This window comes from Streptomyces sp. NPDC002888, from assembly GCF_042888465.1.
Classification (GTDB): domain Bacteria; phylum Actinomycetota; class Actinomycetes; order Streptomycetales; family Streptomycetaceae; genus Streptomyces.
Genome location: NZ_JBIAPU010000001.1, coordinates 397,205 through 627,890 on the forward strand (window position 1 = coordinate 397,205; position 230,686 = coordinate 627,890).

A 230,686-nucleotide genomic window follows, 5' to 3' on the forward strand; every position below is an offset into this window, starting at 1 on the left:
GCCGAGTACGCGCACTGTGCGCTCTGACTTCACTTCGCGCGCCACTTCGGCCGACTCCTTGCCGACCTTCGCGGCTTCATCAGGCTCACCGCTGAGCGCCAATGCTGCCGCCCGTCGTGCATTGAAAAAGCCCGTGTCGCGGCGGGAGAGGCTACCCGTGCTCAGTACGTCGCTGAAGAGATCGACGGCGAGACTCGGCTTACCGGCCTCGGTGTAGGTAATTGCATCGCGGAGCAGGCGCGTGTGCCCAGTGAAGTACGCCCCGAGACTGTTTAGCTCCTCCTCGGGAACGCTGGCCAAGAGGTTTTGTGCCGTGTCCAGTTTGTCGCGCACCACGTCGAGCGGGTCCCCGAGCATGGCGCGGCCTAGCGCTTCTTGCTGCGTAACTTCAGCCCGGACACGGACCGGCAGCAGCCAGCGGGCATTGCTGGCGGCTTCGGCAAGCGTCAGCATGCGCAGGGCATCACGCTCGTCGTACGCCATCTGTGACTTTTTGAGAAGCACGTAGCCCTGCATGGCTGCGTTGTCCGCTTCCTGCGCCCACTCCATTGCGCGGTCATACCAGAAAACGGCCGCCTGCGGCTGTTGAATGTCTCGGTACAGCCATCCGGTGAACTCTGCACCTTCCGCACCGACGGCGAGGAGTTCACGGCGCACACGCGGCGTCACGTCCCGAGCATGGCCCTCAATCGCACCCAATAGGCCGAGCATAACCGGCAACGTCTTCTTCGGGCCGAGCGCCCCATCGTCGCGCTTGGCTTTTTCGAGTTGGCGACGGAAGTAGCTAACGACCGGCCCGTCGAGGTAGCGGGCATCGTCCAGCGCAGCCGCAATGTGCTCTAGCTCGTCCAGCCCGAGGCCAGGCAGCACGGCAGCTGCTACGCCAGTCCTGAGCAAGTCGCGGCGGTTTATGGGGCTCATTGGGTCTCGCTTGCGTGCGTCCGTGGCGGTGCTGTCCGCCGAGTGACCAAGTAGCGTGCCCAAACCGCTCGCTGCAAGGGTCTCAGCGTTTACCGGCACCAGGACTGTCCGGCCGTGGATAACGACCGGCAGCATCACTCCGACCTGCGGAGCCTCTTCCTGAGCGGACGACGTTTCTTCGGGTGGTGGCACTGCAGGAACAGCCTCGGTAGAAACTTCCTGCATTGGCCTGGGCAACTTGAACCACAGTAGGTCTGCCGGAATCCGCAGGCTATGCGCCCACCTCATGAGTTTGCTGAGGTCTTGCGGAGGTTTGCCGCTCTCAATACGGCTTAGTTGCGCCTGATTGAGTCCGAGCCATACCGCCATGGCTTCTTGCGAGAGCACACGGCCATGCCACGGATGCGTGCGATAGGCGTAGAACACCCGGCCCATGTGCCAACCACTCAGCGCTTCACGCATGGTGGGCCGCTGCCAGAACTCCGGGGGCACAACGGGCGGGGAGGCCACAGCATGAGCCCGGTCCTTACGGAGGCAGAGGGCGCACCGGTTCGCGTAATTGTCCCGTGCCAACCGCGTGCCACAGGCGCAGTGCCGAACCTGCCCAGTTGCCATGTGCCGTACCCCGCTCGTCTGGCGCTCCGCTCTGGGAGCCCAAGCCTAGAGACGCTAGATGTCCGCTGTCCGGCGGTCCATGCGTCTCATGCATACCCGCTCATGCAACGACGCAATGACGCAAGAGGGTTCGCGGCCCTCATGCTCCTAACCGTGCTTCGCCCAGCAATCGACAGCAAGGGAGCACCACCATGGACCCGGGAACCCGTCGTCAATCGACGGGAGTTGGCCGCGCAGACCGCTGTGCACTGGATCCATGCCAAACGCACAACGTTGACGAGGCAGCGGCCATGCGTGCCCATCCCGCGCGCACCACGCCACCCGCTGCGTCGATGTCCGCAGACGATCTTTGACCACCTTGACCACCTCCGATCTCTTGACCCCATTCCAGTCACCGGGATTAGGCGGTTCGCTCTTGTAGGCCGGCTACTCGACGAGCGGGAGCACCCCCACATGAACTCCTCTACTGGCAGATCCACTGTCTCGAGCGCCGTACTACTGGGCGGCGTCGGCCCGCAGTGGCACGGTGGGACCGGCCCCCGATGAGCCCCGCCACGGCCGTCGCCATGGTCGCAGCAGAACTCGTGCACCAAACCGCCCTCGGTTTCGCGGTGGCCTTCACCCCGGACAAGGCCCGAGTCGGACGCATGCGGCGGATCACCGCCGCCCACTTGCGGCTGTGGAGAGTACCTGGGCCGACCGCGGAGAACATTGTGCTCGCCGTCTCCGAGCTTGTCGCCAATGCCATCGAACACGGCTGCGGAGACATCGAGTTGACGGTCCTCTACTCCTGCGGAGAGGTACGGGTCGAAGTCACAGACGGCAACCCGGCGCCAGCCAAGCTCACCGTTGCGGACGACGAAGATGTCTCCGGCCGCGGGCTGTTCCTCGTTGCCGTCCTCGCACAGGACTGGGGCGTCAGCGCCGACGGCAGGTCGACGTGGTGCGTCTTCGGCGTTCCTACGAGGAGGTCGTGATGATCGCAGTCACGCGAGAAGCTGCCTCAGGACTAAGCCGGCGATGCTCCACCGAAGCAGTGAGTCCACTACCTGCATCGCCGTCCCCTCCCGAGATTTCAGGGTCGTCTGGGGGGAGCGACGGAACGGCCCAGCCGCAACGACTCACCGTTGTTGGGTCGTTCGGCCCTGATGGTTGTGCAACCAGTGGGACGTCCCAGGACGTCCCGACCGGGTCCTGCGGCGCGGTACCGGTGTCTACGGGCCCCTTGGACGATGCCCATGTAGCACGCTGCGCCGTGCTTCACCCGGACGAACCGCCCTTGTCGGCGAGTGGCGGCTCGAAATGCCTCGGCGGCTCCTCCTTGAGGGCCGCCGAGGTGACACCCCGATCGCTAACTTCGTATTCGATTAGTGGAGTTGCCCTTATGCCTCGCACCACGGCCTCGGCCCACCCAGTCGGCAGTGGGCAGGTGGACGGCGTGTCCTGGCCGGAGGGCTCATTCAGGGAACTGAGCCTTGACCTGAGGACCGTTGTATCGACCCTCGCACCTGGACCATCGCCTGTCGCGGTGCAGAAGACCCTTCACCGCGAAGTGACCAGACTTATCTTCGCCGAGACTGCCTCCGTCAGCGAAGACCCGGACGAACGACACGTCCAACTGCTCCTCATGCGCGGTCACTTGATGCGACTACTCGGAGCAGTCGTTCCTGTCGATGCCAACGAGCCTCCTCTGGAAGACGCTCGACTGGTCATACGCGTGCGTGCGCTACTCGACGAAGAGATTCCCGGCGACACCGTGCGTGCGGCGTCCCTGCACCGGCGGATGTCCGAGGTCGGGCGGGAGCTGCTCGCCGTCTTTCCTGCTGTCGACGCCTCTGCCGACATGGTCGACGGCTGGGGCAGGACTGTGTGCGCCGGGTTCGATTCGACGCGTATCCGCGAAGCCATTCGTGCGGCGAAGTCCTGGGAGCACGCGGGGGTGTACCCGCATCCGCACACCCTCGCGGCGGTCACGCGAGCGCTCAGCGGCTACGTCACGACGCTCGTCCCCTACGTCTCGATCCACTTGGAATCGCTCGCCGCCGGGAGTCGCGGGTGGTCCGCATGCGGTGAGGCGATCGAACGCTCGCAGGAGGCCCGCGACGTCGCTCCGGGAGAGGGGCTCAAGGCGGCGAGGGAGCACGCATACCGTCTCGCCGTCCACACCGAGACCCTGGTGCGCTACGCCGAACAGGACTGCGAGCGGGACGGTGCATGACATGACCGGGTCCTATCGCGCGGCGCCTCCTCAGCCGATTCACCGTGCTCCGGCCGCCCCACCGAATTCGGGCTCACCCCGCAAAGACGAGCCGGCCCCAGGGCGCGTTCGACGTGGCTGGCGACAGGCTCGCGAGCACCGGGGCGCCGTCCTCCTCGCTACCGCCATCAGCCTGCCCACCGTCTACGTCCTCGCCGAACTCGCCCTGCAGCTCTACGGCGGTTCGTAGCTCACGCCCCAACCAGCCGACCAGCGAAGTGGGCCGGCCCCGATAAGACGACGACTGTGCCAGAACACCAAAGGAGTACGACCATGCCGGCCCCGGACGAGACCATCTCGCCGCCGCTCTCCCCTCAGGAGCGGGAGGCTCTGCTGGGCATCTCTCAGGGAAAGACGACCGCAGAGACGGCCTGCGACATGGGAGTGTCCGACAGCACGGTCAAGACGTACATCCTCCGGATCGGCGGAAAGCTCGGAACTTCCGAGCGGGCGAGCATGGTGGACCTCGCCTACCGTCGCGGGTACTTGGACGTCCCCGGGCCTGTGGACTACGTCGTCGAGCTGCCCAAGGAGCAGCACACCGTCCTGGCAGGGCTCGCCGGCGGAAAGACCGTCGAGGAGATCGCGGCCGGCGCGAAGCGTCCGCTGTACGACGTGCGCAAGGACGCTCGACGCCTGCTGCGGGCGCTGGGTGCTTCCTCGGCCGCGCACGCGGTCACGCGAGGATGGCAGTTGCGTCTCCTGAGCCCCGCGACCGGCCGTGACAACTCCGGAGACGTCGTCGCCATGGCAGGACAGGCATGAACGCCCGCGTCGAGGCCGGCAGCCTGCGACCGGGCAGTGGCCCCGTTCACCAGCACGCGGGGGACGTGTTCACCTGCGACCGGCGGCAGGACTTCGTGCCCCACGTGATCCGGACGCACCGAGGTGGGCGCTGGCGCAGGGTGGACCGGAGTAAGAACGCCGGTGAGTGGGCGAAGTTCGTCCATCGCTCCGAGATGCTCGTGTTCGACGTCGACGACGGTGGGGAGGGCGGCCCCGGCATCGTCACGGGAGTGATCCCGTCCAAAGAAGACGTCACGGCACGCCTGGCCGCGCTCGCTCCAGTGCCGGGGACGGCCGTGGCCGAGATCGGTACGGACTGCGGCTGGACGGCAGCCTCTCTGGAGCACCATCTCCAGGGCGGCCAGGTGGTGACGGTCGCGGACACAGAACGTCTCGCCGAGATCGCCCGGCAGCGCCTACGTCCCTACCCGCGGGTTCAGGTGGTCAGCGGGTCTCAGGCCGGGGTCTTGGGACCGGCGGGTTCGTTCCACGGGCTCATGTCCCATCGTGCGGTACGCCGTGTGCCGTGGGAGTGGGTCACCCGGGTTCGTCCGGGTGGCCGGCTGTGCTTGCCCGTCCGTACCGCTCTGGGCGGATCCAGCGCGCTGCTCGTCCTGACCGTGGCGCGGGACGGGGCGTCGGCCAGTGGCCGTTTTCACGCCGGACCGGCTCCGCAGACCGTGTGGCTGCGCGAGCACCGCCCTGGTGAGGGCAGCTCCGTCGAGTCGCAGGGCAGCCCGAGGGCGTCGGAAGCCCTGGACGCGAGCGGGGCGCACGTACGGCCGGCGGCCCGGTTGTTCGCCGGCCTGCTTCGCCCTGACCTTCGGATGCAGGTCGTGCGCGGCGTTGCGCAGCTCGAAGGCGACGTTGCCGACCGCCTGCGTATTCATGACCACCAGGCGTCTCGGGCAGTGATCTTTCTCCACTCCCCCCGCATCTACGAGTGGGGGCCGCGCGATCTCGGCTCCGATCTGTTCGACGCGCTCGGTCAGTGGCACGCGGCCGGAGAACCAGAGGTGGAGCAGCTGGGCGTGACGATCACGGAGACCGAACACACGCTGTGGCTCGGTGCACCGGACGGTCCGTCGTGGCGTCTGCCCGAACTCCACACGATCACCGGCGAGGTGGAGCGGCATGCGACCTGACCATCCGATGCTCCTGCACCCCTCCGCAGCGATCGCCGAGTTGCAGGCACGACCATCGAGCGCCCGGATGCAGAACTACCTGCTCGGCGGGCGAGACCACTACATCGTCGACCGTGACGGGGCCCGTCGGGCGGCCGACCGCATGCCGTTCCTGGAGAGCGCCGTCCGCCACGAGCGCATGTACGTGCTCCTGATGGTGCAGGCCCTGGCCATCGCGGGCATCCGGCAGCTGGTCGACTTCGGCTGCGGCCTTCCCCACGGCCCAACGCCGGTGGATGTCCTGACCCGCATTCATCCCGACGCCCGCGCCGTGTGTATCGACAATGACGTGCTGGTGCACACCCACGCCGACGCAATGATGACGGCCAAGGCGCCCGCTGTCGTCGAGAGCCTGTGCGCCGACGTACGCGACCCCGAGTCGATCCTCGCTTCCAGGGAAGTCCTGGAGACGATCAACTGGCGAGAACCGGTCATCCTTCTCCTCGGTAGCGTGCTCCACCACATCGAGGACACGGCGGCGCAGCCCCTGACCGTCCTCGTCGACCAGTACAAACATGTCGCCGCCACCGGCAGCGCTCTCGTCATCACGCACGCCACCGCCGATGTCTCGGGCAAACCCGTGCGCCGATTCGCCAAGACCATGACGGCGGCCGGCTGCCCCGTCCACCTGCGGACGAAGGAACAGATCGCCCGGCTGTTCGACGGCTGGCAACTGACCTCCCCGGGCCTGACCGCGCCACAGACACTGGCACTCGAATACCCGGTCCTGCCCCAGGCCGCGTCATACGCCGGCACGGCCCGAAAGGAGTCCGCGCATGGCCGAGCTGTGTGATCAGCAGACCGGCGGGATCAAGCCGGTGACCAGCCAACTCTCAATGGACTCCTGGATAGAATCCGTGACGTCCGGAAACGGGCACCCGGGCGTCGCGGTCACTGACGCTGGACGTCACGTCTGCACCCCGGAGATCCGCATGCCCCACACCCGCGCGTTCGCGCGCGTTCCCGTAAACCCCGTTGTGGGGCGGTTCGCCGACGCCACGCCGCAGTGCCCGGACGCGAGTCGGCGTCGGCCGCACCCTCGTCTGGCAGGCCAGCGGTGAACGGGCAGGCAGCCTCGCATCGGGGCGGGGACGACATCGTGCAGCGCCACCGGGAACCGGTCGACGTCCATCTCATCCTGCGCCGTGGCGGCGAGGTGCTGCTGAGCCGGCGCGCGGGCGACACCTACGCCTCGGGCCTGCTGCACATGCCCTCCGGGCACCTCGACGGCGACTTCGAGGACGTGGTCACCGGGCTGGTCCGGGAAGCCGAGGAGGAGCTGGGCATCATCATCCGGCCGGCCGATGTCCGCGTCGCGTTGGTGATGCAGCACCGCAGCCCCAAGGGTCACAACCGCACCGGCTGGTTCTTCGAGGTCACCCGGTGGATCGGCGTCCCGCGTATCGCCGAACCGGACCGTTGCTCACAGCTGGACTGGTTTGCCCTCCACGACCTGCCCGACGACATGGTGGCGTACTGCCGGGCCGGCCTGGAGGCGTACCGGGACGGGCACTCCTTCGCGCTGCATCTCCAGGAACCCGACGACCCGATCGTCTACGAAGCGAACGGGCCAAACCGTCTGCACCCCTTGCCCTCGCGGGCGCCGGACCCCTACGCCGTACTGGGCGAGCAACTCGGCACGTTCGCTGAACGGACCATCGGCCCGCTGAAGGAGGTCACGGACGCCTCCTGGGCGCGGGAGGCTTCCCACGTGTGGCGGCTAACCGGACGCGACAGCGGGAGCTGGTACCTGAAGGTTCACCAGGGGCCCAAGTTCCACCAGCGTGAGGTGGGCGCCCTGAGAGAGTGGGCCCCAGCCCTCGGAGCCGACCGCGCCCCGCAGCTCGTCGCCGCCGACCCCGAACAACTCGCCGTGATCGTCAGCGCGCTTCCCGGCCGCGTACTCCACGGCGCCGACCTGAGCATGGCCGCCTGGCAGTCGGTCTACCGCCAGCTCGGGCAGCTCCTGCGGGCCCTCCACCTCGGCGAGCCCCCGATGATGGCGCAGGCCCTGGGCGGGCTGGCCAAGCTGGAACGGCACCTCGCGGCAGCCGACGGGCTCCTCGAGCCCGGAGAGGAGACGCTGGTGCGGTCCCTCGCCCTGCACCTGCCCCGTGTACCGCCCGTCCCCCATGGCCGTCGCCACGGTGATGTACAGCGGCGCAACCTGCTGCTCGACGACCACGGGACCCTGGCCCTCATCGACTGGGAACGCGCGGAAATCGGGCCCCTCGTCAGCGACTTCGTACGCATCGCCGACACCTGGATTGACGCGCCCGAACTCGAAGCCGCCCTGTTCGACGGCTACGGCCGCACGCTGTCCCCGGATGAGGCCCAAGCGCTCAAGGGTCTGTCGGCCCTCGACGCGCTCAGCGGCATCCAGTACGGCGCCACCCACGGCGACCCCGAACTCGTCGAGCGCGGGCATCGCACCCTGCACCGGCTCCGGAAGGAGGCATGACGACATCCGATCCCACGGCATCGGAGCGGGTCAATGAGCATGCCTGGCGATAGTACGGGCGCAGGCAGCTCGACCGGTCCCGACCACCACACCTACACCTTCGAACGGATTCAGGAGCTGCCCTTGGGGCGCTGAGCAAACGCCGGCTTCCGCCAGCCGGCATCCATCGCCGAACCACCCTGCAGTTGGCGCCGACGCCGGAGGCGAAGGCGCACGAGGCCCCGTAAGGAACCCCTCTATGACCGATGTGACCGTGGCCCCCGACGAGGCCACCCGGCTCCGCAACAAGGTCGTCGACCAGCTCAAGGAGGACGGCACAATCGTGTCGCCTGCGGTCGAGGCCGCCATGCGCAAGGTGCCCCGGCACCTTGCCGTACCGGAGGCGTCGCTCAGCGACGCATACAGCACGTACAACGCCGTGATCACGCAGGAGGACGAGCACGGCAATCACACCAGCTCGGTGTCCGCTCCGCAGATCCAGGCGATGCAGCTGGAGCAGGCCGGCATCCGCCCGGGCGACAACGTGCTGGAGATCGGCACCAACGGGCCGAACGCCGCGTACCTCGCGGAGCTGGTCGGGCCCACCGGTCAGGTCACCACCGTCGACATCGACCCCGCGCCCGCCGACCGAGCCAAGCGGTTCCTCACCGAGACCGGCTACGCGAGCGTCATCGTCATCGTCGCCGACGCCGAGAACGGCCTTCCCGAGCACGCCCCCTACGACGCGATCGTGGTGACGGTCGGCGCCTGGGACATCCCGCCCGCCTGGATCGACCAGCTCAAGGACGATGGCCGGCTCGTCGTGCCGCTCCGCATCAACGGCCTGACCCGCACCTACGGGTTCGTCCGGCAGGCTGACCACCTCGTCGCCACCAGCGCCCACGTGTGCGGTTTCGTGGCGGCACAGGGCGCCGGCTCCCACACGCAGCAGGTCATGCAGCTGCCCGGAGAGGAGGGCGTCACGCTGCGCTTCGACGAGGGCTTGCCCGCCAACCCCTCGCTGCTGGACGGCGTCCTGAACAGCGCCCGCGCCGAGACGTGGACCGGGGTGACCGTCGCCAGCCAGGAGCCCATCGGCACCCTCCAGATGTACCTGTCCACACAAGTCCCCAAGTTCTGCTTCATGTCCACCAACCCCGAGTTGACCACCGGCAAGATCGGCCCCACGGGCAACAGCTGGTCCATGGTCGCCATCGACGGGCCGCACTTCGCCTACACCGTCGTGCGCCGCGACACCGAGAAGAAGACCGCAGAGTACGGCGTCCACGCCTTCGGGCCCGACGCGGCCGAGTTCGCTGAGCGAATCGCCGACATCCTCCGCACCTGGGGCGAAAAGGTCCGCGGCAATGACGGCCCGCGAATCGCCCTCTACCCGGCGGGCACGCCCGATGACCGGATCACCGGCGACCGGATCATCGACAAGAAGCACAGCCGGATTTCGATCTCCTGGCCGACCGTCTGAACCGCGGCGCTGGGCCAGGGAGTTCTGCACCATCCCATCGGACAAAGAGAGTGATCGCATGACCACTGCCGTACTCGACCACCCCACCGCCCCGGCCGTGCTGCCGGTCGACGGCCTCGCCGACGACGACTTCGAGCTGGACATCAAGGTCGTCATCTCCGAGAGCCCCCTCACCGTCTTCATGTGCCCCACCAGCGACGGCTGCGGCAACACCTGCGTGAACGGGGCCAGCGCCTGCCAGTCCTCCATCGAGGATGCCGCCTGACACGTGGCGTCGGCCGGGGCGACAGCCGATCATCGCTGCCGCCCCGGCACCCCCCGTCCGCGCACCCCACAACAGGAAGGGACACCGGTGGCCCACGGAGTACCCCTCACGTATCAGTGGCAGCCTGGAATGCTGCTGCGCGCCTCCACCGCTTCCCGGCCGATCCCTGTGCCGGACTTTGACCTGCACGGCGACGACGCCACGATCCGTGGTCGGCAGTGGCTGGAGGAGGTATGGCGCGCTCCAGTGCCGACCGCGCTGTCCGCAGCCAGCCCCGTCCTGTGTCAGCGCGTCGCCGAGATCCTGAACGGCACCGTCACCGACGGCCGCCGTATCAGGCGGGCCGTCCGGTCTGTCGCCGCCTACCTCCTGCGGTGGAACCACCGGCCCACCCCGTTCGGGGTATTCGCCGGCGTCGCCCCCGCTGAGTCCGCTCAAGCCGCCCACATTCTGTGGGGTGAGGGGTACCGGACTGTTCTGCGGCCTGATTCCGACTGGCTGACGGACGTCATTACCCGCCTGGAGAGCCACCCCGCTCTGCTGGCCCGGCTGACGGTCGTGGCCAACAACACCGGCCGCTCCCGCGGCAACCGGCATGTGGTGGAGGGGATGCCGACTGACGCGCACACCTCCGGTTACGCCCCCATCGAGCTGTCGGTCCGCCTGACCCGGCCAGTGGCTGCCGTGCTGGAGGCTGCCCGCACCCCGATCCCGTACGAGCTGCTCGTGCACCGTCTGTCCGGGCAGTTCCCCACCGCACGCCCCGAGCAGCTCGTCGGCCTGATTTCCGACCTATTGAGCAAGCACATCCTGATCAGCAGCCTGTGGCCCCCGATGACGTCCGTCGACACGCTCGCCCACATATGCGATGAGCTGGAGAAAGCAGACGCCACCGGCATACCCGACATCGCAGAGCTGGCCTCCCAGCTCGCTTCGATCCGGGGCGGCTTGAATCACCCGGACACCGTCGCCCCTTGGACGCTCGGAGACCCGCTGACGCAGAGCATGCAGCGCGTGAGTGCCACCGGCCGCGTCCCGCTGCTGGTCGACGCCGCACTGGACTGCACCGCCTACATCCCCGAAGCCCTCCTGGCCGAAGCCGCCGAGGCAGCCCAGGTCATGCACCAGCTGTCGCCTCATCCGTACGGGTATCCGCAATGGCGCGACTACCACCAGAGGTTCCTCGACCGGTACGGCAACGAGGCCCTCGTGCCCGTACTGGATTTGGTCGCGGACAGCGGCCTCGGCCTGCCCGCGGGCTTCCTGGGCTCCGAGCGCGCCCGCCCGCCATATGAGGTGACCGACCGGGACGAGAAGATCCTGCGCCTGCTCCAGGAGGCGATGCTCGGTGGGAGGCGTGAGCTGGTCCTCACCCGGGCGACGATTGCCGACCTGACCGCCCACCACGCCGAACCGCTGCTGCCCGTGCCCCGGGCTGAGATCGCAGTGGAGATCCACGCCCCCACTCTGGAGGCCGTGCAGGGCGGCGACTACCGGCTGCTGGTCACCGGCGCCCCCCGCCCCGGCAGCAGCATGCTCGGCCGGTTCGCGCACTTGCTCCCGCCGTCCGCTCAGAGCGCGCTCACCGACTCGTACGCGACCGCCGGCCCCGGCGCCATCGCGGCGCAGCTGTCGTTCACCCCTCGCCGGCGCCGCAACGAGAACATCGCCCGCACCGTGCAGGTCCTACCCTTCACTATCCCTCTCGGCCAGCACCACGAGTCCGGCCCCGGCGTGATCCCGCTCGACGACCTGGCGGTGACTGCGGATACCCGCCGGTTCTATCTGGTGCGCAGGTCAACGGGACAGCAGATCGAGCCTCGCGTCACCCATGCGCTGGAAGCGTCCGTCCACACACCGCCGCTCGCCAGGTTCCTGGCGGAGATCACCACCGCCCGCAATGCCGCCTACCGGGCGTTCACGTTTGGCGTCGCCGCCACCCTGCCCTACCTGCCACGCGTGCGGTACAAGCGGACGATCCTCGCGCCTGCCCGTTGGTTGCTGTCCGCCGAGGAACTGCCCGGCCGGTCCGCCCCCATGGCCGACTGGGACAAGGCACTGGCCCGATGGCGCGAACGGCTCTGCGTCCCTGACCGCCTTGCTCTGGTCGAAGACGGCCAGCAGCTGCCCCTCGACCTCGACCAGCGCATCCACCGGGCGCTGCTGCGCGCCGGCGTGGACCGCAACCGCGTTGTCGAACTGCGCGAAAGCACCACTGCGCGGGACTGGGCATGGATCGGCCGCCCCCACGAGCTCCTGATCCCTCTGGCGAACTCCACCCCCGCCGACCCGCCCCGCCTGCCGGAGGCCGCTGCCGCCGCCCCCGGGACACCCAGCCAGCCCACCGTCCTGTATGCCCGTCTCTTCGCGCACCCCCAGCGCTACAACGAGATCCTGTCCGGCCACCTGCCCACGCTGCTCGACCAGTTCACCACCATGCCGCTCTGGTGGTTCAGGCGCCATCGCGACACAACCCGCCCGGCCTCCGACCAGCATTTGGATCTGTACCTGCGCCTTCCCGATTCAGCCGCCTTCGGTCCGGCCGCCCAACTGGTCACCGGCTGGGCAGACGCCCTCAGCGGCCAACATCTGGCGGCCGGCCTGGAGTTGGCTACCTACCCGCCGCAGACCGGCCCGTACGGGCACGGCCCCGCTCTGGACGCCGCGCACCTGGTGTTCGCCGCGGACTCGGCCGCAGGCGTGGCGCAGATCCGTGCCGCTGCGGATGATGCCGCCACCGGGCAGGCCCTGACCGCTGCGAGCATGTTCGACCTGACGGTGCGGTTCACCGGCGACGCAGATCAGGCGTCAGACTGGCTGACCCGCACGCTCCCTCAAGAACGCGGCCCCATACCCCGGGATCGAATCGCCCTGGCCCAGGCTCTGGCCGATCCCGAGCACACCGCACTCCAAGCCCTGCCGGGCGGCCCCGAGGTCGCCGCCGCCTGGCGGCAGCGCGCTGCAGCCCTGACCGCCTACCGGCAGCAGCTGGCCACCGGGCACAACTCCGACAGCGTGCTGCGGTCGCTGCTCCACGAGCACTGCGTGCGGGCGCTGCCCGTCGACCCCGATCGCGAACGCGCCACCGGCCGGCTCGCCCGGGCCTGCGCCCTGCGACACCGGGAGCGGCAGCCATGACCACCGCAACCAGCCCAGCTGTGCTGGCGGACGCCTTCGCCCGCCACCTGGCCACCCCCGTCCCGCCGCCCGAAGACCAGCCCTGGGCGGCGCAGGACCTGGCCGCCGGCGCCGCGGGATCCGCGCTCCTGCACATCGAACGCGCCCGTACCGGAGACGGCACCTGGCAGCAGGCACACCCCTGGATCAAGACCGCCGTCGCCACCACGGTCAGCGCCGCCGACACCAGCGGCCTGTACCTGGGGGCGCCTGCGGCAGCGTTCATGCTCGACTGCGCCGTCACCGCCGATGCACCCAGGTATCAGGACGCGCTGGCAGCCCTGGACCACCACGTGGCTCAACTCGCCCACCGCAGATGCGACGCGGCGCGGACTCGTATGCGCCACGGGCGTCCAGCCAGCTTCCACGAGTACGACATCTTCTACGGGCTCACCGGCATCGGCGCGTACCTGCTGCGCCGGTCCCCGTCCGGCACCGCGATGGCACGCGTCCTTGCCTACCTCGTACGGCTGACCCGCCCCATCCGGCACAGTGACCAGGGGATGCTGCCCGGCTGGTGGGTCGGTCACCAGCCCGACCTCACCCCGTCCACCGTTCCCGCCGGCCACGCCAACTTCGGAGCCGCCCACGGGATTACCGGCCCGCTGCTGCTCCTTGCCCGCGCCCTGCGCCAAGGCGTGAGGGTCGACGGTCAGGAAGACGCCATCGACACCATCCTTCACTGGCTCGATACGTGGCGGCAGGACGGCCCCGCCGGATTCTGGTGGCCCGAGCACCTCCGCCTCGGTGAAGTCCACGCCGACCGTCCCGCCCAGCGCGGACCGGCACGGCCCAGCTGGTGCTACGGCACCCCCGGCATCGCCCGCGCCGGACAGCTCGCCGCCCTCGCCCGCCGCGACCCGGATCGCCAGCGCCTGTACGAGGACGCCATGGTCCGCTGCCTGACCGATCCCGGTCAGCTGTCCGAGATCACCGACGCCGGTCTGTGCCACGGCTGGGCGGGCGTCTACCAGACCGCTTTCCGCGCCGCCCACGACGCCGCCACCCCGGCCCTGCGCGCCACCCTGCCCGACCTGGCCGCTGCCCTGGCCCGGGACGCCCGTCCGGGCGGCGACCCCGGCCTCCTGCAAGGCGCCGCGGGCACCGCCCTCGCCCTGACCACCGCAGCCCACGACGCTGCGCCGACCTCGGGATGGGACGCATGCCTACTGATCGACTGAACCACCCCTCCCGCCTGGAAGCGACCCTGCACGCCGTGCTGGACGTCATGGCCGGCACCAACACGGACACCGCCGCAGCCCGCGCCGGACTCGAGCCCGCTGACCTTGACGCTGCCGTCGCCGTCTACCAGCAGGCCGGGCACCAGGCCCTCGCCCAACAGACGGGACCTCCGGCATGGCGTCAGCTGTACATCCAGTTCACCGACTGGGCCAAGGCCGAGCAGACCGCCGCCGACCACATCGTCCCCGTCCTGGACCAGGCCCAACAGGACGGTCTGCTCACCGGATGGTGGTTCATCCGTAAGCACCCGTGCTGGCGGATGCGGCTGCTCCCGGCCTTCGGGACGCAACTCCCCCCGGCACTGACCGACATGCTCGACAAACTCACGGCCGCCGGACAAGTCCACCGCTGGTGGCCCGGCATCTACGAACCCGAAACCGCAGCGTTCGGCGGCGACGCCAGCATGACCATCGCCCATACCCTGTTCCACGCCGACAGCCACGCCATCCTCACCACAGCTCATGGCGAGCTGGGCCGCCGGGAGTTGTCACTGCTGCTGTGCGCCACCCTGATGTGCGCCGCCGGACTGGAGTGGTACGAGCAAGGAGACGTCTGGCACCGCGTCACCCGGGAACGGCCCCTCCCCTCAGACGTACCGGCCACCAAAATCCACGCCATGGCCGATAGCCTCCGACAGCTGCTCATCGCCGATACCAGCCCCTCTGGTCCCATGCTCCAGTCGGACCGCACCCTCAAGCCCGCCGCCGACTGGGTGAGCGCGTTTCGGCAGGCCGGAGGAGACCTCGGCACAGCCGCCCGGGACGGAGCCCTCGACCGCGGCCTGCGCGAGGTCATCTCCTACCACGTGATCTTCCACTGGAACCGGATCGGCCTGCCCGCCCGCACCCAGAGCGTTCTCGCTCACGCGGCACATACCGCGATCCTGCATCCCGCTGACCCCACGGAAAGGCCGATGCCGTGACCGCGCCGCCACAGCACCCACAGGCAAGGCTCCGTCGGCTCTCCAGGCGGTTTCCGCTGGTCAGCCGGTCCCACCTCGTCTACCCCAGCTTCGCCGCCCGGATCGACGAAGTCCGCTCCTGCGGGGAGAAGTCGGCGCAGGACGGACCGCTCCGCGACCGGATCAACCTCGCATGCGCCACCTGGAACCTGTCCGCACTGATCGCCTCCGACAGCGGGCTGACCGACCTGGCGACAGACCTCTGCCTGCGTCAGCTCCGTCTCTTCCAAGCCGCATGGCCTGTCACCGGGGACACCGCCATCGCCAGCCTCCAGCCCATCGTCAACCTCGTACGGCTGACAGCCCGAACGGGCGACCCGCAGGCCGCCTTTCAGCAGCTCATGAGCGTGCACCGCGCCGCCCGTGACGGCGGCAGCGCGACCGTCCACGGACAGGCCATCGACCTCACGGGCTTCACCACCGACGCCGGCCTGGACCACATCCAGCCCTGGCTACACGACCTCTTGCTCGACGACGGCACCCGGCTCCTGGTCGCCGCCGGCCAATGGCATGAGGCGGCAGAACACGCGACCGCCTACGACGAGCAGCCCGAGCGGCTGTACGGCAGCAGGCAAGCACACATCGTGGCGAACCTACATACGGACGCTCTGGACACGGCCAACTCCCTGATCGACAAGGCCACAATCACGGAGCCGTGGGAGGAAGCCGTCGCGCAGGTCCTCCGCCACTACGCCGACCACCTTGCGGGCCGCGCCACAGCAAGAGGGTTCGCCGCTACGGCACTCGCCGTGCGGGATGCGCTGGAGCCGGACCCGCCACACCTTCGCATGTTCCGGGTGCGGCTGGCCCTGGCCGCGATCGACCTGGCACCGGAAGGCTGCGAAGTCCTCGCGTGCCCCCTGTACGACGCGATCGTCAGCGACACCACACGGGCACGGGACGCGTACGCAGCACGCGAAATCCTCCGCCACCCCGCTCCACCGGCTGACGAGTGGTCACGCCACGAGCTGGAGGCGATCGTCCACGACGGCGGCCTCGGCCGGGGCACCCTGCCCGAATCGGTGCTGTCCACGTTGATGCGGGCTGTCAGCACGGCTGGGGCGAGCCTCACCCAGTGCCTCTCTGAGGAGGGAGGTTTATCGCCGCATGCGAGACGGCCAGGCGTCAGCTGATGCAACGACCGCCCATGCTCTGAGGGCGTGGGACGCGTGCCACTCTCACTCGCCACGCAATCTCCGCCTTCGACCACACCTGAGTGCTTCCGACCAGCAGGAGGCTGGGGCATCGGCTGCGCCGCCAAGTCGCCTGTGTGGAGGCGCAAGCCACCGACGCGCCTCCCCGTCGTTCCACCCCGCCAGCCTCTAACCTCGCGCGAATGGAGACCACCGTGACGCCCGTCACCGATCCCGCCGTATGGCGCGACGAGCTCGTGAGCCGCCTCGTCGACAGCGGCCACCTGCGCACCCCGGAAGTCATCGCCGCGTTCCGGGGCACCGATCGCCACCGGTTCCTCCCCGGTGTCGACCTTCAGAGCGCCTGCGTCGACGACGCCGTGGCGATCAAGCACGACGCGACGGGCACGATGCTTTCCTGTATCTCCGCCCCCTCCATCGTCGCCACCCAGCTCGAACAACTGGGCGCCCAGCCCGGCCACAAGATCCTCGAAGCCGGGGCCGGCACCGGCTACAACGTCCGGCTGTTGTCAGAACTCGTAGCTCTCGAAGGCCATGTGTGGACCGTGGATGTCGACCAGGACCTCGTCGACGGCGCGCGGAAGAACCTCGCGCAGGCCGGGGCCGCAAACGTCACCGTCGCACTGGGCGACGGCGCCGCCGGTCTGCCCGAACATGCGCCCTTCGACCGCATCCAGTTCACGGTCGGCGCCGGGGACATCCCCGTGCGGATTCTCGACCAGCTCGTCCCCGGTGGACGCCTCGTCATCCCGATGCGGATTCGCGGCAGCATCTCCCGCAGCTTCGCGTTTGAACGCGACGGCCAGACCTGGAGGACGGTCTCCACCGAGATGATGACGTTCGTCCCCCTGCGCAAGGGCTTCTGCAATGACGTCCGAACCATGGTCGACATGGCAGGTGACGGCGACGTGCGCTTGGAGACCTACAGCGAGCAGAACGTCGACCGCGAGGCGATTCGCACCGTCCTGGACCAGTCCCCAGCCGAGATCTACACCAACGTGAAGTTCCGCAAGGGCGACTCCTACGAGTGGCTCTACCTGTATTTGGCATACGTGCTGCCGAACGGCCTGTCCCGGATGCCGGGGTCCCGCTCCGGCCTCATCCCGAACTTCGGCTGGGGCTCGATGACCGCACTCGACAATGACTCCTTGGCCTACCTCACGAAGCGGGAAGGCGAGGACGAGCACGGCACGTTCTGGCAGATCGGCGTCATCGGCCACGGCCCGCGCGCCTCGGAAGTAGCCGACCGGGTCGCCACCGAAATCAGCGAGTGGAACCAGAGCTGGGGCAACGGCTCACCCGAACCCAGCTTCCGCATGGCCGTTGGTGACGCCCGCAACCAACTGACAGCCTCCGAACCGCGCTTCGTCATGGACAAGCCCTGCAGCCGCCTCGTCGTCGACTGGCCCCGCAGGAGTTGAGTCGACGATGTCACCACAGCAATGGAGAGAATTCAGTCCGGTTGACCAGCATCACCGAACATGCAGCGCAGCGGTATTTCCCGTTCTGGGTGCCAACACCCTTGTGCACCATGCATTTTCACAGGCTTCTGACCTGAGAACATCGATTACTTCCCTGGTTTACCTGTAAAATCATCGAAGGCCGGAAACGGTCACCCGGGCGTCGCGGACATGACGCGAGACGACAAGTCTGCGCCCCCGGAGGACATCGTGCCTGCCCCGTTTCCCGCCTTAGCCGGTATGACGGCCCATCTCGGCCGCGCCCGGACCAATGCGGTCACCAGCTGCGCAGGTGCGCCATCCTTCAGGCGCGCCGTCGCTTCAAGTCCCGCAGCCACGCGGGTCATTGCCGCCGACCCGATTGGCAACGCGGGACCCCTCGGACACACTCGCCCAGCAGAAACGCAATTCCGTGAGCATCATTGTCTCCCTGGTTGTTGTGCTGGCCGTCATGGTGTGGTTGCTGATCCGCAAAGGCGGCCTCAAGGCAGGCCACGCAATAGCGGCCGTGCTCCTCGGCTTCTATCTCCGCGACAGCTCGCTTGCTCCGTCCATCAGCCGCGTCGTACAGAGTGCGGTCGAGACGATCAGCGGGATCCGTATATAGACCGGCCGCCGGGGCACCCCCGTGGACCCGGGCCGTACGCCGCCTCCCCCGTCGGCTGCGGTCAGGCGCGCGTGCCCCGGCGGCCACTCCCACCCAAGTCCCGGCCTGCACGCTGCGGTCCCCGCCCCCGGTGCGGGTGCGCTGCTCGCTCGTTCCCTGCCGGCTATTCCCTCCTCCCTGTCGGGACCACGTTCCGCGAGGTCACCAATGTCTGATCAGTCATGCCCGCGACCCATCGGTCACCGACGTGGCCAGCGTCGGCGTGCGCGCGGCGCCGAGCCACTACGCACCGAGAGGGGGCTGCACCTGCGGCTGCGGCTTCTGGTGCTCGTGCCCGCCCTCTTCGTCGCGGCGATCTTGTGTATGGCGGCTGCCGTCGGCGCGACGGCACGCGTCCATGTGGATGGCTGGATCATCGGGGCGGCGGCAGCAGCCGCCGGCCTGGCCGTGCTGGTCTGCGCGGACTGGATGGCAGTTCGCACGGCGGCTGAGCTGCACCGGCAGCGCAGCGAGTACAGCGATTCCGTGCATGGCTGGCTGCGGCACTTCCAAGCCGGCGTGGACGAAGGACGCAAGAGCATCAGCGATGCTCTGGAGCAGATCGACCGGGGCGAGCGGCCTTCCCCTCCTGACTTCTCCACAGCGCAGGCGAACTCCGGCGGCAACCCGTGGAATGAAACCGAGGCCGCTCTGTTCCAGTTGCACGCAGAAACGTGGCGGGCGGTGGTGAACGGGCGGCAGACGGAACTGACGCAGGCGCTTGTCTATCTAGCCGGGGGCTTGACCCTGCTGCTCGTACGTGCGCTCGGCATCGTGACGGAGCTGACGAAGCAGGTCCAGGACCCGGACGTGCTGTATCGCGTGTTCGACGTCAACAACCTGCTCAAGCGCATGCGGCGGTCGGCCGGACGGCTGGCGGTTCTGGGCGGTGTGAAGGCGCGCACGCTGAACCAACCGATCGGGCTGGTGGACCTGCTGCGCGGCGCGTCGGGGGAAATCGAGAAGTACGCCCGGGTCCGCATGCACACATCCACCCTGGATGTGCAGATACCGGGCTTCGCCGGTCCCGATCTGATCCACCTGCTGGCCGAGTTGGAGGAGAACGCCACTCTCTGCTCCCCGCCGGACAGCAAAGTCGTCGTGCGCGCGACGAGGGTCACCGCGGGTCTGGCCGTGGAGATCGAGGACCGGGGCATAGGCATGGCCCAGGGCGAACTCGATCGCTGCAACCGGATGTTGGCCGATCCCCAGGACACGGACCTGGCCGAGCAACTGGCCCAGCGCCAGACCGGCTTGCTCGTGGTGGCCAAACTCGCCCGCCGGTACGGCATCCAAGTGCGACTGCAGAAGAATCTCATGCACGGGATCACGGCGCTCGTGGTGATGCCGGACAAACTCCTGCTCTGGCAGAACGAGCCGGCGGCACCGTCACAGGCTCACGCATACGTTGCCGCCACACCGGTCCCGGCAGCGCAACTCACAAGGCACCCCGGTCCTCGGCCGTCCGGCGGTCCTCGGCCCAGTCCTCCGGCCCCAGTCCCAGCGGGGACGGCGCCACTGCCTTACCGTGACGCGCGGCCTGCCCCTGGGCGGCGCCCCGTCGCCTCGACAGCGACCACGGCAGCACCGCCGCTCGGCGCCACACCTGACACTCGCCCCCGGTTGCCGCAGCGAACACCACAGGCAACGGTCCATGAGCGCGCGGCCCCTGCCGAGCCAGAGGCCGCCCCCGTCCCGCTCGCGCCGCCGGATCCTGCCTTCGTCAGCAATTTCACCCAAGGCGTGCATCGCGCGGAACAAGCCGCGGCAGACAGCGAGACGCGACCGCCAAAGGGGAGCGCGAGCTGACCACCGCAACGCGCCCCACACATCCTTCGTGCCTCGCTTCGCGCCTGAGCACCAGTCCGTACAGCGTACGGAGATACGGAGAATTGGAATGACCACCGACTCGACGGCAGTACAGCCGGATGTGGTTGTGGACGAGCTCCTCAACGACTTGGCCCAGCTGCCCGATGTGACGGGCGTCCTGCTCGGCACGCAGGACGGTCTGCGGCTGGCTCACGCCGGACCGAGCATGGACGGCAAACTGGCGGACCGCCTGGCCGCAGTGATCAACGGCCTGTACTCGATCGCTCACGGAGTCGACGACGGCGAGGGCCGTGTCGAACAGGTCCTCATCAGGAAGAGCAGCTTCCTGCTGTTCATCATGAGTGCCGGGAGCCCCCCGTCCGTAGTGGCGCGAAATGCGGGACGCGACCCGAAAAAGGTCGAAAGCGTGCTGGGTGTGCTGACCAACACCCGCGCGGACGAGGGAGCCGTCGGTTTCGCGATGGTCGACCTGATCAAGCGGATGGGCGAGTTGCTGACCACAGAGGCACGTGTGGGCGGGGCTCCTTCCGGTGACGGCCAGTGAGATGGCGTCCGCAAGCAGCCCGGCCTGGACCGTCGAGGACACCGAGGCCCCCAGCCTCTATGTCCTGACCGGCGGCCAGACCAAGCCCACGCACGACTTGCAGATCGAGACGCTGCTGTGGGCCGAGGGAGAACCGCCTGCGGGCCAGCCGCCGGAAGTCGAACAGGCGATGGCGTTGTGCCGGGATCAGCCCCTGGCCGTCGCTGAGATCGGCGCCCTGATCGGGTTGCCCTTCCAGATCACCAGGATCCTCATGTCCCGGCTGATCGACTTCGGTGCGCTGAATGCCATGACCGCCACGCACTCTGCTGACCTTCCCGACGTTGCTCTCCTGAAGGCCCTTCGCAATGGACTCCTCAAGCTCTGACCTCGGGCTGCCGCGCCGGCTCGGCGGCGCGAGTGCCACCTCCGTCAAGATCGTTGTCGCCGGCGGGTTCGGGGTAGGCAAGACCACGTTTGTGGGCGCCGTCTCCGAGATCACTCCGCTGCGTACCGAGGCCGTGATGACGGCCGCCTCCGAGGGCGTGGACGACCTCACGCTGCTGTTCGACAAGAAGGCGACCACCGTCGGCATGGACTTCGGCCGGATCACCTTCCCGCAGCTGAACACCGTGCTGATGCTGTTCGGCACGCCTGGGCAGACCCGGTTCTGGTTCATGTGGGACGAGCTCACGCGAGGAGCCCTCGCTGCGGTTGTCCTCGTCGACACCCGCCGCCTCGACGAAAGCTTTCCCGCGGTCGACTACTTCGAGCGGCGCGGCCTGCCCATCATCGTGGCCGTGAACGAGTTCGACGACGCCTGCCGCTACGACCCCGACGAAGTCTCAGCCGCTCTCGCCCTGCCGGCCACGGTTCCGGTCGTGCTGTGCGATGCCCGCAAGAGGGCGGACGCGGCCGGCGTACTCGCCCATCTCATCGACCACGCGCTCACCCGCCCACATTCCCCTGCCACCGTCCTTCAAGGAGCACAGCTGTGAACTCCCACGCTCCGTCCGACCTCCTGTCCACCGCCGGCCACGACATCGACTGGCAGAGCCACCTGCCCGAATTCTTCGACCCCACGGCTCCGCCCGTGGGCGCGTTCGACGCCTTCGCCCAACAGGTCGCCAACGCGGCCGGCACTCCGTACGCCATGCTCAACTGGGTCGGCAGCCAGCAGTTCTTCCTCGGTCTCGCCAACCCTTCCGGAGGCGAACTGCCCGTGGTGGGCCGCACCATGCCGCTGACGCACGGCTTTTGCCCGCACGTCGTCCAGCGCCGGGGCTCGCTGGTCCTGACCGATGTCCTCGACTTCGACGAGTTCGCCGGCAACCCGGTCGTCGACGAGATCGGGGTCCGCGTGTACGGGGGCGCCCCTCTCATCGACGAGCGCACGAACCATGTCTGGGGCACAGTCTGCGTGGTCGGCACCGAGCCGCGAGACCGCTCGGAAGGTCGCCCGCTGTGGACGCTCATCGACCACTACCGCGACCTCTTCATGACCGAGTTCTACCGGCGTACCAGCTCGTAGCAGCACCCGCGCGCCCGGCCGCACCACCCGCGACCACCACCCCGAGGGGGAGACAACGATGCCCACGATGTCGTCCACGACTCCGGTCACGCCCGACTACGAAGCCCTGGTCCAGCAGTTCGACGAGTTCGCCGCTGCGGAAGTCACCCCCCGAGTCCAGCGCATGGAGTCCTCCCCTCACACCGTGGAACGCGACCTGGCGCTGCTCATGGCCGAGCAGGGATGGTTCGGCGCCACGATCCCGCGCCAGTACGGCGGTATGCATGCGGGACATCTCGCCAAGACCCTCATGATCCAGAGCGTGGCGCGGGCATCGGGCGCGGCCGGCGCCATCCTGCAGGCGAGCCAGCTGCCCGTTTCGATGATCATCCACTTCGGCAGCGACGAGCAGAAGGCCATGCTGCTGCCCCGGATCTCCTCCGGGGACACGCTGCTGTCGATCGCGGTGACCGAAGAGGAGACCGGCAGCCATGTACTCGGCATGGAGACCACCGCCCGCCGCGACGGCAGCGACTGGATCATCGACGGCAGCAAGGTCCACATCGGCAACAGCCACATCGCCCACGTCCACTGCGTCGTGGCCCGCACCGCCTCCGCTGACGCGGCAGGCTCCCGCGCCCTGACCGCCTTCCTCGTCGAACACGACCGCGACGGACTGACCGTCGAACCGCACCGGCCCGCCCTCGGCCTCCACGGCTTCAGCTTCGGCAAGCTCACCTTCGACGGCGTACGCATACCCGAGACCAACGTGATCGGCGAAGTAGGCGACGGCAAGGACATCGCCTACAGCAGCAGCATCCTCTACGGCCGGCCCAACCTCGCCGCGGTATCCCTCGGCATCCACGAAGCGATCATGGAATGCGCCGCCAGCTTCCTTGAGGGACGCCGCCGCTACAACGGCACCCTCGCAGACCTTCCCGTCCTGCGTGACCGGATCGGTGCCATGAAGTCCCGGCTGATGGCCTGCCGCGAACTCGCCCACCAGGCCGTACACATGCTCGACCACGGCCAGAGCTGCGACGGCGAACTCATCAACTCCAAGTACCTCAACCACAAATGGGCCGTCGAATCCGGCCAGGACGCCATGGAACTGCACGGAGCCCACGCCCTACGAACGGACTACCCCCTCCAGCGGCTCTGGCGGGACGTCCAGCACACCTACTCCCCCGCCGGAACCGGCGAGGTCCAGCGCCAACGTCTAGCCGAAACCGAGCTCGGCGCCCCTCCCATCCAGTGGTCCGAACGACTCGCCGCCAAAACCTCGCTCTTCCTCCCCACCAGCACAGCCGCCTAACTCCCAGGCACCCGCGCCCTCAAACACCACAACCAACTTCGGGGAACCCCGACCGCCTATCTGCCTGCCGCCTGTCCAAGCTCCACCCGTCGAGTGGAGCCTGCCGACAGCGCGGCTGACCGTGGAACAGATCACGCGCCACGACCTTCCCACCCCATCTCCCGCTCAACCGACACGGAGCACCTCCATGACCAGCACAACTCCCGCCGTACGTACGACCGACACGGACGTGTCCGCGCTGTCGGTCGAGGCGCGACGGGAGCTGGACAGCATCGCGAACCGGGGCATCGTCTCCGCCCCACGTGCCGTCGCCGACACTCTCACCACACTGAAGGAGCTCGCCCCCACCCTGATCCCGCACGCCCGCACCCTCGCCGCAGCGCTCGGCGACAGGGAACGCTCCGAACTCCACGAGCTGATTGAGCGGACCGAGGCCCGCTCCAACTCCCGGCCGCGGGCGGACCTCGCGTACGAACACCTGCTGGTGCTGGTCAGCCAGTTGCAGGAGCTGCTGCGCTGGCTGGAGCGAGCGCACGGCATCTCGTGTCGACGCACACAGGCAGCCGTCGCCAGGCGCCGCAGCAGCGAAGAATTTCATCCGAACCAACTGGGGTAACGGTCTGCACGTGGTGCCAATCGGCGCTCGTCATCGCCACCTTCGAGCTGCACGCCCGTGCAACAGATCCTCAGCACCGCCGTATAACCGGGGCCAACGGCGCGCGAAGACGCCCCTGCCGTGCCCCGAAGTCCCGGCTGGTTTGGCCCGCCTGACGCGGCGGGGCGGGGCGACACGCCCTACCCGCTGAACGAGTGCCTTCCGATCCCTCTTCGACGACATCGAGGAACCGACCGACCGTGAATCAGCTCCAGACCTCACCCCCGCTGTTCCCGCACCAGCAGGAGGCCGTGGACGTCCTGGCCAAAACCCTGATCGACTCCAGCCGGGTCACCGCAGTGATGGCATGCGGGACAGGCAAGACGCGGGTGGGCGCCGAAGTCGCGGGCCAGATCGCCGAGATCGGTTCCCGGCGCCGCCTAGTGGTCGTCCCCACCCTGGAACTAGTCCGCCAGACGATGATGGAATGGGCACACCAGCTCGGGCGGCACCGGCTGGGCCGCATCATCGCGGTCTGCTCGGACCGCGAGGTCCTCTCCGCCCACCGCACCGGACTGCAGGACGAACTCGCCAGCGCCGAGGCCCACGTCGCCAACGACGCCGCCCAGCTGGCAGCCCTCGCCAAAGACCCGGGGCCGCTCACCATCGCCTGCACCTACGCCAGCCTCCACATCCTGGCCCAGGCCCAGGCCCACCACCGCATGGCGCCTCCGGACATCGCCGTGATCGACGAGGCCCACCGCACCGCGGGTGCCGCAACCAAAGCCTGGGCGGCCATCCACTACGACGACATCATCACGGCGCGACGCCGCCTGTATCTCACCGCCACTCCCCGGATCCTCGACGACGAGGGCGAGGACGTCATCAGCATGGCGGACGAGCACCTGTACGGCCCGGTCGCCTACCGGCTGCCCTTCGCGACCGCCATCGACCTCGGCTTACTGGCCCGCTACCGCCTTGTGGTCCCCGTCGTTACCAGCAGCGAGGCCCACCAACTGCTCGGCCGGGACGACGCCTTCCTGCGCATCGGCAGGACCGCCGTGGCCGCCCCCATGCTCGCCAAGCAACTAGCCGTGCTGCGCGCCGCCCACGAGCACGGCATCCGGCGCATGATCACCTATCACGGCAGCATCGCCGAGGCGAAGTGGTTCGCCACGCTCCTGCCCCACGCCCACGCTCTCCTGCCCCCCGATCAACGCCCCACCGCCCTGGCCGCCGAGCACGTCCACGGCAACCAGACCGTCGCCCAGCGGCGCAAGGCGCTGGACAGGCTCGCCGGACAGGAAGACGGCCTGATCGTCGTCTCCAACGCACGCGTCCTGTCAGAAGGAGTCGACGTCCCTGCCGTGGACGCCGTCTGCTTCCTCAGCCCGCGCAGCACGATCGACACCATCCAGGGGACCGGCCGGGCCATGCGGCTCAGCGACCGCAGCCGACCCAAAACCGCGACCATCATGGTGCCGGTCTTCCTCCAGCAGGACCAGGATCCCGAAACCGCGCTGAGCTCCACCCCCTTCGGCCCGGTCTGGCAGACGGTGCGGGCCCTCGCTTCACACGACGAGACACTGCACCAAGAACTCGAAACCGCCCGCCGCTCCCTCGCCACCCCCACCGCTACCGGAAAGGTCCGGCTCGGCGCCGGCACCGAAGGTGAACTGCCCGACTGGCTCTCTTTCACCGGCATTCCCGTCCCTCCGGACTTCGCCGACGCCATCACCGTACGGACGGTTCGCGCAGCCACCACCGTCTGGCCCGAATACCTCCAGGCCGCCGAAACCTACCGGGCCGAGCACGGGGACCTCCGTGTCCACGAGGACTACCGCACCCCCACCGGACTGGGCCTGGGGCGCTGGATCGCATACCTGCGCAAACTCCACCGGCTGGGCAAACTCTCACCTTCCCAGATCGAAGAATGGGAAGCCCTCGGGATGACATGGTCAGTTCCCGATCAGAAACTGCAGAAACTGATCCACGAGCTAAGAGAATTCAAGAAGGAATACGGACACCTGGACGTCCCGAAGACCTACGTCGCCAAGAGCGGCGACCGCGCGTACCCGCTCGGCCAGACATATGCCAGCCTGCGTACCTCCTACAGATACGGACAGGTGCCGGATGCCAAGGTCGCGGCCCTCAACGCGGAGGGATTCATCTGGGACCGAGCCGAGTACGTCTGGAATCAATTCGTCTCAGACTGCCGCGAGTTCATGATCTGGCATGGCCACCTCGACATACCCCAGACCTACGTCCTGCGCGGTCGAAGCATCGGCCAGCAGGTTTCCGGATTCCGTACGCATCCGGACTGCCTAACTCCTGAGCAGCGCAGAACACTCGACCGCATAGGCTTCGTCTGGGACTCGCTGCAATTTCGCTGGGACCTCCATATAAAGGTAGTTACCGACTTCAAGGCCGAACACGGGCACCTGAACATCCCAGGCAGCTATGTGATCGAAAAGCCCGTCCTTCTTCGCCCGCGCAGCTGGATGAACACATGCATCCAGAAATACCGGAAAGGAAAACTCAAACCGGAGCGACATCAGCAACTCGTGGCCCTCGGAATGAAATTCCCCGACTAGCAGGAGAGGCTGTGCCCAGTGAAGATCTCCGCCGCGGGCGCGCCAATGCCTGACCGGTCAGCCCGCCATGCTGATCAAGCCGCTCCGAGCTCGATCGCGCCCCAAACATGCCGTCATCCCACCCACCTCATCGGCCTCATCCGTATCGGCCGTCGGTGTTTCGGCCACCGCCGTCATGTGGTGGACCCGCCTGAATCAACGGCCACGAGCGTGCGGACCGCGAGATTGGGCGGCTGGGGATACGACTCAAACACGTGTGTTCGAAGACGGGCGTCGCGTCGTTGTTCCGGTCATCATCAGCCATCCCCCCAAGTCGGTGCTGGAGGTTCCCAGTTGCCTGTCGTTCAGAATGCCCCGAATGAACTCCCGACGGCCGCATGGCCGTTTGCGTCTGCCTCCCGGTTTACCGACAGGGCGAGGGGAGGTGGCCGGTGAGCGCCGAGCCCGCCTCTCCGGCGCCTGATACGGCGGCGCCGCGCCGGTTGCCGCCTCCACCGCCTGCCGAGCTGCGCTACGGCGGCCGGCACGCCAAGAATCCCCTGACGGACGCATCGTTTGCGCAGATGTACCGGCGGCTTCCGTCGGTGCTGGCGCAGACCGCACGGATGGCGTGGGCGATCGACCGACGGGCTGTGCTGCTGCTGGTGGGTTGTCAGCTGGCCATCGGCATCAGTGCCGCCGTTCTGCTCACCGCCACATCCCGTGCGATGCGCTGGATCCTGGCCGACGGCGAGGTGGCCGACCGGCTCCACCAGGCGCTGCCGGCCCTGCTGATCATCGCCTGCGCGTCGGCGGTGGGGCGGGTGGCGACCGCGCTGTCCTCATACGCGGACGGCCGGATCACCCCACGGTTGACGACCGAGTCCGACTGCGCCCTGGTGGCGGCGGTGTGCCGGATGGAGGCCGCCGCGCGGGCGGAGGACGGCTGCGCGGACCGGCAGGAGGCCGCGGAGATGGGGGTGGTCCGCAGCCACGTGATGGTGCAGGACGCCACCCGCTTCACCGCTGCCATCGTGCGTATGGTCAGCGCGAGCGGGGTGCTGTCGGTGCTGCACCCGCTGTTGCTGCCGCTGTTGCTGCTCGCCGTCGTCCCCGCCGGCGTGGGCGCCGTCCTGCACGCCCGCGTCAGCTACGAGACCCACTACGCCAACGTGGGCGACCGCAATGTTCGGCAGAACCTGCGCGGCTGGGCGACCAGCGTGAAGTTCACCGACGAGATCCGCGCCAACGGCATGACCTCGTACCTGGTGTTCTGGTACCGGTCGATCTCGGAGCGGATCGACGCACGCACCCTCGCCGCGGCGCCGAAGATGTTGCGGATCGTGCTGATCAGTTCGGCAATCGGCGGCATCTTCCTCATCGCGACTTGGGCGGGTCTCGCCTGGCTGGCGGCCAGCGGACGGATCGAGCCGTCGATCGCCGCGACCGCGGTCATCGCGGTGCAGACCGCGCTCGCCGCCCTCAGTCAACTCGTCATCTACGGCGCAGCCATGTTCCACACCTCCCTCTACCTCGCGGACATGGGCGGTTTCCTCGACTACGCCGCCGAACGCGCCCCCAACCGAGGCGAGTTCACGCCGAGCCGGCCGGTGGAAGAGATCCGCCTCGACGAGGTCGCGTACCGGTATCCGGGCAAGGAGACTCCGGCCGTGGCGGGAGTTTCGCTGGCGGTCCGCAGCGGCGAAATCCTCGCCGTGGTCGGCGAGAACGGCTCCGGGAAGTCCACCCTTACCCGGCTGCTCGCCGCCATCTTCCTGGCCGACAAGGGCAGCGTCTCCTGGAACGGCCGCGACGTCGCCGACCTCGACCCCGACAGCCTGTGGGACCTGTCCGGGCTGGTGCCGCAGAACTTCGCGCAGTGGCCTCTGTCCGTCCGCGACAACGTCACCCTCGGCCAGCCCCGCGAGGCGGGCGACGACCTGGTGTGGCGGGCCCTGGAGGAGGTCGGGCTGCGGGACGCCGTCGAGGAACTCCCCGACGGCCTGGACACGCTGCTGGCCCGGGAGCTGTGGGGCGGAACGGAACTCTCCGGCGGGCAGTGGCAGCGCCTGGCATGCGCGCGGGCCCTGTATCGCAGGTCAAGCCTGCTGATCCTGGACGAGCCGACCAGCCAGATGGACGCCCGCGGCGAGCACGCCATCCTCGAAGAGATCAAGACCGTCGCGGCAGGCCGGATCACGATCGTAGTGACCCACCAGCTGGTCAACACCAAGATCGCCGACCGGATCATCGTGATGGAACACGGCCGGATCGCCGAACACGGAACATACGACGAACTCGCCCACGGAGGCGGCCTGTTCGCCGAACTTCTGGCCCTGTCCACCGACCGCTGACCCAACTACGCCGCGCTGTAGGGTCCGCGATTCGATGCGCAATGTCGGCTGAGGACGCGCACTCGATGCGCAAATCCGGGTCTGGGTGCGCAATGGATCACAGGACCTGCGGTGGTGTCGAAGCCGATCCCGCCCTGAACCACGCTGGGGCGGAAGAAGTGCGCACTTCCGGCCGTCCGGACGAGTGCGCATCGAGCTCGGATTCCGGCGTCTCCGCAGGAACCCGTGCGCACGAAGTCGCGAATCCTACACGCGCCCTGGCCCCCGGGGCGCGACGACCCCACCACTTGCCCGCCGTACCGATGGAGGATTCCGTGACCGCACCAGCCGTTACCACGACCACGGCGGCGCTGCTCGTCAGCGCGGACGGCCACTACCTGCTGCATCTGCGGGACGCCAACAAAAACATCAGCTGCGCCGGACAGTGGTCCCTGCCCGGAGGCCATCCCGAACCCGGCGAAAGCCTCGACGACACGATCGCCCGCGAACTGATGGAAGAGGCCGGCCTGCACATCCCCGACCTCGTCCCGCTCGCCGTCGTCGAGGACACCGACGCCGACGGCCGGACCACCAGCCGGGTCCAGGTGTACGCCGGGACGTGGGACGGCGACCCCGCCCTGCTGCCCCTCACCGAGGGGATCATGCTGCGCTTCACCGATGCCGAGCAGATCCCGTATCTGACCATGGACCCCGGCACCACGGCCGTCATCCGCCACCACCAGGAGGGCCCACGCCCAGACGGTGGTGCCACCGACGCGTTGCCGGTGCTGCGCCTACGCGATGCCGGCACGAAGACGGTGCCGAACGTTATCGGCGTCCATCTGTACCTGGAACGGGACGGCGAGATCCTGCTCGGGCTGCGGCATCCCGACTCCGCCTACGCGCCCCTGGAGCACCACTTCCTGGCCGGTCACTGCGAACGAGAATCCGCCATCGCCTGCCTGATCCGGGAGGCTTGCGAGGAGGCCGGGTTGGTGATCAAGGCTGAGGACGTCGAACTCGTGCACGTCGTCCACCTCGTCGACTCCCCCGGCGCACAGCCGCGCCTCCAGCTGGTCTTCCGGGCCCGAACGTGGCAGGGCGAACCCCAGGTCCTCGAGCCGGACAAGTGCGTCAGCTGGGGCTGGTGGCCCGCCGACGCTCTGCCGGAGCCGACCGTCACCTACACCCGGGCCGCCATCGACGGCATCCGGCGCGGCCGCCTCTACACCGAACTCGGCTGGACCTGACCCTTGTGCCTTTCCCCTCGCCTTCTTTAGGAGATCGCCACCATGCCCAAACCCGCCCCACCCGTTTCCCCCACCACCCCAGCCGTGGACGACGCCAACGCGGCGAGAGCCCGTGCGGCCATGGTCGCCCACCTCCACGAGGCCGGGCATCTGCCCCCGGGCCCGGTGTCCGAGGCACTTCTGGCGCTGCCCCGCCAGGTACTGATGCCGCAGGCGTACGTACGACGCAGCGCACCGGACGAGACCCCACCACGCTGGGATCTGCTGGACTGGTCGGCGCCCGCGGACCGGGACGAACTGTTGCACGTGCTCTACAGCGGGGACAGCGTCGCCATCCAGCATGACCGTGAACCGCTCCTGGGCCGGGCGCGTGGCACGCGCTCGGGCGGGGCGATGACGTCCATGTCGAGCGTGACGGGGATGACCGCCAGGCTCCTGCAGGAACTGGATCTGGAGCCTAGGCAGCAGGTGCTGGATGTCGGCACGGGCGCCGCCGTGACCGCTGCGGTGGCCTGCTTCCTCAGCGGCGACGCCGGGGTCGTCACCATCGACCGCGACGAACACGTCACCTCGGCCGCCGCCACCCACCTCGCCGACCTCGGCTACCGGCCCACCGTGGTGACGGGAGATGGCAAGGCGGGCTGGCCCGACCGGGCGCCGTATGACCGGGTGTTCGTCTCGTTCGCCGTGCCTCGTGTGCCGTCGGCGCTGGTGGAACAGCTCGCGCCGCAGGGGCTATCGCTGGCGACTGTCGGCACCAGCTCGCCGTCGTGGCCGGGATTGGCTGTGATCACGAAAACCGCTCAGGGACGCATCGAGGGAGAGCTGCGGGCGGTCGAGTTCGGGCACCGCGCCGGGTGGGGCTGGGACCGTCTCTTCCTGTCCGCCGCGTTCCGCGAGGAGATGGCCACTGCCGAAGGTGTGACCGTACGCGGGCACCGCCTGCCACCACCCCGAGAGGCGCGTGGATTCTGGCTGGCCCTCGATCACCTTCGGCCTGGACTGGTCTGCAACTTCGGCGCCGAGCACCTTCAGATCGGCGCTCCGGAGTGCGGCTCCTGGGTGCGCGTGAGCCCGGATGGTGACGGCACGTGCTCAGTCACAGAGTTCGGGCCTCGCGGCATCTGGCACGAGATCGAAGAGATCGCGGCCCAGTGGCAGGCGGCCGGCGAACCCGACGCGTACCGGATCGAGTTCTCTGCGGACGGAAAGCAGTGGGCGGTCGCCGGATCCGGCCGTAACGAGCTGTGCTGGACGCTCCGCGACGAACGCCCGGTGAAAGGGGACCCGCAGTGAACACACCCGCCGATCACCCACCCACTCCGGCTCCGGATGGCGAGGATCTGCTGTTCGGCGCGGCGGCCGACGAGTACGCCCGCTTCCGGCCGGGTGTACCCGAGCAGGTTGCGTGGCTACTGGCTGACGCCGTGAAGGGCGTACCGGACGTGACGCTGCTCGACCTCGGAGCAGGCACCGGGCAAGTTGCCGCAGCTCTCCTCCCAGCGCTTCCCTGTATTACTCACGTGGATCTGGTCGACCCCAGCCGGGCCCAACTCCGTGAAGCCGTCGTCACCCCTCCACCCTCTGTTGGGGAACCGCGCTCTGTCCTGCCACGAAGTCCCGGCCGACCAGTTCAACCCTCAACGGCCTCACTACGGGGCTGCCTTGATTACCTGCTGCCGGGCCTTCCACTGGATGAACCGCCCCGCCGTACTGGCGATGGCCACCCGGGTCGCAGCCCCGCACGCGACGCTCGCACTCATGGGTGACGGCAGCCTGTGGACCCACGAAGCCGACTGGACAGGCGCGTTGAAGGGCTTGATCCAGTCCTATCTCGGGCCTGGCCGCCGTGTCGGCAGCTGCGGTACCTACAACCAGCCAAGCCGCCGTTACGAGGACGACCTCGCCGACTCCGCCTTCAGCGACGTCAGCCAGCACCTCTTCCGCTTCCCCCGGGCCTGGACGCCGCAGCAAGTGATCGGCTATCTGCGCACCACCTCGTTCGCCCGAGCCGACCTGTTCGCCGAGCGGCACGCCGAGTTCGAAGCGGAGGCGCTGCACCTGCTCGAAGGACACGCCGATGAGAACGGACGGTTGACCGAGCAGGTCGAATTCACGGTGCTGCTGGCCCGCCGCCCGGGAGGAACCGCGTGAGCGGGCAGGCCGCCGCTGGGCGGTTCACACTTCCGGTCGACGTACACCTGATCCTGCTGCGCGACAGTCCCAAGGGCCAGCAGGTGCTGCTGACCCGGCGGGCCGGACCCGTGTATGCGGCCGGGATGTGACATCTGCCCTCTGTTCACTAGGCAAGCCACCTGTCGCGTATCAGCTTGTCGAGTTTCGCGCATGGAGCGTATCCCTCCAGGGTGGTCGAGGGCATCACCGGCACGTCGTGCTCGGTGAACGCCCGCCACAGCTGGGGACGGCGGAGCCAGCCGAGGTAGCGGGCCGGTATCCCGGCCGCTACAACAGCGGTGACAGGGCGTGGAACTGGGCTCCTGAGGGCGCGACGCTCAACTCGATACCCGGGATCGGCGCCAGGCTGGCTTCGGGAGCGACTCCTGGCTCCACCTACGGACGAGCGCCGGCCCCACCGCCGTTTCGCGGGAGGCAGTTCCAGTGAGTTCTGGCCCCACCCCCAGACCAGGCCAGCCACGTCTGGGGTGGGGCCAATGCTCATTCCCGATCAACCCCATCGGAGCCGCCAGGTGGGGCCAAAACCCGCGCGAGAGTGGGGCCAGTTCTCGTTCCTGAAGCCACGCCAGGCTCTGGACCAGGTGCTCGGTGCCCTTCTCGGCGGTCGGCCGTCCCGCCTAACAGGGGCAACTGTCCGGGTGTGGCATTTTGAGCCCTCTACACGACGTGCATGAGATCACGGACTCCTGGATGGTCCTCGTACGGTTGCAGTGCGGCGGCCACCTCTCGGAGCCTGGACAGCGCACGGGCCGATTCGACGCCATCAGTGAGGTGGGCCGCCTGCAGGGCCAGTGCGGTGCAGGCGTCGACGTCGCCCGAGACGCGATAGGTATCGGCCAGGTCAAGTGACGCGAGCATGTAGTCGCGGGGGTAGGCAGGGCCGGTCATGGCCAAGCGCTGCTTGAGGTAGGGCGTTGCGTCCTCTGGCTTGCGCGCGGCGAGCCAGGCGCGGCCGGTCGCTGCATCGAGCGCGTGTGGAGTGAGCCACTGTGACCACCAGGGCCCATCTGTGCCGGCGTCCTGGAGGAGCTCGTGGCCCCGGTCGCGTGCGCTGCTGAGCGCGTCGGTGTCGCCGCGGCGTCCTGCGGCGAAGATTTCCCGGTCGGCAATGACCGCGCGCACGCGGGGTGGGAGATCGCCGTGGGAGGCGACGTCGAGGAGTGTCTTGGCTTCCTGGTGCTGCCCGATCCAGGATGCCTGGTAGGCAGCCGAGGCCAGGAGGTTGTGTGCCGCGAAGCGGGCGGGGCCGGCCGGTCCGACCTCGCGGGCCAGGCGTAGTCCGGTCTGGTAGACGCGTTGCGCCTGCGCGTGGCGGTCCGCGTCGAACAGCATCCACCCGTACTGCTCACAGACCTCGATGAAGGCTGTGTGCAGGCGGTCGGCCTCGCCATTGCGGTAACGGGCGTTGATGACGACGCGGGCGACGCTCTGCCACAGTCCGTGCGCCCAGTCGAGATTGCTGGAGCTGCCTTCGGTGTCGTCCAGGTCGCGTAGCTCTTGGACGCCGTTTTCGATGCTGGCGACCAAGCGGAGGGAGAGGCGGTCGCCGCCTTGTGCGGCTCTCAGAACCCCGCCGGACATGAGGAGTGCCAGGCCGGGCGCTGTGACAGCGGCACCGCTGAGGAGGGTACGGCGGTCCATGGAGTTGGGGTCTCCCTTGCTGATCTCATGGAGCAGGTCGGGCAAGGCGGCGTCGCCGGGGGTGTCCAGGTATGGGCGGACAGGTTTGTGCTGGCGGCGTCGTGGCCCGTCCCAGCCCAGTTCCTGGGCTGTTACGCGGCGTCTGGCTCGGAAGCTGAGGACGGCGAGTGCGTCCGCCTGATTGGCCTTGTCGGGGCGGACTGGCACCGGCCGGATCCACGGGTATGCGCTCTTGAGGTGCAGCGGCGATAACCCGCGACGGGCACGCAGTTCGTTGATTCGCGCGGCGAGTTGTTCGGGTTTCATCCCGAGCTGCGTCAGGAGGACGGCAAGCGCTGCTGCACCTACCGGCTGTGGCTCCACCACGGCACTCCTTCCGGGCGCACAACGCGTCTGTCGACGCTAGCGCGAGGCGATCCGGAGTGGCACCTGGCGCGGGTGAAACCTGGTGTATGTACACCGAGTTGCGTGCGTACACCCCGTCCACCCCGTAAACCGCGCGGACGACTACTCCCCGGGCCCCGTTTGCGGTTCTCTGTCGTGCACCGAACGAGGAGCAAGGGGGAGAAAAGTGGATCAACCTACCGATTCTCTGCAGTGTCGCGGGCTCGACACCACGGGTACGGGCTGGACGCTCAGGGTCTGGAACGGCCGAGACCCCGCGCCATCATCGGCGAGTGGCTGATTAAGGATCGGCCGCCGACCGGGGGCTGCCCGGCTGGACTTGGCAGCCCGATCCCGTCCCTGTCCGGACGGTGGCGGATCTCCTGATCGCCCGGACCCCGATGTACCGGATCCGAGCCGGAGTCGCCACCGGCGGGTGGGTCGACCGCTTAGCGGACTGGATCCGCTGCCTGGAGCCCCATGCCATACCGGCGCCGGCGCTCACTCCATGAGCCTGCCCACGCCCCCCTTGTCCTGCACCGCCGAATAGGCCGGGTCAGCGGCATCGCTGCGCCCTGCGCTTCACACCGGGAGGAAACGAAATGACCGCCACCGACGAGGCCGTGGCCTCTTCGCACCTGGCGCAGTCCCTGGCCCCGCCGACGGGCAGTTCCCCTCCCAGCCCTGGGCGGAGGTTCACCGCCACGGGCGGGGGGATGGCGCTCGACGACCGATGGCACGCCCAGAGTGCTCGTACGGATGCGCGGGCTGCTACCAGAGGTGACGTGGTCGGACCGTGCGCGAGCGGCCAGACCCGTTACCCGCGCTACTTCAGTCGCGCTGCCGGGCCTTACCTGTGGGATCTGGACGGGAGGCGGTACGTCGACTTCACCCTCGGGTACGGGCCCGTCGTCCTCGGGCACGCCGATGAACGGGTGACCGAGGCGGTGCTCGCTGAACTGCGCAACGGCAACTGCATCGCTCCGCTGTGGAGCCGTCGCCAGAGCGAGCTCACCGACCTGCTGACCTCGGTGGTGCCCGGCGCGGAGATGGCATACCTGCTCAAGACCGGGTCCGACGCGACGAGTACGGCGGTACGGCTGTCCCGGATCTTCACCGGACGCGACAAGGTGATCCGCTGGGGCTACAACGGCTGGCACGACTGGGCGGCAGGTATTCCGGCGGGCATTTCGGAAGGGACCCGCGCCGACACGCTGCTGTTCGAGTACAGCGATCTCAGTACGCTGCGTGAGGCGTTCGCCCGTCATCCCGGGCAGGTGGCGTGCGTGCTGATGATGCCGTTCGGCGACGAGACGGCTCCCGAGGGCCACCTGCAGGAGATCCGTGACATCGCGCACGAGCACGGGGCGCTGTTCGTCCTCGACGAGATGCGTTCGGGGTTCCGGCTGGGCCTGTCCGGTGCTCAGGGACTCCTGGGCGTCCAGGCGGACGTCAGCACGTTCAGCAAGGCCATGGCGAACGGGCATCCGATCTCCGCCGTCGTCGGGCGGGCCGACGTGCTGTCGACCTTGGCCCGCACCCGGATCTCGTCGACGTTCTACGCGGACCCCGCACCGATGGCCGCGGCACTGGCCACGATCCGGATCCTGCGTGACACCGACGCGTTCGAGCGGATGTGGAAGGTCGGCTCCGCCTTCCAGGACGGCCTGTCGGCGCTCGTCGACCAGCATCGTGTGCCAGCCCGGGTGGTCGGGTACCCGCCGATGCCGTTTCTTCAGTTCACCCACGCCGATCCGGTCATGCGCGAGCGGATGAGCACGGCCTTCGCCGCCGAGGCGGCGCAGCACGGGGTTCTGCTGCATCCGAGCCACCAGTGGTTCCTGTCCGCCGCACACACCGGCGAGGACATCGAGTTCGCACTGCACGGCTGCAACCAGGCGCTGTCCGCGCTCGAACCGGTGCTCGCAACGCAAGCCGCCTGATCAACGCCGAAGCGGCTCCCTTCGTCCCGGCGCGAGCGTGCCCGTCGACGGTTGCCCGCCGACGACGGCACAGATTCCTTCGCAACTCGCCGACGAGTTCGGCCGAAACTAGAGGAGACCACGAGTGACGACAACCCGGCTGATCGCGCCCTCCGACACGGAGCAGACGACCAGAAACCGGCTCATGGGCCTGTTCGCCGAACGGCCGATCCCCGATGACGCGCTGCTCGACCACCTCGAAGTCTTCATGCGCCCGCAGCGCATCAACGAGATCCTCACTCTCGAACAGCTCTACCAGCAGATCCTCGGCGTCCACGGGATCATCGTCGAGTTCGGTGTCCGCTGGGGCCGCCACCTGTCCGTGTTCAACGCGCTGCGTGCCCGCCACGAGCCGACCAACATGTACCGGAAGATCGTCGGGTTCGACACGTTCACCGGCTTCCTCGACCCGGCCCCCCAGGACGGCGACTCCGACCGGGTCTTCGCGGGCAGCATGAGCGTCACGCCCGGCTACGAGAACTACCTGGAACAGGTCCTGCGCCTGCACGAGGCCGAAGCGCCGATGGCGCACATCCAGCGGTTCGAGCTGTGCAAGGGCGACGCTCCGGAGCAACTGGCCGCCTACCTGGAACGCAACCCACAGACGATCGTGGCGCTCGCCTACTTCGACATGGACCTGCACGATCCGACCCGCGCGTGCCTGGAGCTGCTGCGCCCGCACATGCCCGCTGGCAGTGTCCTGGCCTTCGACGAGCTGACGCACCCGGACTTCCCCGGCGAGACCATCGCGCTGAAGAACGCGATCGACCTCACCGGCCACCGCGTCCAGCGGTTTCCGCAGTCGCCGTACCCCGCGTTCGTGGTGCTGTGATGGGCGCCCTCACGCAGGTCCTGCGGTGGGCTGCCGATGCACACGACACCCCGGAGGATCAGGACTTCGACGACCGCGTGCTGCTCGATCTGATCGGGCAGCACGCGCTCAGCGGCCGTCTGGCCCGGCGCCTTCCCACCGGGCCGCAATGGCTGCGTGACCGGCTCGGTGGGCCCGTAGCGGCGATGCATGCCGACACCCTGGCGCTCGCCGAGGCACACATCCGTGCGGTCGATCGCATCGTGACAGCGCTCGGCGAGCAGCAGCCACCGCCGGTGGTGGTGAAGGGGATCGCGACCGGGCTACTCACCAGCCAGAAGCACCTGCTGCGGTGCGGGGACATCGACCTGGTCTGTGCCGACGGGGGGCCGCTGATCGAGACGTTGACCCGGCTCGGCTACGAGCGCACCCGGGCACCGTTCCTCCACGAACTCGGCGAATTCACCCGTGCGGGCGTCGAGATCGACGTGCACGCCTACCTTCCGGTACCCGGGTACGGCGCGGTACGGCACGCGGACCTCACACCCCCGGAGCGGGGGACCTGGTATCAGCCGCGCCGCGCTCCCTCGATGCACCCGATCCGGCACGGCCAGCTGGTCGACGGCGGCACCGTCACGGTGGGCCGGGTCAGTGTTCCCGACCCCTGCCTGCTGACGATCGTGCTCTGCGCCCACGCCTTCTTGAACTTCACCAACATGTGGTCGCTGTCGCATCGCGCCAAGCCGTACGTCAAGTTGGCCGAGCTGGCCGACCTGCACGCCCTGGTCCAGCACGAGGCATTCGATACGCAGAGGTTCCTCGCGTTGGTCGCGGAGCTGGACGCAGGGGACGCGGTGAGCTGGGCGGGCTGGGCCTCGACCGTGCTCCTCCGGAGGAATCCGCTACCTGTACCGGCCGGCACCGGACCGTTTCCCCGCTGCCTGTGGTGGGACTTCTGGGCGCGGCTTCCGGTCGACGAGGAGGCGCTGCTCCTACCCGACTGGTTCGACCTCGCCACCGTGAAGCCCCTGCTCGGAAGCCGGATCGAACTGGACACCGGCCGCCCGGCGCCGCCCTGGACGGTCGAGGTCCGCCGCGACGGCGACGAAGTGACGATCACGGTCGGCCTGCCGGAATCAACCGACGCGGCGACCGAACGCGGCCGGGTCGACTTCGGAGCGATCGGCACGGAGTGGGTCCTGGCCGATGGACAGCTGACCGCTGTCGGCGGCCATGACACCTGCGACCTGCTCTCGGGACGTCGCGTCCGGCTGCGCTACCGCGTCGACCGTGCGGGCGGCAAGCTGCTGGTCGGCGTGGCCGAGCAGAACGCGTCCGGAGCGCTGCTGTCGGCCGTGCTGCTTCCCGCCACCTGGCAGACGTCGGATCGGGCGGGTGTCCGGTGATCCGCGCCGCTCAACTTCCCGGATACTCCTGGGACACGACCGGGCGGGTCGAAGCCAGTATCCAGGCCCTGATCGGTGCGCGGCTGGCGGAGCTGCCGGCGCGCGCCGCCACGGTGGCAGCCCGGCTGCGTGAGGTCACCGGGGACTGCCGCCTGGTTGCGGTCTACCTGCGGCCGGACTCGCCCGACGCCGTCGTGGGGCTGTGTGAACGCCTCGCGTCCACGCAGAGCGCTCGGGAGCGCGCCCGGTTGCATCACGAGATCGGGCGGCTCCGCTTCGCCCGCCCCGGCACGGCGGAGGTGAGCCTCACGGGCGACTTGGGACAGGTGCTGACGGGGGCCGGCGACCGTACCCGGGCCTACGTACCTGATCCCGGGCATCGGGACATGATCGGTTCCCTGCTGGACGACTTCGGCACGGGTTTCTCGGACTTCGTGGAGAGCCAGCACGAGGTGCCCGGACCGAACGCGCGTCTGCGCCAGGGCCTCGTCAAGTCGTGGCGTCTGCCCGACGGCACCCGTGTGATCAGCAAACGTGCCAACCCGGCCAAACCTGGCCGGTTCGCCCAGGAACAGTTCGCCTATCGCGCCATCGCCTCCCGGCTGGCCGGCCCGGTCACCTTCGGCCGGGACAGGCGCCTTCAGCTCGCACCCCTGCTCGCGACCATCCGGGACGGCGCATCCGGGCACGTCTACGCCATCTTGCAGTGGGTTTCCGGTGAGACCGCCGAGTCGATGCTGCTGGCACCGGGCGAGCACGCGTCGCTGCTGCGCGACTACCGGGATCTGATGGACGCCCTGCTCGACCGCGGAATCCTCTGGGGCGATTTGAGCCCCCGCAACATCCTCGTGCACGGCCCCGTGCACCATCTCGTCGACTTCGAGAAGACACAGGCCCCGGGCGAAGCCCCCGTATCGCACGGGGACCGGGGCGCCTACTGCCGCGGTCAGATCGGAGTCGAGGAACTCGGGGTCCTGTGCCCCGAAGACGCGGTCCGCACATGCCTGCACGGCTACCTGGACCCCGACACCTGGGACGTCAACGCGCCGGGCCCGGTGCCGTTCCCGCCGCGCCCGGAGGTGACGGCGGTGCTCGCCGGGCGCGGCGTCACCGACCCGGACCTGGGCACCTACAACCGGACCGACCGACAGATCTGGCAGGTCCGATCACCCGACCTCGACCCCGTCACCGGGCAGCCCCGCTATCCGGGCCTGGTCAATTTCCGTGTCGAGCACTACCTGAGCTGCGCCGGTCGCACCGACGCGGACGACTACGACCGCAAGACCACCGAGATCCTGATCGCGGGCCGACGGCACGGCTGCTTCGACGACGCGCTCGGGGCCGTGGCCGACGCGGTGGACGAGGCGGAACGGCAGTTCGTCGTCGCCGAGGTCGCCGGGCTTCTCGCCGGCAACGACACCGGGCCCGTCACCGCGCCGCACGCGGCGATCCGCGCACTGGTGGACCGCATCGACGTCCTGGACACCGCCCGGCAGGATCCCGGCACCTTCCGGTCGGCCTGCACGGCCTTGGGAAAGGAAGGACGATGACGCAACCGCCCTTACTCCGGTCCGTGTCCTTACGCACGGATCAGGTCGTCCGTATCGGCCCGCTCACCCTGCGCATCGCCAGCGACCAGGCCGACTTCCCCGCGCTGCGCTACTTCAGCCGAGCCGCCCGGATGCCGGTCGCCACCGTGCCCGACGTGGAACTGTGGTGCCTGTCGGAGGCCGATCCCGGCCTGCCCGCCGACACCACGGCGCGCGCCCTCAACTTCGCCTCCGGCTACTACGTGACCGACCATTTCGGGCCCCCGGTGCGCATGTCCACCTCGGGCAACCGGATCGTGCTCGTGGGGGACCACCTGGAACGGCTGGTCTGGCCGTACATCGTGAAGTATCTGCTCCTTCGCCACACCGCCACCACGGGTGGGCTCTTCCTCAAGGCAGCCGCCCTCGCCGTCGGCGACGGGGCGACGCTGGTCGTCGGCCGCGGTGGCGCCGGCAAGTCCGTCCTGGTCACCGGGCTGTGCCGCAACGGCGCGACGTACATCACCAACTCACACGTGGTCCTCGCAGACGGGGCCGTCCAGGGAGTCGCGAGCACCATGCGGATGCGGCCCGGCCCCTGGCTGGACCAGGCGGCGACTACGGCGGCCCTCGACCCGAGCGAGCGCCTCGTCGACCCGTACGACGCGTTCCCCCACCACGCGGGCGCCGCGATGCCGCTGCGCGCCGTATGGATCGCCGACTTCCGCGCCCCCGGCGAACACGACGTGCAGCAACTGCCCCCCGACGAGGCGGCCGGCATCGTCGAGCAGTTCGCCTTCGGGCTCAACGTCTACCGGCTCGAAGAGGACCTGCTGGACCTGTACGGCGGCGACTACCGGGCCTTCTCCACCCAGTACGTACGGATGCGCGCGCAGCTGCACGCTGCCGTCAACAGTTGCCCCACCTACCGCGTGCGCTCGGACGTCCAGCTCACCGCACACCGCGACCAGCTTCTCCAACTGCTTTGTGACGGAGGTACATCATGAGGGGCGCCCTCATCGGCTATGGCACCATCGCGACCGGTCACGCCATCGGATACCGCAACACCGCGGGCATCGACGTGATCGCCGCCGTCGACCCCACCCCGGCACGCGCGGCAGCCGCCCAAAGGGCTGGGCTGCGCGCCTACGCCACCTACGAGGAGATGATCGACCGCGAGGCCCCGGACTTCGTCGACATCTGCACGCCGCCCAACAGCCATGCCGAGTACATCGAGCGCGGGCTGCGAGACGGTCTGCACGTGCTGTGCGAAAAGCCGGTGCTGATGCCGCACGAGGGCCGCTACGACCGCATGCTCGACCAGATCGCGGCCTCGGACAAGGTCTTCTACCCCTGCCACAACTACAAGTTCGCGCCCATCCTGACGGAGATGGAACGGGTCGTCCGCAGCCCCGGCTTCGGCGACGTCCTCAGTGCCCGCTTCCGCACCCTGCGCCAGGGCCACGCCGTCGGCGTCCCCGAGTGGAACCCGCACTGGCGGCGCGATCCGCTCATCGCCGGTGGCGGGATCCTCCGCGACCACGGTCCCCACAGCGTGTACCTGGCGACCCACCTGACCGGACGCACGCCGCTGGCCGTGTCCTGCCTGACCGGTTCCCTGCGCCACGACGGGCACACGGGCACGGAGGACACCGCGAAGCTGATGATCCGGTGCGACGGCGATGTCCAGATCGAACTGGATGTGACCTGGTCGGCGGGATACCGCAACAGCTACTACTCGATCATCGGCAGCGGCGGCTGGGTCACTGTGGAGAACGACGACGTCCAGTACAGCCTGAGCGGCCGGCCGCACCGTGCGGCCCTGCGGTCGAACTTCGACGACCCCAGGCACCCCGACTGGTTCGCCGCGATGTTCGCCGACTTCCTGACCAAGACACGGCACCCGGAACAGGCGGCACCGCTGCTGGCCGAGTCCTTGACGACCTCCCTGGTGATCGACGGCGCCTATGCCTCGGCCGCCGACGACGGCCGGTGGGTGGAGCTGACACCGGCGCGGGACCTGCTCATGGGCGCCGCGCGATGACGGCGCCGCGCGACGGCGGAACCGGCCCGGTGCCGCTCGACGACATCCGGGACTGGCTCAGCAGCCGGCCCGCCGCCCGGACCGTCGTGCTCGCCACCGGCTGCTTCGACCTCCTGCACGCGGGACACCTGACGTTCCTGGAGGAGGCGAGCCGGCTGGGTGACCTCCTGGTCGTCGGGGTGAACAGCGACCAGTCGGTCCGGGACCTCAAAGGCCCGAGCAGGCCCATCGTCGGCGAACGCGAACGCGCCGTCCTCGTGGGTGCTCTGCGGTGCGTCGACCGGGTGTTCCTCTACGACGAGCCCACCGCCGACCGTCAGATCCGCCTCCTGCGCCCGGATGTCTTCGCCACCGCGCGCGCCAGCATCACCGCGTACCCGAGTGAAGTGGCGTCCGCCGTCGAGGTCGCGGCACACGTACACGCGATCGACCGGATTGCGCCGTACTCCACGACCACGCTGGTCGACACCCTGCGAGCGAACCTATGACGGAGGAGGTCATCGCCACCGGCAGCGCCCCATGGATCCCGGTGCCGCATCTGATGGAGGTGGTCCCCGCAGACTTCTCCCCGCCCCAGCACCTGACCACCGCGGCCTTCGCCCTCGTATCCGAAGCTCAAGGCCGCCTGCTGCTGACGCACGTCAACCTTCCCGGCCGGGGCTGGGACGTGCCCGGCGGCCACATCGACCCGGGCGAGGACGCCCGGCGTGCGGCAGCGAGAGAAATCAGCGAAGAGACCGGGCTTCTCGTACCTTCCGAGACACTGACGCTGCTCGGATGGCAACGATTCACCTTGCACGAGAAGCCACAGGACAGTTATCCGTACCCGTTCCCAGTGTCGTACACGCTGATGTTCACCGCGCAGACCGGCCTCGCCGATCCGCCGGTGGCCCCACCCCGGGACTCGGAGTGCGGGCCTGCCGGATGGTTCACCCCTGCGCAAGTCCGGCAGCGGTGCGCGACCTGCACCTGGCTGCCGTTCCTCGCCCTGCTACGCGAGGCCCGGCACCCTGCCGACGTCTCCTCAGACTGAGAAGACTGAGCTTCCAGCGTCGGGCACGAGGAGACACCGATCGAGAAGGGTCACCTGCGTCTACGCCGGGCCGCTTGGGGAACGCTCCTCAAGCGGCTCGAAGCCCTCAGGCAGAGGGATCCCGAACCGCTGGCACAGCAAGGGCACGTCGTGGCGATCGACATCACGAGCCGGATAGCCGGTATGCCAGCGCACCGCCCACTCGGCCGACTCGCACCGCACTGCAGTTCCGGCAATCGAACCACGTCCGGCGAGGGCCTCAGCCGGAAAAGGACCGCCCTCCACCACGGATCCGTAATGCAGCGATCCGTCCGCGAGCGGCTCGTAGAGGTGCAAGTCGACCCGCAGCCGAACACCGTCGTGCAAGACGAAGTTCCACGGCCTGTCACCAGGCCACGGGAAGATCCGGTCGACACCAGCCTCAGCGAACGCGACGAACAACGACTCCAGATGGGCGGCCGGCGCCCATACGTCAAGGTCTGAATGTTCTCGCGTCTGCTCCCCGAGCAGCGCATCCACGCCCCACCCGCCGCCAACACACGCATCTACGCCGTGGGCGTCGAGCCGTTCCACAAGCGCAACTACATCCTTGGCTGACATCGAATAATGGCTCACCGCATCAGGGTAGAGGCTAGCCCGACCCCACATCTGGCGATCACTTCGGCTTCACCGGACTGGCTCCCGGGGAGAGACGCCAAGACCGCCTACGCCTCGTCGAGCCCAGCGGCGGATCTAGTGCCGCCTCAGGCAACGTTCGCCCTGTCGACGACCTTGCGTAGTCGTTCGTCGGCGGTGTGGTTGTTCCACCAGACGATGTAGCGGCGGATCATGCTGCCCTGCTGTAGACGACGGACGTCCTCGAGCATTCCGACGGACTCTGGGCGATCGTCTACGGGCCGTCCTACACACACGGCCTCCGAAGCCGCGACCGGCCCGGGTCTGTCCAGCCAACGGTGTAACTCGGGTGATGTGAGTTAGCGGCGGCCGACGGAGAGTCGGCCGTCGAAGGCGATGTCGAAAGCCTGCAGGGCGGGCTTCCAACGCATGGTCCAGCGTTTGCGTCCCTGACCGGTGGGGTCGAGGCTCATGACGGCCATGTAGACGCACTTGAGGGCTGCGGCCTCGTTCGGGAAATGCCCGCGGGCCCGGACGGCTTTCCGTATGCGAGCGTTGACCGACTCGATCGCGTTGGTGGTGCAGACGATGCGGCGTATCTCGGTGTCGAACTGGAGGAAGGGCACGAACTCAGCCCAGGCGTTCTCCCAAAGCCGCACGATCGCCGGATACTTGGCCCCCCACTCCTCCTGGAACTCCAGGAACCGGTCTTCCGCCGCGCTCGCGGTCGGAGCCGTGTAGACCGGCTTGAGCGCGCGGGAGATCTTGTCCCAGTCCTGGCGGCCCGCGTAGCGGAACGACGCCCGGATCAAGTGGACGACACACGTCTGGGTGACCGCCTGGGGCCAGACCGCCGAGATCGAGTCGGGCAGGCCCTTGAGCCCGTCGCAGACAACCATGCACACGTCCTCGACGCCACGGTTCTTGATCTCGGTCAGGACCTGGAGCCAGTACTTGGCTCCTTCGCCGCCGTCGCCGGCCCACAGGCCGAGGATGTCCCGTGTGCCGTCCACCGTGACCGCGAGTGCTACGTAGACGGGCCGGTTCGCCACCTGCCCGTCGCGCACCTTCACGTGCACACAGTCGATGAAGATCACCGGATAGACCGCATCCAGCGGCCGGTTCTGCCACTCGGCCATCCCGTCCATGACCTTGTCGGTGATGGTCGAGATAGTCTGCTTGGACACGCTCGCGCCATAGACCTCGGCCAGGTGGGCGGAGATGTCGCCGTGCGTCAGACCACGTGCGGACAGCGACAGGACCATCTCGTCGACGCCGGTCAGCCGCCTCTGCCGCTTCTTGACGATCTGCGGCTCGAAGCTGCCGTCGCGGTCACGCGGCACCGTGATCTCCACCGGGCCGACGTCGGTCAGCACGGTCTTGGACCGGGCCCCGTTGCGGCTGTTGCCGCTGCCGGCACCGGCCGGGTCGTGCTTCTCATAGCCGAGGTGATCGGTGATCTCGCCTTCGAGGGCGGACTCCAGCACGCGCTTGGTCAGCTGATGCAGCAGCCCGCCCTCGCCGGTCAGCTGCAGCCCGCTCGCGCGGGCCCGGTCGACCAGCTGCCCGATCAACTGGTCATCCAGCAGGTCCGCCGACAACTCGGCCGGCCGGACCTCTTCAACCGCCTCAGCAGAGACAGTCACGTCGCTCATCAGGTGCTACTTCCATGATCGGGAGTTACACCGAAGACCGTACAGACCCACCGGCCAGCCGGATCTGACGTGAGGCGGCCCGCACCCGTTCTGGCTGCCGGGCTGGGAGAAGTACCCCATCTTCCCTGTTGGATCGACGTGTTGAAGCGGATCGAGCAAGAGCGGATGCGTGCCAGGTCGGCGTACGTACTGAGCGCCGAAGGATCGCCGGGTGGCAGGGGATCGAGTGCCTGTTCTTCGACTTCCTGTGGCGGGAAGGCGCGGAGCTAAGCCACGGCCGACGATCTGTGGGACTTCGAGAACTGGCGGACCCAATCCCTGCGGAATCCACGTCGGGTTGGTGGGGCGCGGCGGAACCGTGGGCCGGCCGCGCTGATCCGTGAGCACGAGGGCGGCCCTCGGTAGGAACGGCGAGCGGGTCCTGATCCCGGCTGCTCGGACGAGGAACGCCCGGAGCAGCGAGGTCCGTTGAGCGATGTCCGTTGCCTGACACCGCGGGCCTTTCGCCGTTGGGCGCAGGTCGGGTTACTCGGGTACGGCGCGGACGGTGTGCTCTCACCGAGGTGTTCGCGGCGCCGGGAGCCATCTCGTGCGCCGCGAACACCTCGGATTCTGCTTCTGGGCTAGAAGGCTGCTGTCCGGTCTTCGCTGCGCGGGTCGATCACTTGGTGGCCGGTGTAGACGCCCGCGCGCGCCTCACGACGCCAGGGACGCGCGTAGGTCAGTGCCCATGTGGCGGCCTCGGCACTGTCGTCGAGGTTCACGACGGCTACCGATGGCGAGTCGTCCGCGGGGCACCGCGCAAGCCAGTCGCCGTTGGGAGCGACGATTCCGGACGGTGCGGTGGCGCTCTGCTGTGTCGGCCCTGACAGGCTGACCCAGTAGCTGTTCACCGCGGCGTGGCCTTGGGCTTGGGCGGCGGTGTTACCCGGGGTGCCGCTGGTGGAGAACAGGACGCAGTCGACATCCAGCTTCTCGTATTCTGCGAACAACTCCGGGTAGTGGATCTCCATGCCGAGCAGGCAGCCGAAGCGCACACCGTCGACCTCGAAGGTCACCGGTGAGACGCCAGGCGAGTACATGTACGAGACCTTCGTCTTCGACATCAGGCGCTCGTCATAACGCGTGACGACCTCCCCGCGATCGGAGATGACATAGAGGCTGTTGTGCGGACGGTTCGGGCCGCTCAAGCGGTGCACCGACGGGATCACCGTCCACAACCGCAACTCGCGGGCCAGCTCGGCGATTGCAGCCAACTCCGATTGGAGCACGGGCCACTGGCACCGGTCCCAGTCCGCCGGGCCGACCATGTCGGGGCCGTCGACGGACATGACAAGCTTGCTGGGAAAGCAGATCGCTCCTTCCGGAAAGTGCACGATCCTCGCTCCCTGAGCACTGGCCTCGCGCATCAGAGCACGGACCGCACGCCCACTTTCGCGCAGCGCTTCTACGTCTCGGGGGTCTTCGCGTACGGGGGTCTGCGCTACGGCGAGCCGCACGCTCTTGGGATTCCTTGCTTCCGACATGACGTCTCCTGATGGAGTCGGACGGAAGTGCCGCAGGGCGGACGTGTAGGACTCGCCGGTCTTGGCGGCGCGGGCACGCACCTGTCGTTTGAAGTTCCTACGGGCTGTCATCGCGGCCTTCCACGCCTTGAGCGACGGCTCCCCAGCAACCTCGCCCGAGGCGATCGGGCTGCAACAACGACCTGAGACGCTGGTCCCTTTGCCTCCGATGGGAGACCGCGCTGGGGACGGTCGCGGGAGGTTCGGCGTAGGCCACGCAGTCGGTCATCATGCCGTCGCTCGCGGGCTCCGTCAACATCCTTCAACACGTCCAGCGCGCCGTCGCACGGCCGGCCGCTGGAGAGGAACACCTCAGCTCAACACACTGAACTTGACAGAGAAAGCAACGTGGGGCAAAGGGCAGGGCCCCGGCGGACACAGCACCTGTACGCGCAACTGATCCCCAACCAGGGCGGGCCGGACGCCGAGCCGCGGATCTGGATCACCCCGCCCCGGCACACTGTGCAGACCGTCGATGAGCTCGCTGACGTGATCAGTGCGGCCATCGCGCCCTACGAGCCGGTCAGATGCCCGGCGTGCTGATCAAGATGTGGCTGACCCGTCCGCCCCTGTCATCTCAGTAGACCGAGTCCAGCAAGCCCCGCTCCGTTGGGTGCCGTTGAGAGGACGGCGCGATAAAGAAGGCCGCGAAGAACCCAGGCCGGGGGCGACCCCGGCGCAGAACAGCAACGAGTGCGCTCCTGCGGCATTTCGCCATTCACCATCGCGGGACCGCCGGTGGTGACCGCGGCGGTTCTTCGCAGGTGAGAGACACCCTGTCGTGAACCTCGAAGCGCTTCGGCGGGGCGGGACTTTCCTGACCGCTCAGGAGTCGGCAGGTTCATCCGCCGAGGTCAGCAGCCCAGGCTTCCATCCTGGTGGGCTGACAGCTCGGAGTGGCGCGCCTGGCTTGATGACGGCCTGCCCCGGCTCGCTCTCGTCATGATCCATCAGTTTCTGTCAGTGCCCGCTGCTACACCATTTTCGAGGGACAGGCCGCGACCGCGGCTCGCATACGGGAGGGGACACCATGTCGAAGGCGCCGAACGGCTTCCACTACGTACGCGGCCACATTCGCCGCAATCCGAAGCCGGGCAGCGGGAAGCGGATGAGCGGCTGGATGATCGCCGGCCTTGCGGCCGGCATCTGGTTATGGGGGCAGGTGTTCGGGTTCGGCGAGGCGAGTTCCACGACGCCGCCCGCTCAACCGCAGCCGGCCGTCTCCACTCCGGCCGCCCGCTGATGGGGCGAAAGCAGTTATGCATTCGCCGCCCGCGCGGCGCGCCCGAGGTCCTCTCGGCCACTGTCGTGGCACTGGCCGCCCTGGTCCTGACGTTCCAAATGGCCGCCGCGGCGGTCGGAGCGCTCAAGGACGCCTGGCCGTTCCTCTTGGCCCTGGTTCTGCTGGCGGGGGCCGTCGGGGCCTGGCGGATCGCGCGCACGGTGCACGGTAGACGGCGTGCCGCCGAGCGGCTGGCCACGCTGCGGCTCACCCTGGCCGAGTTCGACGCCATGGACGACCGGCAGTTCGAGCACGCGTTGCGGGACCTGTTGGTCCGCGACGGATGGTCGGCACGCCGCGTAGGCGGCAGCGGCGATCAGGCCGCTGACGTCATCAGTGACCACTCGCACCTTGGCCGGATCGTCGTCCAGGCCAAGCACACCCGCGTCGGCGGGAAAGTGGGGTCCTCAGTCATGTACGCGGTGAAAGGGACGGCCGGCCCGGCCCACCGCGCCGACCACGCCGTCGTCGTCACCAACGGCACCTTCACCCGAGACGCCATGGCCTGGGGCGACCGGCACAGCGTCCACTGGGTCGACCGGAACAGACTCCGGCGCTGGGCGGAGACCGGCACCGCGCTGCACGAGCTCCTCGGGCTGTCCGCACGCTCCCGCCGTGCCCGGTTCAGGCGCGCCGCCTGACACGCCCCTCATCGTCAACGTCTTGGAGGTGTTGTGTTCGATGAAGACGGGTCACTCGACCCGCTGCTGAAGTTTCTGTTGTACGCCGTCCTTGCGCTGGCCATCGGCAAGATGGTGTGGGAGTGGCTCACGGACGACGTCAGCCGGTGGATCACCGTGGACCTGTGGGGGCTGATAGCTGATCACCCCTGGTGGACCGGCTTCATCGCCGTCGGCACACTGGCCACACTCACCCTCGTTACGAGGCTGCTGTCGTTCCGGTTCGGCGCCGGCACGTACGCCTACGTCGGTGACGGCGAGGACTACGCGTCCACCGCCGCACCGGGCGAAGCCGTGGATCCGGATGTGTTGACCTTCAAGATGAAGCAACTCGCCGCGATGACCGCGACGGGCTTCGAGCAGGCGTGCGCCGATCTCCTAGCCCGTGACGGCTTCCGCAGGACACGGCGGGTGGGAGGCGCCGGAGACCTCGGCGTGGACGTCACCGCCCGCGACCACGACGATCGGCTCCTGATCTTGCAATGCAAGCAGTACCAGAACCCCGTCGGCTCGGGGCACGTGCAGAAGTTCAACGGCACGGCACGCCTCCACCACGGCGCCGATGTACCGATCATGATCGGCCTCAACGGCTTCACTCAGCCTGCGATCGACTTCGCCGCGCACCACGACCTCATCCTCATGGGCCGTCCCGAACTGAAGAAATGGGCCCACGGCCAGCACCTGTACGACGTCCTCGGTATCCCGAGCACGACGCAGTGACCCCAGCCGGGACACCTGATGCGGACATCGACTACCTCGACACCCTGAGCGCTGGCCGCGTGTGGTCCTACCGGGACGACCATCTCATCGAATGACCGTGCACGGGAGCCGGCCACGGGAGCAGAGAGAGGACCTATGACGCTCACCCGCGACCTTGACTCGACCACGGCCGCGCTCGACCCGTTTGGTGCCGACGCGGTAATGAGGGCCCTGCCCGAGGCCCAACGTCGCAGCCGACACCACCTGGCTGCGTACCCGAGCCGAGCGCCTCTCCCGGCACGCCGCCCCCGCCCGGGTGGCGCTACGGAACCTGGCATGATTACCGCTTCCCTCGCCCGCCACACCGGCACCCGGTCCCGTCGGCCGCTGTCGAAGCGGCCATGCTGCGTCTCAGCGCTACGGCCGACGAGGTGCCCCGGGGGACGGTGTACTCCTACGCCACCCGTAACCCCCGGGTCCCCGGAGGCGTTCCTTCACCGACACCACAGGCGAGCACGTATTCATCGACGAGAACACAGCTGACGCCCTCGCCGCCGCGTCCACGAGCGGCTGCGAGACTTCGCCGCTCGCTTGCTGACGGTCAAACGCACGCTGACACCGCACTACTTCACCATGGTCTCCTGCGCCCAACTTCCCGGGGGCGGTCAGTGACCGCGCATGCGTTGGTCATAGTCCGCCGCTGGTTCCAGGCCCATCGCGGCGCGGCGTTCATCGAGCCGGTCAGGGTCGGCAACGGGCTGCAAGCGCAGGTTCGAGCCGTCTGGGTCGTCGGTGTATTGCGTTCCGTACACCTGGGGTTCGCCAGCTGCGACCAGGACCCGGTCGGTGAGGTAGGCGAGCTGGCGTGGAGAGGCGTCTCCGGCCGCGACCGCAGCCTTCAGGAGTTCGAGCGCCTGGCGCTGGAAGGTGGGAGCGAGGTCGGCGTGTTGGGCAAGAAGCCACGCCTCCTCGGCTCCCTGCGCGCCCACTAACGCGACACCTGGCCAGCCGTGTTCGGCGATTACCTGCTTGAGCCAGGCGGTGTTTTCGGCGTCGATCCGGCACATCTCGCGTCCGTCACGAGTATTGGCCGCGACGCACCGTGCAGCTTGGTCTTGTTCGGCGCGGCGGTGGATCTCAGCGGCGAGGTCGTGGTTCATCGTGTACAGATTGACCTCGTTCGGGACTTTGGACAAGGCAAGGGACCCAGGCACCCTCCGCCACTGGTCGCGAGGGGCGCGCGGGCATGGTGGAAGGCGCAGGTCATGCCGGGTGTGTGGCGTCGCCGAAGACGCGCACCGCGGTGGGAGGGACCTGGGCGGCGAGGGGCTGGGCTTCCTCAGGCCGGCCGGCGGCGGTGAGGACACGGGCGAGGTCATCGGACCCGATGGCCGGACCAACAGCGAGCCAGGCCACCGTTCCTCTCAGCCCAAGAGGTCGTCTTCCCCTGACTACGGTCACGGTGCTGTCCGACCGGTCCTGGGCTCGGCAGCACGCGGTGATCGCCAAGGACGCCGTCGCGGCGGCCCACGCAGTCCAGCTTCACCCACGGCGGGGAGAGCGTCCTGATGGGCAGCGGAACAAGGCGACGCTGTTGCCGCTGAGTCGAGCACTCGCCGGGCCCGTCGCCCTCTGGGGTGTCGCCTCCCCAGGCGAGAAGATTCGCCGTACCAGATCACGGAGTCGCGACCAATACTCCAGTGGTAGATCGTGATCTTGGTGTCTGACTGCCGTCGGCATAGGGCGACTCGCCTCAGGCCATGGGGCATCGGCCCTGTCAGATGATGGCGCTGAAGTACGCAGCTGCAGCGTCGACGAAGCGGTCGTGTGCCGCCCGTGCAGCGTCCTGCGCTGCGGTGAGTTCCTCGATGCTCGTGGCGGCATCGACCATGTTGTAGGTGGCGACAACCATCGCCTGTGCGGTGGCGTGGACAGCCGGGTCGGGCACGAGGAGCCGCAGCGCAACCAGGGGGCAGGTGATGGCGGAGCGGGTGATGTGAGACCTGGCTCGTAGTTCTTCCAGCTCAACGTCACTGACGCCGCGCAGCCGAGCCTCCCCACGCATCCACAAGGCCCGTCGGTGGTCGGAGTCGGCGGAGGCGAGTGTGGTCACCGCGTCGAGCCGGTCGCGGCGCAACTGCTCAGCGGCGGCCGCGCGCTCGGCGCGGCCAGCCGCCAGGTGTTGGAACGTGCCGGTGACAATCGATCCCAGGAGCGTCCCGATGACGGCAAGGACAGTGGCGATCATGAGCTGCTTTCTTGGCCGGGCACTTGGTCCGGGACCGGTGCAGAGACGGGTGCGGCCACCGTGATCATCGTGAGTTGTGTGGACTGACGATGAGACGGTGGCCGCAGGCCACAGCATAGATCCCGCCCGATGGCGGGAGGTGTTCGAGTGGCCATGGGACGGATTGCGGGCCGGTTCCCCCGGGCCGAACCCCGCCTCCGGGCCGGGCAGATGGTGCTGGGCCTGGACCAGCGTGGAGTGGGCCGGGGAGGCCGGCCCGCATGGCATGCAGCTATCTGCTGTGCCGGGCCGTCTGGGACGCCGAACGCCGTCCGCGATGACGTGCGTGAATACGTCTCGAGCATCTCCACGACGATGCCGCGGTGCTGGTCGTGGACGAGACCGGCGACCTGAAGAAGGGCAGCCATACCGTCACCGTCCAGCGCCAGTACACCAGCAGGCCACAGTGCGGCAGGGGTCTCCGGGAAGCGGTTGCTGGGTCACAGCGCCGAGAGTAGCGGGCGCCGATCGCCCGCCGTCAGGCCGACGGCAGGCTGATCAGCGTGCCAGTTGGAACACGGCCGCGGCCACGATGGTGCCGAGGATTGTGCCGGCGATGACCTGGTTGCGTGTGTGGTCCCGCAGCTCGACCCGGGACCATCCGACGATGACGACCAGGAGGAACCCGAGGGCCATCCACGCACCGTAGGTCTGTACGAGCATCGCGCAGGCACCTGCCGAGACGGCCTGGTGCACGGAGATCTTCCAGACGAACGTGATCACGGCGAGGATCGCCAGGGTGACCAGCATCGACACGATGAGGGCGGTCATCGTCCGCGGGGCGCCTGCGGCGGCCATGAGAAGGATTCCGGTGGCCACGGAGAGCAGGATGACGGCCATGACGACCAGCCGTGCAGGCTTGGCCCCGACGTGTCGATCGCCCCAGTGGCCCTTCCGAATGCCGTACTTGATGAAGGTGATGGGAATGATGGCGGCGAAGAGTGCGCCGACCGCTCCCCAGGCGACGCCAATCCATTGCGCCGTGTGCCAGCCGATCAGGAGAGTGACGGCGATAATCCAGTTCTTCGGCTCAAGCCAGTCGGTGATGCGGCGCGCCAGTTTGGACTCCGCGGGGTGCACGTCAGTTGTCATGGGAGGAGTCCTTTTCCGGTCCGCCTGTCGGCAAGGGCGCAAGCGCGACTTCCTGGCGGGTGAATTCTGTTACGACGGGTGAAGAAACGTAGGCGCGGGATACCGCGTGGAGCCACGCGAGTTCACTCGGCCGGTCCCTTCCAGTGACACCGAGGGGCGGGTACTCAACATCTTCAAGTTGGTTTCCTGTTCGAGCGGCGCTAGCGGCCACGCGCAGCCAGGCGGCTTCTGCCACAGCATCAACTTCCTGCTCGCTTACGCCTTTTTGGAAGCCGAGGGCGCGAGCCCGCTCGCGGACATCTGCTGACACGTATTCACGTAGTGCCAGGCATGCGTCCTCGATTTCGATGACGCATCGTTCAAGTCGGAAGCCGACACGCTGCTTTGGAACCGATGTGGAGAGCACCACGTGGGGAGCGGCGTCTGTCAGGCGCTTCCACAAAGGCTGGAGCCGTCTGAGCATGATCCAGGATCTGACGTACTCCACGGCCACGGAGAGCGGTGGCAGGCAGCTGCCGAGCGCGATCGACAGAATCGCCAACTGCTTGAGTGCAGTGGAGATCTGGTACTCCAGCGTGGGATACCGGACTCCGGTGGTGAGGTCCAGCGTGACGAAGCCGACGCGCTGCAGGGCATAGAGGCTGCCGAGCAGCGTGCCGAGTCCCATGAGGCCGAGGCCGGCCCTGCCCAGGAGGGTGCGGCTGTGCCGGACGCCGCTGAGGAAAAGCCAGGTGGCGACGAACATGGCGATGCCGATGTACAGCGTGAAGACCGCCGTGTAGAGAACCGGATAGATGGCGCGCTCGCCGTCGCCGACCCGTACTGGCCCACCTGGCATCCAGTTGGCCAGCGCATAGAAGAGGACCATGAGGGGAAGCGTGGCTGCGATCGCTGCCAGCCTGGTGCGGCGGGCCAGGCCCTGCGGACGGACGACGGCGACGATGAAGTCCAGGAGGAAGGCCGCGGAGGTAACGCCGAGCAGGTGCTTCAGCAGCGGAGTAAGGCTGGTGACGCCGGCGTTGTCGCTGATGGCGGCTTTGACGGCGGGCACCTCGAAGGTCATGGCCGCGGCCAGGGCCGCGAACGTGAGCGCGAGGCTCCGCTGCTTGTGGGAGTGACGGATGGCCGGCAGACGCCACAGAGTCACGAGCCACAGGGAGCCGGCGACGAGGGTCGGGGTGTTCATGAGCGGCGGTTCCTCCGGGGATGGACGAGGGCGTCGTCAAGACGCGTCATGGCGCCTGGCCGCCCTGGTTCTCGGCCGGAGTGGGCCAGTTCCTCGAACAGCTCGCCGAGGGACGAGGCAGCCATCTCGGCGTCGTACTCGGTCTCGCTGTCGTAGCTGGTCCGTCCGAGCGCTGTGAGCACGGCCGAGGGGTCGACGCCCTGCGGCATGATCGACAGGAGCGACTCCACGACGCTCGTGTTCTCGCTCGCGTGCCCGAGGAGTAGGTGCGCCAATTCGTGGCGGACTATTTGCGCGCGGTGCCGCTCACTTGTCGCCGTCACATGAAATATGTGATCTCCGCTGTCGAATGAGATCATGAGGCCGCACGGGGCGTTGACGCCCCCCAGGTCGGGCAGTTCGTGGAGGTGCAGCGGGCGCCCACGTCTGACCGCCAGCTGGCGGCATACTTCATCCACCGCGTAGGGGTCGGATATTTCGATTCCCCGCAGTTGCTCCTCGCACCGTCGCCTCAGCTGCGCTTCTTTTCGCGCATAGCGCCGATTGAACATGAACGAGATCCTTGCTGTGATCCCCGAGCAAGCGCAGTACGCAGTTCTTACTCGACTCTTACTCACCGGCACACGAGAATTCCCCGCGGCCAAGCGGAGCTTTACACAGCCCCGCCGAGCGACCAAGAGGATCTTGAAGGCATATCCGTCAAAACGGGATAGCGGGTGAGGGAGGTCACGTTACTGAGGGATTATCAGGCTTATCAAGGCCCTCTAGTCGACGCGCCTGTTCAATTACCGTCGTGATCATTTTGAGGCTGTCGGCCGAGAGTCCATTGGCTCGCATCGCGAGCCCTCGCACCCTGCTGTCCCCCACTGCCGCGATCAGCTCCATAGAGGCCCGGATCTTCTCGGACTCCTCGGCGTCGAAGTCAGGGAAGAAGTATTGGGGCGTGACATTGAAGTGGCGCGCCAGCGCTTCGACGGTATTCACGGTCGGGTTCGGCTTGGCTCCGGAGCGTAGCTGCGAAATGGCGCTCTCCGAGACAGTGAGGCCGTCCGCCTCGCCGGCCTCGCGGATCGCGCGAGACACCTCCGCGTTGGTGTACCTCTTGCCCGTCGCCGGGTTCTTCACCGTTTCGAAGAGGTGGTTCAGCTTGTCGGCGAGGCTCAGCTGCCGACCGCCGGACGGCCCCGAGGGCACCTCCGCCGATCCGCTGGACTCGACCATCACCCGGCTCCTCCCATCTACGCCCTGAAGACCTGACGATACTCCAGTGTTGATGTGAGACCAACCCGCGAGACGGAACACTACGGTGTTGACAGGCGGGGATCACTTTGGCGTATGTTCCAGCCACGGCAACACCAAAGTGTTGCAACGTCGGAGGAGGCGGCAGAGCGCATCGCTCCCTGCGGCTCGCCATACCCCTAGGCCCGAGGACCGCTCATGAGGACCCGCCCCGCGTCGCGCTCGGCCGCGCGACTTCTACAGAGTTTAAGAACCAAGTCTGGATCTTGACGCAGGGTCGTGCGTATGTTCGTCGTCCGCCGGGCAGCCGGCCCGCACGACGAACGAGGAGAAGCGCATGCGCTCACTCCGGGCCTCGTAGGCCCGCATGACAGCGACGGCGTCCGAGAGGTGCGAACTCCCGGACGCCGAACGCTCAACGGCACAAACCGCCCCGGCAAGGGCGGAGATTGCCCACCATCACCACGCTGATCCCTTCCACGGGTCGCTTCAGCGTGGCAACACTGCAAAGGGGATTCTTGCATGCCTCCTGCCCTGCGCAAAAGGCCGAACTGCCTGGCCTGCGCGGCAGCCACCTTCGTCTCGGCGCCTTACCGCCCCGGCCCGGAGCACGCCATCACGGCCTCGGAAAGCCGCCGGTCCTGCCTCGTGAGCGGGAGCGGCCGATGAGCAGTGAAGCCCGCGAGTGGGTGTGGGAGCACAGCTCCAGCCGGGGGACCGCGCGTCTGGTCCTGCTGTCGATCGCCGACCGGGTCGCCGACGAGCAGTGCGTCTCCTGGGCCTCGCTGTCCAGCCTGGCCAAGCGCACGCGCGCTTCCGTCTCCACAGTGCGCGAGGCCATCGACCGCCTGGTCCACGCCGGTGAGCTGGAGCAGCTCGACGACTTCACCGGCCCGCAGCGCAGCACCGTCTATCGCCTCCCCCTCGCCGCCAAGGCCGTGGCAGAGACCGCGGAGGACGAGAATGCCGACCAGGCGGCCGAGGCCACGCTGACGCTCCGGATCTCGGCCCTGCGACGGTGCGGAATCCGCCCTCGTGAGGTGCCGGAATCCGCCGCGAGGGTCCGGAAACCGGCAGTACCGGAACCCGGCAGGTCCCGACGGAAACCGGCACCTCGACGTACCGGAAACCGGCACAGCGATGTACCGGAAACCGGCACACAGAACCGTAGTGAACCGGATTTGAACCGTAGGTACAGCAGTGGTGGTGCTGGCGTCATCTCGGCTGCCGAGTGGCAGGTCGACCCAGCCACCCACACCTGGACCCGCCAGCAGGGACACTTCGACCGCCTCGGCGAGCAGGGTCTGCAAGCTGCCGACGCGAAGTGGCGTGCCCACCGGGCCGCCTTCAAGCCGAGACCGGCGGATGCCTGGGCTGCCGACTGGCGCTCCTGGGTTGCCCGAGAGCACGCCCCAGGTCGCCCGAACCTCTACGCCGTGCCCGGCAAGGGCCCCGCCGTGCCGGGCGGCATGACGCGGGCCGAGGCCCACACCGCCGCCCTTCTCGCCGCCCTCGACGAGCCGACCGGAACGGAGGGCTGACCGTGGACCGCCGCGAAATCGCCGCCCTGCTGGCCTACATCGGCCGACTCGACCCCCGCACCATCCGAACCGACCAGGGCGAGGCCCGCGACCAGCTCGCCCAGTGGCACGAGCTGCTCGGAGATGTGCCGATGGCCACTCCGCACGGGTGGGACGCCTGCGTCGCCGCCCGCCAGCACATCCGCACCTCGCCGTACCAGATCCTGCCTGCGGACGTGGCCCGTCCCTGGGAGAGCTACCGGCGCGACCGCCTGGCGCGGCACTCCGATCCCACGCCGTCCGTCGACCCGGACGACCAGGCCGCCTGGACCGCCGAGCTGGTCGGCACCCGCCGCGCCGTCGCCGCCGGCACCGCGCAGCCCGCGCAGGCCCGGGCTATCACCAGCGGTCGCGGCGGGATCGACCCGAAGCTGGAGGCGCGGCTGCGGGAGATCGGCTCCTGCATACCGCCTGCGGCCCGAGCCGCCCTCGCGCCCTACCGGCCCGCCCGAGCAGCCCGCGAAATGGCCGTCGCCCTGGGGCAGCCCGACGCCCTGAGCGTCCGGTGCGAGTGGTGCCTGGCTCCGCCCGGCGAGCCGTGCCGTCGCCGCCGGATCGGCCCCGACGACGGGGTACGTACCACTGCCCCGCGCGCCACCCCACATCCCGGCCGCCTCGACCTCGCCGCCGCCCAGCAGGCCCATCAGACGGAGCAGGTCCAGCAACCCGCGATGGCCTGACCGGCGCATCCGGGGCGTGCATCCCGTCCGGTGCACCGCTGCCCAACCCCATCGTCCCGCCCCGGGTGCGGCGCACGCCCGCGCACCGCAGCCGGCACCCGACGCCGCGCCCGCCGAGCACCGCCCCGGTCGGCCGACGCGGCAGCACATCGGAGATCACCTTGCGCCACATCACCACCCACGACGCGCCGGCCACCGGCCTGCGCGGCATCGGAGACACAAGCTGGCACACCCGCGGAGCGTGCCACGGCATGGACGTCGAGGACGCCGACGCCGTCTTCTTCCCCGGGCCCCGGGACCACGAAGACATCGCCGAGGCGACGGAGCTGTGCGGCTGGTGCCCGGTACGCCGCGACTGCCTCGACTTCGCCCTGGAGAACGTCCTCAAGGAGGGCATCTGGGGCGGCCTCACCGAAGCCGAGCGGCGCCCCCTGCACGACGGACTGCACCGGCGCCTCGACTACCGGCGCGTGACGGCCTTCTTCCAGGGACGCGACGTGCACCTGACCGAGGCCGAGCGGCAGGTCGTCATCGACCACGCCTACGTACGCGGCTGGCGGCCCGACCGGCTCGCCACAGCCCTACAGATCAGCCACAAGCACGCCCGAGACCTGCTGCGGCAGGCCGCCAACAAGGTCTTCGACCGCGACCGCACCTACGGCGTGCCGCGGCCCAAGAAGAAGCGGAAGAAGACCACCCCGGCAACAGGCAGCCCCGCGCCCGCCGCACCTGGCACACAGCAGCCGGTAGCCCGCCCGGCGGCGTCGACTCCGGCGCACGCCCCTCTCGGAAAGGCCGCATGACCCACCCCGTCCTCGCCCTCAGCGCCGCTCCGGACCTTCCTCTCCTCCTCACCGTCGGTGTGCCCGCCGCCCTCGTGCTGGTGCTGGCCGCCTGGACGATCCGGCGCCGGGGTACGCGCCCGCAGAAACGTCTCGGCGGTCCGGCGGTCAAGGTCGCTGCCCTTGCTGCCCTCGGCTGCACCGCCTACAGCGCCGACACCTCGTGGCGCTTCGCCGCCGACTACCTCGACATGGCCGGAACCGCCGAGCGAGCCGGCATGTTCGCCGCGGCCGAGCTGGCGCTCTTCGCGACCGCGCTGATGGCACGCCAGAACCTGGCCACTCAGGGTGCTCCTGGTCTGCCGGGCACCCTGGTCTGGGTGATCACCGGAGTGCAGGTGATCCCCGCCTACGCCGAGAGCGGCCCCATCGGCGGCACAGTCCGGGCCTTCGTCGGGCCCGTCATGGCGGCGATGTTGTGGCACCTCGCGATGGGGATCGAGCTGCGCCTTCGCACCCCGGGCGCCGCCTCCCACGGACTGATCGCCGTCCTGGGCCGGGAGGCACGCGAGCGGCTCCTGTCCCGCCTCGGCATCGCCGCGCGAGACCGCGACGCCGCACAGATCACCCGGGACCGGGCCACCACCCGCGCGGTCGCCCTCGCCGCCCGCCTCGCCGAGCGCACACCCGAGCAGCAGCGGAGCTGGCGCGGCCGACGGCTCACGCGGCGCCTGTCGAAGGCGGTCGGCAGGGCCTCGGTCGGCACCGACCCCCTCCAGCGCGCGAACCTGCTCGACCAGCTCGCCGCCCGCCGGCACGCACTCGCGCTCGCTACGGTCCCGCTGCCCTCGCCCTGGTCCCCGGTACAGAGCACCGCAACGGCAGCCACGGTCCCCTCGCAGTCGGCCTCGAAGGCGCCGGTCCCCGTAGCCGGTCCCCACGGTCCCGACGAGTCGGACGGGGGCACGGGACCGAGCGCCCCGTGGGGACCGGTCCCCGAGCTTGCGGGCTCGAAGACGTCGGCAGGCGCGGGGACCGAAGGCGAGAACGCGGGGACCGGGGTGGGGACCGAGGCCCGAGAAGCAGGCGCGGTCCCGGGGACCGGTCCCGCCAATCCGGAAGCCTCGGAGGGGGACGCCCGAGGCGTGGGGACTGAGCGCCTGACGCGAGAAATAACTGCTCAGGGCCCTGATTCACGTCGGGGACCGACCGACACCGACACGGGGACCGAGCCCACCGGGGACCGGGGACACAACGTCCCTCTCCGGCGGAAGACGACCGCGAAGACCAGGACGAAGAACAAGGGGAAGCTCGGCCGGTCCCGCACCCCGCAGATACAGCGCCCGCCACGCGAGCTGGAGCAGTCGGTGGACCAGCTCGTCCAGCAGGTCCGCCCCCACGTCCCCGCCCTGCTCGAACGGGACGGCAACGAGTTCGTCACCCGGGTCCAGCTGCGGGAGATCCTCCGCCGCGAGGGCCTGAAGGGCGGCCGGAACGACCGGCTGAGCCTCGTCCTCCAGGAACTGCGGAGCGACGACACCACGAAGACAAGGAGCACCGCCCAATGAAGACCTGCCACCAGTTCGACACCGTCCGTGCGGAGTACGAGCGGGAGATCGGCTTCATGCTCGCCCACTCCAAGCGGCACGAGGGCAGGCCGGCGGCGAAGTCCAGCGCAAAGCAGGCTGCCTCGACGAAGCAGCGGATGGCCCGGGCGCTCAACAGCCACGTCGGGCGCTGCCCCGAGTGCGGCTGAATCGTCAAAGCCCCAGCTCAACGCCCCTACCTGCAACGGGTGGCCCGGCTCCGTGCCGGGCCACCGCCCCGCTTAAGGAGGCAAGCCGTGATTCCGCGTCCCCCTCGTCCATCCGAGCCCAACGCCGCCGAGGCCAGCGCCTGGGCGGACGTCTTGGTCCGCCGGCGACTCCTGCACGCCGCCGTCCTCGCGCCGAACGGCCAGTGGCTCGTCCAGGACCGGCCCGACGGACCCGTCCGCGTCCTCTTGGGACCGGCCGACGTCGTCGCACTGGCCGCGACCATCCAGCACCACACCCGCACCATGAGGCCCGAAACCCGATGACGAACCCCACCCAGAACGGCACCACCCCGGAACCTGATCTCGACTCCAACTCGGTCTCGGGGCGAGCAAGTTGGGGCGGAAGCGTAGCTTCCGCCAACCCCGCCCCAAAGTGGGACGGGGAGGACCTGCACCGGGGGGCGCAGGTCCAGGAGGCTTCGACCGAGGGCGGATCGAAGCCGGGACAGGAGAAGAAGCCGACCGAGCGCCGCAGCCACCGCGAGCGTGCTGTGCGCGCTCGTCAGCGTCCGCGTCAGCCTCGCGCCACGAAGCGCCTGCACCAGCCCAACACTCGTTTCAACGAGGAAGAGTTCGCGCTGATCAAGTCCGCCGCCGCCCGATGCAACCTGTCCGTCGCCGGATTCCTCGCCCGCGCCGCGCTCGCCGCAGCCCGCGACCTCGACCGAACCAGCGCCGAGATAGCCGACGAACGCGAAGTGATCACAGCCCTGTTCGACAGCCGGCGTCGGCTCGGCTGGGCCGGCAGCAACCTCAACCAGGCGGTCAAGGCACTCAACTCCGGCGCGGACGCTCCCCAGCTCGATGCGGCCGTCGCCGCCGTACAGCGGGCCGCCGACACCGCGCATGCAGCCGCCACACGCCTGATCGAACGCCACGGCGCATGATCCCCAGCGTCAACAACGCCGGATCAGAGACCTTCGGTCTCCTCAAATACCTCTACGAGACCGGCAAGTACGAGGACCACACCGACCCCCATCTCGTGGCCTCCTTCGACGGCATGGCCCCCGACCCCGGCCGTGACCCGAACGCCACCCTCAAGGACCTGCAGCAGCTCCTGGACCAGCCCGTGATGGCCCTGCCGAAGCACGCGCGTCCGGCCAAGCACGTGTGGCATACCTCCGTGCGCGCGACGGCGGACGACCGGATCCTGTCCGACGAGGAATGGGGTGAGATCGCCCGGCGGATCGTGGCCGCCACCGGCATCGACCCCGGCGACGGGCAGCCTGGCTGCCGCTGGGCAGCCGTACGACACGCCGACGACCACATCCACATCGTCGCCACCCTGGTGTGCGAGGACGGCAGCCACCCCGACGACTTCCGCTCCGGCAAACGCGCGCAGGCCGAGTGCCGCCTCATCGAGAAGGAACTCGGCCTCCACCAGGTCGCCCCCGGCGACGGCACCGCCGCCCAGCGACCCACCAGCGCCGAACGCCACAAGGCCGAACGCCAGGGTCGCGAGCGCACCGCCCGCGAGGAGCTGCGCGAGACGGTACGGCGCGCGGTATCCGGTGCGAGGAGTGACAAGGAGTTCTTCGACCGGCTCGCCGCTGCCGGCGTCCTGATCCGTAAGCGCGCCGCGCCCTCCGGAGACCTCCTCGGATACAAGGTCGCTCTGCCCGACGACCTGAACAAGGACGGCGAGCCGGTGTTCTACCCCGGCGCGCGCCTGGCCCCCGACCTGTCGCTGCCCCGCATCCGGGAGCGCTGGTCCGGCGACACCGGGACCGAGCCAACGTCATGGAAGGAGGACACGGTCCGTACGGGGCCTGGCGCCCCGGCCTCCGCCCGCCGCGGGACGGCATCGGCTGCGTGGCAGGCCGTGCTCATCGTCGAGCACGGCGACGACGCGGTCGCCGCCGCCCACATCGCCGCCGCCGGCGAGGTCCTGGACGCGCTCGCGAAGACCTCCGCCGCACACACCCGCCGCGAACTGCGAGACTCCGCAACAGCGTTCGAGCGGGCCTCCCGCTCCCACGTGCGCGCCGTACGCGGGCACGACCGCGCGCTGCGGCAGGCCGCCCGCGACCTCGTCCACGGCGGGCCCGCCCTCGGCCGCGGTGAGGACGGTGCCACCACCGCGATGGCGATCGACATGCTGTTCTTCCTCATCACCGCCGCCGCCCACTGGCACGCGAGAAAGGGCCATGCCCAGCAGGCCGAAGCCGCCGCCCAGGCGGCCGGGCACCTGCGCACCGCCTACCGGGCCGCCGCCGCTCAGCCGCTCGGCGTGCTCTACCAGCGAGGCCGACGTCTGAGCCGGCCGGTGCTCCAGCGGCAGACCGTGCTGCTGCGCGAAGCGCTGCCGGGGCTCGCCGAGCGGATCCTCGCCGAGCCCGGCTGGTACGCCCTGGCCGCGACCATCGCGGAAGCCGAAGCCGCCGGCCACGATCCGGCCGCTCTTCTGTCCGCCGCGGTCGGGCGTCGTGAACTCGACACCGCGGAGTCGGTGAGCGACGTGCTGGTGTGGCGGATGCGGCGGACGGCCGATCTGCCCGCCGACGCCTCGCCCCTGTCCGAGAGCGGCACCGCTGGGGTCCAGCCCCCAACGCACAGGACGGCACCCCAGACTTCCGCGCCAGGCCGCGGCCGCAGCGGGGAGGAGACATCGGGCAAAACCCGGTGAGCCCTGCCAGCCGGGGTGCAGCCTCAGCGCACGACCAGGAGCAGGCGCACCGCCACCTCCCCGCTCGCGTGCCACAGCATGGCCGTACGCCACAGCGGACCCCGGCGGCGTTCAGGCCCGCGTTGTGGGTCACGGGCGCTACGCACACTCAGGAGGAACGCAAGGGCGCAGGTGCGGCGACTCGAGCCAGTAGGCGACGCGAAGTTGGGCGGTCGAAGCCGACGTGACGTGTTCGGGCACGCCGAGGGGACATCACTCATCCGCTCGAGACACGCGCCGTGCCCACTCGTCATCCGCGCCCCCAGGAGGCGGAAACCGCCTGATGACCTGCCCGAAGGCGACTGTGGACTTTGTGAATTGAAACCGCCAGGGGCGTAAGGCACGATCATGAAGCGAGCAGGACGAGGCACAGGAGGACGCCAGGGTGTTTCAGCGAATACGCCGCCGGGCCAAGGAGCCCAGCGAGGAACAGCGCCGGTTCTTCGAGCTGTCGGCGCGGCTGCAGAACGAGGTCCCGCCCGGGATCGGGGTGCCGCCGGCCGAGCCGGAACACATCGAGCCGACCGCGGTGGTGGACGACTTCCTTCCGCCGGAGTTGCGGGTACCCAGCCACGACCAGGTCGGCGGCACCATGATGCCGTGGAAGCAGCCGCTCGTCCTCGACGGCGAGATGGTCGCCTGCGCCGAGTGCGGCGCGTACCGGGACTGGCTCATCCTCTCCACCCGCGACCAGATCTGGCTGCGGTGCCGGGTCGGCCACCAGGAGCAGGAAACCCGCCTCGACACCGCCTGGTTCAACCGGAACCGCGGACCGGCGGACGCGACGCATGCCACGTTCGAGGAATGCCTGCGCCACCTCGGGCACTGACCTCCACTCCTACGACCCCGCCGGGCCCGCGGGCCCGCACTGACCACCCGTCGTCCAGCACCAAGGGGTCAGTTCCGTCATGCGCGTTCGCGTCGCCACCACCGTCCTCGGCATCACCGCCGCCCTCCTCACCGTGTCCGCCTGCTCCACCGACACCACCGGCGCCAAGCACGCCACCGCCGCCACCGCTCGGACCGGGTCGCCGGCCGACACAACCCAGGCTGCTCCGCTCACGTCGGCCGCGCTGGAGACGCGCCTGCTCGACCAGAGCGACCTCGGCAGCGGCTACCTGCGCAAGCCGGAGCGCCTCACCCAGCACGACGACGTCACCGTCAACGGCTGTCCGGCCCTGAGCGAACTGGGCGGCGACGCGGCCACCGGCGCCACGCTCACCTTCCCCCGCAAAGCGAAGACGGCCTTCACCTACGGCGGCAGCTCCTCCGAGATCTCCGAGGAGTTGTACAGCGACGGCGCGAACAAGCTGTCCGACGGCATCGGCCGGATCTTCGACGCCATGACCGGATGCCATACCTACCAGGTCGTCGCGGGCGGCACCCCGATCGACATCGCCTCGCAGAAGCTGCCCGCGCCCCACGGCCTCGGTGACGAGCAGTGGAGCCAGCTCCTGACGTTCTCCGCCGGAGGACGGAGCACCGTGGTCAAGCAGACCGCGATCCGCGACGGCAGCCTGCTGCTGATCGTCTCCGGCTCCCCGGCCCTCGTCGACCGCCACCTCGACAAGGCCCTCACCAAGGCCACGGCAGCCAGCTGACCGACCTCGACACACTGCTGCCCCCGACCAGGACGGTCGGGGGCAGCAGTGCTGTGCTTGTTCCGCTTTGACGGACACCAGTGCGGTGGTCAGGCTGCGGTTCCGTACATCCACCGGCGAACCACGGTGTAACCGTCAGGAAGCTCGTTCCCCGTCAACTCCCTATACCTCGCCTTGGCCTCTTCGCTGGCGTGCTGACCGGGAGGGAGCCTTCGGAGGAAGGGGTCGCGGTCAGGGGCAGGCGAGGACTGGCGAGGCTGCTCCGTAGCTTCATCGTCGGAGGCCGGTTCGTAATCCGCGATGTCCTCGACCTCATGCCTTGTGGAGCCCTGCCTTGCGAGGTAAGCGACCACGGCCAGACTTACGCTCAGAGTCACGCCGCCCATGACGCGGATCTTCGGCTTGTGCTTCGCGTACCAGCTCTTCGACTTCTCGTCAGAGGGCGCGGGCTCGCCATCTGCGGGAGTGCGTTCACCGGGCGTGGAGTCGTCCATGTGCACACATCTATCGGACCCAGCCGCTACCTGTCAGGCAATCAACCGACATCACCCGATCCGCTTCAATACACCGAGCAGACCCCCGCTTCACCGCACTTCCCCGCCTTGGGGCCGGAGACGATCACCGGTGCCGGGCAGGCCCGACACCCTGTACTCGTCGCCCCGGTCGCCGTCCTCCGACTCGATGGCTCGCCCGAGCCCCGGAGGGAAATACCAGAAGCCCGGCCCCTGTTCGGGGACCGGGTTTCTTCCGTCTGGTTAGGTGCGCCGTCGATGGCTAGGCCGGCGCCCGCAGCAGTCGCTCCCGGGTGGCCTCGGGCAGCACCCGGCGCAGGACCGGTGCGGTCGAGCTGAGGGAAGTGGCGAAAGCTGCCACGAGGTCGTGCGGGGCGCTGGCTCCGAAGGAGGCCGCCCACAGGCAGGGGGCGCCGAGCGCGGGCTCGGCCCATGCCTGCCATCCGACTGGTCCTGGCTCGTCGGCCTCGGTCGTCAGGGCGCGCGGGTCGGCGTCCTGGATGAGGGGCGGTACCTCGCCGAGGCTGATGTGCGAGGTGAACGTCGGGTCTGTCGCTGCCGCGTCGGGCTGGTCGATGTCGCGGAGCCAGCCGTGTGCGGCTACGGCGTCGAGGACCAGTTCGGGTCCGGCGAACGGCACGGCGGGCTGGTCTCGGGCGTCGAGCGCGACGAGGAAGTCGGCCACAGCCTCGCCTGGGACGTCGGTGGTGAAGTAGCACGACCACGACGCGAGCGGGCTGCTGGTGTCCGCGCGGGCGGAGATCTGCCAGGCGATCGGCAGGTCTCCCAGGTGGAACGGCTCGTCCGCCAGGCTCCACTGCGCCCATCGGAGGGTGTCGGAGCTGATGTGCAGAACGGTGCTGCGCAGGACCTGGCGGTCCTGGGGTTCCTCGTCCGGCTCATGACGTCCGCGGACAATCGTCAGGCTCGTCCAGCCCAGACCGGAGAGCGTGTCGGCAACGCCGTCGTAGAGGCACCCGTCGTCACCGGCCAGATGCCGGGGGCCGACCCAGAACGCGGGCTGGCCGCCGGGCGGAATGGACGGGTCGGGCGGGAAGTCGGGGTACAGGGGCGCCTCCAAGGGGTCGGTGCGGGTCTAGTTGCCGCCGGCACGGCGGCGGGGGCGGCGCGGGGGTGCCTGGACGGGGCCCTGCCAGGTCAGGGCGATGGCGACCTCGGGCGGCAGATGTCCGAGCTGTGCGTCCTCGTCCCGCCCCTCGGCGAGGTAGACGACGGTCCGGCCGGTCTCATCCACGGACTGCACGACCTGCGCCAGGCGGTGCGCCATCGGAAAGAAGGGGTTCATGGCCTGTCGGACCGGAGTATCCCGGTCGCAGGCGGACAGCAGGTCGATGAGATCACCGACGGTCATCTCCGGGGTCGTCACGAACAGCCTCCTGGGGTGAGCGGAAACAGTGAGCGGTGAAAAGGGCGGGGCCCGACATCTGACCGGCCGCCCGGGCGAGAACTACTCGTGGGCGCGCTGTCGTACACGACGTGAGGTCTCCAGCACACGCGCCACGGCGGCGGCGACGATGTCGGCCGGCGTCTCGATGTCGAACGACAGGTGGTAACCACGCACCTTGGCCGTGCCGGACACAGCGATCTTCCATCCCTCACCGTCCGTACCGGGACGGCCGAGCGGGAACCAACCGAGGTAGAACCGGCCGTCCTTCGAGCTGACGTGCACGTCCGCACGGTCGTCCACAATCAGGTGGAAGTCCTCTGCGGAGAACTGGTCCATCACCAGCGTGGGCTGGCCGGGTCCGAGCTGCCACTCACGCAGCCGCAGGGCTTCAACGGTGGTAGCGAAACCGGAGCCCACGGGCGCTACGGTCACGGGCAATCACCTCTCTGACCTGGGGTTTCTTGCAAGGTCGTCTAGGTTGACATGCCCTCACGCACGTTGGCCAGTCATTCCGCGATCTTTCCTGTCTGCCCCCGGCGAACTGCTGTCCTTGGACAGTGTGTGGGATCTCAAGTTCGGCTGCACAATCTCACCGCCCGCTTCATTTCGACTGCACGCTCCGTGCTTCTCGACGAACTCGCCCACCGCGCACGGCGCATCCAACTGGTCGGCGAGGCCCACCTCAGCACCTCCCACCTTGTCTGGGGTTATTCCCTGCCTGTTTCACTCTCCGAGCACGCGGATCATGGGTGAGCTATCCTCCGCGCATGCGTGGACAGTTCACCGGCTGGCCGGAGCAGGCCATGGATGTGTTGTGGCAGCTCCAGGGTGAACCGACTCACGCGATCCGGGAGCGCCACCGCGCGGACCGCGAACGTCTGGTCCGGCAGCCGATGATCGCCTTGCTCAACGAGGTCGCGGACACCGACCCCCGGTACGAGGACTTCTCCGTCTGGCACTACCGCACCGACTCCTGGTGGTGGCAGCACCAGGGCGCGGTGATCCGACTCGGCCGCAAGATCGAGATCGGTCTCCGGTTCGCCCTGGACGGCCTGCGGATCCAGGGCGCCTGGTGGTATCCCGATCCCGGCCAGGTGGACATGTTCCGCAAAGCCGTGGCCTCCGAGGGGAGCGGCCGCGAACTGTCCGCCATCGTCGAGGACGTGCGGAATAAGGGCTACGACATCTCCGGGGACGTGATGAAACGCCCCCCGCGCGGCTATCCGACGGACCACTCCCGTATGGACCTGCTGCGCCACCGTTCGCTGATCGCCGCCCGCCCCCTCGGCTGCGAGGAGTGGCTGCACACTCCCGAGGCGGTCGAACGGGTCCTCTCGGCCGCCGCCGACCTGGACGCCCTCCTGATGTGGCTGGTCCGCCACGTGAAGCGCGCCGCCTGACATCACCTCGGCCAGGGGGGATGGCGCGGTCGAAGTCGGGCCCCGGAGAGCACATCTGACTGGAGTTTGGGAATGCCGGCGCGGACCGAGGCGATGCCCCCACGCAGCGCGATGTTGCGGTCGAGCATCCGGGCAGTTCCCCCTCCATACGGCACCCCACACAGCCGACCGCTCACGACCAACGGCCACCCAGTGGCCGATCAGCCGCAACCAGAGGCTAGTTGGTCGGACGGGCGCGGCATGGATCAGACGTCACCTTGGGAAAAGACAGTGACGGTGTCAGGGTCTGCTCCTATCTTCAGACCATGACCGTCACCGCACGGCGGGAGCTGGTGAGCCCGGCGACCCGCAACGCCTTCCGCTCTCTGGCCACGGACCTGACGGTCCGGATTGTCGCCGAACTGTGGGAGGACCACGGGTTCGCGCCCATCCCGCCAGATGAGCTGAAGTACCAGGACTCAGGCCAGCGGCGGACTGAATTCATGCTCTACGCGGAGGGCGTGGACTGGTCGGATCCGAACCAGGTTCGACGTGTACTCCTGGTCTTCGAGGACTTCATCCGCGCGTACCGGAACCCGGACGATCAGGGAACTCCTAAGTGGCTTGACGACATCAGGGTCCGCTTGGAGCGGGATGGCTTCACTCTCGATAAGGAGGGGAGGATCTCTTGGTCCAACCCGCCAGTGCTGGTCCGCGACCTCAGCACCCTGAGCGACGCCTCCGGCATCACGATCGAGTTGGAGCGCATTCGGAGGGACCTGACCACCGATCCCCATGGGGCCATCGGCGCGGCCAAGCAGCTCATCGAGGCAACGGCGAAGACCGCTCTTGGGGAGCTGAACATCGAGGTCGACCGGAACGCGGCGCTCCCAGCCCTGATCAGCACGGTCCAGAAGGCGCTGAAGCTCGACGCTGGCTCGGCTCCTGATGGGCCGGACGGCAGCAAGGCCGTGAAGAGAATCCTTTCGGGCTCGGTGAACATCGCAGTCGGCGTCGCCGAACTGCGCAACCAGGGCTTCGGCAGCGGTCACGGTCAGGCGAGCGCACCGTCTGGGCTTGGAGTGCGTCATGCCCGCCTGACGGTCAATGCTGCCGTGACCTGGTGCGAGCTGATCCTCGACACGCTCTCGGACCCCGCCGCGCCGTGGCGCAAGACCAAGGTCTGATCACTTCGCGAAGGGGGCCAGATTTCGGGGTGGAGCAGATCGCGCCACCCCGCAGGCGTGACTTCAGCCCGCCAACTTGGACCTCCCGCCCACCGGTCCCGGCGGGCCGACTACACCTTGAGGAAATGCCCCTGCCGTGAGACGGACCGGCTGAGCCATCAACTTGAGACAGCGTAAGAGCTGCTGGTCAGCAAGGACGGCCCGTACCACGAGCCGCGAGATCCTACACAGTGAATCCAGTCGTCCGCCCCGCGCTGACCTGCGGCGACTAACTTGATTGACAAGGGCGTTGGTGTGGCCGTCCACGCTCACCAACGCTATGACCTGCGACGACTACGTTGGATGGCAAGGAACTCCACGGACCTGGTTCGATGTCGGCGGACAACTGCTTCCCCTGTGGCTATGTTCACCGGTCGGCACGATCGAGGTTGAGGGGATAGCCGACCGCCGCGGGTGCCAGCGCCGACTGCGGCTGGCCCGCCCCGACGCTGGCGGGCATCCTCCATACATGTCCGCTTCACCCATGGAGCGCCCCGTCGTTTACGTCGACGAGTCCGCCAACTCGGGCCAGAACCTCCTCGACCCGCACCAACCTGTCTTCACGGTGGCCGGGATTCACCTCCCTGACTACCTCGCCGCCTCCATCGTCGACGAGGTCCGTGGGCAGCTCCCGCGCAATCTGCGCGAGCCGAAGTACACGTCGTTGGCGGGTTCCAGCGGCGGACGGAAGGCGCTGATGAACGCCTTCGCGCGCCTGCCCGAGGGGAGCGTGCGGACGTACCTGGTCCACAAGCGATTCATGGTGATGACCAAGATGGTCGACGTCATCGTGGAACCCATGGCGCACCGGGACGGCTACAACCTGTACGAGGGGAAGGAAACCCTCGCCCTGGCGAACATGCTGCACCTGGCCGGCCCGGTCATGGGGGATGCGGACGCCTACGACCGGATGCTCCAGGCGTTCGTGAACTGGGTCCGGCAGAAGGCCACCACCGACGAGCTGTACGCGGCCATAGTCGCCCTCAAGACCTCCGTGCAAAGCCAGCAGTTCGCCGAGTACGTGGAGGTCCTGGAATACGGCCGGCCCGTCGCTGACGAGACCGCAGCGGAGATCGCATCCCAGGGGCATCGGGACGAGCTGGATCCGGCTATCCCAAGCTTGTACTGCCTCGCCACCACGTTCGGTCAGACCCTGGGCAAGTTCCGCCTGGTGCACGACGCATCGAAAGTAGTCGACCGCAACACCACCCGCCTGCACACCGTGCACTTCCTCCCCGATCCCGCGCGGCCGGGCGAGTTCATGAACCCCTTCATGGGCGGCATCGAGTTCGCGGACAGCAAGGACCACCCGCAGCTCCAGGTGGCGGACTGGGCTGCGGGCGCGACGCGCCAGTGGGCGCAGTGGATGGCAGGTGGCGGCGGGGACCAGTTCTCCCGCGGCCTGGAGCCGGTTGTCCGACCCTGGCTCATCGACGGCATATGGCCGGCTCCCGCGGAGGGCTCAGAGACATGATGGCGACGAGGGGTGCCTGCAGGATCTGAACAGGCTCCCCTGAAGTCGGAGTCGCCCTTGGACCACACCACCAGGAGGAACCAGTGTCATACCCGCAACTGCTCACCCCCGAGGAGAAGCTCGCCGACGCGAAGAAGCTGTTGAGCCTCCCGCATATCGTCGTGATCTGTGGCTCCACCCGCTTCATGACCGAGATGAACGAGGTCGATCTGCGGGAGACCAAAGCCGGAAAGATTGTCGTCAAACCGGGCTTTGATATGAAGTCGCCGCACGAACTTTGGTCCGATCCTGGCGAGGCCGAGGCGCTGAAGGTTCGGCTCGACGATCTGCACCGGGCGAAGATCCGGCTCGCTGATGAGGTGCTCGTAGTCGGCGACTACATCGGAGACAGCACCCGGGCCGAAATCGCCTACGCCCGGTCGCTGGGCAAGCCCGTGCGGTTCACGCACCCCGAAGTCAACTTTGACGCCTGACCGCCCGCTGCCACCTCGACCACCAGGGCCGGCAGCCCGCCGCCTGACCGTCTCGCGGTGACTTCGGCCGCCACCCACCCCACACCCTCCGCAGGCATCCCCTGGCACTGTGGCAGCGGCGGTGGGGGCCGGACCGTCACAGGGCTCCGAAAATCAAAGTGATCACTTCCTGGTCTCCCCTACTCTGCCGGACACCGGCAGCCCCTCCTGACAAGGACGGTCCGATGACGAGCAACCCCGCCGTGCGCCCGGAGATCATCGACTTCTACAGCCGGTCCGACGAAGCCGCACGGCTGCAGACCACCGCCACAGGCACCCTGGAGTTCGCGCGCACCCGCGAGTTACTGCGCCGCCACCTCCCACCGGCACCGGCCCGCGTGCTCGATGTCGGCGGTGGTCCCGGAACGCACGCCCGATGGTTGGCCGACGACGGCTACACGGTGCACGTCGTGGACCCCGTCCCCAAGCACGTCACCCAGGCAGCCGCCATCGACGGCGTGACGGCCGAGCTGGGCGACGCCCGCTGCCTCACCGCCGCGGACAGGACGTACGACGTCGTTCTGCTTCTCGGCCCGCTCTACCACCTCCACGACAAGACCGACCGGATCTCCGCGCTGACGGAGGCGGCCCGCGTGGCCCGGCCTGGCGGGCTCATCGCCGCGGCGGCGATCTCCCGCTATTCGCCCCTCCTCGACTACATCGCGACCACCGGTATCACCGAGTCCGCGATCCAGGACGGGGTCCGTGACACCCTGGCCCGGGGCCGCTACGCCGGACAGCGCGGCTTCACCGTCGCCTACTTCCAGACCTCCACCGAGCTGCGCGCGGAGGTCACGGAGGCCGGTCTTACCGACCCCAGCCTCTACGGAATCGAAGGACCCGGCTGGGTGGCGGTCAAGGCCATCGAGAAGTACACCAGCGCCAACCTCATGGGCACGGACATGTACGAAGCGGCCCTCGCCGCGGCCCGCATCGCGGAACCGCACGCGGCCCTCACCGATGCCTCTGCCCACATTCTCGCCATCACCGGGCCCTGACCGATCTAGGGTGTCGCCTCATGACGCTGCTGATCGTAGGTGGGTCCGGGTTCCTGGGCACCGAGCTGGTCCGGCAAGCTGTATTGGCGGGGCGCCCGACAGCCGCGACCTATACGACCAGGCCCGGCAGTGCTCCGGGGATTACCTGGCGCAGTCTCGACCTGCGGGATCCAGGGAGCGTGGAAGCGGCCGTGGCCGAGGTGAACCCTCGCGTCATCGTCAATGCGTCGAGCGGCGGGGCCGACTGGGCAGTCACAGCCGAGGGACCCGTCCGCCTCGCGATCGCCGCGGCGAAGGCCGGAAGCAGAATGATCCAGGTCTCCACCGACGCCGTCTTCTCCGGCAAGAGCCACGTTCCCTACGACGAACACTGCAGGCCCGACCCCATCACCCCGTACGGAGCGGCGAAGGCCGCCGCGGAAACGGTGCTGCTGCTTCATCCGGACGCCGTCGTGGCCCGCACCTCGCTGATCATCGGCGACGGCCAGTCCGAGCAAGAACGCACCGTCCACGCACTGGCCACCGGCACCCGCGATGGCGTCCTCTTCACAGACGACTTCCGATGCCCGGTCCACGCGAGCGATCTGGCCGCAGCGCTCCTCGAACTCGCGTCGGGCCGCACGACCGGCGTCCACCACCTCGGCGGGAACCAGGCTCTCAGCCGGCACGAGCTGGGCGTGCTCATCGCCCGACGCGACGGACTCGACGCATCGCGACTGCCCACCGGCCTACGGGCCGACAGCCCCCTGCCCGGGCCCCTCGACGTCCGCCTGGACAGCCGCTCGACACAGCGCAAGTTGCGCACCACGCTGCGCGGCGCGCACCAGTTCCTCGCCCTGGGACGGCCTCACCAACACCCTTGCCAATCAAGTTAGTCGCCGCAGGTCAGCGCGCAGGGCTTCGGCGAAGTCCGCTGACGTCTGTTTCGTGATCATGTGAGCCCGGGGAGCTGAAGGGGTCGGCTCGGGTTTCGATAGTCGTGGCGGAGGCCAGCGGCGATGTTGGTGACTCCGTCCCCCTACCGCCTACGCCGAAGCCCTGGGTACATGACGGCTGCGTGCAGGGCGGCCCGACCGAGCTTGCGCTCATTCCCTACAACTGGAAGCTCTACCGCGATCACGAACGACTCTCGGCTCCTCGGTCGACGCTGGCCCTGTCGGGAGCTGCGTGGCATTCGCTGCGCAAGTCGCGGATCTGGTGTCCTGCGCCGCAAGTTCGTCGAAGAAGTCCAGCGCGGTTCGGCGGAGAAGTCCCCTGCTGAGAGATGTGTTCGCTGTGGTGCCCGCCACGGGGCGCTCCGGAGTTCTTCGCCGGATCTCTGGCGCGGCATGCTAGAAGTCGTACAGCGCGAAGTCAGTAATCGGGCGGTAGCCAATCCGCTGATAGAGGCCGTTGCTGGTGGGGTTGGCCAGGTCCGCGAACAGCAGGACCTCCGCCGCGCCTGCGGCTAGAGCGGCCCGGCTCACCTCGACTGTCGCGGCGCCGGCGTAACCGCGACCGCGCAGGTGTGCCGGGGTATAGACGGGGGCCACCCGGATCTGGCCCGCGACCATGGGGGTCCTGCCCGCCATGGAGACGGGGGTGCCGTCCGGGGTTTCCCAGAGCGTGACGCGTTCGTGGGCGATGCGCGTGTCCGCCCACGAGCTGTTGTCCGCAGAGGGGGTTCCTCCGATGTCGGTGACGAACTCGCGGTGCCAAAGCATGAGTTGCTCGCGGTCCTGCTCGCCCGCGACTCGCCCCCGGCCCTCAGGGAACGGTTCTGGTGGCGTGAGCGTGCCCAAGCGGTACAGGCGCTCCCGCTCGTGCAGCGTCGGTATCGCGCCCGTGCGCCGCTGCCAAGCCTCTGCGAAGAAGCTGGCGGTGTCGTGGTCCGCGTTGACGCCGGGGAGGGGATGGCCGAGGCCGGCTAGTTGAGCGGCGAGGCTGTCGGCCTCTTCGGGGGTGAGGGGGGTGAGGGTCAGGCGGCGGGGCGGGGTACGGAAGAAGGTCGCACGGACCTCGCCCGCCCGTTCCAGCAGGCCGAAGATGGGGGCGTCGGCGCCGTACGCGTCCGCCCCGCGCGTACGCAGTGCCTCGGTCACCGTCAGCGGGACGGTGTGCAGGGCGGGACGCGACTGCAGGAAGTCTCCGGCGCGAGCGAGAAAGTCGTCGAGGTCTTCGGTGAGGTGCCAGTCATCCGGACTCATGTCTCATGATCCCGCGTGCCGTCGGCGTGCGCCCGTGGTTTTCCGCTGGGAGGGGCGCGAACACGTCCGCCGTCGAGGGGGCTTCGGCGCCGACACCTCGCTGGACTTCTTCAACGCACTCGTGGGGCGGGACATTAGCTTGATCTTTGATCACGGGCATCGGACCAGGACGAGGGAAGGCTTCGGCCATGCCTGGCCACGTCGTCCAGCGCGTTCCTCGCCGTGCCGAGGAACGCGTTGCGCACCGCTATGAATTCCATACCGGCCTCGTGCACGGTGTCACCCCCGTCGGCAGGGCCTGGTAACTCGCGTGCAAGTGTCCAGAGGTTTCGCTTCAAGGCGTCCGCCCCCTCAATCTCCCCTTCGAGACATCACTGCACGTCAGCGGGTGCTTTAGTGGACGGATACAAGCGGATTCCTCAGTCCCTTTCACCCAAGACACCACGCACCGCGCGGAGTTCCTCGCCACTCGCTTTGCGAGAGAGGCCCCTCGACCCCCGTGCCGCTGGCGCCCGCTGGTGCTCCTCAGTCATGCTGCGGGAGCTGAGCCCCATGATCGGACGGAGTCACGCGTGATCGTCTTTGAAGTCTTCTCCGGTGAGCTAGTCGACGGGTTGAGCCGCCAGGCCGCCGAGGCCGACATCACCGATGCGGCGATCGTCTCTTTGATCGGGGCCGCCAACTCCTTCACCGTCTCGACCATGCCCGAAGGCGACGCCCTCAAGGACAACATCACGAAGTACGACCTGCCCGGCGAGATGACCGGCACCGGCGAGATCCGCAACGGCTTTGTCCACCTCCACGTCGTCATGGGCGTCGAAGGCGACCGCGCCATCGCCGGACACCTCCACGAAGCCGTCGTCGGCACCCACTTCGCCCGCGCCTACGCCATCCCTATCGCCTAATGCCTGTACCGCCCACCAGCGGCCGTCTGCAATGGATTGACGTCCCCCCGCCGCTGCGCGCTCGCCTCGAAACCGCCCTCGGCGCACCCGTCACCGACGCGGTCACCCCGGGCGGCGGCTTCGGCCACCAGCTCGCCGCCACCCTCCGCCTGGACAGCGGCCGACGGGTCTTCGTCAAGGCCGCCCCCGACGACGACCCGCTCACTGCCGCCAACCTCCACGAGGCGGCCGTCCTCGACACTCTGCCGCGTGGCGCTCCGGCCCCGGACCTGCTGGGCATCCACCGCGCCGCCGACTGGACCGCCGTCGTCATCGCCCACCTCGACGGACCCCACCCGGACCTCTCTGCGGCCTCCGGCGACGCCGAACAGACTTGGGACCTGCTGGCCAAGCTCACCTCCAGCCCCGCCCCCGCGCCGTACACCGCGGCGGTGAGCGCCGTGCCCTCCACGGCGGCGGCCTTGCACGGCTGGGACGAGCTTGCCGCCGATCCGCCGGACGACCTCGCCCCCGCCGCCCGCATCCACCTGCCGCAGCTGGCCGAACTGGAAGCGACCTGGCCCGCCCTGGCCTGCGGCACCCGCATCGTCCACGGCGACCTGCGGGCCGACAACATGGTCCGCGACCACGACCAGGGTGTGACCTTCGTGGACTGGGCGCACGCCACCACCGGCCCGGCCTGCGTCGACGCCGCCTCCCTCGCGCCGCAGCTCGTCCTCGCCGGACACGCGCCCGCAGACATCGCCCGTCTACTCCGTGACCACCCCGCCACCGCCAGCAGTCCCGACACCACCACGGCGTTCCTCGCTGCGCTCACCGGCCACTGGCACCGCAACGCCCGCAGGCCCGCGCCCCCCGGCGCCCCCGGACTGCGCGCCTACCAACGCCGCGCGGCAGCCGCCGGCCTCGCCCTCCTCGGCTACCGCCTGCGTTGACACCTCACTCGTCACCGAGTTGCCCCCGTTGGACCTAATGGGGCTGACCGGTCGTGACGTGCGATGGCGCTCACCCCTCCTGCTTTGAGTGAGCGCCGTTCTCTAGTCCCTTTCACCCGAGTCACCAGTGCGCGTCGGCCGCCTCAATCGCAGAGCCGCGACAAGTGGTTCCCAGAGACCGTGGACCAGATGGGGAACAACGCGGTGTGTCCGTTCCTGGCGCGGGTCAAGACGACGTACAGCAGCTCGGAGCCAGTCGGGTACGGCTCCCCTTCGGAGCCCTGGAACTCGTTGCTTCCGAGGAACAAGATCGTGGTGTCGGCTTCCCGGCCCTTGGTCTGATGGAGGTTCATGACCTGGATCCGGGCCTGCCAGGCTGTCCCTGCCCCGACCAGCGCTTCGTCGCGTGCGCGGAGAAGCTCCTGCCCGGCCGCAGCAGCGTCGACGCTGCTGCGGCCGCTGGAGTGACGGAGGGCGACGCGCGTGCGGCGGGCCCACTGAATCCAGGTCTCCTGGCCGCGGGGCGGCCCCGACCGCGTTTTGGGCGTTTGACCGCCTCCGCGAGCCTCGCGACGTCGGGCCGGACCTGCGGCCTGTCTACTCCAGCAACTCTGATTGGATCCGGTCCCAGCTCGGCCGCGGGCTGTCGACCGGATGCACGATGGTGAGGAGGCGGCCTTCGAGGAACGCGTCGAGCCGGTCAGCCGTTGGAGAGTCCAGCCGGCGGCGCTGGGCCCTGTGGTCCAGGGGCAGGCGCTCTCCCAGGACGCCGAGCAGCACCTCTTGGCGTGCCGGGCCGACAGCATCGCCGCGGATCCACCGGCCGCGGACCTCAACGCCGGAGAACGTGCCGAGTGTGTCCTCACGGCCGAAGGACCGGTTCATGGCTGCTTCGACCAGCGGTTCGGCCCGCCTGATCGCCGCCTCAGGGTAGGCCCCGGCTCCATCGGCCGGACCCTCACCGCTGGACTCGGGTATGTCATCAGGCCAGTTCAGGAGGGGTTCCTCCGGTTCCAAGTTCGGGCGTCGGCGGGGATCGGGCCGGGGAACACGGAATCGCCAGGGAGTTGCGCCGCCCGGGGTGTCGATCCACCCAGTGCTGAGCCCGGCCGTGGCCGGGGAGTCGTCGGGGAGGAAGATGTCGACGTAGACGCCGCCCGTGCCGAGCCAGACCCAGCTCATGAAGTAGGCGTGATCGTCGTGGTCGACGGACCACTGCGCGAGCTTCTCCAAGCGGGTCTTCTGCGGCTGGGTGCCTTTGCCGGCAGGGAACATCTGTTGGTGGTCGCGGCGGCGGCCCCGCGCCTCTCCGGCGAGCGGACCGGCGGCAAGGTCGTACAGCAGGTCCGGCCGCACACCCTTCTTCGCGTAGGTGCCGACTAGTTTCCCGGGCAGGACGTCGAAGCTGCTGAGCCCGTTGGCCCCTGGCTCCCAGTCGAAAAGGGCCTCGCTGACAGCGGTCATCACCCCAAGGCCGGTGCACTCGCTGACGAAGCGCCGGATGTGGAGGGAGCTGGAGTCGAGGGCAAGGCAGTCGACCCCGAGCGGGCCAGTACCCGGGCTGCCGGCGATATAGCTGAGCAGGAGGCTGATCTCGTGGTCGCGCACACGCTGATCGACCGTCTTGCGCAGGTCGCAGGCAAGGGCGTTGATGTTGACCACAGCAGCCAACGACACCGGCAGAGAGCCCTGCCCGATCTCGACGGCCTGGACAGCGTCAGCGCCAGCCATGCCCTTCTCAACCGTGAAACGCCACACCCGGGCACGCACCGTACTCATGGGGGAAGCCTATGGCCGCCATCCGCCGGTGCGGACCTCTGGCTCCGTAGGACCCCGCAACGCGCTGGTCTACGCGGCATCCCCGATCGACACCGGGTGCCGGACAGCCTTCTTCACGTCCATCTCGACCGAGACCCGGTCCTTGCCCTCCGCCTTTGCGTACGCCGTCACCTTCATCTGGAACTCCGCGGAGGCGTCGAACCAGGGCTTCCACGACTCCGCGCTGTAGGGCAGGTCCTTGACCGCGTCGTTCGCCTCGACGGCAGCGCGCTCCAGGTCGATCAGGTCATCGAACGAAATAGCGGTCACGTCGAAGGATCCTACGTCCGGCCACGGCAAGGCCGGTCCCTCCCGTCCGTGGTCGGCGAGCCGAACCAATCGGGTTGCGCGGTCCCCTTTCCCTGCCCGATCCTTCTAGGTTCGCCACATTCACATCTGAAGGGCCGCACCGGTGACCTCGACGACCAACGACCCCCTCGCCGCGCTCCAGGCCGTGGACCCGCGCGTCCTGCATTTCACGCCGTTCGGCCTCGGCGGACCCATGCGGCCCCAGGACGCCGCGGACTATCAGCAGCGCCTGATCAGCAACCTGGTCCTCGCCGACGACGTGGCACAGACGACCCGCCAGAAGTTCGAGCAGCTGTGCGCCGGCTACGCCCACGGCCTGTTGTGCTACGACCTGTTCACGCTGGTCTCGGACGCCGCCAAACTTACGCTGGAGCAGGCGCTGCGGGACCGGTTCGCCGCCCACCACAACGGCACCATCACCGCCCGGAACCAGGCAGGCAGCGAGCGCCAGATCGCCTACACCAGCTATGCAGACTTCCACGATCAGTACAAGAGGCTCCGCAAGCCCGAGATGCGGATGGGCAGTTCGAACACCTGGACCCCGTTCAACGGAATGCTCGACGGACTGCTGAAGTGGGCGCGGCGAGAGGGCCTGCTGCGTGGCCAGCGAAACCGCGGGATCGAGAGGGCGAAGAAGAACCTGCGGAACGTCACCGCCCACGGCATGTTCCACCTCATCACTCCCGTCGACGTATACAGGGATCTGTCCGACCTCGCGGAGATCATCAACCATTTGTGGGGCCACGCGACACCGGGAGGCCGGCTCTACCCGGCACCGATCCCGCGCGACGTGGTCGCCATCCGGTGGAACACCACCACCGGCTCCGTGAGGGCCGGGCACGCAGCCCAGCTCGCCGACCAGCAGGAGCAAGAGGAGGAGGACGGATTCACCTTCGTACTCGTGCGCGCGGTCTTCTGGCCCGGGGAGCGAGAGGATCCCAATTTGATGGAGTACGACGCCCGGAACGCCACCACGCACTTTCCGGCGGAGTACCTGTGGGGCCCCGGCAGCCGCACGCAGGCCATCGCCTGGCTTGAGCAGGAAGCGCCCGAGCCGGACAGCTGCGACAGCCTGGACCAGGTCTTCGTGATCCGCGTCCACGACGACCGCATCCACCTTCCGATGTACCCAGGCGTCGCCGCGGCGCTCCTGCCCGCGGAGCAGCAGGGATCCTGGTACGCGGTCCGCGCCGACGGCCCGGCCGAGGTGTTCGCACACGCGCGCGCCGCGTCGACTGCCGCAAACGGGCATGACCGGACCGGAGAGTGCGAGCGGTGCCCTGTGGAAACCATCGCCAGCGGAGACCTCGTCACGGTCCTCCGAGCCGCGCGGGACGCCGGCGCCGACATCAGTCCGCTGACGACGCCCGACGTGCGCACCCCGTTCGCCGACCTGATGGCTCCCCGGTCGGTCGCCGCCTCGCCCTGACGTGAGAAGTCCCGCCCGGGTCTATCGCCGTCGGGGACGGGGGCGGGATGCCGTCGCTACCGCCATGGCCTCGGCCTGGTGGACGATGACGTTGACCGCGCCGTACGACCGCTCCACGTGCCCGTCCAGGAGGACGACGGAGGCTTCCAGCAGGATGCGGCGGAAGCGTTCCCGCACCGGTGGGGGAGAAGACGAGGCTAACCATGCCGCTCGCGTCCTCCAGTGCGCCGAAGGCGACACTGTTCGCGGTGGGCGGGCGCTGGAGGTATTTGGCAAATCCGCCGAGTTTGCCTCACAGCCGAATACGGCCGCCAGGCCGTGCCCACGCCATGGTGGATCCAAGGTCACCCGGTCCACGACGAGCAGCCCGGAGCCGACGTACTCAAGCAGCTCGCTGACTTCGCTGGTGACGGAGCCCGTCTCGGGATCGAGGAGGACCTGGGCGGTCTAATACAGCTCCTCCGACTCTTGCTCCATAGACCGGAACGCATTCCGGCCGCGGTCGAGGTGGACCCGGTAGAACGTCATCGACCCCACGGTGGCGTCCTCGACCGTGCACGCGGGGCACTCTACGGTGACGCAGTTGCCCGTGGCCGCCGGCCCCTGGCCTCCGTCGTGCGCACGCCGACGATGGAGGACGGACACACTCCACCGCTCCAGCGTGTCGGCCTGCGGGGTGTCCCAGAGCTCGTCGTCGTAGGAGATGCGCAGGTACAGGTCGGAGGGATCCCCTGGAAGCTGAGGCCGCTTACTCACCCGGCAAGGTCCTGCACGATGGCTTCAAGGACAGCACCCGAACCCTCGATGGGCGTGGGCATCACGACACCGATCACCGTTCTGTGCACGGCACCGCCCGACAGCAGCGACGGCTCGGGGTTCTTGGTCACGATCCGCAGGAGCCCGTGTCCGGGAGCCCCCTCGATCCGGTAGCCGGGTTGGAGGCGAGAGAGCCATCCGTGGTCCACTGCCACCGCGGCGCCGCGCAGCGCGCCGATACGCAGGCCGCGGGTCACCCAGGCCGACCAGGCGACCTCGCTCCAGTCCGCGCCGTCGGCCTGGTCAGGAATGACGTCTGAGAGGTCGGGGTGCTGCTCAGCCACCCAGCGCGAGGGCTGCGCTTTGCGGAGGACCCACTGCCCGTCCCTGCCGACCTCGGCAGGGTCGAGCCCTGGGGTGAGGCGCATGTCGAGAGCGACGTGGCCGTCGGCGATCCGGTCGCCGTGCACCCAGACCTTGTCCTTATTGACGACCCAGTCGCAGAGTCGCTCCATTGACGCTGTCACTCGTTGTGCTCCCAGGAGAGATCGTTGCCCTTCCACAGTAGGGCGGGGAGCACGGAAAGCCTCTCTCAGACGACCTTTCCGCCTGCGGCCGACGCGAAAGCCACGCTCCAGGCGAACAGCCCCGCGTGACCATCGCACGCGTAGAAGCGGCGGCCGTCATCGGAACCGGCGCAGGGCTCGAACCACAACACGGCGGTATGCCTTCATGAGTGGTGGTCACAGTCGTGGGGGTCGGTTATCAGATCCGCCAATCCCATGAGCGCGTGAGTCAAGCGTGGAGGCTAGCCGCCGACCGTACGTGCTGCGTTGCGGGTCGGGCGCGAGTGTGATGGTCATCCAGGGCGCCGCCGCCTCGCGGTAGCTGTGTCCGACCGGGACCAGTTCGGCGCTGCGGGTGAGGCTGAAGATCGTCACCATGATCATGTCCGAGCCGTCCGCGACAGAGGTGAGCTGGGTGCGGCAGCGCTGGCAGGATCCTCGGTGGAGAGTCGGCCAAGTGGAGAAGTAGGCCGGCTCTCCTGCCGGGCCCGTCCACTTCAGGGCGTCCCTGTGGAAACCGACCCAGGCCATCGCGGGAGAACCGGACAGGCGCGTGCAGTGCTCGCACGAGCACAAGTGGGGGTCGTCCGGAATACCGGACGCCTCGTACGCGTGATCGCCACACTGGCAACGCCCAGTCCACAGGTCTGGGACGACGATTCGTTCGGCCACAGGGACGGCTCCTTTGGTCCGGGAAAGCTGATACCGGCGGCAGTGTGCCGCACCCAGGCGACATCGCGCTGGCGTTCGACACCGGCCGACCCCCACGGGGTGGCGAGTCCACTCTTGAAGGCGAATATCCGTACGGGCCTTCACGGTTCGGCGTCCCTCTACGCAAGGGTCACGCGTGTGCGGCGGGTGGCGCCCCGCCTCCGTTCGCATCGGACACGCGCCCATGACAAAGCCCCCGGAATCAGTGGGTGAATTCCAGGGGCTTTGCGGAGGGCCGTGGGTGGGTCAGCTCGCGGAGGAGCCGTCGTCGGTGGAGTCGTCCGTGCGTCGGCGACGGGCCGCGAAGAGAGCGCCTCCGCCAGCGACGATCAGGACTCCGGCGCCGCCGATCAGCCACGGGGTGGCGTCGGCGCCGGTGTGCGCGAGCGAGCCGGAAGGGGCCGGCGACGCGGACTCGTTGGAGGTCGGAGTACCCGAGGCAGACGGCGCCGGGGTGTCCTCATCCCTGCCGGGCTTGTCCGGGGAGGGCTTGTCGCTTGGCTTCTCGGTGGGCTTGTCTGTCGGCTTCTCCGAGGGCGGCGGGGTGGTGGCGGTCTTGGCGTTGGTGACGGTCACGGTCACGGGATCGCCCGGCTTGGCCTTGAACGCCTTCGAGGGCTTGTAGATGTTGTAGCCGGCAGGTGCCTTGACCTGCTTGACCCAGAAGTCCGTGCCGGTACGGGAGTTGATGGGCAGCTTGCCGCTGGCCGTTCCGTCGGCGCCGGTGGTCAGCGTCAGTATGGTTTTGTCGCCGCTGCCGATGTTGACCGTGGATCCGGGCAGCAGCTTGCCGGTCTTGTCGTCCTTGCCCTTCACCAGGACCGAGGCGGCCTTGAACGGGTCGACGACCGTGAGCCGGGTGGCGTTGCCCGGGGTGACGATGACGTCCTGGTCATCGGCGGTGTCGTGAAGGCTGCTGCCGCTGGAGATTTCTTTGAGGCGGTAGACGCCCGGCGCGAGGTCGGAGAAGGTCAGTTTCCCCTGTGCGTCGGTCTTGCCCCGTCCAGCTTCTTGGCCGGCGGAGTCGAGCAGGAGGAACGCGGCGCCGAGGAGCGCGTCCCCGGCCGGGTCCTTGGTGATGATCTCGACGCTGCCCGCGTCCGGGGCCGGTGTCTCGGCGGAGGCCGAGGGGGTCGGTTCGGAGGGCTGGGCGCTCGCGGCCGGCGCCCAGGTGAGGGTGCCGGTCACCGCGACGGCGACGGCGGCGGATCGAACGAAGAGAGCGTGCACGAGGAGGAGGACTCCTTGGATCAGAGGGTGGGGAAGGTCATCGGGTTCGGCTGGCAACCGGGGCGGGAGGTGGCGGGGCGACAGGTGTGCTGCCGTGAGGCTGCTTGGGTGTCGTGGTGGCGATGTAGAGGGCGCTGCGGGTGTGGACGGGGACGTCCTGGACGGTGCGGTGCAGTGGCTCGGTGGAGATCAGCGAGGCGGTGAAGGCTGCGACGAGCGTGGTGGGCGTGCCGAACGAGAAGCGTGCCGTCCAGTGCGGCTCGCTGGGGTGTCCGCCCCAGGCCCGCCAGGCCGGCCCGCTGGAGCCGCTGATGGCGTAGCGGTGGCGTAGGCCGCCGAGTCCTTCCGGGGTGAGGAACGTTTGTGTGCCGTCGGTCTTGACGTCGTGGCTCCACCCGCGGGTGAGCAGCGGCACGTACGCCTCGTGCGGTGCCGTCTCGTCCCGGAACAGCCGGTCGTGGTCGCTGTGCCGGTCTTCGAGGTAGAGGTCGAGCAGTTCGGTGTGGACGTCGTGCAGCAGCTCGACGGGGGTGGCGGCGTCGAAGGTGATCCGCCAGGCCGGTGGGGTGAACGGGGCCCGGTGCGCGCTGACGGTCCACGTGCCCTGGCCGCGCTGGTCGGGCTGGGGGTCGTAGGTGGTCTGCAGTCGCAGGCACGGGCTGAACGCCGCGGCCGTGCCGTCGTCGGTTTGGGCGAACGGCCAGCCCTCGTCGTAGGGGAAGGCCCATGCGGTACGCGGGTCGACGGCGCCGGGCCCGGCGAGGTGGCGGGGAAGGACCTGCACGGTTTGGGCGGGGTCGAGGTTTTCAAAGGGGTGGCTCATCACGGGCAGGGCTCCTGCTGGAAGGGTGCGGAACGCGGGGCCTGGCCGTGGGGCGCGGCTCAGCGGGCGCGGGTGCCGCTGCGGGTGACCGGCGCGACGGGCGCGGTCTGCGCGGTCCGGCCTGCGGCGCGGCTCGGCGCGGACGCGGTCCAGGCGCCCGGGAACCAGACGGCGGTGTACTGCTCGATGGCGTCGCGCAGCCCGGTGGTGACGGCTCCCTCCCACGGGGGCCGGCCGGGGCGGTGGTACTTGTCGAAGGTGCCGTGCTGCTTGGTGTTCGGCCGGGTGTTGGTCGCTTCGTCGCGGCGGTGGAACGTGCCGTGGTCGAGGAAGCTGAGGGCGACGGCGTCGATCTCGCCGCGGGCCGGGTGGACGACCGCCAGGCGTAGGCCGCCGTAGGTGTCCGCGTGGATGGTGCCGGTGAAGTCGATCCGCAGCCGCAGCGGTGTGCCGGGGACGGGGGCGGCGAAGTACGTGTTGCCCACGACCGTGCTGTTGTGGAACGGGAGGCACAGCTCGGCGAAGAACTCGGGGGCCTGCAGGGACAAGAGGGGTCTCCGATGGGGGTCGGGCTGGTCCTATCGGCGTGGACGGGGCAGGGCCGGTCGGCTGGTGGTGCTCCAGCGCGGGACGCTGGCCGCGGGGAGCGCGGCCGGGCGGCGGGATGCGGCGGCCCTCCGCACGTCGAGCGGGGTCGGGGCCGGCGGTCCGGGCGGAAGGATCGGGGTGAGCTGGGCCATGCCCTTGATGTAGCTGAAGGTCTCCTCGCGCCACCGGGGCAGGGGAGCCGGATCGGCGACGCACTCGGTGATGGCGGTGAGCAGGGCGACGGGAGTGTCGGTGCTGGCCGTGGCGTACCAGACGGGCCGGTCGATGGACTTGCCCGCCCACATCTGCCACCGGGCGTCGCGTGTGGTCAGCTCGGTTTCCGGATCGAGGTCGCCGGTGGTGAACTCCAGGCCGGCGAACCCGTCGGGGGACTGGACCGCGAAGACGCCCCAGCGCGGGCGGTCGATCTCCCAGCCCTGTTTCAGCACGGGCACGACAGCCAGAAAGGGATCGTGCTCGTCGACCCCGGCGGCCGGCCTGGCGAGGTAGGCGTCCGGGCCACGCTCGTACGCCTCGGCGAGTGCGGTGGTGAAGGCGCGGACGAACTCGGTGGGGACGCGGTCGTTGAAGCAGACGCCCCACTCCGGCGGGCCGAACGAGTCCTTGTAGGCGTTGATGCGCCACAGCCCGTCGTCGTCTCCCTCGGGCAGATAGCCGAGTCGGACGCGGTGATCGGGCGCGGTGACATACACGTTGCCGAGGTCGTCGTGACGCAGGTCGAAGCCGAGCGCGAGCAGCGGTTCCAGAGCCGGGTCTCCGGTGTAAGTGCTGGCGGCGAGGTAGCGGGGGGAGACGTAGACGTCGCCGTCGATCTCTTCGGTGTCGGGCACGAAAGTCCTGAGGGTTGGGGCCGAGGGGTGAGCGGCGCGGTGCGCAGTCAGGAACCGGTGCTGGCCGCGAGGGCAGGCAGCAACTGCCGTTCCAGGGAGGCGGATTGGCCGGTGTAGTGGAGGGTGCGCAGGTCCAGCTGGGCGGCGGCCCGGCAGTTGTCCTCGCGGTCGTCGACGAACAGCACGCGTGCTGGCTCGGCGACGCCGGTGGCGGCCAGGGCGTGTTCGTACGCGGCCGGGTCGGGCTTGCACAGGCCCAGGCGGGCGGAGTACAAGGCGTCGTCCATCAGCTCGCGCCGCCAGACGGTGGCGTCCAGGACGTCGCTGAGGTGGGCCGGGGCGTTGGAGAGCAGCACCATCGGCAGCTCCGCGGCCCGGGCGCGGTACAGGACATCGAGGACGCACGGATCGGTGCGGGTCCACATGGCGGTGTCGGCGGCCCGCAGGGTGCGCAGCCACCGTGGGCCGGGGTGGTGTCCGAGGACCTTGGCCCAGTAGGCGAGATCGCTCAGTTCCCCTGCGTCGTATGCGTTGCGGGGAGCCCAGAAGGCGTCCTGGAACGAGGGGAGATGCCGGTCGGGCCACTCGGCGAGGTCGGCGAGACGGGTCCACATGGCGGTGCTGGGCTGGAGACCGAGGACTCCGTTGTTAGGCAGAGCTCGCTGTCTCAACGCGGCAGGTATCGCAGGAGACACATCACCCGTACGTGTGTGCCTGTCCCCGGCTCATTCACGCCGCAGCGTGGCCCGGCCGCCTTCATGGGGTTCGAACGCGTACTGCAGTGTCCCGTCGGCCGACGGCGTGAGGGTGACGGTCACATCGGCGCAGTTGGTCTTTCCCTCAGTGATCTGCTCCTTCACCGTAATCCCTTGGCCGGTATGCGAAGTGAGCACCCAGTTGCCGCTGCACTTCAGCGTTGGATACTCGACCGTGGCCACGGTTTCCCCGATTGCGCCGCCTTTGTAGTTGACCTTGACGGGATAAGTCTTGCTCTCGCCTTGCTTGACTGTGCCCCGCCAGGTGCCCTCGTAGCGGAATGCGGGCTCCGCCTTGGTTATGTCTACAAGAAAATCAGCGGCACGCTTGGTTCCGCCTGTCTCCTTATATCGGAAGTGCGGGCACCACTCTCTAGGCTTTTTTCCATCGTTAGCCTTTAGGCAGGCATCGATATCTCGCAAGTCTCGAAGTTGACAGACCGGGTCAGCTACAGCACGCCCTGCAGGTGGAAAGTCGTAGGAAACGCACCAACTGTTAGCTATTTCCTTGATGGAAGGGGGAAGATATGGGCTGATTGCATAACCCGGTGCCAACTTTCGAACGATTCCGGTCTTTGGGTATTGGGGATCACCAAGCAAAGCCACGCCTGCGATCCATTCCAGGACCGTGGGGCCAGCCAGTGCGAGGAATTTGTGAATAACCCAAGCGCCTTGCGAGTATCCGACTAGAACGTACCGTTCGTTTCCACATTCGGCACGCCGTTTACTGAGCTGGGCACTCAAGGTTATGGCCCCGTTAGTCACCGCTTCCAGATTGCTGATAGTTCGCGGCTTCAAGAACTGCGGGAGAGTCTGCTTAGGATAGTCGATCGGTGCGGCATCTAGCGTCAAGACCGAGCTTGACATACCTTGCTTGTATTTGGCCCATACGTCTTTTACTTCAGGACCGTACCCTTCTTCTCCTACGCCGTGCGCACCGAAGAAGAATATATCCTTGCATTCTATGGCTTGGGATGGCGATCCGGTATGCGCATCGGAGGTGGGTGGCTGGAGAATCGTCGGCCCAAAGAAGAGCGAGACCGCCACGAGGTAAGTGGTCAACTTTCCAAATGCCATGAACCCTCCTGGGGCGGGACCTGGCAACCATCTATCCGGCCACCACAACAGAGGTGCAGTTTTCGCTAGTCGGCGAAACTTCTATTCGGGAACTCCACAGGAGGGGGCGAATACAGCCCAATCATGTTCTCCGGCGATGAATGTTTCTACTGCACCGTCGCTGATCCCAAACCTGATCACTCTTCCGGCGAACTCTGGCGCGGATGGCGCGAAGACCAGCTCTTCACCACCGTAGTCGGGCGTGGTGGCTGTGATCTCGTCGGCGTACGTATTCAATACATTGTCTCGAGTGCTGCCGATATGGATGCCAGAGCGCGTCGCGATTGTCGTCGCCGGCCGTGTGACATAGATTGCAACGAGGCGGTCCGATGTGAAGCGTAGGAGAAGCCCCTCTGGCCCTCCTTCCACGGTGAAGTCTGTACAGACTCTTCTGCCTTCCTCCCCCGGGATCGGCATGGCGATTGCTTTCGACGCTTCGTTCCGGCTCATGCCCATCTTTAGAGGACCCATCCCATTGACGGTGATGGGTTGACGGCTCAGGTCAGACCGGCCCTGGGCCTCCGACTTCGTACCCGACCCGTGTGTGACGAAGCGGTCGTTTTCCCATGTCCAGGTGACGTGGCGAAGTATTGAGGGTCCATCCGCGTGACTGTCGTCAGGTCCGTAGAACTTGACGTCAGCGGCAAGACGACTGTTTTTTATCACTAGCGACTTCGGTTGGTATTGCGGCGGCAACTCGGGGACATCGAAGGTGGGCGTGCGACCTATCTCGCTGCCATCATCGGTGCGGTAGACGCGCAGTTCCTGCATGAAGAAGTTACTCGGTTGAGGGGAGCAATAAAACAGCACGGCAGTCACATCGCCAAGGCGTGGCAATCTGCCTCGGGCGGCCCGCTGAACCTCAACTTCCCAGTGATCATACCCGCCAATGTCCCCATTTTTCACGATGCCCTTAGCGTTACGGATGACCGCTTGGACCGGTTTGTCAACAATGTCATCGCATGTGAGACGGTAATCACGATTCTCCCAGTCAACCGCTTTAGACGCCGGCGGATTGCGATACGCATTTTCCGCTTCTGGGAAGTCTCCGCTGCGCCGGGCTTGGTGTGTTGCCTGCGTAGTCGAACCCGTGGCCAGGGTCGATCCACTTATCAAAGCAAAGACTGCACCCAAAACTATATAGGCGAACCGCCATGAGCTTCCCCACATCGGTCTTTCCCTCCGGAAAAGATGGCGGAACTGCCTCGGGCCTGTCAACAGAAGGGAGCGCCTGGCGCGTTGGCCCAGAAGGAAAGGAACGACCAAGTCTGGGCTCCGATTCGCCCGTCGACGACGATGTCGGCACATCGCTGGAAGTCTCTTGTTGCGGATTGTGTGACCCGGCCAAAGTCTCCGTCCTCGTCCAGGTCGGCACCTATGGCCTGATTCAGGTAGCACTGGGCTTGTTGGACTGCAGGCCCGGATGACCCCAGGTGAAGACTCGGCCGGCTACTGGTGTAGTTGCATACGTCGTCCGGTCCCTGGGTCACGAAGCTTGTTGGAAGCATCAACTTGTGTGCGGCATTGGCTCTGGTCACCGAGACGGTCGCAGGAATGCCGTGCGACGCCGCTACAGCAGGTGCTCCTGCAAGGGAAATTGGAAGAGCTAGGGCCGCTACGGCGGTGAGAAAACGTCGCATCCGGATTACCTCCAGAGTTCGTGCTCCACAGAGTCCGCATAAGCACAACCGCCACGCCGCGCTGCACGCACTCGTCGTTATCCACCACTTGCTTCAGGTGGGCGACCTCGGTGTGACCACGCATCGCTCCCCACTGCCGTGGCTTTTCCCTGGCGCTGACTAGGGTGGAGCAAGCCTTGTCGGTCTTTCACCACTAGTGTGGAGGCGAGCTTGTCCCACAATTCCTGCCGGTTTCGGTCCCAGAACAGCCAGAAATAGGGGATGAGGAATGTGAAGGTCGCGAGAACTGAGACGATCGGCATGGCGATGAATGTGCGAAAGAACATCCGCCAAAACCGAGCGGTGCGCGGTTCAGCAATATGAACTATTCTCATCTGGAGCAACTGTTTGGCGGGTGTTTGGCCCTGCGGGAACAGGAAGAGCGCCCAAATGAGCCACCCAATCCCGACGGTGCAGACAATCAGGACGCTTTCCAATAGATATCCACCAAACCGCAGACCGATGGTAGCCAAGGGAAGCCCTTTGGGAAGGAAGAGGACCTGTCCACAGAATTGACAGGAAAGCTCGCCTGTCGCCACCTGCCCACATGCAGGGCATGCGGCAGGAGCCACCGGGGTCGAGGGCGTGTAGCTCGGTCGGCTAGGCCATTGGACTGGCTCGGATTGTTCGTCGGCCTTCCGATTTTCCATGTCCCGATATGGATTCTCAACCATGGTCGACCTCTCCCCAAGGTGTCAGGTCGTCATGAGGTGAGCGAGGGAAGTGCCGTGGTTTGACGGCGTGTTACTTGCCACGGGACCGTTCCCCTGGATGTCGTGCAAAGTTGTGCACCGGCATCCGACCGCGGTGTGGGTGTTCCCTCCGTTGCTGGGCGGTGTCCGCCCTAGCCTTAGCTGCCCCAGCCGGAGCATCGTTCCTCCGCATTTCCAGCGCACCACAGTTGTGGAGTCATCGCAATTCGACTGCTTCAACCGCAGCTCTCGGAAGGATCACGGCTGGAGGTTGTTCGTCCCGGGCGATTCCGTGGGCAGCGGTCGGAGTAGGGCCGTGCAGGCGTCGGCGCAGGGCGAGGTTTTCGGCGTACAGGTTCGCCGTGACTGTGGCGAGGGCGTCGAGCTGGCCTTGGAGTTCACGTGCTTGCTCACGGGCCTGGGTCAGCTGGGTGCGCAGTGTGGTGATGGTGTCGTCGCGGGCCCTCTCGCTGGGTGTGCGGAGGACGGGTTGGGGGATGTGAGCGTTCCATTCGGCGAGGACGTCGGTGGCGCGGTGGACGGTGGCGTGGCTGACACCGGCTTCACGGGCGAGGTTTTCCTTGGTCAGGGCGCCGTCGGTGTGCTGGGGCTGTCCGGCCAGGAGGCGGGTCATGGCGGCGCGGAGTTTGGCTTCGGAGGCTGGGGAGACGGCCATTTACAGGTCCTGGGAGAGGGCGGTGGCGATGGTCTTGACGTCGTCGAGGCGGGCTTGGAGGGCGGCTCGGCGGGCGGGTGGAAGGCGGCGGTCGCGCAGCTGCTCGGTGAGGTCGTGTTGTTCGGCCAGCCAGATGGGGGCGTGGTCGGGGGTGACGGCGGAGTTGCGGCAGCGGGCCGGCTGGCAGGCCCCGATGAGTGGCGCACCGCCCTTGTTCTGTGGAAGGTGTTTGGTGCATTCGGCCCATTCCGGCTGCCACAGGCAGTGGTTGAGGGTGCCGAAGTGCAGTTCGGGCAGTTCGTTGCGGATGAGGTCGGCGGCTGCGCGGGGATCGGCGGCGAGTGCCTGGAGCCCCGGCGGGGCTTCTTGCGGGTCTGCGGGGTCGGGGAGTCGGGCGGCGGCGCGGTCGAGGCCGGCGTGCAGGCGGGCGGCTGCGGGGCCGACGGCGATGGTGGCGCCGGTGGTGCGGGCGGTGAGCAGGCCGGTGAGTTCGGCGGCTGCGGCGGTGGCGAGCCGGTCGTCGAACTCGCGCATCCAGGCGCCGTCGGGTGCGGCGTAGGAGTGGGTGGTGGGGTTGGCCAGGATGCGGCGGGCGGCGTGCTTGAGCTGGATGCCGAGGGCGATCTCGCCGTCGGGTTCCTGAGCACAGATGACGGACATGGTCTTGCGGAACTGGTGCGGCCGGACCCGGGCATGGGGGATGAGTTCAAGGCCGGTGGTGTGGTGGTGGGCGTTGATGTGGGCGATGAAGGTGTCGATGACGTACGGGGCGCTGATGCCGCGTCGGCCCGTTCCCCGGCCGTGGCCCGAGGTGCCGGGGGTGGCCAGGGTGGTGAACAGGTGGGTGGGGTGTTGTGAGAGGCGTTCGAGTACGGTCAGGGCGGTGGCGACGGGCTGGATGATCCACCACTTCTCTTCGACGGGCCCGGGCTCGTTCTTCAGCTTGTGCGAGCGCAGGGCGGGTGTGCCGTAGTGGTGGGTGAGGGCTCCGCGGCGGATCTCCTGGATTTCGGAGTCGCGCATCATCGACAGCGCTGCCACGAAGCAGTACACGGCGCCTTGCAGGGCACGCAGTTCGTCGCCGAGGTCGCGGTCGGTCAGCCGGGTGCGCCACGGGCCGTTGGTGCCGTCGGAGCGTCGTACGACGGTGAAGTGCGGTGTGGGGTGGGGCAGGTCGGCGGCGCGGGCCTGCCCCGCCAGGACCTGGTATTGGCCTGTGTCAACGGCGGCCTGGGCGATCGCGCGGCGTTGGCGGGAGGCCGCCGAGCTCGGCGAGATCCTGCGCGGGCCGCCAGGGCCGTAAACGAGGGTGGCCAGCAGCGACCAGCGGGGAGTGCGGACAACCTGGTCTCCTTGGGCGGTGGTGCGGGTCGTCTCCTGGACGGGGACGAGGTGACCGGGTTCGGCGAGCCATGTCTTCAAAGCGGCGTCGAGTTCGGCCTGTGAGCGCTGAGGCGTCTGGGTGGACGGGGCGTTGGGTTGGCGGGTGAGGCCGAGCATCTGCTCCGCCTGGCCGGGAGTGAGGGCGATGGCGCGTCCGCGGGCGGTTTCGGCCAGGACGCGGCGGCGGCGCGAGGCGGCGGATGGGCGAGAGGGGCCCAGAGCGTGCTCGTTGGTGCCGTCGGTGATCAGCAAGCTGATCACCGACCACATCGGGGTGCCCGCCGGGCTGGTGCGGAACGCCTCAGCGTGCACGGGAATCCGGGTCGCAGGGTCGGCGAGCCAGGCATCCAGCCGTTCGTCGATGCTCGGCCGCGCAGGTGACCGACCTGCCGGGGCGCGGCGTGCGGGCCGGGCAAGAGCCTCGTCCCGGGCGGTGAGGATGTCGTCGGCGAAGGAGTCGATGTAGGTCCAGGCGGCCCGTAGCAACGGCCACCACACAGCCGGATCGACGGTCGGGGTCGGTGTAGTGCACGCCGCGCCTACCGCGGTGGACCGTGCTGGGTCGGTGACGAGTCCACCACCGGTCAGCACGGGATGCAGGTCGTACAGGGCGGTCAGCATGGACCGGTAGGGAACCAGGGACCGCTCCCGGGTCACGCCCGCCTGCAGGCGGGAGGCCAGGAACGCGGTGAGCGTGTCGTCGTTCCATTGCGGGAGGAGGCTGGGCTGGTTCTGGGCGATGGCCCAGCGGCCCAGTACGCCGAGGCGCTCGATCAGCTGTCGCACCGTGGACAGGTGGGCCGGCTGGGCGGGACGGAAGACTCCGGCGGTCCGCAGGACGGGGTGGGTCGGGTTCAGTAGGGCGAAGGCGACCTCTCTGGCCCGCAGGTTCCATGCCGCGTCGAAGGTGGGGAAGACGATCCGCCAGTTGCCCGGAATCACGTTGCTCGGCCGGCGCAGGCAGGAGCCGCTCCAGCGTTCCCGCTCGCCGAACAGGGGCACTGGATCCTGGTGCTGTTCGAGCAGCCCGTTGGCGGCGGTGAAGACCGGGTGGTCGTCGCCGAACGCCGCCCGGGGAGTCGGCAGACCTGCCTCTTCGCAGGCGGGGGCGCTCATCGGTCGTACTCCGTTCGCATGCCGAGGGGAAGGTCGAGCCGGGCTTGGCCCTGTTGGGCGGCGCGGCGGGCGTCCGGCATTGACGCGGCGCATTCGTCGAACAGCTGCGCCAGTGCAGCGGCCTGGCGGCCCCAGAGGGCCTGCCACTGGGGCGGGGTGAGCCGGTTGCGCATCTGCTCGATGTGCTCGGCCAGCAGCACCAGGCGGGGCAGGTGGGAGGGGAAGACGACCGCGTTGCGGCAGAGCATGCACATCACCGGCGCGACATGACACGCCGAGCCCGCGGGCGTGTGCGGGGAGGCATAAGGGTCGCGGCAGTTGACCAGGCCCATGTCCAGTTGCCCGTCCCGCATCGCCTCGGCGGTGTCTACATCCAGGCCCAGCGCGGCACTCACCTCAGGCTCTGTCAGGTCGGCCACGACTTCCTCGTCGGTGAAGACCGGTCGGGTCAGCGACCCGAACACCTTCTGCTGGGCCGTGGTGACGGCCCGCCCCGCCAGGACGTGCGCGGTGGTGCCGTGCGCGTAGTGGCGGCGGAAGACTTCCACGTGGTGATCGTCGCCCGCCAGGTCGGCGATTGCGCCGCCCAACGCGACCACCCGTCCGATCTTGGCCGTCTTGCGTAGTCTCCGTACATCGTGCGGCGCCGTGATCTCCAGTGGGCGTCCGTCCGTCCGGCGCTGACGGGTGATCCAGTCGGTCAGTCGGCGTCCCGAAAGGACGAACTCGGCCCGCCGCCCGCCTACCCGCGCCCGGCCGGCGCCGGAGGGCTCCACCGCCACCCACAGCCAGTCGGCGACGTCCGGATAGGCGTGCCGGACCGGGTCCGTGAGCGCGAACAGGCGGCGCAGCAGCCCGGGTACGTCCCAGCGGCCTTCCCCGTCGAACGTGGATCCATCACCGGCCTCGGCCGCTGCCGTATCTGTGTGCAGGCGGCGCCGGATCCGCCCGGCGCGGCGCTTGGTCTGCGCAAGGCGCACTCCGCCGTCGGTGAACTCAACGTCGTCCAGAGCGAGATCGAGGAGTTCTTCCGGTGCGCATTCGTCCATGGACAGGAGCAGCAACACGCGAAACGGCTGAAGATCCAGCTCACGCGGGAACACCATGGCCGCGAGGCCCGCCAGCAGCGCTTGCGGGGCCCATGTTGCGCCTGCGTCCCCGGCGACCGGCCGGATCTCGATGGGCCAGTGTCCGGGTGACATCGGCAGATGGGCACGCAGCACCGTCGTGTCCAGCAGGCCCTGGTGCATCGCCCAGACCAGGTTCGCCACGTTCTCCCAGCCGCCCTCCCGGGGATCGCATCCTGTCTCCAGCAAGGCCCGGCCTGCCGCCAGACGGCGTTCGACGGCCCGGATGTCGTGGCGGGCGGCATCCCGCAGCGCAATGCACTCGGCTTGGCTGAACTCCTCGAGCGGCGGTCCCTCAGCCGGTTTCCCGAACAGTGGCGCCGCCTGCGCCCGGGCGGCAAGTTTGGACGGCAGGTCCCCTTCCCGTACGGACCGCTGCTCGATCAGCGCCAGCAGATTCGACGCCAGCTCGTAGCCACGCTTGGATGGATAAGGGTGAAGTCGGCGCAGGTCGTGCTCCCACTCATAGATGATCTCCGTCAGGTCCGCCGGTCCCCCGGCCAGCCGCACGAGCTGCGGATTGAGCCCTCGTTCGGCCAGCCATGCGTCGGCGAATGCGGCGAAGGACCGCACCGCCCGCGCGGCCCGGTCAGGCCCCCGCAGGGCACGCGCCCGGCAGTACAGCACCCACTCGTCGGCCAACTCCGCCGCCAGAGCCCGACAGGCGAACCGGCCGGGATCCACCCGGCACACCGCGCCGTCCCGGCGGGATGCACGCTCCACTTCCCGCACCCCCACCCGCGCGGGCTCCGCCACCACCGCTACGGGCTCGACCCGCTGCCCCGGCACCTGCCGCCGTTCCCCACGCCGCGGCATCACACACCACCGCCGTCCCGGCCAGCGCACAACAATGCGTAGTCGGCGAACGTGCGGTCCTCCCGCGTCCACTCCTCCACCGCCCGCGCCACGATCGCGCTGACGTCCTCCAGGTAGCGCAGGTACTTCATCGTGGACCGCGGATCACGGTGCCCCAGCAGCCGCTGCAGGATCATCAACGGCGACCGGGCCACGTGCTGCATCAGCCACACCCCCGATCCGCCCGCTTCCCGGCGGCGCCGCTCGTCCTCAATGACCTCCTCCGTCAGCAGCCGCAGCATGAACACCGCGAACGTGTGCCGCAGATCATGCAGCCGCACCCTGCGAGGCATCTCCACCCCGCCCCACTCCTCCGACAGCCGACGAGCACGCCCGGCCGCCGCATCGAACACCTGCTGCCAGCGCGACGCCGACAGCACCCCACCGCCCCGGCCCACGAACAACCCCAGCGGCTCCAGCCCCCGCTCCCCCTCCAGCACCGCGATCCGCCGCAGCGGCGCCGGCATCGCCACCACCTCGAACGACCGCCGACGACCATGGAGCAGCCCGGACACCCGCATCCGCCGCTCATCGACGTCATCCACCACGAACAGCTCCGCGCGCCGCCGCCACAGCGCCCCATGGCTGCGCGCGACCTGGGCGGCACGCTCGGTACGGCGGTACAGCTCCAACGAGCGCAAGACCGCCTGCTGCACCATCACCACCCGGGCAAAGCCGTACTTCGCGATCGCCCCCAGCGCCACCGAAACCGCCCTGTCCCCCGGGCATGGTCGCGGCACCTCGATGTCCAGCAGGCAGCTGAACTCCCGCAACCGCATCCCCGTGGTCACCGCCAGGTCCGCGCCCGCCATGTTCCGCAGCCGCCCCGCACGCCGGAAACCCGGATCCGCACTGCCGTCCGGGAGATCACCCCCGAGACCGACCCGGTGCAGCATCACGTACTGCGCCCGCGACAGATGCCGCACATCCAGATCGGCAGCCGCTCCCCACGACAAGGCATCCCGCCCACTGCGACGCCGAGCGTACGGTCGCCGCTCCAGCAGACCCGTACCGACCGCCCAGTCATAGAACCCGTTGATCGCTGTACGGTTGCGCCGCCACGTCGCCGGCCCGACCGGTACCGGGGCCAGCTGGGTCCGCCACCGCCGGAAGGCCACCAGGTCTGCTTCGGACGCCGACAGCAGATCCGAGGGCGGATCCAGCACCCGGGCCAGGAAGTCCTCCAGCCCCATCAGGTCGTACGCGTAGTCCCGAAGGCTCTCCGAGCCCACGTGCCGGGCGAGATCGAAGAAGTACGAGCACATCGGCTCGACCGGACGCATGTCCTCGTCCACGAAGAACGGCGTGTCCTCCGGCAATGTCGCTGGCCCGGACAGCATCTGAGACACATCGAAACCGAGCTTGCCCAACGCCTTCTGGTGCCGGACCAGATGGCTGGACGAGGTGAAGAAGTAAGGCATCGCACTCCTGCGGCTGGTCGTAACGACCGCGGAACCTAACAGCCCAGTGCTACCTCGGCGTTCACGCTGTCAACGAGCTGAGACAGGTGGAGACACTGGACCTAACCGTTGTAGTCGAGGATCAGGGCGTCCACGCCGGTCGGGGAGGCGGAGGTGCGGGTCAAGGGGTCGTTTTCTCCAAGGCTTTGGGTGCGAGCACGGCGACGCTTGCGGCGAGGAGGGCGGGCAGCAGCAGCGCGTGCGGCAGTGCGGTGACGGTGGTGAGAGCGCCGATGAGGGCGGGGCCGGCGAGCAGGCCGACGTAGCCGGTGACCGCGACGGTGGCGACCGCGCGGGGTCCGCCAGTGCCGGCGGCGGTGATCAGGCTGGGGATCGTGACGGACATGCCCAGGCCGAAGGCCGTCCAGCCGAGGAGGGCAGAGGCGGTGGTGGAGCCGGCCAGTCCGGTGGCGAGGCCGAGCGCGGCCAAAGCGGCGCCGGTGCGCACGACGGTGTCCGCCCCGAAGCGGGCGGTGAGCCGGTCTCCGGCGAGACGGCCTACGGCCATGGCGGCGCTGTAGAGGCCGTACGCCGCGGCGCTGGTCGCGGCTGTCGCGCCGAGGTCGTGCAGGTGGACGGAGGCCCAGTCGGCAGCGGCTCCTTCGCCCAGCAGCGTGGCGGCGGCAAGCGCGCCGAGCAGCCACAATCGGTGCCGGGACAACCTCCTCGGCTCGGGTGAGCCCGGTGCAGCACCGTGGTGGACGGGCTCGAGTGCGGGGCTGGCGACGGTGCGGGTGAGTCGCGTGGTCGCGCCTGCCGCAGCAGCGGCGCAAGCTGCCACTGCGGCGAACAGAACGGTGTGTGAGGTGTGGGCGGTGGTGGCGGCGAGTGCGGCGCCGAGGAGGGCGCCGAGGCTGTAACTCGCGTGCAGCCGGCCCATGATGGGGCGGCCGTGGACGTCCTGGCACCGGACCGCGGCGGCGTTGGCTGCGACGTCAAGCACGCCGTGCCCGATGCCGAAGGCGAACGCCGCTGCCAGGAGGCTCTCCAGACTGGAGCAGAGCCCGAGGACGGCAAGACAGGCGGCGAGGGCTATAGCACCGCCGGTCAGCAGCGCGGGCAGACGGGCCGGGCGGGCGAGACGTCCGCCTGCCTGGAGTCCGGTGACCATGCCGAGGGCGGCGGCCAGCAGGACCAGGGCAAGCCCGGCGGTACTCGCCTTGGCGGCGTTCTGGACGGCGGGCATGCGCGCGCCCCAGACGGCCATCACCACACCCAGTCCGGCGAAGTACCCGGTCAGCAGGCGGCGGCTGCGCACCAGCTCGGGTACTGCGGTCTGTCTCACGCGGCGCCCTGGCCGGTAGTAAGGGCCGTCGGCGGGACCGGGGCGACCTGGACGTCGAGGTTGCGGTACGCCTCCTGGGCGCGGGCTTCGGCGATAGCGGCGGTCGGCCCGGTGGTGATCAGGAAGCCGATGCGGGCGGTGTACAGGTCGCCGCCGTCCTGTGGCAGTACGAGCGGGTCGCCGGCCTGTCGCTGAAAGCGCACGCGCTCCACTCCCCCGACGTGTGCCGTCAGGCGGCGGGCGGTGAGGGTGCCGGAGTAGGCGGGGTAGATGAAGCGGATCGCCGCCCCCTGGTGGCGGTTGGGCGTCAGGTCGGGGGTATGGCCGCAGGCGATGTCGGCGGCGGCACGGGCGAGGTCGACGCCGGTGGCCAGGTGGACGAGGTGTCCGATCATGTCGCCGCCCAGGCGTGCGTTGACCTCGATCAGGCGGGGCCGGTCGCCGATCAGGCGCATCTCGACGTGCTGCACGCCGTCGGTGATTCCCAGGGCCTTGATGGCAGCAGCGGCGGTCGGCGCCACCGTTGAAAGGAGCGGATCGGCGGCGTCGACGGTGTGACCTGTCTCGTCGAAGTAGGGGGCGGGGCCCAGGCGCTTGCGGGTCACGGCGACGGCGGTGGTGGTGCCGCGGTGGGTGACGCATTCGACGGAGACCTCCGGTCCGTCGAGGTACTCCTCGACCAGGACGCCACTGTCCTCGCGGCTGCGGCGTGCGCCGGCCGAGGCGAACTCGAAGGCTGCGGGCAGCTCTTCGGGCCGGTCGATGCGGATCACGCCGATGCTGCCGGCCGCTGCGGCGGGCTTGATGACGGCGGGGAAGCCGAGGGTCCTCGTCGCCCGTTCAGCCTCCTGCAGGGTCCGGGCGGTCATCGAGGCTGCCGACGGCACTCCGTGGCGGGCGAACAACGTGCGGGCGGTGGCCTTGTTGCGGCAGGCCCTCATCACCTCGACGGAGTTCGCGGCCAGACCGAGCGCGCGGGCGAGGCGGGCGGTGGGGACGAGGTTCCATTCGTCCCAGGTGACGACGCCGGCAAGGTCGTGTCGTTCCGCCAGAGCCCGGCCGGCGGAGAGGAGCGCGGTGGTGTCGTTCAGATCGGCGACGGCGTGGTCGACGATGTGCGGCTTCTCCCACGAGGGCTCGGTGCCGGTCAGCAGGACGATGTCGTACGCGGCGGCGACCTGCTCAAGGCAGTAGCCGCGATCCGCCTCATCGCCCGGGGAGACGACGAGTACGAGGGGGCGAGCGGACAAGAAGGGGTTCTCCGAGTCGGTAGGCGGCAGGACGCGGGAAGGGAAAGGGGGTGTTTCAGGCGGCGCGGCGTCGGCGCAGCTCGAACACGCCGGCCCAGTGGGGGTGGTCGTCGATCAGGCGGCGGGCGTAGAGGGCGGTGTAGTTGTTGTTCAGCCCGGCGACCCCGTACGGGAGTTGGCGACGCAGGTCTTCGAAGAGGTCCTTGAGGCTGACCCGTGTGGCACCGGCGGCAAGGCGGCGGGCGGCCATGCGTTCCAGCGCGCGGTAGACGTGCGGGTTGTGCGCGTCGAAGGCGTGGAACTGTTCGGTGATGGTGCGACCGCTCGCGCGGTTCGTCCCGAGGACGGCGGTGGGCATGAGGTTCTCCACAGGAGGGGAAAGCGCGGCAGGGTCAGGTGCGCAGGGCGGGATCGGTGCGCAGGCGGGCGAACGCGTACAACAGGCCGAGGGCCTGCAGACCGGCGCAGACGGTGATGACGTGGCCCAGCGCGTCGGGCGGGGTGAGCGCGGTGAGTACGCCGGCGACGGGGAAGGGCAGCAGGAGGACGAGGACGGTCGCCGACAGGGTGCTGCCGAACTTCTCCGGGGGGATCAGGCGGGAGCGCAGGGTGCGCAGGACCACCGTCATGCCGCCGTCGGCCGCCATGAGGACCGCGACCAGGACCAGGTAGGACAGGTAGTCGGGGGCCTGGGCGGCGGCGAGGCAGGCGAGCGAGGCGAGGGCGGCGCAGGCGGCGCCGACCGGCCACAGGCCCCGCCGGTCGAGCGCGAAGCGGCAGAGCGTGACGCTGAGGAGCGTCGCTGCGGCGGCTGCGGACCAGACCAGGCCGACGGCCGTGGTGGACTGCCCGAAGTGCTTGACAACGATTACCGGACCGGCCGCTTGGAGGAGTCCGGTGGCCAGGTTGGACAGGGTCAGCCCGGTCACGAGCCAGCCGAGCGCCGGAAGAGAGCGGATGGTGCGCCACCCGGTGAGTAGTCCGGCGCCGGACTGTCCCTTCGGCGCGCGGGCCGGGGCAACGGGTGAGGGGGGTGTGCGCAGGGCGAGCATCGCGGCGAGAAGTGAGAGCACCGTGATCACCGCGAGCATCGTCGGCGGCCCGGCGAGCAGGAGCAGTCCGGCGAGGGCGGGGCCGGCCAGGGTCGCGGTCTGGTCGATGCCGAGCAGGGCCGCCTGGACGCGGTGGGCCCGCTTTCCTGCCCGTCGGCCGGCGGCGGCGCCCGCGGTCTCGGCCGCGATGTAACTGAACTCGGTGAGCACGCCGGTCGTAGCCGCCAGCACCAACACCGTTGCGGTCGCCACGGTGCCGGACGGGTGGCAGTGGAGCAAGACCGCGCCGGCGGCGAGGGCCAGCGCGCGCCCCAGGGAGGCAAGATGGAAGACGACTGCCGCCCCGCGCCGGTCGACGATGGATCCGGCCCACCCGAACGCCGCCAGCCGCGGGATCCACTCCAGGGCGAACGCGGCGCCCGTCAGCGCGGCGGAGCGCGTGGTGGCCAGGACCAGCAGCGGGATGCCGTAGGTGGACATCGCGAACGCGAGAGCGTCCGCCGTGCGCGGCAGGTAGATGTTGCGCATCAGCCCGGCGGTGTGGCGTGCATTCCGGGGTGCAGCCGCTGTGCTCACGCGGCCGGCTCGGGCTCGGACACCTGGGTGATCTGGGGGTTGCCGGCCAGCCACTGGATCAGGAGGATGCGGGGACGGACAAGGTCCGCTTCGGCCTCGTCGCTGGGCAGCCGCGCGGCGGCGGCCCGCTGCGGCAGGCCGTCGGCGCGCTCGGTCGCGAGCGAGGGCGCCAGGAGGTCGAGGACGTGGCGGACACGACTGCTGAACTCGCAAACCGGTGCCGGGTAGGCATGGCGTCGAGCCCAGCGCGCAGCCGCGTCGTACAGGTCGGCCAACTCCGAACCCGACTCGGTGAGTTCCAGGCCGGCGCCGGGCGCGGTCCGGACGAGACCGTGGGCGCGGGCCGCTTCGGCAGCGCGGCGCAGTTGGTGCGAGGAGAGGTCGGGGAGGGTACCGGCCAGCCGTCGCGGCGGTATCGCCCCGTTGTCGTCGATCTCGGTGACCAGGCGGATCAAGGAACGCGAAGCCAGCAGCTCGACCGCGTTGCGTACTTCGGCAGAGGTGAAAAAGGTAGTCATCGGCGCGGACCTCCCGCCGGGATGGCTGCCTTCGGCCGGGCGGCCGTGGCATGGGAGAAGAGATCGCGGTTGTGCCACGCCGGAGAGGACTCACCCGTCCGGGCCTGCGGGAGGGTTACGGGGGCCGGCCGGGACTGGCTGCTGACCCACGGCCTCGGCGCGAGCTTCGCCTGCGGATGCCCCCAGACCGGGTGCTGGGCCGCCTGGTTGAGGGGCTGTCCGGCACACCATGCGGACAGGGCGCCGAGAACGGGACTCAGGCCGTCGCCCGCCGCGGACAGCCGGTAGGGCAGGCCGAGGCCCTCGGTGTCGACCAGGCCGTCGGCGACGAGCTGTCGCAGCGGCGGGTAGATGTTGGTCCAGTCGCTGCTGGGCATCACGATCCGGGCCAGGGCCCGCCCGCTGACCTCCTCGCGGGACTTCAGCACCCACAGGATGGCGGCGGCGTGCCGCCGGGTGAGCAGGGTGAGGCTGTCCTCGATCTGCTCGATCGCGGGCAGCGGGCGGTCCGCCTTCTCCAGATGCTCCTCGGCCCAGGTGACGATCACCGGCAGGACCGGCAGCAGGGCGACCCCACGCTCGGTGTGGCCGTAGGTCACATGCCGTGCGGTGTGTTCGGTGCGCTCGACGAGCCCGGCGTCGCACAGCGACTTGAGCTTGGGATGGAGCTGGCCGTTCTGCAACCAGGACACCTTGGCCGCCAGCTCGCTATAACGCTGTGGCGGGCCGGAGAGTGCCAGCAGGATCCTCACGTTCCAGCGCGGGGTGATCATAGCGAGGGCCTCGGTGACCCGGGCGATGTCGGCATCGGTGTCGGGAGGCAGCGCGGTGATGGCCAAGGGGAGGAACTCCTGGGTGAGTAAAGGGAAATCGCCAGCGGATCAGCGGCTGTGTGCGGTGCTCTGGGCCGGAAGTGGTGGAGCCGGAACGGGTGGCGAGGGAGTCGGCGGGGTCGGGGCTGGGGCCGGGACGCGGGCCAGGCTCTGCAGAACGGCGGCGACCGACTTGGCCTGGATGTCGCGGACTGCGACGGCTTCGGCGAGCCGGCGGGAGCCATCGAGGAGATGGGAGACCTCGTGTCGGCCGATCTGCCGCTCGGGGTGGATGAGCCGGGCGAGGTGGTCGCGGTGGAAGTCGATGCTCCGCTCGGCGAGGGCGAGATCGTGGTGCATGCCGAGCAGGGCGGAGAGCATGCCGGGCGGCTGGTCCTGGGCGTGGGCTTCGAGGTCGGCGAGCGGCGCGCCGTAGAGGTCCTCGATCCGTCCGGCTATCTCGGTGGACGTGAGGTGAGACAAGCGGGGGCTTTCACGGTCGGCGGGCCCGGGCCGCCCTGGCACGCTGAGGTGCCGGGGCGGCGGACGGGGGTAGGGCTGCGGTGACCCTGAGTTGTGCCGTGCGGATGGGACGGGCCCGCTGGTCGGGTGGAGGCATGGTGCGCAGCAGCTCGCCGAGGGCGGCGCGGTAGCCGTCGCGGGCGTCCAGCGCCGCCTCCAGCCACTGCGCGTCGAAGCGGAGCTTGTCGGCCGACAGCTCGCCCATGTCGCGGTCCGGATCCATGTCCGCGCACACGCGGTCGCGGACGCGGGCGACCTGCTCCTCGGTCAGAGCCAGAAAGGAACGCAGTTCCAGGGCACGGGCGAGGGCGGGAGAGGCATCGTGGCCCACTGCCGCCTCGTACAGCTTCGAAACGGGGCTCCCGAAGACTTTCTCCAGGTCGCCGTCCATCGTGCTGGACTTGACCCTCCTCAACGGACGGGCCTTCCTGTCCGCCCCGCCGACGCCGGCGCGGGTGTACCCGCGGGTCGGTGGGGAGCGCTGGTCTGCACCGCGGGCCCGGTTCGGGGGCGAAGGCGGGCGAGCCGTTCGGCGGCGAGGTCCTTCTTGCCCGGAGCGTCCAGGTCGAGGAGCCACCGCACGACCAGAGCCCGGCCGTCGCGTGCGGTGACAGCCGCGTTCACGCTGTGGGCAAGGCCCATCGTCGGGTCGTCGACCTCGCTGGGCTGGGTTTCCAGCGCGGCGAGGAGGTCGTCCTCCGCGCGCTCGAGCAGGGATTGGGCCTCGACGAGAAGGCCGTGCCACTTGACGACGTCGGTGGCGTCAGGGTTCACGGTCGGCGCGGCGGCGACCGCGGCCTTCAACTGGTCCATGTCCATGGCGAAGCGCGCTTCGATCCGTTCGGTGAGCACGCCCACGACATCCTCAGCCTCATCGGATATGCCGTCGGACAAAAGAGAAACTCCTTTTCTAGAAAGACCGGTGCCTGGGGGGAATGCGAGGGGGCGGCCGTACCCGGCGGCTCAGCCGCTTACGGGCACCTGCTGAATACCTGTCAGTCCAGGCACATACGGGTATCGCGGTAGACGTAGGTTCCGGACACCCAGCCCTTGACGCCGGTCGACCTGTCCGTGATGTAGAGCCAGTTGCCGCTCTTCTTGTGCACGGTGAACTTGTGGCTCTTGTAAAGCACGCCGAGCGCGGTGGACTTCGTGGTGGCCTTGGACCGGATGGTCACAGCCGACGCGTGGACCTTGTACGGCAGCGGCGGCAGGGACGAACAGCTGCTCGCGGGGGCCGCAGATACCGCGGCGGGTGCCGCACTGGCGGTGGTGGCGCAGAGCACCGGCAGGGCGAGTGTGCCGAGCATCGCCGCGGATATGGCAATTCGTGTGGAGCGCATGCGGAAGAAGCCTCCGTGAAGGCATAGGGATTGCGTGGAATGGCGCCGCGGGAGTTGTCCCGGCGGCTGTATAAGAGTCCGGAGAATCGCCGGTTTGGCTAACCGGCGATCGTCGGCTATGTTGCGCCGCCAGCGTCGGCTTTGGCGCTCAGCGCGAGCGGCCGGGCGGGCGTGGAGCAGGGGCCTTCGGCAGGACGGCCGGGCGGCTGGCTGCGGCTGCCGGGCGGACCGGCGGCAGGGGGCTGGCCTCGCCGGTAAGCCGGTCGTCGCACCACTGCAGGGCTTCGCCCACGGTGTCGAAGCCGCCCTCGCGCAGGGTGTGCGTCCACGCGTCGGTGTCGACCTCCTCGACCACGACGCGGAACGGGCTGGGGGCTCGCTCGTCCAGGGCGCGCAGTGCCACGACGGTGACCATGTCGTCCGGGTCGTCGCGGGTGTAGGAGTAGCCCATGGCGTAGTGGTCGCCGTCGCCCCCAAGGCGTCGCTCCAGCGCACGAGTCGCCTCGTCTGCCGGATGTGGCCCCAGCTCGGGGTCGAGGCCGATGGCGTCCTGCGGGCAGCCGCGGTGGACGAGCCAGGACTGCGCCATCGCGGGCAGCGGCACGCCGGCCTGCTCGAAGGTGAACGTCCGCTTCTCTCGGTCCCGTTGCAGATGCACGGCGAGCAGCTGCGGCATACCAGGGTGTCCCCAGGTGGCGGTGCGGTCGAAGAGGACGTAGTAGCTGTGCGCGCCGTTGGGAGTGTGGTGTGCGGCGAGGGGGACGAGCATGCCCTCGTGGACGGCGACCTGGCGGTAGAAGTCGAGGTACATCTCCTCGTCGGCATCGAAGTCGTCCAGCTCGAAGTCGACTTGGGGGATGGGCTTCCGGGCCGGCGCCGGTTCGGTAGGGGGCAACAAGGGCCTTTCGGTGGAGTTCAGCGCCGCTGCACCGGCGTGGACGGCGACGTGCCGGGGCGAGCCGGGAGCGTGGGTGCCCGTGTCGTGGGGGTCCGACGGGCGGCGAACAGCGCGGCGCGTCCGGCGTCGGTGAGTGCGACCGGCTGGCCGGCGTGCACGGGGTGGCCGGTATCCCTCACGACCAGGCCGGCGTCCTCCAGTCGCTGCAGCTTGGCGTGTGGGATGCGGGTACCGGAGGCGGCGGTGACGGACATCCGGCCGGTCAGCAGGTGTTCGTAGAGCTTGGCGCCACCGGCGATGGCGAGCAGCGCGGCGTGGTCGTCCGTCGCGAGTGGCTGCGCTTCGGGCGCCGGGGCCGCTGCGGCGGCCTCGATGGGCTCCAGGGCGGCGAGTACCTTCCCGGCGGCGGCGTTCCGTGCGTCGGCGGCCTCCTCCAGTTGGTCCACGGTGCGGTGGATGCGCGTGAACAGGGCGTCGTTGACGTCGAACTCGCCGCTGGAAAGGCGGTTCAGGAGGCGGCGGTAGAAGGTGACGCCGGTCTGGGTCTTGGCCAGCTCGCGGTGTCGGTCGACCAGGTGGGCGTGTGGCTCGTCGAGGATGCCGCGGTCGCGGTAGGCCCACAGGGTGTCGATGTCGTGGCCGGTGGCGGCTTCGAGGCAGTGGTCGAGCGGGGAGACCGCACGCCGGGCTGGTGTCGGCGCGGGTTCAGGGGGCATAGGCGAGGTTCCGTGCGTTCAGCGGGTGTGGTGGTGCGCGGGGTTGTGTGCGGGACGGGGCAGACCCGGCGTTGCGGTGGACGGTGGACCGGGCCGGGGCGTCGGAGTGCGGGTGGTCAGCTGCGGGGAGCGGGAGCGGGCCGCGTGGGTGCGGGCGCTCAGCGGCCGGCGGGTCATCCCCAGGCGGCGGCCGACCTCGTCGTAGACGTCGTTGCCCGCACGCGGCCGGATGGCGACGACGTGGATCTCCTTTGAGTGCGCGGACTCCGCGGGGGCCGGGCGGACGCCGTAGACGACGCGCCAGTCCTTGCGCGAGTCCACGAAGAGCTTTCGGTAGCCCTCCAGGTCACCGTCGAGGCGCAGTCCGAAGCGCTGTGCGTTCACGACTTCTTGCAGGTAGGCGAGGGTGAGGTCGCGGATATCGCTGGGGGCTTGGAGGAGATCGGTCAGCGCGCGGGGGTCGAAGCTCAGTCCGAAGGCGGGCTGTCCCTGTCCCGCGGTCATGACGTCGGCTCTGCGGGCCCGTCGGCTTCCGCCGCCGCCGTCTCCGTGCGCGCGGACGGCGGCGGGCCGGGCAGAAGACGGTGCGCTGGCCGGTCGGGAGAGGTCATGCAGGCCGACAGCGGCCCGCCCGGTGCGCGGACGGCCGCAAGGGCGTGGGTGAGGAAGTCCCGGTGCCACACGAACAGGCCGCTCAATCCGGCTTCGGGGTCCTTGTGTTGCTGGTAGGCGAGCCACAGGGCGTGGAGCCAGGCCACGACGTCGTCGTGCTCCTGCCACTGCAGGCACCAGGGCGCTGCGGTGGTGACCTCCGCCCCGTACACCGGGAGGAAGAAGTCGTCGATCCAGTCCGACAAGGCGTCGAGTTCGTCTTCGCGTTCCTCCCCGTCGAGTTCCAGGATCGGGCGGGGCTCCGGCGGAGCGGCGGCAGGCGGCCCGCCGAGCCCCGGCATGCCGAACGCGGCGAACGGCGATCCGCTCGGCTCAGGGGCGGACGCGAGGTGGTCGAGTTGCTGCGCCTGTTGCGCCGACTGCTCCATGAGCCGTCGGACGCTCGCCTCGATTCCTTCCAGCTGTGGATCGGGAATGCGTACCGGCTCCAACTCCCCATCGTCAGGGGGTTTTATGGGTTCGGGCATGAAGAAGTTGGGCCTCCTACGAGACGCGGAATGTAAGGAAGACGGAAGCGGCAATGCTCGGACCGCCGACGGGTGACAAGTCCACTTCGCCGGATTGCCACTAGGGCGCCGGTCGCCTTGACGGGAAGCGCGCTCGCGGCTCAGGCGGTGAGAACCACGTCGTCTTGCGTGAGGGTCTCGCGGATCGTCTCGGTGAGCCGGTCAGCCGCGATCGCCGCGTAGTGCTCGGTCTTCTCCACGCCGATGAAGTCCCTGCCTTCCAGCAGTGCGGCCACCCCCGTGGAGCCGGAGCCGGCACAGAAGTCGAGCACCGTACCGCCCTCAGGACTGATCTTGACCAGCTCGCGCATCACCTCGACGGGCTTCTGCGTGATGTGCTGACGCTTCGCCCCCGAGGGCTGCGAGGCCGAGTACATGCCGGGCAGATAGACGGGGTTCCGGGAGCCGTCGATCGCCCCCTTGCTGGCCCAGACGATGAATTCACAGTTCTGGGTGAACCGGCCCTTCTGGGGCCTGGCCTGCGGCTTGTGCCAGGCCAGTACCCCGCGCCACAGCCACCCTGCCGCCTGGATCGCATCCGTCGTGATCGGGAGTTGACGCCAGTCGGTGAACAGCAGAGCGGTCCCGCCGGTCTTGGTGAGGCGGTGGGCCTCGGTCATGATCTGCGTCAGCCAGAACCCGTAGCTTCGCTGGTCCATGTTCTCGCCGGTGAAGTCCGGCAGGGTGTGCTGGGCGTCGGCGGAGGTGTACTTCTGCTTCGCGGAGCGGGTGGTGCGCTCCTTCGCGGTCCTACCGCCCGAGTTGTACGGCGGATCGGTAATGACGGAGTCGACGCAGCCGTCCGGAAGGCCGGCGAGAACACTGAGGGCGTCGCCCTGGTGCAGAGAAAAAGGCAAAGAGGAACCCCTATTCGGGTGCGGAGTCGCGGAGAGAACTCACCGCCTCGCACACAAATCCTCGCGGGCCGGGAGTGGGCATGCAGAAGCCCAGGGCCACAGACCGAGGAAGGCGAGGGGGAGTCCAAAAACTGTAGAGGCGAAAACGCCGACGACCAAAAAGCTGGCGTGAGGTGCCGGATTCCGATACCTCACGCCAGCTTTTTGGTCAACCGCCGATCTGGGCCTACTGTTTTTGAACCGCCCGGCGCACACCGCCGCTGACTACTCCCTGCCCCACCTCACGGAGGTACCCCCTTGCCCCGGCACACCTAGCTCACCGCCCGGCCACGCGGAGCGAGCGGCAACTCGCCCACACCGGCCCGCCTTGATCGCCCACCCCCGCCGCCGCGCCCTTCCCATCCCGCCTCTCGCACGCGGCACGGCCGGACACTGCACCCCGAAGGACACGCTCATGACGTCTCGCCACCCACCCACGCCCGAAAGCCCTGACCGGCGAGCGATCCGCTCCGGTTGAAGGCGCTCGCCGCCGGCATCGGCGTCGTCTTCCTCTCCCCAATCCTGATCGCCGGCACCGGCATGATGCTGGCCTCCTCCGCCGACGCCGTGCAGAGCAGCAGCTCCTTCAGCAGCTGCCTCACCGACATCGACACCGACGAGGTCGCCGAGCAGGTCACCAAGATTCTCGACGGCGCGTCCGGCAAGAACGTCCACGTCGAGGGCCTGGACCTGCCCGCCGAACAAGTCCCCAACGCGGCGACGATCGTGGCCGCCGGCCTCTCGCTCGACGTCCCCAGGAAGGGACAGATCATCGCGCTCGCCACCGCGATGCAGGAGAGCCGGCTGCGCAACCTCAACTACGGGGACCGGGACTCGCTCGGCCTGTTCCAGCAGCGCCCCTCCCAGGGCTGGGGCAGTGCCCAGCAGATCCGCGATCCGGTCTACGCCTCCGAGCAGTTCTACAAGCACTTGCTCAAGGTGAGCGGCTGGCAGCAGATGACCGTCGCCCAGGCCGCCCAAGCCGTGCAGAGATCCGCCTACCCCGACGCGTATGCGCAGTGGGAGAGCCTGGCCACCGCGCTGCAGGATGCCATCGCCAAGACCTTCCCGGGCGGCGGCACCGACGCGGACAACAAGGACACAGACCAGGGCGAGCAAGCATCGACCGGCACGAGCGGCTGCGCTCCGGGCCAGGACGGTTCCGGCTTCGGCCGTATCCCCGAGGGAAGCGTCCCGAAGGGCTACGCGATCCCAAAGGACGCCGATCCGAAGGCACGCAAGGCCATCGAGTGGGCGATGCACCAGCTCGGCACGCTCTACCAGTGGGGCGGCACCTGCACCAACGCTCACGGCCCCGACCCCATGGGCCGCTGCGACTGCTCCAGCCTCATGCAGCAGGCGTACGCCCACGCCAACGTCACGCTCACCCGCACCACGTACACGCAGGTCAACGAGGGCAAGGCGGTCTCGCCAGCCCAACTCAAGCCCGGCGACCTGATCTTCAGCCGCGGCACCGCCGCACGGCCCGAGCACGTCGGCATGTACATGGGCGACGGCCTCGTGATCGAGGCGCCGCGCACCACCAAGCCGGTCCGGATCACTCCGATCAAGGACTGGACGATTCTCGCCGCCCGCCGCGTCCGGTGACACCGGCCGGGGCGCAAGGGGCCCCGGCGCACATCTCTGACCGAGATTCCCCTAATCAGTACGGAGCATCTTCTTGGTATCCCGCCCCCGCGCCCAGCGTGCCCTCGCGGCAGCCTCTCTGGGCCTGGCCGTCGTCGCCGGCGGCCTGGCCACCGCCTCCACGGCACAGGCGTACGACACCGGCACCACCACCATCAGCTGCAGTGCGGTCAAGGTGCGCAAGGCACCGTCGAAGACGTCCACGGTCTTGGGCATCGGCTACAGGCACGACAAGGTCGTCTACGACCAGTGGGTCTACAAGAAGGCCGAGAAGACCTGGTACACGCGCGGCACCGTCACCCGGAAGTCGGACGGCAAGAAGATCGGCCGCGGTTACATGATCTACAACTGCGCGAACCCGTACAGGACCAACCCCGCTCCGAAGCCGCCGATCCCGAAGTAGGGGTCTTCCACGGCCGGTTCGGCCCCTGAGCCAGCGCCTTCGCCGGGAGCACTGGCTCGGTCCGCAGCCTCGGCGCGGCACCTGCTGCGTCCCCGTGCGAGCGATGCCGTCTCTTCGCGGACGCCGCCCGGGCCAGCCCGTGCCTCCACGGTGTCTGCCCTCCCTTTCTACGAGGCGCTGCCTCGTTCCTCCCTTTCCTTCTGTGATTCCCGCGCGCCAAATTTTGGCGCGCCCAAGGAGCCTCCTTGCCCCTACTCGAAACCGTGCAGTACCTGGCCTACGATCCCGGCATCACGCCGTCGGGCGGTGGCCTGCCCGGCCTGAGCGTGCTGAAGAACGTCGTCAACTCGATCAACCTGTTCGGCATCATCGCCGTCGTCGGCGCCCTCGCCGTGTCGCTCGGTGTGTGGGCCTGGGGCCACCACACGGGCGGTCACCAGGCCGAGGCCAACGGGAAGAAGGGCGCGGTCGTGGCCGCAAGCGCCGCCCTGGGCCTGGGCGCCGCTAACGGAATCGTCGCGTTCTTCTCGACCCTCGGGTCGCAGGTGCACTGATGAAGAAACGACTCCCCTCCCTGTCCTCGTATGGCAGTGGCTGGCCGGCCAGCCGGCGCATCGCGATCGTCGCCTCCGCCGTCGCAGTCCTGCTCGCCATCGCCGGGATCGTCGCCCTGCTGACCGGAGGCGGCAACGGCCACCAGGCCCCGGACACCGCCGCGCCCGCCCCGAGTGGCAGCCCGTCCTCGTCCGAGGCCGCCCCCAAGCCTTCCTCCGGATCCGGGTCGGTGTCCCAGCCTCCGCAGATCGCCGAACCGGTCGCCTACGCCAAGGCGGCGGCCCAGATGCTGTGGTCGTACGACACCCGCGACACCAGCCGCGACCAGCAGCTTGCCGGCATGCGTGCCTGGATGACCACGGAGACCAAGTACGCCGACTGGGTCTCTGTCTCCGGTCAGGTGCCCGATCCGGTGCTGTGGTCGCGGATGGCCGACCAGGACCAGCACGCCACCGCTGGCGTCACCGAGGGGCACTACCCCTCCGCGTTCAAGCAGGCGCTGGCCGATGACCCGTCCGCGATCACCGAGGCGTACATCTACGTCGTCACTGTCAACGGCACGCAGCAGATCGCCTGGAAGAAGGGCGGCGGAGGGGCCGAGGAACGGGCCGTGACCCTCGCCGTCCAGTGCCGCCCGAATCACGACTGCGCCCTGGCCGCTATCGCACCGAGCGTCACGCAGTGACCCGCGCCTGATTCAAGAAAGGAGGAGTAACTCCTCGTGGGTTTCTGTGATTTCCCCCTGGCAGACAAGTTGTGTGCCGTCGGCGACGCAGTCGATTTCGCCTCGGACCCCGGCAAGGCCATCGGTGACTGGATGGCGAAGTCCGCCGGTGAACTGGCCGCCGCCGCAGCCGATCTGGCGGCCGAGGCCGTCAACACCACCACGAAGGTCGATCTCAACGCGTCGTGGTTCGTCGACAACTACGAGATGCTGCTGCCGCTGGGCCTGGTGCTGCTGGTCGCCACCTTCTGCGCACAGCTGGTCCGGGCCGCCGTCCGACGCGACGGACAAGCCCTGGCGCAAGCGTTCACGGGCACCATGAGCGGCGTCCTGTTCGCCTTCTGCGCCATCGCCTTCACCACGGTCGCCGTCGAAGTGGTCGATGCCGTCAGCGACGGCCTGTTCAAGACCGCCCACCTGAACATCGAGTCGGCCGTGCGACGCATCGTGAAGGTCAACCAGATCGCGGGCCTGTCCGGGATGGGCTGGCTTGTTGCGGTTGTCGCCGGCCTTGGTGCCGCCGTCGGTGCCTTCCTCTATTGGTGCGTGATGATGGTCCGCAAGGTCGGCATCCTCGTCATGGTCACGCTGGCTGTCTTCGCGTCCGCCGGCGGCGGGTGGGAGGTCGCGCGGCGCTGGCGCAAGGGCTGGATCGAGGCCACCGCCACCCTTGTCGTCTCCAAGCTCCTGATGACCGTGATCTTCGTCCTCGGTATCGCCGCCATGGGCGAAACCGAGGCCAAGGACGGCATCGCCGCTCTGGCCGACGTGATGTCCGGCATCGTGATCATGATTCTGGTGCTGCTGTGCCCGTACGCCGTCTTCAAGTTCGTGCACTGGGCGGCCGACGGGACCGACGGCGAGTCCATCCACCGTGCCGGTGGCGCCGGAGCGCAGATCGCCAAGGCGCATGCCGAGAACGCCGCCCGTAAGGCCGCCGCGGCTGCGGCCACTGCCGGAACCGGTGGCGCTGCAGCCGGAGCAGGCGCCGCACCGCAGGGGCCCGACGCCGCTGGCGGTGGCGGTTTCCCCGGCGACGTCGCCGCCAACCCGACCGGCGGCGGAGGGGGCAAGGAAGGTTCGCAGGACGGCGGTGCGGGCATCTCGCCCGGTGGCGACGCGGTCAAGTCCGGTCTGGAGAAAGCCGTCCAGCCCGCGCCGACGAGCGTGTCCGACGACACCAGCGGCCAGGTGGGCGGCAGCCCGGGGCCGGGCGGGTCCGGAGCGAACGCCGCCTCCGGCCAGGGCGGCGGATGGCAGTCCGCGGCGCCGACCACCACCGCGCCGCCGCAGGGCGCACCCCCGCCCTCCGGCTCGCAGAACGCCACGTCCAGCGGGTCGGCATCACCCTCTCCGCCGCCGACCGGCCTCTGATCCCCTGCCCGTCCACCGGGGGCGGGACGTGCGCTGCACCTCCCGCCCCCTGGTTCACCCGCGTCTCCAGGACCCGCCCCTTTGACTGATCTCTCCGTCGCCCCGGTCACGGTGAAGTTCCCGCACCGGTCCCGCCGCGGCATCCTCCTCGGCCTCTCCCTGCCCCAACTCATCCTCGTCTCCTGCACACTGGCGCTCCTGCTGATGACGGTGGTCTCCACCGGACTGCTCGGCGCCGTCGCCCTGGCCCCGCTGTGGGCGGCATCCGGTGCGCTCGTCACAATCCGCCGGCACGGCCGCTCCCTCATCGACTGGGCGCCGATCGTCGCCCGCTACGCACACCGCCGCCGCACCGGCCAGACCCTCTGGCTCGCCCGGCCCGTCACCCGGCCCCGGCAGGACGGCATCCTCCACCTGCCCGGCGCCACCGCCTCCCTCAAGGTGGTCACCCCCGGCGACTCCGCCAACGGCGCCGCGGCCGTGCACGACCCGCAACAGCAGACCCTGACCGCCATCGCCCGCGTCACCAGCCGCGCCTTCGCCCTCCTCGACCCCGCCACCCAGAACCACAACGTGAGCAGTTGGGGACGCGCGCTCGCGGGCATCGCCCGCACCGGGCACGTCGCCACCGTCCAGGTGCTGGAACGCACCGTCCCCGACTCGGGCGACACCCTCACCCGCCACTGGACCCACAACGGGCAGCCCCAGACCCCGGTGGCCGGGCAGATCTACTCCGAACTGGTCTCCTCTGCCGGCCCCGCAGCCGCCCCGCACGAGACCTACCTCGCCATCTCCCTCGACCTCAAGGCCGCCCGGCGCCTGATCTCGCAGGCCGGCGGAGGGCTGCCCGGGGCGTTCACCGTCATGGAGCAGACTTCCGCGTCCATCGCCCAGGCCGCGCGCAACGCCGGGCTCCAGGTCACCGGGTGGCTGAGCGCGCGGGAGATCGCCGCCGTCATCCGCACCGCCTACGACCCAAAGGCGCTCGCCTCCCTCCAGCAGTGGTCCGAGACCGGCCGCGCCGAGGCCGATCCCGCAGCCGCCGGGCCCGTCGTCCAGTTCGAGGAGTACGACCGGCTCGCCACCGACAGCGCACGGCACGCGACGTACTGGGTGGAGAACTGGCCGAGGACGGAGATGGGGGCCGGGTTCCTGCACGGGATCATGTTCACGGCCGGCGTGCGGCGCAGCCTGTCCCTTATATACGTGCCGCAGGGACTCGAGTCCGCGCTGCGGGATGTGCAGCGGAAGAAGGCGGCGATCATCGCCGACGCCAACGAGAGGGCCCGCCGGGGGCAGGTCGACAGCGAGGAAGACTCCGTCGAGTACGCCGACGTCAAGCAGCGTGAGCGCCAGCTCATCGCCGGACATGCCGACGTGGCCCTGACCGGACTGGTCACCGTCACCGCCGAGACCGACGCCCTCCTGGACGCCGCCTGCGCACAGATCGAGACCCACGCCGTCACCTCCGGTGTCGATCTGCGACGGCTCAACTACCAGCAGCCGGACGCCTTCGCCCTCAGCGCGCTCCCGCTCGCCCGGACCGCCCTGTGAACCAGGCCCGTCCTCGCCGGTCAGCGCCGTGGCGCCCGCCGCTCTTCGATCATCCGTCACCGCCCCTGCCTGCCGGCAGGAAGGACCACCACCCTTGACCGCTCCCACACCTCCGGACGACGCGCACCCCTACCTCCGCGCCGCGAGCGCCGGAGTACGCCACCACACGCGGGCCCTGACACCGTCGGACGCGAACCCGCCCCGGCCAGCGGACCGCGTGCACCTTGACGTGCTGCACGCCCACCTCACCGCCCTGCACCAGCTCTTGGACCGGCTTGCCGACAACACCCGGCCTGCGCACCCCGCTGCCGGCCGCCGCCTCGCCACCGCGCACACCCGCCTCTGGCAGGCCACCAGCGAGGTCCACTCCGCCTTCCACCTGCTGCCCAACGACACCGCAGCAGAAGCCGAGACGAGCGCATGCCATCCAGAGCGGCTGCCCGAGGGACCGCCCGTGCTCACGATCTGCCAGCGCCACCTCGCCGCCGGACACAGCATCCGCCGCAAGACCACCCCCACTGACCTCCGCCCGCACACCACGGCCTGCGTGCGATGAGCACCACCCGCAGAAACGAGGGCCACCGATGAACCACCGGCCCGCCCGCCGCGCCTCCGCCAGCCCGCTCTTCACCCCCCACGGCACCGACCGCGCCAGCCGCAAGGCCGCCCGTCGCCAACTCGCCGAGGCCACCGCCAAGGCCCGCGCGGAAGCCAGCGCCCACCAGAGTGAGAGCACATCCGCCGCCCACGAGATGCCCACCGCGCTCTACCCGGCGAACGGACGTCCCGGACCCGCCTCCGCGCGGGGGAACCGGCTGAAGCTGCCCGCCCACCGCATGACCACCGCGGTCGCGGCCGGTGCCTATCCCTTCCTGGCCGAAGGCGGACTCGGCGCCGAGGGCATCTACATCGGGCGCGACGTCCACGCGGAAGCGTCCTTCGTCTTCGATCCGTTCGCGCTGTACGGCAAGGTCGAGGGATTCACCAACCCCAACCTCCTGCTCGCCGGGGTCATCGGCCAGGGCAAAAGCGCACTCGCCAAGAGCTTCGCGCTGCGTTCGGTGGCCTTCGGATACCGCGTCTACGTCCCGTGTGACCCGAAGGGCGAATGGACGCCGGTGGCCGAGGCCCTCGGCGGCCGGTCTGTCGCTCTCGGTCCCGGACTGCCCGGACGGCTGAACCCCCTGGACGCGGCCCCGCGCCCGCAGAGCGTCTCCGAGGACGACTGGGTCGGCGAGATCCGCAAACGGCGCCTCCTCCTGCTCGGCTCCCTGGCCCGGACAGTCCTGGGCCGGGACCTGATGCCCATGGAGCACACCGCCCTGGACGTCGCCCTGGACGCCGTCGTCACCCGCGCCGCCGCCACCGGCCGCACCCCGCTGCTCGGCGATGTCGCCGCCACCCTCAACAACCCCAGCGCGCTCGACGAGGCCGCCGGGATGATGTCGGGCCAACTCGGCGACGCCGCCCGCGACCTCGCCCACGCCATGCGCCGCCTCGTCCACGGTGACCTGGCCGGCATGTTCGACGCCCCCTCCACCGTCGCCTTCGACCCGAACGCACCGATGCTCACCATCGACCTCTCCCGTCTCGGCGGATCCGGCGACGACACCGCCCTCGTCCTCGCGATGACCTGCGCCTCCGCGTGGATGGAATCCGCCCTCTCTGACCCATCCGGCGGCCGGCGCTGGATCGTGTACGACGAGGCATGGCGGTTGATGCGGCACGTCGGCCTGCTGCAGCGCATGCAGGCCCAGTGGAAACTCTCACGCGGCCTCGGCATCGCCAACCTCATGGTGATCCACCGGCTGTCCGACCTGCTCACCGCCGGCGACGCCGGATCACAAGGCCGAGCTCTGGCCGAAGGACTCCTCGCCGACTGCAGCACCCGCATCATCTACCGCCAGGAGACCGACCAACTCCACGCCGCGGCCTCGCTCCTCGGCCTGACCTCCGTCGAAATGGACGCCATCGCCCACCTCAACCGAGGGCGTGGCCTGTGGAAAGTCGCCGGACGATCTTTCATCGTGCAGCACCTCCTGCACGCGTACGAGCTGGCACTCTTCGACACCGACGCTCGAATGCATACAAAAACCGCAAAAGACTCATGAAACCTGATATCCAGCGTGAACTGATCCCGCGCGCCGCCACCCTCCACCTCATCGACGCGCTCAACGCCGTAGGGCAAACTCTCCGGCGCGTTCGAGCAGTGGGAGCTGCTGGACGACACCGGTCACGTCCCGGCCTCGCCGTCCTACACCGCGCTTCTCCAGCACGTCACCGGCGCACAGACGCTCGCCCGTGATGTCGTCCAGCTGACCGCGGACTTCGCCCGGACCGCCTCCAGTACGAACCGTGCCGGCAGCGCCGTCCTCGCCCATCTGGCGTCGGCGGTCACCCTGTCGAGCCAGGCCGTACCGCACTTCGCCGAGACCGCACAGACCGCGCTCTCACCGCCCCGGCCGCACAGCGAGAACGACAGCTACCTCCGTGACAACCGCATGGTCGTCGAACACGCGACGGCGCGTGCCTGTCTGCGGCGCGCGGCACAGGCGCTCGGTGACGCAGTCCAGGAACTCACCGACCACCTCGACTTCCACCGCTTCTTCCTCACTCCCTCCCGCCGCCAGAGCCCGGTACCGCCGCCCAAACCGGGCGGTCGCCACCACTGACCCGGGACCGCCCCCACCCCCTTTCAAGGAGTCCTCTGAACCGCCCCGCCCACTTCAGCGACGCCGACTGGGCCGACTACCAGCAGTGCCAGGCCGAACACGACGACCTCATGGCACAAGTCGCCGAACGCGAAGCCCAGATGGAGCACGGCCTGATCGCCGCCTACGACGAGTACGAACTCGATCTCACTCCGGTGCCGAAGCCGGAAGCCGACCCCGCTCGCCGGATGTCTCCGCCCCGCCACGCGCCGGCCTCCCGCAGGAGGAACCGTGGCCGCTGACCAGGAGAACCCTCCAGAGGCCCGCCGCGCGGCTGCGCTCGCACCGCTTCCCGACCACCGCAACGTGGACACCCCGTGGTGGCAGGAGCTGTGGCGCCGCCACGCGCACATCACCACGCCACTGCGAGAGCGCGGGCTGGAGTGCGACATCGAGTTCGGCCTCAGCGCCTACATCGTGCGCGTATCCCTCCCCGACGACAGTTACCTGATCATCGGTCCGCCGCAGGAGCCCCCCTCCGACCGCCCGCCGGGCAGCCCGGAGGGCTGGATCGCGACCCGCGAGCACCCCGACAACCCGTCGCTGTTCGAGGTCCTCTACGACTCGGCGCCCTGCGACGACCCCGGTGCACCCCAGCGGCCCGAAGCCCGGCACGGCGGCAGCATCCAGCCCCTGATCGAGTCGATCGACCATCGCCTCGCGCAGCTCGGGCTGCTGCCAACTCCCTCCTCGCCCACCGCCCGTACGCCCGTGTCCGCAGCCGAGCCGGCGCTCCTCACCCCCAAGCCCGCGGACGTCTCCGGCAACGCGGACCGCACCTTCGTCTACGGCGACGTACTCCTCGCTCTCACCGACCGGCTCAACGCCACCGAGTCACCTACGGACGCCGCCCTGCTGCACCAGATCCTGGACCCCACCAGCGGCCTGCTGGAACGGCTCGGCGAGTTCTTCGAAGCAGCCGCGGAAAAGGCCAAGGAATCCGAGCAGGACGACGGATTCGACCTCCACTACGACCTTCAGGACGCGGCGACCACCCTGCGCAGTCTCGGCGAGGACCTGCACACCGCTGTCGACCGCATGCGTGCCCTGGCCCCCGCGCGCCGGACCACCCGGGCCGGTCTCCCGCCGGGCCCGAGCCAGGGGCCACCGACAGCGACCACCCCCGTGCCCGGCCGCACCCGGTGAACCAGGCACACCCGACGCTCACCGCCCCCTCGCCCGGCTCAAAGACCAGAAACGTGCCGCCTTCCCGAAATGGCGAGGTCCACCAGCCGCAGGCCCCACTTCGTGGACTTCCGCCCGGCAGGCAGGTGGCCCGGACGGCGGTCGGCGTCGCCTCCGGGGAGGTACACGGTGCGCTATCTCGGCACTCCCTCGGGGCCTGAGATTCGGGCTGCGATGAGCGCCGGACGCATCGGCTGTATGACCACCCCGGCGCAAGGCAGTCGGATCCCCGAGGGTGCGCTGTATGCCTGTGACAACTCCAAGTTCGGCAGCGACGGCAAGGGCCGCTACTGGCCCGGAGCCCAAGCCTGGTTCGCGTGGCTGCACCGTACCGTTGAACGGTACGGGCCGGATCGCTGCCTGTGGGCGCTCGCCCCGGACCAGCCGTTCGACGCCGCCGGCACCCTCACCGAGTCCCTGCCGTGGCTGGCCCGCATCCGCGAACTCGGCGTGCCCGCGGCCTACGCGGCCCAGGACGGCTGCGACGCCCCCGGGCTGCTGCCCTGGGACGACTTCGACGTGCTGTTCCTGGCCGGATCGACCGAGTGGAAACTCGGCCCCGTCGCCGAACGGCTAGCCCGCGAGGCGAAGGCCCGCGGCAAAGGCGTGCACATGGGCCGCGTCAACTCCCGGATCAGGCTGGGGATAGCCGAGTGGTTCGGCTGCGACAGCGCCGACGGCACCTACCTCGCGTTCGGGCCCGACAAGAACCTGCCCAAGCTCCTCAGCTGGCTCGACGAACTCGATGGCCGACCCTCCCTCGTCGGCGGCACACAACCCTTCGCCGCCCCCGACACTCCGTCGACGGCTCCGCCTGCGCGAGCAGACCTCCGACGACGTGTACTGCCAGGTCACGAGGCTGCCATGACATCGAAGAAATACCCGCCCACGGCGACAAGCGATGTAGCCCCCGCCCTCCCGACACCACGAGGTCCCCGTGCCAGAACCCGCTGAACAATCGACGCCGCACCGGTCGCAGCAGCAGAACCTCGAACTGCGCAGTACCTCCGAGCCCCTCGAACTGCTCGACCACACCGACCACGTCCCGGACGATGGCGGGTCACCGGCCGGAGCCTCGTCGTCCGACATCAACTCCACTCGCACGAGCCTGGCGTTGTTCGACACTGACGGACCTGCAGACAAGCCCATGCCCGCCATTAGCCTCGGCGATCACGACCAGATCGGTGTCATCGCCCTCACCAGCAACGACGCCCCCGCGGCAGCCCACACCCTCCTTACCGACCACGGCTTCTGGCGCCCACGCGGCGTCTTCGGCTCCATCCTGCTCCACGACAGGTACGACCACGACGTTCCGGCCCGCCTCACGCGGTTCCTCGCCGATGCCGACCGACAAGGCATCGGCGTGGAATACCACCTGCCCCGCATCTTCGCGAACGCCGGTTCTCCCGCTGCGGGCAAGCGCGTCGAAGAACTGTGGCGCGACAACCAGCAACGGGAGTACCGCCGTGCACAGCGTGAGGCCGTCCGCATCGCCACCTCCGGCAGCGATCTGGAGTCCCTCGCCCATGGCCTGTGTCACCGTCTGCCCGGCGAATGGGTTTCCTGCATCACCGACTTCACCGATCCGGACAGCCAGCTCGACTTCTTCGACGACCTGTGGGACAATGCGTCTTTGGCCAGTGCCTGGATGCAATTCCGCGTTCCCCGCGCCGCGATCCTCACCGGCCCCAACCGCCTTGAGCTCGTCGTGATCGACCGCCCGCTGCATCGCGGGCAGGTCCTCGTCGGCGCGCTATCCCTGCACGGCATCACCCACGACTACTTCGGCGACGCCAACGCCCCGCACGCGATCGCAGTCCCCGCCGAGGCAGTCCGCGCCGCGCACACGGTCTCCCGGCGGCTCCTGCCCCGCTACCGCCAGGCCGCCCGGCGCCTCAGGAACCCATGACCGCGTCCCGCACCGATCTGTCCGCCTCCGAGGGCCCACCGACCCGCCCGCCCACAGCAGCGCCCGGCATACAGCCGACCGCGAGCACGCCGTCCTCAGCACGGCGGTAGACACCCCCACCCCTCCTGGAGTTCCCGCTGTCCGATCCTGACCAGCGGATGCTGCTGCACGACGTGGCCGACCGGCTCAACACCGTGGCCGACCACCTCCCGCTCCCCGACCAGATCCAACCGGACCCGGCCCTGAGCGAGATCCTGGACGACGAAGTCCGCCACCTGGCCAGCCTGCTGACCTACCTCGTCGGCGAGAGCGCCTTCCGCCACCGGGCCGCCGCCCGCTACCCGACCCGCGTCACGGCCACCCACCGCCGCACCACGCTCGCGCTCGCCCAAGCGGCCGAGCCCACCAGCGCCGCCCTCGGCTCGGCCGTGCACCACCTCGGCCTCCTCGCCGACCTCACCCACCAAGCACCTGGTCCCGCCCGCACCCGGGCGATCGCCTCCACGTACCCGGGTCTCGTGGACCGGCTCGGTGAAAGCCGCACCTGCCTCGCCCGCGCCGCGAAGCAACTACGTGCCGCCGCCGACACCCGAGCGACACCGGCCGTGACCGCGCCGTCCCCGCCGACCGCATCCGCCACCGCATCCCGCACCCGCTAACCCCCTATTTCCCGGAGCCTCCTGATTCCCCTGCACACCTCCGCACGCCGCACCGCCCTCCTGCTCACTGCCGTATCCGTCGCGCTGACCGCGTCCGCCTGCGCCACTGCCGGCAGCCCGGACGCCGACACCACAGCCAGGGCCACCCGCAGCAGCGCCTCCCCCACCCCGACCGCCGAGCCGGCACTGACGAAGAAGGAGGCCCTCGCCCAGATCTCCCACTACTCCAAGATCAACAACGAGGCCAACACCGACCGCGACCGGCGCCTGCTCGACACGGTCGAGGACGGCCCGCTGTACGCGATGTCCATCTCGGACTACACCGAGACCGAAGGGCTTCCCGCAGCGGACCGCAAGCCGTACAAGCCGTGGTCCTACGACTCGGCAAACGCCGAGCTGTACATCCCACGCCTGGAAGCGGGGCAGAACCGGTGGTTCGCCGCCGCGCTCTCGGATCAGAAGGGCAAGGCGCCCTCGCGTCTGGCAGTGTTCGCCGAACGCCCCCAGCACAAGCGCTGGGAGATGGTCTCCGTCGTCGACCTGGACAGCCAGAAGCTGCCGGACATCGCCCTCGACCGGAACGGGTACGCGACGGCCGTTCCCACCGACGGCAACAAGCGGCTGGCAGCGGACGCCGACCTGCTACGCGCAGCCGTGCTCGACAACTTCGCCACCGGAGGCACGGACACCGGGACGAAGGTCTTCGCCCCGACCAAGGCAAGCAAACGGCAGATCGAGGTTCACGACAAGACCGGCACCCGCTACGGGAACCAGGGCACCACCGTCTTCGCCGGCGCCGCCAACCGCTACACGGACGCCTACGCCCTCAGGACCACCGACGGCGGCGCGTTGATCCTCTTCTCCCACACGCACACCCAGACCGACGCCGTCGCGCACTCCGGCCTGCAGATCGACCCCGGCAAGGACGACCGGGCCTGGCTCCACGACGTGCCCCGCACCTCCATCACGTACACGTTCGTGTGCAACGACGCCGCCATCGTCCCCGCGAAGGCCGAGCCGTCCCGACTGATCGGTTATACCTGCGCCCGCACCGACGCCTCCGGCCCCCCGGTCGCCTCCTGATCGGACCGCGTGGAAACGCACGACCCCTGACGGGCCGCACGCCCCTGATGGCCGCCCGACGTCCCCGCTTCCTTGCTCGATCCGGAGAACTCCCTGTCCACACGTTCCTTCATCGCCCGCCCCACCACCGGCACGGGATACAGCGGCATCCACGTCCAGCTCGACGGCGTACCCAGCCACCACCTGCCGCTGCTCCTGGCCGCCTACCAGTACAAGTTCGGACGCGACGTGGAAGCCATGTCCCGTCACCTCATCGACGACGTCGCCGTCGGCTGGGACGAGCTGGGCACCGATCTCCTCGACGGCGCCCCGCCCTCGCTTGTGGCCGCGCTGACCGGCGGCGAGCAGTGGCCCAGCCGCAACCTCGACCATCTGATCACCCCGGACGGCTCCCCGCCGCGGCGCATGTCGGTCACTGACGAGACCGCAGACGAGCAGGACATGCAGTGGGGGTACATCCTGCACAAGGAGGGCATCGAGGTGATCAGCCTCCTCCACGAGGACATCGGCCCGGTCGTGGACTGGGCCTTCGACCCGCGCACCGCCTTCAACGACCACCCGGCGGCCTGGTCCTCCCTCGACCCCGCACCGGTTATCCGGGCATCGCGCAGCACGCCGTCCCCGGGCGCTCCCGCTGCATCCCCGGCGAAGGCCCAAGCCCCGCGTCCCGCCACGCGCCGCTAGTTCACTCTCGTCTTCCCGGAGCCTCCCCTGCCCTCGCACGCCCTGCCCCTGATCACCGTCGTCATCGCCAGCCGCCTGTGCGAAGACCGGCTCGACTACCTGACCGCCATGCACGCCAGCCTCACCCGGCAGTCCGTGCCGTGGGAGGCCGTGATCGCGCTCGACGGCGCCTCGCCGGACCGCCTGCCCGACCCGCTCGCGCAGGACTCCCGCGTCCGCACGTTTGCTCTGCCTCGCCCGGTCGGCGCCGCCTGCGCCCGGAACCTGGCCCTCGCCCATGTCCGCACCCGGTACACCAACTGGGCTGATGACGATGATGAGTTCACCGACGACGCCATGGCTGTGCGGCTGAACATCCTGGAGTCGACCGGGGTCGGCTGGTGCGCGGGATGGAGCGAGGACCTGCACCCCGACGGCTCGACCACCCTGTGGCGATGCCCCGCCCCGCCCGGCCGGCACGAGGCCGGCGACGTGTGGACGTACTGGAAGTCCCCGGCGGACACCATCCCCATCGGGCCGACCACGATCCTCGCCCGCACCGACCTGGTGCGCGCCGCTCCGATGGGCGGGCTCGTCCAGGGCGAGGACTACTGCGCCGCCCTCGGCGTCACCAGCCTCGCCCCCGGGATCCTGCTTCCCCTGCCGGTCTACCGGTACCGCAAACACCCTGGCCAGATGACCCGCCAGGACGCCTATGACGTCCTGGAGCCGGAGGCTCGGCGGCATGCGTGGAACTACGGAGGCAGCCTGCGAGCCGCCCTCCGCGCCCGGGAGACAAGCGCTGCGGCCGGGGTGGTCTGATGTCTTCCTCCGTCACTGCGGCCACATTCGACTATCTGGCCAGGCGTCTGGAGGAACTGGCCGCCTCATTCCCCACCAGCCCCGAAGCCGTCGACCTGGTCACGCTCACCGACGACATCGGCGTGCTGGCCCACCATCTGCAGCACACCATCGAACACGCGCAGGAACGGTTCACCACACCGCAGACGGTCTACCCGCCCGAACGCGTCGCCCTGGTCCAGCTCGCCCGGGCCGCCGCCGGTATCACGCGAGGTCTGGACACGCTCGCCGAAGCCCTGACCTACGCCACGACCGGCTTCCAGCGCGAGGCCGTGGAGGATCTCGCCCACTCGCCTCTGCGCAACGACCCCGAAGTCCTGCGGATCATGACGGCAGAGAAGTACGTCGCGGCCCGCGCACGCCTGCGCCACACCGCCGCCGCCCTGCGCGCGGCCTCCACCCCGGCACCGTCTGGGCCGTCCACACCGCGCACGACCGGCTCACGGGCCCAGCCAGCTGCCGCCGCCCAGTCACGGCAGCCCAACCGCCACTGAACGACGCCAGCAGACCACGGGATGCCCCCGAACCCTCTTGCCGAGATCCGGCTCGCCTACAGCCGCGCCGCCGCCCTGGCCGTCATCGCCCACGGCGAGCAGTACCAGTGGGCCAACGCCGCCTTGGACCAGGCCCGATTCACCAAACGGGACGACGGAAGCGACAGCATGCCCGGCCCCGACGTTCGCCCAGCCCGCCACCGGCGGACCCGCCCCCTTGAAACCAGCCCGGCGTACCACGACCCATCCGCCGTCCCTCGCCGCTGACCAGTAGAAAGAAGGGATCCTTCTCTGTCCGATCACTTCCGCTTCCGTGACCATCCCGAACACGGTTTCGTCGCCACCGCCGCACCGAGCTTCACCCCTCACCTGGCCGAGTGGTTCCTCGTCCGCGAGCAGTTCGAGCCCGTCCCCTTTTCGCCGGGCCTGTACCGGCTCACCAAGCCGGAACGCGATGGGCTGCGCCGTACCCGCCAAGCCGTCCACGACCTGCGCAGCCTCGGCTACAGCGTGCAGGCCGACGTTCGCCTCGACCCGTCCCTCTCCGCCGGGCCACCACGCCCGGACCGGCCGAACGGGTTCCCGGAGCGCCGCAGCCGTCTCGCCCAAGCAGCAGCTGGCCGAACGACGCAGCGCGCCACACCGCCCACCACTTCCTCGCCCTCGGCCCGACCGATCCCGCCGAAGCCCGCCTACGCACCGACCGTCCACCTGACGGCCTCGGGCAGTGGACGGTCCCGATGACGCCCGCGAGGAATCCGACCCCGGACGGCTCCGTCCCGGTGACACCGGAACTCGCGGACGGTGCACGCAACTTCCGGCTGCGGATGGCGGTCATCGACCGCGAGAGCGAGGTCGCGCTCGACATGGCATGCGACCGCTACGGTCGCACCGTCCACGCAGGCGTCGCGGCAGCCGCACGAGCCCACCGCAACAGGGCGGCGGTGGAGGCGTACACCACACACCTCGCCCCGCATGCCGACACTCTGCTCGACGTCGCCCGCCGTGCGCTCGACGAGCTGCCACCCGCCCGGCACCTGGCCGGGTGGCGGGCCGTGCTGGACGGCCTGGCCGCCTCCGCCGCCGAGATCCGCCGGGCCCTCGACCGGCCGGACGCCCCCGGCTCCCCGGCCGAACGCACGCAGCACTCGGCCCTGTGGCCGCACCTCGCCGCCTGGGCGGATCACAGCTTCATCGCCAGTGACCACGCCGACCAGACCAAGCACCGTCATCACAGGGCCCCGCTGACCGACGAGGAACAGCGGATGTGGACCGAGAGGGCCCAGGCCGCGCGGCAGCGAGGCGAGCTGGAGCTGACCGAGTCGTGGTACGCCGCCGACGGGCAGCCGATCACCCTCGCCCACCTCATCGAGAACGATGACTCGACGCTGGTCGCGCTGCGAGGTGACCCGGACGCACCGGGGTGGCAGGTGATCGGGCACTACGCCCACGAATACGAGGCAGGGAAGGTACTGCCTGCCCCGGTCCCGCCCGGTGTGCTGCGCGCGGACGTCTCCCGGTTCAACCGCCCAGTGCCGGTCCCGGAGGTGTCGCTGCAGGAACTCATCCGCGACGTCGTCGAAGGCCAGACCGCAGGAGACGCCTCCGAAGCTCTTCTCGGCGCCGTCCAGCGCGGCTACACCCCGGGCCCGATGGTCCGTCTCCAGGAACTCCTGGAAACAAGCAGCCAGTTCGCCAGCGCGCTCGAGTCCGTGCAGGGCCGCCAGATCGCCGCCCGCCTCTCGGCGCTGGGCCGGCAGATCGAGTTCCTCACCCGCGAAGTCGAGGAGGCGGCCGAGGACCTCGGCGCGACCGTCGCCGTCCTGCCGCCGCACCGCACCCCCGTGCCGCGCGTCCGCCCGCGTCCGGCCGTGGACACCGCACCACCCACGCCGCCACCCCGCGCCATCACGCCCGCCCACCACCGCTAAGCACCGAGAAAGCACCCGTTGTCCCTGACCGCCTCCCCAGCCCCGGCCCCGCGCATCTCCTACGGCGCGGTGCTGGGCAGCCCGTACGTCGCCCGCCTCCTCGGCGGCACCCTCACCGGCCGACTTCCCAACGGCATGGCGCCCGTCGCCATCCTTCTGTTGGCCACCGCGAGCGGCAGCAGCATCGCCTTCGGCGGGCTGCTCAGCGCCCTGTACGGGCTGTCCTCCGCGCTGTCCCAGCCGGTCAAGGGACGCCTCATGGACCGCCACGGCCAGAGCGCGGTGCATCTTCCGGCAGCCCTGCTCAACTCGGCCCTCCTGGTGGCTCTGCCCCTGGCCGGACCGTATGGCGGACCGGGCCTCGCCACGGCCATCGTCGTCGTCGGCGGCCTGACCACGCCTCCCCTGGAGGCCGGGCTCCGGGCGCTGTGGCCGAGCGTGCTGCCAGACCCCCGGCTGCGGCACGCCGCGCTCGCGCTCGACACCGGCACGCAGGGCCTGCTGTACATCGTCGGCCCCCTGCTCTCCGCGGCGCTCGCCTCCGCGTACAACCCCGCCGTCGCGCTCGCCGTCACCGCAGCCCTCGGCCTGGCCGGCACCGCCGCGGTCGCCCTCGCTCCGCCGTCGCGACGCTGGCGACCCGAACCGTTCGTGGGGCAGGACACGGCCCCGGCTCGGCAGTTGGCCACCCCTGCCGCGTTGCTGCTGTTCGTTTCCCTCACGGGCATCGGGTTCGCGATCGGAGCCATGAACGTGTGGTCCATCTCCATGGCCGAGCACCACCACCAGGACATGCTCTCGGGCATCATCCCCGCCGCGTTCTCCACAGGCGCCTTCCTCGGCGGCCTCATCTACGGAATCCGCACCTGGACCGGCACCACCACCAGGCGACTGATCATCGCCACAGCCGCGTTCCTGGCCGGGTGGCTCCCGCTCCTTGCCCTTCCGGCCCCGTATGCGGCCACCGCTGCGGTCACCGTGCCCGGTGCGTTCCTGACCATCGTGGTCGCCTGCGCCTACGTCACCACCGACGCCCTCACCCCCGCAGGCCGCACCAGCGAGGCGTACGCGTGGCTGATCCTCGCGATCGGCGCCGGGCAGTCCGCCGGCACCGCCCTCGCCGGACGCCTCGCCGAGCAGCCTCTCGCCAGCGCTGCGCTCCCCGCCGCCGGCGCGGCCTTCGCTCTCACCGTCCTTCTCGCCGCTCGCCGACGTCTCGGCCCCACCGGACACATGCAGTGCGGCCGGCACCGCCGCCCGCTCCGAGGCCGGCACAAGACGCCCTGATCCGGGCGCAACACCCCACCGCTTTCCCGCCACCACCGATAGGAGTTCCGCCTTGCCCGAAGCACCAGCAGAGCCGTTCATGCCGATCCGGCACACCATCACCGGCGAGATCACCACCACGGGCTACAACGCCGCCGCCCGGCGGATCCTGCTCCAGGACGGCTTCGAAGAGACGCCAGGCTGCGCCTGCAGAGCGACGGAACCCGATATGGAGCGGACGCACGGGCCTGCTCGGCAGCCAGCGAGCTGCTCGTCGCCGGCCGTCCCCTGCACCTGTACCGAGCCCTCGGTCGGCCGGTGAGCGCCGACGGTACGCCCCGGTTGGCCCGGTCGCCGATGTCGGCACAGTCCGTGATCCGCTCCGAGAGCGGCCAGCCTCTCCAGCGCATCGCCCACCCCGCCCGCACCCGCACCCGCACGCGCACGCGCACCCGCACCCGCACCCGCACCTGCACCTGCACCTGCACCTGTTGAAGGATCCTCGTTTGACCACACCCGGAACGCCTACCAGTCCAGCGCGCACCAAGGGCGGCGAACTACGGGCCAAGGTGGCCCGACTGCTGGCCGACCGGCCGGCGGACACGCTCACCATCGGGGACATGGCCAGGCAGCTGGGCCACTCCCACGGCGCCGTCCGCAACGCCGCCCTCACCCTGGTGCGACGCGGCGAAGCCGACCAAAGCGGGACCGGACAACCGGAGTTCCGCGCGAACGCGAAAACCGCCGCAGCCGCGCAGACCGCTGTGATCAGCCCACCAGGCACCCACTCTCCCCGCGCCCAGCCGGCCACGGCCCGCACCACCACTCCCGCAGCAGCCACGCCCAGGCAGACCGGCCCGATCCGCCGCGCGGGGGGCCAGCTCTACCACCCCCGGGAGCTGGCCGATCTGCCCGACGTCGAGGCGTTGAACCGTCTGCGCGACGCCGACGTGCCGGTGCTGCTCTACGGCCCTCCGGGCACCGGCAAGACGAGTCTGGTCGAGGCGGCGTTCCCGGACCTGCTCACCGTCGCCGGTGACGGCGACACCACGGTCGGCGACTTGATCGGCGAGTACACACAGGACGACGCGGGAGCCTACGTATTCCAGTACGGTCCGCTGGTCACCGCGATGACCGAGGGCCGCGCCCTGCTGATCGACGATGCCACCTTGATCTCACCGAAGGTCCTGGCGGCGCTGTATCCCGCGATGGACGGGCGCAGGCAGATCCAGGTCAAGGCCCACAAGGGCGAGACCATCAAGGCCGAGCCGGGCTTCTACGTGGTGGCGGGCCACAATCCCGGCGTCCACGGGGCGGTGTTGACGGAGGCGCTCGCGAGCCGGTTCAGCGTGCAGATACAGATCGGCACGGACTATGACCTCGCCCTGGCGCTGAGGATCGATGCCCGGGTGGTCCGGGTGGCCCGACACCTCGCCCACCAGGTCGAACTCGGTGAGCTGGGCTGGGCCCCCCAACTGCGGGAGCTGCTCAGCTACCAGAAGACCGAGGCCGTCCTCGGCACCAAGGCCGCGCTCGCGAACCTGGTCGGCATCGCTCCTGTGGAGGATCGCGACGCCGTCGCCGCTGCCGTCATCAAGGCTGCCGGCGTCAAGAAGGTCGCGCCCCTCACCCTCGGCAAGCAGCTCTCCGCCTCGGCCGTCCGGCAGCCCCCGGGCAGCACCGGCTCCGCGCACCGGGGCCGCTCGCGATGAGCGCCCACCACCACGTCCAGTCCCCCGCCACCCTGCCGGACGACGACGCCGACCTCGCGCGATGGGACGACGACGGCGCCCCGCCCGCGCTGCCCCGTTCCTCCCCGCACTTGTGGCTGCGCGTGGGAGCCGAACTCGGCGATCGGCTGGTCGCCCTCTCCGGCCGCCAGGACCTCCTCGTCACCTGCCGCCCCGGCACGCGCAGCGGCGCACCGGCCGCGTTCTTCCCCACTCTGGGCGAGGTCGAGTTCGACGCCGGCCTGTTCGCCCCGCTGAAGCCCCACGAGATCCATCCGCGGATCGTGGGCGACGAGGAGCGGTATCCCGCCGCCTGGGGAGTGTTCGTCCACGAGGCCGCGCACGCGGCCCACTCCGTCTGGACGCAGCCTGGCGGAGCGAACCCCCGTATTGTCGAGGCCGCGCTCCTGCTGGAGGAGAGCCGTGTCGAAGGCGCACACCTGATCACGCGGCCCACGGACCGCACGTACCTGCGCACCAGTGCCCGAACCCTGGTCATGCCCGACATCGCCTACCCCAGCCTCCAGGGCATCGAGCACGCCGCCGCCGTGGCGGCCCTGGTCCTCGGCCGCCGTGACGTCGGCATCCTGGACGCCGGCGAGACCCGGGCCGTCGCCGATCTGTGCGAAAAGGTGCTGGGCGCAGACCTGCTGGCCACACTGACCCGCATCTGGACCGCAGCCCACCAGTGCGCCGACCACGACGCCACGACCATGCTCGCGCACGGTCAAGAATGGTGCGACGCTCTGGACATCGCGGCCCCCGCCCTGCCCGTGCCGGAGAACCTCACCGATCTGCTGTCCGGCGCCGTGGGGGTCGTCATGGACAGCACGGCAGCCACCGACGCCGCCGACGTCGCGGCACAGGCCGCAGCGGCCAACGCCATGGCCGCGCAGTCCAGGGCGCAGGCTCAGGACCGCGCCCAGCGGGCCGGCCAGCGACGCAAAGCCGCCGCCACCGCCAAGTCGGTCTTCAACGCCCGTGGCACCACCGTCGCCCCCGACGGCACACCGGCGCCCTACGGCAACCCGGTCACCGGCACCCGCAGGCCCACCGCCGCCGAGCAGAGTGCCGCCGCGCGCCTGAGCCGCGCCCTGCGTGCCGCCGCCTACCGCGAGCGGACCGAGGAGCGGACCACCAGCCCCACCCCGCCCGGCCGCCTCAACATGCGCGCGGCTCTCGCCCGCGACGCTCAGCGCGCGGCCGGGTCGGTCCCCACCGCGGAACCGTTCACTCACACCCGCCGCCGGAACTCCCCCACCCCACCGCTGCGTGTGGGTATCGCCGTCGACGTCTCCGGCTCCATGCGTGCCGCCTGCGCGCCCGTCGCGTCCGCTGCCTGGATCGTGGCACGCGCAGCAGCCCTGACCGACCCCGACTCCCTTACCGCCACCATCGCCTATGACAGGCACCTGACCGCATTGATCCGGCCCACCCACCGGGCGCCAGAGCGCGTGACGACGTTCGATGCCAACGGCGGCCACCACAACCTCGGCGACGCCATCGACGCACTCGACCACGGCCTCGAACTCAGCCGCCCCGGCGCCGGCCGCCTCCTCGTGATCGTCACCGACGCCCGGTACGGCAGCGACGAAACCGCTTCTGCCGTCACCCGCGTCAAGCAGCTCACGACCGCCGGCTGCGCCGTACTCCAGCTCACCCTCACCGCGAAGTCCCAGCACTTGCCGGGGACCACCTTGCTGCACCTGCCCCGGCCCTCCAGCGCTCCCGTCGCCATCGCCAAGGCGGCCACAGACGCCATCCGCAGGACACGCTGAGACGACGCAGAAGGCGGAAGCGTCCCCGAGACCACCGCCAAGCACTCCAGACCACCTCCGTCCACCGCATGAATCGCGCATCTGATGCACGACCCTCCGCAACGACGCAGGCCACCACCCCAACCGCCAACGAAAGGCACTCGATTTGAAGCCCCAGACCAGCAGCCCGACCTCGAACGTAACGCCCATCAAACGGAATTCCCCGGGGGTGAGTACGCACTGGACCGTGCAGCACGCCTGCTCCCACCAGGTGGTTCATGATCTGTCCGGTCGTCCTGCCGACAAGCGGGCCGGATTCGCCCGTTGGCTCGCGGCTAAGGACTGCTCCGGCTGCTGGAAGGCATCGCGTCACGCCGACACGGAGTCCAAGGAGGAGTGGCTCGCGGCCAAGCGCGCCGCCGAGCAGGAGGCTGCCGTCGCGTGGGCGAGGCAGTTCGACATGCCGCAGCTGGAGGGCCCGGCCAAGGCCCTGGACTGGGGCGAGCGCTCCCGCCACCAGCTGATGACGGCCGCGCACACCGCGCTGGTGGTGGAGGGGAGTTGGGACGAGGCGGACTGGGCGGAGCTGGAGGAGAAGGCCCGCGCCATCACCTCCGCCGGATGGTGGATCGACCAGCGCGACGCCGAGGGCACCGACGTGCTCGAACTCCTCGACGCAGCCACCGAGGCGGACCGCGGGACGGAGAACCCGTTCCGCTGACGGCGGGGGAACATAGCCGGGAAACGCCGGTTAGCCAAACCGGCGTTTCTCCGGACCATTGTTCCTCCCACCCCGCCACCGATCGCGTGGAAGGAACCCATGTCCCAGCCCCCGCCCACGTCGGCCTTCGCGCCTACGCCCGACCCGCTCACCCCCGCCCGGGACATCACGCACCAGCACTTCCAGGCCGGTGACACTGTCGTTGTCCTGAAGGGGGTGGCCGGCGGGGAACTGTGGGGCGATGCGATGCGCATCGTTGCCCCGTCCTGGCACACCCCGACCGACGAGGACGGGTGGCGGCTGCGTGATGCGACCGGCGGCGCCCAGTCCTACGTCACCGGCCACCCCCGCTACCTCGTACACCTCTCGCGCCGCTGCCCGGACTGCCTGATCTACCTGCGGGCCATGGAAGACGCTCTCCTGCCGCGGTACGCCGACCGCAACGAGCTGATCGACTGCGGCTGGTACACCACCACCGCCCTCAACCAGTTGGTGCACATCGCCGACGTTCGGGGCGGCCGGTGATTCCCCGCCTGCACGAGCGGACCCACACGCCGCACGACCCGCTCGCCGAGGCGCTGGGGCGGCCGGTCTCGCCTCACGAGGGCCTGACGGAATACACGATCGTCGCCCACTGGCCCGGCCTGGACTACTTCACCCTGGACGACGAGCAGAGGATCTGGACGTCCGTCCAGTGGGCCGAGCACCTCGAAGACCCGTATCTGGAGTATCCGTTCGCTGCCAGCCCGGACGACGACCGGCGGGCGATCCTCCACCTTGACATCCGGCTTCACCCGGACGACCGGGAGCTGACCGGCCCCGAGTGGGCTGAAATCGCTCACCGGCTCGCGCGGGCCGCCGGCATCGAGATTCCCGGCAAGGAGCGCGGCTGCCGGTGGATTGCCGTTCAGGCGCAGCCCGGACGCCTCGATTTGATCGCCAATCTGATCAGCCTCGACGGCGCGTGGCACGCACCGCCCGCCGACATCGTGCGGCGCCTTGCGGACGAGGCGCGCCGCATCGCGCAGGACCTCCGCCTGATTCCCGTGCGCTCCGGCCCCACGGCGCGGCCTGCCCTTCGGCCAGCGCCCACGGCATCGGCCCAGCTCGCGAGCGTCCTCACGCAGCTCGCCGACGAGCAAGTCGGTCCGCTGGCCACGGTCCGCGGACTCATCGAGCACACCGCGCACCGATTCGCACGCCAGCGCGGCGCTGCCGGCACCGACACGGCGCACCGCCTGGAGCTGATCGCCCGCCGCCTCCACGCCATCCAGCAGGACCTGGACACCACCGCGGCCCACCTGGTCCAGCCCCGGGTCGCCGCCGCACCACCCGCCGCCCGGTACACCGCCCACCGATCGCCGTAGGAGAAACGTCTCCTTGCCCCGTACCGACCGCTTCCTGGACATCCGCCGTGACCCGCACTCCGCCGAACTCCTCGCCCGCGGCGGCGACTCCGAGGCGCACAGCATCCTCCAGCGCGCGGGTTTCATCGCCGTCGTCCGTCTCCACGAGACCTACCACCGCACTCCCACCGGCCTCACCGAGGACGGCCAGTCCGATCTCGCCATCGACGCCGTGGCCCGCCTCCGGGCCGCCGGGTACCACGTCGACTGCGACGAGAACTTCGACACTGACTACCGGCCGGCCAGTTACCTCCCACTGGGCTCCTCCGTAGCCCACATCGCCGAACGCATACGCCAAGCCACCACCACGGAAGAGGCGGCCGACGCCCTGACCGAGCTGACCGCAGCCCACGACGGCATCCTCGCCACGCTGGAGGAAGTGCTCACCGCCACCGCCGACTTCCACGACGGACTCGGCCAGGCGGCCGACCCCTACATCGCACGGCGGTTGCGCTACCTCGTCGACGAGCACCTGCACGTCATCCGCACCGACGTCGCCCACACCCGCAACGCCCTCGCCGACCGGCACGCCCCGCACCCGGGCCGCAGCACCTGCACCGGGGAGGTCCCCGAACGCGAACGCTCCGCCGTGTGCGCCTGCCCGCCCCCGCCGCGCACGCTCCCGGTCCCGCCGCCCCCCGTGGCCGCCGGACTGCGCCGCTGACCCTACTTCGCCCAAGGACACCATGCACGACTACGACACCTCCGAGCGCCTCGCCTCGTACGCCGACGTCCTCGCCGGCGAACTCCCTGACACCTGGACCAGCACTCACCTCCCGCCGGAGGCCAAGGACGACCTCGCCGAACTGGCCGACCGCATCTGGGACCTGGACCTGGTCGCCGCGTCCCTCGCCGAGCGCCCGCTTCATCAGGCAGCCGTCCTGAGCCGCCCCGACGGCGCCCAGCTCGTCCTTCTGGACCGGCACGACGCACGCGACGGCTTCCTCATCGCCGCCGTCGCCCCCCGCGCCCTGCCCGACGAGGCGTACCGCGGCGTCCCCGAGCCCAACGGCATCGCCCTGGCGGACGACCCGTTCCTGAGCGCGCAGCAGATAGCCGGCGACCTGCTCGCCCGCTACGACAGCGCCCTCGCCCAGGTCCGGCACAACGCCCTGGGTGGCATCCAGCCCTCCCAGCCGGACCGGGTCGTCCTGACCTGGCAGCCGGACGGCAGCGTCGCCACCGCCCCCGTCGACGACCGTGCCGGCGCGATCCTCGTCGCCCACGGCTTCGTCCAGGACCCGCAGAGCGGCATCTACCGCCTCAGCGGCGACGACACCAGAGCGCAGGCGCGCGCCCTGCGCGAGCTCGGCCCGCAACTCGACGCACTCGGCATCGGCACCGCCCTCCAGCACCCCGCAGGCCGGACCGCGCCCACCTCCGCCCCAGCCTCCATGCCGCCCTCCCCGGCTGGCAGTCGTGCGCCGGCCAGCAGGGCTCGATGAAGCAGGCGGAGCCCGAGTTCGGGGTGCTGGAGTACATCACCATCACCAAGGACCCTCGCACCGGCCTGGTCGTCGCCATCGGCGGCACCGAGAAGGCGGCTTCCTCACCGCTCCCGGACCGAGCGGGGACTACCACCGGCTTCCCCACGGCCTGCCCGTCGAGCACCAGCGCTTGAAGGCGACCGCTGGCTCGCACGCCCTGCTTGCCGCCGGTCACAACGTCCACCTCGACCCCGCCCTGAACGCGCTGGTCACACCGGACAGCGAACACAGCGCGGCCCTGCGCTTCCTCACCCAGCTCGCCGAGCGGGCCTCTGCCGCCAAGACCAGCAGTGCGGTAGCCGAGGTGCTCACCGAGATCGCCGCCCCGGTCAACGGTCTGCTGCCCCTTACCAGGGAAGTGGTCGTCCGGGCCTGGATCGCCGCCAGTGCCCTCCAGGGGCCGCCCCCGGCGAGGAACCCGAACCCCTCGCACGGCTCAGGGACACCGCGAACTCCATGAGCAAGTACGCGTGCATGATCCTCCACGCCCGCAACCACGCCGCCCGGGCTCCGCAGCCGGCGGCCCTCACACCGCCGCCGAGCTCCGCCCAGCCCTCGGCCTTCCGCCACCGTTGATCCCAGAGGGAAACACATGGCCAACCTGGCCGACGAGTACGGCACGGACGTCGAGATCTACATCAAGGCCCTGACGACCACCCTCCACGCCGACACCCCCACCGGCGCCCCGGCCCAGCTCCATGACCTGCTGGAACAGCTCGGCCTCGAACGCCACGAATACCCCACGGGCGCGCCGCTGTACATCTGGCACACGGTGCCCGAACACCTCGGTGCCGACGAGCAAAAACGCCTGGCGACCCGCGCCATCCCCGCCCTGCTCCTGGCCGGCTACGACGTCAACTGCACACCCGACGTCTTCGACGAAACCGCCTACCGGCACGCCGTGCACGACGCCCGCGCCCGAGAAGCCCGCCCCGCCACGGAGCATCCGGCACCGGCCAACTCTCCCTCGCGCCCTGCACCGGCCCGCCGCACCCCGTAAGACCGGCCCGGGCGGCCCTGGCCCCCTCGGCGCCGCCCACCGCAACCCCGATTCCCGGAGAAACCTGTAACAGCCCGCACACCCCCACCGATCAGCAACCGGCTCCAACCCCGACTCGCGACCGCCCTGTTCCGCCGCTACCTGCGCGCCTGCATCCCGACCGGCCCCGATCGCGCCTCCCCGTTGGCCGGCGCCCGCCCAGAGGCCGTCCTCGCCGAGACCCAGCGCGTCGGCCACCGCCACCACCACTGACCGCACTCCCACCCCGGAGGAGCATGACCCACCCCGCCCCCTACCCGGTGAGACTGGCCGACGAGATCACCCGCCAGCTCGGCCAGCTCGCCGGCCACCTCTCTCAACTTCCCCCGCCCCAGGCCGCGCAGGTCATCGCCCGCGTCCTCGACCCGGACACCGGAGTCCTCGGCGGCATCACTCACCTCGTCGCCACCGGCAGCGTGTTCGCCAAGGACCAGGCCGAACGAGGCGCCCTCCCCGCGGAAGTGTGGCTCGCTCTGGGCCGCGCCTCGAACGAACTGCACGACATCACCCTCGACCTGGACGAACACAAGGACACCCTGCGGCACGTCGGCACCCAGCCCGCCACCACCGCGGCGAAGCCTCCGGCACCCGCACCGCTCGTCGTCCGGCGGCACCGGTGAAGAAGAAGCATTGGCAGGGCTGGGGGCCAGGCGAGCAGGCCGAGCAGCACTACCTCGTCCAGCCCCGTGCCCTCGCCGGCGGTGGCGACGTCCGGCACGTCTCGGAGTTCCTGCGCGCCTCGGGCTGGCGGGACAAGTCCAAGACGAACGGCCCGCTACTCATGGAGAGCCCCGACCGCACCGTCCGTGTCGCCTACGACCCCTACATCCTGCCCGGCGGGTGGACCATCCACGGCAGAGGGGACGGCCGGAACGGCGAATGGACTGCGAACCTGGGCCGGCAGACGCCGGTGGAGATCGTCGCCGGTATGACCGACGCCCTCACCCGACCCCGCTCCGCCCACGCCCCCAACGTCTGGGCGCCCCTGCAGGAGCAGAACTGGCACACGCGTTCCGAGGGCGAGCACTACACGGCGACCAGCCCCGACGGCACCGCGTGGATGCAGTACCACCACAGCCCCGACGGCACAGCGATGTGGTGGACCGGAGCGAATGACCAGCAGGGCAACGGCTGGACAGCCAACTTCACGCCCAACACCCCGATGCACCTGGTACAAGCCCTCTCGGCCGAACTCGCCAATCCCGATCCCGTAATGCGCCCGCGCGGGCGCGTCCCGCACAGCGCACAGATCCGCACCTGGTCGGTCTCCGTCACGCCCTCCCAGCTCAGTGCGTGGCAACAGGCCCGGACCACGGCCGCCCGCGCCGCCACCTGGGCCCGCAACAGTGCTCGAAGCACACGGCCACGCACCACCGCCCGTGCCCATACCCCGGCCGGCGGCGCCCGGACCCGCCGCTGACCCGCCGCACCCGTCCCGAGGAGCCCCATGCCCGCACTCACCCCGGACACCATCCACACCGCGACCGAAACCCTGTCGGAACTCACCGACTACCTGCGCGAGAACCCTGACCCCGTGGAAGCCCTCGCCCTCGTAGAGCCCCTCCTCGACGAATACACGGGCCTACCCGTCCAACTCGCCGACACCCTGCGCGCCCTCGCCCGCACCCTGCAGGAACACCCGGACACGCCGCGCACCGCACAGGTCGACCTTCTGATCGCGGAACTGCGCACGGCCGCGTGGGAGCAGGCCGACCAGCACACCCTCCACTACGTCCTGGACGACCTCCGCGACCTGTATGGCAGCACCGCCGCGAGCGAGCCGGGAGACGCCCGGTGCCCCTGAGCGAACGACAGCTCGCCGCGTTCGCCGACAAGCACGCCAGGCAGATCCCCTTCGACACCAGCCCCCGCCACCTCGCCGGCCCCGGGGATGCCCGCCACGTCACCCACGGCCTGGCCGCCGCCGGATGGAGCGCCGTCTCCGACCCGTTGAGCGCCGAGATCGTGCTGCGCAGCCCCGACCTTCGCCACCGCCTCCAGTTCGACCCGCAGTCCACCACCTCCGCATGGTGGCGGCTGCGGGCCGAGCCCACCGACACCGAGCCGGGCTGGTACGCCGAGTTCGGCGAACTCCTGCCCGCCGAGGTCCTCGCCGGGTTCACCGACGCCCTCGTCGCCCCACCGCCACAGCAGCCCGACCCGTGGCAGGCGGTGCCTTCGGCGGGGTGGCACCGCGACTCAGGCGGCACGGCACACTCGCCGGACTCCATGTGCCACATCGAACTGCGCCCGCTGAGCGAATTCAGCGACCGGCCGTCCTGGCATGTCGAGACCCGCGAGCCCGGCTACGACCAGTTCCCCGGCCCGCGTATCTGGCACGCCTACCTCGACGAGCGCACCCCCGCCCACCTCGTCGGATCGTTCCTCACCGCGCTGGTCGACGCCAGCCCGCTCCAACGCGGCATGTACGACCGCACCGGCCACTACAGCGCCGTGCAGGAGCCCAGCCCGCTGCGCCCACAGCAGGTGGTCGACGCGCACACCGCACGTATCGAGTCGCTCCGCGCCCGGGCACGCTCCACCCGCCGACAGCAGACGAAACCCGCACCGACCCCGGCGAAGGCCCACACCGCCCAGCCTGCCGCCCGCCGCTGAACCGACAGGACCCCTCCCCATTTCCGCCGATCACCGCGCACACCGCGACTCCCTCCGTCACCTCGACCGCTACGTGAGCGACAGCAAGAAGATCCTCGACGCCTGGGACGCCTACTCCGACGAGCACACCGACCTCGACGGATGGCCCTACGACGACCACGCCTATGGCCTGCGCGCGAGCCGGCGCGACGCCGACACCGCCGAGGCGTTCGAATCGCTCCGGTACGGCGCCCGTCACCTGCTGGCCACAGCGGAGACGCAACTTGGCCGCCTGCCGGAAGGTACCGTGCAGAGCCGCTGGGTCTACCAATTGGGTGTCCTGCACGCCGCCCTCGACCGGCTCGAGCAGCTGCACGAGCAGTGGCTGGAAACCCGAGACGCCCTTCCCGCCACCGCTACGCCTGGCACCACGGCCTTCGACGACGCCCTCGCCGAGTACCACGCCGAATCGTGGAGCTACCTCGACGACTGGGCCACCCACGGCAAGACACTCCGCGAGATCAACGCCGCTGCCCGCAAAGCCCCCTCACCGCTGGCACCTGCACCATCGCCGGCTCCCACGGCCGACCGGCGAACCCCGGCACGGAAGTGACCATGCCTCTGGCTCCCGAGACTGTCGAGGTCGACTTCATCACCCCGCGCCACCTGGCCGGTGGCGGTGACCCCGCCTGGATCACCATCCCCCTCCACCGCGCCTGCGGCTGGAGCCACGGCAACGACCCCCTGATGGCGCGCGTCCTGCTCTCCAGCCCCGACCAGAAAGCCCTCCTGCGCCTGGAGCCCGAACCCGACGGACAGTGGTGGACCCTTCACCACGCGGCGGAGCCGGACCGGCCCGCGTGGTACGCGAGCTTCGGCGCCCTCACCCCGGTCGAACTGATCGCCGCCGTTACCGACGCCCTCACCGATCCGGCCGCAACCGCGAGCACACCATCCGACCCGTACGAGCCGCTCCAACAGATCGGCTGGTCGCCCGCCTCCGCGGACAACAGCCTCGTGTCGCCCGACGGCACCGCGTACGTCCAGCGGCTGGGCAGCGCGGAGGAACCGGGCGCCTGGTTCGTCACCGCCACACTCGGCCCGGACCGGCCAGTGTGGCAGGCCCGCTTCGGCGCGCACACTCCTGCGTACCTGGTCGCCGCGTTCACCGCTGCGCTCGCCGATCCGAAGCCCGTACCGCGCATCGACAGCGAGCGCAGTCTCCCGACCCGCGACCCGCACGTCGTCACCCGTAGGACCACGGACGTGCTCGCCGTGTACGTGGCCGGGGCGCTCGAAGAACGCGTCCACTCCCTCGCTGCCCGGCACGCCACCGCGCCGACGAATCCGATCCGCTCGCGACAGCCGCCGGCCAAGAACCACCGCAGCCGCTGATCCCTCCGCCCCCGTCCCCGCCCGGAAGCACGTAGCCCTTGCCCCCTTCCTCCTCCAACAGCAACACGGACGGGTACGACCTCGTCCTGCGCCTCCTGATCGGCGTCCTCGCCGTCGTCGTTCCCCTCGCCCACCTCGCCTGGCTGTCCGGCAACGTCACCGCCTACCTCACCGGCGCCGACTGGGCCCCCTACCAGCCGACCAGCGCCCTGCTCCACCCCGATCAGCTGTGGCCCAAAGCGGGAGAGACGTCCCTGCTGATCGGTACCCGCGTCGTCCCTGTTGTCCTGCTCCTGGCCCTCGGTGTGGGGGTGGGCGTCCTGTGGGCCCGGCACAAGAACCGCAGCGGCGGCCGGAAGAAAAAGATCACCGGCATGGCCAAGGCCCGCGACATCGAACCGCTGATGGCCAAGGCGATCACCGACAAGGCCCGCTCCCTGCGCCCGAGCCTGAAGAACGCCAAGCACATCGAGGCCCGCGACACCGGCATCCTGCTCGGCAACCTGCAGGGCACCAAGCACGAGGTGCGCATGGGCTACGAGGACGTGGCCGTCGCGATCATGGCGCCCCGCTCGGGCAAGACCACCTCGCTCGCGATCCCCTCCATTCTCGCCGCGCCCGGCCCGGTCCTGCTGACCTCGAACAAAGCCGCCGGCGACGCCTTCACCGCGACCTACGACGCCCGTGCCCGCGTCGGACAGGTGTGGTCGATGGACCCGCAGCAGATCGCGCACGCCGCACGCGAGATGTGGTGGAACCCTTTGGCGGACGCCAAAACCCTGGACGGAGCCGGGCGGTTGGCCGGCCACTTCCTCGCCGCCTCAGTGGACGCGAGCCAGCAGGGTGACTTCTGGTCCAAAGCCGGGTCCAACATCCTCGCGCAGTTGTTCCTGGCCGCGGCCCTCGACGAGCGGCCGATCACCGACGTCATGCAGTGGCTGGCCTTCCCTGCCGACCGCACCCCGCTCGACATCCTCCGCGACCACGGCTTCGCCGCCGTCGCCGCCCAGCTCAAGGGCACGGTGGAGGGACCGCCGGAAACCCGGGACGGCATCTACGAGACCGCCCGCCAGTACGCCGCCGCGCTGCTGAACAGCGAGATCGCCGCGTGGGTCACCCCGCAGAAGGACACCGCTGAGTTCAAGCCGTCTGCGTTCGTGACCTCCACCGACACGCTCTTCCTGCTCAGCAAGGACGGCGGCGGCGGCGCCTCGGCGCTGATCGCCGCGTGCGCGGACTCGGTGATGCGTGCCGCGACCGCGCAGGCCGAACGCGCCGGCGGGCGCCTCGACCCGCCCATGCTCGCGATCCTCGACGAGGCCGCCAACGTCTGCAAGATCAGCGACTTGCCGGACCTGTACTCGCACCTCGGGTCGCGCGGCATCATCCCGATCACGATCCTGCAGTCCTACCGCCAGGGCCAGAAAGTGTGGTCGGACGCCGGAATGGACGCCATGTGGTCCGCCTCGACCGTCAAGGTCATCGGCTCCGGGATCGACGACCCGGACTTCGCGGACAAGCTCAGCCGTTTGATCGGCGACCACGACGTCGAGACGACCTCCACCTCACACTCAGAGTCCGGCAAGTCGACCTCGGTCAGCATGCGGCAGGAACGAATCCTGCCCGCCGACGCCATCCGCGCCCTCCCCAAGGGCACCGCGCTCTGCTTCGCCACCGGCATGAGGGCCGCCATGCTGGACCTGCGCCCGTGGTACCTGGAGCCCGGAGCGGAGGAGCTGTCCGCGGCGTCGTCCCGCGCGTCCAAGGCGATCACCGCCCGCGCCGTAGCGAAGCACGCGCCGACGCAGTCCGACTTCGGGAAGGCCGTGTGAGCGCCGTCCGGCTGCACTTGGTGCCGGTGCGCTCACGTGAGGCGAAAGACTTCGTGCGCGCCGGGCACCGCCACCACCGGCCTCCCGCCGGTCAGATCTTCGCCGTCGGGCGCCGGCACCGAGACCGGCACGCTGCGCGCCGTGGCCATCGTCGGCCGGCCTGTTGCCCGCCACCTTGATGACGGCACCACCGTGGAAGTCACCCGGACCGCCAGCGACGGCGCTCGCAACGCCAACTCCCTGCTGTACGGAGCATCGTGGCGCGCGGCGAAAGCCCTCGGTTACCAGCGCCTGATCACCTTTACCCAGGCGGGCGAGAGCGGCGCGTCCCTGCGCGGCGTGGGATGGCACCTGATCGCCAGCCGCCCGCCCCGGGCCGGATGGCACACCCCCTCCCGGCCACGGGCCGGCCACGGGCCGGCCACGGCAACGACCACATCGCCCGCTTCCTGTGGCAAGCCCCCTGAACCACATGTCCGGAGACGCCCTGCACACTTACGAACCCACCGACCTCGACGAGATGTCCCCGCGCCAAGCCGTAGACGCCGTGACCGCGGACATCCGCGACCACCACATCACCGTGGACGGCACCGGCCTGTTCAACGCCACGCGGCACATCGACCTGCTGTGCCACCTCGCCGCCCGCATGGCCGCCGACGTCGAATACCATCTCGCCCCGAACATCGCCGACCTCCCGCCCGCCGAGCCCCTCGGCGAGAGCGCCGGCCACGTCGGGCGGGCCATCGCCCACTACACCCAGGCCCTCGCCCCGCTCATCACCCTCACCACCACGGCGCAGGACACCCTCCAGCAAAAGCTCGACTCGCTGGACCACCACAGCCGCCTGCGGATCCACCTCGACGACGCCAGGCGGGCCCTGGCAGCAGCCCGCACCGCACTGGAGGTACCGCGGACCCCCGCTGCTGCGAGCGCACCCACCCCAGCCCCGTTGCCCGCCCCGGCTATCCGGCGCCGCGCATGACGACACCGCCCACCGATGGCCTTCTCTTTGAAGTGGCCCCGCCACCGACGCCGGTTGAACGGCTCATGCTGCTCGCAGACCAGTACGTGCAGCACAACGACACGCTCGACCGCCTCCTGCGAGCCGAATCGCAATCCGAACCCGACGCCCACGTCGCCTCCGCCCAGCGACTCGCCTCCGCGACCCGCACCGCCATCAAAGCGGTCACCGACGAACGCCTCTACGAAAGTCACGAGCTGTCGGACGCGGTGGTCCGGCTCCAGCAGCTCGCCTTCCTGAGCAGCGCCTCCACGGACCACCGCCTTCCCATGGCGCGCACCCTGACCGCCCTGGCCCCCGAAGCCGCCATGAGCTGCGCCGACAGCATCGCCCACGAAATCCGACGCCGACGCTGGAGCACCACCGATGCTCCAGACCACCAGCTGACCGCCACGCAGCGCACCGCCCTGTGGGAGATCGCCTGCGGGCACGTCCTGGCCACCCGCTCCCTGGGACGGCAGTACGTCCACTACCGCGACGAGCGCGTGCTCATCGGCACACTGCGCTCGCTGGAGGCGAACGCTCTGGCCGAGCGCGTCCCGAACTCCGCGTCCTCCGCCTACACGGGCGGACCGCTTCAAGACCGAGTCCGTCTCACCGCCGCCGGCACCACCGCCCTGGCCGCCGCCATCAGCCGCCCGACCACCGCCAGGCCACCCGGCACGACACCCGCGCCCGCCCCCACCGCCGCGACGACGGCCACCCGAAGCCGCTGACCGACCCTCCGGAGCCACACCACCCCATGCCCCTGCTCGACCTGGCAGAACACGCACAACAACTCCGCACTCTGGCACGCGACTTCGAGACCCTGCACGCTCGCGTTCGGGACGTCTCCTACACCCCCGGCACCGACGCGCTGCGCCAGATCAGCCCGCTTCTGCTCATGACCCAGGACCTGACGGCCACCGTCCTCGTCCGCCTGGGCGCGCTCGACTCCAGCACGTACACCAGCGTCGCCGGCAGCCGCGCGAGCCTGGAGTGCCTGGCCTCGGTCGTGGTCGCCTCCTCCCTGGCCGGCAACGACCTCGCCAGCGCGCTGCACGCCAACCCCTATGAAGGGGCGTCGTTCCCCGGCTATCCGGCGGACGACGCGTCGGTGCGCACCGCTCGCCACGCCGAGGCCATCCCGAAGATGACCGGCCACCTCGCTGACGCCGCCCACCAGCTCGACCTGAGTGCGACCGGGTGCCACTACGTCGCCACCGGCATCACCCGCGACCTCGCCGCCACACAGGTCCAGCGGCGCAGCCGCTGACCACCACCCGCTTCCACCCGGAGCACTGCACCATGCGCAAGCGCGGCCTGCCCTTTTTGACCATTCGCTCTGCGGCGGCCGGCCCCCGAACTCAAGCTGCCCGCGCCGCCCGCCCGGTCATCGGTCAGCGCTGTACCCGTGGCCCGAACGCGGGCGCACCTGCGCCTTGCCAACCCCACATGATCACGCCGCTGACTTTCCCGCCCGGCCGCTGGGCGTCGCCTCCCCGATATCCGCCCGCCCCCTGTACGGCGGCAAGCGCAGTGAGGTGCCGAACGGCCAAGTCCACCAACCCGGCCCGGACGGCGAACGGCTGCCCCCGACTGATCCCCCCTTTGGAAGTCCTACCTGTGCGCAACCCGCCTTCTGCCACCGAGGTGTTGTCGGTCTCCGCCGCGGACGGCACGCGCCTGTCCGCCTACCGCGACACCCCTGCGCGCCCGTGTCCCGGCGGCGCGACGGTCGTGCTGGTGCACGGCGCGTCCGTCACCGCGGACCTGTGGCGCGTCCACGCCCGGCACCTGACCAGCCTGGGCCTGACCGTCGTGCGCTACGACCAGCGCGCGCACGGTCACACCCCGTGCGGCCAGGCACCGCTGACGATCCGGCAGCTCGCCGACGACCTGCACCAGATCCTGACCCACGTCGTCCCCGCCGGGCCGCTCGTGCTTGCCGGCCATTCCCTGGGCGCCCTCGTCCTGCAGGAACTCTCCGCCCTGCACCCCCAACACCAGGCCCGCATCTGGGGCATGGTGCTGCTGTCGGCCTCCGCACGCGGTGCGACCGTGCTGCCCGGACGCGACCCGCGCGCCTGGCTCCTGGCCGCCGGACGCAGCCTCGCCGCTCTGGCCTGCACCCGGGCGCCCCGCACGGTGGACTTCCTGCGGCGCCGGCTGCCCACCACACACCCCTACAGCCTCGCGCCCCACCCCGACCGGCCGGCCGACGGGCCACCGCGGTGCCGCCACGGCATCCGCCACACCCACACCCGCGATCTCGCCGACCTGTGGCAGTGCCTGCGCCGCTACCAGCCGCGCGACGCCACCGTGCTCAACCAGTTCGGCGAGCGGCTGCTGCTGATGGCCGGCGCGGACGACCGGCACATCCCCGCCGCCCACACCAAGCAGCTGGCCGCCCAACTCCCTGCCGCCCGCCTGGAGATCCTCCCCCGCACCACGCACGCGCTGCCCATCCGCCACCCCGCGCTCATCAGCGACCGCATCGCCCGCCTCGCAGCCGAACCGAGCCCCCACCACCCTCCTCACCCCCAGGACCGATCATTTCCGAACTCCCTGCCTTCCGGGCAATTTCACTAGGTGCCGGTATCCAGTCCAGCGCCATGCTCACCCTCTCCGCACACGGCATACTCCCGAAGGTCGACTACGCAATTTTCGCCGACACGGGCTGGGAACCGAGAGCCGTTTATTCCCATCTCGACCGGCTGGAGCGAGAAATAGCCAGGCCCGCAGGCATACCCGTTCTCCGTGTATCGTCCGGAAACATACGCAACGATGCCCTGGACCCCGACCACAGGTTTGCGTCAATGCCGCTCTACGTCCTGAACAAGGACGGAAATCCGGGTATGACCAGGCGGCAATGTACCGGGGAATATAAAATTAAGCCGATCAAGAAAAAGGTTCGCGAACTACTCGGCTACCCCTATCCCACACGCATCCCCAAGAGCGTCTTCGTCGAGCAGTGGGTCGGCATCTCCACCGACGAATTCCACCGGGCCAAGGACGCCGACGTCAAGTACATGCGCAACCGGCACCCGCTCATAGACATGGGCTGGTCACGGTCCGACTGCGTCCGCTACCTGGCGTCGCTCGGCCTGGCCGACACCCCGAAATCGAGCTGCTTGGGTTGCCCTTTCCACGGAAACGCCCAGTGGCGCAACATCCGCGACAACTCTCCGAGGGAATGGGAAGACGTGGTGGAGTTCGACGCGGCCATCCGCAAGGGAAATGCCCGCGCGAACGCCACCGGCAACCGGCTGCTTGGTGAGGCGTTTCTCCACCGCTCCCGCGTGCCTCTCAGCGAGGCCCCCATCGATCACGTCACAGCCGCCGAATGGGCAGCGATGCAGCAAGAACTCACCGACAGCGGACCTGACCTTCAGGAGCTGGAGCAAGGAGTCGCCGACGGCTGCTCCCCGTGGGCGTGCCGCGGTGAAGTCGAGCCGGCACAGGACGACTTCGGGCTGGCCTCTTGACCATCCTGGACCTGTTTGCAGGACCGGGCGGATGGAGCCACTCACTTGACGTCCTCGGCGCACGGGACGTGGGCCTCGAATGGGATGAGTGGGCCTGCAAGACCCGTGCGGCGGCAGGGCAGCTGACCATTCGCACCGACGTGGCGCTATATCCCGTCTGGCCCTTCCTCGGCAAGACCGCCGGGCTCATCGCGAGCCCGCCCTGCCAGGCATGGTCCATGGCCGGCAAGCGCCTCGGCCTGGTGGACCAGCCGCTCGTGCACCAGGCAGTGGCGGACCTCGCCGCCGGACGCGACACCCGCGAGAAGCTGCTGACCGCCTGCCGGGACGAGCGCTCGCTGCTGGCCGCCGAGCCCATGCGCTACCTCCACGCCCTCAACACCGTCGGCGAGCCCGAATGGGTCGCCATGGAAGAAGTGCCGGACGTCCTGCCGCTGTGGAAGCAGTACGCCTCCGTGCTGCGCGGATGGGGGTTCTCGGTCTGGTACGGGATCCTCAACGCCGCCAACTTCGGCGTACCGCAAACCAGGCGGCGGGCAATCCTGCTCGCCTCCCGCGTCCGCACCGCCCAGCCCCCACCACCCACGCACGCCCAGACCGCCGAGCCGGAAAGCCTGTTCGGGCCAGGCCGTGACCGATGGGTGTCGATGGCCGAGGCCCTCGGCTGGGGCGCCACCGACCGACCCGTCCCCACCGTCTGCGCCGGCGGCGGACCCGGCGGCGGGCCCGAACCGTTCCCTTCAGGCTCCCGCAAGACGCTCTCCGACGCCCGGGAGCGCGGCACCTGGATGCCGCGACCGGAGGCTGTGGTCCTGCAGTCCCGCCGCGAAGGAGCCGGATGGGCCGCCCGGCACGGCACCCGCGAGAACCGGACCGCTACTGCCCCGGCACCGACGTTCACCGCCGAGGCGCACCGCTGGTCCTGGTCCCTGCGCAGCAACAACCAGGCCAACGCCACCATCCGTCCGCTGTCCGAGCCGGCAGGCACGCTGTTCTTCGGTCACCGGGCGAACGAGTGCACCTGGGTCGCCGCACCGGCCCTCGCGCCGACGGAGGACACGGACGCGCCAGCGGTGCCGGAGCCGATCCGGATCACCGCCCGCGAGGCCGGCCTCCTGCAGACTTTCCCCGCCGACTACCCGTGGGCCGGCAACAAAGGCCAGCAGTTCTCCCAGATCGGCAACGCCGTACCGCCGTTGCTCGCCGGCCACCTCCTCGCCCCGCACCTCGGCGTCACCCTCGACCCCAACGACTTCACCCTCACCGCCTGATGCCCCGCACCCCCGAACCTGACGAGGACGGCGACCTCGACGACCTGCCCGACACGCATCCGCCGCCGCCCGTGTACTACGTCGAGCAGGCCCTCCTCGGCGCCCTCCTCCTCGATCCGCACCGTCTCGCCGACGTGACCGGCATCGCCGGCAACTCGTTCTCCACTGCCGCGCACTCCGCCTTGTACGCAGCGATCAGCACGCAGCCCCCGCCCGACCCGGCCGAGCACGCCAAAAACACCAAGTGGCTCGACCAGGTGCTCGCCACAGGGCGCGAGCAGGCGCGCGGACTGACCGCCTCCTACCTGCACACCCTCATCCAGGTCTGCCCCTGGCCCCGCCACGCACCGGCCTACGCACGGATGGTCGAGGCCGAACACGCCCGCCGACGCCTACAGACGGCCGCCGAACTCCTCGTCCAGACCGTCCACGATGCCTCCCTCCCACACCCCGTCCAGACGGTGCTCGCCGAGGCCGACGCGCTCGCCGCGGTCGTGGACGACATCGCGAGCCGGTTCCCACCGCGCGCCGGCGTCCTGCCCCGCGCCCCCGCACCGCCGCCAGCCATCCCGCCCGACTACATCGAGGCAGTCGAGGAGGAGCGGCTGCTGCTCGCAACCGCCACCGCCCACCCATCCGATATCGAGTCCGTCCGATGGCTGCTCCCCGACGACCTCACCCTGCCCTTGCACGCCGGCCTGTGGCAGTGCCTGACCGCCCTGGCCCGCCGCCGCGAGCCCGTTGACCCCGTCACCGTCCTGTGGGAGGCCCAACAGCGCGGCCTGCTCGACGACGGAAGCGAACCGGGCGAGGTGCTCCACCTGCTGGCCGAACCGGCCGGTTCCGTGGAGCACTGGGGCGAGCGCGCCCTGCAGCGCTCCCTCCTGGCCACCGCCGATCGCGCCGGCCGGCGCATCGAGGCATACGCCGGCGACCCGGCGAACACCCCGTTCCAGCTCGTCGCCGGCGCCCGCCGATCCCTCGCCGACATCGGCGCCGTCCGCACCCGCTGGCAACACGCCACCGGAACGGTCCCGCCGCAGCGACCGCGGCCCGCGCCCACCACTCGCGCCGGACCGCCGACCACCACGGCCGCCCACACCGCCCGCGCCGCGCGAGCAACCCGATAGCACCCCGCATACGCCGGTGGCCGGACCCGAAGACCCGGCCACCGGCAGAAGAGACGACCACCTCAACGTGACCACCACACTCCCCATCGACGCCCACGTCCACCTCGACATCCACCCCACCCATCCCAGCGCCGTGACCGCCGCCCTGACCGGCACCCAGGCCCACATCGCCCACCTGAGCCTGGAGGCAGCCGACTGGACCGTCGTCGCCGACAACGTCCTGGTCCTGGTCCGCATCGACCACGAGGAGCCCTACTGGGCCCAGGACGCAGCCAAGCACCTCACCGCCGAAGGCATCACCGCCGAGATCACCCCTCGCCTCCAGGAGGCCATGGACGAGGAATGGACCTGGGCCAACTACCCGATGCCCTGGTGCACCCGCAGCGAAATCCGAGAGGTCTCCAACGAGGCCCAGAAGATCCATGACGACATCCGCCACGGCCAGCTCCTCATCCACGCCCACGCCCACGACGGCCACACCACCGTCGCCGTCGGCACCTACCTCGGCCGCAACGGCAAATCCGTCTACCTCCACGGCGAGGACCACCTGCGGCAAGTCGCAGACACCTTCGACTCACCCGCTGGGGCCCTGCTCGCCTTCGAGAAGGTTCACGCTGCAGACATGCGCCCCGGCCCAGCACCCCTGACCGACACCGAACGCGCCGCCGCCGAAGCCCGCACCCCGCTCGCCCTCACCGCAGCCAAGCCCGAACCGGCCCGCCCGGAGCCCGAGACAGTTGCGGCCTACCTGGCCGATGCCGGCAACCACGACGCCCTCCTCGACACCTTCCTCACCGCACACGGCGAATGGGAGAAGTGGCGGACCTGGTCAGACGAGACCACCCACGCGATCCACGAATCGCAGACCCTGCGCATCGAGCGGATCCACGAAGCCCACCCCCTCGAAACCGCCTGGACCGTGGCCGCGTACGAGACGCCAGTGTCCGACCGCATGTGGCACCTGACCGCCACGGGCACTGCCCCCGCCCCCATCCTCCAGGCACTGCTGAACCACCTCGCCGACGGTGACGGATGGGACACCGCCCTGGGGAGCCCCGTTGACGAGAAGACCGTCACCGCCGCCACGAGACCCCTCGCTGACGCCGGATGGAAACACACCGTGGACGGACGCTGGCTCCGCTGGACGAATGCCTCCCAGGATGCCGGTGTCCAATTCGACGCCTTCGCCGCCCAGCAACCGAACAGCCCCCTCACCACCTGGACCATCTGGGCCGGCCCCACCATCGACCAGCCCACCTGGACGATCCACGCCTCCCCCTACACACCCGCCCCCATGATCGCCGACCTGGCCGAGGAACTCGCGCACGGCACCGGCACGCGGCAGTTCAGCCCCAGCGTCCAGCGGCAGCCTCCGCGTCTCACCGCTACCGCACCGGCCATCGCGACGACCGTCGCCAGACCTCAGGCGAGCCGAAGCCGCTGACCAGCACACTCACGCACGCGAACAGCAGTGTGGCCCTGCGGACGGGGGATGCCGCAGGGCCACACTCACTCGCACCGTACCGCGTCTGTCCGTTTCACGGGGGCTTACTCTCGCTGAATGCCGATGAGGCCCCCGCCATCGGCAACCCAGCGCGGGACGCTCGTGGGTTCACTCTGCAGAGCGCTCTCTCCTTAGCTTGTGGCCCCTAAGGTCCAAGCAGTGCTCGTGGGCGGCAAGGGAGTCCAAGTGAAACGTGAACGGGCAACGGCGATGCTCCACGAGATGCTCGACAATCTGGACGCAGGCAGTCGCCCCCTCGACCTCGTAGACGAGGTCTATGTATTCGGTTCCTACGCCCGAGGCGCGCTGCAGCCAGGCGACCTCGACGTGGCCGTGATCCACCGGACCGACGCCGAATTCACCGAACACGTCGTCGGCGCCCTCATGTACGGGCGGGATCCCATGGCGGGCATGAAGCGCGCGCTCAAAGGCAGCAAGCGCGGCTTCCAATTCCAGTTCAACCAGAACGACCGCCTCCCCGAAGGCTCCGAGCCACAACTGCTGTGGAAACGCGGCGACACCCGCGCCACCGCAGAAGAACGGCTGCAGGCGATGAAGGCGGACCCGGACGCCGGCCGAGCGCCCCGCGACGCCATGATCGAGCAGTTCGACGGACTCGACCGGTGGATCCCCCTCCCCATACGCGTCCGGCTAGTGGAACTGCTCGACACCGGCGCGATCGAGATCAGCCGCATCGCCCTCACGTCCGCCGACCCCACCGACCCGGCCGCCGTAGCCGCCCTGGGGCGCCGATGGAAGACGGACAGCCCACTGCATCGCGCAGCCGCCGCCGCCGTGCGCTATACGGAGGACTCCGGCATGTCCCCGCCGTCCGTATGGGTGCAGGGACAGCCACTCGACCACCGCCGCGACCAGTACGGCGCCGACGCCCTGTGGATCAACCTCGGCTGGTACCACTTCGACCAGCTCGTCTTCCGGCTTCGTGAGGGCGCACAAAGTCTGGAGGTCGTGCGCCCCACACGGACTCAGCCGCTTCACGCCCTCCACATCACCGTGCGCAGCATCGCAGCCCTGGCCCCGTTGTAGCATCCCCGCCAGCCGGAACGACGACGAAAATTGGGGTCGCTCAGGGGACAGATCGGGGCCCGAGCAGCGCGACGAGGCCCGGCAACCGTCACACGTTGCCGGGCCTCCATGCACTCGTCAGTCAACGAGGTAGTGGGCTTCAACGTAGGCGACGGTGGAGCCGTACGGTTCGCCCACCGGCTTCAACATGTACCGGCGGAATACAGCGGCCGTGGCGCGGCGGACGCCGCGGTTGCGGGCCTCAGCGTTGTCCCATGACTGGGCGAGGGTGCGCTTGACCACCTGGTCGATCTCCTCGGCCAGATTTTGCTCCGTGACGGTGAGGCCGGGCGGCGCGTGGTCGCGGATGATCCGCGACAGGACACCCACGTGGTCGTCGTCCAGCACGACGGCTTCGTCGGGGTGCTTCTCCGCGTTCACGATGGCACGGGCGACCCGGAGTGCTTCGGCCAGGAACTCCAAGGCGTCCTGGGCGTTCTGGATGATCCGGTCCCGCAGCTGCCTGATCCGCTCTGCCAGGGCGGTGTACTTCGCAGACCCCGGTTCGACGCCCTTCTCGAGGGCCGCCTTGATGTGATCCAGGATCTCCGCCGCAGACGGCGGCCTCTTGTCCTCGCTGTCGTCCTTGTCGGGCTTGGGACGGACGAGGGCCAGCAGCTCCTTGAGGATCGTGATGCCCTGGGCGTCCAGGACGAGGGCTTCTTCCTGGGAGGCGGCCACCGAGAAGGAGTGGACGTGGGCGTTGATTATCTCCAGGACCATCGGCCCCAGCTCGCCCAGTCGCTCCTTCCTTTCCTCGTCGGAAGACTTCTTGAACAGGGTCGTGTACGCAGACCCGAAGAGCCCGAACCCGTCCTGGTACTTGGCGACCCGCTTGTCCGTGTTGATGAGTGGGTACAGGCGGGCCAGAAGCCGGTAGTTCTTGCTGAAGACCTCGGCGGCGTCAGGGTTGGCGTCCAGGAAGCCGTTGATGGCACGTACGGACTCGTATCCGTGTGCCGTGAGGTCGAGGCCGTCCACATCTGCGAGGAGGTCTTCGATGCGGGCGAAGGTGGTGCGGAACTCGGCGACCAGGTCGGTCAGGTCGGTGACGAACCCGCCGCCCTTGCCTGCGGACCCCTCCGAGGTGGGGTCGACGACGGCACGCTGGACTTCTTCGGCCAGGCTGATGTAGTCCACGACCACGCCGGTGGTCTTCACGAATCCGGCCGGGGAGATCCAGGTGCGGTTCGGGCGGGTGATCGTCTGGAACAGGTTGTGAGCCTTCATTGGCTTGTCCAGGTAGAGGACGCCCTCGTTGGGGGCGTCGAACCCAGTCATCAGCTTGGCCGTCACGACCAGGAAGCACAGTGGGTCATCGGGAGTGAGGAATCGCCGCTTCTGGTCCTCCTCGTCGACCTCGGAGAGCCGGTAGGGCCGCATGGCCGCTTCCTCGGTCTTGGCGTCCGAGACGTGGATATTCACCTCTGCGGTGATCCGACCGTGCTTGCCGACCTCGGCGAGTACCTGCGACGCCTCGTAGCCGGCCAGCAGCTCGTTGATCTTGTCCGTGTATGCCACGGCCAGCTCACGGTTGTAGGCGACGACCTGCGCCTTGAGGCCGTTGCGATAGGTGCCGGCCAGGTAGTGGTCCACGATGTCCTGGCAGACCGTGTGGATGCGTTCGGGGTTGGCGAACACTGAGGTGAGGCGCCCGAACTTGCGGGACAAGGTTTCCCGGTCGGGGTCGTCGAGATCGAATTCGTCGGCGAACTGGTCGAACTCGGCCTGTAGGGCCCGGTCGTTCATCTCGAAGGTGACCGGGTGTGGGTCCAGCATGACCGGGACGGTTGCCTCGTCCTGAAGGGACCGGGACACCGAATACCGGTGCAGCACCCTGTTCGGGTCGGTCTCCTCACCGAAGAGGGCGAAGGTGTTGGTGGCGAGGTTCCTGACGGGTGTGCCGGTCATGCCGAAGAACTTCGCGTGCGGCAACGCTGCGCGCATCTGCCCCGCCAGGGACTCTTCCTCGGATGACTGCGTGCGGTGTGCCTCATCGACCAGCACGATGATGTTGCGGCGGGTCGACAGGTTCTTGCCGGCGTCGGCGAACTTGTGGACGGTCGTGGAGATGACGCCGCGCACATCGTCTGCCAGCAGCGAGCGCAACTCCTTGCTGGTGGAAGGTTGGTGGAAGTAGGCGTCTCCCATCGCGGAGGTGAATACCCCGGAGGTTTGCCGCACGAGCTGGGTTCGGTCCGAGAGCAAGATGATCGTGGGCGAATCGGTGCGGGTGTCAGCCAGCAGCAGCGAAGCAGCGAACACCATCAGCAGCGTCTTCCCGCTGCCTTGGTGGTGCCAGACCAGACCCTTCTTGCCGTCGGCCAGGACCCGCCTGTGGATCAGATGGGCGGCCTCCATCTGTGGGTAGCGGGGCAGGTACTTCTTGTCCGCCCCGCCTCCAGAGGTGTCGAAGAGGGTGAAGTTGGCGAGCATGTCCAGGACCGTGCCTGGGTTGAGAAGCAGCTCGACGGAGCGCTGCACGTCGGCCTGCCCGGACAGGTTCTCGTCGTCGTCAGTGGATCGGAACGGCTGCCACAGGTTCAGGGGCGCACCAGCGGCACCGAACCGCAGCTTCAGCCCGTCGGAGGCGACAGCGAAGACATTGGGGGTGAAGAACCATGGATATTCGGTGGCGTACACGTCGTTGATCTCGCGTGCGGCGTCGGCCCACCCGGACTTAGCGGTCGGTGACTTCACCTCTACGACAACGAGGGGCAGGCCATTGGCCCAGTACACGAGATCGAACCGGCGGGGGGTCTTGCCGGGGATGGTTATGGTCACCTCGTCCGACACGACCAGGGTGTTGGTGGTCGGGTGCTCGAAATCGATGACCTTCAAGGCGTGCCACACGCCGTCGGCGCCCCGGAACTCCTTGTGCCCGCGCAGCAGTTCCAGTACCTGCTCGTTGGCTCGCACCAGCCCGCCATCGACGGCGTTGACCGTAGCGATAATCTCCTCGACCACGGCGTCCACGTCGAACCCGTCGATCACCTCAGGGTTGAGCCGGACGATGGCGTCCCGCAGCTCGCCGGCGAGCACCGTTTGTGTCGTCTCACGCGGCAGCGACCTGCCCGCTATGAAGCCCCACCCCATCGGAAGGGACCACTGGATCATCGAGTTCTGAAACTCACGCTCTCGAATGCCCTTTGCCACCGCTCAGACCCCCAACTCGGCAGACACGATGTCGATGGCGCGGTCCAGTAGTCCCGCCAGCAGCCCAACCCGAACTTCACGGAGGCGCGCGGCTTCAGCGACGACAGCCTCACGATGCCCCCGGAGCGCAGACAACGCGGCATCTACCGAATCGATGCTATCCGGACAAGGCATTGCTACCCGGATCGAGAACAACTGCTTGCGGTTCACCTTGGGCATCTTGGTCCGCCCAGCCATCGACACCGCTGACTCGACTACGCGCTCTTGGAGCAGTACCTCACGTAGCAGGGAGGCGGGAATATCACCCTTGGGCCTGAGCGGATAGGCGTCCGCACTGCACAGCCCTGAGAATCCCGGCACAGCAACCTTCCGCAGCGCGGGACGGATCTTCGAGTAGATGACATCACCTTCGCAGAATAGGAACTTCCCGCTGATGATCTTGTCTTCCCGAGCGGTTCGTGCACCGACGATCTCCCCGGTGCCTTTGGCGATCGTCTCAACACCAACGTGGGTCAAGTCCGCGTACTCCTCCAACCTCGGGTCCACGAGCCGAGCGGTCAGCTCGCAGACATCAGAGAGTGGGGTCAAGGGCGCATCCTTGAGTAGCGATTCACGTGTTGCGTCATGAATCCGAGCGAGCGCTTCCGCTTCCCGGCGGAGTGCGTTGATCTGGTCATCGACCGCGTCGAGCACCTCTACGATCCGAGTTTGTACCTCACGGGGCGGGATCGGCAGTTGAATCTGCAAAAGCTGCTCTGGGTTGAGACGCTTGCGCCGTTGAACCGTCCCGCTCACTCGGTTCTTCATCTCTGCCCACAGTCGCGGTGAGCCACAGACATGCCTCATCCAGTCGGGCATCACTTCTGGGCCAAGCGTGAACGTCGGGAACTCGTTACTGACGACGAACCCGTCGAACTCGGCAGGTACTACGGTGATCGGGCCCTCCCACGCAGTCAGCTTTCGCATCACGACCTGATCGGCGCGCAGCACGTTCATTGCTGCGTACTCTGTATCTCCGCCGTCGAGCTCGCCCTTAGCGACAACGCCCTTCCCTGCATTCAGGACACCGGCTAGACGGTAGGTAGTTGCAGGCTTCATCGGTGTGCGCTGGATGTCGAGACGCATCACTTCCCCGAGCGCACGAAGCGGATAGCCGTCACTCGCCGAAGCCCTCGATCCCTGTGGCGGAACGGCTACTACCTTGCGACGCACGGGAGACTCCAGACCACCGAGGCTGATCTGCTGCCAGTCACTCATCGAAGCCCTCGATCCCGGCGGCAGAGAGGACCGCGAGCATGCGCTGCTCGGCCTTCTGACGCTCGGCCCGGGCGATGTTGTAGGCGTCGATGAGCGTGCCGAGGTCCTCTTGCTCAGCGGCGGCCTGCTTGATGTAGCGGCCGATATTGAGGTCGTACCCGTTCGCCACGATCTCTGTGGTGGGGACGAACCGTGCCGAGAGGTCAGTCTCTTCGCTGCCGTCGGAGCGCGAGTGGTAGGCGGTCACGACGTTGGTGATGTCTACGTCCGTGAGGACATTGCGGTTCTTGGCTTTGGTGAATCGTGCGGAGGCGTCGATGAACAGCACGCCGTCCTTCCGCTCCGGGGCCTTGGTGCCAGGGGCACGGAATACGAGGATGCAGGTCGGAATCGTTGTGCTGTAAAAGAGGTTCGCGGGCAGCCCGATCACGGCTTCCAGGAGGTCGTGGTCCAGGACGCGCTGACGGATGGCTGCTTCCTGGCCGCCTCGGAAGAGGACGCCGTGCGGCAGGACGACGCCGGCGCGGCCCTTCTGCGGGTCCATGCTGGCGATCATGTGCTGCACGAATGCCCAGTCCGCCGACGACTGTGGGGCGACCCCGCCGATGGCTCGCGGGTCGTTGGTCCAGGGCTTCCACTTCAGGCTGTAGGGCGGATTGGCGACGATGATATCGAATTGCTTGACGGACCCGTCCGGCTTCTTGAAACGCGGGTCCCTCAAGGTGTCGCCGACCTCGACCTTGAACTCGGTCAGGTTGTGCATGAAGAGGTTCATGCGGGCCACGCCAGCAGTGTCCGTTACCGCCTCTTGGCCGTTCAGGCTGAGTGTGTACCCCCGCCCGCCGTGGGCCTTCAGAAGGTTCGCGGCGGCAATGAGCATGCCGCCTGACCCGCAGGTCGGGTCGTACACCGACTCGTGGTTCTTGGGGCCCAGCAGTTCGATGATCAGCTCGACGACCTCGCGCGGCGTGAAGAACTGGCCAGCGCGGGTACCGGACCCGTCCGAGAACCGCTTGAGCAGGTATTCGTACGCTCCACCGAGCACGTCGTGGGACATGTTGCCCTCGTGCATCTTGGGGACGCGGTTCATCGTCCGCATGACCGACGCCAGCACCTCCCCTGGCAGCACCGCTTCGGAGGTCCAGGTCATGGACCCAAAAATACGGGAGAACTTGTCAGGGTTGGCCGACTCGATGGCCTGGAGGGAAGCGCGAACCCGCTGGCCGAGGCCGTGCTGGGCGACGGTGGCGAGGATGGATGACCAAGAGGCGCGGCTCTCGGCGACGGTACCAGGGAAGATGAAAGGGATCTTGAACGTCTGGTAGTTGCTGTACTCGACCTCGTCGGCTTCCTCGGCCGAGAGGTCGAGGTCCTCGTTCTCCTTGAGGAACGTCTGGTGGGTGTGCTCCCAGGTATCCGACAGATACTTCCAGAACATCAGAGGGAAGACGACCGAGGAGTACTGCGCCTCGGGCATCGCCACGCGCAGCTCGTCGGCGGCGTCCCACAACCGGTTCTCGATCTCCTGCTGGGTCACTGCCATCAGTCGGGGGTGTCCTTGCTCGTCAAAAGGTGGCGACCCGAAGGCCGTGAAATCCTGCTGGTCACCCTATTTAGGGCGGGCTCTGCATGTACACACCAGGCTTGGCCTGCCGGGTGAGCACACGCGAAGCGTCGCGCCCCGTGGGCGGGAGACTCACAGACGATATCCGCCTCCCCAAAACCACGAAAACGGCAAACGACGCCGCCATCGGGACGCACCTTGCGGTGCCCTCGGGCATATGCGCGCGGGTAGCCGACGGCGCCCTGCACACCCCCTGTCGCCACTGCGAGGTTCACCTGCCGGACCCCATCGCTCGAGAGCAACCCGCACCAGACCTCCCAGGATGCAGCCCGATGGCTCGCTGCTCGTGTCCGATCGGTGCAACCCGAGCGAGGTACTGGGCTCGCTCCGATGCCATTTTTCGGCTCGCGAGAGGCAGGGGCCGTCATATCTAAGCTCATGCGGGCGACTCCGGAGACATCGGCAACGGTGCTACGGCATATCCCACCACCCGCCACTGACAGCGCGGGCCGCGCGCCTTCCCGGAGCCGAAGGCAGAGCGGTTTTCAGACCGCGTTTGAGATCTGCCGTGCCCAGGTGCGTGCGTGGTCGTTGAGCCTCATGTGAGCGGTGCTGGGGGAGAGTATCCGTCGGACTTGACGGACGAGCAGTGGGCGTTGCCGAAGGGCGGGCGGCGGGAGAAGCATCCGCGGCGGCGGATCGTGAACGCGATCTTCTACGTCGTGCGGACGGGCTGCGCTTGGCGGCAGCTGCCGAAGGACTTCGCGCCGTGGCCGACGGTGTACTGGTACTTCACGTGGTGGCACGACGACGGAACGGTCGAACGCATCCACGACGCACTGCGCGGCCAGATCCGTGAAGCCGACGGCCGCAACGTCGAGCCGAGCGCGGGCCTGATCGATTCGCAGTCCGTCCGCACCGCCGATACCGTTCCGGCCGCCACCAGGGGATTCGACGCGGGCAAGAAGGTCAAGGGCCGTAAGCGGTTCATCGTCACCGACACCCTCGGCCTGCTGCTGGCCGTGCACGTGGTCGCGGCGAGCGTGCAGGACCGCGATGGCGCCCGCCGACCTCTGCTGTGGACGCGCCTCGACCACCCGGGTGTCAAGAAGATCTGGGCGGACCAGGGCTTCGCCGGCCGCCTGGTCGACTGGACCACCACCGTGCTCGGCCGCGAGCTGGAGATCGTCCGCAAAGACTCTGATCAGCGGGGGTTCCAGGTACAGCCGAAGCGGTGGGCGGTCGAGCGCACGCTTTCGTGGATCACCGCCCACCGTCGCCTCGCCCGCGATTACGAGACCAGTCCGGCCCGCTCCGAGACGATGATCCGCTGGGCGATGATCGGCATCATGGTTCGCCGCCTGACTCGCGGCCGCCCCGCGACACGGCCAGGACCGCGCCCACTCGTGCGGCAGCAGCCCTAGGCAGTCCGATCGCACCGGCCCGCGCCGAAACGCCTACCGAGCCAGGAACCTCGCGGTCTCCTGCATCAAGGACGGCGGCAGATCGGTCAGCTCCGAGACGATTACGCCCAGCTCCCGGCCGAGTTCGGGCCACTCTTCCCATACTGCTGGACTTCTGGTCAGAACGGCGTACAGCAGATCGCCCTCGTACATGTCGCCCTCGGCCATCGGGTCGTCCCGCAGCGCCTCCAGCGCGAGCGGCAGAAGATAGGCAAGTCCCACGTCCTGCCCGATCAACAGACGCATGTCCTCGACGGTCAGCTCGCCGATCGGCCGACGCCGAAGGGCGTGCACCGTCGCAACAAGGCGACTTGCCTCAGCCGACGGGGTCGGCCAACGGTCGCGCTCAAGCTCCTCCAGAGAGCGGTCACGGTCTACGCGTCGAGTCACCGGTCGATCGTCCCACGCCGCAGATCTCAAACGCGGTCTCAGAGATCCCCATCGAAGAATCCCGCAGGCCGTAGCGCCGCTGCCCACAGTGCCGTCCGGCAGCGCCAGCCGACAATGATCGAAATCATGAGCGGGTCAATCGCATAGACATTCGAATCCTGAGAGGCGTTGTCAGTGCGGTCGGGTATACCGGTCGGCTATGAATGTTGCTCAGGAAGCGGCTGCGTCGGCCTCCGGGGGTACGCAGGCACCATCGGTTGACGGCGACTTTCCAGATGACCACCGCCCCGCTGCTGTGGTCCCTGCATCGCGGGACGCCCGCCTCGGCGGAGAGAGACTCACGGACCGCTCAGGACGACTACCTGCTGGTGGAGCTGCTGTGTGCCGCGTTGGTGAAAATCCGCCTCGAACGACAGCGGGCCGGCGTTCAAGCCCGCGGCACACGGTGAGCTTGACGGCCGAGTACACGTTGCCGCCGAAGGTCACGGCGATGGTCCGCCCCGCGTTCTCGTCGAAGACGATCGGGTTCCAGCGGTCGTTGCGCCACGCATAGTCGTGGAACGGCAGGATGCCTTCGACCTTCATGGAGATGGTGTCGTTCTCGGCACCCTTGAACTGGTCAACACCCTGCTCCTGGAACAGGTTCGGGACCAACAGCTCCTGTTCGAGCATCCCGACAGCGGTGTTCACGAGCTTCCGGGGCTTTACGACCTGATGCTGCGTGATGGGCAACTGGACTACCCCTACAAGGGGTTGGCGCCGGGTTGGCGGGTGGATCGTTACCGGCTGAGCTGGCCGAGGTTTGTGAGGCTGTCGTAGCGTGATCGCCTCAAGCGACGAGAGATGCCTGACGGGGGTGCCTGGTGCAGACGCAAGGACATCAACCACGAACAAGGCCCAGTACGAGGCCCTCTGAGCCGAGGCAAGGAGCAGGACAGCCAAAGTGGGCATGGTGGGTGATCGGGATCGTGATTCCCGTCGTTGGGATTCTCGTGTCCGTATATCTCGCACTTGCCCCCTCGGACGATCAAGATTCAGCCGCGGGAAGGCCCTCGACGGGCGGAGGAGGCTCAGCGGATACCTCGGGGGCATCGCCCACGCCCCGCCAGGCGGCGTCGAAGATCATGTTCGGCCCTAAAGCCGTTGAGGTCGACGTGAACGGCAGCTATCTGGAGCTAGATACAAGGGCACCGCTCGTAGAGGGCGAAGCTCCGAAGGGCGTCGACATCCTCGTGAACACGGACGCGTCCGGGGCCATGGAGAACGCGAAGGTCTACGGCTACCTCGGCGGAACGGTTGCCCCGATCGCTGCGACTTCCGGGGCCGTTCAGGAAGCCGACTGCCTGCAAGCCGTACAGAGGAACGCCAGTGACTCGATAGACAATTTGCAACGAGGGCGCGGCATCTGCGTGGAAACAAGCGAAGGCCGGGTTGCCTTCCTGCGGGTAGCCTCGGCGCCTCCGAAGGGGCCTGTCACGTTTGACATGACCGTATGGGAGCTGCGGGGCTAGAAGCGCCTGGAGCGCCGCGCGAGCTTGCGTGGGTCCATCTCTCCGTCGTCCTCGTCGGACGGGTCGAGACCACCGCCGAGGGTGGCTGGAGACCCCTGGGCGACAAGAGCCTGAAGGCCCTTCGCGTCGGCCTCCGACTCCTCGGGTGTCTTGCCATGCAGGCGACCCGCCAGGGCCTCGGGGAGATCGAACCTGCGGGCCACGGTGGACTCGAGGATCGAGCGCTCAAGGTCGGCGTTCTTGGCCTTCACGTCCGCGAGGGCGGCCTCGAACTCCTCCGGGCTCTTGGCCCCGGAGAGCTTCGTCTCGGCGTCCCGCAGTCGAGTGCGGTTACGTCCAGCTGGCGTAGTCGGGGCAGGCCCGCCAGCATCTCCGGCAGTTCGGCGAGTGCGTTCTCCCGCAGGTCCAGGTGGCGTAGTTCGCGTAGGTCGGCTACAGACGGCGGCAAGCTCTCCAGCACGTTGCCCCTCAGCCAGAGTTCACGGAGGTTGCGGAGGCGGCCGATAGTGTCGGGCAGCGTGGCCAGCCGGTTCAGCATCGCGCGCAGGAGCTTGAGGACCGACCGGTCCACGACGCGTTCCTCGACCGCCTGCATCAACTTCTCATGATCAATCGCCTCAAAGCAGTTGGCGATATCCGTCTCCACCACCCAACGCCTGCCCCGCCACGCCTCATCCACGAGGACCTGGAGGGCATCGTGTGCTCCGCGCCTGGGCCTGAACCCGAACGAGCACGGAAGCATGTCGGCCTCGAAGACCGGCTCGAGCACGATCTTCAACGCGGCCTGCACGATCCGGTCGCGAACCGAAGGAATCGACAACGGCCTCTACTCCGCCACGCCGGGCTTCGGAATGAACACCCGGCGCGCAGGCAACGGCCGCCAGCGGCCTTCCCGCAGTTCCGCGGCCACCTCATCAAGGAGACGGTCAACACCGTACTCCTCAACTTCAGCCAGAGTGGTGGCGTCAATGCCCGGAGCGCCGTTGTTGCGACGCACCGTCACCCACGCGCGCCTCAGGACGTCCCTGCGGTGGACCTTGTCCCCCAGCGCGTGGAACCGCCGTCCGGGACCGGCCTTGGCCGCCCGGTAGAGCGCATGCTGCAAGGCTCGGACCGGATCCAGCTTCAGGAATCCCGACGTGGTGGAACTAGCCGAAACGGCACTCACCAAGCCCCTCCAGACAACCTGCACATCGACGAAGCAGCGGCCCTTCCCTGGCCGGCGGTTGTGTTGTCCGCCGGCTCATCGCGGTACTACGGCCGCCTCCGACGCCCACCCGGCCCGCGCCCACTTCCCGGGGATCACCCGGTTATAGGACGCGCAGCTTCCGGCAGCACCTGTCCGCAGGCCGCCGGGCCGGGGAGGGCCTCCCCAGTTCCCGCTGTCACCGTCGCAACGTTCCATGCCCCATACACCGGGGAGTCCCTCACGGCTGCATCTCCAGGATCTTCGCCGCTTCCATGGCCTTCGCCCTGATTTCGGGGGCTCGGCACTCCCTGTCCCCGCCCCAAAAGGGCGGGCCTCTAACGACGCCGCAGGCTTCGCGTGATGCTACGGACCGCTGCTTTGCTCCCCCTCACAGGGCTTTCGACACTGGGCTTCGACGCCGGGCGTTTCCCCCCGACGCCGCCAGTCTGCTACCGGGCCTCCTGGCAGCTACCCGGACCGGACTTCCACCGGCAGGCGACAACGAGCTTACGACTCAAGATCAGCTACATCACGAAGACCTCCGAGTCTGCTGGGCGCGCGAAAGCGCGAGGTTAGGAGACGCCTGCTCTGTTCTCAATCGCGGCAGCCAGGGCACGCTTACTTGACGCAGTTGGAGGACTCGATACCTGTCCGACGACGTGGTGGAGTTCCGTCACGGATAGGCGTCAGGCGGGAAGGCTGTGCAGTAACTACGACACTGTGTCGGTGGTTCCCCCTACCATGGGGCCATGGCGCAATGCACAGCACCCTCCCGAGGCCACCGCACCGCGAGTGGAGCCGCGAACTGCCCAGCGTGCAGCAACTGGGGAAGGTCGTACTCCCGGTCGTCATACCCGTCGGGCTCCTCGTACAGCAGCGGCGGCGGAGGCCGGTCTTCGTCGTACGGCTCGTCCGGAGGTGGGACCTCGCGTCGCACCAGGTCCGGCAGGACGGTGTCGTACACCCCGACCGAGTGGCAGGCGGTCGAGCCCTACGCCGAGAAGGCTGCGGTACAGGCCCAGACGTACCCGGACAAGCGAGACCTCTTCCTGTGCCACGCCTGGAACGACCGTGAGGGCAGCGCGAAGGAGCTCTACGGCCACCTGAAGACCAGTGGCGCGACGGTGTGGTTCAGCGAGGAAGACATCCCGCTCGGTTCGCTGCAGATGCGCGAGATCGACAAGGGGCTTCGTAACTCCCGCATCGGCATCGTGCTGGTCACGCCATCCCTACTCGAGAGCATCAAGAACGAGGGCATCGCCGAAAAGGAACTCGCCGTCCTGCTCAACACCAATCGCGTCGTGCCCGTGACGCACGGGGTGACCTTCGACGAGCTCTACGACGTCAGCCCCATGCTCGCGTCCCATTCCGGGCTGAGCACAAAGGAATCGTCGCTCGACGCCGTCGCCGCCAAGATCGCTGCTGCTGCCGCCGCGCTTCCCGCTGCCTGACGCTCAGCTCAACCCGCACGAGCAGTCGATGCCGTTGCCGCGAGAGAAGAAAAAGTCGCAGCCGGGGTGGTGCTCACGGTCGGTGCGCTGCACCGGCACCCGGTCGACTACGAACGCGCGTCGTGGTTGTGGTCCGCTGACGATCTTGCGGAGCTGCTGCACCTCGCTCGGCCACAGCCGGTAGCCCGACGACAGCCGGGCATCCACACCGAGCGAGAACGGGCCGGCGGTCTGCTGCTGGACGGCATCGGCACCGTGCTGCGTCCATCGGGTGATCGTCCCCAGCAGCGTCTGGTGGAGTCTGCACGAGATGCAGGAGACGATTCAGACGATCTATCCGCTCGGCCTCGCGAAACTCATCATCGACTACCTCCGAAGCGGCCCGCCCACCACACCGATTGAACTGGCGGGGTAAGCGCTCTGAGTGAGTCGCCGCCGGCCCAGCCAGCAGAACGAGCAGGCATGGTGCCTGACCGTGGTCACAGGGCGGTCATCTTCATCAGTACCAGCGTCTGAAACGGCGCGGATGTTCAGCGAGTGGTAGGTGCAGGTCTCCCCCGCATGGCTACCAGCTGGAAGCGCAGACCGGACGCGAAGCCGAATGCCGCCGAGCCCCGGCGGGCCGCCGCTGCAGTGATCCTCTTGAGCGAGAGGATCATCGGGCGCACGCTGGAGAAGAAGGCGGAGGCGGGCAACGGTGTGTCTGCCTGTTCGGTCGCTCGGAATCCGGGTCAGCCGCATGGCGTCAGCCAAAGCGTCGCGCATTCCTCAATCTTCGCATGGCGGAGAATGGAGTGGTGCAAGATGGAATTGAAGGAGATCACTAATATTCCATCTTATCCCGACGCCTACTGGGCTGCCGGCGATGAAGTATTTCAGCTCATGGATCCGCTAGACAGGAAACGCACGCTGCGTCTGCGTGCCAATCTAAACCATAATCTGCTATTGCATCGCCGCCTCTTCCTGGCGGACACTAGCATCCTTGTTAGTCCATCCATGTTCGCTTTGCTGCACGACGAAGAGCTAGGCCCGGGGTATCAGCAGCTCTTCCGTGACGGCGTGATCGTGACGGCTATGCGGGCCGCAGCCAACAACTATTCGGAAGTTGCCGAATTGATCATAGAGAAGCGTAATTTCGTCGCCGAAATGGAGGAGGACCAAATTCGGGAATCTGCCCGCCTACTGGACAGTCTCAGCCCTGAAATTGTACGCACCGATACTCGCGATGAAATGAGAAGAGTGGGAGATGGGTACGTCCTGCGTCCGGAGTACTGGGTGGAGCTCGGCCTACCCGAGCATGTGGCCGTCGCGATGACCGATAGCGTCAGCAAGAAGATACGGATCAGGAAACTCGATGCTGTGAGGCAGAGCGAGTTTTGGGAGTACGCCCGCGATTACCTGCGTACGCCAGGGGAAGCTAGGTCAGCGCAGCAGATTCGCGCATATATGTCTATTGCCTCACTGGGCACAATGGCGAAAGGGATCGGAATTCCTCCGATTTATCCAGCTGCCTACGGGCGTAACGTTGATCGCATCTACGGCACGCGTACTCCTTGGGAAGACTGCGGTGATGGGAGGATGGCGCTACTTCCGCCATTTGAGCAAAAAGAGCCAAGGTGTCTCGAGAGAGAGCGTGACATTCACGAAATCGCGGCACTGTTGACGGCGGATCAAGTGTCCAAGATTCGAAAAAGGGACGAGTATAGGAAATTTCTCCAGAAGGCGCAACAAGCGGACCAGGAACCAGGATATCCAGCTGCTGAGATTCTTGAGAAGGCGCTTGAAGAATTCCGAGGCTACCTTGAAGTTGGTGCGGGTGAATTCCTAACCGACTGGGAAGGTGGAGGGAATAAAATGCTGCTATGGGAGACTAAGCCGGGGCAGTTCATGCGTCAACTCGGCTCCGGTGCCGTCGGTACTGTTGTAGCTGTTCCTGGAGTGGGCCCTGCGTTGGGTGCGGCCCTAACCCTGTTCGGGTGGCGAAAAATTGAGGAGATGGAAAATCGGAGGGCGGACTTTCGACAAGTCACGAGAGATGAGGTTCGTGACCCAACGGTAATCCCAGAGCTCCGAACTCGCGGGCGCATAGAGTTGAGTCTCTTCGGTGCTATCCCCTATGCGTTCATGGATCCACAAGAGAATGCCAACAGCTGACCATTGTGTGGTGCCGAGGCATAGCAGTGTAGGAGTTGAAGCACCGTCCCACGGCGGTACCCGAGCAGCTGATGAGGACTCCGTCTCTCACCGCAACCTCTCCCCGTGATCGCGATTGCCGAGTGTGCGGCACTCGCGCTGGAGGCATGCTTGTTCTGCCCTTGTTTGCATATCGATGACCAGCCACGACGTCCCGTAGTCCCAGCTCAACTACCAGGGAACAAGTAACCCGCCGGTAGGCTGGCCGTTCTACGTCTCGTTCCATCCCATGTCGCGCCGGGCCTGTTTGACGGCGCGGGCGGTGGGAGAAATGAAGGCGTACAGGAGGTGGAGTGCGCCGTCGCACTGTTCGCCGACGGCAGCGATGTCGCGGTGGCGGCGGCCACGGGTGCCCTTGCCGGAAGGGTCGATGAGGTCGAGTTCGTGGACAACCTCGTGGCGGGCGTCGAAGAAGGGCTGGTGGCTCTCGAGTATCGAGCCCTCCAGGGCTGGATCCTTCTTCAGCCCGAGGGCGTTGCGGCACTTGGCGAGGTCTTCGGCGCCCTGGATGCTGGAGCCCGCGAGGTCGTTGACGTAAAGGTCGATCAAAGCGGAGCGCGGGTCGATGTCGACGACGGCCCTCTTGGTGGCCTCGGTCAGCTCACCCTGGAGGCGGCCATCCCTGAAGTGCTTGATAAATGCGCCGTGCGCCGAGCCGTCCGCGAGCAACAGGGTGTGCAGGGCGTCGCGCAGCAGGGTGCGCAGGCAGGCGTCGATGCCGGCTGCAGTGAATACGATGGCGGCGCGCGCCTGGTCGCGATGCGTCTCGGAGATCGCGCCGCGCATGTCGTCCTGGGCGGCGCGCAGGTCGTTGAGCGTGGTGAACAGACCGGAGACGACTGCATGGGTGGCTACCAAGCGGGACCAGCTTCGCTGGATCTCGAGGCCACCGCCACGGGGCTTGTGGGGCAGGGCGGTGAGTTCCACGCGGGTCAGCTTGGACAACATCTCTCCTCAGTGGTGCTCCCGCGCGGTGCCCAGGCCGGCGTGCTCGGGGAACTACGGCATTCTCGCCTCGAAGTATGCAGTCTGCACTCCCGAAGCTACGGAGACTTCGCCCGAGAACGCGCCGGACGGACAGGATCCGCGACCGGCCGACCATGTGGAACAGCGCAGGCCCGCCCCGTTGAGCGAATCGTTCGACGAGTCCTTGCACCACAGGTGTTGCGCCGAGTATGTCGTTCTGACCGCTTCTGGGCTGAGTGAACTCCTACCGCACACTCACGGCGCCACGGAGAAACATCGGTGACGCTGATGCCAGTGACGAGGATGTCATGCGCAGCTGGATCGCCCGGACCAGTGTTGGGATCACATTTGGCGCGCTGCGTGGCTTGACTGGTGCAGAGAAGTAGCCTCCGCCCTCGGGGTAGCGCAGCAGGAGGACCCGCTGGGCATCGTCAAGGGCGATGACGCGTGCGCCTTCCCGCAGGGGTGAGGTGGTCATGCCGCCCATTGTTGTGGTTCAGGCCCGTTCGACGAGGTGGCTCCGACCGAACGGTGTCCTGGTCTTATGCCTGAGGGTGACGAGTGCTTGGGCTGGGGGTAGTCAGACCGGCCGTATGGCGGATGGCAACGGCCGGCGCCGCCGCACAGACCGAGGCGGCTGCCCATCTCGGGATTCGGCACCTGCGTGCTTGCTACGGTCCCGCATATGACGCTGCCTGTGCCTCGTGCTGTTGATCTACGCCGGGAACCGCTTGACGGGGTGCTGGAGCGTGTGGAGCGGTCGCTGCAGGTATGTCTCGACCGGGAGACAGTGGTGCGCAAGCGCCGGACGGTCGGGGCACGGACGGACCGCAATACATGGGTGCGCATTGAGCGGCGTGGGTTCGACCGGATCGGCACCCAGGGGTGGAACGGCCCCGAATCGGCTGCTGTCCTGAGCGGGGTCGTCATGCCGCGGTGGTACACAGGGCTCGCTTGGCGCGAGCCGGGGAAGCCGGTGATGTGGCGGGCGGATGAGATGGAACTGGTCAATGCCGCGCCGGTCGGGCAAGCCGCTCTCGTGATCGAGGACCCTCGTCTCGCGGATGCGTGGTGGTCCGCGCTGAACGCCTCGCTGGACGCGCTCGCTGCCCAGTCCGCACCCCGCGTCGCCACGCCGGATACCGAAACCATCAGGCAGGAGCTGGTGACAGCTACCCTCGGGGAAGTCTTTCCCGAGGTGACCGACACCACGGTGGAGGAGTGGCTGCCGGCCCACGCCGACCTGACGTGGGCGAACGTCACCGGCCCGGAATTCTGCATGATCGACTGGGAAGACTGGGGCATGGCGCCACGAGGGCTGGACGCGGCAACGCTATGGGGCCACTCCCTCGCTGTCCCGGCCTTGGCGGAACGTGTGTGGAGCGAGCGTCGGCCGGACCTGGCCAGCAGGTCCGGTCGGCTGATGGCACTGTTCATGTGCGCGAAGATCGCAGGGCCACACGCGCGCCCCGAGGATCCACGGCTGGAGCCGGCCAGGAAAGAAGCCGCGCGGCTCATTTCTGAGCTTCACGACTACGGGCGACGGCCCTGCGGCAGCTGCCCGGACTGACCGTCATCCGGCCTCTGGCCAGCCGTCGAGTGAAAGGATCGGGCCGCCGTCCAGGTACCGCTGGACGGCGACCAGGGTGGTGTGTGTAAAGGGTTGGGGCAGGTCGTCCGGCGGCACCCAGGCGATGGTGTCGTGCTTGTGCGGCTCGGCGTTGTGGGGAGTACCGCTCCACTGGTCGGTGTGGAAGACCAGGGCCATGAACATCCCTGGGACCTCCGCCCCCCAGGAGCCGTGGACGACGTGGACCAGGCGTAGGTCCGCCTCGGCGGCCACGACGCCCGTCTCCTCCTTCAGTTCCCGTACCGCGGTCGCGGTGATCGGTTCACGGGGCTCGCCCTTGCCACTGGGGACGTCCCACTCGCCAGGCGCGAAATCCAAGTGCGCGCTCCGCCGCAGGACGAGGAGTCTGCCGCTGTCTGGATCCGTGACGAGAACAGCGGCGATGAGTCGCGTCGTCATCGGTTCGCTCTTCCACCGGGCCAGTGGCTGATTGGACTCAGTCAATCGCCTTTCTCCAAACGATCTCGGGGTGTGGGAGCGATACACCCGGCGCAGGGGATCGGTCAGTCTGCCGCAGAAGCCGTACGGTTCGCCACGGGTTTTTCACCGCACCCGCGCTGGTCGAACTGGTGCACCTTCCCCGGCGCTTGGTGGGGCCGGCAGTTGCGGCACTGGTTCAGCACGCGTACGTCTTGCCCTTGCCACGGTCTGCTTCATGCTCAGTCCGCCAAGCTGGAGATCCTGTCGCCGCAAGGCGGCACTCCGACTCGGCTTCTTGCTGTACCGCGACCAGAAGGAACCCCCGCCATGATCGACGTCGTCAAGCGCAGCGCCCGCGCCATCCTCCTCGATGGTGACGACCTTGTCCTGATCCAGCGCACCAAGCCGGGCCGGGAGCCGTATTGGGTGACGGTCGGCGGTGGTGTGGAAGCCGACGACAGAACCATCGAGGCGGCCCTGCACCGCGAGGTGTACGAGGAACTCGGCGGCACAGTGGGCCGCGCTGAACTCGTCTACCTGATCACCGACGAACTCGACGACGGCATCGGCATCCAGCACATCTTCGCCGCAAACCTGGTGTCGATGGACCTGACCGCGCGGACCGGCACGGAGTTCAGCAAGCCAGAGCGAGGAGGCTACGAAGTGGTCCGGGTGCCGTTCACAGCGGAAGCCGTCGACGAACTTAACCTGATGCCACCACAGTTGGCTGAGTTCGAGCAATTGTCAATTCCTGTGGATCACGGCAGGAGGCTCAAGTGGCCCGCAGCCATTGATCGAGGACTGCGAAGTCTTCACTGGTGAGGCCGCGGGACGACGCGATGTGGTGGAGGAGGGCCGGGGCGGGGTGGTGGGTGGACACCCAGTCCCGATCGGCGTCGGTCATCTCGTCGTCGACCCAGACGAACGGGCGTCCGTCCGCCCATGCCACCAGGGCTCGGGTCTTCCAGTGGAGCCCGAACCACTGGTCCTCGCGTTCATGCGCGTCGGAGGTTACCGGCCAGGTCACGACCGGCAGGGGAGGCAGGCCGAGCCGCGGTGCTATGTCAGTGTTCGCCGCCTCCTCCCAGGTGGTGGCCCAGACCAGCTCGCACGGCAGTGCCGCGAGGCGGGGCCCGACGCACGGGTCGAGCCGCGTCAGGTGCGAATCTGTCGCGGTGCCTGACGGCTCGCGCTGTGGGCCATCGCCGAATGGCAGGAGCGGTCCGTCGACGTCCAGGAACAGCAGCGGGGGTTCCTTGCGCTCACTCATGCCGCAGCCTCCTGCTCACGCTCGACCAGGACGCCGCGTTCGAAGCGGGCGCCGTTGCGGACGAGGGCGACGAGGTGGGGTGCGGTGATCGCGCGCCAGCGGGCCTGGGCGGACTCGGCGAGCTTGAACACCATCGCCAGGGCCGCGGCCGGGCTGCCGGCACCGCGGGTGACCTTGGTCCGCAGCTTTACCGTGCTGAAGGTCGACTCGATCGGATTTGTCGTGCGCAGGTGGACCCAGTGCTCGGCCGGGAAGTCGTAGAACGCCAGGAGTTCATCGACGTCGTCAGTGATCTTCGTGACGGCCTTGGGCCACTTCGCGCCGTAGGTGCGCGCGAAGTCCTTCACCGCTTTCTCGGCGTGATCGCGGTCCTCGGCGTTGTAGATCTCCTGCAGCGCTTTCTTCGCGCCGGGCTGGGCCGATTTAGGCAGGGCGTTGACCACGTTCCGGGTTTTGTGAACCCAGCACCTTTGATGTCTGGCCTGCGGAAACACCTCGGCCAACGCCCGCCACAGCCCCATGGCTCCGTCGCCGACGACGAGCTCGGGATCGCGCATGCCGCGTCGGCGGCAGTCCCGCAGGAGGTCGGCCCAGGACTCGGTCGACTCGCGCAGGCCCTCGGCGAGCGCGATCAGCTCCTTACTGCCGTCGGTGCGCACGCCCATGAGGACCAGGACGCAGGAGCGGGCCTGGCCGAGGCGGACCTTGGGGTGGACGCCGTCGGCCCACACGTACACGTAGTCGGATCCGGACAGGTCCCGGTCCTGGAAGGCGGCGTGGTCGTCGCTCCACTGCTTGGTCAGCCGGGTCACCGTGGCCGGCGAGAGCCCAGCGGCCGAGCCGAGGAACTGCTCCATCGCGGGCACGAAGTCGCCGGAGGACAGGCCGTGCAGGTAGAGCAGGGGCAGGACCTCGCTGATCTTCGGGGACTTCCGGCACCAAGGGGCGAGGATCTTCGACGAGAACCGCTTGCGCTCGCCCGTCTCACCGTCGACCCGCTTGTCGTTCACCCGCGGCGCCTTCACCGCAATCGGCCCGGCGGCGGTGGTCACCGTCCGCTCACGATGGTGGCCGTTACGGACCACCAGACGGCGACCGGCCTTGTCCCGCTCGCCCGTCAACTCGGCTATGTACTGGTTGACTTCGGCTTCCAGGGCCGCGGCGAGCATCCGACGGGCGCCCTCACGGACGATGTCGTCCATCAGGGAGCCGCTCTGGGTGGTGCCGTCCTCGTTGACTACGCTCAGCACGGGCGTGCCTTCCCGACCCGCGCTGCAACGCGGGCCTACTCGATGACCAGAAATCGATCACTCGGGAAGGTACGCCCTCCGCGTTCCGCGAGGCACCTCTCCCGAGTCCGATCCACAGATCTTGAGCATTGCTCGCTGAGTTCATCACCGCCAACGTGGACGCACTCGTCTCCGTGTTCGACACGCCGATCCGCGAGGCTTGAGACGGTCCCGTGTCCCCTGGTCTATCACGTCGTGCCGATGGCAAAGTTGATCGCTGAGGAGACGCCGCTGGCAACGTGGGTGGGCCGGTATGAGTCCTCGGGCCACGGCCTGCCGCCCGACACCCACACGCTTCGAAGACCGAGCCCGTTCGCGCCTCCGATGTCGGCACTCGGCGAATCGCCGATCATCCAGGCGCCGGAGAGGGGAACTCCGACGACTTCCGCCGCCGCGTGGAAGATCTCCGGGTCCGGCTTCCTATGACCAACGCGTTCGGAGATCACCCAGCCCTGTACGAGCCGTTCGAGCCCGGTATTGCGGATTTTCGCTTCTTGCTGCACGGTGCGGCCGTTGGTGACAATCACGCAGGTCCAGCCATCGGTGAGCGCCTTCGTGAGCGCCTCGCGGGTGGTCTTGGCCAAAACGACGCGATCAGCGGCGCCACGATCGAGAAGCGTTCGGATAGCGGTCTCAGGAAGCGCCGTCCCGTAGCGGTCCGCCATGGCCTCTGCGACAGCCGGTTTGGGTGTGTAGCCGCTCGCGTCGAGGGTCATCAGCCATTCGATGTCGGTTTCGGGCAGTGCATGCTCCGCCAGGAGTGCGGTGGCCGCGGCCCGGAAGGCGGCGTCGCGGTCTACCAATGTGTTGTCGAGATCCAGCATCAGCAACGGCATGACCGGCAGTAGACCACGAGCCATAACCTCCGGGCAGGTGGGTTTCCCGGCCGCGATCCGCGTGATCTCAAGATGAACCAACGTAGGCGGTCGCGCCCGGACTGGCCTTCGAACCGGACCGACGTCAGTGCGAGAGCCGGGCATCCACGAGTTGGCGCACGATGAGCACTCCGTCCCGGAGCCACTCGACGAGTTTGGCCGGAGCCTGCCTCCGGGCGCTTGGCCCTGCCCCGAGTACGACCTAGCCGACGCACCGTCGACTGACCCGCATCGGTCGGCGCGGTCAGTGACGGCTTCGGTCCTCTCCGGTCCCCCGATGGCTCAGGGACGGTGCGGACTGGCATTGCAGGCCGCCCGGCACCCGAAGCACCGCTGACGATTGCGGCGAGCTGATGACGGCTCGGGCAGGTGAACGCAGCCTGCTTCGAAGCGGGGCAACATAGCGCGGGATCGCCGGTTGGCCAAACCGGCGATCCCGCGCATCATTGATCGTCCACCGCCACTACCTGCCCCCTACGTCGGAAGGCACGATCGCCACCACATCCACAGCGGCCCAGTCCCGCACCCGATGACGTCACAGACGCGATGGGCGGTTACGCCGCCGCCCAGCTCGCGCGGAAGAGGTCCACAGCCCGCTCCACGTCCCGCTCGGAGCGCAACTGCACCTCCAGATCGCCCGTACCGTGGTGGCCGACCTCCGTCACATCCCGGGTGAAGCCGGGAATGAGGTCGACCTCTTTGGGGTCGGCCTTGAGGTAGACGAGGAGCTTGGTCTTCTGTGGCGGGCAGACGCACGCGAAGTTCCGCAGGCGCTGATACGCCCGGTACTGCTTGCGCTGCACCCGGCTGACGCCGTCCCCGAGGCCGAGCAGCACCTCATCGACCGCCTCAGCCAGCTTGGCCAGCGCCCCGCCCCGCGCGCGGACAGGCGGCAGCCCGGCCGCGCCCCGGCGCGGCTGTCTGAAGGTCGGCGTCCGGCCGGTGACGGAAGCCACGGTCTCAAGGCCGATCAGGTCCTTGCCGAAGAACCGATAGCGGACCAGGTCGATGCTGCGTCTGTGCTCGCGTACGGCGTGCGCGTCGTAGCGGGTGAAGTCGCCGGCGACACAGATCAGCCGGGGTGCGCTCCACAGCACCTGGGACGCGGCCGATACCCCGAGCCGGTCGCGGACCAGGTGCCGGAAGGCGTCCTTGTGCGCCATCAGCCACGCCATGTAATACAAGCCCTGATTGATCACGCCGGCCGCGGTACCGCGCTTGAACTCCACGACCACCGGCGCCCCGTTCTCATCGAGCCCCAGCGAATCGATCCGGCCGCCGTCAGCACAGTCGATGACGTACTCGCTCGCCAGGAACCGTACCCCCAGCATCGTCTCCATGTGCGCCTCGACGAGGCCCTGCACATCCGCCTCGACCTCGGCAAGACGCGGCGCGACCTCCGTCACGCCGCCATTCGTCGTGTGGAACAGCTTCAGGCCCGACACCTTCCCCTCCTCGGCTCAAAGATCGAGAACGCAGGAGAGGGGTAGATCTATTTCCGCGCGGGCGCACCGAACAGGTGAGGAGATCTGAGACGGTGACCACCTGGCCCAGTCGGGAACCCCTGCATCCCATCCGTCCCAGAGGTGCCCTCGTCCCACATACGTCCCACAAAACCCCTGACAGCGTGTCAGTGAGGAAGAAAGTGGCAGGTCAACGCACCTGCCGACGAGATGCGCCAGGCGCCTTCTAAGCACCTGGCGCTTCCAGTTCGGATTTTCCGGCACAAGTCGCTTGCAACGCTCGACGATCATCCGTAAGCCAGCCGACGCGGTCGCCAGCGCGTCGTTAGTACCACTACCCAGCCGTTCCTCAGCTGAATGCCGGCAAGACTCACGACTCGTTCCATCGAACTCGCCGCCCGTCAACGAATTCGCGACGCTGCAGTCGAGAGTGGGGTGCGCCTCCTCGCACAGGGAGCCACCTGGCAGGGCCCGCCGCCTCTCCTAGCCCCCGTGGATGCAGCGAACACGCCAGAAAACGACATCGAACAGGCATGCACATTGGAGTGAAGGCGACGAGCAGACCCGCGCGACGGGCACTCTGCCAAACTGCGCGTACGTCTACCGGCACGAGCGGAGATCGTCGGCGTTTTGCCGATCCCCGCCCCTTGTCGGCGCTCGAATCCCTCGCTCGCCGTCGTGGTCTGCCAGTGCCCCGGATCAAGAACGCCGGACTCGAGCCCTGGCTGGATCAGGCCGATGCCGTGCGGACGTGCCCGCCGGTGAGGCGAGGAACGGCTTCCCGGATCCGTTCTTCACGGCTACTGCGTCCGATTCATTTGTCCAACGCGTCGAGCGCCCCGTCAACCAGGGCGCTGGTCAGGGCCCGAACGGCTTCATGTCCTGCCTCGGCAAGCCGGGACAACGCCGCATCCCACTCGGTAAGACGACGCAGGCTTTCGCTCCGGCGTCGTTGTTCCTCGATTGCCAACACGGGCAGACGCAGCCGTTTCACATCGATGCGGAGGGCTCCGCTTGTTCCGGTGGACGTTCGGGCTGCCTTCGTGGCGTTCTCGGAGCGTGTGAGAGCGCCGGCCGCGAACCACGGGTCGAGGAAGTCCAGATCCACGCGCACGGCGTGCACGCCCGGCCCCAGCCGGGCTCCGATCTGCTCATCCGTCGCGACCCGGGCGACCAAGGTTTGGGCGATTGCTGGGATGAGGATGTCGTGGGCCCGTACCCGGGCCGCCGGGTCGTCGTCGGGGCTGACGGGAACTGAACCGCTGGCGGGTCGGCCGGCGATGACGTCCTGGCTCGTCAGCGCTGGTTCGTGCCGATCAGGGTCGGGGGCATCGCGGTGTGCGGCGCGGGCCGCATGGCGGTGCAGGCTCAGCGCCCCGGTCCGAGAGAGTTCGCCCAGCGTCGCAGTGGGACCGCCAGACGCCGTAGGCGCCTGGGCGGGGGCAAATTCTGGCAACGTATTTCGGAGGGAATTGAGTTGAGCCTTCACGACCGCTGGCATCTTGAGCAGGTCGTCGGGCGGGCACGGAATGGAGTCCGGGTTCGGCACGCGATGCCGGGGGGTGAAGTCAACGTCCTCGTCGAGCAGCTCGGCCAGCGGCACATCCCGGGCGAAGTCTGCATCCGTGGCCAAGGGTCCGTGTCCCTTACGGTAGCGGTCCCACAACGGAGCGATGTGGCGGCGCAGCGCCTCGAGACGGACCTTCGGGCGCACGTTCGCATCCAGAGGCACGTCGTCGCCGTTGACGAACAGCACACCTGTAGGTGGGGTGCTGTCCTCGTAGGGACGTTGGAGAAGCCATACATGCACGCCGTTGCCGCTGCCGACGGTCGCCGTCGGGGGGAGCCCGACGACTGCCTGCAGGGCGCCGCGCCGGACCAATTCGCTGCGGATGCGGCGTCCCGCGGGACGCGCAGCCACTGCGGGCGGCAGGAGCAAGGCGGCCCTCCCGCCGGGCTTCAGCTGAGCCAACACGTGTTGTACCCAGGCAAGTTCGGGTTCGGTACGCGGGGGCAGACCTCCATAGGCCCACCGGGGATCGAAGGCGAGGCGGTCGTGGCCCCAGTCGCGGGGACTGTGGGGAGGACTGCCGACGACGGCATCGACGTGGTCGACGGGGAAGGCGCCCTCAAGGAGCGGATCGCCGACGCGCAGGCACAGTTCGTCGCCGGTGCCCGAAGCGGCCCTGGCCTGCTGCCGCAAGACCAGCAGGCGCAGCAGCGCGATGCGCACGTGTTCGGGACGGGCGTCCAGCCCCAGAAGCTGTGGCGTGCCGCCTGCCGCGTTCACCCTGTCGAAGGCGGCGCGCAAGAATGTGCCGGTGCCGCAGGCGACGTCGAGGACAGAGGCGGCGGGGCCGACGAGATCCAGCATCAGGCTGACGACAGGCACAGGCGTATCGGTGAGGCCGGCCGCGCCTCGGGCTGTCACGTATTGCGCGTGAAGGTGCTCCAGAATTCCAACACGGTCCTCTTGGTCGCTCAACGAGCACGAGACCTCGAGGATCTCTCGGTGCGTTGGTGACCATGCGACCGGGAGGTCCGTCAAGAGCACGTCGGCGTGACGGGGTGAAGTCAGCAGACGCACGGCGTCGGCAAGTTGGCGAGGGGTGGGCACTTCGGCAGGCGCCGTCAGGAGTGTCAGGCCGACCAGGACGAGGGCCTCTGCGGACTGCCCGGCCGTCCCGAGCGCTTCCAGACGCTGCTGGAGTCGGTCGAGCGGGCCGACAGTGCGGAGCTTGCCCTGCTGGTCGAGCCATAGCTCAACCTCGTCCAGGTCGAAGGCGGGGCTCGCGGCTGTGCCGGCGATCGGCCGAGGGAAATCCTGGTGGCGTCGGCGCCAGTTACTCACTGCGGCCCGGCCGACACCTGCGATCCTGGCGATGCCCGTGGCCGTCACGGTGGTCGGTTCTTCTGTCACGCCATGCTCCCTGCGTCCTACCCTGTTTCTGCAGACAGAGCGTGAAGCGTACCTTCGTTCTACCGTGCGTGTATGTTCTTCACGCGTCGATGACGGCACCGCGCTCGGAACCGCGTGCAGTGCATCGAGGCACGGATCAGTTCCACGTTCCGTCCTCCTCGCATCCCTCGATGCCTTCGTCGATCTCGCGCACTTCTGGACTCTCCTCTCCGAATGCGAGGACGGCGTCGGGGCGCACGTCGACGTAAGCGGCGTGCGCCTGCTTCGACAACCCCTGTTCACACAGCAGGCCGGCGTGGTCGATGCCCAAGCGGACCACACCCTTCTCGATGCGACCGAAGTGGCCGACGGCCGATGCCAGGCACTCCTCGATGCGCTGGACGGCGCCTCGCAGATCACCATTGGCCGCCTGTGCGGCAGCGTCGGCGCGAACCTGGGCCAAGTCGTCCCGTCTCAGGTCGGTTCGCCGCGTCCGGCTGCGGGCCAAGGCATCCATCCGGGTACCGGGAGAGCGCCGCGGAGGCGGCGTTGACGGTTGCGGCGGGGGCGGTGGTGAGCACGGGGCACGCCAGAGCAGGGCCGGATCGAAGCGGCCGAGCCGGGGGCCACCCGTTCCCCTGAGGTCGTCCAGATGCGGGTGGCAAGCCCCGTACAGGGCTCGCGCGTCGGGGAAGCGCAGTTCCGGGTCCTTGTGCAGCAGCCGATCGATGATGTGGGCCAGCCATGGTGGGGTTTCGGGGCGCACGTCCCGGGTCTTGCGGGGCGCCTGATCAATGTGGGCGCGCGCCATCGCGTGAGCGGTCGGCGCGTTGAAGAGGAGTTCTCCCGTGACGAGTTCAAATACGAGGCAGCCCGTGGAGTAGAGGTCACTGCGGGGCTCGGCGAGACCGTCGGCGGCCTGCTCAGGGGCCATGTACGCCGCGGTGCCCGGCACCTGGCCGGTGGCCGTCAGTCGCGTCGCGTGGGGGTCGGAGACGGCGACGATGCCGAGGTCCACCACCTTGATGACGCCGCCTGACGCGATCATGACGTTGGTCGGCTTGAGGTCGCGGTGGACGAATTCGGCGTCGTGCAAACAGGACAGCGCGGTGGCGAGTTGAGCCAGGATCGCCGTGATCGTGGAGAAGGACAAGGGGTGATGGTTGGCCGCCAGCTCCGCCAGGGTGGGTCCCTCGATGTACTCCATGACGAGATAGGGCTCGTCGGCGTGGTATCCGAAGTCGTACACCTGGGGGAAGTGCCGGCAGCGGCTGAGCCCGGTGGTCGCCTTGGCCTCACGCTCCAGGCGATCCGCGTAACGCCCCTCTTCTCGTTCGACGTTGTGCGCGTGGAGCTGCTTGACGGCGACCTGCCGGCCAAGGCTCAGGTCGTACGCCAGGCTCACCTCGCCCATCGCGCCGCCACCAAGCCGGCGCACGAGGCGGTACCGCCTGGCGATGATTTCGTTCTGTGAACCCACCTGAGGTCCGTTCTCTGCAATGAATTTGACGAATCATCCGCGCGTGAACCGTAGCAGCATGTAACCTCCGGTGAATGTTGTTCACAGACACGGGTGTGAGGAGTGCGCGTGACTGAGTGGCCGCTGCCCGCAGGAACCACGGGTGACTCGGGCCTGATCAGAGTGTTCACCGGAGGCGCGAAGGAGGGGGACGAGGACTGCCCCACGCTGCGGGCCGTCAAGGCCCGGCCACGCCTTCGCCCCACGCACCGCACCCCCTACAAGCCGGCGGACTACGAACCGTTCGCCCTAGCGGCCGTAATGCGCCGGCTCGACACCGTAGAGTTCGGCCGCCCCCGGGACGATCCGGCCCGAGTGCGCCCCTCGCACCCCGGGCTCGAGCGCTATGCCGAGCATGCCGCAGCCCAGTACCTGGACGCGGTCAAATCCCTCGATCCAAGAGGAGAGTTGCTGCCCGATCCGCAGTACTGGGTCAAGCAGTCGAGGACAGCAGCCGAGGGTCAAGGCACTTCCACCGTGTACGAGTTGAGAGTCTGGGGGCGCTGCTACGCCAGCCGTGACCGTGCAGTGTGTGAGCTGCGCCTGCTCCGGTTCGGATCGGTGCAGCCCGGGCGACGCGGGCCGGCTGAGCGGGATCCGGCGGAGGTCGCGATGGCGGCATACGTCGCTGCCCACGGCGGCCGTGCACCGGAACCCACCCGATGGGGTGACGCGCACGACGTGCACAGCGCCGTCACCCCGCAGCGGGTACGGGTCGTGGAGATCGGCTGCCTGGACGGCTCGGTCCGTCCCCCGCTGTTCGACGGGACACCCCAGGAAGCCGAAGCCGCCTATCACAAGCTCGCCGCGCCCCGCCTGCGCGCCACGGTCGATGCCGTGGACAGGCGCCCGGGCCCCGGATGCGCGACCTGCAAGCTCGCCGCTTCCTGCCCTGACCTGGCGCGCACGCCGGGCATCTTGCAGATCGCGGACGGGGCACGGCCTCGCCGCACCCTGTCCGTCACCGATCTGCGCCGCCATGCGAACTGCCCCGCGCAGGAACATCTGCGGCGCATCCATCTGCCCTACGACAAGGACGTCGAGCACGACCATCACGTGGTGCGCGGGCACGCGGTGCACGCCTGGCTGCAGCATCTGCACGCGCGCACCCCACAACGCCCCTGCACGCCGGACGACGCCCCCGCCGACCGGTCCGACTGGGCGGTCGACGACTGGCACCTGACGGGGGACGATGCCGAACTCGGTGCCCGCCTGATCGCCCGTCATGCCGCCGTGTGCCCGCTGCGCCACGCCGATCCGGATGCCGCGCTGGTCGCGGAAAGGCTCCTCACCTTCCACGACACACAGGCCGATGTCGTGCTCGTGGCCAAGCCGGACCTCCTGTACCGCAGTGGCGGTTCGGTGGTGTGGCGTGAGGTCAAGAGCACCAAGTACCGCACCCCGCGCGGGGGCAAGGACATCCTGGAGCTGTATCCCCAGGCGGCCCTGGCCGTGGTGTTGCTGGCCGACGGTGCGCTCGGCGGTGACGTGCGCCGCTCCCGCGTCGAGGTGGAGATCCTGCGGCCCACCGGACCGGACCTGGAACTTGTCTCCCCCCGTCAGGCCGACCGTGTTGCCACAGCCCGGCAGGTGCTCCACGACCTCGCCGCCCCGTGGCATGCGGACCGCACATCCGCCCCGAACCCGGGAACCCAGTGCGCCCGCTGCGAGGTGTCCCGTTGGTGCCCCGCCGCACCCTCCTCCTCTGCTTCGTCGTCCCTCCAGTGAAACGGACCACCGTGCCCCCCGATGACTCCGCGCTTGTCCCGCACCAGGGTCTGACTCTGCTGCGCACCGTGGCCTCCGCCGTCCTCGATCTGGATGCCCTGTCCGACCTCGGTACCTTCACCCTCCCCTACCCGGACGAGGCACAACGCGCCCTGGACCGAACCGTGCTGGCCTGCCTGCTGCGCGGCGCCGACCCACCCCTGAGCGTCAGCGACCTGCTCGTGTGGTGTCGCCAGCGGCCGGTGACCGAGTGGCCGCTGGACCTCCCCGACGGTCTGGCGGGCTCGGAAGACCGCCTCATCGACGAGGACGCCTGCGTGCCCACGGACCTGTGCTACGAGTGGGCCGTCGACCGGCCCGACTCGGCGACCGAGCAGATCGACCGGGCCCTGATCGGCCTGGCGATGGACCGCTGCCGCAGCGCCAACGCCCCGGCCAGTTACGTGGCCTTCCGGCGCCTGCTCATCGAACATCCCGTGCTCACCCGGGACAAGGCCGCCGAGATCGCGCTGGAGCCGGCCTTCACCCCACTCGACGGACTGCTCCAGCAGATCTACCTGCCGGCCCCCATCGGCTGGGCCCGCGGGGGCCGGTTCACGTCGTGCCGGCGCTGCCACACCCTGCTCGCCCCCATGCGGGAGGGCGGTTGGTGGTGCGAGAACGCGCGCTGCCGGCACCAGGGTGACGCCCCCGTCGGCCCCGCGTACGACGAGCTCGAGGGCGGCGGCGTGCTGCTACTCACCCGGCCTTTGCGCCTGTTCGTCACCTCCCCCGGGGTCGCCGAACTGCGCCTGGAGCGGGCCCTGTTGCGCCTTCGCCTCACCCCTGAGCTGTGGCCGAACTACGACGCATACGACGTGCGGATCCCGCTGCCGGACGGGCGAGTATGGGCCGTCGATGTCAAGGACTGGGCCAACCCCGCGCTTCTCGGCCGCAACGCCGGGCCGCTGCCCAAAGATCCTCCCTACGACGAGGCGTTTCTCCTCGTACCCGACCACCGGATCGCCTTGCGCCGCGACTACGTGTCCGTAGTCCGCCGGTACCTGAGGGCCGAGGTACGCAAGTCGACGACCGTGCTCAGCCACCGGCAGCTCATGGCAAGGATCCGAACCACCCTGGCCGACGGCCCCGGCGGGCCGTTCGCCGACGACCAGGCGGAGGACGCCGATGCGTGACCAAAAGCAGTGGCGCGACGATCTCATCGCGAGCCTTCTTCCGTACTTCGCCGACGATCCCCAGCCGGACCTCGCGGCAGCCCGGTTGTGCGAAGTCGAACTCGGGCTCTGCCTGGTGGAACAGCTGCTGCCCGGGCATCCCGCACAGGCCGGCTGGACCCTCTTCGGCGGATACCCCTTCGCCGCCGCACTCGGACACGCCCAAACGCCCGCACAGCAGCGCATGCTGCGCATCGGCCGCCACCTGCTGTGGCCGCTGCGTCGGCGCCGCATGTGGACCCAGTCCCTCGACACCTATCTGACGCTCCCGCCCGAGCTGCGCGGCTTCCATCTCGCCGGCAAGGACGACACCCCCCGGCGGCGGAGCGTGTCCATCGCCCACCACCGGTGGGCCATCTACGCCCAGGCCCTCGCCGCGGCCCCGCCCTACCAGACCCGGTCGCTGCCACTGGCCGAGCCCGGCGCATGGCGCTTTCTGGAAAGCCGCACCTGGACCTCGGTGGAGCTGCCCAAAGAACTGCCCGCCGAGGAAGCGACGCCCCACGCTCTCGGATCATCGGCCGCCCCGGACGGCAAGCCACTGGAGGCCCCCTGGGAGGAACTCCTCGCAACCGCCACGTGGATGGAGGACCAGCTGCGCGGCCCCGACGACCCCGACGGCGGCGACTGGCGGCACAGACTGGAACGGGTCGAACTGTGCGTCCGCAAGCCCGAGTCGGGCGACTTCGCACCGGAGCACGAGGTGCTGCGGATCGACCGGATGCTGCATCTGCTCGGCATGGTCGGTGCCGGAAAGAGCACCCTGCGGGACATCCTCGCAGTCTGGGCGGCCACCCACGACAAACGCGTCACCTTGGTGGTGGGCGATGTCGCCGAGGCCCTGCACCTCGTGTCCCTGTTCACCGCGCTCGGCCTCAAGGCGGCTCCCGTCCTGGGGGTGACCACACGCGAGCAGCATCTGCAGCGCACCCACCGCCGCCTCGCCGCACAGGACGGCGGCACCTCCCTGCTCACCCACGACGCGCTGAGCCTCGACTACCTCAGCACGGCCTGCCCGCTCGATGCCCTGCGCGGAGTCGAGGCAGCGGAGCCACTCGCCTACCGGGCCGCTCCCTGCACGCAGCTCTTCCCGCCCAAACGGCGGCCAGCTCAACGCCCGCTCACCGCTCTGGCCACTGACGGATCGCAGGACACGCCAGCCCCGAACCTGCGCAAACGCCACGGCTGCCCTCTATGGCACCGATGCCCGCGTCATCACGGTGCCCGCGAGCTCGTCGCCGCGGACATCTGGGTCGCCACCCCCGCTGCCCTGGTCCACAGCGCCGTACCCGCCCACCAAAACGAGGAGCGCATTCGCTTCCTCGAACTCGCCTGCCGGCGCAGCGACTTGATTGTCGTCGACGAGGCCGACCGCGTGCAGATGCAGCTGGACACCATGTTCGCCCCCGCCGCCGTGCTCACTGGGCGCACGCCCAACTCCTGGCTCGACGAGATCCACCAGCACAAGATCGACGAACTGGCGCGCGGCGGACGCATCCAACTGTCCAACTCCACCGTCATGGAGTGGACGGCGGCCCTGCACACCGTCACGGTCGCCGCTGACCGCATTTACCACATGCTGCTGGGCCACCGGAGCCTGCGCGACTGGGTCGAGGCCGACTACTTCAGCTCGTGGACCCTCCAGTTCAAACTCATCTCGGACTGGTTCGGCAAGCCCTCCGACGCCGACACCGATCCGGCCGACACCCCCGACCAGCCCGCCCCCGAATGGGACGAGGACATCGGGCAGGCCGCCGACGGAGACGAGGAGACGCAACCTCCCGAAACCCGTCAGCCGGTCACACCAGACTCCTCAGGCGACGCGCGACGCGACGCCGTCGTGGCGGTCCTTGACGCGTTCCGCGACGACCCGCTCGGCGACCGCGAACCACGCGACCCTCAGGTCGACTCGCTGGTGCGACTTACCCGTCAGCTTCTGCACGCCATCCGCCCCCGCAACGCCCGCCGCCTGGTCGAGCGAGAACTGCTCTCGCTTGCAGGGGACGCCGTGCTGGAAAGCCCCGACAGCGTGAAAGAGCAGGTGCTGCGCTTCGAATTCACCCTCCTGCTGTCCGCCCTGCACACCCGGCTCGACCTGCTGACGGAGCTATGGCCGGGGGTCGAGGCCGCCTTGAACTTCGGGGCATCGAGCAACGTGCTGTCCCGCCGCCCGCCCGAGGACTACCGGCCGTTGGTCCCCGAATCACCCATGGGCAACATCCTCGGCTTTCAGTTCCTGTCCGAGGACGCAAGCCTGGGACAGCTGCGCAGCGGCGAACTGCGCTTCTTTCGCTGCGCCGGAAATGGTCGCGAACTCCTCCTCCAACTGCCGGAGTTGACCATCGCGGACGGTCTTCCCGGACCGAACGTGCTGCTCATGTCGGGCACCAGCTGGGCCGGCCGCTCCACCCGCTACCACGTGCTCACCGAGGTAGGAGCCCTCCTCAAGCCCCCGCCGGCGGAACGCGCCGCCATCAACGAGACCGTATTCACCACCCGCTTCCTGACCGGTCCAGACGGCCGCCCCCTCAAGCTGTCCGGCACCAAACCCCACCTGCGCCCCCTCGTCCTCGAACACATGCTGGACCGGCTGGCCCGTCGCGGCACCGACGGCAAACCCAGCGTGTTCGAACAGGAACTCGCCGCCGTGAACAACGAACGGCGCGAACGGCTCCTCGTACTGACGGGCTCCTACGACGAGGCACGTCGCGCGGCGGACATCCTCAACCGCATCCCCCGGTGGGCCGGAAAGGTGTGCCGCCTGGTCGCCGACGACGCGGACGAGGAGCCCGCGTTCTACTCCAGCCCGGCCATGGGCCCCGACGGCGGCACGGTCGTAGCCCTGCGCCGCGGCGACGTGGCCAATTTCGCCTCAACCGGCATGGAGATCCTGGTGGCTCCCCTGCTCGCAGTCGAACGCGGCCACAACATCCTCGACCGAGGAGTCGCCGCGATCGGCTCGGTGTTCTTCCTGGCCCGCCCCCACCCCCGCCCCGACGACATCGGCCTCGCCGTGCAGGCCGTCAACGACTGGGCGGCACGCCTGCAACGCGACGGCACTTTCGATGAGTTCGTCCGCGCACAACCGAGCCTGGACAAGGCCGGCGCCCAGTTCCGCACCCTTGCCCGCGCACGGTGGCGACACCTGCTCAACCATCCTCTGGCCTGGAGCCGGCTGAACGAGGACGAGAAGATCTCCTTCACCTGGGACCAGTTGGTCGTCATCTGGCAGGTCATCGGCCGTCTCGTGCGCGGCGGCGTCCCCGCCCGCGTCGTCTTCGTCGACGCTCCATTCGCCACCCGGGCCGCCGCAGGCAAGACGGTGCCAGATACCTGGCGGACGAGTCTCCTGCTCGCCATGCGGCACGTCCTGGACCCTTACCTCGCTCCGCCCCCGGCCGACGAGACGACCCCCGGCGCTGTACCGATCACTGCTCTGGACCGGGCCCTCGTCAAAGCCCTGTACGAACCCCTACACACCGCGCTCGCCGGCATCGTCCCTTCCGCCCCGGACCCGACCGACTGAACCGCACGGCCATTCCCTTACCCCTGTACACGAAGGGACCTCCACACGTGCCCTCCTACCCCACCGTCAGATTCACCGCGTTCGAGCCCGCCCGCGGCACGGACTTCATCCGCCAGACCCACGGACTCGCCTTCCCCGCCTCGTGGCGGGCCGAGGTACTGGACTTCTACCGGATCGGCAAACGCGAACCGAAAAAGATCAACCAGGTACCTATCCGCAGGCTCAACGAGGTCATCCGTGCCGTGGCACCCGACCTGCTGTGTGTCGCGCGCGGCGCCACACTCGACGACAACACCCCATGGCTGTACGCAGAAACGCCGCTTCCGCTCCCTGTCATGCGGCAGCTCATCCACGCCTGGATCCGTGACCTGCACTCCCCGCGCACCCGTAAGAAGTACCCGGACATCACCGAACGGGCCACCAAGCTCAGCGCCTCACTGGACGTGGCCGGGCTGACCTGGCAGCCACACACCGTCGACCTCTTCGCGGGCACAACCTCGCCCGGCGGCACCTTCGAGCCGGACCCGCTGATCCACCAGCTCCTGCCCGACGCCCTCGCACAGAGCATCGCGAAACTGGATCCCTACCGCTTCGAGGGCGTCGAGATGACGTTCAAAATCGCCGCCGCCGAACGCGGCGCCGAGCTCGTCTCCTGGCCGCCGCGTGACCACCAGGACGACGATGGAATGTGGTGGAAGTTCTCGTTCGTCATCACGCTCACCGTGCAGACCGTGCCCTTCGCCGGCGACTTCCGCCTCCATGTCCGCACGGGAGTTCGCCGCTGGCGCACCGGTGGGCCCGTGCCCGTACCGTATCGGCGGGCCGTGTCGGCGTACCTGCTCGCGCAAACGCCCTGGCTAGGGCAGTCGACAGGAACCGGACGGCTCTCGGTGTGCCGACTGGCCATCGACCGCAGCACGTCCCTGCCCCAGTGGACGCGCGGAGGCCCCCAAGGCATGCTCAGCAGCCTCCGGTTCTCTCGCGAACTCCCGAACGCAGCGGCAGTGCAGGAGAACCCCGACGCCTGGATCCCCGGGAAGGAAGGCATCCAGATCAGCGTCGTGCATGCCACGTCGATGGGCGGCCATGGCGTCGGCACCGGTCTCATGCCGCGCGACCGTTCCCCCCTTACCGACTGGGCAGCCGGGGCGTTGCTGCCTCACCTCACCCAGCTCGGCGACTTCACCCGCAGCCGATTTCCAGTCCTCCCACGCAATCTCCCCAAGACTCCGACAGCCAAGACGAAGGAGGAACGCGCCCTCCAGAAGGTCGAGTTGGAGCGGAAAGGCCACAACGAACGACGCGCCGCCGTGGCACGGGTACTCGACGGCCGGCCCCTGATCGTCGAAGCGCGCTGGCAGAACGACCGCACGCGTGACGCCCTGATCGAGCAACTGGCAGTCTTGTTGGGCCTGGACGGCCCGGGCGGAACGGACAAGGCCGTACGTACCTGGACGGCACCAGAGCTGACGGTGCGCCTGTACCTGGAAGACGCCGGTGTCGTCGCCGCCCGGCTCGACTTCCCCGACGGCCAGCCGAAACGAAAGACCCTCACCACAGCGATCAGTGCCCGCCGGCGAGAGATCGCCGAACTGTGCGAGCGCGACGAACGACCAGACATCCAGGCCGTCGTGGTCGAGATCGGCCACCCGAAGTCCTTCCGGCCCGACATCGTGGACCCCAAGTTCGCCGTACGCCTCGGGTATGCCGATGCCGGACGGTTGACAAAGTTCATCACCTTGCCGAGCTCGCACTGGAACACCGCCACCAAGAAGAGCATCGCCCACCGAGCCCTGCAGGCGTGGAACGACGTCCTTCGGCAACTGGGCGTCTGCACGGCACCGGAACACAGTGTGGACGAACTGCCCAAGGACCTGGAGTACGTCGCACTGTGGATGGTCAAGCGCCGCGCCGACGGGCCCACCCGCAAACGCCGCACCTCCCCTGTCGCCGTCAAAATGAGCGCAGCCGACAGCTCGGTCATGGGGTGGGACCCCGATCGTGGGGACTGGATTCCGTACCCGGAACTCCTGCTCTCTCTCGCCCGCCACGCCGAGATCCCGGGCGAGTGTGAAGAGTTCGACGAGGAAGACCAAGACGGCGAGGACGGTGAAGTCACAGGAGCGACCGGGGAGGAGGACGCGCCGAGGCCGGAAGCCGAGGATGGAAAGAGACAACGCACCACGACCTGGGTTCCCGATCTGGACGATCAACGGGCCGAGACGGCCCAGTTCATCCGGGCGATGCTCTACAGCCTGCGCGACCGCCACGTCCTGCTGCTCTCGCACGCGCAGAACTCCCGTCTGCACTGGCCATGGCTGACCAACGGCCGACTGCGCCCCGACGCTCTCCAGTTCGGCCCCAACCCGGCCCAGCACATCACCCTGTACGGCGAGAATCTGTGCCATGTGCGGGTACGCGACCACGCATCCGACGAAACCCCCCAGTGGTTCGCCCCGGACGACGACACCGCCGATCACGGCTTCGCGAGCGGCCTGTGGGCCCACCCGGGCGCCGACGACGACCACCGCGTGTACTACAGCACCGGCGAAAAGCCCCACACAGCCAAGCACGCGGTGAAGACCGCCTCGAAGATTGCCACCCGGATCCCGCTGAAGAAGAAGCGCTCGGAGGATGAAGAGGACAAAGAGCCGGAGCCCGTCATCGACACGGGCACCAACGCATGGAACCCGGCCGCACTGGAGATCGCGGTTGTCGCCGTGCCAGAGAAATCCAGCGTGCCGGGACCTTGGGCCGCCATCACCCACCAGTTGCGCCGCGCGCCTGACTACAACGTGACCCTAGGGCTTCCACTCCCGCTCCACATGGCGGCAAAGACCGCACAATACGTCCTGCCACACGACGGCGACTCCGACGAGTCCTCCGGAGAGGAAGGTTCCCCACCGAGTCGGTGACTTGCAGGCTCATCCCGCACGGGCATGCGTGGCGGGCCGGCGTCGTCACCTCGCGGCACTCGACTCCGGCCGCCCAGCGGCTGAGGTCTTGGTCTTGCCCGCCGACCCACGGTCGAATCGGCACACCGTCCACCTCGACGTAGTCGGACCATCGGTTTACCCAGCCGGGATACTGCTCGGGGTGGTTTTCCCGCAGTTGCTTCTCGACGGGCGACAGCGTCGGGCACGGCTTGAGCTCTTCGGGCACCGGCAGGGCTCAGTAGTCTGCGCTCAGCGTAGCCCGCCTCGGGGCATATGCCTCCGCATGCGCCTCCCCGCCACACTCCACCTCAGAGCTCAACTCGTCGCGACCTGACCCTGCCGGCCTTGGTGCATCCAGGCGACGACGTCGAACACACGCAGGACGCCGATGTCCTCACCGATACCCGCCTGATCGCGGAGATGGACCAACTGATCATGGAAGGCACCGTTGTCTACCCGCAGGGCCGCAGCCAGCGCGGTCCAGAAGGAGTGGTCCGCCTTCGGTCGCTCGAACAGCTGCTTGATGCGGATGTCGTAGATGGGGATGAGGTGCGGCCGCTTGCGGGCCAGCAGTTTGCCTGCGACAACCGGGCCGCTGCCGTCGGGTTTGCCGGGGTATTGCTTGCTGCCGGATAGGCGTTCCCACAACTCCCAGGCGGGTCCGCCCTCCTCCATGAGCGCATCGCTTCCAGGATTCTCCAAGCGCGCGTCACGAGGGATGAGCGACAGCAGACGCGCCCAGTGCCCCCCCCAGGGTCGGCCAGCAGGTTCATCGCCCCGTGCGGCTCGAGGGACACACTGAGCGTGGTGATGGCCACCAGGTCGTTGCTGTCGAAGCAGTCCGCGACGTGCTCGGCGTCCCCGCCCCCGCCCAGGCGCTCGAAGTGTGCGCCGGAATAGAACAGGTCACCGCGTGAGCGTCGTCGGGTGAAGTACTCGACCAGTAGGCTCACGGCGGCCTCGTCGTCCCAGTAGATCTCCGGGATCTTCAATTCGATCACCGAGAGGCCCCCAACTCCCTTGCGGCCAGCGATGAGTCGGTGAACTGTACACCAGCTGAGATCATGCAGTGGCTCGAGTGGAATGCGCCGCCAACACGCGCGCCTGTGCTGCGCCGTTGAGATGTGGGATGGCTCCTGGAATTGGTCCAGGCATAGGCGTCGGTGTCGTTGCCGACGGAGCAGTGGAAGGCCGCAGCGGTGGCGGGGCCAGCGCTGCAACAGTCGACTACACGAGCAGACGCACATTGCGCGGGCATGCTGCGAAGCGAAGCAACATAGCGCGGGATCGCCGGTTAGCCAAACCGGCGTCTCCCCGGATCATTGATGGTCCACCGCCACTACCTGCACCTACGTCGAGAGGAATCGCCAAGACGGCTGTCAATTCAAAGCGTCGCACGGCTGTCAGCTCTCTGCGCTACCGCAGAGCTCCTGTGGAACAGGTGCCGTGGGCGCTCAAGATCCCGCGATGCGCGTAGCAGCATCCCCACCTCCTCCGTACCGCAGAGGACCGGTTTCTATCGCATCCCGAGTGCACCCGGGAATGAGGTTGACCTGCAGCGGGGCGGCCTGCTCATCGGCATCAACCCAAGCACGCAAGGCTGGGTGACCTCAATTACGTCACTTGCTGTTTTGATCAATTTCCGGGTCGGCACCGTGATCCACTGGCCCTGACACAGGCATTGGCGCAAGACGTTTTCAGCAACTTCAAATGCAATCAGCTGCGCGCAAGCCGCACCGCCTTAGCAACTGGAGAATCCGAATTGCACGGACAGACCAATGAGGTGCAAGGCACCCGTTACAGCCCTACACACATCCGCGCCACCTGGGACGGAACGGGCAGCGTGGAAGACGCTTCCAGGGCGTTGGGGTTCTCTCGGGCGAAGGGCTACGACCTCGTGCGTCGTGGAGAGTTCCCGTGCCGCGTGCTACGCATCGGACGTGCCACGCGTGTCGTCACCGCGTCCTTGCTCCGCGTACTCGAAAGCGGAGAACCGGAGTACAACGGTGCCCACACCAGCCGCTGCACTCCGTCATAGCCCCTGCGCACAGAAGCCCCCCGAGTCGGCGGGGCTTCGTCGTGTCATGAGCCCCTCATAGCGAGCGCCTACAGGAAGCGGACCGCACTGTGGCACAACTGCCTTGACGTTCCAGGCCAGGTCCCGGGTTGCGGGCAGCGTTCGCCGGGGGCGATGTGTAGGGATGCCACCCGCTACAAGGCCAGCGGAGCGATGCGGTCGCGCGGTGAAGCGGGCAAAGTCCTCCGCGGTGACGCATGGCAGTCTGGCGACCGTCGCCTCCGGCAATGCCGTCGCGGCCGCTCCACGCGGGCCGCGCAACATCGGAGGGAACAGGCAGTGCCACGCACGCATCCACAGGCGTGGGGTTTTGCAGACGTGAAGGTTGCGACCCGATTAGGCGCGAAGAGCTCCCGGGTCGGATGGTGCGCGTCGACCGTAAGGCGCGTGTCGTCGCCGCGTCCTTGCTTCGGGTGCTCGAGAGAGGAGAACCCGAGTGCAACGGTGCCCACGACGGACACTGAAACCCACCTACCCAGAAGCCCCGCCGGGCCGCACCTGCGGGGCTCCTCGTCGCACTCCGCTCTCACACGCCTATCACCGACTGCGTCGACTCCCCCGGACCAGAATGCCCTGACCTGGCATTACGCGCTCATCTTGGACTGGCCTGGACGCCCACGGACGGTCTCTACAACCTGTGCCACGTCGTCCCGAGCGAGGGGCCCAGGATGAGGACCGGGGCGTCTTCGGGCCCGTCGAAGCGGTACTGAAGGGCGGGGGCGTTCGTCTCACTCACCGCTCCAAGCTAGCGTCTGTTTCTGGCCCCCGGTCCCATGGGCCCCCAGTCCTCACACCCCGCTCCCGCACATCACCGGGGAACTCTTACAGGGTCTTCACGGGTGAGGCGGGGAGAGGGTGGGGTGAGGGCAGGTGGCGTGTGAGGCGGGGGCGCGTGGTGGTGTCGGTGGGGGTGCGGTGGTGCGAGTGGGGGGCGCGGTCACGCGGGCGCGGGCGGGGAGCAATGGGGGCGTGGACCGGAAGCGGGTGGGCGGAGTCAGAGGTCGGTTGGGGTGCCCAGGCCTGTCAGGGCGCCCACCGGGTCGGGGTCGGGGGTGCCTCGGGGCCACCAGTCGTCGTGGCCCGGTTCCGACTCGTAGGCGTACCACAGGCCGTCGCGGCCGAAGCGGAGCTGGACGTGGCCGCGGGGGTGGGTGAGGTGGTTGCGCCAGGGGCGGAAGGCGGGGAGGTCGGCGGCGAGGAGGAGCGGGCGGGCTCGGTCGAAGCGGCCGGCCGGCGGGTCCCAGGGCTCTTCGAGGACGGCGAGGCCGTCGAGCCCGCCCTGCCGCCAGGCGGCGACCGCCCGCGCCAGCTCCGCCGGGGTGCGGCCGGTCGCGGAGGCCAACGAGGCGTACAGGGTGCGGGTCGCCGCGGTGAGCCCGGAACCCGGGCGGGCCGCCGCGACCCGCACCGCGTCCTGCCACAGGCTCAGCTCGCCGGCCTCGTCCCGTCCGGTGCTGAGCAGGGCGTGCGCGCGGGCGGCGGCATCGGTCGCCAGCTGGTCCAGCGCGAAGGGGTCCGGGCCGCCCGGTGCCGCCGGGTACGCCGGGGGCTGCTCCGGGTGCGGGGGCACCGGCAAGGGAGCGGGCAGGGACGGGAGTTGACGCGGAGCGAGGGCCTCGGTGGCGCGTACGCCGGGAAGCAGCGCCGGTTCCCGCTCCTGGGCGGCGCGGGCCGCGCGCGTGGCGTTGCGGCGGGACAGGGCGTCGAGCAGCTCGCGTTCCCCGCGGCCGCGCAGCAGAAGCAGGACGAAGGGGTCGGCGTCGAGCAGGCGCGCGGTCTGGTAGCAGAGGGCGGCGGCGTGTTTGCACGGGTGGCCGCGGTCGGGGCAGCTGCACTGCGGTTCGAGGTCGCCGGGGCCGGGCAGCAGCGGCACTCCGCAGTCGGCGAGGGACTGGGGCATCTCCTTGTCCAGCAGCGCGGCGATGTGCCCGGGCCGCTCCACCGCGGCCTCCAGGAACCGCTCCCAGTCCGCGTCCCCGAGCGTGCGCAGCCGCACCTGCACGCGGTACGGGCGCGGGCGGCTGCCCTGCACGTACGCGAGCACGAGTCCGGGTGTGACCGTGATGGCGTCCACGTGCCCCTGCTCGGCGTAACCCCGCCCCCGGGCCAGCCGCTTGGCGTCCAGCGCGCCCTCCTCCAGCGCCGCGACCCAGGCGTTGCCCCACCAGGTCTCGGCGAAGCGGGTGTCGTCACCGTCCGACGCGAGGGCCGGAAAGGCCGGGAACGTGCGACGGAGGTCGCCGTCGCGGGCGGGGGCGGCCATGGAGCGGGGCCGGTGGGGAGAGGGGTCGGAATGGGCCGGGGCCGGAGGCGAGGGTGGGGCGGAGGGCGAGGACGAGGACGAGGACGAGCGTGGGGGGACAGGGATGGCCTCGGGGCCCGGACCCCCTTGCTGCGCACCGGCGTCGGACGCGGGCGACTCCCCCGCCCCGGCCCCCGCATCCGACGGCATCCCGAAGGCACCCGCGAGCAACTCTCGCAGCTCACGGGCCTGCCGAGCCGGGCCACCACCACCAGGGCCCTCCCCGCTCCCCCGTCGCACGTCGGCCCCTGCGGCACGAGACGAACGTCGGGGCTCGCGATCGGCATCCGTCCCGGCCTGCCGTGCCTCCGCGCGGGCGGCACGCAGCGCCTGTCGGGCAGCGTCACCGGGACGCTCACCCCTGCCGGACACGGAAGGCGGCACAGGAACGGCAGGCAGGACCTGGTCGTCCGGCGTGCCTTCCACCGCCCCACCAGACTCCTCGGCCCCGGCTTCCCGCCGCTCCGCCACGGCACGGCGCAAAGCCTGCCGGGCCACGTCACCGGGCCGGGGCGGGGCCCCTTCGGCGGAGGGCCGCTCCACTCGAGCCGAGCTGCCCACGGGCTCCCCCGAAGCCGAACCATGGCCACCGGAGCCCCCGGAGGCTGAACCGTGGCCACCGGAGCCCCCGGAGGCTGAACCGTGGCCACCGAAACCCCCGGAAGCCGAACCGTGCCCACCGAAACCCCCGGAAGCCTCCGCCTCCTCCATCGAAGCCGAAGAGGCCGGGACCGCCTCCTCCCGCGCATCCGAAACCCCCGACACGGCCTCCCCGCGCAGCCCCGTAGGCTCCGACGCCACCGCCCCCTCCCTCGTGGCCGAAGACGCCAGGGCCGCCTCCTCCCGCGCGCCCGAAACCCCCGGCACGAGCTCCTCGCGCAGCCCCGAAGACTCTGACGCCGCCGCCCCTTCGGGCAGCCCCGAAGACTCCGCCGCCTCCCCGCCCCGCACCCCCGAAGCCCCGCTCTCCGCCCGCTCCCGTGCCGCCCGCAGAGCCCTGCGGGCGGCGTCGGCCGGGCGGTCGGGTGCGGGGCCGGTCCCGCCGGGGTCGTTGCGGTCGTCCGTCATACCCATCACGCCTCCCTCCGCAGCCTGACGAGGTCGGACAGCTCGCGGTCCGTCAGTTCGGTGAGGGCCGACTCGCCCGAGCCGAGGATCGCGTCGGCGAGGGCGCGCTTGGACTGGAGCATTTCGGCGATGCGGTCCTCGACCGTGCCCTCGGTGATGAGGCGGTGGACCTGGACGGGCTGGGTCTGGCCGATGCGGTAGGCGCGGTCGGTGGCCTGTTCTTCGACGGCGGGGTTCCACCAGCGGTCGAAGTGGACGACGTGTCCCGCGCGGGTGAGGTTCAGGCCGGTGCCGGCGGCCTTCAGGGAGAGGACGAGGACCGGGGTCGCCCCGTCCTGGAAGCGGTCCACCATCCGTTCGCGTTCCGGTACGGGCGTGCCGCCGTGCAGGAGGTCGACCGGGATCGCGCGGACGGCCAGGTGGGAGGTGATCAGGCGGGCCATCCCGACGTACTGCGTGAAGACCAGGGCTGAGCCGTCCTCGGCCAGCAGGGTGTCCAACAGCTCGTCGAGCAGCGCGAGTTTGCCGGAGCGGGCGGCGAGGCGTTCGCCGACTGCGGCCTCCTCCTTGAGGTAGAGCGCCGGATGGTCGCAGATCTGCTTCAGCGCGCCCAGGAGCTTGAGGACCAGGCCCCGGCGGGCGATGCCCTCCGCCGTCTCGATGGCCAGCATCGACTCACGCACCACCGCCTCGTACAGCGCGGCCTGTTCGCGGGTGAGCGGGACGGGGTGGTCCGTCTCCGTCTTGGGCGGCAGCTCGGGGACGATGCCGGGGTCGGACTTCTTGCGGCGCAGGAGGAAGGGACGCACCAGGCGGGCCAGACGGGCCACCGCCTCCTCGTCCTCGCCGGTTTCCACCACGCGCGCGTGCCGGGCGCGGAAGGACTTCAGGGGGCCGAGGAGTCCCGGCGTCGTCCAGTCCAGCAGGGCCCAGAGTTCCGACAGGTTGTTCTCGACCGGCGTACCGGTCAGGGCCACGCGTGCGGGAGCGGGGATCGTACGCAGGGCCTTCGCCGTCGCCGAGTAGGGGTTCTTGACGTGCTGGGCCTCGTCCGCGACGACCATGCCCCACCGCTGCGCCGCCAGCGTCGGGGCCGCCGACCGCATCGTGCCGTACGTCGTCAGGACGAAGCCGCCGGTCAGGTCGTCCAGGGTGCGGTCCGGGCCGTGGAAGCGGCGGACGGGGACGCCGGGCGCGAAGCGGGTGATCTCCCGTTGCCAGTTGCCGAGCAGGGAGGCCGGGCAGACCACCAGGGTCGGCTCGCTGCGGGCCCGTTTCAGGTGCAGGGCGATCAGCGTGATCGTCTTGCCGAGGCCCATGTCGTCGGCGAGGCAGCCGCCGAGGCCGAGGGAGGTCATGAGGTCGAGCCAGGCCAGGCCGCGGAGTTGGTAGTCGCGCAGGGTCGCGTGCAGGCCGGCGGGCGGGTCGGCCGGCCGCAGGCCGGCGGTCAGCCGGTCGCGCAGGGCGGCGAGCGCGCCGACAGGGACCGCCTCGACCGTCTCTCCGTCGACCTCCGCGGTGCCCGTGAGAGCGACAGACAGGGCGTCGACCGGGTCGAGCAGGCCGAGTTCGCGTTTGCGGGCCTTGCGGACGAGGGCCGGGTCGACCAGGACCCACTGGTCGCGGAGGCGGACGACGGGCCGGTGCGCCTCCGCGAGGGCATCCATCTCGGCCTCGCTGAGCGGGTCGCCGCCGAGCGCCAACTGCCAGCGGAACTGGAGCAGTTCCTCGCTCTCGAAGAAGCCGGTGCCGTCGGTCGCCGAGCCCGGCGCCGGTCGTACCACCGCCGCCGCGCTCAGGTCGTGCGCCAGGTCCCTCGGCCAGTGGACGGCGACTCCGGCGGCCGCGAGCCGGGTGGCCGCCACGCCGAGCAGATCGCTCAGCTCCTCCTCGGACAGGGCCAGGACGTCGGGCGCGTCCTGGTCGGCGAGCCGGGCCAGCGGCGGCCAGACTCGGGCCGCGCGCCGCACGGCGAGGGCCGCGTCCACGCGCGCGCGGGGACCGAACGCGGCGTCCGCCTCGCCCGCCCACAGCGCCGCCGCGTCGGCCACCAGGGTGGGGTCGGCGAGGCTGTGGACCTGGACGATCGCCGCACCGGCGGCCCGCACCGCACCGCCCTCGTCGAACAGGTCGTACGCCGACAGGTCCAGGCGCAGCGAGATCCGCACGCCCGCGTCCATGCCGGCGGCGACCTCGGCGGCCCACTCGTGGGCGTCGGGCAGGCGGTGCGGGCGGCGGTCGGCGAAGGGTTTCCCGGCGGAGTACGGCGCGGCGGGGGTGCGGGGCAGGGTGTCCGCGACAGCGTCCAGGAAGGCGCGCATGAGCGCTTCCGGCTGGGGCAGCCGGAGCGGGCCGGGGCCGGGCAGCGGGACGGCATGGCCCTCGTGGGGCAGGGCCGCGGCGACCGCGCGGAGGTGGGCGATGTCGTCCGGATCGAGCGGGCCCGCGCGCCAGGCGTCGTGCCCGGTGGCGGTCAGGCCGGGCAGCAGCCGGCCGCGCGCGGCGAGCCGCAGGGCGTGCAGCGCGGCCGCGCCCCAGCAGGCGGTGGCGGGGTGGGCGGCGGGGTCGCGGCGGGCGCGGACGAGCAGCGGGAGCGCCTCGGCGAGGGGCAGGGACAGCGCGGGGATGGTCCTGCGGCGGACTCCGGCACCATGCCGTCGTACGACGGTGAGCTCCGTGGGTTCGGCGGGCAGGTCGCCGCCGTCGGGGTCCCAGAAAGCGACCCGGCCGTCGCGCGGGAGGGGTGCGGGCAGGAAGACGGCCGCGAGGCGCACGGGGACGGACTCCCCCGCTCGCCCGGTCACCGATGCCGTGTCGGTCATACGCTCTGTTCACCTCCCGCCCGCGAGTCGGATCAGACGTCTTCGACTCTACGGGCGGGGTCTGACAATCGGCCCCGGCGACCACTTTCGAGACCCGGTCGAGGAACCGGCGGCTCGGTCAAGGAACCGTGCGCGAGACGACGTAGACCATCGGGTGGTCCGGATCGGTCAGGTTCACCACGACGTCCTGGGTGGGCGCCGGGTTCTTCTGCCGGTGGACGAGGCCCCACCACGGGCCGGGCCCGGTGAACTTCCAGCCGGTGACCTTCTGGTCGCGTTGGCCGATCGCGATGTCGTCCTGCTTCAGCCGGGTCCGGTCGGTGCCCAGGGCCTCCAGGAAGACGTCCAGGTTGGGGCCGGTGGTCTGGAACTGGACGTAGAGACGGCTGGTCTTCCAGTTGTTCGTCTCGTAGTAGGCGACCTTGGCGGACGGGTGCGGGATCGGCACCTGGTAGACGCGGCGCTGGACCTTCGACGGCCAGCCTGCGGTCAGGCCGGTCGCCGAGTACTTCGCCTCCTTGTCCTTGCCGCTGTCGCGGCTCTGGTTGGCGGCGATCACCAGGTAGCCGGCCGGGACACCGATGAGCAGCACCATGATCAGCAGGGTGATGGCCCTGCGGCGGATCATGTGGCGACGGTCCTCGGTCGGCCGGGGTGGCTCGTCCGGGGGCGCGGCCTGGTGGGGCAGCGACGCGGTCATGCCGTGTCCCGGGTACGGCGGACGGCCTCCGCGTACCGCTCGTAGCGCTCGTAGCGCTCCACCCGGCGCCGCTTGGCGCGCCGGAAGCGCCGGGCGACGAGGCGGGCGAGGTCGGCGGCGCCGACCATGCCGGCCTCGGGGCCGAGCTGGGCGCGGACGATGCGGGCCTCGGGCCGGTAGCCGCGGCCGGTGAGGTGGCGCTTGAAGGCGTCCCGCGCAGGGGCGATCAGCAGGTCGTCGGCGGCCGACACACCGCCGCCGATGACGAAGCAGGAGGGGTCGAGGGCGGCCGCCAGGTTGGCGATGCCGACGCCGAGCCACTGGCCGATGTCCTGGAGCAGTTCGACGCACATGGCGTCGCCCTCGCGCGCCAGCTCGGTGATCATCGGGCCGGTGATGTCGGCGATGTTGCCCTTGACGTGCTCGATGATCCCGTACGCCACCGGGGAGTCGGCGGCGGCCAGTTCCCTGGCCTCCCTGACCAGTGCGTTGCCCGAGCTGTACTGCTCCCAGCAGCCGCGGTTGCCGCATGGGCAGCGGTGGCCGCCGGGGACGACCTGCATGTGGCCGAACTCGCCCGCGACGCCGTACTTGCCGCGCTTGACCTGGCCGTCCTCCAGGATCGCGCCGCCGATGCCGGTGCCGAGCGTGATCATGACGAGGTGGTCCTCGCCGCGGCCGGCGCCGAAGCGCCACTCGGCCCAGGCGGCGGTGTTGGCGTCGTTGTCGACGAGGACGGGGACCGCGAGGCGCCCGGCGATGCGGTCGCGCAGCGGCTCGTTGCGCCAGGACAGGTGGGGGGCGAACAGGACGCGGTTGCGGTCGGCGTCGACCCAGCCGGCGGCGCCGATGCCGACGGCGTGCACGTCGTGCCGGTCGGACAGGTCCAGGACCAGCTCGACGATGGTGTCCTCGACGACCTGGGGACTTTTGGACTTGTCCGGGGTCTCCGTGCGGACCTTCTCCAGGATGTTCCCGTCGGCGTCGACGACGCCCGCCATCACCTTCGTGCCGCCGATGTCGATGCCGACCGTTGGCACGCGCGGTGCGGTCAGGTGCGAGCGGCGCTCCCGGGTGCCGACCGTGCGGAGTGCGGGGGCGCGCCGGGAGCCGATGGGGGCGCTGAGGTCGCGGTAGGTGCTCATCGTCGCCGATTCTGCCTCACGTCGACGCCTTGTGCTGTGCCCGGGTGGGAGAGGCGTGGTGCGTGCCGTCCGTCGAGCGCGGGCCGGTGCGGCTGGTCGCGCCCGAGCCGCACAAGGACCCGGCCCCGCGCCCCTACGGGGCGCGTTCGCGCTCGCGTCTCCAGAATGTCCGGACATTGAGATGAACGGTACGGGTCAGCCGCAGGCCTCAGGGCCGTACCAGGAGCTGGAACTCGAACGAATAGCGGCTCGGGCGGTAGGTGTGGTCGCCGAACTCGACCGCGCGGCCCGTGTCGTCGAAGGTCGTGCGCTGCATGGTGAGCAGGGGGGCGCCCTCCGGCTCGGCCAGTCGTTCCGCCTCGGAGGCGGTGGCGGCGCGGGCGCCGATGGACTGGCGGGCACTGTGCAGGGTGATGCCGGCGGCCCGCATCAGCCGGTACAGCCCGGTGGCCTCCAGCTGTGCGGTGTCCAGGTCGAACAGGCCGGTCGGGAGGTGGTTGCACAGGTACGCCATCGGCTCGCCGTGCGCCAGCCGCAGCCGCTCCACGCGGTGTACGTCGCTGTCCTCGGCCACGCCGAGTGCGGCGGCGACCTCCGCGGTCGCCGGGACGACGGTGTTGACGAGGACCTTGGTCGCCGGTCGCTGTCCGGCCGCCTCCAGGTCGTCGTAGAGGCTGCTGAGTTCCAGGGGGCGCTTGACCTGGCTGTGCACGACCTGCGTGCCGACCCCTCGGCGGCGCACCAGGAGGCCCTTGTCGACGAGGGACTGGATGGCCTGCCGGACGGTCGGCCGGGACAGGCCGAGCCGTGCGGCGAGCTCGATCTCGTTGCCCAGCAGGCTGCCAGGGGTCAGCGAGCCATGCTCTATCGCGGCCTCCAGCTGCTGGGACAGCTGGAAGTACAACGGCACGGGAGAGCTCCGGTCCACACGGAGCTCGAGCTGCACGGTCGGGTCCACTTCTGGTTTCGGCACGGGCCGAGCGTAGCTCTGTGGCCGGTTGACGGGAAGTTCTGTAGTTCGATTGTCCGGACATACGCATTGACATCACCGGGGCTACGCGGCCACTTTGTTTTCATGCGCATCGGGGTCATCGGTACAGGTCGCATCGGCGCGATTCATGCCAACACACTCAGCCGTCACCGTGAGGTCGGTTCCCTGATCCTCACGGACGCGGACCCGGCGCGGGCGCAGGAGCTCGCGGGGCGGCTCGGTGAGACGGCGGCGCCGGGAGTGGACGAGATCTTCAGGTGGGGCGTGGACGCGGTGGTGATCACCACGGCCACCGAGGCACACGCCGAACTGATCGGTCGGGCAGCGCGGTCGGGGCTGCCGGTGTTCTGCGAGAAGCCCATCGCACTCGACGTGCCGGGGACCTTACTGGCGATCGCCGAGGTGGAGACGGCCGGAACGATCCTGCAGATGGGGTTCCAGCGCCGCTTCGACACGGGTTACACGGGAGCTCGGGACGCGGTGGGGTCGGGGCGGCTCGGGCGGTTGCACACGGTCCGGGCGGTGACGTCGGACCAGTCGCCGCCGGCGGCCGCGTGGCTGCCACTGTCCGGCGGGCTGTTCCGGGACACGCTGATCCACGACTTCGACGTGCTGCGCTGGGTGACCGGGCGCGAGGTGGTGGACGTGTACGCCGCCGGGTCCGACGCGGGACCGGCGATGTTCCGTGAGGCGGGGGACGTCGACACGGCGGCGGCGGTCCTCACCCTCGACGACGGCACGCTCGCGACGGCCACCGCGACCCGGCTGAACGGCGCGGGCTACGACGTGCGCATGGAGCTGGCCGGGGAGCTCGACCAGATCGTGGTCGGCCTCGACGACCGTACGCCGATCGCCTCCACGGAACCCACGGGGCCGCCGGCCGCCGACAAGCCGTGGAGCGGTTTCCTGGAGCGGTTCGGGCCCGCCTACGAGGCCGAGCTGGCCGCGTTCGTCGAGGTGGTGCGGGGCGAGCGCGCGAACCCGTGCGACGGGCGCGAGGCGCTGCAGGCCTTGAGGATCGCCGACGCCTGCGACAGGTCCCGGCGGGAGCGCAGACTGGTGGCCCTGGCGGAGGTGCCGGGTGGGTGAGGGGGCCGGTCGCCCGCCCCGCCCCCACGGGCCCCTACCAGCGCACCGGCAAGCTGCGCATCCCCCGCATCAGCATGCCCGGTAGCCACTCGCCGGGTGGGCCGTCGAGGGTGAGGGCGGGGGCGCGGTCGAGGAGGGTGCGGATCGCGGCGCGGGCTTCGAGGCGGGCCAGCGGGGCGCCGAGGCAGTAGTGGATGCCGTGGCCGAAGGCGAGGTGGGCGCGGGTGTCGCGATGGATGTCGAAGCGGGCCGGGTCCGGGTAGCGGGCGGCGTCCCGGTCCGCCGCGGCGAGGCCGATCATCACCGCCTCGCCCTGTCCGATGGGGGTGCCGCCGATCTCCAGGGGTTCGGCGGCGTACCGGAACGTCGCGTTCTCCACCGGGCCCTCGTAGCGCAGCATCTCCTCGACCGCGCCGTCGAGGAGGGTCATGTCGGCGCGCAGTGCGGCGAGTTGGTCGGGGTGGGTGAGGAGGGCGTGGATGCCGTTGGCGATGAGGTTGACAGTCGTCTCGAAGCCCGCGATCAGCAGGATGAAGGCCATGCCGCGCAGTTCGCCCGGGGAGAGCCGGTCGCCGTCCTCGGCGGTGGTGCGGATCAGGTCGCTGAGCAGGTCGCTGCTCGGCCCGGCGCACCGCTTGTCCTCGATCAGCTCGGTGAGGTACCCGGCGAGCCGCACGAAGGCGTCGTGCTCGCTGTCCTCGCTGGTGGGCGCGACGGCCTCCGTGGTCAGCTTCCGGAACTCGGCGCGGTCCAGCTCGGGGACGCCGAGCAGCTCGCAGATCACGGTGAGGGGCAGCGGGTAGGCGAACGACTCCACGAGGTCGGCGCGGCCCCGCGGCAGCATCGCGTCGAGCAGCTCGTCGGTGATCTGCTGGATCCGGGGCCGCAGCTCCTCCACCCGGCGCGGGGTGAAGGCGCGGGAGACCAGGGCGCGCAGCCGCGTGTGCTGGGGTGGGTCGGCGACCAGCAGGTACTTGCCGATCAGCTGCTCGTCGAGGAAGACCACCCCGATGCGACTGCCGTCCTTGGACAGCCGGGGGTCGGCGAGCGCGGCCCTCGCCTCCTCGTGTCCGACCACGAGCCAGGTCTCATGGTGCGCGTCGGGTTCGGGCAGCCGCACCCGGTGGACCGGGCCGCGCTCCCGCAGCCGCGCGTACACCCTGTGCGGGTCGCGCCGGAATCCGGCGCCGAACTCCCCCAGGTCGATCACGTCCGCCATGACGCTCCCCCTCCCGTCACCATGCCAACGCGCGAGGGCGGCGCTCAGTGCCCGTCGTCGTCGAGGAGTTCCGCGTCGTAGGCCAACAGGGCGATCTGCACCCGGTTGTTGAGGTCGAGCTTGGCCAGGATGCGGGAGACGTGGGTCTTGACGGTGGCGACGCTCATGTAGAGCCCGGTGGCGATCTCTGCGTTGGACAGGCCCCGGCCGACGGCGACGGAGACCTCGCGTTCGCGGTCGTTGAGGGCGGCGATCCGCTCACGCGCACGGGCGCGGCGGGTGTCGGCGGCGGTGCCGGCCGCGTGCCGCATCAGCTGGCGGGTGACGGTGGGCGACAGGACGGGGTCGCCGGCGGCGACGCGGCGCACCGCGTCGAGGATCTCGGCGGGCGGGGTGTCCTTGAGGACGAACCCGGCGGCGCCCGCGCGCAGGGCGCGCAGGACCTGTTCGTCGGCATGGAAGGTGGTGAGGACGACGACCTGCGGGGCGTCCTCGCGGCGGCGCAGCAGTTCCGTGGCCGTCAGACCGTCCATCGACGGCATCCGGATGTCCATCAGGACGACGTCCGGGCGGGTGCGGTCGACGAGCGCCTCGACCTCGCCGCCGTCGGCGGCCTCGCCGACGATCTCGATGTCCTCGGCGCCGCCCATCATGAGGGACAGGCCGGTCCGCACCAGGGGATCGTCGTCGACGAGGAGGAGTCTGATGGCAGTCATGGGGCTTACGTAATCACGGGGCGCGGGGCGTGTGTTGACGCGTGCACCGGATTCGTCGAGGGGGCCGGAGACCTCCGCGCTCACCTCCATGGCAGCCACGCCCGCACCGTGAAGCCCCCGTCCTCCTGCGGCCCGTGCGTCAGACGGCCCCCGGCCAGCGTCGCGCGTTCCGTCAGGCCGATCAGGCCCTGACCGGAGCCGGGTACGGCCGGGACCTCACCCTCGGGGGCCGGATTGTGGACCGAAAGGCTGAGGCCCTCGCCCGGTGCGCCGGTGACCGAGACCGTGACCTCCGTGCCGGGGGCGTGTTTGCGGGCGTTGGTGAGGGCCTCCTGGACGATGCGGTAGGCGGTGCGGCCGGCGGAGGCGGGGACGGTGGCGGGGTCGGAGACCCGGCTGTCGAGGGCCACCTTCATCCCGGCGTCGCGGGACTCGGCGACCAGCGCGTCCAGCGCGGCGAGTGTCGGCTGGGGGCGGCCCGCGTCGTCGGGCTCACCCGCGCGCAGGACGCCGATGATCTCCCGGAGATCCTGCAGGGCCTCGTGCGCGCTCTCCCGGATGACGCCGGCCGCCCGCGCGACCTCCTCGCGGGGCGCGTCCGGCCGGAACTCCAGCGCGCCCGCGTGCACGCTGAGCAGCGTCAGCCGATGCGCGAGCACGTCGTGCATCTCCCGGGCGATGGCCTCGCGGGCCAGCCGTTGCGCCTGCTCGGCGCGCAGCCGCGCCTCCGTCTCGGCGCGCCGGGCCCGGTCCCGCAGGCTCAGCAGGAGCTGGCGTTTGGACCGTACGACCAGGGCCCAGCCGATGATGGCGATCGTGAGCAGCTCGGTGAACGCGACCACGACCCGGTACGACGAGTCGGGGTCCGGGCGCAGATGGAAGAAGAGCGGGAGCAGGGCCAGGGAGGCGCCGCCGATCCAGGCCACGTACCGGAAGGGCCGGTGCACCGCGAGGGTGAAGAGGGCGACCAGACCGGCGCCGCCCGCGGTGTTCGACAGGAGGCCCACGGGGACCATGGCCACCGCGAGCCCGACCGGCCAGCGGCGGCGCAACCAGACCGCGGCGCAGGACAGGGCGCCCAGACCCTGGTCGACGGCGGCCAGGACGTCCGGGAGGTTGGTCTCGTCCTTGACGGTGTCCGCGCCCAGGAGCCCGATGCCGACGGCCAGGAAGAAGCAGGAGAAGTCGACGATCCAGTCGCGGGCGGTACGCCGGGGCCGCCCGGACCGTCCGGCGTCGGGGTCGAACTCGTGGACCACGGCGGACGGAAACAGCCATCGACGCCCCGCGAACGCCGGCGTGGTCCGCGCCGGCCTGTCACCCATCACGGTCGACAAATCTATGCGGGAGGCGTTCCCTCCGCCCTGGTCCTACGGGGATCACCGACCAAAGTCGCGTGACCGCAGACTTTCGGCGCGCCGGTCCGGGCCCGACGGGGACTTCCGCCGGACGTGCCTCGCCCCGCGGCCGATGTGTGTGGGGGGTCCGCGGGGCGAGGGTCTTCCTCATGAAACAGGTGCTGGAGGTAATCGGATTCATCGCCTTCGTGCAGGGCGTGATGGGCCTGTTGCACGAGTTCACCGACTGGGACGTGGGTCTCCTGCAACGCCTCGACTTCCTCGACGGCTACGGCGTCTTCGCGAGCGTCGTGCTGATCGTGCTGGCGTTCGCGCTGTTCGCCGTCGCCGAGAGCCGGAAGCCCACGTGAGGCCGGAAGCCCGGGTGAACACGGGTGGGCCTCCGGCCGGTGGCGCCGTTTCCTCGTTGACCTGAGCGGGTCGGCTCAGCAGCCGTAGTCGATCAGGTCGAACGTGGCGTAGTGGTCCGCGGTGTAGTAGTCCTCCTCGGTCTGCTTACCGGTGACGACACGGCGCGCGCCGCGCGTGTATTCGCCCACTTCTCAGGCCGCCCGCCTGGCTTCCCATCCGCTCTCCTCCGTTCCCTGGAGGAGCAGTTCGGCAACCCTGGTCGATGACGGGACAGATTGACGGAGTGCGTGTCCTCAGCGGTAGACAGCTGGCCCCACGTCCGCCATCACGAGGTCCAGTGGAACGGACAGCGCCGTGTCCCGCAGAGCCGCATAGAGGTTCTGGCACCACTCGGTGTCATGGCCGGCGCAGATGCCGCGTCCCATGTTGCGCGACAGCGACGTAACCCTGCCCGTCGAGGATGCCGCATTCTACGGCTGAGCCCACCCCGAGCCAGTGACTCTGAGCTGCTGGAGCAGGTAACCCAGCAGACCGGCGGAGTTTGGTCTGCAAGCAAAGTGCTCGGTGGAGGTGGCTGGCAAGGAGGCGGCCGTGCACGTCTTCAGCAGGAGCACACCGCCGGGCGCTGGTGCGGCTCGCTGCGGACAGGAAACAGTCGCACGACGACGCGCTCGGCGGGCCCACCACTCACCAGAGCGCCTCAGTATCCTCCGCCTTGCCCACCACAAACCCGCCGAACTTCCCAGTGGTCAGCTCGTCACCTCGCCCGCGCGCTGACCATCCGCCCCGCCCACTCCTCCGCGACGAGCCACTCGCCATCGTCGACCACCCGAGCAGCAGCTCCACCATGAGCTGCCCAGAACCCGTGCCTGCTCCCCCTTGTCCGGCATTGCCCGTCCGCGTCTGTGCCGCACCAAGATCTGGGCTATACGCGGGCCAACACTCCGCGATCGACACACCGGACCTTCATTCTTGCTGGTCAGGAGGATGCCCTGCCTGTACCACCAGCAGGCGAAGAACCCGCTGGCAGGCCCCCGTTCACTGCCTGACGCGGACTGTCGCCTCGGACAGACAGGACAAAATGCCTGTCGCCTTCGCTGTAACCCAGTTGCGGGGTTACAGCGAAGACAATGAGAGGTGTGCATTGCTGTTGGACAGGGGAACGAGCAGATCCACCCTCGGTACACCAGGCTGGCCCGCCAGCATGTGAGGGCGACGTGGCGACGCTGGGACGCAAGTTAACTCGGCGAAAACTGATCGGACTTGACGGGAAAATCTCCGGAGTTGTCATTGACATGCCATTGTCTACGCGCGTCATCATGAGCGCATGAGATTCCCCCCACGAATTACCCGCATCGGCGCCGCAGCCGCCGTCCTGTCCGCCCTCCTCGTCGGCGGCACCGTCGCCACCGCGTCCCCGGCGGCCGCCGCGGTCGGCAGCATCTGTTACAGCGCCCTGCCCTCCCAGGCCCACGACACCCTCGACCTGATCGAGCAGGGCGGCCCCTACCCGTACTCCCAGGACGGCACCGTCTTCCAGAACCGGGAAGACGTCCTGCCGAGCCAGTCCTCTGGCTACTATCACGAGTACACCGTGATCACGCCGGGCTCCTCCACGCGCGGTGCACGCCGCATCGTCACCGGTGAGGAGAACCAGGAGGACTACTACACGGCCGACCACTACGAGTCCTTCGACCTGGTCAACTACGGCTGCTGAGTCCCCCACGGATCAGTCCGAGGAACGGTGCGACCCGCTGAAGGTCCGGCAATGCGCTCAGCCGGGCCTCAGCATCCGCTGGTGACCGGCACGCACCTCTGAACAGCGTGGTGCGTTCCCGAGCCGGTGATGCAAGCCCGCCTCGCCGGAAGGCCTCAGCCACGCTGTGAGGCGGGTCCGTGCGACAGCTGCACAGCTCGACCTCGAGGGCATCCAGGCGCCGCAGAACTCCTCGCCCCGCGTACCCCCCACGCACACACATTGGGCGCGGGGCGAGGCACGTTCTGCCGTAGTCCGCGCCAAGTTGGCCTCGGCGCTTTCCTTTTCTACGTCGTTTCCCCAGCGCGACCGGATGGACCCCGCGGTCCTACCGCCTGCTGCGGAAGGCCTGTGACACCACCGGGCGGATGACGCGGCCGTTGAACGTCGCGGGCGGCAGGCGCCGTTGAGCGAGGAGCAGAAAGCCGATCGGCGAACTCTTGATTTGCGCGTCCCGTGTTCCTGCCGAGCCCTGACCCATTGCCGCGAGGCCGAACGTCATGCCTGAGGCGGTCTCGTGCCCGCTGCCCAGGACGGTCGACAGCGCGGCGGTGAGCGAGCCCCGTTCGAACTTGCAGTTCGCTACTGGTCCACTTTTCAGCCGTCGCTGAATTGCTCGTGGGCGGTCCCGCGGGGCGGGAGTCGTTCCGTTGCTCAGTCTCCGTCTTGTCGGCAGCCTGCGAGACATCTTCGAACAGCTTGGCCAACGCTACGTTGAGGCCTGAGGCGATACTCAGGGTGTAGCGGAAAGCATCGCGGAGTCGCCTACGGCGGCGGGGCCCTGACTGCGGAGCCGCCGCCTGGGCAAGCGGCGCGGCAGCGAGCGGGAGGGCGGTTCCGGCCGCCGCCGCGGTCATGATGCCGATCATGTGCCGGCGGCTCAGGGCACTTCTGTTGTCCTCGCCCGCCTCGGCGAGCGTGCCCCGGGCGGCTGCCGGGCCGGCGAGAACGTCCTGGGCGACTGCGCGACTGACGCAGGTCACGCCGTCACAGTCGAGCGCAGTGCGCGCAATGCCTCGTCGACGCGCACGAGTTCGTCGAGCATCGCCGTCGCGGAGCCGGTCATGACATCGTTCGCAACCAAGCCCTGTTCCTCGTCGATGAGTTGGTGCACGAAGGGAATCGACACCGACTCGACGACCGGTGTCATCTTCAGGGTGGTCACGACCTGCTTGATCATCTGTGCGGCCCGGGTGCCCGCGGAGACGCCGTCGTAGCTGACCAGGCCGACCGGCTTGTACTGCCACTCGCGGTGCAGGTGGTCGATGGCGTTCTTCAACTCGGTGTTGTAGCCGAAGTTGTACTCCGGCATCACGAGGACGAAGGCGTCCGCCTCCGCGACCTTGGCACTCCAGTCACGGGTGTGCTGGTGGGTGTACCTGCCCAGGCGCGGGTGGTGCGGCTCGTTCATGAACGGCAGGTCGACCTCGGCCAGGTCCACCAGCTCGATCTCGTCGAATCCGCTGTGTTCCTTGGCGTGGCTCTCGAACCACTCACCGAGGGTGAGGCCGATCCGGCCCGGGCACGGCTCGCTGGAGGACGCACCATCGGTGCTCAAGTTCAGCAGAGTAGGCCGGCGAGAAAACACCTCGTACATGTACTTCCGAGTGCATCAGAATCCGAGATGTCTGCTACAGATCGGCACTGGACCACACTTGACGCCCGGAATGCCCGGATATGCTGCACGGGTAGTGGACGGGGACGACAATACCTACAGCCCGAATTCGACCCGGGCGGTTTGTTCAGTGGGTAAATAATGCCTCTGGCCTGCGGAAATAAAGAGCGGCAGACGAGTCAGGCCATACGCCGGGGTCTGTTCGGGACAGCACCGCTCCGGATGTCTCAGTCAGCAGTTCCCAGGATAAGACTCCCCAGTCTCCAGGGAACTGCCGTTTCCTCAAGCAATCCGCCTCGACCCCGAATCTACCCCCACCGCCCCAGCTGAGTCTAGATCATGGCCCTGACCTGCATAAACTCCCTTGAGCTTCGACCAAGAACTACAACTCGTGGTATTAGCCCGAGGACTGCTTGGGCAGGACGCCTTCCCGGTTCTGGAAGACGCTCCCGTCCTGCGAGTACGGGTAGGGGCCGCTTTGTTCGCCGCCGATGCGGGTGATCCGTGGGGGGAATCTCATGGACCCCATGATGACGCGCGTAGATGATGGCATGTCAATGACAAGGAGGCAGGATTCTCCTGTCAAGTCCGGTGAGTTTTCGGGAAGTTAACCTGCGGGCCGAGGACACGGTCGGAGCGGACGTGACTACGGCCCACGAGGCGTCAGACCGTCTCCGGCAGCTCGTAGGAGCCGTACTCCGGGCGGCCCGCCAGGTCGTACGACTGGATGGAGACGCCCGCGGCGGTGATGCGGCCGCCGGTGTGGCGGAAGGCGGTGGGGAGACTGCCCTCCGCGAAGAGGCGGCGGCCGGCGCCGAGGACGACCGGGAAGGTCAGCAGGTGGACGGTGTCGACGAGGTCGAGGGCGAGCAGTGAGCGGGCGAGGGCACCGCTGCCGTGCACCTGGAGCTCGCCGTCGGTGCGCTCCTTGAGGGCGGTGACCTCCTTGGCGAGGTCGCCGTCGATCACGGTCGTGTGGGCCCAGTCCGGGGCGGTGAGGGTGCTCGAGGCGACGTACTTCGGCAGGCCGTTCAGCTTCGAGGCGACCGGGTCGGCCGGGTCGGTCATCTTCGGCCAGTAGGAGGCGAAGATGTCGTAGGTGCGGCGGCCGAGGAGGAACGCGCCGACGCGTTCGAAGACCTCGGTGACGAACCGGCCGAAGTCCTCGTCGCCGTACGGGACGCTCCAGCCGCCCTGCTCGAAGCCTCCTGTGGTGTCCTCGCTGGGGCCGCCGGGGGCCTGGTAGACGCCGTCGAGGGTGACGAAGGTGGTGAGGACGAGCTTGCCCATGGCGGGTGCCTGCCTTCCGGAAGGTGGGGTCGCTTGACGACAACTGTCATCAGCTCAGACCCCACCGGCACCCGCAACTCATCGCCTCAGCCCGCGTGGGTCGAGAACAGCCCGCCCGCCGGGCCCTGCTTGTCGCCGCCCTGGGCCTTCTTCAGGGCGTTGGCGAGGCTCTCGATGGTGAGGGACTGCAGGATCACGCTGCCGTTGCCCTCCAGGGTGGCCAGGGACAGGCCCTCGCCGCCGAACACGGCGTTCATGACGCCCTGGCGGTTGAGGCCGCCGACGCGCTGGACGCCGTACTGGATGCCCTCTTCGAAGGCGACGACGCAGCCGGTGTCGACCTCGATGCGACCGCCGAAGTCGGCCGGGTTGAGGTCGATGAAGTTGCCCGCCCCTGCGATGATCACGGTGCCGCGGCCGGTGAACTTCTCCAGGATGAAGCCCTCGCCGCCCTTCGTGCCGGTACGGCCGCCCTGGAAGGCGATGCCGAAGTCGACGGTGGACTCGGCGGCGACGAAGGCGTCCTTCTCGGCGAACCACGCGCGCGTGCCGTCGAGCTCCAGGGCCCGCATCTCGCCGGGGAGCACCCCCGCGAAGCCCACGGTGCCCTCGCCGCCCTGGGCGGTGAAGTACTGGAACGCCAGCGACTCGCCCGCGAGGGCGCGCTGGCCGACCTGCATGGCGGTGCCCATGGCCTGGCGCAGCATGCCGCCCATGCCTCCACCCACGCCACCGCCGCTCCCGCTGCCCGAGCCGGCTCCCTGGGGCTGGCCGCCGCTACTGCCGGACGGGCCGGACAGGCGGGTCTCCATGGTCACGTTCGCCGTCTTGAACAGGAACTTCCCGGCCTCGCAGTACACGGTCTGGCCGGGGCCGAGGTTGACGACCGCCATCTGCATGGCGTTACCGACGATTTCTCGCTGAAGGGTCACGACGGGAGAACGCGGGAGACGGAGGCAAGAGTTCCGGGCCACCGAGGTAGACGTCCGTTGGCCGCCAGCACGCCGGGGCACCGGCCGCTGGGATGGACCCATGACAACGACCTACGGAACTCTGAACGGCAAGGTGGCCCTGGTGACCGGCGGCAGCCGCGGCATCGGTGCGGCCACGGCGGTGCGGCTGGCCCGGGAGGGCGCGGACGTCGCCCTCACGTACGTGAACGGCAAGGAGGCGGCCGCGGACATCGTACGCGCCGTCGAGGCCCTCGGGCGGCGGGCGGTCGCCCTGCGGGCGGACTCCGCGGACGCGGCGGAGGCGGCGGGAGCGGTGGGCCTCGCGGCGGAGGCGCTGGGCGGGCTCGACGTGCTGGTGAACAACGCGGGCGTCGGGCTGCTCGGGCCCCTGGAGAGCCTGTCCCTCGCCGATGTGGACCGGGTGCTCGCCGTGAACGTCCGCGGTGTCTTCCTGGCCTCCCAGGCCGCGGCCGCGCGTATGGAAGCCGGGGGCCGGATCATCACCATCGGCACGTGCATGACGCAGCGCGTCCCGGGCCCCGGCGGCACGCTCTACGCGATGAGCAAGTCGGCGCTCGTCGGGCTGACGAAGGCGTTGGCCCGCGAGCTCGGCGGGCGCGGGATCACGGCGAACGTCGTCCATCCGGGGCCGATCGACACGGACATGAATCCGGCGGACGGGCCCTATGCCGCGGGGCAGGCGGAGATGACGGCGGTGGGGCGGTTCGGGAGGGCTGAGGAGGTGGCGGCGACGGTGGCTCATCTGGCGGGGGCCGCGTATGTGACGGGGGCGGAGTACGCGGTGGACGGTGGGCATGCGGCGTGAGGGTGCCGTAGGGGTTTTTCGCCCCCGCCGCCCCTGCCCTTCCCGTCCCCGGGGGCTGGCGCCCCCGGCCCCCCGCTTCGGCCCTGAACGGGCCTTGTCCGCAAACGCCGGACGGGCTGGAAGGGGGCGGAGCCCCCAGGACCGGAAGACCGCCCGTCAGCCGCCCAACTCCTGATGCCGCGCCGCGAGGCGGTTCGCGCCCTCTTCCGTCAGGGAGCCGAACAGCCGCAGGCGGGAGATGCCTCCGTCCGGATATATGTCCACGCGCGCGTGCGTCCCCACCGCCGACGTCGGCAGGAGGAAGCGGTGGTTGGTGTCGGGCTGGAGGCGGGTGCGCGGGAGGATCTCCAGCCAGTCGCCGTCCTCGCCGTCCCTGACCGACACCGTCGCCCAGCCCGCGGCGTTGCCCTTCAGATACGCCGTGTCGATCTCGAGGGCGCGGATCTGGGACTGGGCGACGAGTCGGTAGCGGATCCAGTCGTTGCCCTGGTCGCGGCGGCGCCGGGTCTCCCAGCCGTCGTCCATCTTGCGGGAGCGGCCGGGCTGGATGGTGTTCGTCGCCGGGGAGTAGAAGAGGTTGGAGGCGTCCTCGGCCCGGCCGCCGTTCTCCAGGGCGACGACATCGAAGGTGCCGAGCACCTCCAGCCATGCCGGGTCCGGGACGACCTCGCCGTACACGCGCAGGCGGGCGATGCCGCCGTCGGGGTGCTGGTTGACGCGCAGGTGGGTGAAGCGCTGTTCGACGGACACCGAGAATCCGTTCGCCGCGTGGCCGCCGACGGGGGTGCGCGGGACCAGCGTCGTCCACTTCACGTCGTCGCCGAGGAGCTCCTCCGGGGAGGGGGAGCCGGGCACCGACGTGCCCTCGATCGACACCGCCTGCGGGTAGTTGCCGCGGAAGTGGGCCGTGTCGACGACGATCCCGCGCACGACACCGGGTGCGCCCAGGCGGACCAGTGCCCAGTCGTGGTCCTCGGACGTCGGCCAGGGGTGGTCGGCCGAGGCACCGCGGCGGCGGCGGGTTTCCCAGCCGTCCATGATCTTGCCCTTGTGCCCGAAGTGCTCGGGGTCGAACTCGGCGCGCCCGGGCAGCAGCAGGTTCTCCCGCTGGGCGAAGAACTCGTCGTTGGCGGCGATGACCCCGGCGCCGAGCTGCCGGTCGGCGAGGTTGGCGTGGTGGGTGAAGGGGAAGTCGGCGGTGCGGTGGTCCGCGTACGGGTCGCCGCCTCCGTAGGGGTTCGCGTCGCCGGTGAAACGAGGTGTCGCCGTCACAGTGATCAGGGCTTCCTTTCGGGAGTCGGCCGGTGCCGGTGCGGATGCGCGCGGGTCAGCGGGGTCTGGTGAGCAGTCGCCCCTTCGGTTCGGTGAACTCGCCGTCGGCGACGATGCGTTCGCCGCGCAGCCAGGTGGACTTCACGACGCCGTGGAGGGTCCGGCCCGCGTACGCCGTGACGCGGTTGCGGTGCTGGAGGGCCGCGGGGTCCACGGTGAAGGTCTCGTCGGGGGCGAGGACGGCGAAGTCGGCGTCGTGGCCCGGCGCGATGGCGCCCTTGCGTGCGTCGAGCCCCACGAGTCGGGCCGTGCGTGTCGACATCCAGCCGACCACGTCCTCCAGGCCGTGGCCCCGCCGACGCGCCTCGGTCCACACCGCGGCCAGGCTGAGCTGGAGGCCCGAGATGCCGCCCCAGGCCGTCGCGAAGTCGTCCGTCTTGAGGTCGGCCGTCGACGGGGAGTGGTCGGTGACCACGCAGTCGATGGTGCCGTCCGCCAGCGCCTGCCAGAGGAGGTCCTGGTTGGCGGCCTCGCGGATGGGCGGGCAGCACTTGAACTCGCTGGCGCCGTCCGGGACCTCCTCGGCGGTGAGGGTGAGGTAGTGGGGGCAGGTCTCGACGGTGATGCGGACGCCCTCCGCCTTGGCGGCGGCGATCAGTGGCAGCGCGTCGCTGGAGGACAGGTGCAGGACGTGCACGCGCGCGTGGTGGCGCTTCGCCAGCGCGATGAGCCCCGCGATGGCGGAGTCCTCGGCATTTCGCGGGCGGCTGGCGAGGAAGTCGGCGTACCGGGGGCCGCCCTGCTGCGGGGCGGCGTCGAGGTGGCGGGGGTCCTCGGCGTGCACGATCAGCAGGCCGTCGAAGCCGGCGATCTCCTCGAGGGACCGGGCGAGCCGGTCCTGTTCGAGGTGCGGGTACTCGTCCACGCCGGACGGTGACAGGAACGCCTTGAAGCCGAAGACCCCGGCGTCGTGCAGCGGGCGCAGGTCCTTGACGTTGTCGGGCAGGGCGCCGCCCCAGAAGCCGACGTCGATGTGCGCCTTGGCGGCGGCGACCTGCTGCTTCGTACGGAGGTGCTGGACCGTGGTCGTCGGCGGGAGGGAGTTGAGCGGCATGTCGACGAGGGTGGTGATGCCGCCGGCCGCGGCCGCGCGGGTGGCGGTCCAGAAGCCCTCCCACTCGGTGCGGCCGGGGTCGTTGACGTGCACGTGGGTGTCGACCAGGCCGGGCAGCAGCACGTGGTCGCCGAAGTCCTCCAGGCGGGCGCCCTCGGGGACGGCCGCGTCGTACGGCAGGACGGCCGTGATCCTCCCGGCGGAGACGGCGACCGAGGCGGCGCGCGTCCCTTCCGGAGTGATGACGCGTGTCGAACGCACCACCAGTTCAGCGTCGGACACCCGGACCCCTCTCTTCCGCTTGCTTCGCGGAAACTTCCACGAAACGGAATTCAACTTTCTGTTGAAGAAGTCTTCACTCCCGGACCCATGCCGTCAAGGGCGCACTTCTCCAGAGTGCATCCGCCACCGCCACTCTGGATGTTTCCACAAAGCGGAATTAGAATTTCGTCGAGCAGAACGTAGCTACGCACAAGCGAGGAGTCAACCGACCGACGGGTAGGCTTCAGCTCTTCCCGCCAGCCCCGAAAGGAACGCCGTGCCGACGTCCAGCGCCAGCACCACCGACTCCGTCAAGTCCGCCGGCGGCGGGGTCCAGTCCCTCGAGCGCGCCTTCGACCTGCTCGAGCGGATGGCGGACGCGGGCGGCGAAGTCGGGTTGAGCGAACTGTCCGTGAGCAGCGGGCTCCCCCTGCCCACCATCCACCGCCTGATGCGCACCCTCGTGGCCTGCGGTTACGTCCGCCAGCAGCCCAACCGCCGGTACGCGCTCGGCCCGCGCCTGATCCGCCTCGGGGAGTCCGCCTCCCGGCTGCTCGGCACCTGGGCCCGTCCCTATCTCGCCCGCCTGGTCGAGGAGACCGGCGAGACGGCGAACATGGCTCTGCTCGACGGGGACGAGATCGTGTACGTGGCGCAGGTGCCGTCGAAGCACTCGATGCGCATGTTCACCGAGGTCGGCCGGCGCGTCCTGCCGCACTCCACGGGCGTCGGCAAGGCACTGCTCGCGGGCTTCCCGGACGACGAGGTGCGCGCCCTGCTGGGCCGCACCGGCATGCCCGCCGCCACGGAGAAGACCATCACCACGCCGGACGGCTTCCTCGCCGCGCTCCAGGACGTCCGGCGTGCGGGATACGCGGTCGACGACAACGAGCAGGAGATCGGCGTGCGCTGCCTGGCGGTCTCCGTGCCCGACTCCCCCACCGCCGCGGCCATCTCCATCTCCGGCCCGGCCGGCCGGGTCACGGAGACGGCGACGGACCGCATCGTGCCGGTGCTCCAGCAGGTGGCGGTGGAACTCTCGGACGCCCTGGCGACCACGACGCCCACAGCCTGAGGGCCCGGGCCCGGCGCACGTCGCGTACCACACCGCCGTCTCCCCGACCCGACCCGTTCGGCCCGTCTCCGAGGGCGGGGCGACCAGGGGGCTCCTAGCCTGTCGCAAAAGATCGGCGACGGAGCGAGGTGCCCCCATGTTGCAGGAGAGCAAGTTCTGGTCCTCGGGAAACTGGCACGTCAGGACGGGACAGGCCGAGGAGTTCGTCGAGCGCTGGCAGGAGTTCCTCACCTGGACCAAGGAGAACAACGACGGCTTCCTCGGCGCTCGCCTGATCCGCAACCTCGGCAGCCCGGACTCCTTCGTGTCGTTCGCCGCCTGGCAGGACCTCGCCTCGATGCGCGCCTGGCAGAACTCGCCCGAGTTCACCAAGCGCCTCGGCGCCTGCCGCGCCCTGTGCGAGGACATGCAGAGCGGCGGCTACGAGTTGGCCGCCGCCGTCTGAGCGCCCCGGCCGGCCCCTCAACGGCGCGGCGGTTCCCCGAACAGCTCCACCGCGCTGCGCACGTTCCCCAGGCTCGCCGACAGGGCACTCACCGAGCCGATCGCGCCGGCGATCAGGAGCAGGGAGCGGCGCAGACGGGGGATCTCCGGGATGCCGTGGGTCGCCATCGCGGCGAGGGCGGCGAGCTCGTCCTCCGCTATGGCCCTGTCGGGGAAGTCGGCGGGATGTGCGGCGAGTTCACGGCGCAGCCGGGACACGGCGGTCCGCAGTCCCGTCACCCTCGGATCCTCGTCGCTGCCGGTCACCGGTCTCTGCCCCAAGCTCCGCAACACAGCTCTCCCCCCAGGAAACGCCGTCGTGCACGTGCCTCGTGATCTCCGTTCGCGATCCCACCGAGCACCCCGTGGTGTAGGCCGGGCACCGGGGGACGCGGGTCAGTAAACGCCACCCGAGCCGGGTGCGCCACCGCGCGGACCGAAATTCAGCCCACGGAAACCGGACGGTCGTCGCGGGGTCAGGTATGCAGGACGTATGACGCAAAAGGAAGACCAGGTCGCCGGGTTGATCCTCGCCGCCGGCGGCGGGCGACGGCTCGGCGGACGCCCCAAGGCGCTCCTCGGACATCGGGGGCGGCCGCTCGTCGAGTACGCGGTGGGGGTGCTGCGGACGGCCGGCTGCACGCGCGTCCATGTGGTGCTGGGGGCGGCCGCGGACGCCGTACGGGAGCGGGCGGCGCTCGACGGGTGCGTGCTCGTGGAGAACCCGGAGTGGGAGCGGGGCATGGGGTCCTCGCTGCGGGCCGGGCTCGAGTCGCTCGCCGGGACGGGTGCGGGGGCGGCACTGGTCTCGCTCGTCGACCAGCCCGGCATCGGCCCGGAGGCGGCGGCCCGGGTGCTCGCCGCGTACCGGGACGACACGTCACTGGTCTCGGCCGCGTACGACGGCGTGCGCGGGCATCCCGTGCTGTTGGGTGCCGCCCACTGGGCGGGCGTCGCCGCGTCCGCCGGCGGCGACCGGGGGGCACGCGCCTATCTGAAGGCGCATGAGGACGCGATCACGCTCGTCGAGTGCGGGGACGTGGCGCGGCCCTACGACATCGACACGGAGGCCGATCTCGCGCACCTTGAGTGAACGGGGTGGCACTGAGCGCCACTATGACTCGACCCGGAGAATCTCGACGTCAACAAAAGATTGAACTTCCACCATGAGGAAACTAGTATCCACTGTACAGAAGCGCCCGAGTGCTCCGCGGGCGCTCCCCGCCCTACCCGGGTCGACCGGCACCCGGTGCCACAGCTCGAACGCAGCTCGCTGAAGGAAGTGACAGCTCATGTCCGCACCAGCGCCGTCCCCGCTGGCCATCGTCGACGCCGAGCCCCTGCCTCGGCAGGAGGAGGTCCTCACCGAAGCGGCACTCGCCTTCGTGGCCGAGCTGCACCGGCGGTTCACCCCGCGCCGTGACGAGCTCCTCGCCCGCCGCGCGGAGCGCCGCGCCGAGATCGCCCGCACCTCCACGCTCGACTTCCTCCCGGAGACCGCCGCGATCCGCGCCGACGACTCCTGGAAGGTGGCCCCCTCCCCCGCGGCCCTCGACGACCGCCGGGTGGAGATCACCGGCCCCACCGACCGCAAGATGACCATCAACGCCCTCAACTCGGGCGCCAGGGTGTGGCTCGCGGACTTCGAGGACGCCTCCGCGCCGACCTGGGAGAACGTGGTCCTCGGCCAGCTCAACCTGATCGACGCGTACACCCGCGGCATCGACTTCACCGACCCGAAGTCCGGCAAGTCGTACGCCCTGAAGGACAACAGCGAGCTCGCCACCGTCGTCATGCGCCCGCGCGGCTGGCATCTGAACGAGCGTCATCTGGTCGACGCCGACGGCAACCAGGTCCCGGGCGCCTTCGTCGACTTCGGGCTGTACTTCTTCCACAATGCCAAGCGCCTGCTCGGCCTCGGCAAGGGCCCGTACTTCTACCTCCCCAAGACGGAGTCGCACCTGGAGGCCCGCCTCTGGAACGAGGTGTTCGTCTTCGCGCAGGACTACCTCGGCGTCCCGCAGGGCACCGTCCGCGCCACCGTGCTCATCGAGACGATCACGGCCGCGTACGAGATGGAGGAGATCCTCTACGAACTCCGCGACCACGCCTCGGGGTTGAACGCCGGTCGCTGGGACTACCTGTTCTCCATCGTCAAGAACTTCCGTGACGGCGGTGCCAAGTTCGTCCTGCCGGACCGCAACGCGGTCACGATGACGGCCCCGTTCATGCGGGCGTACACCGAACTCCTCGTCCGAACCTGCCACAAGCGCGGCGCGCACGCGATCGGCGGCATGGCGGCGTTCATCCCCTCGCGCCGGGACGCGGAGGTCAACAAGGTCGCGTTCGAGAAGGTTCGCGCCGACAAGGACCGTGAGGCGAACGACGGTTTCGACGGCTCCTGGGTGGCGCACCCGGATCTGGTCCCGATCGCCTTGGAGTCCTTCGACCGGGTCCTCGGCGACAGGCCCAATCAGAAGGACAGGCTGCGCGAGGACGTCGACGTCAAGGCCGCCGACCTGATCGCCGTCGACTCCCTCGACGCCAGGCCGACGTACAACGGCCTCGTCAACGCCGTGCAGGTCGGTATCCGTTACATCGAGGCCTGGCTGCGCGGCCTGGGCGCGGTCGCGATCTTCAACCTGATGGAGGACGCCGCGACCGCCGAGATCTCCCGCTCGCAGATCTGGCAGTGGATCAACGCGGGCGTGGAGTTCGAGGACGCCACCGGCAACACGGTGAAGGTCACGCCCGAGCTGGCCCGCGCGGTCGCCGCCGAGGAGCTGGCGAGCGTCAGGGCGGAGATCGGCGAGGACGCCTTCACGGCCGGCCACTGGCAGCAGGCCCACGACCTGCTGCTGCAGGTCTCCCTCGACGAGGACTACGCGGACTTCCTCACGCTGCCCGCATACGAGCAGCTGCGCGGCTGAACCTCACGTGTCCGCGTGGCCCGGGGACTTCCCCGGGCCACGTGGTCGTGTACGAGCCTCTTCTGTCATCCGAGGTGCGCCGACCAGTCCTGTTCCGCCGCCGGTTTGCCGTGCAGGTCGGGGACCCGCTTGAGCCAGTTCGGGCGGCCCTGTTGCGTCTTCGCCACCCGGAGGGCCTCCTCGGCGGCGAGTTCCTCCCGGGTGGGGAAGTCGGCGGGGAGCCATTGCTCGGACGCCTGCACACGCGCGTGGAGATAGTCCACGTACGCGCGGCGGGCCTCGTCCGGGGTCGCGAAGCCGGGCTCGTCGGCCAGCCAGGCGTCCGGGACCTCGGCCACGATCGACCGCAGAAGCTCCTCGGTCACCTTCGGCGCCAGTTCGGTGTCGGCGGCCCGCACGTCAGGGGCGTACTGGCCGAGGGCGTGGTGGCGGAAGTCGTACGCCTTCGCGGGGTCGGAGGCGTCCCAGCGGTGGTGGAAGACGAGGGCGGCGCCATGGTCGATCAGCCACAGGCGCGGAGGCACGGTCCCGAACGTCGGCCAGATCATCAGATTGGAGCTGTGGACCGTGCGGTCGACGTTCACGGTCAGGGCGTCCAGCCACACGATCCGACCCGCCTCCAGCGGGTCCACGCGGAAGGTCTTGGCGACCTCCGGAGTGAAGTCCTTCGCGCCCGGCAGGTAGTCCATGCCGAGGTTGACTCCCGCGCTCGCGCCGTGGAGTTCCCGCACCTCCTGGTGGGGCTCGTGGTCGGCGATCGCCGGGTCGAAGTGCACAAGGACCAGCTCGGGGAAGCGCAGTCCGAGGGCGCGCGCCAGCTCGCCGACAATCACCTCAGCGACCAGCGCCTTGCGGCCCTGCGCGGAGCCGGTGAACTTCACGACGTACGTGCCCAGGTCGTCGGCCTCGACGACTCCGGGGACGGAACCGCCGGACCGGAGAGGTGTGATGTAGCGGGTGGCGGTGACCTCTCTCAGCATTTTCTCAGGTCACCCACCTCTCCAGCCTTACAATCCATACCCAAGATGGACAACAGCAGCAAATGTCCGTCATCAGCCCTGGGGAGAATCCGGGGAGTTTCGATTGGCATGCGGCTCTCCCTGTTTCCCGAGCAGCCCGTCGGTCGCGGTGAGCCCCTCGCTTCCGGACTCCGGCACGAAGTGAGCATAGTAACCGAGGGTGACGGTCTGCGAGGAATGTTTCTCGCCGGGCTCCTCTCCACGATGGGCGATTCCGGCCTCATCACGGATTTCGAGCGCTGGCGGAATCGACTCATGTCCTAACGAGGGTCAGAAGGGAGCCCCTGGCTTCCTGATCAGGCGTCCTTCACTGCCTTGGATGCCACGCGCCAGGGACCGTCTTGCTGCCGGGCCGCGCCTGCGTTGCCTGGCCACGGCGGAATGGTCACCGCGACAATCTGCAGACCGTCACTCCCGGCCCGGGACTGGAAACATGTGCCGACGGGGATGGTCACACAGACACCTGGTTCGAGCTGTGTCCTGTCATCCTTGCTGTTGAGGCTCCGCCACAGCTCTCCGGAGCCGGAGACGACGTACCAGATCTCCTGCACACTGCCGTGCGACAGCGCCTGCGACGCCTGATTCGGTGCAAGTTCGAACTGGGCAAAGCTTGCGACGTTCGGAAGAACGCCAAGCGGACGCACGAGCGAGCCGTCAGGCGTTGTGTGTTCGGCGACAACCTCACCGGCATGCATGGTCGAGAGTTCCATCATTTGATCCCTTATGGGCCACGGTTCCGCGTGCAGCGTTCACTCGCTGTCAGCGTCCGGGATCCGCAGGTGAACCGCACGGCGGAAGCACTGCTCAGGTGACCAGCGCGGCAACGGTGTAGGTGATCGGCTCGTTCGGGCACCCGGCGGCCAGGCCAGCGAGCGCCTGCGGGTGGTCGTGGTGGTCTCGGCCGAAGTTGCTCCGGCCACGTGCCTGGACTACAGGACGGCGAGGTGGAAGGGCTGGTCGGCGGGGACGCCATTGCCGCCGCCCAGTTACTCCGTGAGATCGTCCGGAGGGCGACGTGCTGGCCGCACTCGCGTGACAGCGAGGACCGAGCACGTGCGGGCCGCCGGTCAGGTGAATTGAGGGGCCCGTGGTGCGCGTGTTCGTAGCGGACGGGCAGGCATATGGGCACGGGTTCCTGCGAGGAAGGGATTGCGCTGTGCGTCGTGCTCTGATCGTCGTCGATGTGCAGAAGGACTTCTGCGAGGGCGGCAGCGTCCCGGTGAAGGGCGGCACCGACCGGGCCCGCGCTATCGCCGAAATGATCCAACGATCCGCCGGCAGCGAGTACGCGCACATCGTCGCCACCCGCGACCATCACATCGATCCGGGCGGCCACTTCTCCGACCACCCGGATTACCGAGACTCCTTCCCCGTGCACTGCGTGGTCGGCAGCGAGGGAAGCGCCTTCCATCCGCACTTCGCGCCGACCGTCGCTTCTGGTGCCGTTGACGAGGTTTTCTACAAGGGTGCGCACTCCGCTTCGAAGAGCGGCTTCGAGGGCTCAACCGAGGACGGCACATCCTTGGCCGACTGGCTTCAGGCGCGCAGCGTCAGCGACGTGGACGTCGTCGGTATCGCCACTGACCACTGTGTGAAGGCCACCGCGCTGGACGGCGCGAAAGCCGGGTTCGCCGTGCGTGTCCTGCTCGACTACACCGCAGGCGTCGCCACCGACACCACTGGCCACGCCATCGAGGAACTGCGCCAGGCCGGCGTCGCACTCACCGGCGAACCTGTCGTCCTCGACTGAGGGGTCCTTGCAGTAGGCGTCACTTCCGGCGCTTGGTGGTGGGGCGGCCGTCCCAGCGGTATCGCGGGGTCGCGCGACGGATGAGCATACGCAGCGTGACGATCGCGGCGGACAGGTAGAGGTAGAAGTCCACGACGCGGCTGCGCTTCTCGGTGCAGCGCCGCAGCTTGCCGAAGCCGTTCATCCACGCGTGGCACCGCTCCACCACCCACCTCTTGCCGGCCTGGGTCGGGGCGGAAACACCCTTGCGGGCGACGCAGATTCAAGCGGTGGTGACACAGGTCACTTCGCCATTGCGCCACACGTGGACGGTGGGCGGCATCCCGTGTGTGATCCGATTTCACAACGGGAGGCAGACATGAGGGTCTTGGTGGTGGGCGCCGGTTATGCGGGAACGATCGCGGCGAACCGGCTGGCGAAGAAGGTGCCGGACGCCGGGATCACGGTGATCAACCCACGCCTGGACTTCGTCGAGCGGGTGCGGCTGCACGAGCAGATCGCCGGGACGGGCCAGGCGGTAACCCCGCTCGCCTCGATGCTCCGCTTGGGGATCACTTCGTGTGTCGGCACCGTCGACACGATCGGCGACGGCTGCGTCACGCTCGAGGACGGCGCGAGCCTTGGGTTCGACTATCTGTTTCTGGCCGTCGGAAGCACGGTCGTGCCCATGCCGGGTACGGTCCCGGTGGGGACGTGGGAGGGTGCCGAGCAGGCCCGCACCAGGCTGGCCGAGCTCTCTGCCGGGGATGCCGTTATGCCCGCGGCGTGCTGTTGCCCACGCTCGCCGAACGCGCCGGAATGCCGCTGACCAGGGCTGCCGGGTTGTACGACGGTGCGGCACGCTGTGCGACACTTTCCGATCATGCGAGCCCTCTTCCCAGGATCCTTCGACCCGGTCACTCAAGGGCACCAGGACGTTCTCCGCCGTGCCGCCCTCCTGTTCGACGAGGTCGTCGTCTGCGTGATGTTGAATTCGAACAAGACCGGCCGCTTCCCCATCACCGAACGGCTGGACCGGCTCCGCGCGGCAGCAACTGACCTGAGCAACGTCACGGTCGACTCCCACACCGGCGGCCTGCTGGTCGACTACTGCCGCCGAGTCGGAATCGACGTCGTCATCCGCGGAGTCCGCGGCATTCCCGACCTGGACTACGAAATGCCGATGGCCCGCATGAACCACGAACTGGCCGGAGTCGAAACGTTCTTCATCGCTGCAGACCCCTCCCTGGCCCACATCTCCTCCACCCTCGTCACCGCGATGAGTCAACAGGACCGTGTCCCGAATGATGATTTGAGCGAGCTTCTTCCAGCAGGTGAGGGCGGCCGCGAGGGTGATGCAGGCGGCGAATAGGTTGCCCCGGCGCTCAGGCGTTCGGAGGAGTCGATGCCGCGGCGGGTGATGTGCGGGAAGATTCCCCGGCCGCGCAGCCATCGCCGCAGATCAGGATAGTCGTACCCCCTATTCGCCCTTACCGCCGCGGCGCCCACGATGCCCGAGAACCGACATCAGCTCAGCTGCATGATCCGAACGGCGCCGCGGCCCTGGTCGTCGGGAGTCTGCGCAGGCCGAGATAAGCGGTGCTCATAGTCGCGGACCTACCGCCAGCGCGACACCCCCGTGAGAAGCGAGGGCGGGTCATCCGGTTGTAGGGGCGGGACCAGGCGATGCATCGCGTACGAGCAGGGACGTTGACCGCAGCGTAGGCGCAGGTCAGCTCCACCCGATGGACAACTCACGACGTGCATGCCCGGATCGTCGGCGAGGAGTGCCCAACCCACCGCACCGGGGTCAGGCAGTGCGGGTGCTGTGGCGTCGGCCGCCGTACTCGCTGTCGGTGACGTGTTCCAGCCAGTCGACGTCGTCGGTCTCCCACAGGGCGAGGTGGGTCATGAAGTGGTCGGGGGCGGCGCCGTGCCAGTGCTCCTCGCCCGGCGGGGTCCAGATCACGTCGCCCGGGTGCGCTTCGAGGAGTTCGCCGCCGCGGGACTGGATCAGGGCGATGCCCTCGACGATGTAGAGGGTCTGGCCCAGGCCGTGGGAGTGCCAGGCGGTACGGGCGCCGGGGGCGAAGCGGACCGCGTTCGCCCGGACGCGGGAGGGGTCCTCGCCGCGGTGGATGACGTCGGCCCAGGCATCCCCGGTGAACCAGTCGGCGGGCAACTTCATCGTCGGCTGCTTCTTCAACAGTTCCATGGTGTGTGTCCTCCGTACTCGTGGTGCCGAGAGCAGGCGCACTACCGATGAAACCGCTGGTCACGCGGGCGGGGAAGGTAACGCTGTTCCAGGTAATGGCAGAACCCCCCACTCCCTGCCCAGCACACCTAGCCTGGAGGGCATGGACAGCAGGAGCGAGATCAAGGAGTTCCTGGCCTCGCGCCGGGCCAGGATCACTCCGCAGCAGGCCGGCCTGCCCGCCTACGGCGGCAACCGCCGCGTCCCCGGCCTGCGCCGCGAGGAAGTCGCCATGCTCGCCGGGATGAGCGTCGACTATTACGTCCGCCTGGAGCGCGGCAACCTCACCGGTGTCTCCGAGGCGGTTCTGGACTCCCTCGCCCGGGCCCTGCAGCTCGACGAGGCCGAACGCGACCACCTGCACGACCTGTCCCGCGCCGCCAACACCACACCGCACAAGCGCCGTCGCGCCCCCCAGCAGCAGACACGGGTCCCGGCCGGTGTGCAGCGGATCCTCGACTCCATGACCGACGCGCCCGCGTTCGTGCGCAACGGCCGCCTGGACTTCCTCGCCGCCAACCGGCTCGGCTACGCGCTGTACGCTCCCCTGTTCTCCGACGGGCAGAAGCCACCGGTGAACATGGCCCGGTTCAGGTTCCTCGACCCCCGCGGCCGCGAGTTCTTCGGCCGCAACCGGGAGGAGTCGATGAACAACACCGTCGCGCTGCTGCGCACCGAGGCCGGCCGCAACCCCCACGACAAGCCCCTGACCGACCTCATCGGCGAACTCGTCACCTGCAGCGAAGACTTCCGTGCGGCGTGGGCCCGGCACAACGTGCGCCTGCACTACAGCGGCCTGAAGCACTTCCGCCACCCGGCCGTCGGCGACCTCACCCTCGCCTTCGAAGCCATGCAGCTGCCGGCACAGCCTGCGCTGAGCCTGACGGTCATGACCGCCGAACCAGGCACGGCCGACGAGGACGCCCTCAAGCTGCTGGCCAGCTGGGCGGCCACCGACGAGGCGCTGCCCAAGGAGGTTTCGGGCCCGCGGGCCCCGTGACCTCTACCGAGCCCCGCCATTGCCGGGCGCGTGCCGGTGGTGTCAGAGGCGATCGGCTGGGGAGGCACCGTCCTGGGAGGCGGCCCAGGAGGCAAGGAGGCGCAGGCCTTCTTCGGAGGGTGAGCCGGGTTCGGCTGGGGTTGCGTCGGTGCCAGCCGAACTCCCGGGCGCCGACGGTGTAGCACTCGCGCAGCCGACGGGTGGAGAACGGCAGGCCGTTCGACTCGTCCTCGTTCGGTTCGTTGCGCCGGCGCAGCTCGATCGGGTCGACGCCGAGCTTGTGCGACGAGTTCGTCCATGGCCGATTCGATGACGAAGGACGCCGTCTGGAAGCCCGGGCCCCGCATGTACAGCGGCGTGGGCAGATCCAGCGGCACCAGTCGGTACGCCTGGCTCACGTTGGGCATGCTGTAGAGCATCTGCCCGGCCGCCGGAATGGACTCGGTGAACTTCTCGTACGACGACGTTTCGGCGTCCAACTCGTGGACGGCGGCGGTCAGACGGCCTCGCCGATCGCTGCCCAGCCGCAGGCGGTACTCGTACGAGGGCCGGAAACCCGTCCCGAGGTACATCTGTTTGCGGCTCAGCACGAGCTTGACCGGACGCTTCGTCTCGCGGGCGGCCAGCGCGGCGACGACCACGTGCGGCCAGCAGCGCAGCGCCGTGCCGAAACCGCCTCCGACGAACGGCGAGATGACCCGCACCTCGTCCGTCTCCAGGCCGAACACCGCCGCGAGTTCGGTCTGTGTGCCCACCACCCACTGCGTCTTGTCCCACACGGTCAGCCGGTCGCCGTCCCAGCGGGCGATGGTGGCGTGCGGCTCCATCGGGTTGTGGTGGTTGCGCGCCGTGCGGTACGTCAAGTCCAGCCGTACCGCCGCATCGCGCAGGGCGGCCTCGGCATCACCGCGCGCGTAGCGGGTCGGCTCGTCCGGCTCGGCCTTGGTGAGGTCGGTCGAGGGCTGCTCGGCGTCTTATCCGACCTGCACCAGACTCGCGCCGTGCTGGGCGGCCTCCAGGGTGGTGGCCAGCACGACGGCGACCGGCTGGCCGTGGAAGAGCACCCGGTCGTCCTGGAAGACCCGCAGCCTCCGCCCGGCCGGGTTGTTCGACCCGGGGTTGTCGCGGTAGGGCAGCTTCGGCGCGTCACGGTGGCTGATCACGCGCAGCACACCCGGGTGGGATGCGGCGGCCCGGGTGTCGAGGGACGTGATTCGGCCGCGCCCGATGGCGGCGTCCACGATCACGGCGTGCACGGCCCCGTCGACGTCGTGCTCGGCGGCGTACAGCGCCTTCCCGGTGACCTTCAGCCGGCCGTCCACCCGGGACAGCGGCGCACCCACGGCTGCCTGCGGCTGTGGGCTCACTTGGTACCTCCTACGATGCGCAGCTGACGTTCGAGTCCGCTTCAGCAGCTCGACCTTGAAGCGGTTGTGCTCAAGGGGACGGGCTCCGTCAGCGGCTCGTGCCGCGGCGGCCGCCCACAAGGACTCCGAGGGACGCTCACCGACCAGATGCCGCTCGACGGCGGGCAGCTTCCATGGCACGGTGCCCACTCCCCCGGCGGCGACCTTCGCCTCCCGGATCACCCCGCCCCGGATGTGCAGCGCGACCGCCGCCGAGGTCAGGGCGAACTCGTAGGACTGCCGGTCGCGCACCTTCAGATAGCCCGAGTTGAACGGGCGCGGATACGCGGGGATCTCGACCGCCGTGATCAACTCACCCTGCCGGACAGCCTGTTCATGCTGAGGGGTGCTGCCCGGCCGCAGCAGGAAGTGGGCGAACGGGACGCCGCGCTCCCCGTCCGGGCCGAGGAGGTGCACGGTCGCCTCCAGGGCGGCGAAGGCAACGGCGACATCGGACGGGTGGGTGGCCACGCAGGCATCGGAGGTGCCGAGGATCGCGTGCGTACGGTTGAAGCCCTCCCGCGCGGCACAACCCGAGCCGGGCTCCCGCTTGTTGCAGTCGGCGGTCACGTCCCGGAAGTACGTGCACCGGGTGCGCTGCATGATGTTGCCGCCGATGGTGGCCATGTTGCGCAACTGGGCCGACGCGCTCAGCTCCAGCGCCTCGGAGATGACGGGATACAGCGTCCGCACCTTGGGATGGGCGGCGGCCTCGGCCATGGTCACCAGCGCGCCGACACGCAGCCCGCCACGCCCGGTGACGCCGACCCCGTCCAGCGGCACACCGGAGATGTCGACCACGGTCTCGGGGCGCTCGACCGTTTCCCGCATCAGGTCGACCAGCGTGGTACCCCCGGCGATGTAACGCCCGCCGCGGCGACCGGCGTTGAGTGCTTCCCGCGTGTCGGAGACGCGGGTGTAGGAGAAGGGATGCATGGTGGCCGCTCCTTACTTCCGGCCCGCGGTCTGCTCGACCGCGCGCACGATCTTGACGTAGCAGCCGCAGCGGCAGATGTTGCCGCTCATCCACTCCCGGATCTCCTCCGGCGAACCGGTGTGGCCCTCCTGGATGCAGCCGACGCCGGAGAGGATCTGGCCGGGGGTGCAGTAGCCGCACTGGAAGGCGTCCTGATCGATGAACGCCTGCTGCAGCGGGTGCAGTTGCTCGCCGTCGGCCAGGCCCTCGACGGTCGTGACCTCGGCGCCCTCCAGCCGGACGGCCAGCGTCAGACAGGAGTTGACCCGGCGGCCGTCGACCAACACGGTGCACGCACCGCAAGCGCCGGCATTGCAGCCCTTCTTGGAGCCGGTCAGGCCGAAGTGCTCGCGCAGCAGATCCAGCAGCGACGTGCGATTGTCCACCGTCACGGTGTGGCGGGTGCCGTTGACCGTCAGGGAGACACGGCTGGAAGGTGATGCCTCCGCGGCCGTCGCCTCCTCCGGGTCGGCGAGCAACGTCCCTCCGATCACCCCACCCGCGACGATGGCACCACCGACCGCGGTACTGGTGCCGATGAATGTGCGCCGGCTGGGCGCCGAGGAGCACTCGCCGGCCCCGGTGGGGGACGGGACTGCAGATTCCGGGAGGTCATGAGACATACGTACGCCTTCGCATCACAGACGGGTCAGTCGTACACAACATCGGGACAGCAGGCGGGATGCGCCGTCGCCGGAGAACAGTGCGGGAAGTCTGGCACGCAAGTAATTCCTGAGGCAGTGAGAGTTTTGTCCCCCCTTGGACATCAGAAGGTCAGCACCAGTCGGCCCCGTTTGACGGCTTCCATGCCCGGAACACAAGGAAAGCCCCCTGCGGGTGGGGGGCCTGCGTGAAGCGGGGTATGGAAACGAGGATGGCACCGGATGAGCGCGTTGTGAGGGGGAAGGGAATTTCCCCTGGATGGGATTTCCGAGGTGAGCGGCCATGCCGCGCCGGTAGTCCACCGAGGGGTAATCCGCTTGACCTGGCCGCGGGTCGACGCTGCACTGTGGCGGGACATCACGAGTCGTGGTGCCGGTATTTCGAGGAGGCAGCGGCAGCAATGGAGATACGTTCCACGACCGATGAGGACCTTGACGTCTTCGTCGACACAGTCCATGCCGCGTTCGGGCACTTCCCGGAAACCCCGATCGAAGGCGGCGGGCTCTGGTGGTCGGCGCTCGAAATGGACCGCTGCATGCTCGCCCTGACGGCGGACGGGCGGCCCGTCGGCACCGCCGCCACGCACTCCTTCGAGCTCACCCTGCCCGGTGAGACCCTCGTCCCGGCCCCTGGCGTGACCGCCGTCGGCGTCCTGCCCTCGCACCGGCGCCAGGGCGTGCTCAGCGCGATGATGCGGCATCAGCTCGCCGAGTTGCGGGCCGGCGGGGCGTTCCTCTCCGTGCTGCTGGCCTCCGAGGCCACGATCTACGGCAGGTTCGGCTACGGACCGGCGACCTATACGGCGCAGCTGACGGTGCCGCGCCACCGGGCCGCCCTCGCCCTCCGCCGGGCGCGCGGAACGGCCGACGCCCGGGCGGCCGGCTCGGTCGAGGTGCTGCGGCGTGCCGAGTGCGGCGAGATCCTGGAAGAGGTCTACGACCGGTATCGCCGCGCACAGCCCGGCGCGCTGTCCCGGCCGCACCGCTGGTGGGCCTTGCGTGCGGGACAGCCCCCGATCTCGCCGGCGCCGCGCTACGTCGCCGTTCACCGGGACACCGACGGCGTCCCGGACGGGTACGCCAGCTACTCGATCGAGTCCGGCACCTTGACGGTCGACGAGACCATAGCCACCGACGACGCCGTCTTCACGGCCCTGGCCCGGTTCGTACTCGGACACGACCTGGTCTCTCAGGTCGTGTTCAAGCACGTCCCGCCCGAGCACCCGCTGCGCTGGCAGCTTGCGGACTTCCGCGCCGGCGAGGTGAGCGGCGACATGGACTGGCTCTGGGTGCGGCTGCTGGACGTCCCGCGTGCGCTGACCGCGCGCGGCTGGTTCACGGACGGCGAGCTCGTCCTCGACGTCGACGACCCGTTCCTCGGCGAACACGGCCGCTACCTGCTGACCGTCCGGGACAGCAAGGCCGACTGCGTCCCGACGGACCGGGAACCCGACCTGTCCCTGGACATCAGCGACCTGGGCTCCATCTACCTCGGCGGCACCGCCCCGAGCACGCTCGTGCGGGCAGGACACATCCGGGCCCACCACCCGGGCGCGGCCGCCCTCGCCGACGCCCTCTTCCGCGCCGAGCGCTCCCCGCACTGCCTGCACTGGTTCTGACCGCGCGCTCGCCGACCCTGCACAAGTCTCGTCAGGCGCGGAACGACTAGAAGGGGCCCGCGGTTGTGCCGACCTCGGCCCCTTCTCCTCTCCTTGCTGAGGTCACTCCTGCCCGGGCGTGACGACCGGAACGCGTTCGGGGGTCAGCAGCTCCGTCAGATGGCGCGCCGACGCGTCCCAGGACCATGACTCCTCGACCCACCTGCGGCCCGCGGCACCCATCTCGGCGGCCCGGTCGGAGTCGGTCAGTATGCCGGTCAGCGCGCCGGCGACGGCCTCGGTGTCGGTGCCGTCCACGACCATGCCGGTCGTGCCGTCGACCACGGTGTCCGGGGCGCCGCCCGAGTCCCCGACGACCACGGTCAGTCCGCTCGCCGCCGCCTCCAGGAACACGATCCCGAGGCCCTCCGCCTCGAGTCCGGCCTTCCGGGTGCGGCAGGGCATGGCGAAGACATCCGCTGCCGCGTAGTACCGGGGCGTCTCGGTGTGGGCCAGGCCGCCCACGAAACGGACCGCGTCCGGGGCGTGTCGCCGAACCAGCTTGCGCAGCCGGGCCTCGGCAGGCCCCCGGCCGACCAGCAGAAGCACCGCGTCGGGCACCTCGCGCCGGATCAGCGGCATGGCTCGTATCAGCATGTCCTGACCCTTGCGCGGCACGAGGCGCGCGACGCACAGGATGACACGCTTGTCCTGCAGACCGAGCCTCGTGCGCAGCTCGTCACGGGCGGCGGGGTCGGGCCGGTACACCTGCGCGTCGACGGCGGGCACCAGCCGGGTCATCCGCGCCCGCGGGCCCAGGGCCGGTTCGATCCGGGCACGCGTGTACTGGCCGAGGTAGGTGACGACGTCCACGCCCTCGCCGATCCGGCGCATCATCCGGCGCGCACCCGGGATCCGGGCCCACCAGATCTCGTGGCCGTGGGTGGTCGCGACGATGCGTCGTATGCCGGCCTTGCGCAGGGTCGGTGCCATCAGTCCGAGCGGTGCCGCGGCCCCGAACCAGACCCGGTCGCAGCCATGGGCCCTGGCTATCTCGACCGCCCGTCTGGTGACGCGCCCGGTCGGCAGCAGCATGCGGCTGGTGTCCCGGACCACGGGGAACGGCAGGGTCGCGTCGTACGCGGCGTCACCCGGCTCGCGCGAGGTGTAGACGACGACGTCGTCGTTCGGCATGCGGGTGGCCAGGGCATGCACGAAGGTCTCGATCCCTCCTTGGCGGGGTGGGAAGTCGTTGGTGATGACGAGGGTGGAACCCATTGATGTCGGATCCTTCAGCCGGAGGTGTCGGCGCGAGCAGTGAACAGGTAGTTGCGACAGTCGTCCGTGACCTCCGTCACGCGGGCCCAACTGCCGTTCCGCCAGCGGTGCATGGCGTAGCCGAGGTCGTCCAGCCGGGCAACCAGGTCGGTCGACGTCATGTCGTACTTCGCGAGGTGGCGGTCCTCGATCTCCAGCAGCAGGGCGGGCCGGTGGTTCAGCAGCGTGCGCCGGGCTCCGCTGAGCACGGCCGCCTCGGCCCCTTCGACGTCGGCCTTGATGAAGTCGACCCGGTCGAGGCCCATGTGGTCGCACAGGCCGTCCACCGTCCGCACCGGAGTGGGCACCGGACGGGAGGTGGGGAACTCGACGTTGGGGCCGGGCCCCGAGGCGCCCTCGGTGAGGTAGGCGCGTCCGTGGACGGGCAGCAGACGGCGCCGGGGCAGGCTCATCGTCCCGTCGTGCGCGGAGTCGCCCAGGGCCATGCGGTGCACGGTGACGTTCCGGCAGCCGAGAGCGGCAGCCGTCGTCCTCAGCCAGCTCGCGGGGCCGGGCAGCGGTTCGACGCTGTGCACCTGCCCCGACGGCCCGGCCAGCACGGACAGGGGCCAGGTGTAGAGACCGTACTCGGCACCTATGTCGAGGCAGACAGCGCCGGGCCGCACCAGGCGTCGCAGGCCCGCGACTTCCTCCTCCACGAAGGACCAGCGCGAGGACGCATAGCGGAGTGCAAGTGCGACCGACGTCACACGTGCTCCCGCATAGGGACGGTCGGGCCCGAGGGTGGACGAAGAACGCGCGCTACGCGTCAACGTGCCACTCATCACATGTCTTTCGGTCACTTTGGTGTACGGAACCGGTAAACCGCCGGGTATGAGGCGCGACAAGACTTTCATACGTTTATCCTTTGGTCGGGGTTCCATCCACCTACAGGTGGAAATCAGTCCCTGAGGTCAGCCCTGAGATCCAGGGGGACCGGGCGACACCCCTGCACCGATCGGCCTGCTGGAGCGGAGGGCCGCGGACCAGGTTCACCTCGTTGACGACCCGCATAGTGCCACGGCCCGCCAGGACCGACAGGAACGGGGTGTCCGACAACGCCGACCTCGGCGACTCCCGGCCCCCGTTGTCCCGCCGATCCGTCACGGGTGCGTCTACGCACCCATGCCGACCTCCTGTTGCGGCGTCTGGGCCTCCCGGCTCATGGCGCGGACGTTCGCGTCCAGTTCCTGCGCGAACTCGCTCCAGGTCTCCGCGTACTGGCGCGCCAGGTCGACGACGAGGTCGCGGCAGTGCGTCGGCACGACGGCGGCCAGCTTGGCCCACCTCTGGTCGCCGAGCGCGTTCTGCTGGAGCAGGCGCAGCAGGCGGCGTCCGTCCTCCTTGTGCCGCAGGGAGGGGTCCCTGAGCAGTTTGTCCAGCAGTTCGACCGGGTCCGGCTGCACCAGGTGCACCTTGCGGATGGCCCGCTGGGCGGGAACGCGCCCGGGGGCGACCGACGGGCCGCCGTCGGCGCCAGGCGCGGCGACGGCTTGGCGGCGCTCGGCGACCGGGAGTTCGCCGGACTGCAGCCGCTTGCGCACGTCGCTCACCGTGGCGGGCGAGATCCCGGCGCGCCGCGCGACCTCGCGCAGCGAGGCCTCCGGGTTCTCGGCGATGAGCTCGGCAGCTCTTCGGCGGCCCTCGGCGCTGTTCAGCGGCCGCACCTTGCCGTCCCGCCCGATCCTGGCCATCGGCTGGTCCTGCGACGAGGCCGAGTTGCGCCGGATGGCGGCCACCGACTTCGTGCCGAGGCCCGAGGCCTTGGCGATGGCCCGGTCGGACATCTGCGGGTGAGCCTCGAGGATCCGCGCGGCCGCGGCCCGCCGGTCTTCCTGGGAGAGCGGAAGACCGTGCGTCACATTCGCCTCGACGGCCCGGAGGAATCCCTCCTCGGGGGTGCCGTCGAAGAATTCCGCCTCGATGGTGTCCTGCCCCCTGAGGCAGGCGGCCAGCAGGCGGTGCATTCCGTCGATCACGCGCATGGTGCGGCGGTCCACGAGAATGGGGGGAAGGTGCTCGTCGAGTTCCGCGAGCCGGGTGACGTGCTCCGTGTCCTGCCCGTCCAGACGGGGCGAATCCCCGGGAACGAGTGAGGCGATCGGAACCGAGATGACACCTCTCCCATGAATAGCCAAATTGCTGGTAAAGTGACCCAAACTGCTTATATCACTGTCGGCGCGACTCATTCTCTTCCCCCATTGGATGGACGGGTCAGCCCGCCAGACGTTGAACACGTCTGACCGAGGTCGGAAAGACCGCTGTTCGCAGGACAGCCACCACCGCGAGCCATCTCGGTTCGGGAGCTGGCCCTCCCTCAAGCCGGACAGCGCTGGACGACCGCCGCCGATGGCCTCGACAGCAATCCGGGTAAGCCGACGCTCTCCTGATCCCACAAGCGGAACTTCCAACACCCACACTTATAATCACTCTTCAGTCACAGCAGTGTCGAGACACCGTCAAGATCTGGCCAGTCGACGTCCGATTGGCGAACACGCTTTCTGCGGTGGGGTGTTCAGCTGCGGCGCCGCGTCGGTTGAACACCGCGCCGGCGCCGTCGGGCAACCGGTGCCCCGGCATGCCGATGCCGCCGACCACCACGGGGTGTCGGCGGCATCGGCATGTCGGCTAGTTCTGCGCCGCCATGGCCTCGATCAGGCTCTTGGGCCGCATGTCGGTCCACGACTTCTCGATGTAGTCGAGGCACTCCTGACGCCCCGCCTTACCGAAAACCGTGTTCCAGCCTTCGGGCACATCGACGAAAACGGGCCACAGCGAGTGCTGACCCTCGTCGTTGACCAGGACCAGGTACTCGGCATCGGCATCGTCGAACGGATTCGTCACCACGCCGTCCTTTCTGGGATACATGAGGTGGATCGCATCGATGGCGCGTTTTCGCCCGCGTGGTTCACCGGGACTCGCCCCACCGTCGGTGGCCGTCCGGCGCGGTGCCGGGCCCCGAGCGAGCCCACTATGTCCCCAAGCCGCGCCGACGCGTCAACCGGCGCCGCCGCCCTGGCCGGCCGACTGTTCAACTGGCCCTGCGCCCCAGTTGAATGGCCATACGGACGGTGGACTCGGCCGGGTCGGGCCGACCTTGATCGACACGTCGGTCCGGTGCCATCGTGGAATGCTGCCTCGCCGCCGCTTGGGGCCAGGCCCGTCCGCACCGGCACTCCGGACCCCTCAGTGCCAGGGTCGTCACCTCTCCTCCGGCGCGGACAGCCGGCACCGATCCCCTTGCCCGTTCGAATTCAGGAGGCCGTCATGCCCGTACCCGTCGCCGGCGAGAGAGCACCGTCATGCCCTTCGTGAGCACCAACGGAATCCGGCTCTCCTACCAGCGGTCCGGCCAGGGGGAACCGGTACTTCTCATCATGGGCTCGGGCGCCGCCGGCCGGGTCTGGACCATGCACCAGACCCCGGCCCTGAACAAGGCGGGCTACGAGACG

At 69.2% G+C, this 230,686-nt stretch carries 224 protein-coding genes and 9 pseudogenes (2 of these 233 cut by a window edge); 134 read left to right on the forward strand and 99 right to left on the reverse strand.

Annotated features, from left to right (window positions below; genetic code table 11):
• Nucleotides 1-1,383, reverse strand: partial view of a helix-turn-helix domain-containing protein gene (locus tag ACFYWX_RS01740; protein WP_389422015.1) — the 5' portion only. Its footprint begins 75 nt before the window's first position; the window shows 1,383 of its 1,458 coding nt (coding positions 1-1,383); it begins with the start codon at nt 1,381-1,383; the stop codon falls past the left edge of the window.
• Between the two features lie 695 nt (nt 1,384-2,078).
• Here ACFYWX_RS01740 and ACFYWX_RS01745 point away from each other — a divergent pair.
• The 27 genes from ACFYWX_RS01745 to ACFYWX_RS01875 all read left to right on the forward strand — a co-directional run bounded on the left by ACFYWX_RS01745 (nt 2,079) and on the right by ACFYWX_RS01875 (nt 32,805).
• Entirely contained in the window at nt 2,079-2,513 is a 435-nt protein-coding gene (locus ACFYWX_RS01745; protein ID WP_107446638.1) for an ATP-binding protein, read from the forward strand.
• A 551-nt stretch (nt 2,514-3,064) separates the two neighbouring features.
• Nucleotides 3,065-3,754: a DUF6415 family natural product biosynthesis protein gene (locus ACFYWX_RS01750; RefSeq protein WP_389422016.1), complete on the forward strand. Its 690-nt coding sequence runs from the start codon at nt 3,065-3,067 to the stop codon at nt 3,752-3,754.
• A gap of 312 nt (nt 3,755-4,066) precedes the next feature.
• Entirely contained in the window at nt 4,067-4,558 is a 492-nt protein-coding gene (locus ACFYWX_RS01755; protein WP_307047257.1) for a response regulator transcription factor, read from the forward strand.
• The gene (locus ACFYWX_RS01760; protein ID WP_389422017.1) at nt 4,555-5,724 is read left to right on the forward strand and encodes a methyltransferase; all 1,170 of its coding nucleotides are present in this window, start codon (nt 4,555-4,557) and stop codon (nt 5,722-5,724) included. Before ACFYWX_RS01755 ends, ACFYWX_RS01760 begins: the two co-directional genes overlap by 4 nt.
• A complete protein-coding gene (locus tag ACFYWX_RS01765; RefSeq protein WP_389422018.1) occupies nt 5,714-6,556 on the forward strand; it encodes an SAM-dependent methyltransferase in 843 nt (280 codons plus the stop codon). The genes ACFYWX_RS01760 and ACFYWX_RS01765 overlap by 11 nt, the downstream gene beginning before the upstream one ends.
• Nucleotides 6,557-6,862: 306 nt before the next feature.
• Nucleotides 6,863-8,224 (forward strand): phosphotransferase, encoded by a 1,362-nt coding sequence (locus tag ACFYWX_RS01770; protein WP_389422019.1) that lies wholly within the window; start codon nt 6,863-6,865, stop codon nt 8,222-8,224.
• A gap of 238 nt (nt 8,225-8,462) precedes the next feature.
• Entirely contained in the window at nt 8,463-9,686 is a 1,224-nt protein-coding gene (fxlM, locus tag ACFYWX_RS01775; RefSeq protein ID WP_389422020.1) for a methyltransferase, FxLD system, read from the forward strand.
• 58 nt (nt 9,687-9,744) lie between these two features.
• The gene (locus ACFYWX_RS01780; protein ID WP_127177387.1) at nt 9,745-9,951 is read left to right on the forward strand and encodes an FxLD family lanthipeptide; all 207 of its coding nucleotides are present in this window, start codon (nt 9,745-9,747) and stop codon (nt 9,949-9,951) included.
• Between the two features lie 87 nt (nt 9,952-10,038).
• Complete coding sequence (locus ACFYWX_RS01785) at nt 10,039-13,089, forward strand: lantibiotic dehydratase (protein WP_389422021.1); 3,051 nt, start codon at nt 10,039-10,041, stop codon at nt 13,087-13,089.
• On the forward strand, nt 13,086-14,309 hold the full coding sequence (locus tag ACFYWX_RS01790) for a lanthionine synthetase C family protein (RefSeq protein WP_389422022.1): 1,224 nt from the start codon (nt 13,086-13,088) through the stop codon (nt 14,307-14,309). Before ACFYWX_RS01785 ends, ACFYWX_RS01790 begins: the two co-directional genes overlap by 4 nt.
• A complete protein-coding gene (locus ACFYWX_RS01795) occupies nt 14,291-15,292 on the forward strand; it encodes a thiopeptide-type bacteriocin biosynthesis protein (RefSeq protein ID WP_389422023.1) in 1,002 nt (333 codons plus the stop codon). Before ACFYWX_RS01790 ends, ACFYWX_RS01795 begins: the two co-directional genes overlap by 19 nt.
• Nucleotides 15,289-16,464 carry a hypothetical protein gene (locus ACFYWX_RS01800; RefSeq protein WP_389422024.1) on the forward strand — a complete coding sequence of 392 codons (1,176 nt, stop codon included), beginning with the start codon at nt 15,289-15,291 and terminating at the stop codon, nt 16,462-16,464. Before ACFYWX_RS01795 ends, ACFYWX_RS01800 begins: the two co-directional genes overlap by 4 nt.
• Nucleotides 16,465-16,667: 203 nt before the next feature.
• Nucleotides 16,668-17,906: a methyltransferase, FxLD system gene (gene fxlM / locus ACFYWX_RS01805; RefSeq protein WP_389422025.1), complete on the forward strand. Its 1,239-nt coding sequence runs from the start codon at nt 16,668-16,670 to the stop codon at nt 17,904-17,906.
• Between the two features lie 451 nt (nt 17,907-18,357).
• Nucleotides 18,358-18,552, forward strand: a complete 195-nt coding sequence (locus tag ACFYWX_RS01810; protein WP_389422026.1) for a hypothetical protein — start codon at nt 18,358-18,360, stop codon at nt 18,550-18,552.
• A 330-nt stretch (nt 18,553-18,882) separates the two neighbouring features.
• Nucleotides 18,883-20,400: an ATP-binding protein gene (locus ACFYWX_RS01815; RefSeq protein ID WP_159083331.1), complete on the forward strand. Its 1,518-nt coding sequence runs from the start codon at nt 18,883-18,885 to the stop codon at nt 20,398-20,400.
• Between the two features lie 88 nt (nt 20,401-20,488).
• Nucleotides 20,489-20,965, forward strand: coding sequence for a roadblock/LC7 domain-containing protein (locus tag ACFYWX_RS01820; protein ID WP_159083330.1), 477 nt, complete (start codon nt 20,489-20,491; stop codon nt 20,963-20,965).
• Nucleotide 20,966: 1 nt separating this feature from the next.
• Entirely contained in the window at nt 20,967-21,332 is a 366-nt protein-coding gene (locus tag ACFYWX_RS01825; RefSeq protein ID WP_159083329.1) for a DUF742 domain-containing protein, read from the forward strand.
• Nucleotides 21,313-21,942: an ATP/GTP-binding protein gene (locus ACFYWX_RS01830; RefSeq protein WP_107446621.1), complete on the forward strand. Its 630-nt coding sequence runs from the start codon at nt 21,313-21,315 to the stop codon at nt 21,940-21,942. The genes ACFYWX_RS01825 and ACFYWX_RS01830 overlap by 20 nt, the downstream gene beginning before the upstream one ends.
• Entirely contained in the window at nt 21,939-22,475 is a 537-nt protein-coding gene (locus ACFYWX_RS01835) for a GAF domain-containing protein (RefSeq protein ID WP_389422027.1), read from the forward strand. Before ACFYWX_RS01830 ends, ACFYWX_RS01835 begins: the two co-directional genes overlap by 4 nt.
• 67 nt (nt 22,476-22,542) lie before the next feature.
• A complete protein-coding gene (locus ACFYWX_RS01840; protein ID WP_319675101.1) occupies nt 22,543-23,769 on the forward strand; it encodes an acyl-CoA dehydrogenase family protein in 1,227 nt (408 codons plus the stop codon).
• Between the two features lie 187 nt (nt 23,770-23,956).
• Entirely contained in the window at nt 23,957-24,385 is a 429-nt protein-coding gene (locus ACFYWX_RS01845; protein WP_389422028.1) for a hypothetical protein, read from the forward strand.
• 239 nt (nt 24,386-24,624) lie between these two features.
• Nucleotides 24,625-26,958, forward strand: coding sequence for a Helicase associated domain protein (locus tag ACFYWX_RS01850; protein WP_389422029.1), 2,334 nt, complete (start codon nt 24,625-24,627; stop codon nt 26,956-26,958).
• Nucleotides 26,959-27,335: 377 nt separating this feature from the next.
• Nucleotides 27,336-29,291: an ABC transporter ATP-binding protein gene (locus ACFYWX_RS01855; protein ID WP_389422030.1), complete on the forward strand. Its 1,956-nt coding sequence runs from the start codon at nt 27,336-27,338 to the stop codon at nt 29,289-29,291.
• A 314-nt stretch (nt 29,292-29,605) separates the two neighbouring features.
• Nucleotides 29,606-30,520 carry an NUDIX hydrolase gene (locus ACFYWX_RS01860; protein WP_240439625.1) on the forward strand — a complete coding sequence of 305 codons (915 nt, stop codon included), beginning with the start codon at nt 29,606-29,608 and terminating at the stop codon, nt 30,518-30,520.
• 42 nt (nt 30,521-30,562) lie between these two features.
• Nucleotides 30,563-31,816, forward strand: coding sequence for a protein-L-isoaspartate O-methyltransferase (locus ACFYWX_RS01865; RefSeq protein ID WP_389422031.1), 1,254 nt, complete (start codon nt 30,563-30,565; stop codon nt 31,814-31,816).
• 465 nt (nt 31,817-32,281) lie between these two features.
• On the forward strand, nt 32,282-32,674 hold the full coding sequence (locus tag ACFYWX_RS01870; RefSeq protein ID WP_389422032.1) for a hypothetical protein: 393 nt from the start codon (nt 32,282-32,284) through the stop codon (nt 32,672-32,674).
• On the forward strand, nt 32,671-32,805 hold the full coding sequence (locus ACFYWX_RS01875) for a hypothetical protein (protein WP_269647814.1): 135 nt from the start codon (nt 32,671-32,673) through the stop codon (nt 32,803-32,805). Before ACFYWX_RS01870 ends, ACFYWX_RS01875 begins: the two co-directional genes overlap by 4 nt.
• Nucleotides 32,806-32,879: 74 nt before the next feature.
• Here the strand turns inward: ACFYWX_RS01875 and ACFYWX_RS01880 are convergent.
• Nucleotides 32,880-33,064, reverse strand: a pseudogene (locus tag ACFYWX_RS01880) (glycosyltransferase); the annotation flags it as partial.
• Between the two features lie 309 nt (nt 33,065-33,373).
• On the reverse strand, nt 33,374-34,723 hold the full coding sequence (locus tag ACFYWX_RS01885; protein ID WP_389422033.1) for an XRE family transcriptional regulator: 1,350 nt from the start codon (nt 34,721-34,723) through the stop codon (nt 33,374-33,376).
• A gap of 620 nt (nt 34,724-35,343) precedes the next feature.
• Here ACFYWX_RS01885 and ACFYWX_RS01890 point away from each other — a divergent pair.
• The 8 genes from ACFYWX_RS01890 to ACFYWX_RS01925 all read left to right on the forward strand — a co-directional run bounded on the left by ACFYWX_RS01890 (nt 35,344) and on the right by ACFYWX_RS01925 (nt 43,546).
• Nucleotides 35,344-36,684, forward strand: coding sequence for an aspartate aminotransferase family protein (locus ACFYWX_RS01890; protein ID WP_389422034.1), 1,341 nt, complete (start codon nt 35,344-35,346; stop codon nt 36,682-36,684).
• Between the two features lie 124 nt (nt 36,685-36,808).
• Nucleotides 36,809-37,555 (forward strand): class I SAM-dependent methyltransferase, encoded by a 747-nt coding sequence (locus tag ACFYWX_RS01895; protein WP_389422035.1) that lies wholly within the window; start codon nt 36,809-36,811, stop codon nt 37,553-37,555.
• The gene (locus ACFYWX_RS01900; protein ID WP_389422036.1) at nt 37,555-38,940 is read left to right on the forward strand and encodes a nucleotidyltransferase family protein; all 1,386 of its coding nucleotides are present in this window, start codon (nt 37,555-37,557) and stop codon (nt 38,938-38,940) included. Before ACFYWX_RS01895 ends, ACFYWX_RS01900 begins: the two co-directional genes overlap by 1 nt.
• A complete protein-coding gene (locus tag ACFYWX_RS01905; protein WP_107446610.1) occupies nt 38,937-40,490 on the forward strand; it encodes a hypothetical protein in 1,554 nt (517 codons plus the stop codon). Before ACFYWX_RS01900 ends, ACFYWX_RS01905 begins: the two co-directional genes overlap by 4 nt.
• A 23-nt stretch (nt 40,491-40,513) precedes the next feature.
• The gene (locus tag ACFYWX_RS01910; RefSeq protein WP_389422037.1) at nt 40,514-41,476 is read left to right on the forward strand and encodes a hypothetical protein; all 963 of its coding nucleotides are present in this window, start codon (nt 40,514-40,516) and stop codon (nt 41,474-41,476) included.
• Complete coding sequence (locus ACFYWX_RS01915; RefSeq protein WP_389422038.1) at nt 41,473-42,513, forward strand: Gfo/Idh/MocA family protein; 1,041 nt, start codon at nt 41,473-41,475, stop codon at nt 42,511-42,513. Before ACFYWX_RS01910 ends, ACFYWX_RS01915 begins: the two co-directional genes overlap by 4 nt.
• On the forward strand, nt 42,510-43,001 hold the full coding sequence (locus ACFYWX_RS01920) for an adenylyltransferase/cytidyltransferase family protein (protein WP_389422039.1): 492 nt from the start codon (nt 42,510-42,512) through the stop codon (nt 42,999-43,001). Before ACFYWX_RS01915 ends, ACFYWX_RS01920 begins: the two co-directional genes overlap by 4 nt.
• Nucleotides 42,998-43,546 (forward strand): NUDIX hydrolase, encoded by a 549-nt coding sequence (locus ACFYWX_RS01925; RefSeq protein WP_107446606.1) that lies wholly within the window; start codon nt 42,998-43,000, stop codon nt 43,544-43,546. The genes ACFYWX_RS01920 and ACFYWX_RS01925 overlap by 4 nt, the downstream gene beginning before the upstream one ends.
• A 60-nt stretch (nt 43,547-43,606) precedes the next feature.
• Here the strand turns inward: ACFYWX_RS01925 and ACFYWX_RS01930 are convergent, their stop codons facing one another.
• The 4 genes and pseudogenes from ACFYWX_RS01930 to ACFYWX_RS01945 form a co-directional block, all read right to left on the reverse strand.
• Complete coding sequence (locus ACFYWX_RS01930; RefSeq protein ID WP_240439549.1) at nt 43,607-44,161, reverse strand: nucleotidyltransferase domain-containing protein; 555 nt, start codon at nt 44,159-44,161, stop codon at nt 43,607-43,609.
• Nucleotides 44,162-44,289: 128 nt separating this feature from the next.
• Nucleotides 44,290-44,388: pseudogene (locus ACFYWX_RS01935) on the reverse strand (transposase); the annotation flags it as partial.
• A 132-nt stretch (nt 44,389-44,520) separates the two neighbouring features.
• A complete protein-coding gene (locus ACFYWX_RS01940) occupies nt 44,521-45,807 on the reverse strand; it encodes an IS256 family transposase (protein ID WP_389422164.1) in 1,287 nt (428 codons plus the stop codon).
• A 632-nt stretch (nt 45,808-46,439) separates the two neighbouring features.
• Nucleotides 46,440-47,342, reverse strand: a complete 903-nt coding sequence (locus tag ACFYWX_RS01945) for a carbon-nitrogen hydrolase family protein (protein ID WP_389422040.1) — start codon at nt 47,340-47,342, stop codon at nt 46,440-46,442.
• Between the two features lie 1,069 nt (nt 47,343-48,411).
• On the opposite strand from ACFYWX_RS01945, the gene ACFYWX_RS01950 reads away from it, so the two are divergent.
• From ACFYWX_RS01950 to ACFYWX_RS01960, 3 genes are read left to right on the forward strand one after another with little or no spacing between them, the layout of a single operon-like run.
• Nucleotides 48,412-48,624 carry a hypothetical protein gene (locus ACFYWX_RS01950; RefSeq protein ID WP_107446603.1) on the forward strand — a complete coding sequence of 71 codons (213 nt, stop codon included), beginning with the start codon at nt 48,412-48,414 and terminating at the stop codon, nt 48,622-48,624.
• Nucleotides 48,624-49,304, forward strand: coding sequence for a restriction endonuclease (locus tag ACFYWX_RS01955; protein WP_107446602.1), 681 nt, complete (start codon nt 48,624-48,626; stop codon nt 49,302-49,304). Before ACFYWX_RS01950 ends, ACFYWX_RS01955 begins: the two co-directional genes overlap by 1 nt.
• A 33-nt stretch (nt 49,305-49,337) precedes the next feature.
• Nucleotides 49,338-50,063 (forward strand): restriction endonuclease, encoded by a 726-nt coding sequence (locus ACFYWX_RS01960; protein WP_107446601.1) that lies wholly within the window; start codon nt 49,338-49,340, stop codon nt 50,061-50,063.
• A gap of 644 nt (nt 50,064-50,707) precedes the next feature.
• Here the strand turns inward: ACFYWX_RS01960 and ACFYWX_RS01965 are convergent.
• Entirely contained in the window at nt 50,708-51,202 is a 495-nt protein-coding gene (locus tag ACFYWX_RS01965; protein WP_107446599.1) for a DUF6624 domain-containing protein, read from the reverse strand.
• Between the two features lie 617 nt (nt 51,203-51,819).
• A complete protein-coding gene (locus tag ACFYWX_RS01970) occupies nt 51,820-52,290 on the reverse strand; it encodes a hypothetical protein (RefSeq protein ID WP_107446598.1) in 471 nt (156 codons plus the stop codon).
• Nucleotides 52,291-52,443: 153 nt separating this feature from the next.
• Here ACFYWX_RS01970 and ACFYWX_RS01975 point away from each other — a divergent pair.
• Nucleotides 52,444-52,724 (forward strand): annotated as a pseudogene (locus ACFYWX_RS01975) (transposase); the annotation flags it as partial.
• A 103-nt stretch (nt 52,725-52,827) separates the two neighbouring features.
• On the opposite strand, the gene ACFYWX_RS01980 reads toward ACFYWX_RS01975, so the two are convergent.
• From ACFYWX_RS01980 to ACFYWX_RS01995, 4 genes are all read right to left on the reverse strand, one after another.
• Complete coding sequence (locus tag ACFYWX_RS01980) at nt 52,828-53,421, reverse strand: hypothetical protein (RefSeq protein WP_254076161.1); 594 nt, start codon at nt 53,419-53,421, stop codon at nt 52,828-52,830.
• A complete protein-coding gene (locus ACFYWX_RS01985; protein ID WP_389422041.1) occupies nt 53,411-54,607 on the reverse strand; it encodes an MAB_1171c family putative transporter in 1,197 nt (398 codons plus the stop codon). Before ACFYWX_RS01985 ends, ACFYWX_RS01980 begins: the two co-directional genes overlap by 11 nt.
• Nucleotides 54,604-54,930, reverse strand: coding sequence for a hypothetical protein (locus tag ACFYWX_RS01990; protein ID WP_260859550.1), 327 nt, complete (start codon nt 54,928-54,930; stop codon nt 54,604-54,606). The genes ACFYWX_RS01985 and ACFYWX_RS01990 overlap by 4 nt, the downstream gene beginning before the upstream one ends.
• Before the next feature lie 403 nt (nt 54,931-55,333).
• Nucleotides 55,334-55,828 (reverse strand): helix-turn-helix domain-containing protein, encoded by a 495-nt coding sequence (locus ACFYWX_RS01995; RefSeq protein WP_389422042.1) that lies wholly within the window; start codon nt 55,826-55,828, stop codon nt 55,334-55,336.
• A gap of 683 nt (nt 55,829-56,511) precedes the next feature.
• Between ACFYWX_RS01995 and ACFYWX_RS02000 the strand changes: the two genes are divergently transcribed.
• The 10 genes from ACFYWX_RS02000 to ACFYWX_RS02045 all read left to right on the forward strand — a co-directional run bounded on the left by ACFYWX_RS02000 (nt 56,512) and on the right by ACFYWX_RS02045 (nt 64,970).
• A complete protein-coding gene (locus tag ACFYWX_RS02000) occupies nt 56,512-57,387 on the forward strand; it encodes a helix-turn-helix domain-containing protein (protein ID WP_389422043.1) in 876 nt (291 codons plus the stop codon).
• Between the two features lie 2 nt (nt 57,388-57,389).
• A complete protein-coding gene (locus ACFYWX_RS02005; protein ID WP_107446592.1) occupies nt 57,390-58,106 on the forward strand; it encodes a hypothetical protein in 717 nt (238 codons plus the stop codon).
• Nucleotides 58,107-58,267: 161 nt separating this feature from the next.
• Nucleotides 58,268-58,909: a WhiB family transcriptional regulator gene (locus tag ACFYWX_RS02010; protein WP_389422165.1), complete on the forward strand. Its 642-nt coding sequence runs from the start codon at nt 58,268-58,270 to the stop codon at nt 58,907-58,909.
• The gene (locus ACFYWX_RS02015) at nt 58,906-60,456 is read left to right on the forward strand and encodes a hypothetical protein (protein ID WP_389422044.1); all 1,551 of its coding nucleotides are present in this window, start codon (nt 58,906-58,908) and stop codon (nt 60,454-60,456) included. The genes ACFYWX_RS02010 and ACFYWX_RS02015 overlap by 4 nt, the downstream gene beginning before the upstream one ends.
• Entirely contained in the window at nt 60,453-60,644 is a 192-nt protein-coding gene (locus ACFYWX_RS02020) for a hypothetical protein (protein ID WP_055493674.1), read from the forward strand. The genes ACFYWX_RS02015 and ACFYWX_RS02020 overlap by 4 nt, the downstream gene beginning before the upstream one ends.
• An 87-nt stretch (nt 60,645-60,731) precedes the next feature.
• Complete coding sequence (locus tag ACFYWX_RS02025; RefSeq protein WP_107446590.1) at nt 60,732-60,968, forward strand: hypothetical protein; 237 nt, start codon at nt 60,732-60,734, stop codon at nt 60,966-60,968.
• Nucleotides 60,965-61,591 carry a plasmid mobilization protein gene (locus ACFYWX_RS02030; protein ID WP_307047195.1) on the forward strand — a complete coding sequence of 209 codons (627 nt, stop codon included), beginning with the start codon at nt 60,965-60,967 and terminating at the stop codon, nt 61,589-61,591. Before ACFYWX_RS02025 ends, ACFYWX_RS02030 begins: the two co-directional genes overlap by 4 nt.
• Nucleotides 61,588-63,330 carry a relaxase/mobilization nuclease domain-containing protein gene (locus ACFYWX_RS02035; RefSeq protein WP_389422045.1) on the forward strand — a complete coding sequence of 581 codons (1,743 nt, stop codon included), beginning with the start codon at nt 61,588-61,590 and terminating at the stop codon, nt 63,328-63,330. Before ACFYWX_RS02030 ends, ACFYWX_RS02035 begins: the two co-directional genes overlap by 4 nt.
• A 424-nt stretch (nt 63,331-63,754) precedes the next feature.
• Entirely contained in the window at nt 63,755-64,198 is a 444-nt protein-coding gene (locus ACFYWX_RS02040) for a hypothetical protein (RefSeq protein ID WP_389422046.1), read from the forward strand.
• 79 nt (nt 64,199-64,277) lie between these two features.
• The gene (locus ACFYWX_RS02045) at nt 64,278-64,970 is read left to right on the forward strand and encodes a hypothetical protein (protein ID WP_107446588.1); all 693 of its coding nucleotides are present in this window, start codon (nt 64,278-64,280) and stop codon (nt 64,968-64,970) included.
• An 89-nt stretch (nt 64,971-65,059) separates the two neighbouring features.
• Here ACFYWX_RS02045 and ACFYWX_RS02050 read toward each other — a convergent pair whose 3' ends face one another.
• The 4 genes from ACFYWX_RS02050 to ACFYWX_RS02065 form a co-directional block, all read right to left on the reverse strand.
• The gene (locus ACFYWX_RS02050) at nt 65,060-65,464 is read right to left on the reverse strand and encodes a hypothetical protein (protein WP_061334554.1); all 405 of its coding nucleotides are present in this window, start codon (nt 65,462-65,464) and stop codon (nt 65,060-65,062) included.
• Between the two features lie 280 nt (nt 65,465-65,744).
• Nucleotides 65,745-66,563, reverse strand: coding sequence for a DUF317 domain-containing protein (locus ACFYWX_RS02055; protein WP_061334552.1), 819 nt, complete (start codon nt 66,561-66,563; stop codon nt 65,745-65,747).
• 15 nt (nt 66,564-66,578) lie between these two features.
• Nucleotides 66,579-66,869 carry a hypothetical protein gene (locus ACFYWX_RS02060; protein WP_061334550.1) on the reverse strand — a complete coding sequence of 97 codons (291 nt, stop codon included), beginning with the start codon at nt 66,867-66,869 and terminating at the stop codon, nt 66,579-66,581.
• A gap of 81 nt (nt 66,870-66,950) precedes the next feature.
• Nucleotides 66,951-67,322 carry a DUF317 domain-containing protein gene (locus tag ACFYWX_RS02065; RefSeq protein ID WP_057608361.1) on the reverse strand — a complete coding sequence of 124 codons (372 nt, stop codon included), beginning with the start codon at nt 67,320-67,322 and terminating at the stop codon, nt 66,951-66,953.
• Nucleotides 67,323-67,657: 335 nt separating this feature from the next.
• On the opposite strand from ACFYWX_RS02065, the gene ACFYWX_RS02070 reads away from it, so the two are divergent.
• The 6 genes from ACFYWX_RS02070 to ACFYWX_RS02095 all read left to right on the forward strand — a co-directional run bounded on the left by ACFYWX_RS02070 (nt 67,658) and on the right by ACFYWX_RS02095 (nt 73,354).
• The gene (locus tag ACFYWX_RS02070) at nt 67,658-68,290 is read left to right on the forward strand and encodes a DUF2461 family protein (RefSeq protein WP_389422047.1); all 633 of its coding nucleotides are present in this window, start codon (nt 67,658-67,660) and stop codon (nt 68,288-68,290) included.
• Nucleotides 68,291-68,595: 305 nt separating this feature from the next.
• Nucleotides 68,596-69,456, forward strand: a complete 861-nt coding sequence (locus ACFYWX_RS02075; RefSeq protein WP_185015068.1) for an abortive infection family protein — start codon at nt 68,596-68,598, stop codon at nt 69,454-69,456.
• A gap of 508 nt (nt 69,457-69,964) precedes the next feature.
• Nucleotides 69,965-70,969: a DUF3800 domain-containing protein gene (locus ACFYWX_RS02080; protein ID WP_389422048.1), complete on the forward strand. Its 1,005-nt coding sequence runs from the start codon at nt 69,965-69,967 to the stop codon at nt 70,967-70,969.
• A gap of 83 nt (nt 70,970-71,052) precedes the next feature.
• The gene (locus ACFYWX_RS02085; RefSeq protein WP_389422049.1) at nt 71,053-71,442 is read left to right on the forward strand and encodes a hypothetical protein; all 390 of its coding nucleotides are present in this window, start codon (nt 71,053-71,055) and stop codon (nt 71,440-71,442) included.
• Between the two features lie 224 nt (nt 71,443-71,666).
• Nucleotides 71,667-72,479, forward strand: a complete 813-nt coding sequence (locus ACFYWX_RS02090; protein WP_269654941.1) for a bifunctional 2-polyprenyl-6-hydroxyphenol methylase/3-demethylubiquinol 3-O-methyltransferase UbiG — start codon at nt 71,667-71,669, stop codon at nt 72,477-72,479.
• Between the two features lie 20 nt (nt 72,480-72,499).
• Nucleotides 72,500-73,354, forward strand: a complete 855-nt coding sequence (locus ACFYWX_RS02095; RefSeq protein ID WP_389422050.1) for an SDR family oxidoreductase — start codon at nt 72,500-72,502, stop codon at nt 73,352-73,354.
• Between the two features lie 456 nt (nt 73,355-73,810).
• Here the strand turns inward: ACFYWX_RS02095 and ACFYWX_RS02100 are convergent, their stop codons facing one another.
• Nucleotides 73,811-74,665: a GNAT family N-acetyltransferase gene (locus ACFYWX_RS02100; RefSeq protein WP_389422051.1), complete on the reverse strand. Its 855-nt coding sequence runs from the start codon at nt 74,663-74,665 to the stop codon at nt 73,811-73,813.
• A 572-nt stretch (nt 74,666-75,237) separates the two neighbouring features.
• Here ACFYWX_RS02100 and ACFYWX_RS02105 point away from each other — a divergent pair.
• On the forward strand, nt 75,238-75,570 hold the full coding sequence (locus ACFYWX_RS02105) for a PCC domain-containing protein (RefSeq protein ID WP_389422052.1): 333 nt from the start codon (nt 75,238-75,240) through the stop codon (nt 75,568-75,570).
• Nucleotides 75,570-76,505 (forward strand): phosphotransferase family protein, encoded by a 936-nt coding sequence (locus ACFYWX_RS02110; protein WP_389422053.1) that lies wholly within the window; start codon nt 75,570-75,572, stop codon nt 76,503-76,505. Before ACFYWX_RS02105 ends, ACFYWX_RS02110 begins: the two co-directional genes overlap by 1 nt.
• Before the next feature lie 597 nt (nt 76,506-77,102).
• Here the strand turns inward: ACFYWX_RS02110 and ACFYWX_RS02115 are convergent.
• On the reverse strand, nt 77,103-78,284 hold the full coding sequence (locus tag ACFYWX_RS02115; RefSeq protein WP_269653661.1) for a hypothetical protein: 1,182 nt from the start codon (nt 78,282-78,284) through the stop codon (nt 77,103-77,105).
• Between the two features lie 69 nt (nt 78,285-78,353).
• Nucleotides 78,354-78,593, reverse strand: coding sequence for a hypothetical protein (locus ACFYWX_RS02120; protein ID WP_159059656.1), 240 nt, complete (start codon nt 78,591-78,593; stop codon nt 78,354-78,356).
• 142 nt (nt 78,594-78,735) lie between these two features.
• Here ACFYWX_RS02120 and ACFYWX_RS02125 point away from each other — a divergent pair, with 142 nt between their 5' ends.
• Entirely contained in the window at nt 78,736-80,061 is a 1,326-nt protein-coding gene (locus tag ACFYWX_RS02125; protein ID WP_389422054.1) for a hypothetical protein, read from the forward strand.
• A 21-nt stretch (nt 80,062-80,082) separates the two neighbouring features.
• On the opposite strand, the gene ACFYWX_RS02130 is transcribed toward ACFYWX_RS02125, so the two are convergent.
• The 32 genes from ACFYWX_RS02130 to ACFYWX_RS02285 form a co-directional block, all read right to left on the reverse strand.
• Nucleotides 80,083-80,238 (reverse strand): hypothetical protein, encoded by a 156-nt coding sequence (locus tag ACFYWX_RS02130; RefSeq protein WP_210594862.1) that lies wholly within the window; start codon nt 80,236-80,238, stop codon nt 80,083-80,085.
• 270 nt (nt 80,239-80,508) lie between these two features.
• On the reverse strand, nt 80,509-80,817 hold the full coding sequence (locus tag ACFYWX_RS02135) for a hypothetical protein (protein WP_061334530.1): 309 nt from the start codon (nt 80,815-80,817) through the stop codon (nt 80,509-80,511).
• A complete protein-coding gene (locus ACFYWX_RS02140; protein ID WP_389422055.1) occupies nt 80,814-81,332 on the reverse strand; it encodes a hypothetical protein in 519 nt (172 codons plus the stop codon). Before ACFYWX_RS02140 ends, ACFYWX_RS02135 begins: the two co-directional genes overlap by 4 nt.
• A gap of 228 nt (nt 81,333-81,560) precedes the next feature.
• Nucleotides 81,561-82,280, reverse strand: a complete 720-nt coding sequence (locus tag ACFYWX_RS02145) for a GFA family protein (RefSeq protein ID WP_319342866.1) — start codon at nt 82,278-82,280, stop codon at nt 81,561-81,563.
• 60 nt (nt 82,281-82,340) lie between these two features.
• Nucleotides 82,341-83,324, reverse strand: a complete 984-nt coding sequence (locus ACFYWX_RS02150; RefSeq protein ID WP_107446564.1) for a SpaA isopeptide-forming pilin-related protein — start codon at nt 83,322-83,324, stop codon at nt 82,341-82,343.
• Between the two features lie 37 nt (nt 83,325-83,361).
• On the reverse strand, nt 83,362-84,147 hold the full coding sequence (locus ACFYWX_RS02155) for a DUF317 domain-containing protein (RefSeq protein WP_385249509.1): 786 nt from the start codon (nt 84,145-84,147) through the stop codon (nt 83,362-83,364).
• Nucleotides 84,148-84,206: 59 nt separating this feature from the next.
• Entirely contained in the window at nt 84,207-84,695 is a 489-nt protein-coding gene (locus ACFYWX_RS02160) for a hypothetical protein (protein ID WP_107446562.1), read from the reverse strand.
• Between the two features lie 30 nt (nt 84,696-84,725).
• Nucleotides 84,726-85,586: a DUF317 domain-containing protein gene (locus tag ACFYWX_RS02165; RefSeq protein ID WP_107446561.1), complete on the reverse strand. Its 861-nt coding sequence runs from the start codon at nt 85,584-85,586 to the stop codon at nt 84,726-84,728.
• A gap of 47 nt (nt 85,587-85,633) precedes the next feature.
• Entirely contained in the window at nt 85,634-86,200 is a 567-nt protein-coding gene (locus tag ACFYWX_RS02170) for an HAD-IA family hydrolase (protein ID WP_389422166.1), read from the reverse strand.
• Nucleotides 86,201-86,311: 111 nt separating this feature from the next.
• Nucleotides 86,312-87,418: a cutinase family protein gene (locus tag ACFYWX_RS02175; RefSeq protein WP_389422056.1), complete on the reverse strand. Its 1,107-nt coding sequence runs from the start codon at nt 87,416-87,418 to the stop codon at nt 86,312-86,314.
• 81 nt (nt 87,419-87,499) lie between these two features.
• The gene (locus tag ACFYWX_RS02180; protein ID WP_389422057.1) at nt 87,500-88,627 is read right to left on the reverse strand and encodes a hypothetical protein; all 1,128 of its coding nucleotides are present in this window, start codon (nt 88,625-88,627) and stop codon (nt 87,500-87,502) included.
• A 44-nt stretch (nt 88,628-88,671) separates the two neighbouring features.
• Complete coding sequence (locus ACFYWX_RS02185) at nt 88,672-89,097, reverse strand: peptidoglycan-binding protein (protein WP_389422058.1); 426 nt, start codon at nt 89,095-89,097, stop codon at nt 88,672-88,674.
• 77 nt (nt 89,098-89,174) lie between these two features.
• Nucleotides 89,175-89,609 carry an RDD family protein gene (locus tag ACFYWX_RS02190; protein ID WP_389422059.1) on the reverse strand — a complete coding sequence of 145 codons (435 nt, stop codon included), beginning with the start codon at nt 89,607-89,609 and terminating at the stop codon, nt 89,175-89,177.
• Nucleotides 89,610-90,045: 436 nt separating this feature from the next.
• A complete protein-coding gene (locus ACFYWX_RS02195) occupies nt 90,046-90,504 on the reverse strand; it encodes a hypothetical protein (RefSeq protein WP_389422060.1) in 459 nt (152 codons plus the stop codon).
• A complete protein-coding gene (locus tag ACFYWX_RS02200; RefSeq protein ID WP_389422061.1) occupies nt 90,505-93,003 on the reverse strand; it encodes a hypothetical protein in 2,499 nt (832 codons plus the stop codon).
• Nucleotides 93,000-94,853 carry a hypothetical protein gene (locus ACFYWX_RS02205; protein WP_389422062.1) on the reverse strand — a complete coding sequence of 618 codons (1,854 nt, stop codon included), beginning with the start codon at nt 94,851-94,853 and terminating at the stop codon, nt 93,000-93,002. Before ACFYWX_RS02205 ends, ACFYWX_RS02200 begins: the two co-directional genes overlap by 4 nt.
• A 92-nt stretch (nt 94,854-94,945) precedes the next feature.
• Nucleotides 94,946-96,406, reverse strand: a complete 1,461-nt coding sequence (locus ACFYWX_RS02210) for a tyrosine-type recombinase/integrase (protein ID WP_389422063.1) — start codon at nt 96,404-96,406, stop codon at nt 94,946-94,948.
• 160 nt (nt 96,407-96,566) lie between these two features.
• Nucleotides 96,567-97,730 (reverse strand): MFS transporter, encoded by a 1,164-nt coding sequence (locus ACFYWX_RS02215; protein ID WP_061334500.1) that lies wholly within the window; start codon nt 97,728-97,730, stop codon nt 96,567-96,569.
• Nucleotides 97,727-98,980, reverse strand: coding sequence for an ATP-grasp domain-containing protein (locus ACFYWX_RS02220; protein WP_385249503.1), 1,254 nt, complete (start codon nt 98,978-98,980; stop codon nt 97,727-97,729). The genes ACFYWX_RS02215 and ACFYWX_RS02220 overlap by 4 nt, the downstream gene beginning before the upstream one ends.
• 55 nt (nt 98,981-99,035) lie before the next feature.
• Nucleotides 99,036-99,338: a hypothetical protein gene (locus ACFYWX_RS02225; protein WP_307047082.1), complete on the reverse strand. Its 303-nt coding sequence runs from the start codon at nt 99,336-99,338 to the stop codon at nt 99,036-99,038.
• A 34-nt stretch (nt 99,339-99,372) separates the two neighbouring features.
• Nucleotides 99,373-100,608 carry an MFS transporter gene (locus ACFYWX_RS02230; RefSeq protein WP_389422064.1) on the reverse strand — a complete coding sequence of 412 codons (1,236 nt, stop codon included), beginning with the start codon at nt 100,606-100,608 and terminating at the stop codon, nt 99,373-99,375.
• A complete protein-coding gene (locus tag ACFYWX_RS02235) occupies nt 100,605-101,126 on the reverse strand; it encodes a hypothetical protein (protein WP_061334519.1) in 522 nt (173 codons plus the stop codon). The genes ACFYWX_RS02230 and ACFYWX_RS02235 overlap by 4 nt, the downstream gene beginning before the upstream one ends.
• Complete coding sequence (locus tag ACFYWX_RS02240) at nt 101,123-101,965, reverse strand: winged helix-turn-helix transcriptional regulator (RefSeq protein WP_107446555.1); 843 nt, start codon at nt 101,963-101,965, stop codon at nt 101,123-101,125. The genes ACFYWX_RS02235 and ACFYWX_RS02240 overlap by 4 nt, the downstream gene beginning before the upstream one ends.
• Before the next feature lie 42 nt (nt 101,966-102,007).
• Nucleotides 102,008-102,421, reverse strand: a complete 414-nt coding sequence (locus ACFYWX_RS02245; RefSeq protein ID WP_385249499.1) for a hypothetical protein — start codon at nt 102,419-102,421, stop codon at nt 102,008-102,010.
• 10 nt (nt 102,422-102,431) lie between these two features.
• Nucleotides 102,432-102,875, reverse strand: coding sequence for a hypothetical protein (locus tag ACFYWX_RS02250; RefSeq protein ID WP_319648381.1), 444 nt, complete (start codon nt 102,873-102,875; stop codon nt 102,432-102,434).
• Complete coding sequence (locus ACFYWX_RS02255) at nt 102,872-103,354, reverse strand: hypothetical protein (RefSeq protein WP_385249497.1); 483 nt, start codon at nt 103,352-103,354, stop codon at nt 102,872-102,874. Before ACFYWX_RS02255 ends, ACFYWX_RS02250 begins: the two co-directional genes overlap by 4 nt.
• A gap of 101 nt (nt 103,355-103,455) precedes the next feature.
• Complete coding sequence (locus tag ACFYWX_RS02260) at nt 103,456-103,770, reverse strand: SH3 domain-containing protein (protein ID WP_319648464.1); 315 nt, start codon at nt 103,768-103,770, stop codon at nt 103,456-103,458.
• A gap of 181 nt (nt 103,771-103,951) precedes the next feature.
• Nucleotides 103,952-104,701, reverse strand: a complete 750-nt coding sequence (locus ACFYWX_RS02265; RefSeq protein WP_389422065.1) for a hypothetical protein — start codon at nt 104,699-104,701, stop codon at nt 103,952-103,954.
• A 17-nt stretch (nt 104,702-104,718) separates the two neighbouring features.
• Nucleotides 104,719-105,417 carry a hypothetical protein gene (locus ACFYWX_RS02270; protein ID WP_385249491.1) on the reverse strand — a complete coding sequence of 233 codons (699 nt, stop codon included), beginning with the start codon at nt 105,415-105,417 and terminating at the stop codon, nt 104,719-104,721.
• An 18-nt stretch (nt 105,418-105,435) separates the two neighbouring features.
• The gene (locus ACFYWX_RS02275; protein WP_061334895.1) at nt 105,436-105,921 is read right to left on the reverse strand and encodes a hypothetical protein; all 486 of its coding nucleotides are present in this window, start codon (nt 105,919-105,921) and stop codon (nt 105,436-105,438) included.
• A complete protein-coding gene (locus ACFYWX_RS02280) occupies nt 105,918-106,457 on the reverse strand; it encodes a DUF4913 domain-containing protein (protein ID WP_061334896.1) in 540 nt (179 codons plus the stop codon). Before ACFYWX_RS02280 ends, ACFYWX_RS02275 begins: the two co-directional genes overlap by 4 nt.
• A 239-nt stretch (nt 106,458-106,696) precedes the next feature.
• The gene (locus ACFYWX_RS02285; protein ID WP_107447415.1) at nt 106,697-107,452 is read right to left on the reverse strand and encodes a site-specific DNA-methyltransferase; all 756 of its coding nucleotides are present in this window, start codon (nt 107,450-107,452) and stop codon (nt 106,697-106,699) included.
• Between the two features lie 513 nt (nt 107,453-107,965).
• On the opposite strand from ACFYWX_RS02285, the gene ACFYWX_RS02290 reads away from it, so the two are divergent.
• From ACFYWX_RS02290 to ACFYWX_RS02540, 51 genes and pseudogenes are all read left to right on the forward strand, one after another.
• The gene (locus ACFYWX_RS02290; protein ID WP_385249488.1) at nt 107,966-109,099 is read left to right on the forward strand and encodes a C40 family peptidase; all 1,134 of its coding nucleotides are present in this window, start codon (nt 107,966-107,968) and stop codon (nt 109,097-109,099) included.
• A gap of 73 nt (nt 109,100-109,172) precedes the next feature.
• Nucleotides 109,173-109,541 carry a hypothetical protein gene (locus tag ACFYWX_RS02295; protein WP_385249487.1) on the forward strand — a complete coding sequence of 123 codons (369 nt, stop codon included), beginning with the start codon at nt 109,173-109,175 and terminating at the stop codon, nt 109,539-109,541.
• Nucleotides 109,542-109,786: 245 nt separating this feature from the next.
• On the forward strand, nt 109,787-110,095 hold the full coding sequence (locus ACFYWX_RS02300; protein ID WP_385249485.1) for a hypothetical protein: 309 nt from the start codon (nt 109,787-109,789) through the stop codon (nt 110,093-110,095).
• Nucleotides 110,095-110,781, forward strand: coding sequence for a hypothetical protein (locus ACFYWX_RS02305; protein ID WP_385249483.1), 687 nt, complete (start codon nt 110,095-110,097; stop codon nt 110,779-110,781). Before ACFYWX_RS02300 ends, ACFYWX_RS02305 begins: the two co-directional genes overlap by 1 nt.
• Before the next feature lie 36 nt (nt 110,782-110,817).
• On the forward strand, nt 110,818-112,194 hold the full coding sequence (locus ACFYWX_RS02310; RefSeq protein ID WP_385249481.1) for an ATP-binding protein: 1,377 nt from the start codon (nt 110,818-110,820) through the stop codon (nt 112,192-112,194).
• 81 nt (nt 112,195-112,275) lie between these two features.
• Nucleotides 112,276-113,748, forward strand: coding sequence for an SCO6880 family protein (locus ACFYWX_RS02315; protein ID WP_389422066.1), 1,473 nt, complete (start codon nt 112,276-112,278; stop codon nt 113,746-113,748).
• Between the two features lie 94 nt (nt 113,749-113,842).
• On the forward strand, nt 113,843-114,304 hold the full coding sequence (locus tag ACFYWX_RS02320; protein ID WP_376387172.1) for a DUF6238 family protein: 462 nt from the start codon (nt 113,843-113,845) through the stop codon (nt 114,302-114,304).
• 28 nt (nt 114,305-114,332) lie between these two features.
• The gene (locus tag ACFYWX_RS02325) at nt 114,333-115,859 is read left to right on the forward strand and encodes a VirB4 family type IV secretion system protein (protein ID WP_389422067.1); all 1,527 of its coding nucleotides are present in this window, start codon (nt 114,333-114,335) and stop codon (nt 115,857-115,859) included.
• 390 nt (nt 115,860-116,249) lie between these two features.
• Nucleotides 116,250-116,420, forward strand: coding sequence for a hypothetical protein (locus ACFYWX_RS02330; protein WP_389422068.1), 171 nt, complete (start codon nt 116,250-116,252; stop codon nt 116,418-116,420).
• Nucleotides 116,421-116,530: 110 nt separating this feature from the next.
• The gene (locus tag ACFYWX_RS02335) at nt 116,531-116,701 is read left to right on the forward strand and encodes a hypothetical protein (RefSeq protein WP_389422069.1); all 171 of its coding nucleotides are present in this window, start codon (nt 116,531-116,533) and stop codon (nt 116,699-116,701) included.
• Nucleotides 116,691-117,605 (forward strand): hypothetical protein, encoded by a 915-nt coding sequence (locus ACFYWX_RS02340; RefSeq protein WP_389422070.1) that lies wholly within the window; start codon nt 116,691-116,693, stop codon nt 117,603-117,605. The genes ACFYWX_RS02335 and ACFYWX_RS02340 overlap by 11 nt, the downstream gene beginning before the upstream one ends.
• A 213-nt stretch (nt 117,606-117,818) precedes the next feature.
• The gene (locus ACFYWX_RS02345) at nt 117,819-118,598 is read left to right on the forward strand and encodes a hypothetical protein (protein WP_376387168.1); all 780 of its coding nucleotides are present in this window, start codon (nt 117,819-117,821) and stop codon (nt 118,596-118,598) included.
• Nucleotides 118,582-119,553, forward strand: a complete 972-nt coding sequence (locus ACFYWX_RS02350) for a hypothetical protein (RefSeq protein WP_389422071.1) — start codon at nt 118,582-118,584, stop codon at nt 119,551-119,553. Before ACFYWX_RS02345 ends, ACFYWX_RS02350 begins: the two co-directional genes overlap by 17 nt.
• A 158-nt stretch (nt 119,554-119,711) precedes the next feature.
• Complete coding sequence (locus ACFYWX_RS02355) at nt 119,712-120,212, forward strand: hypothetical protein (RefSeq protein WP_389422072.1); 501 nt, start codon at nt 119,712-119,714, stop codon at nt 120,210-120,212.
• A gap of 303 nt (nt 120,213-120,515) precedes the next feature.
• Nucleotides 120,516-121,295: a hypothetical protein gene (locus ACFYWX_RS02360; protein WP_389422073.1), complete on the forward strand. Its 780-nt coding sequence runs from the start codon at nt 120,516-120,518 to the stop codon at nt 121,293-121,295.
• Between the two features lie 111 nt (nt 121,296-121,406).
• Complete coding sequence (locus ACFYWX_RS02365) at nt 121,407-121,979, forward strand: hypothetical protein (protein WP_376387694.1); 573 nt, start codon at nt 121,407-121,409, stop codon at nt 121,977-121,979.
• A 48-nt stretch (nt 121,980-122,027) separates the two neighbouring features.
• Entirely contained in the window at nt 122,028-122,780 is a 753-nt protein-coding gene (locus tag ACFYWX_RS02370) for a glycosyltransferase family 2 protein (RefSeq protein WP_376387693.1), read from the forward strand.
• Complete coding sequence (locus tag ACFYWX_RS02375; protein ID WP_389422074.1) at nt 122,780-123,313, forward strand: hypothetical protein; 534 nt, start codon at nt 122,780-122,782, stop codon at nt 123,311-123,313. Before ACFYWX_RS02370 ends, ACFYWX_RS02375 begins: the two co-directional genes overlap by 1 nt.
• A 21-nt stretch (nt 123,314-123,334) precedes the next feature.
• On the forward strand, nt 123,335-123,580 hold the full coding sequence (locus ACFYWX_RS02380) for a hypothetical protein (RefSeq protein ID WP_389422075.1): 246 nt from the start codon (nt 123,335-123,337) through the stop codon (nt 123,578-123,580).
• A gap of 24 nt (nt 123,581-123,604) precedes the next feature.
• Nucleotides 123,605-124,057 (forward strand): hypothetical protein, encoded by a 453-nt coding sequence (locus ACFYWX_RS02385; protein ID WP_389422167.1) that lies wholly within the window; start codon nt 123,605-123,607, stop codon nt 124,055-124,057.
• Nucleotides 124,054-125,244 (forward strand): hypothetical protein, encoded by a 1,191-nt coding sequence (locus ACFYWX_RS02390; RefSeq protein ID WP_389422076.1) that lies wholly within the window; start codon nt 124,054-124,056, stop codon nt 125,242-125,244. The genes ACFYWX_RS02385 and ACFYWX_RS02390 overlap by 4 nt, the downstream gene beginning before the upstream one ends.
• 18 nt (nt 125,245-125,262) lie before the next feature.
• On the forward strand, nt 125,263-126,531 hold the full coding sequence (locus ACFYWX_RS02395; protein ID WP_389422077.1) for an MFS transporter: 1,269 nt from the start codon (nt 125,263-125,265) through the stop codon (nt 126,529-126,531).
• 79 nt (nt 126,532-126,610) lie between these two features.
• Entirely contained in the window at nt 126,611-126,832 is a 222-nt protein-coding gene (locus ACFYWX_RS02400; protein WP_376387690.1) for a hypothetical protein, read from the forward strand.
• Nucleotides 126,829-127,005 carry a hypothetical protein gene (locus ACFYWX_RS02405; protein WP_389422078.1) on the forward strand — a complete coding sequence of 59 codons (177 nt, stop codon included), beginning with the start codon at nt 126,829-126,831 and terminating at the stop codon, nt 127,003-127,005. Before ACFYWX_RS02400 ends, ACFYWX_RS02405 begins: the two co-directional genes overlap by 4 nt.
• Before the next feature lie 74 nt (nt 127,006-127,079).
• The gene (locus ACFYWX_RS02410; RefSeq protein ID WP_389422168.1) at nt 127,080-128,222 is read left to right on the forward strand and encodes an AAA family ATPase; all 1,143 of its coding nucleotides are present in this window, start codon (nt 127,080-127,082) and stop codon (nt 128,220-128,222) included.
• Complete coding sequence (locus ACFYWX_RS02415) at nt 128,219-130,018, forward strand: hypothetical protein (protein WP_389422079.1); 1,800 nt, start codon at nt 128,219-128,221, stop codon at nt 130,016-130,018. The genes ACFYWX_RS02410 and ACFYWX_RS02415 overlap by 4 nt, the downstream gene beginning before the upstream one ends.
• A 208-nt stretch (nt 130,019-130,226) precedes the next feature.
• Entirely contained in the window at nt 130,227-130,718 is a 492-nt protein-coding gene (locus tag ACFYWX_RS02420; RefSeq protein WP_376387160.1) for a hypothetical protein, read from the forward strand.
• A gap of 99 nt (nt 130,719-130,817) precedes the next feature.
• On the forward strand, nt 130,818-131,243 hold the full coding sequence (locus tag ACFYWX_RS02425; RefSeq protein WP_376387159.1) for a hypothetical protein: 426 nt from the start codon (nt 130,818-130,820) through the stop codon (nt 131,241-131,243).
• Complete coding sequence (locus ACFYWX_RS02430) at nt 131,240-132,085, forward strand: relaxase/mobilization nuclease (protein ID WP_389422080.1); 846 nt, start codon at nt 131,240-131,242, stop codon at nt 132,083-132,085. Before ACFYWX_RS02425 ends, ACFYWX_RS02430 begins: the two co-directional genes overlap by 4 nt.
• A 13-nt stretch (nt 132,086-132,098) precedes the next feature.
• Nucleotides 132,099-132,788 (forward strand): hypothetical protein, encoded by a 690-nt coding sequence (locus ACFYWX_RS02435; protein ID WP_389422081.1) that lies wholly within the window; start codon nt 132,099-132,101, stop codon nt 132,786-132,788.
• A gap of 22 nt (nt 132,789-132,810) precedes the next feature.
• Entirely contained in the window at nt 132,811-133,569 is a 759-nt protein-coding gene (locus tag ACFYWX_RS02440) for a hypothetical protein (RefSeq protein WP_389422082.1), read from the forward strand.
• A complete protein-coding gene (locus ACFYWX_RS02445; protein WP_376387155.1) occupies nt 133,566-133,745 on the forward strand; it encodes a hypothetical protein in 180 nt (59 codons plus the stop codon). The genes ACFYWX_RS02440 and ACFYWX_RS02445 overlap by 4 nt, the downstream gene beginning before the upstream one ends.
• Entirely contained in the window at nt 133,742-134,071 is a 330-nt protein-coding gene (locus ACFYWX_RS02450; RefSeq protein WP_389422083.1) for a hypothetical protein, read from the forward strand. Before ACFYWX_RS02445 ends, ACFYWX_RS02450 begins: the two co-directional genes overlap by 4 nt.
• A gap of 132 nt (nt 134,072-134,203) precedes the next feature.
• Nucleotides 134,204-134,611: a hypothetical protein gene (locus tag ACFYWX_RS02455; RefSeq protein WP_376387153.1), complete on the forward strand. Its 408-nt coding sequence runs from the start codon at nt 134,204-134,206 to the stop codon at nt 134,609-134,611.
• A gap of 275 nt (nt 134,612-134,886) precedes the next feature.
• On the forward strand, nt 134,887-135,270 hold the full coding sequence (locus ACFYWX_RS02460; RefSeq protein ID WP_389422084.1) for a hypothetical protein: 384 nt from the start codon (nt 134,887-134,889) through the stop codon (nt 135,268-135,270).
• The gene (locus ACFYWX_RS02465) at nt 135,267-136,070 is read left to right on the forward strand and encodes a DUF317 domain-containing protein (RefSeq protein WP_389422085.1); all 804 of its coding nucleotides are present in this window, start codon (nt 135,267-135,269) and stop codon (nt 136,068-136,070) included. The genes ACFYWX_RS02460 and ACFYWX_RS02465 overlap by 4 nt, the downstream gene beginning before the upstream one ends.
• A 27-nt stretch (nt 136,071-136,097) precedes the next feature.
• Nucleotides 136,098-136,454 carry a hypothetical protein gene (locus ACFYWX_RS02470; protein WP_376387150.1) on the forward strand — a complete coding sequence of 119 codons (357 nt, stop codon included), beginning with the start codon at nt 136,098-136,100 and terminating at the stop codon, nt 136,452-136,454.
• Nucleotides 136,445-137,266: a DUF317 domain-containing protein gene (locus ACFYWX_RS02475; protein ID WP_389422086.1), complete on the forward strand. Its 822-nt coding sequence runs from the start codon at nt 136,445-136,447 to the stop codon at nt 137,264-137,266. Before ACFYWX_RS02470 ends, ACFYWX_RS02475 begins: the two co-directional genes overlap by 10 nt.
• A gap of 73 nt (nt 137,267-137,339) precedes the next feature.
• On the forward strand, nt 137,340-137,858 hold the full coding sequence (locus ACFYWX_RS02480) for a hypothetical protein (RefSeq protein WP_376387148.1): 519 nt from the start codon (nt 137,340-137,342) through the stop codon (nt 137,856-137,858).
• A gap of 2 nt (nt 137,859-137,860) precedes the next feature.
• Nucleotides 137,861-138,640 carry a DUF317 domain-containing protein gene (locus ACFYWX_RS02485; protein WP_389422087.1) on the forward strand — a complete coding sequence of 260 codons (780 nt, stop codon included), beginning with the start codon at nt 137,861-137,863 and terminating at the stop codon, nt 138,638-138,640.
• 38 nt (nt 138,641-138,678) lie between these two features.
• A complete protein-coding gene (locus ACFYWX_RS02490; RefSeq protein WP_389422088.1) occupies nt 138,679-140,472 on the forward strand; it encodes a type IV secretory system conjugative DNA transfer family protein in 1,794 nt (597 codons plus the stop codon).
• A 141-nt stretch (nt 140,473-140,613) separates the two neighbouring features.
• Nucleotides 140,614-140,826, forward strand: a pseudogene (locus tag ACFYWX_RS02495) (XF1762 family protein); the annotation flags it as partial.
• Between the two features lie 118 nt (nt 140,827-140,944).
• On the forward strand, nt 140,945-141,454 hold the full coding sequence (locus tag ACFYWX_RS02500) for a hypothetical protein (protein WP_389422089.1): 510 nt from the start codon (nt 140,945-140,947) through the stop codon (nt 141,452-141,454).
• Between the two features lie 65 nt (nt 141,455-141,519).
• Nucleotides 141,520-142,209, forward strand: a complete 690-nt coding sequence (locus ACFYWX_RS02505; protein WP_389422169.1) for a hypothetical protein — start codon at nt 141,520-141,522, stop codon at nt 142,207-142,209.
• A 26-nt stretch (nt 142,210-142,235) separates the two neighbouring features.
• Nucleotides 142,236-142,748 (forward strand): hypothetical protein, encoded by a 513-nt coding sequence (locus tag ACFYWX_RS02510; RefSeq protein WP_389422090.1) that lies wholly within the window; start codon nt 142,236-142,238, stop codon nt 142,746-142,748.
• 350 nt (nt 142,749-143,098) lie between these two features.
• Entirely contained in the window at nt 143,099-144,064 is a 966-nt protein-coding gene (locus ACFYWX_RS02515; protein WP_307047040.1) for an alpha/beta fold hydrolase, read from the forward strand.
• Between the two features lie 23 nt (nt 144,065-144,087).
• Nucleotides 144,088-144,960: a hypothetical protein gene (locus ACFYWX_RS02520; RefSeq protein ID WP_307047038.1), complete on the forward strand. Its 873-nt coding sequence runs from the start codon at nt 144,088-144,090 to the stop codon at nt 144,958-144,960.
• Entirely contained in the window at nt 144,957-146,231 is a 1,275-nt protein-coding gene (locus tag ACFYWX_RS02525) for a DNA cytosine methyltransferase (RefSeq protein WP_061334417.1), read from the forward strand. The genes ACFYWX_RS02520 and ACFYWX_RS02525 overlap by 4 nt, the downstream gene beginning before the upstream one ends.
• Nucleotides 146,231-147,361 carry a DnaB-like helicase N-terminal domain-containing protein gene (locus ACFYWX_RS02530; protein WP_319253989.1) on the forward strand — a complete coding sequence of 377 codons (1,131 nt, stop codon included), beginning with the start codon at nt 146,231-146,233 and terminating at the stop codon, nt 147,359-147,361. The genes ACFYWX_RS02525 and ACFYWX_RS02530 overlap by 1 nt, the downstream gene beginning before the upstream one ends.
• Nucleotides 147,362-147,428: 67 nt before the next feature.
• Entirely contained in the window at nt 147,429-148,805 is a 1,377-nt protein-coding gene (locus ACFYWX_RS02535) for a DUF317 domain-containing protein (protein WP_389422170.1), read from the forward strand.
• A gap of 246 nt (nt 148,806-149,051) precedes the next feature.
• Nucleotides 149,052-149,912, forward strand: coding sequence for a nucleotidyltransferase domain-containing protein (locus ACFYWX_RS02540; protein WP_319300773.1), 861 nt, complete (start codon nt 149,052-149,054; stop codon nt 149,910-149,912).
• A gap of 117 nt (nt 149,913-150,029) precedes the next feature.
• Here the strand turns inward: ACFYWX_RS02540 and ACFYWX_RS02545 are convergent, their stop codons facing one another.
• Genes ACFYWX_RS02545 through ACFYWX_RS02555 form a run of 3 tightly spaced genes read right to left on the reverse strand, consistent with a single transcriptional unit; the run spans nt 150,030 to nt 155,907 of the window.
• A complete protein-coding gene (locus tag ACFYWX_RS02545; protein WP_389422091.1) occupies nt 150,030-153,107 on the reverse strand; it encodes a type I restriction endonuclease subunit R in 3,078 nt (1,025 codons plus the stop codon).
• A 3-nt stretch (nt 153,108-153,110) separates the two neighbouring features.
• Nucleotides 153,111-154,364 carry a restriction endonuclease subunit S gene (locus tag ACFYWX_RS02550; protein ID WP_389422092.1) on the reverse strand — a complete coding sequence of 418 codons (1,254 nt, stop codon included), beginning with the start codon at nt 154,362-154,364 and terminating at the stop codon, nt 153,111-153,113.
• Nucleotides 154,357-155,907: a type I restriction-modification system subunit M gene (locus ACFYWX_RS02555; RefSeq protein ID WP_061334409.1), complete on the reverse strand. Its 1,551-nt coding sequence runs from the start codon at nt 155,905-155,907 to the stop codon at nt 154,357-154,359. The genes ACFYWX_RS02550 and ACFYWX_RS02555 overlap by 8 nt, the downstream gene beginning before the upstream one ends.
• 623 nt (nt 155,908-156,530) lie before the next feature.
• On the opposite strand from ACFYWX_RS02555, the gene ACFYWX_RS02560 reads away from it, so the two are divergent.
• Nucleotides 156,531-157,352 carry an IS5 family transposase gene (locus tag ACFYWX_RS02560; RefSeq protein ID WP_389422171.1) on the forward strand — a complete coding sequence of 274 codons (822 nt, stop codon included), beginning with the start codon at nt 156,531-156,533 and terminating at the stop codon, nt 157,350-157,352.
• A 33-nt stretch (nt 157,353-157,385) separates the two neighbouring features.
• On the opposite strand, the gene ACFYWX_RS02565 is transcribed toward ACFYWX_RS02560, so the two are convergent.
• Both ACFYWX_RS02565 and ACFYWX_RS02570 read right to left on the reverse strand, forming a co-directional pair.
• Nucleotides 157,386-157,868 carry a contact-dependent growth inhibition system immunity protein gene (locus tag ACFYWX_RS02565; RefSeq protein WP_308061808.1) on the reverse strand — a complete coding sequence of 161 codons (483 nt, stop codon included), beginning with the start codon at nt 157,866-157,868 and terminating at the stop codon, nt 157,386-157,388.
• 123 nt (nt 157,869-157,991) lie between these two features.
• A complete protein-coding gene (locus tag ACFYWX_RS02570) occupies nt 157,992-158,513 on the reverse strand; it encodes a hypothetical protein (RefSeq protein ID WP_247201196.1) in 522 nt (173 codons plus the stop codon).
• A gap of 224 nt (nt 158,514-158,737) precedes the next feature.
• Here ACFYWX_RS02570 and ACFYWX_RS02575 point away from each other — a divergent pair, with 224 nt between their 5' ends.
• On the forward strand, nt 158,738-159,292 hold the full coding sequence (locus tag ACFYWX_RS02575) for a hypothetical protein (RefSeq protein WP_159059648.1): 555 nt from the start codon (nt 158,738-158,740) through the stop codon (nt 159,290-159,292).
• Here ACFYWX_RS02575 and ACFYWX_RS02580 read toward each other — a convergent pair.
• From ACFYWX_RS02580 to ACFYWX_RS02590, 3 genes are read right to left on the reverse strand one after another with little or no spacing between them, the layout of a single operon-like run.
• The gene (locus ACFYWX_RS02580) at nt 159,289-159,543 is read right to left on the reverse strand and encodes a hypothetical protein (protein ID WP_389422093.1); all 255 of its coding nucleotides are present in this window, start codon (nt 159,541-159,543) and stop codon (nt 159,289-159,291) included. The two genes, ACFYWX_RS02575 and ACFYWX_RS02580, sit on opposite strands and share 4 nt — an antisense overlap.
• Nucleotides 159,540-160,112, reverse strand: a complete 573-nt coding sequence (locus tag ACFYWX_RS02585) for a reverse transcriptase domain-containing protein (RefSeq protein ID WP_389422094.1) — start codon at nt 160,110-160,112, stop codon at nt 159,540-159,542. Before ACFYWX_RS02585 ends, ACFYWX_RS02580 begins: the two co-directional genes overlap by 4 nt.
• Nucleotides 160,113-160,118: 6 nt before the next feature.
• Entirely contained in the window at nt 160,119-160,460 is a 342-nt protein-coding gene (locus tag ACFYWX_RS02590) for a hypothetical protein (protein ID WP_389422095.1), read from the reverse strand.
• 974 nt (nt 160,461-161,434) lie between these two features.
• Between ACFYWX_RS02590 and ACFYWX_RS02595 the strand changes: the two genes are divergently transcribed.
• Nucleotides 161,435-161,932, forward strand: coding sequence for a toll/interleukin-1 receptor domain-containing protein (locus ACFYWX_RS02595; protein WP_061334398.1), 498 nt, complete (start codon nt 161,435-161,437; stop codon nt 161,930-161,932).
• A 3-nt stretch (nt 161,933-161,935) separates the two neighbouring features.
• Here ACFYWX_RS02595 and ACFYWX_RS02600 read toward each other — a convergent pair whose 3' ends face one another.
• Nucleotides 161,936-162,139 (reverse strand): hypothetical protein, encoded by a 204-nt coding sequence (locus tag ACFYWX_RS02600; RefSeq protein WP_389422096.1) that lies wholly within the window; start codon nt 162,137-162,139, stop codon nt 161,936-161,938.
• Nucleotides 162,140-162,493: 354 nt separating this feature from the next.
• Here ACFYWX_RS02600 and ACFYWX_RS02605 point away from each other — a divergent pair, with 354 nt between their 5' ends.
• Nucleotides 162,494-164,086, forward strand: coding sequence for a hypothetical protein (locus tag ACFYWX_RS02605; RefSeq protein ID WP_389422097.1), 1,593 nt, complete (start codon nt 162,494-162,496; stop codon nt 164,084-164,086).
• Between the two features lie 249 nt (nt 164,087-164,335).
• On the opposite strand, the gene ACFYWX_RS02610 is transcribed toward ACFYWX_RS02605, so the two are convergent.
• On the reverse strand, nt 164,336-165,070 hold the full coding sequence (locus ACFYWX_RS02610) for a hypothetical protein (protein WP_061334421.1): 735 nt from the start codon (nt 165,068-165,070) through the stop codon (nt 164,336-164,338).
• A 706-nt stretch (nt 165,071-165,776) separates the two neighbouring features.
• On the opposite strand from ACFYWX_RS02610, the gene ACFYWX_RS02615 reads away from it, so the two are divergent.
• Nucleotides 165,777-166,661, forward strand: a complete 885-nt coding sequence (locus ACFYWX_RS02615) for a hypothetical protein (RefSeq protein WP_061334395.1) — start codon at nt 165,777-165,779, stop codon at nt 166,659-166,661.
• A gap of 3 nt (nt 166,662-166,664) precedes the next feature.
• Here ACFYWX_RS02615 and ACFYWX_RS02620 read toward each other — a convergent pair whose 3' ends face one another.
• On the reverse strand, nt 166,665-167,120 hold the full coding sequence (locus ACFYWX_RS02620) for an NUDIX domain-containing protein (RefSeq protein WP_389422098.1): 456 nt from the start codon (nt 167,118-167,120) through the stop codon (nt 166,665-166,667).
• A gap of 348 nt (nt 167,121-167,468) precedes the next feature.
• Here ACFYWX_RS02620 and ACFYWX_RS02625 point away from each other — a divergent pair, with 348 nt between their 5' ends.
• Nucleotides 167,469-167,963 (forward strand): NUDIX domain-containing protein, encoded by a 495-nt coding sequence (locus tag ACFYWX_RS02625; RefSeq protein ID WP_389422099.1) that lies wholly within the window; start codon nt 167,469-167,471, stop codon nt 167,961-167,963.
• On the opposite strand, the gene ACFYWX_RS02630 is transcribed toward ACFYWX_RS02625, so the two are convergent.
• The 6 genes from ACFYWX_RS02630 to ACFYWX_RS02655 form a co-directional block, all read right to left on the reverse strand.
• On the reverse strand, nt 167,914-168,411 hold the full coding sequence (locus ACFYWX_RS02630) for an HAD domain-containing protein (protein WP_389422100.1): 498 nt from the start codon (nt 168,409-168,411) through the stop codon (nt 167,914-167,916). The two genes, ACFYWX_RS02625 and ACFYWX_RS02630, sit on opposite strands and share 50 nt — an antisense overlap.
• Nucleotides 168,408-169,661, reverse strand: a complete 1,254-nt coding sequence (locus tag ACFYWX_RS02635; RefSeq protein ID WP_389422101.1) for an IS256 family transposase — start codon at nt 169,659-169,661, stop codon at nt 168,408-168,410. The genes ACFYWX_RS02630 and ACFYWX_RS02635 overlap by 4 nt, the downstream gene beginning before the upstream one ends.
• 227 nt (nt 169,662-169,888) lie before the next feature.
• Nucleotides 169,889-170,536, reverse strand: coding sequence for an HAD family hydrolase (locus ACFYWX_RS02640; RefSeq protein ID WP_107446508.1), 648 nt, complete (start codon nt 170,534-170,536; stop codon nt 169,889-169,891).
• A gap of 593 nt (nt 170,537-171,129) precedes the next feature.
• Nucleotides 171,130-172,020: a DUF5655 domain-containing protein gene (locus ACFYWX_RS02645; RefSeq protein WP_389422102.1), complete on the reverse strand. Its 891-nt coding sequence runs from the start codon at nt 172,018-172,020 to the stop codon at nt 171,130-171,132.
• A gap of 832 nt (nt 172,021-172,852) precedes the next feature.
• On the reverse strand, nt 172,853-174,958 hold the full coding sequence (locus tag ACFYWX_RS02650; RefSeq protein WP_389422103.1) for an N-6 DNA methylase: 2,106 nt from the start codon (nt 174,956-174,958) through the stop codon (nt 172,853-172,855).
• A 136-nt stretch (nt 174,959-175,094) separates the two neighbouring features.
• On the reverse strand, nt 175,095-176,417 hold the full coding sequence (locus ACFYWX_RS02655; RefSeq protein ID WP_107446505.1) for a serine/threonine-protein kinase: 1,323 nt from the start codon (nt 176,415-176,417) through the stop codon (nt 175,095-175,097).
• Between the two features lie 108 nt (nt 176,418-176,525).
• Here ACFYWX_RS02655 and ACFYWX_RS02660 point away from each other — a divergent pair, with 108 nt between their 5' ends.
• The 4 genes from ACFYWX_RS02660 to ACFYWX_RS02675 are packed head-to-tail and all read left to right on the forward strand — an operon-like array spanning nt 176,526 to nt 185,839.
• Nucleotides 176,526-178,184 carry a PD-(D/E)XK nuclease family protein gene (locus ACFYWX_RS02660; protein ID WP_159083318.1) on the forward strand — a complete coding sequence of 553 codons (1,659 nt, stop codon included), beginning with the start codon at nt 176,526-176,528 and terminating at the stop codon, nt 178,182-178,184.
• A gap of 11 nt (nt 178,185-178,195) precedes the next feature.
• Nucleotides 178,196-179,359 carry a hypothetical protein gene (locus ACFYWX_RS02665; protein WP_389422104.1) on the forward strand — a complete coding sequence of 388 codons (1,164 nt, stop codon included), beginning with the start codon at nt 178,196-178,198 and terminating at the stop codon, nt 179,357-179,359.
• Nucleotides 179,352-182,924, forward strand: coding sequence for a signal recognition particle (locus ACFYWX_RS02670; protein ID WP_107446502.1), 3,573 nt, complete (start codon nt 179,352-179,354; stop codon nt 182,922-182,924). Before ACFYWX_RS02665 ends, ACFYWX_RS02670 begins: the two co-directional genes overlap by 8 nt.
• Before the next feature lie 47 nt (nt 182,925-182,971).
• The gene (locus tag ACFYWX_RS02675; RefSeq protein WP_389422105.1) at nt 182,972-185,839 is read left to right on the forward strand and encodes a pPIWI_RE module domain-containing protein; all 2,868 of its coding nucleotides are present in this window, start codon (nt 182,972-182,974) and stop codon (nt 185,837-185,839) included.
• 336 nt (nt 185,840-186,175) lie between these two features.
• Here ACFYWX_RS02675 and ACFYWX_RS02680 read toward each other — a convergent pair whose 3' ends face one another.
• Both ACFYWX_RS02680 and ACFYWX_RS02685 read right to left on the reverse strand, forming a co-directional pair.
• Nucleotides 186,176-186,562, reverse strand: coding sequence for a DUF6308 family protein (locus ACFYWX_RS02680; protein ID WP_389422106.1), 387 nt, complete (start codon nt 186,560-186,562; stop codon nt 186,176-186,178).
• Nucleotides 186,563-186,672: 110 nt separating this feature from the next.
• Nucleotides 186,673-187,107, reverse strand: a pseudogene (locus tag ACFYWX_RS02685) (DUF6308 family protein); the annotation flags it as partial.
• A 596-nt stretch (nt 187,108-187,703) separates the two neighbouring features.
• Here ACFYWX_RS02685 and ACFYWX_RS02690 point away from each other — a divergent pair.
• Complete coding sequence (locus tag ACFYWX_RS02690) at nt 187,704-187,898, forward strand: AlpA family transcriptional regulator (RefSeq protein WP_285513059.1); 195 nt, start codon at nt 187,704-187,706, stop codon at nt 187,896-187,898.
• Nucleotides 187,899-188,931: 1,033 nt separating this feature from the next.
• Here the strand turns inward: ACFYWX_RS02690 and ACFYWX_RS02695 are convergent.
• The 5 genes from ACFYWX_RS02695 to ACFYWX_RS02715 form a co-directional block, all read right to left on the reverse strand.
• A complete protein-coding gene (locus tag ACFYWX_RS02695) occupies nt 188,932-190,800 on the reverse strand; it encodes an SWIM zinc finger family protein (RefSeq protein WP_389422107.1) in 1,869 nt (622 codons plus the stop codon).
• Between the two features lie 512 nt (nt 190,801-191,312).
• Nucleotides 191,313-194,129, reverse strand: coding sequence for a DEAD/DEAH box helicase (locus ACFYWX_RS02700; protein ID WP_389422108.1), 2,817 nt, complete (start codon nt 194,127-194,129; stop codon nt 191,313-191,315).
• A gap of 118 nt (nt 194,130-194,247) precedes the next feature.
• Nucleotides 194,248-194,829: a sugar kinase gene (locus ACFYWX_RS02705; protein ID WP_389422109.1), complete on the reverse strand. Its 582-nt coding sequence runs from the start codon at nt 194,827-194,829 to the stop codon at nt 194,248-194,250.
• Entirely contained in the window at nt 194,826-195,974 is a 1,149-nt protein-coding gene (locus ACFYWX_RS02710) for an ROK family glucokinase (protein ID WP_389422110.1), read from the reverse strand. The genes ACFYWX_RS02705 and ACFYWX_RS02710 overlap by 4 nt, the downstream gene beginning before the upstream one ends.
• Before the next feature lie 208 nt (nt 195,975-196,182).
• Nucleotides 196,183-196,920, reverse strand: coding sequence for a GntR family transcriptional regulator (locus ACFYWX_RS02715; protein WP_389422172.1), 738 nt, complete (start codon nt 196,918-196,920; stop codon nt 196,183-196,185).
• A gap of 129 nt (nt 196,921-197,049) precedes the next feature.
• Between ACFYWX_RS02715 and ACFYWX_RS02720 the strand changes: the two genes are divergently transcribed.
• A complete protein-coding gene (locus tag ACFYWX_RS02720; RefSeq protein WP_389422111.1) occupies nt 197,050-198,054 on the forward strand; it encodes a Gfo/Idh/MocA family oxidoreductase in 1,005 nt (334 codons plus the stop codon).
• 34 nt (nt 198,055-198,088) lie between these two features.
• Here ACFYWX_RS02720 and ACFYWX_RS02725 read toward each other — a convergent pair whose 3' ends face one another.
• From ACFYWX_RS02725 to ACFYWX_RS02735, 3 genes are all read right to left on the reverse strand, one after another.
• Nucleotides 198,089-199,273, reverse strand: a complete 1,185-nt coding sequence (locus tag ACFYWX_RS02725) for a cytochrome P450 (protein WP_389422112.1) — start codon at nt 199,271-199,273, stop codon at nt 198,089-198,091.
• 44 nt (nt 199,274-199,317) lie between these two features.
• On the reverse strand, nt 199,318-199,989 hold the full coding sequence (locus tag ACFYWX_RS02730; RefSeq protein ID WP_389422113.1) for a response regulator: 672 nt from the start codon (nt 199,987-199,989) through the stop codon (nt 199,318-199,320).
• Nucleotides 199,990-200,069: 80 nt separating this feature from the next.
• Nucleotides 200,070-201,314: a sensor histidine kinase gene (locus ACFYWX_RS02735; protein WP_389422114.1), complete on the reverse strand. Its 1,245-nt coding sequence runs from the start codon at nt 201,312-201,314 to the stop codon at nt 200,070-200,072.
• A 182-nt stretch (nt 201,315-201,496) separates the two neighbouring features.
• On the opposite strand from ACFYWX_RS02735, the gene ACFYWX_RS02740 reads away from it, so the two are divergent.
• Nucleotides 201,497-201,697: a hypothetical protein gene (locus ACFYWX_RS02740; protein ID WP_389422115.1), complete on the forward strand. Its 201-nt coding sequence runs from the start codon at nt 201,497-201,499 to the stop codon at nt 201,695-201,697.
• 75 nt (nt 201,698-201,772) lie between these two features.
• Here the strand turns inward: ACFYWX_RS02740 and ACFYWX_RS02745 are convergent.
• Nucleotides 201,773-201,883 (reverse strand): annotated as a pseudogene (locus tag ACFYWX_RS02745) (ribonuclease domain-containing protein); the annotation flags it as partial.
• A gap of 1,142 nt (nt 201,884-203,025) precedes the next feature.
• On the opposite strand from ACFYWX_RS02745, the gene ACFYWX_RS02750 reads away from it, so the two are divergent.
• Entirely contained in the window at nt 203,026-203,415 is a 390-nt protein-coding gene (locus tag ACFYWX_RS02750; RefSeq protein ID WP_389422116.1) for a ribonuclease domain-containing protein, read from the forward strand.
• Between the two features lie 367 nt (nt 203,416-203,782).
• Here ACFYWX_RS02750 and ACFYWX_RS02755 read toward each other — a convergent pair whose 3' ends face one another.
• From ACFYWX_RS02755 to ACFYWX_RS02775, 5 genes are all read right to left on the reverse strand, one after another.
• The gene (locus tag ACFYWX_RS02755; protein ID WP_389422117.1) at nt 203,783-203,956 is read right to left on the reverse strand and encodes a hypothetical protein; all 174 of its coding nucleotides are present in this window, start codon (nt 203,954-203,956) and stop codon (nt 203,783-203,785) included.
• 477 nt (nt 203,957-204,433) lie between these two features.
• The gene (locus tag ACFYWX_RS02760; RefSeq protein WP_389422118.1) at nt 204,434-205,012 is read right to left on the reverse strand and encodes an NADPH-dependent FMN reductase; all 579 of its coding nucleotides are present in this window, start codon (nt 205,010-205,012) and stop codon (nt 204,434-204,436) included.
• Nucleotides 205,013-205,466: 454 nt separating this feature from the next.
• Nucleotides 205,467-205,589, reverse strand: a complete 123-nt coding sequence (locus ACFYWX_RS02765) for a hypothetical protein (protein ID WP_389422119.1) — start codon at nt 205,587-205,589, stop codon at nt 205,467-205,469.
• A gap of 143 nt (nt 205,590-205,732) precedes the next feature.
• Nucleotides 205,733-206,359 (reverse strand): dihydrofolate reductase family protein, encoded by a 627-nt coding sequence (locus ACFYWX_RS02770; protein WP_389422120.1) that lies wholly within the window; start codon nt 206,357-206,359, stop codon nt 205,733-205,735.
• A gap of 86 nt (nt 206,360-206,445) precedes the next feature.
• Entirely contained in the window at nt 206,446-207,291 is an 846-nt protein-coding gene (locus ACFYWX_RS02775) for an AIM24 family protein (protein WP_389422121.1), read from the reverse strand.
• A gap of 100 nt (nt 207,292-207,391) precedes the next feature.
• On the opposite strand from ACFYWX_RS02775, the gene ACFYWX_RS02780 reads away from it, so the two are divergent.
• Nucleotides 207,392-208,138, forward strand: a complete 747-nt coding sequence (locus tag ACFYWX_RS02780; RefSeq protein WP_389422122.1) for an SDR family oxidoreductase — start codon at nt 207,392-207,394, stop codon at nt 208,136-208,138.
• A 156-nt stretch (nt 208,139-208,294) separates the two neighbouring features.
• Here ACFYWX_RS02780 and alc read toward each other — a convergent pair whose 3' ends face one another.
• Nucleotides 208,295-209,410, reverse strand: a complete 1,116-nt coding sequence (gene alc, locus ACFYWX_RS02785; protein ID WP_389422123.1) for an allantoicase — start codon at nt 209,408-209,410, stop codon at nt 208,295-208,297.
• A gap of 55 nt (nt 209,411-209,465) precedes the next feature.
• The gene (allB, locus tag ACFYWX_RS02790; protein ID WP_389422124.1) at nt 209,466-210,806 is read right to left on the reverse strand and encodes an allantoinase AllB; all 1,341 of its coding nucleotides are present in this window, start codon (nt 210,804-210,806) and stop codon (nt 209,466-209,468) included.
• Nucleotides 210,807-211,062: 256 nt separating this feature from the next.
• Here allB and ACFYWX_RS02795 point away from each other — a divergent pair, with 256 nt between their 5' ends.
• Together ACFYWX_RS02795 and ACFYWX_RS02800 are read left to right on the forward strand one after the other, a co-directional pair.
• A complete protein-coding gene (locus tag ACFYWX_RS02795; RefSeq protein WP_389422125.1) occupies nt 211,063-211,860 on the forward strand; it encodes an IclR family transcriptional regulator in 798 nt (265 codons plus the stop codon).
• Between the two features lie 136 nt (nt 211,861-211,996).
• Nucleotides 211,997-212,305, forward strand: coding sequence for an antibiotic biosynthesis monooxygenase family protein (locus ACFYWX_RS02800; RefSeq protein WP_389422126.1), 309 nt, complete (start codon nt 211,997-211,999; stop codon nt 212,303-212,305).
• A gap of 17 nt (nt 212,306-212,322) precedes the next feature.
• Here the strand turns inward: ACFYWX_RS02800 and ACFYWX_RS02805 are convergent, their stop codons facing one another.
• Entirely contained in the window at nt 212,323-212,637 is a 315-nt protein-coding gene (locus ACFYWX_RS02805; protein WP_389422127.1) for a DUF5955 family protein, read from the reverse strand.
• A 199-nt stretch (nt 212,638-212,836) separates the two neighbouring features.
• Between ACFYWX_RS02805 and ACFYWX_RS02810 the strand changes: the two genes are divergently transcribed.
• Together ACFYWX_RS02810 and aceB are read left to right on the forward strand one after the other, a co-directional pair.
• Nucleotides 212,837-213,436 (forward strand): NTP transferase domain-containing protein, encoded by a 600-nt coding sequence (locus ACFYWX_RS02810; protein WP_389422128.1) that lies wholly within the window; start codon nt 212,837-212,839, stop codon nt 213,434-213,436.
• 199 nt (nt 213,437-213,635) lie between these two features.
• Nucleotides 213,636-215,273 (forward strand): malate synthase A, encoded by a 1,638-nt coding sequence (gene aceB, locus ACFYWX_RS02815; protein ID WP_389422129.1) that lies wholly within the window; start codon nt 213,636-213,638, stop codon nt 215,271-215,273.
• 65 nt (nt 215,274-215,338) lie between these two features.
• Here the strand turns inward: aceB and ACFYWX_RS02820 are convergent, their stop codons facing one another.
• Together ACFYWX_RS02820 and ACFYWX_RS02825 are read right to left on the reverse strand one after the other, a co-directional pair.
• Nucleotides 215,339-216,253 carry a HipA family kinase gene (locus tag ACFYWX_RS02820; protein WP_389422130.1) on the reverse strand — a complete coding sequence of 305 codons (915 nt, stop codon included), beginning with the start codon at nt 216,251-216,253 and terminating at the stop codon, nt 215,339-215,341.
• 335 nt (nt 216,254-216,588) lie between these two features.
• On the reverse strand, nt 216,589-217,002 hold the full coding sequence (locus ACFYWX_RS02825) for a cupin domain-containing protein (protein ID WP_389422131.1): 414 nt from the start codon (nt 217,000-217,002) through the stop codon (nt 216,589-216,591).
• A gap of 446 nt (nt 217,003-217,448) precedes the next feature.
• Between ACFYWX_RS02825 and ACFYWX_RS02830 the strand changes: the two genes are divergently transcribed.
• Nucleotides 217,449-218,042, forward strand: coding sequence for an isochorismatase family protein (locus tag ACFYWX_RS02830; RefSeq protein WP_389422173.1), 594 nt, complete (start codon nt 217,449-217,451; stop codon nt 218,040-218,042).
• A gap of 19 nt (nt 218,043-218,061) precedes the next feature.
• Here the strand turns inward: ACFYWX_RS02830 and ACFYWX_RS02835 are convergent.
• Nucleotides 218,062-218,298: pseudogene (locus ACFYWX_RS02835) on the reverse strand (IS5/IS1182 family transposase); the annotation flags it as partial.
• Between the two features lie 102 nt (nt 218,299-218,400).
• Between ACFYWX_RS02835 and ACFYWX_RS02840 the strand changes: the two are divergent.
• Both ACFYWX_RS02840 and coaD read left to right on the forward strand, forming a co-directional pair.
• Nucleotides 218,401-218,850, forward strand: coding sequence for an FAD-dependent oxidoreductase (locus ACFYWX_RS02840; protein WP_389422132.1), 450 nt, complete (start codon nt 218,401-218,403; stop codon nt 218,848-218,850).
• Nucleotides 218,851-218,874: 24 nt separating this feature from the next.
• Nucleotides 218,875-219,393 (forward strand): pantetheine-phosphate adenylyltransferase, encoded by a 519-nt coding sequence (gene coaD, locus ACFYWX_RS02845; protein ID WP_389422133.1) that lies wholly within the window; start codon nt 218,875-218,877, stop codon nt 219,391-219,393.
• Nucleotides 219,394-219,831: 438 nt separating this feature from the next.
• On the opposite strand, the gene ACFYWX_RS02850 is transcribed toward coaD, so the two are convergent.
• Complete coding sequence (locus tag ACFYWX_RS02850; protein ID WP_389422134.1) at nt 219,832-220,236, reverse strand: cupin domain-containing protein; 405 nt, start codon at nt 220,234-220,236, stop codon at nt 219,832-219,834.
• Between the two features lie 142 nt (nt 220,237-220,378).
• Here ACFYWX_RS02850 and ACFYWX_RS02855 point away from each other — a divergent pair, with 142 nt between their 5' ends.
• Nucleotides 220,379-221,275, forward strand: a complete 897-nt coding sequence (locus tag ACFYWX_RS02855) for a helix-turn-helix transcriptional regulator (RefSeq protein ID WP_389422135.1) — start codon at nt 220,379-220,381, stop codon at nt 221,273-221,275.
• 136 nt (nt 221,276-221,411) lie between these two features.
• Here the strand turns inward: ACFYWX_RS02855 and ACFYWX_RS02860 are convergent.
• From ACFYWX_RS02860 to ACFYWX_RS02870, 3 genes and pseudogenes are all read right to left on the reverse strand, one after another.
• Nucleotides 221,412-222,642, reverse strand: a pseudogene (locus ACFYWX_RS02860) (xanthine dehydrogenase family protein molybdopterin-binding subunit); the annotation flags it as partial.
• Nucleotides 222,639-223,617 (reverse strand): annotated as a pseudogene (locus ACFYWX_RS02865) (FAD binding domain-containing protein). The pseudogenes ACFYWX_RS02860 and ACFYWX_RS02865, both read right to left, overlap by 4 nt.
• A gap of 12 nt (nt 223,618-223,629) precedes the next feature.
• Nucleotides 223,630-224,280: a 2Fe-2S iron-sulfur cluster-binding protein gene (locus ACFYWX_RS02870; protein ID WP_389422136.1), complete on the reverse strand. Its 651-nt coding sequence runs from the start codon at nt 224,278-224,280 to the stop codon at nt 223,630-223,632.
• Between the two features lie 440 nt (nt 224,281-224,720).
• Between ACFYWX_RS02870 and ACFYWX_RS02875 the strand changes: the two genes are divergently transcribed.
• Nucleotides 224,721-225,938, forward strand: coding sequence for a GNAT family N-acetyltransferase (locus ACFYWX_RS02875; protein WP_389422137.1), 1,218 nt, complete (start codon nt 224,721-224,723; stop codon nt 225,936-225,938).
• Between the two features lie 102 nt (nt 225,939-226,040).
• Here ACFYWX_RS02875 and ACFYWX_RS02880 read toward each other — a convergent pair whose 3' ends face one another.
• The 4 genes from ACFYWX_RS02880 to ACFYWX_RS02895 all read right to left on the reverse strand — a co-directional run bounded on the left by ACFYWX_RS02880 (nt 226,041) and on the right by ACFYWX_RS02895 (nt 230,078).
• On the reverse strand, nt 226,041-227,195 hold the full coding sequence (locus ACFYWX_RS02880) for a glycosyltransferase family 4 protein (protein ID WP_389422138.1): 1,155 nt from the start codon (nt 227,193-227,195) through the stop codon (nt 226,041-226,043).
• A gap of 14 nt (nt 227,196-227,209) precedes the next feature.
• Nucleotides 227,210-227,944 (reverse strand): FkbM family methyltransferase, encoded by a 735-nt coding sequence (locus tag ACFYWX_RS02885; RefSeq protein ID WP_389422139.1) that lies wholly within the window; start codon nt 227,942-227,944, stop codon nt 227,210-227,212.
• Between the two features lie 405 nt (nt 227,945-228,349).
• Nucleotides 228,350-229,219 carry a winged helix-turn-helix transcriptional regulator gene (locus tag ACFYWX_RS02890; protein WP_389422140.1) on the reverse strand — a complete coding sequence of 290 codons (870 nt, stop codon included), beginning with the start codon at nt 229,217-229,219 and terminating at the stop codon, nt 228,350-228,352.
• A gap of 643 nt (nt 229,220-229,862) precedes the next feature.
• Nucleotides 229,863-230,078 carry an MbtH family protein gene (locus ACFYWX_RS02895; protein ID WP_389422174.1) on the reverse strand — a complete coding sequence of 72 codons (216 nt, stop codon included), beginning with the start codon at nt 230,076-230,078 and terminating at the stop codon, nt 229,863-229,865.
• Between the two features lie 458 nt (nt 230,079-230,536).
• Between ACFYWX_RS02895 and ACFYWX_RS02900 the strand changes: the two genes are divergently transcribed.
• Nucleotides 230,537-230,686, forward strand: partial view of an alpha/beta fold hydrolase gene (locus tag ACFYWX_RS02900; RefSeq protein WP_389422141.1) — the start only. Its footprint extends 648 nt past the window's final position; only the first 150 of its 798 coding nucleotides appear in the window; the start codon lies at nt 230,537-230,539; the stop codon falls past the right edge of the window.

Coding starts and splice junctions, on each gene's coding strand:
- ACFYWX_RS01745 (WP_107446638.1), top strand. CDS start 2,079: ATGAGCCCCGCCACGGCCGTCGCCATGGTCGCAGCAGAACTCGTGCAC.
- ACFYWX_RS01755 (WP_307047257.1), top strand. CDS start 4,067: ATGCCGGCCCCGGACGAGACCATCTCGCCGCCGCTCTCCCCTCAGGAG.
- ACFYWX_RS01760 (WP_389422017.1), top strand. CDS start 4,555: ATGAACGCCCGCGTCGAGGCCGGCAGCCTGCGACCGGGCAGTGGCCCC.
- ACFYWX_RS01765 (WP_389422018.1), top strand. CDS start 5,714: ATGCGACCTGACCATCCGATGCTCCTGCACCCCTCCGCAGCGATCGCC.
- fxlM (WP_389422020.1), top strand. CDS start 8,463: ATGACCGATGTGACCGTGGCCCCCGACGAGGCCACCCGGCTCCGCAAC.
- ACFYWX_RS01780 (WP_127177387.1), top strand. CDS start 9,745: ATGACCACTGCCGTACTCGACCACCCCACCGCCCCGGCCGTGCTGCCG.
- ACFYWX_RS01790 (WP_389422022.1), top strand. CDS start 13,086: ATGACCACCGCAACCAGCCCAGCTGTGCTGGCGGACGCCTTCGCCCGC.
- ACFYWX_RS01795 (WP_389422023.1), top strand. CDS start 14,291: ATGCCTACTGATCGACTGAACCACCCCTCCCGCCTGGAAGCGACCCTG.
- fxlM (WP_389422025.1), top strand. CDS start 16,668: ATGGAGACCACCGTGACGCCCGTCACCGATCCCGCCGTATGGCGCGAC.
- ACFYWX_RS01820 (WP_159083330.1), top strand. CDS start 20,489: ATGACCACCGACTCGACGGCAGTACAGCCGGATGTGGTTGTGGACGAG.
- ACFYWX_RS01825 (WP_159083329.1), top strand. CDS start 20,967: ATGGCGTCCGCAAGCAGCCCGGCCTGGACCGTCGAGGACACCGAGGCC.
- ACFYWX_RS01830 (WP_107446621.1), top strand. CDS start 21,313: ATGGACTCCTCAAGCTCTGACCTCGGGCTGCCGCGCCGGCTCGGCGGC.
- ACFYWX_RS01840 (WP_319675101.1), top strand. CDS start 22,543: ATGTCGTCCACGACTCCGGTCACGCCCGACTACGAAGCCCTGGTCCAG.
- ACFYWX_RS01845 (WP_389422028.1), top strand. CDS start 23,957: ATGACCAGCACAACTCCCGCCGTACGTACGACCGACACGGACGTGTCC.
- ACFYWX_RS01855 (WP_389422030.1), top strand. CDS start 27,336: ATGGCCGTTTGCGTCTGCCTCCCGGTTTACCGACAGGGCGAGGGGAGG.
- ACFYWX_RS01865 (WP_389422031.1), top strand. CDS start 30,563: ATGCCCAAACCCGCCCCACCCGTTTCCCCCACCACCCCAGCCGTGGAC.
- ACFYWX_RS01870 (WP_389422032.1), top strand. CDS start 32,282: ATGGGTGACGGCAGCCTGTGGACCCACGAAGCCGACTGGACAGGCGCG.
- ACFYWX_RS01890 (WP_389422034.1), top strand. CDS start 35,344: ATGACCGCCACCGACGAGGCCGTGGCCTCTTCGCACCTGGCGCAGTCC.
- ACFYWX_RS01900 (WP_389422036.1), top strand. CDS start 37,555: ATGGGCGCCCTCACGCAGGTCCTGCGGTGGGCTGCCGATGCACACGAC.
- ACFYWX_RS01915 (WP_389422038.1), top strand. CDS start 41,473: ATGAGGGGCGCCCTCATCGGCTATGGCACCATCGCGACCGGTCACGCC.
- ACFYWX_RS01920 (WP_389422039.1), top strand. CDS start 42,510: ATGACGGCGCCGCGCGACGGCGGAACCGGCCCGGTGCCGCTCGACGAC.
- ACFYWX_RS01925 (WP_107446606.1), top strand. CDS start 42,998: ATGACGGAGGAGGTCATCGCCACCGGCAGCGCCCCATGGATCCCGGTG.
- ACFYWX_RS01945 (WP_389422040.1), bottom strand. CDS start 47,342: ATGTCGGAAGCAAGGAATCCCAAGAGCGTGCGGCTCGCCGTAGCGCAG.
- ACFYWX_RS01950 (WP_107446603.1), top strand. CDS start 48,412: ATGTCGAAGGCGCCGAACGGCTTCCACTACGTACGCGGCCACATTCGC.
- ACFYWX_RS01955 (WP_107446602.1), top strand. CDS start 48,624: ATGGGGCGAAAGCAGTTATGCATTCGCCGCCCGCGCGGCGCGCCCGAG.
- ACFYWX_RS01965 (WP_107446599.1), bottom strand. CDS start 51,202: ATGAACCACGACCTCGCCGCTGAGATCCACCGCCGCGCCGAACAAGAC.
- ACFYWX_RS01970 (WP_107446598.1), bottom strand. CDS start 52,290: ATGATCGCCACTGTCCTTGCCGTCATCGGGACGCTCCTGGGATCGATT.
- ACFYWX_RS01980 (WP_254076161.1), bottom strand. CDS start 53,421: ATGACAACTGACGTGCACCCCGCGGAGTCCAAACTGGCGCGCCGCATC.
- ACFYWX_RS01985 (WP_389422041.1), bottom strand. CDS start 54,607: ATGAACACCCCGACCCTCGTCGCCGGCTCCCTGTGGCTCGTGACTCTG.
- ACFYWX_RS01995 (WP_389422042.1), bottom strand. CDS start 55,828: ATGGTCGAGTCCAGCGGATCGGCGGAGGTGCCCTCGGGGCCGTCCGGC.
- ACFYWX_RS02000 (WP_389422043.1), top strand. CDS start 56,512: ATGAGCAGTGAAGCCCGCGAGTGGGTGTGGGAGCACAGCTCCAGCCGG.
- ACFYWX_RS02015 (WP_389422044.1), top strand. CDS start 58,906: ATGACCCACCCCGTCCTCGCCCTCAGCGCCGCTCCGGACCTTCCTCTC.
- ACFYWX_RS02020 (WP_055493674.1), top strand. CDS start 60,453: ATGAAGACCTGCCACCAGTTCGACACCGTCCGTGCGGAGTACGAGCGG.
- ACFYWX_RS02030 (WP_307047195.1), top strand. CDS start 60,965: ATGACGAACCCCACCCAGAACGGCACCACCCCGGAACCTGATCTCGAC.
- ACFYWX_RS02035 (WP_389422045.1), top strand. CDS start 61,588: ATGATCCCCAGCGTCAACAACGCCGGATCAGAGACCTTCGGTCTCCTC.
- ACFYWX_RS02045 (WP_107446588.1), top strand. CDS start 64,278: ATGCGCGTTCGCGTCGCCACCACCGTCCTCGGCATCACCGCCGCCCTC.
- ACFYWX_RS02050 (WP_061334554.1), bottom strand. CDS start 65,464: ATGGACGACTCCACGCCCGGTGAACGCACTCCCGCAGATGGCGAGCCC.
- ACFYWX_RS02070 (WP_389422047.1), top strand. CDS start 67,658: ATGCGTGGACAGTTCACCGGCTGGCCGGAGCAGGCCATGGATGTGTTG.
- ACFYWX_RS02075 (WP_185015068.1), top strand. CDS start 68,596: ATGACCGTCACCGCACGGCGGGAGCTGGTGAGCCCGGCGACCCGCAAC.
- ACFYWX_RS02080 (WP_389422048.1), top strand. CDS start 69,965: ATGTCCGCTTCACCCATGGAGCGCCCCGTCGTTTACGTCGACGAGTCC.
- ACFYWX_RS02090 (WP_269654941.1), top strand. CDS start 71,667: ATGACGAGCAACCCCGCCGTGCGCCCGGAGATCATCGACTTCTACAGC.
- ACFYWX_RS02095 (WP_389422050.1), top strand. CDS start 72,500: ATGACGCTGCTGATCGTAGGTGGGTCCGGGTTCCTGGGCACCGAGCTG.
- ACFYWX_RS02100 (WP_389422051.1), bottom strand. CDS start 74,665: ATGAGTCCGGATGACTGGCACCTCACCGAAGACCTCGACGACTTTCTC.
- ACFYWX_RS02110 (WP_389422053.1), top strand. CDS start 75,570: ATGCCTGTACCGCCCACCAGCGGCCGTCTGCAATGGATTGACGTCCCC.
- ACFYWX_RS02115 (WP_269653661.1), bottom strand. CDS start 78,284: ATGAGTACGGTGCGTGCCCGGGTGTGGCGTTTCACGGTTGAGAAGGGC.
- ACFYWX_RS02140 (WP_389422055.1), bottom strand. CDS start 81,332: ATGGAGCGACTCTGCGACTGGGTCGTCAATAAGGACAAGGTCTGGGTG.
- ACFYWX_RS02145 (WP_319342866.1), bottom strand. CDS start 82,280: ATGGGCGCGTGTCCGATGCGAACGGAGGCGGGGCGCCACCCGCCGCAC.
- ACFYWX_RS02155 (WP_385249509.1), bottom strand. CDS start 84,147: ATGAGCCACCCCTTTGAAAACCTCGACCCCGCCCAAACCGTGCAGGTC.
- ACFYWX_RS02170 (WP_389422166.1), bottom strand. CDS start 86,200: ATGTGGACCCGTCTCGCCGACCTCGCCGAGTGGCCCGACCGGCATCTC.
- ACFYWX_RS02175 (WP_389422056.1), bottom strand. CDS start 87,418: ATGGCATTTGGAAAGTTGACCACTTACCTCGTGGCGGTCTCGCTCTTC.
- ACFYWX_RS02180 (WP_389422057.1), bottom strand. CDS start 88,627: ATGTGGGGAAGCTCATGGCGGTTCGCCTATATAGTTTTGGGTGCAGTC.
- ACFYWX_RS02185 (WP_389422058.1), bottom strand. CDS start 89,097: ATGCGACGTTTTCTCACCGCCGTAGCGGCCCTAGCTCTTCCAATTTCC.
- ACFYWX_RS02195 (WP_389422060.1), bottom strand. CDS start 90,504: ATGGCCGTCTCCCCAGCCTCCGAAGCCAAACTCCGCGCCGCCATGACC.
- ACFYWX_RS02200 (WP_389422061.1), bottom strand. CDS start 93,003: ATGAGCGCCCCCGCCTGCGAAGAGGCAGGTCTGCCGACTCCCCGGGCG.
- ACFYWX_RS02210 (WP_389422063.1), bottom strand. CDS start 96,406: ATGCCTTACTTCTTCACCTCGTCCAGCCATCTGGTCCGGCACCAGAAG.
- ACFYWX_RS02225 (WP_307047082.1), bottom strand. CDS start 99,338: ATGCCCACCGCCGTCCTCGGGACGAACCGCGCGAGCGGTCGCACCATC.
- ACFYWX_RS02235 (WP_061334519.1), bottom strand. CDS start 101,126: ATGACTACCTTTTTCACCTCTGCCGAAGTACGCAACGCGGTCGAGCTG.
- ACFYWX_RS02260 (WP_319648464.1), bottom strand. CDS start 103,770: ATGCTCGGCACACTCGCCCTGCCGGTGCTCTGCGCCACCACCGCCAGT.
- ACFYWX_RS02270 (WP_385249491.1), bottom strand. CDS start 105,417: ATGCCCCCTGAACCCGCGCCGACACCAGCCCGGCGTGCGGTCTCCCCG.
- ACFYWX_RS02275 (WP_061334895.1), bottom strand. CDS start 105,921: ATGACCGCGGGACAGGGACAGCCCGCCTTCGGACTGAGCTTCGACCCC.
- ACFYWX_RS02280 (WP_061334896.1), bottom strand. CDS start 106,457: ATGGAGCAGTCGGCGCAACAGGCGCAGCAACTCGACCACCTCGCGTCC.
- ACFYWX_RS02305 (WP_385249483.1), top strand. CDS start 110,095: ATGAAGAAACGACTCCCCTCCCTGTCCTCGTATGGCAGTGGCTGGCCG.
- ACFYWX_RS02325 (WP_389422067.1), top strand. CDS start 114,333: ATGAACCACCGGCCCGCCCGCCGCGCCTCCGCCAGCCCGCTCTTCACC.
- ACFYWX_RS02330 (WP_389422068.1), top strand. CDS start 116,250: ATGGTCGTCGAACACGCGACGGCGCGTGCCTGTCTGCGGCGCGCGGCA.
- ACFYWX_RS02335 (WP_389422069.1), top strand. CDS start 116,531: ATGGCACAAGTCGCCGAACGCGAAGCCCAGATGGAGCACGGCCTGATC.
- ACFYWX_RS02345 (WP_376387168.1), top strand. CDS start 117,819: ATGAGCGCCGGACGCATCGGCTGTATGACCACCCCGGCGCAAGGCAGT.
- ACFYWX_RS02355 (WP_389422072.1), top strand. CDS start 119,712: ATGCTGCTGCACGACGTGGCCGACCGGCTCAACACCGTGGCCGACCAC.
- ACFYWX_RS02360 (WP_389422073.1), top strand. CDS start 120,516: ATGTCCATCTCGGACTACACCGAGACCGAAGGGCTTCCCGCAGCGGAC.
- ACFYWX_RS02375 (WP_389422074.1), top strand. CDS start 122,780: ATGTCTTCCTCCGTCACTGCGGCCACATTCGACTATCTGGCCAGGCGT.
- ACFYWX_RS02380 (WP_389422075.1), top strand. CDS start 123,335: ATGCCCCCGAACCCTCTTGCCGAGATCCGGCTCGCCTACAGCCGCGCC.
- ACFYWX_RS02390 (WP_389422076.1), top strand. CDS start 124,054: ATGACGCCCGCGAGGAATCCGACCCCGGACGGCTCCGTCCCGGTGACA.
- ACFYWX_RS02400 (WP_376387690.1), top strand. CDS start 126,611: ATGCCGATCCGGCACACCATCACCGGCGAGATCACCACCACGGGCTAC.
- ACFYWX_RS02415 (WP_389422079.1), top strand. CDS start 128,219: ATGAGCGCCCACCACCACGTCCAGTCCCCCGCCACCCTGCCGGACGAC.
- ACFYWX_RS02425 (WP_376387159.1), top strand. CDS start 130,818: ATGTCCCAGCCCCCGCCCACGTCGGCCTTCGCGCCTACGCCCGACCCG.
- ACFYWX_RS02440 (WP_389422082.1), top strand. CDS start 132,811: ATGCACGACTACGACACCTCCGAGCGCCTCGCCTCGTACGCCGACGTC.
- ACFYWX_RS02445 (WP_376387155.1), top strand. CDS start 133,566: ATGAAGCAGGCGGAGCCCGAGTTCGGGGTGCTGGAGTACATCACCATC.
- ACFYWX_RS02455 (WP_376387153.1), top strand. CDS start 134,204: ATGGCCAACCTGGCCGACGAGTACGGCACGGACGTCGAGATCTACATC.
- ACFYWX_RS02460 (WP_389422084.1), top strand. CDS start 134,887: ATGACCCACCCCGCCCCCTACCCGGTGAGACTGGCCGACGAGATCACC.
- ACFYWX_RS02470 (WP_376387150.1), top strand. CDS start 136,098: ATGCCCGCACTCACCCCGGACACCATCCACACCGCGACCGAAACCCTG.
- ACFYWX_RS02485 (WP_389422087.1), top strand. CDS start 137,861: ATGCCTCTGGCTCCCGAGACTGTCGAGGTCGACTTCATCACCCCGCGC.
- ACFYWX_RS02500 (WP_389422089.1), top strand. CDS start 140,945: ATGTCCGGAGACGCCCTGCACACTTACGAACCCACCGACCTCGACGAG.
- ACFYWX_RS02505 (WP_389422169.1), top strand. CDS start 141,520: ATGCTGCTCGCAGACCAGTACGTGCAGCACAACGACACGCTCGACCGC.
- ACFYWX_RS02510 (WP_389422090.1), top strand. CDS start 142,236: ATGCCCCTGCTCGACCTGGCAGAACACGCACAACAACTCCGCACTCTG.
- ACFYWX_RS02520 (WP_307047038.1), top strand. CDS start 144,088: ATGCTCACCCTCTCCGCACACGGCATACTCCCGAAGGTCGACTACGCA.
- ACFYWX_RS02530 (WP_319253989.1), top strand. CDS start 146,231: ATGCCCCGCACCCCCGAACCTGACGAGGACGGCGACCTCGACGACCTG.
- ACFYWX_RS02550 (WP_389422092.1), bottom strand. CDS start 154,364: ATGAGTGACTGGCAGCAGATCAGCCTCGGTGGTCTGGAGTCTCCCGTG.
- ACFYWX_RS02555 (WP_061334409.1), bottom strand. CDS start 155,907: ATGGCAGTGACCCAGCAGGAGATCGAGAACCGGTTGTGGGACGCCGCC.
- ACFYWX_RS02605 (WP_389422097.1), top strand. CDS start 162,494: ATGGCTACCAGCTGGAAGCGCAGACCGGACGCGAAGCCGAATGCCGCC.
- ACFYWX_RS02615 (WP_061334395.1), top strand. CDS start 165,777: ATGACGCTGCCTGTGCCTCGTGCTGTTGATCTACGCCGGGAACCGCTT.
- ACFYWX_RS02620 (WP_389422098.1), bottom strand. CDS start 167,120: ATGACGACGCGACTCATCGCCGCTGTTCTCGTCACGGATCCAGACAGC.
- ACFYWX_RS02625 (WP_389422099.1), top strand. CDS start 167,469: ATGATCGACGTCGTCAAGCGCAGCGCCCGCGCCATCCTCCTCGATGGT.
- ACFYWX_RS02630 (WP_389422100.1), bottom strand. CDS start 168,411: ATGAGTGAGCGCAAGGAACCCCCGCTGCTGTTCCTGGACGTCGACGGA.
- ACFYWX_RS02640 (WP_107446508.1), bottom strand. CDS start 170,536: ATGCCGTTGCTGATGCTGGATCTCGACAACACATTGGTAGACCGCGAC.
- ACFYWX_RS02670 (WP_107446502.1), top strand. CDS start 179,352: ATGCGTGACCAAAAGCAGTGGCGCGACGATCTCATCGCGAGCCTTCTT.
- ACFYWX_RS02700 (WP_389422108.1), bottom strand. CDS start 194,129: ATGACCGACACGGCATCGGTGACCGGGCGAGCGGGGGAGTCCGTCCCC.
- ACFYWX_RS02705 (WP_389422109.1), bottom strand. CDS start 194,829: ATGACCGCGTCGCTGCCCCACCAGGCCGCGCCCCCGGACGAGCCACCC.
- ACFYWX_RS02710 (WP_389422110.1), bottom strand. CDS start 195,974: ATGAGCACCTACCGCGACCTCAGCGCCCCCATCGGCTCCCGGCGCGCC.
- ACFYWX_RS02720 (WP_389422111.1), top strand. CDS start 197,050: ATGCGCATCGGGGTCATCGGTACAGGTCGCATCGGCGCGATTCATGCC.
- ACFYWX_RS02725 (WP_389422112.1), bottom strand. CDS start 199,273: ATGGCGGACGTGATCGACCTGGGGGAGTTCGGCGCCGGATTCCGGCGC.
- ACFYWX_RS02730 (WP_389422113.1), bottom strand. CDS start 199,989: ATGACTGCCATCAGACTCCTCCTCGTCGACGACGATCCCCTGGTGCGG.
- ACFYWX_RS02735 (WP_389422114.1), bottom strand. CDS start 201,314: ATGGGTGACAGGCCGGCGCGGACCACGCCGGCGTTCGCGGGGCGTCGA.
- ACFYWX_RS02740 (WP_389422115.1), top strand. CDS start 201,497: ATGAAACAGGTGCTGGAGGTAATCGGATTCATCGCCTTCGTGCAGGGC.
- ACFYWX_RS02750 (WP_389422116.1), top strand. CDS start 203,026: ATGAGATTCCCCCCACGAATTACCCGCATCGGCGCCGCAGCCGCCGTC.
- ACFYWX_RS02755 (WP_389422117.1), bottom strand. CDS start 203,956: ATGACGTTCGGCCTCGCGGCAATGGGTCAGGGCTCGGCAGGAACACGG.
- ACFYWX_RS02765 (WP_389422119.1), bottom strand. CDS start 205,589: ATGAGATTCCCCCCACGGATCACCCGCATCGGCGGCGAACAAAGCGGC.
- ACFYWX_RS02770 (WP_389422120.1), bottom strand. CDS start 206,359: ATGGGCAAGCTCGTCCTCACCACCTTCGTCACCCTCGACGGCGTCTAC.
- ACFYWX_RS02780 (WP_389422122.1), top strand. CDS start 207,392: ATGACAACGACCTACGGAACTCTGAACGGCAAGGTGGCCCTGGTGACC.
- ACFYWX_RS02800 (WP_389422126.1), top strand. CDS start 211,997: ATGTTGCAGGAGAGCAAGTTCTGGTCCTCGGGAAACTGGCACGTCAGG.
- ACFYWX_RS02810 (WP_389422128.1), top strand. CDS start 212,837: ATGACGCAAAAGGAAGACCAGGTCGCCGGGTTGATCCTCGCCGCCGGC.
- aceB (WP_389422129.1), top strand. CDS start 213,636: ATGTCCGCACCAGCGCCGTCCCCGCTGGCCATCGTCGACGCCGAGCCC.
- ACFYWX_RS02820 (WP_389422130.1), bottom strand. CDS start 216,253: ATGCTGAGAGAGGTCACCGCCACCCGCTACATCACACCTCTCCGGTCC.
- ACFYWX_RS02825 (WP_389422131.1), bottom strand. CDS start 217,002: ATGGAACTCTCGACCATGCATGCCGGTGAGGTTGTCGCCGAACACACA.
- ACFYWX_RS02840 (WP_389422132.1), top strand. CDS start 218,401: ATGAGGGTCTTGGTGGTGGGCGCCGGTTATGCGGGAACGATCGCGGCG.
- ACFYWX_RS02850 (WP_389422134.1), bottom strand. CDS start 220,236: ATGGAACTGTTGAAGAAGCAGCCGACGATGAAGTTGCCCGCCGACTGG.
- ACFYWX_RS02855 (WP_389422135.1), top strand. CDS start 220,379: ATGGACAGCAGGAGCGAGATCAAGGAGTTCCTGGCCTCGCGCCGGGCC.
- ACFYWX_RS02870 (WP_389422136.1), bottom strand. CDS start 224,280: ATGTCTCATGACCTCCCGGAATCTGCAGTCCCGTCCCCCACCGGGGCC.
- ACFYWX_RS02875 (WP_389422137.1), top strand. CDS start 224,721: ATGGAGATACGTTCCACGACCGATGAGGACCTTGACGTCTTCGTCGAC.
- ACFYWX_RS02880 (WP_389422138.1), bottom strand. CDS start 227,195: ATGGGTTCCACCCTCGTCATCACCAACGACTTCCCACCCCGCCAAGGA.
- ACFYWX_RS02890 (WP_389422140.1), bottom strand. CDS start 229,219: ATGCGCGTGATCGACGGAATGCACCGCCTGCTGGCCGCCTGCCTCAGG.